Raw genomic sequence first — 207,696 nt, 5'->3', positions numbered from 1 at the left:
GGAGCGGTAGTTCAGCTGGTTAGAATGCTGGCCTGTCACGCCGGAGGTCGCGGGTTCGAGTCCCGTCCGCTCCGCCATTACATCGAGGCCCCCGGTCCAAAGCTGGGGGCCTTGTCTTCTCCCCGGCCTGTCCGGGACGAAGGCAGAAGGGTTGTCGCAAGCACGGAGCGGTAGTTCAGCTGGTTAGAATGCTGGCCTGTCACGCCGGAGGTCGCGGGTTCGAGTCCCGTCCGCTCCGCCATTGCGAAGTTCTTAAGTCCCTGTGAAAAAACTTTGAAAAAAGTGTTCATCGGGCTGGGTTTCCAGGGTGTCTTCGGATATACTGGGCGCCTGCAAAGTTTCAAGCGCGGAGCGGTAGTTCAGCTGGTTAGAATGCTGGCCTGTCACGCCGGAGGTCGCGGGTTCGAGTCCCGTCCGCTCCGCCAACTTTCAAAAGCCCTCGGCGAATGCCGGGGGCTTTTTCTTTGCGCGCATGTCGCCCTTGGCGTTTTTGGTCCCTGCGACGAAGCGGGTTACACTGCCGGGCTCGCCAATCAGGCCTTGTGATTCCTCACCATGCTGCAGAAACTCCGCGACAAGACCTCAGGCTGGATCGTCACCGTGATCCTGGGGCTGCTGATGATTCCGTTCCTGTTCGTGATCGACAACAGCTACCTGGGTGGCGTTGGCGCACAGAACGTGGCCAAGGTTTCCGCACCGCCGACCTGGTGGCGTTCCGCGCCGTCGTGGTGGCCGGTACGCATGCTGTGGCAGCACCATGAGATCAGCGCGCAGGATTTCCGCACCCGTTTCGAGCAGGAGCGCATGCGTGAGCGCCAGCAGCAGGGCGACAACTTCGACCCGCGCGCGTTCGAAAGCACCGAGAACAAGCTGGCGGTCCTGGATCAGCTGATCGACGAGCAGGTCGTGCGCCTGGTCGGCGAGCAGGCGGGTGTGGTGATTGGCGATGGCGCCGTGCGCGAGTACATCACGTCCATGCCGGCGTTCCAGGGGCCGGATGGCAAGTTCAACGAAAACAGCTACCGCCTGGCGCTGGCCGGCGGCAATCCTCCGCGTACCCCGACCCAGTTCCAGGAACTGGTGCGCGAGAGCCTGCAGCAGTCGGTGATTCCGGCCGGACTGCAGAACTCCGGTTTTGTCACCCAGGCCGAGACCGAACGCCTGTTGAAGCTGCTGGGCGAAACCCGTGATGTCGAGCTGGCTGCGCTGCCGCCGGTGCCGGCTGACACGGCCCCGGTGACCGATGCGCAGATCAAGCAGTGGTACGACAGCCATGGCAAGGATTTCCGCCAGGCCGAAACCGTTTCGCTGGAGTATGTCGAGGTCAACGGTGCCAACCTGCCGGCGCCGACGCCGGCCGACGAAGCCACCCTGCGCAAGCGCTACGAGGAAGAGAAGGCCAAGTTCACCTCTCCGGAGCAGCGCCAGGCCGCCCACATCCTGATTACCGGCGACGGTGCTGAGGCCAAGGCGAACAAGCTGGCGGCCCAGGCAAAGGCGGCCGGTGCCGACTTCGCAGCCCTGGCCAAGGCCAACTCCGAGGATCCGGGCTCCAAGGACCAGGGCGGTGACCTGGGCTGGGTGGAGCGTGGCGCGATGGTCAAGCCGTTTGACGATGCCCTGTTCGCGGCCAAGGCCGGCGATGTGATCGGTCCGGTCAAGACCGAATACGGATACCACATCATCAAGGTGGCCGCGGTACGCGGCGGCGAAGGCAAGTCGTTCGAGGACGTGCGCGATACGCTGGCCGCCGAACAGCTCAAGGCCGACGGTGAGCGCGGTTTCAACGAGCTGGCCGGCCGTCTGGTCGATGCCATCAACAAGAGCCCGAGCGACCTGGCTGCCGCAGCCAAGGAAGTGGGGCTGCCGCTGCAGACCCTGGGACCGATCACCCGCGCTACCGCCAGCGGCATCGCCAGCGACCCGGCCGTGCTGCGCGCCGCGTTCTCGGACGTCCTGGTGCAGGACGGGACCGCCAGCGATCCGATCGCCCTGGGAGGCGCCACCAACCACAGCGTCGTGATCCGCGTCGCGGCCCACACGCCGGAGCAGGCGCTGCCGCTGGAGAAGGCCCGCGAGCAGGTGATCGCCGCGATTCGTGCCGACCGCCAGCGCCAGGCCAGCGACAAGGCGGCCGAAGCGCTGCTGGCCAAGTTGAAGGGCGGTGCCACCCTGCAGTCGCTGGCTGCCAGCGAAAAGCTGCAGCTGAGCCCGATGCCGGGCCTGCCGCGTGGCCAGCCGGTGCCGACCCCGGAAATCAACAGCGCGATCTTCAGCGCGCCGGTACCCACCGCAGGCAAGCCGACCTACGGCAAGGTCGACGTCAACGGCCGTGCGCTGGTGTTCGCGGTGAACAAGGTCAATCCGGGCGACATCAAGGACGTGACCGCCGAGCAGCAGAAGCAGCTGAAGGAACAGTTGAGCCAGATCGACGGCATGGCCGCAGCCAAGGCCTACATCGACGCGATGCGCAAGAAGTTCGTGGTGCAGACCACCGAAGCGAATCTGTAAGCCCACGGCGGGCAGAACGGAAAGGCCCGGCATTGCCGGGCCTTTTTCGTGGGCGGGTGCCCGGTAGCAGGAGGATCGCGCGGCGCTGCTGTGCGCCGGTCAGTCTTCCAGGCGAAGCACCGCGCCCGGCTTGAGCACGCTGCTGCCACTCAGGCCATTCAGCGACAGCAGCGCCTTGACCGGCATGCCGTAGCGACGGGCAATGGTCCAGGCCGACTCGCCGTTGCGCACCGTATGCCGACGGCTGCGCGGACGGTCGACGGCGGCGGCGACGGTGCGGGCAACCTGCGGCGCTGGCGAGGCAGCGGGGGCAGAGGTGGGCGACACCGAGGCCGCCAGCGCCGTCGTGCTGTCCACCACGTCAGCGGTCGCCGCTGCGACAGGGGCCAGCACCCGGGTGGTGCCCGTGGGGCGGCCACCGGCGGCCAGGGCGGGATTCAGGCGGGCGATGCGTGCCGGGTCCAGTGAGCGTTGGGCGGCCCACTGCTGGACGCTGGTGCCGGCCGGCAGGGCATGATCCTTCAGCACCGGCACGGTGCGGTCCAGCGAGGCCATGACGCCCGGCTGTTCTTCCACGTCTTCCAGCACGCAGGCCAGGGCGTGAAGCTTCTCGACGTAGGCATAGGTGACCGGCGACAGGCCGGGCAGGGCCGAGGGCGTGGCGTTCTGCGCATTCATGCCCGCCTTGCGCAGTGCCTGCAGCACGCGATATTCGCCAGCGTTGTAGGCCATGGTGGCCAGCCGCCAGTCGCCGCCGAACATGCCGTGCAGGGTTTTCAGGTAGCGCACCGCAGCCTGGGTCGAATCCACCGCCGACAGGCGGCCGTCGTAGCCGTTGGCCATCGGCACGCGATGGTTGCGGGCGGTGGTGGCGATGAACTGCCACAACCCGGTCGGTCCGCTGCCATTGCGGGCATTGGGCCGGTAGCCGCTTTCCACGAAGGGAATCAGCGCGAATTCGGTCGGCAGGTTGGCCTTGCGCAGTTCTTCGACCACATAGCCGAACAGGACCAGTGCATCGTCATCCTGGTTGGCCAGGCGCGAAGGGGCGTGCGCGAACTGCTTCTGCCAGCGCGGGCTGGTGGCCTCGGCGTCGCAGGTGGGTTCAGCCAGGCCATCGCGGAAGCTGGAGAAGATCTCCTGGCCATTGCGCACCGATGCAGGTGGCAGCGAAGAGGCATCCAAGGGCAACGCAGCAGCGGCGGTGAGATTCTGGCCGATGCCAGCGCCCAGCGACTGCGCGCCTGCGGTTCCAGCCAGCCCCAGAGCGATGCCCAGGGCCAGCGGCAGACTTCGGCGCATCATGCGCGGAAGCCGTCTTTCCAATGCCGGAGACCGGCCATGACATCGACATCGTCAACGACGTCGCGCCCCAGGTGCGCCGACACCGCCGCGCGGATCGGCGCGGTGTGCACACGCAGGAACGGATTGCAGTCCAGTTCGTTGGCCAGGGTTACCGGCAGGGTGGAACGGTCATCGCGGCGCATGGCCAAAGCCTCCTCTTGGCGCTGCCGCAGGGCAGCGTTGGCGGGGTCGACATGCCGCGCGAAGACGGCATTTGACACGGTGTACTCATGGGCACAACAAAGCAACAGTCGTGCAGGCAAGGTACCCAGCGTGCGCATCGATGCCAGCAGCTGGGACGGCGTACCTTCGAACAGGCGTCCACAGCCCAGGCTGAACAACGAATCTCCGCTGAAAAGATGTTCAGCAGTGTGAAACGCGATGTGGCTGCGGGTATGCCCGGGCACGGATAGTACGTGGAACGTCCGGCCCAGTGCCTGAACGCGTTCACCTTCGCCGACGCGTTCGGTGGCGGTGGTGATGCGTTCCTCCACCGGTGCGACCACCCGCACGCCGGGAAAACGGGCACGCAGGGCCGGCACGCCACCGATGTGGTCGTCGTGATGGTGGGTCAGCAGGATGGTATCCACGCGCAGGCCCTGTTCGGCCAGCGCCAGCACCGGCGCGGCATCACCGGGATCGACGACGATGGCAACGCCTTCATCATCGATCAGCACCCAGATGTAATTGTCCGCAAATGCGGGCAGGGCAGTCAGTCGCATAGAATTGGACCATGCCCGCGCTGCAGAGCACCCGTCAAGCGAGCCTGGCCCCGTGGTTCGACAGCGAGCCGGCGGCGGCCCTGCGCGTGCTGGAGCGGCAACTGCTGTTGCCACAGCTGTCGGTGCTGCCCGCACAGCCCTGGATGTGGATCGCGCCGAGCGCTGCCTGGCTGGAAGATGCGCAGCCGGGCGGGCGCGGCCTGCGCCTGTACCGCAACGGCGGCCGCTATGCCGGCGACGCGTGCTGCGGCCTGCCGCTGCCGCTGGCCACCGAAAGCGTCAATGCCATCGTGCTGCAGCACGTGACGGCCGCTGATGCCGACCAGCTGCTTGACGAGTGCGAGCGGGTGCTGATGCCCGGCGGCCATCTGTGGTTGAGCAGCCTTAATCCGTTCAGTCCGTTCCGCACCCACTGGCGCCAGCATGGCCTGACGGTGCGTACGCCGCAGCGGATCCGCCAGCTGCTGGGTCGTCACGGGCTGGACTGCGACGACATGCGCTACCTGGGCCCGCTCTGGCAGGGCGCCGGCAGTCGTGGCCGCGGGGGTTGGGCCCCGCTGCGCGCGGCCTGCCTGTTCCATGCCGAAAAACGTACGTTGGCCCTGCCCGGGCCGACACCGCTGCCGGTGCGCTGGCATGGCACCGTTGCTACCTGATTCTGGAGCTGTATTGAAAACCATCGAAATCCATACCGACGGATCCTGCCTCGGCAATCCCGGTCCCGGCGGCTGGGCCGCGTTGCTGCGCTACAAGGACCACGAGCGTGAACTGAGCGGCGGCGAAGCGCATACCACCAACAACCGGATGGAACTGATGGCGGCCATTTCCGGCCTGGAGGCGCTGACCGAGCCCTGCAACATCGTGCTGTTCACCGACTCCCAGTATGTGCGGCAGGGCCTGACCCAATGGATGCCGGGCTGGATCCGCAAGAACTGGAAGACCGCCGGCGGTGATCCGGTGAAGAACCGCGAGCTGTGGGAGCGGCTGCATGCGGCCACGCTGCGGCACCAGATCGACTGGCGCTGGGTGAAGGGGCATTCCGGCGATCCGGACAATGAACGCGTCGATACGCTGGCGCGCAATGCCGCCATCCAGATCCGCGATGCCAGCCCGGTAAACTGAGCCCATGCGTCAGATCATTCTCGATACCGAAACCACCGGCCTGGAGTGGAAGAAGGGCAACCGCATCGTCGAAATCGGCTGCGTGGAGCTGTTCAAGCGTCGCCCCACCGGCAACAACTATCACCAGTACATCAAGCCGGACTGTGAGTTCGAACAGGGCGCGCAGGAGGTCACCGGCCTGACCCTGGACTTCCTGGCCGACAAGCCCGAGTTCGCGCAGATCGCCGACGAGTTCCTGGCGTTCATCGACGGCGCCGAGCTGATCATCCACAACGCGGCATTCGACCTGGGCTTCCTCGACAACGAGTTGTCCCTGCTGGGGCCGCAGTACGGGAAGATCACCGATCGCTGCACCGTGATCGATACCCTGGCGATGGCGCGCGAGCGTTTCCCGGGCCAGCGCAACTCGCTGGATGCGCTGTGCAAGCGGCTGGGCGTGGACAATTCGCACCGTGCACTGCACGGCGGCCTGCTCGATGCGCAGATCCTGGGCGATGTCTACATCGCGCTGACGTCAGGGCAGGAAGAGATCGGCTTCGGTCTGGGCGAGGACGAGGCCGGCGCGGGTGGCGCGGTGCTGCAGGCGTTCGATGCTGCCAAGCTGCTGCCGCGTCCGCGCGTGGTCGCCACCGCATCGGAACGTGAAGCGCACGCCGCGCGACTGGAACGCCTGCGCAAGAAGGCCGGTCATGCGCTGTGGGACGGCCCGAAGGTGGAAGAGCCCGCCAGCGCGTAGACCCTCGGCGCAGGGTGCGCGTGCGGTCCGCTGGCTCAGTGGCAGCGGACCAGGATCACGCTGATGTTGTCGCGGCCGCCGCCATCAAGCGCGGCGGCGACGAGCGTATCCACGCATTCCTGTGCGCTGGCGTCGTCGAAGGCCAGCGTGCGGGCGATGCCACGATCATCGACCTCCTCGGTCAGGCCATCGCTGCACAGCAGCAGCTGCATGCCGGGACGAAGTTCGCCACGGGTGGTGGCCACGTTCAGGTGCGCCGGATCGGTCACGCCCAGCGCCTGGGTGACCACATTGCGGTGCGGATGCGCGCGCGCCTGCTCTGCGGTCAGGTTGCCCTGCGTGACCAGTTCCTGCACCACGCTGTGATCCTGGCTGAGCTGGGCCAGCTGGCCGTCGCGCCACAGGTAGGCCCGGCTGTCACCGACCCAGGCCACTTCGTAGCGATTGCCCTGCACGCGCGCGGCGACCACGGTGGTGCCCATCGGCAGCGTATCGTTGCGTCGCCGCGAAGCGCGGATGATCTCTTCGTCGGCCGTGCGGATGGCCTGCTCCAGCGACGCGCCGCGGCGGATCTCGCGGACGATGGCTTCGCGCGCCAGCGCGCTGGCGACCTCGCCGCAGGCGTGCCCGCCCATGCCATCGGCCACCAGCCACACGCCCAGCTCGCTGTCACCGTAATAGGTGTCCTCGTTGAGCTCGCGGCGCAGGCCGGGATGGGTGAGATGTCCGAATTCGATCATGGTGTGCGGGGCGGAGTAGCGCGGGGGAGAGGGCATCATCACGGCGTGACCGGCATCCGGCAAGGCATGGCGGCAGGAAAATTGCGCCGCAGGGCCCAGGAGACTTGTCGGCAGCCTCACTTCCTCGTATGATGCGCGTCCCCGGTTCGCCGGGGCCACCCGGAGAGGTGGCAGAGTGGTTGAATGTACCTGACTCGAAATCAGGCAGGCGTTTATAGCGCCTCGGGGGTTCGAATCCCCCCCTCTCCGCCAGATGAAGAAGAAAGCCGCCCCCGGGCGGCTTTTTTCGTTGTCCGGCTGGCCGCGCGCGTTGCGGGGCGGCAATGGATCTCCCCTCGGGGTGCTGCGGGTTAACATGTACGCATCACCTGCTGGAGCTCCCCCATGACTGCTGAAATCCTCGTTCCCGTGTCCTTTGGCGAACTGCTCGACAAGATTTCGATCCTGCAGATCAAGTCCGAGCGGATCAGCGACGAGGGCAAGCTGGCCAACGTGCGCAAGGAGCTGTCGGCGCTGGAGCAGACCTGGATGGCGCACCCGGCCGCGGTCAAGGACATCGCCAAGCTGCGCGGTGAACTCAAGGCCGTCAACGAGCAGTTGTGGGACATCGAGGACGACATCCGCCTGAAGGAGAAGGCGCAGGCGTTCGACCAGGGCTTCATCGACCTTGCACGCAGTGTGTATCTGCGCAACGACGAGCGTGCGCGCATCAAGAAGGCGATCAACCTGGCACTGGGCTCTGCCTACGTGGAAGAGAAGTCGTACCAGGATTACGCACAGCGCGGGTGAGATGGATCCGCCGGGCGTGGCCCGGCTACCGATGATCCATCGACTCAGGTGAGGTGGTCGGTCACGTAACGTTCGAAGGCGGCGATGCCGTCCTCGACCGTGATCAGTTCCATCACATCATCGAACTCGATCTTGGTGCCCCACTTGAGGTCGGCGGCCTGCTTGCCGAGATACTTGCGTGCGGCGTCGTCATAGCGGTCCACGCAGTAGCGGCGATCCGAATAAGGGCCGCTGCGGTGCGGGTTGCTGGCCGCGTGCAGGCCCAGCACCTTCGCTCCCATGGCATTGGCGATATGCATCGGTCCCGAATCGGGTGTCATCACCAGATTGGCGCGTGCCAGCAGCGCAGGCAGCTGCTTGAGCGTGTCCTTACCGACCAGATCCAGTGCCGGCGTGTGCAGCTGGGCCTGGATCGCGTCGGCCATGCTGCGTTCCAGTTCACTGCGGCCACCGCACAGCACCACCTGCCAGCCGCGCTGCGTGGCATGGTTGGCGACGGCCGCGTAGCGGTCGGCGTACCAGTTGCGGCGGACGTGGCTGGAGCAGGGCGAAATCATCAGTACCGGCCGGCCATCATCCTGCCACTGCGCCGCGGCCCACTCGAACGCGGACTGCGGCACGGCCAGGTCCCAGCTCACGTCGGTCTGGTGCAGGCCCAGCGGCTCGCAGAAGCTGCCGATCGCATCCAGCACGTGGATGCCGGGGCGGTCCGGAATGCGTTCGTTGATGAACAACCCATGCAGGTCCTTCGAGCGGCTGCGGTCGTATCCGATGCGGCGTTCGGCCGGGATGAATGCCGACAGCAGGTTCGCGCGGAAGGCCACCTGCATCTGCAGCAGCGCCTCGAAGCGCCCCGGTGGCAGCTGCTTGCGCAGCTCCTTGACGCCGGCCATGCCGCTCTTCTTGTCGTAGGCGTGGAAGGTCACGCCCGGCAGACCCTCGAGCAACTTCTGCCCGGCCTTGTCGATGATCCAGTGGATCGGCGTGTCCGGGCGTGCGGCCTGCAGCGTACGCACCAGGGGCACCACGTGGGTGACATCGCCAAGTGCGGACAGGCGCAGAAGGCACAAGGATGAGGACGCTGATGCCATGTGTTGTTAGACTCAAAGAAATGGTCGCATTCGACGCCAATGAAGCGCTGACGCCATGCCGCGAGGGTCGCGGCATCGGGGCCATTCTGTTCGACCGCGAGCGCCTGCGGCAAGCCGACATCGGCCTGTTCTCTCCCCAGCACTGGGGCAGCCGGGCCCGGCCGGTGGGCGAGGGGGGGCGTGGCAGCGCCTGGTTCGTCGACGCGCCGTTCGGCCCCAGCGTGCTGCGCCACTACCTGCGCGGTGGCCTGGTGGCCAGGATCAGCCACGACCAGTACCTGTGGCGGGGCGCCGACCGGACCCGCAGTTTTGCCGAGTTCCGGCTGATGCGGGCCCTGCGCGCGCTGAAGCTGCCGGTTCCCCGGCCGGTGGCGGCTTTTTACATGCGGCAGGGCATGCGCTACCGGGCGGCGATCCTGATGGAACGGATCGAAGGGGTGCGTTCGCTGGCCGACCGCGCGCTGGTTGCCGGACGTGGCGCGCCGTGGGAAGAGACCGGTCGGCTGATCGCCCGCTTCCACCGTGCCGGCCTGGACCATGCCGACCTCAACGCGCACAACATCCTGTTCGACAGCAACGGCCATGGCTGGCTGATCGACTTCGATCGTGGCGTCATCCGCATTCCGGCCACCGCCTGGCGGGAGCGCAACCTCAAGCGCCTGCTGCGCTCGTTGATCAAGCTGCGCGGCGAGCGCAGCGTAGAGGACGTGCAGAAGGACTACGCGCGGCTGCGCCGCGCCTATGACATGGCCTGGAACCGGGGCACCTGATGGACTGGTCGTTGCGTTTCCTCGGCGTCGGCAATGCGTCGGCGGTCGAGTTGGGATCACCGATGTCGGTGATCGAGCGCGAAGGTCGGCCGTGGTTGACGATCGACTGTGGCGGGGAAGGCCTGACCGCCTTCAGGGCGCACTACGGCCACATGCCGCAGGCGCTGTTCATCACGCATGTCCACCTGGACCATGTGGCCGGTTTCGAGCGGCTGTTCGTGGATACCTACTTCAACGCGCAGCGGCGTGGGAAGGTGCGCCTGTATGTGCCGGCCACCGTGGTGCCGCTGCTGCACAGGCGCATCGGCGATTACCCCAATGTGCTGGCCGAGGGCGGTGCCAATTTCTGGGATGCGTTCCAGTTGGTCGTGGTCGGCGACGCGTTCTGGCATGAAGGCGTGCGCCTGGAAGTATTCCCGGCACGCCACCACTGGCCGGAGACCGCCTATGGGCTGCGCCTGCAGGGCGCGCTGACCTGGAGCGGTGATACCCGGCCGATCCCGGAGATGCTGGCGCGGTACGCCAGTGACAACGAGCTGATCGCCCACGACTGCGGCCTGCACGGCAATCCATCGCATACCGGGGTCGATGATCTGGAGCGCGAGTACAGCGCTGAGCTGCAGGCGCGGATGATGCTGTACCACTACGCCAGCGTGGCCGATGGTGCTGCGCTGGCCGCGCGCGGACACCGCGTGGCACAGCCGGGCCAGTGCGTGCCGCTGGCGACCCCGACCGCGCCGCACGTGCTGGCGCAGGATCCGCCGTGAATACCTCTGGCCAGCCTGCCGACGCGGCGCTGGCGGCCGAGCTGGAACATCTGGAACGCGCGCTGCACACCCCGCAGGTGCGCGGTGATCGCGCGCGGCTGTCGGAACTGCTGGATGAGGATTTCAGCGAGATCGGCAGCTCCGGCCAGTGCTATGGCCGTGCGGCTGCGCTGGCGGAGATTCCGCTGGAGCGGGCGCAGGTGCAGATCGAATCGGAGCAGTACGCGGTCTCGTTGCTGGCACCAGACCTGGCCCAGGTGCGTTATCGCAGCCGCTACCACCTGGATGGCCTGCCGCAGCGCTGGGTGCTGCGCAGTTCGTTGTGGCGCAGGCATGGGCAGGGATGGCGGGTGGTATTCCATCAAGGGACGCCCGAAGCACGGTAGCGCCGGCGAGGGGGCCAACCAGGGTTGACCTCTTACCAGAGCGCGGCACTGCCAGAAAGGCGATGGCCCCGCCGGCTGACCTCGGCGCCCGCGTCGATCGATACCGTTGCTGCCTTCCGGCCCTGGCGGGGTTTTCGACCTAGCGTCGCGAGGGGCCGACGGGGCCACCATAGAGACGTTGGCCGCCCGGAGGCGGCCTGTTCACGGATCAGGGGAAGCAGCGCAGGGTGCGCCGGAGACCACAGCCGGACTGCACATCGGCTGGCCGATGGCAGGCGCGCATTCTAGCGCAGGCATGCGTATCGACGCCAGCGCCATGCGCTGAATCTGCTGTAACCCGCGGCGCGTATTCGCGGCCGGGCGGCGCGGGCGTTGCTAGAATCCCGGGCCAGGAGGAACGACCTCCCCCACATCGGGAATCAATGACCAGGACGGCCTGGCCCTGCCAAGAGGAGGGCCGTCATGGCCTGGATCTATCTGTTGTTCGCTGGCCTGCTGGAAATCGTCTGGGCCGTGTCGATGAAGCAATCGGAAGGCTTCACCAGGCTCACTCCCACCCTGGTCACTCTCGCCGGCATGATCGCCAGTTTCTGGCTGCTGGCCGTGGCCATGCGCAGCCTGCCGCTGGGAACGGCTTACACGATCTGGACAGGCATCGGCGCGGTCGGTGCCTTCGTGGTCGGCATCGTGTTCCTGGGTGAACAGGTCAGCCCGATGCGGATCGGCGCGGCGGTGTTGATCGTGTCGGGGCTGGTGCTGATGAAGCTGTCCAGCAGCTGAGATTGGGCGCAGTTTCCTGGACAACCGACTGCCCGCCAAATGAAAAAGCCGCCCGATGGGCGGCTTTTTCATTCATCTGGCGGAGAGAGGGGGATTGTCGGGTGCATCCCTGCACCCGATCCCTGCGCGCGCTGCGCTTCGGGACCCGCCTTCGGCGGTCCGGATCTGCTCCTGCAGAACCGTCGAACCCCGGCGAGGCTTCTCACCCCGATGCTCTCCACCAGACAAATAAAAAAGCCGCCCGTTGGGCGGCTTTTTCATTCATCTGGCGGAGAGAGGGGGATTCGAACCCCCGAAGCGCGGTTTAGACGCTTACACACTTTCCAGGCGTGCTCCTTCAACCACTCGGACACCTCTCCGGATCCCTGCCATCGGCAAACGCCTCAGCAGGGGCGCAGATTCTAGCGGGCGGCGCGGCAGGACACAAGCACCCATTCAGGGCGCGTCGCAGGCGGAGGGGGATGGACAGGCGTGGCACAATGGAGCATCCGATGGAAGACGGTGGCCTGATGTCCTATCTCGTCCTTGCCCGCAAGTGGCGTCCGAAGCGTTTTGCCGAGCTGGTGGGCCAGGAACACGTGGTCCGTGCGCTCAGCAATGCGCTGGACAGTGGCCGGGTCCACCACGCGTTCCTGTTCACCGGTACCCGCGGTGTGGGCAAGACCACCATCGCGCGCATCTTCGCCAAGTCGCTGAACTGCGAGCAGGGCACCAGTGCCGATCCGTGCGGCCAGTGCCCGGCCTGCCTGGACATCGATGCCGGTCGCTACATCGACCTGCTGGAGATCGACGCCGCGTCCAACACCGGCGTGGATGACGTCCGCGAGGTGATCGAGAACGCGCAGTACATGCCCTCGCGCGGCAAGTACAAGGTCTACCTGATCGACGAAGTGCACATGCTCTCGAAGGCGGCGTTCAACGCGCTGCTGAAGACGTTGGAAGAGCCGCCGGAGCACGTCAAGTTCCTGCTGGCCACCACCGATCCGCAGAAGCTGCCGGTCACCGTGCTCAGCCGCTGCCTGCAGTTCAACCTCAAGCGCCTGGATGAGGACCAGATCCAGGGCCAGATGACCCGCATCCTGGCGGCCGAGGAAATCGAAGCCGACGGCAGTGCCATCGTGCAGCTGGCCAAGGCCGCCGACGGCAGTTTGCGCGACGGTCTGTCGCTGCTGGACCAGGCCATCGCCTACGCCGGTGGTGCGCTGCGCGACGATGTGGTGCGCACCATGCTGGGGACCGTCGATCGCACCCAGGTGGCAGCGATGCTCGATGCCCTCGCCGAAGGTGACGGGTCGCGCCTGTTGCAGGTGGTGGCGGCACTGGCGGAATTCTCGCCCGACTGGAGTGGCGTGCTGGAGGCCTTGGCCGAAGGCCTGCATCGCATCCAGGTGCAGCAGCTGGTACCCGGTGTTGCCGCCGCGGCTGAAGGCCTGGACGCGGCAGCGTTCGCCGGGCGACTGCGTCCGGAGGTGGTGCAGCTCTGGTATCAGATGGCCCTGAACGGCCGTCGCGACCTGTCGCTGGCGCCGAGCCCGCGCGCGGGCTTTGAAATGGCCGTGCTGCGCATGCTGGCGTTCCGCCCGGCAGCGTCGGTGCCGCCGGTGCCGCGTTCGGTGGATGCCGCCGGCGGTGCCGCCGGGGGGGCGATGCCCGGTGGTGGGGCGGGTGCTGGCAGCCAGGAAACGGCCCCGGTGGCCGCCGCTGCCGCGATCCCGGCCCGCGTGCCTGCGCAGGCCGCCCCACGCGAACCCGACCCGGAGCCAGAGCCGGCGCCCGAACCCGAACCTGATCCGGCGCCTGAGCCGAAGCCGGTTCCGGTCGAAGAACCGGTGTCGCCGCCGCCGGTCAAGGCCGACGGCATCCCGGTGCCGGTGGCCGTCGATGATCTTCCGCCGTGGGCCACGGACGAGGCCGAGGCCCGCGACCAGGCACTGGCTGCGGATGTCGCCACGCCGGACGCGGCCATGGTCGCGCCCTGGCATGAGCCATCGCCTCCGGTCGCTGCATCAGCCGCGCCCGAGCGTCCGTTCCGTTCCGAGGGCATCGTCATCGCTCCACCTGCGCCCGTCGCGTCGGCGGAGACGGGCGCGCGGGCTGACATCGGCGAGCTGGCGACGGCGGAAGACTGGCTGGACCTGGTCGCCAACAGCGGCCTGAGCGGGCCTTCACGGCAGCTTGCGGCCAATGCCGCCTTCATCTCCTGCCGGCAGGGGACCTTGAAACTGGGGCTTTCGCCCGGATTTGAGTACCTGCGCTCGGAACGCGCGCTGGCCGCTCTTGGCGAAATGCTGGAAAAGGCCTTGGGGCACGCGCTGAAGATCGTGGTCGAGACCGTGGAAACCGAACACGTTCCGGCCGAGACCCTGCACCAGCGCGCCGATCGCCAGCGCGGCGAGCGGCAACAGGTGGCAGAGGCTGTTTTCATGGACGATCCGGAAGTGCAGGTGCTGATCCAGCAACACGGCGCCCGGGTCGTTTCCGATTCCATCCGTTCTTTTGACGAGTAAGACACTATGCGCGGCAACATCGCCCAACTGATGCAGCAGGCCCAGAAGATGCAGGAGAACCTGCAGAAGGCCCAGGAAGAAATCGCCAGGATCGAAGTGACCGGCAGTGCCGGCGGTGGCATGGTCAGCGTGACGCTGACCGGTGCCAAGGAGTGCCGCAAGGTGCGCATCGACCCGTCGCTGGCCAGTGACCCGGAGATGCTGGAAGACCTGATCGCCGCGGCGTTCAACGATGCCTCCAACAAGATCGATGCCGAATCGAAGTCGAAGATGGGCTCGGCTACCGCCGGCATGCAGCTTCCGCCGGGCATGAAGCTGCCGTTCTGATCGTCGGCGCGGTGCCCGCGTTGCCGGGTGCCGCGCACACCCATAAAGCCAGAAGCTGCCGTGTCCGCACCCCTGCTTGAACAATTGATCGATGCGCTGCGGGTGCTGCCTGGCGTGGGCCAGAAGACCGCGCAGCGCATGGCCTACCACCTGCTGGAACGCGAACGCGACGGCGGCCAGCGCCTGGCCGAGGTGTTGGCGCTGGCCGTAGAGCGCATCGGCCACTGCGCGCAGTGCCGCGATTTCAGTGAAACCGAACTGTGCCCGACCTGCGCCAACGGCAGCCGCGAGCGCAGCCAGCTGTGCGTGGTGGAATCGCCCGCCGACCGCCTTGCCATCGAGAATGCCACCGGTTTCCGGGGTGTCTACTTCGTGCTGCAGGGGCGTCTGTCGCCGCTCGACGGCATCGGTCCGCGCGACCTGGGCCTGGAGCAGCTGGAGCAGCGCCTTGGCGAAGGCGAAGTGCAGGAGCTGATCATCGCCACCAGCGCCACCGTCGAGGGAGAGGCCACCGCGCATTATCTGGCGCAGCTGGCGCGGGCCCGCCAGGTCCGGCCGAGCCGGTTGGCGCAGGGGCTGCCGCTGGGGGGCGAACTGGAATACGTGGATCGCGGCACGCTGTCGCACGCGTTCGGCACCCGCAGCGAATTCCGCGATTGACGGCCTGGCCCTTTGAAGGGCGGGGGTTGCCTACAATGCAGGCGACATTTCACCGAGGCCGACCATGAGCAACGAAACCCTTTTCAGCAGGATCATCCGTCGCGAGATTCCGGCCACCATCGTCTATGAAGACGAAGACGTGCTGGGCTTCAAGGACATCGCGCCGCAGGCGCCGGTGCACGTGCTGTTCATTCCGAAGAATGAAATCATTCCGACCCTGGACGACCTGCAGCCTTCGCAGGCGCACCTGATCGGCAAGCTGGCCCTGGCGGCGGCCGACTATGCGCGCCGCGAGGGCTTTGCCGAGCAGGGCTACCGCATCGTGATGAACTGCCGTGAGGATGCGGGGCAGACCGTGTTCCACATCCACATGCATCTGCTGGCCGGCGCGCCGCTGGGCCATTTCGGCGCGCCCGGGAAGTAAGCGCCGCCCGGCGCGATGCCGTGCAAGCAGAAGGCCGCCCGGTGGGCGGCCTTCTGCGTCATGCGTACCGGAGGGGGGTTACCACCAGCCCCAGCGGCCGTAGCCCCAGTACGGGCCATACGGGCCCGGGCCCCAGGGGCCATAGGGGTAGGGCACGACGTCGACCTGTCGCTGCTCCGGCCACAGGTAGATCACATCGGCCGACAGCTTCGGCAGGCGATAGTCGTACTCGCCGATGCGGGTGTTCTGGTAGCCATCGATCTTGCCGATGAAGGTCACGTCACGGCCGGGCTCAAACACCGCCGGATCGTAGAAGCCGGAGCGGCAGGCGATGAAGCGGCCGTCGCTGGCATCGGACGAGGTGGTGTTCGGGCGGCCGGAGGCGTTGAGCGGGCGCGAGATCATCTGGAAGCAGGTCTCGCCCTGGCCGGGCTTGGTTTCGATGATGCGGCCGCCCCAGCGCACGGGCGTGCCGACCTGCTGGGTGGCGACTGAATCGCGCGGGGAGACCATGCTGAACTGTCCCTGCAGCGGCTTTGGGGCCGTGGCGCAGGCCGACAGGGCCAGCGTGGCCACAGCGGTGAGAAGGAACTTGGTGTTCATGGGGAGGCTCCGGAAGTCGGGCGATGCCTGCGCAGGTCCCGCAATAATGAAGCGAGGTCGGTGCAAGTTCCAGCGTAGCGCGCGTCGGCGAAACGCTGGCTGAGTGCCAGCAGGGCCGGATCGGGCCGGCACGCATGGACGCGACGGGCCCAGAGCAGTGCCGGCTCGTGCGGTTCGCGGGCCAGGCCGAGCCGGGCGTAGCGCCGGCCCAGGCGGTGCCAGGCGCGCAGCAGCGGGTCGCGTTCGCGCTCGCCCCGGGCCAGCAGCCATGCCATCCACAGCACGGCTGCCAACGCGGCCATCACGAAGCCTGACAGCAACTGTCCCGGCTTGATGTCGTCCAGGCCCAGAGGCTTGAACAGCTGCTGCTGGCGGCGCGCATCGAAGGACAGCACCAGGTCGTTCCAGCCACGGCGCAGCCAGTCGCCCATCTGACCCAGCTGCAGCCAGCGCTGCTGCAGCGGATTGCCGGCGTCTGCCAGCAGGCGATCGTCGAGGGTATCCAGGATGCGTTCTGGGGCGACGGCCGCCGTTGGATCGACCCGCACCCAGCCCCGTTGCGGCAGCCAGACCTCGGCCCAGGCGTGGGCATCCATCCGCCGCACAACCCAGTAGTCGCCCACCCGGTTGCGCGTGCCGCCGGCGAAGCCGGTCACCACGCGGGCCGGAATGCCTGCGTTGCGCATCAGCACCACGAAGGCCGAGCTGAAGTGCTCGCAGAAGCCTGCCTTGTAGCCGAACAGGAATTCATCGATGGGGTCGCGGCCGGCCACGGGCGTGTCCAGCGTGTAGGAGAAATCGGTGGTGATCCACTGCAGTGCGCGACGTACCACGGCCTCATCGTTGCTGCCCGCCTCCTGCCGCCACTGCCGGGCGAGGGTGGCGGTGCGTGGATTGAAGCCGGCCGGCAACTGCAGCGCTGCGCGTCGCAGGTAGGGGGGGAGCGCGCTGTCGAAGTGCTGCGGCGGCGCCGAGTGCAGGCGCCACCGGCTCAGCGCCGACAGCGTGCGGTCGCTGAGCAGGCTCATGTCCGCATCCAGCGTGCTGCCTTCCGGCGCACGGGTGGGCAGATCCAGTGCCACCAGCTGGCGGCGGTCGGTCGGTTCGTAGTCGATCTGGTAGTCCCAGCCGCGCGCACCGGCATCGACGATCGCGGGTGGGCGCTGCGTGCGGGCAGGGTCACGGGTCCAGCGTCGGCCATCGAAGTCGGTCAACACCGGTCCTCGCCAGTAGCGCTGGTCCGGCTCGGGTACGGCGCCGAAGAACTGCACCCGCAGCGCAGGTGTGTCGTCGGCCATCAGGTCCAGCCACTGCCCCGGCTCCATGCTGTCGGACAGGCCCGGCGTGCTGACCGCGCGTTCGGGTACGCCCCACAGCGGCGTGGACAGACGCGGAAACAGCCAGAACGACGCCAGCGCCAGTGGCAGGCCCAGCGCCAGCAGCCGGCCGACGCCCTTCAGCTGGCCGCGCAACGGCAAGGCGTCGGCGTGGCCCTCGCCCTGTGCCAGGCGCTGCAGGGCCAGCAGTGCACAAAGGCCGGCCAGCGCCGCCAGCAGCGTGGTCAGCGGGCCCTGGTCCAGCAGGAAGGCGGCGAATGGCGAGAACAGCGCAAAGCCCAGCAGGCTGCGTGCATCGCGCAGGCTGCGCAGCTCGCTGGACTTGATTGCAAGCATCGCGGCGAGCAGTGCGCAGCCGGTATCGCGTCCGGGGCGGACCAGGCCCATCTGCCAGACGATGGCGGCCAGCATGCCCAGCACGAGCAGCAGGCGCACCGGCATCGGCAACACGCGTCGCCACGACAGCGCGGCCGTCAGCAGCGCAGCCAGCGCGATCACCGTGGCCAGCATCGGCGGCAACTGCAGCAGCAACGGCAGCAGCGCAAGCGCAGCGCTGGCCAGGGTCCAGGTGCGGGCGTTGCGGTCGAGCGTGGGCGCGGCGTCAGTCATGCGGCATCAGCGCCAACGCGCGCAGGCAGAGATGGTGATGGCTGGCGCCCTGTCCCGGCCCCAGTGGCGGATGCGAGGGCAGCAGCAGGGTGTAGCGGCGACCTCCGCGTTCGGCCATGTCGATCCAGCGCGCCAGGCGTGCGATGCGCGCTTCGGTCGGCAGTGGCGCCAGCGTGTGCCAGTCCAGCACGACCTCGATGCCGACCGGCTTCTCGTACTCACGGACCAGCAGGCTGTCGCGGCGCGCGGAGTGCTTCCAGGCAATGCTGCGTGGCGCGTCTCCGGCGCGGTAGGGGCGCAGCTGGTGCAGCTCTTCGCCGCTGGCGTGGGCGCGGGTGTGCAATGGATCGTTGCCGCGCTCCGGCAGCGCGGGGGCCAACGCTTCGGCCAGGGGATACACCAGCAATGGCTGTTCCGGCCACACCCACGACCACGCACGGACCAGGCCCAACGGTTGCGTGGTGGACAGGCGGATGCGCGACAGCTCCCGCCAGCCGCGACGTTCGCTGGGGACGTCCAGCTCCACTTCGCCGCGCCCCTGTGCCGGCAGCGAGGTCCAGGCCTGGCTGTCGCCCAGTTGCAGGTGCAGCCCCTGTCGTGGCCGCGGATCACGCAGCGACAGGTCCACGCGCAGCCGCAGCGGCTGGCCCGCAGGCACCGGCTCGGCGGAGATCGCATCGATCTGCACGCCCGACAACTGCAGGTGCGCGGCAATGGCGCTGGCGATTGCCGCTGCCGCCAGCAGCAACGCCAGCAGCAACGCGGGGTTGTTGTTGTAGTTCAGCGCACCCAGCAGCATCGCCGACAGCAGCGTGGCGACGAACAGGCCGAAGCGTGTAGGCAGCACGTAGATGCGGTGGCGGTTCAACCGCTGCGGCAGTGCTTCCGGCGCACGCGGGCGTGCCAGCAGCTGCAGCCGCGCCCAGCGCGAGGCCACGCTCAGTCCACCGTGACGGTCTGCAGGATCGCGCGTGCCAGCGCAGGCCCGGAGCTGGACTCGGCTTCGGCCACCAGTCGATGCCCCGCCACCGCCACGAACAGCGTCTGCACGTCTTCGGGAATGACATGGCTGCGGCCGAGCAGCAGCGCATGCGCCCGGGCTGCACGCAGCAGCGCCAGTCCGGCACGAGGCGACAGCCCTACGCGCACGCCTGCATGCTGGCGGCTGCGTGTCAGCAGGGCCTGCACGTAGTCGACCAGCGCGTCGCTGGCGTGGATCTGGCCTACGGCCTCACGCAATGCCCGCACCTGCACTTCGTCCAGTTTCGGCATCGCACGTGCGATCAGGTCGCGGCGATCGGTGCCGCGCAGCAGCTCGCGCTCGGCCTGCGGGCTGGGATAGCCCATCGCCAGCCGCAGCAGGAAACGGTCCAGCTGCGAGTCGGGCAAGGGGAACGTGCCCGACAGGTCCACCGGATTCTGGGTGGCGATCACGAAGAAGGGGTCCGGCAGCGCATGCGTCTGTCCATCCAGTGTCACCTGCTGTTCGGCCATGGCCTCCAGCAGCGCGCTCTGCGTGCGTGGTGGCGCGCGGTTGATTTCATCGGCCAGTAGCACATGGGTGAACACCGGGCCGGGATGGAACTGGAACTGGCGACTGCCTGCCTCATACACCGATACGCCAAGCACATCGGCCGGCAACAGGTCCGAGGTGAACTGCACGCGCTGGAAGCCCAGGCCCAGACTGCTGGCCAGCGCGTGGGCCAGCGTGGTCTTGCCGAGGCCGGGCAGGTCCTCGATCAGCAGATGTCCACCGGACAGCAGAGCGACGAAGGCGAGCCGCACTTCCGGAACCTTGCCCAGCACCAGCGCGTTGACCTGATCCTGGGCCTCCCGCAGGGACTGGCGCAGTTGATCGGTTAGCATGCTGGGACTGGGGGACGAAGCTGGCATGATCGTCTCTGATCTGGAATCTCCTCGATTATCCATAGAGCAATGCAGGGCGAACAGCGCGCACGGACGATTTTTCTCTGGTTATGGACGCTGGTCACAGCGGCCAAGCTGGTGGTGGCCGCGCGCCTGCCACTGTTCGTCGATGAAGCGTTCTACTGGCAGGAAGGCCAGCACCTGGCGGCGGCCTATTCCGATCTGCCGGGCCTGACCGCGTGGATGGCGCGGCTGGGCGTGGAGATCGGTGGTCATCACGTGCTGGCCCTGCGCCTGCCGTTCCTGGCGATAGGTGCGTTGCTGCCCTGGCTGGTTTCGCGCATCGCCACGCGCTGGTTCGGTGCCGTGGCCGGTTGGCAGGCAGGCAGCCTTACTCTGCTGATGCCACTGTCGGCCACGCTGGGGCTGCTGGCGGTGCCGGACGTACCCATGGCGCTGGCGGCCGTGCTGTGCCTGCACGCGGGTGCGCGCCTGCTGCACAACGTGGACGCATCATCGGCGATGAAGCTGGCATTGGGCCTGCTGATCGGTGCGCTCAGCCACTATCGCTTCATCGGTGTGATCGGCGTCGGCTTCATCGCGTTGCTGGCGTTGCCGCAGGGCCGGCGCATGCTGGCCGATCCGCGGGTCTGGGTCGCGCTGGCCATCGGTGTACTGGCCTGGTTGCCGTTGCTGGCGTGGAATGCGGACAACCACGATGCCGGGCTGAAGTTCCAGGTGGTCGAGCGCCATCCCTGGGCGTTCGAGTGGGGTGGGCTGTGGTTCCTGGTGATCCAGCCGATGCTGGTCACCCCCATCCTGTGCATCGCGATGTGGAAGGTGGCGCTGGCCGGCACGCGCAGCGGTGGTGGTGCGCGCGTGCAGTGGCGCTACTTCGGGCTGGTGGGCGGCGTATCGACGCTGGGCATCTTCCTGCTGGGGTTCTTCACCGATGTCGAGCGCATCAGTTTCCACTGGCCGCTGCCGGGCTACCTGGCGCTGCTGGTCGCGGTACCGGTGGTGCTCAATGGATGGCCGCGCTGGCTGCGCAGGACAGGGTGGTGGCTGGCAGGGCTGGGCATGGTGCTGGCGTTCGGCTACTACCTGATGGCATCCACGCCGGCACTGCGCGAGCAGATGGCCGGCAGCAAGTACTACCCGCGCAATTTCGCCGGCTGGGAGCCGTTGGCCACGGCGGTCCGCGAGGAACTGCAGCAGATGCCCGAAGGCACGCGTGTCCTGGCCGGCAACTTCAAGGTGGGGGCCGAGCTGGGCTTCCAGCTGGGCGATGGCGATATCGAAGTGTTGCCGCACCCGCTCAACGACAAGCATGGCCGCACGGCGCAGCTGGCGCAGTGGAACCTGGTGCATGCCGGTGAGCGCACCGCGCCCATGCTGCTGGTGCTGTCACCCAGCGACCAGCGGTACCGCGAGCTGCTGGACCGCTATCACGCGGTCTGCGAACAGGTGGGGCCGCTGCCGGCACCACGGATTGTCAGCAGTGACCACGGCTTCCAGCGCTTCCTGCTGTTCCGCCTGCCGGCGCAGCGCGCGCCGGGGCCCTGCGTGACGCCGGCGATGGCGTGGCTGGATGCGCCGTCCAATGGCGAGAAGGTGTCCGGCACGCTGGCGATCCGGGGCTGGGCCTTCAAGGATGGCGTCGGCCTGGCGCGCGTGGAGGTGCTGGTCGATGGCCGTTCGATCGGCGATGCACGCTACGGTCGCGAGTTCGACCTGCGCCCGGCCTGGCCGGACAGCACCGATCCGCAGCATCCGGCCGTGGGCTTCGATGCCAGCCTCGATACCTCCGTGCTGGCACCGGGCAAGCACTGGCTGGGCCTGCGCCTGTACGGCCACGACGGCAGCGTGGAAGCATGGCAGGAGCAGCCGTTCGTGGTGGAGAAGCGCTGAAGGCGCTACCCGGGGCTCAGGGCACCCGGAATCCGGCCCTGCGCAGCAGGCCGCACAGGGCGATCAGGGGCAGGCCGACCAGCGCAGTGGGATCGCGGCTGTCGATGGCTTCGAACAGGCTGATGCCCAGTCCTTCGCATTTGAAGCTGCCGGCACAGTCAAGGGGCTGCTCGGCAGCGACATAACGGGCGATTTCCGCGGCATCAAGATGACGGAAGCGCACTTCGGTCAGATCCAGTGCCGCTAACGATTCTCCGCCCCGCGTGAGACTTATGGCGGTGTGGAAGCGCACAGTGCGTCCGGCCATGGCCGCCAACTGCGCACAGGCGGCATCGACCGTGCCTGGCTTGCCCAGCGGCCGGCCTTCCAGATCGGCGACCTGGTCCGAGCCGATCACCCAGGCGCCCGGGTGGCGGGCGGCCACATCGGCCGCCTTGGCCGCGGCCAGGCGTACCGCCAGATCCAGCGGGGCTTCACCGCTCAACGGCGTTTCATCCACCTCCGGGCGCGCGCACTCGAACGGCAGGGCCAGCCGCTGCAGCAGTTCGCGGCGGTAACGGGAGGTGGAGGCCAGGACCAGGGTCATGCAACAATACCGGGGCAGGGTGCGGCAGTCTGGCCCGGCCTGACTGCCAGCGGCAAGCCTCATGTGGCGGGCATTTGACAGCCGCCGCCCGGATCCTTAGTATTCAGCGGCTTATGTCCGCGAACGTGCCCGAAACGCTGGATGCCTGGCGGATGGTTGTAGCGCGAAGGCGCTTCGACGGTCAGGTGTCCCTGGCTGAATTGACCCGCCTGCAGGGGTTGGTCGCAGATACCGACGGCGAGTGCGTGTACTCGCTTGAGTTCGGTCGCGACGACGTCTTGCGGGTATCCTATGTGGAACTGACCATCGACACCGCGCTGCCGCTGACCTGTCAGCGCAGCATGCAGCGATTCCTGTTGCCGGTGAAGGTGACCCAGAGGCTTGGCCTGATCCGCGACGAGGACGAGGAATCGTCCCTGCCGGAGGAATACGAGGCGTTGCTGGTGCCGGAAGATGGCCAGCTGCGTCCGCTGGACCTGGTCGAGGACGAACTGGTGCTGGCGGTGCCGGTGGTACCGCTGTCACCCGACGGTGAAGCAGTCGACAAGGACTGGGCACCGAGCGAAGAAGAAACGAAGAAGGCCAACCCGTTCGCGGCGTTGGCGGCGTTGAAGAAACAATAGCAGCCGGTTGTCGTCGGCGGCTGCGGCGAAAGCGAAAAGTGTGCTGGGCGCTGGCGTCCTGTGCGACGAAACGACGAAGCAAAACGAACCGAGTTTGGAGCAATCCCATGGCTGTCCAGAAATCCCGTGTTACCCCGTCCCGTCGCGGCCAGCGTCGTTCGCATGACGCCCTGAGCGCCAAGCAGCTGTCGACCGACCCGACCACCGGTGAAGTGCATCTGCGTCACCACATCACTGCCGACGGTTTCTACCGTGGCAAGAAGGTCATCCAGACCAAGACCTCGGCCGTCGAAGAAGATTGATGTGCCGGGAAGGCCGCTGCCCGACGGGCAGCGGCCTTTGCCTTCTTTCCCCGGGCGTGCCGGTGATCGGCGGCCCGCGCAACAGGAAACATGATGAGCAAGCGGATCTACTCGAGGATCGCGGGCACCGGCAGCTATTTGCCGGAAAAAGTCCTGACCAACGCCGACCTGGAAAAAATGGTCGAAACCTCGGACGAGTGGATCCAGACGCGCACCGGTATTCGTGAGCGGCACATTGCGGCCGAAGGCGAGACCACCAGCGATCTCGGCTACCAGGCTGCGCTGCGTGCGCTTGAAGCGGCGGGCATCGACGCTTCCCAGCTCGACATGATCGTGGTCGGCACGACCACGCCTGATCTGATTTTCCCGTCCACCGCGTGCCTCATCCAGGCCAAGCTCGGTGTGGCCGGTTGCCCCGCCTTCGACGTCAACGCGGCCTGCTCGGGCTTCGTGTTCGCGCTGAGCGTGGCCGACAAGTTCATCCGTTCCGGCGACTGCAGGCACGTGCTGGTGATCGGCGCGGAAACCCTGACCCGCATCGTCGACTGGAACGACCGCACCACCTGCGTGCTGTTCGGTGATGGTGCTGGCGCCGTCGTGCTCAAGGCCGACGAGGAAACCGGCATCCTCAGCACGCATCTGCACTCTGATGGCAGCAAGAAGGAACTGCTGTGGAATCCGGTCGGCGTTTCGGCCGGTTTCAAGGACGGCGCCAATGGCGGCGGCACCATCAACATGAAGGGCAACGACGTGTTCAAGTACGCCGTCAAGGCGCTGGACTCGGTCGTGGACGAGACCCTGGCTGCCAATGGCCTGGACAAGTCGGACCTGGACTGGCTGATCCCGCACCAGGCCAACCTGCGCATCATCGAAGCCACCGCCAAGCGGCTGGAAATGTCGATGGACCAGGTCGTAGTCACCGTCGATCAGCATGGCAACACCTCGTCCGGCTCGGTGCCGCTGGCGCTGGACGCCGCGGTCCGCTCGGGCCGCGTCGAGCGCGGTCAGCTGTTGCTGCTGGAGGCCTTTGGTGGCGGCTTCACGTGGGGTTCGGCCCTGTTGCGCTATTGATAGTGCAAGTTACGACAACGTGAAGTCTGTCGTTGCGGCCCTCCGGGGCCGTAACGCGTTTAAGGAGGTCCTGTCATGGTTGAGCCCATCGTCATCGACGGGCAGCGCGCCTGGCTGAAGCAGTACGGCAAGGGAAGCCGGGCCATGGCCCTGGGTCTGCTCAACTTCGTCGCCCACCGGTTCCAGCTGGACGCGCTGCGTCCGCCACCGCACCGGGGCGGTGACGCCGCACGCGAGGTCGAGGCCCGCCGCCTGGGTGAACTGCAGGCACAAGGGGTGAACGTGCCCGACGTGATCGGCAGCGGCCATGCCGCGCTGGTGATCGGTGACAACGGCAGCTCGTTCAACACCTGCCTGCGCGAGGCCGATGACGCCGGGCGGGACCGGCTGGTGATGGCCGCAATGCGGGCACTTGCCGAAGCACACAGCCGTGGCGCCTATTTCGGCCAGCCGCTGCCGCGCAACCTCACCTGGGATGGTGAGCGGGTCGGTTTCATCGACTTCGAAGAAGATCCGCTGGAAGTGATGGATCTGGCCGAAGCCCAGGCGCGCGACTGGCTGATGTTCGGCTATGGCGTGGCCAAGTACTACGCCGACCGGCCCGACTGCCTGCAGGCGATGATGGCCGAGGCGATCGGCACCGTGCAGGCGCCGGTACGCGAGCACGTGCACGCCGTGAGCGGCCGCCTGCAGCGCCTGGCCCGGGTCTGCATGAAGCTCGGACGCTCGGCGCGCACGCTGGCCCATTCGATCTTCATCGCGCACGGCGCCACCACCATGGGGGTGCTGATGGTGGTCGGGCTGTGCATGGACTTCTTTGCCGATGGCGAGCTGGACATTCTGCAGTTGTTCTGCTGATTGCATCCGCCGGGCATGGCCCGGCGCTACCGGAGCCGTTCACCGGGCATGGCTTGGCGCTGCCGCAACCGTTCGCCGGCCCGGCATTGCCGGCGCGCTCCATACGCCCTGCATACGCGCACGTACAGACGACACGGCGGATTCACCCTTATCATGGCCCGCTTCGATTGCAACAAGCGGATGACCGCGTGACCGTATCCACCCTCGCTTTTGTCTTCCCCGGCCAGGGCTCGCAGTCTGTGGGCATGGTGGCCGAGCTGGCCGAGCTGCACCCGCAGGTGCGTGAGGCCTTCACCGAGGCATCCGATGGTGCCGGCGTCGACCTGTGGGCGCTGTCCCAGGGTGGCCCGGAGGAAATGCTCAACCGTACCGAATACACGCAGCCGGCCCTGCTGGCGGCGAGCATCGGCGTGTGGCGCGCCTGGAACGCCGTGGGTGGTCCGCGCCCGTCGGTGCTGGCCGGCCACAGCCTGGGCGAGTACACGGCGCTGGTCGCCGCTGGCGCGCTGAGCCTGCATGACGGTGCGCACCTGGTGCGCCTGCGCGGCCAGCTGATGCAGGACGCGGCTCCGGCCGGCGTGGGCGCCATGGCCGCCGTGCTCGGCGCCGAAGACCAGCTGGTGCTGGACGTCTGCGCCGAAGCAGCGGGCAGCCAGGTGGTGGTACCGGCCAACTTCAACTCGCCCGGCCAGATCGTGATCGGTGGCGATGCGGCAGCAGTCGACCGCGCGCTGGCGTTGCTGGCCGAAAAGGGCGTGCGCAAGGCAGTGAAGCTGGCCGTCAGCGTGCCCTCGCATACCCCGTTGATGCGCGAGGCCGCCAACCGTCTGGCCGAAGTGATGGCCGGGCTGTCCTGGCAGGCTCCGCAGCTGCCGGTGGTACAGAACGTCGATGCCCAGGTGCACGACGGCGTGGATGCCATCCGCACCGCGCTGGTCCAGCAGCTGTACCAGCCGGTGCAGTGGACCGGTTGCGTGCAGGCCCTGGCCGCCCGTGGCATCACCCAGGTTGCCGAATGTGGCCCGGGCAAGGTGCTGACCGGCCTGGTCAAGCGCATCGACAAGGCCATCGACGGCCGTTCGCTGGCCACCCCGGGCGACTTTGAAAGCGCCCGCGAGGCATGGTCGGCCTGATCGCCCCTGTTCCTGCCGACTCTGCCAGTGGCCGCTGCACGCGGCGCGGGTGGGGCGGCTGCCCCCGTCTGAGGAAACCATCATGAGCAAGCCCCTGCAGGGTGAAATCGCACTGGTCACCGGCGCCAGCCGTGGCATCGGTGCCGCCATTGCCGATCTGCTGGCCGCCCAGGGCGCCACCGTCATCGGCACCGCCACCACCGAGTCCGGCGCTGCTGCGATCGGCGAGCGCCTGGCGGCCCACGGTGGTCACGGCCGCGCGCTGAACGTCACCGATGCCGCCGCACTGGACAGCGTGCTGGATGGCATCGCCAAGGAATTCGGCCCGATCTCGATCCTGGTCAACAACGCCGGCATCACCCGCGACAATCTGCTGATGCGCATGAAGGACGATGACTGGGCCTCGATCATCGACACCAACCTGACCAGCGTGTTCCGCACCAGCAAGGCGGTCATGCGCGGCATGATGAAGGCACGCAAGGGCCGCATCATCAACATCGCCTCGGTGGTGGGCGTGACCGGCAATGCCGGCCAGGCCAACTACGCGGCCGCCAAGGCCGGCATCATCGGCTTCAGCAAGTCGTTGGCCAAGGAGATCGGCTCGCGTGGCGTCACCGTCAACGTGGTCGCGCCGGGCTTCATCGACACCGACATGACCAAGGCACTGCCGGAAGAAGCGCGCACCGCGCTGATCAACGACATCGCCCTCGAACGCCTGGGTTCACCGGAAGACATCGCCCATGCGGTGGCCTTCCTGGCCAGCCCGGCTGCCGGCTACATCACCGGCGAAACCCTCCATGTGAACGGCGGCATGTACATGCCGTAAGCAAGGGGCGCACGGATTGCGCCGCAAGTGGTTGATCTGCGTGGATTTTTGCTGCAATGCAAGGGCGCGCCGGTTTCCACTACACTATCCCACGGCCATCGCCCTTGATGGCGACCACTTTTGAACCACAACTCCATCTGGAGCGAGATCCCATGAGCACCATCGAAGAACGCGTCAAGAAAATCGTCGTCGAACAGCTTGGCGTCAAGGAAGAAGAAGTCACCACCAGCGCATCGTTCGTCGATGACCTGGGCGCTGACTCGCTGGACACCGTCGAGCTGGTGATGGCGCTGGAAGAAGAATTCGAGTGCGAAATCCCGGACGAAGAAGCCGAGAAGATCAGCACCGTGCAGGCCGCCATCGACTACATCAAGGCCCACGTCAAGGCCTGATGTCAGACGGCAGTGCGCGTGCGGGCATCCGCCCGGCGCGCACCGCACCCCATGGGGCCGCTGTTGCGGCCCCGTGTGTTTGCGCATCACACCGAAGCAAACCGCGTTGCCCGAAAGCATCTTCGGGTCAGGAGAATCAGCAATGAAGCGTCGCGTCGTCGTAACCGGCCTGGGTATCGTCTCGCCGTTGGGCAATGATCTGGCCAGCAGCTGGGAAGGCATCACCCATGGTCGTTCGGGCATCGGTCCGCTGACCAACGTCGCCGATTCCTACCTGGAACGGTTCACCACCAAGATTGCAGGTGAGGTCAAGGGCTTCGACATCACCGCCGACAATGCACTGTTCGGCAAGTACCGGGTCAGCGGCAAGGATGCCAAGAAGATGGACCCGTTCATCCATTACGGCCTCGGTGCCTCGTTCATGGCCCTGCATGATTCGGGCCTGGAGATCACCGACGCCAATGCCGAGCGCATCGGCGCCATCGTCGGCGCCGGCATCGGCGGCCTGCTCGGCATCGAAGAGCAGACCATCGAATTCCACGAGGGCAAGAAGATCTCGCCCTTCTACGTGCCCAAGACCATCATCAACATGCTGCCGGGCCAGCTGAGCATCATCACCGGCCTGAAGGGCCCGTCGTTCTCGGCGGTTTCGGCCTGCGCCACCTCGAACCACTCGATCGGCACCGCCATGCGCATGATCCAGTACGGCGATGCGGACGTGATGGTGGTGGGCGGCGCCGAGCGCGGCTCCTCGCCGACCGCCGTGGGCGGCTTCTGCGCGATGAAGGCCATGTCCACCCGCAACGACGCACCGGAACAGGCCTCGCGCCCCTGGGACAAGGACCGCGACGGCTTCGTGCTGGGCGACGGTGCCGGCATCCTGATCCTGGAAGAGTACGAGCACGCCAAGGCCCGTGGCGCGAAGATCTATTGCGAGCTGGCCGGCTTCGGCGCCAGCTCCGACGCGTACCACATGACCGCGCCGAGCGAGAACGGCGAAGGCGCTGCCCGCTGCATGACCATGGCGTTGAAGGACGCTGGCCTGAATCCGGAACAGGTGGGTTACCTCAACGCACATGGCACCTCCACGCCGCTGGGCGACCTGGGCGAAACCATGGCGATGAAGACGGCCTTCGGCGACCACGCCTACAAGATGATGGTCAGCTCCACCAAGTCGATGACCGGCCACCTGCTCGGCGCTGCCGGCGGTGTGGAGGCGATCTTCTCGGTGATGGCGCTGCAGGACAACGTCATCCCGCCGACCATCAACCTGCAGGAGCCGGGCGAAGGCTGTGACCTGGACTACGTCCCCAATGAAGCGCGCCAGGCCAAGGTCGACGTGGTGATGTCCAATGGCTTCGGCTTCGGCGGCACCAACGGCACGCTGATCTTCAAGCGCGTCTGACCGGGTTGTCGCGTCGGGCCATGCTCGACCGGACGTGCTCCACGCACGAGGAAGCCGCCGCAAGGCGGCTTCCGTGTATCTGAATTCCCCTGCAGGCCACCATGACCCACGCCCCGCTGATCCACCCGCTGCCGCATCCGATCGATCTGCTGGCCCTGCAGCAGCAAGCGCCGGAACGTTTCCCGCTGCTGATGGAGTCCACCGCTTCCGGCACCGCGCAGGGGCGCTGGAGCCTGCTGTTGGCCGCACAGGGCGACACGCTGCGCCTGGATGCCGATGGTTGCGTGCGCGACCAGCAGGATACGGTGCAGCCCGGCAGTTTCCTGCAGGCGCTGGACCGCGCCTGGCAGCAGGCACGGCTGCCGCACGATGGCAGTCACAGCCTGCCGTTCCGCGGCGGCTGGGCCTTGATGCTCGACTACGAAGTGGCCAGCCAGATCGAGCCGGTGCTGCCGGCGCGTGCGCGCGATGATGGCCGGCCGACGGCACTGGCGCTGCGCTGCCCGGCGGCCGTGCTGCACGATCACCAGAACCACGCCAGCTTCGTCATCGCCGAAGCGGGCGAGCAGGCGCTGCTGGACTCGCTGGTGGCGCTGGCCGCGCAGGCGCTGCCGGAGGCGGGGCAGGGCTGGCAGCCGCCGCAGTCGGTCGGCGAAGACGCGCCGCAGCGCTTCACCGACGGCGTGCGCCGGGTGATCGACTACCTGCGCGCCGGCGATGTGTTCCAGGTGAACCTGTCGCGGCGCTGGAGCGCGCAGTTCGCCACGCCGGTCAGCCCGCAGGCCCTGTACGCACAGCTGCGCCGCGCCAACCCCGCACCGTTTGCCGGCCTGTTCAGTGCGTTTGGGCGGCACGTGGTCAGCTCCTCGCCGGAGCGGCTGGTATCGGTGCATGCCGGCCACGCGCAGACCCGGCCGATCGCGGGCACGCGCCCACGTTTCGAGGGTGACGATGATGCCGCGCGCATCCAGGAGCTGGTCGGGCACCCGAAGGAGCGCGCCGAGCACGTGATGCTGATCGACCTTGAGCGCAACGATCTGGGCCGCATCTGCCTGCCCGGCACCGTGGTGGTCGATGAACTGATGACGGTGGAGAGCTACGCCCATGTGCACCACATCGTCAGCAACGTCAGCGGCCATCTGCGCCCGGAGGTCACCCCCGGCGAAGTGATCGCCGCAACGTTCCCCGGCGGCACCATCACCGGCTGCCCGAAGGTGCGCTGCATGCAGATCATCAGCGAGCTGGAGCAGGTGCCGCGCGGTGCCTATACCGGGGCGTTCGGCTGGCTGAACCGCGATGGCGACCTGGACCTGAACATCCTGATCCGTACCGCCGAGGTGGACGGCCACGAGGTCAGTTTCCGCACCGGCGCCGGCATCGTGGTCGATTCGGACCCGGACAAGGAGCTGGACGAGACCCGTGCCAAAGCGCGTGGCCTGCTGCGCGCCCTGGGCCAGCAGGGGTAGGCGATCGACCCCCGCCCGGGGGGGGGGGGCCCTGCCCCGGCGAGCGAAACGGGGTTGAGCGCTTCACCCGGCCATGACCCCACACCACCGGCACGGTATCCTGCACAACGGAATCGAGTTCTGAGGTAATCCATGGCGGGAGCCAAGCGCGGGTGTCTGTTCGTGGTAACGCTGCTGGTGGTGCTGGTCGCGGTCGTGGCCGGCGCGGGCGCGTGGTTCTTCTACAAGCAGACCCAGTTCGCCGATGCCCGGATCTCCCCCTCCGCAGAGACCGTGGTGATCGCCAGCGGCGATGGCCTGAACACCGTGCTGCGCAAGCTGCGCGAGGCAGGCGTGGACGAAGGCCAGGACGCACAGTGGCAGCTGCTGGCGCGCCAGCTCGACGCCGCCGGCAAGTTGAAGGTGGGTGAGTACGCGCTGGACAACCAGCTGACCCCGCGCGAGCTGCTGCTGCGCATGCGCGCCGGCAAGGTCCTGCAGCACCGCGTCACCATCATCGAAGGCTGGAACATCCGCCAGCTGCGCGCGGCGCTGAAGCGTGCCGATCCACTGCTGCACACCACCGATGATCTTGATGATGCGGCACTGATGCAGCGCCTGGGCTTCGGCGGCCAGCATCCGGAAGGCCGGTTCCTGCCGGAGACCTACATCTACCAGCGCGGTGACAGCGACGTGGATGTGCTCAAGCGTGCGCATGCGGCGATGGAAAAGGCGCTGGACGAGGCCTGGCAGAGCCGTGCACCGGACCTGCCGATCAACACGCCGTACGAGCTGCTGACGCTGGCATCGATCATCGAGAAGGAAACCGCGCTGGCCAGCGAGCGCCCGCAGATTGCCGGCGTGTTCATGCGCCGCCTGCAGATCGGCATGCGCCTGCAGACCGATCCCACCGTGATCTATGGCATCGGCGCGGCCTATGACGGCAACATCCGCCGCCGCGACCTGACCACCGATACGCCTTACAACACCTATACCCGTGCGGGCCTGACCCCGACCCCCATCGCCATGCCCAGCCGCGACGCGCTGATGGCCGCGGCACAGCCGGCAGCGGGGGATGCACTGTATTTCGTCGCCGTTGGCGATGGCAGTGGCGCGCACGTGTTCTCGTCCAGCCTGGACCAGCACAACGCTGCGGTAGCGCGCTACCTGCAGCAGCTGCGCCAGCAACGCACCCAGGAGACCCCGGCGCAATGAGTCCCGCGCTGCTACGCCACCCGCGTTTCGTCAGCCTGGAAGGAGGCGAAGGCGCCGGCAAGACCACTGCGATCAATGCCATCCGCGCGTGCCTGCGCCAGCATGGCCATGAGGTCGTGTTGACGCGTGAACCGGGCGGCACGCCGCTGGCCGAGCGCATCCGCAGCCTGATACTGAAGCCCGATGCCGAGATCGCCGCCGAGCCGCTCAGTGCCGAGGCCGAACTGCTGCTGGTGTTCGCCGCCCGCGCGCAGCACGTGCGGGAGGTGATCCAGCCGGCCCTGCAGCGCGGTGCCTACGTGCTGAGTGATCGCTTCACCGATTCCAGCTACGCCTATCAGGGAGGGGGCCGTGGCCTGGACCCGCAGTGGATTGCCGAGCTGGAGCGCCGTGCCGTTGGCCTGTTGCCGGGCCTGACCCTGCTGCTGGATGTGGACGTGGCGGTCGGTCGTGCGCGCGCCAATGGCCGCGACCTGTGGCCGGACCGCATCGAGAGCGAGCAGGACGATTTCTTCCAGCGCGTGCGTGAAGTGTTCCGCAGCCGCGCCCAGCAGGACCCACAGCGCTTCGCCGTGATCGACGCGGGCCAGGTGCAGGAACGCGTGGCCGCCGACGTGATCGCGCAGGTCGAGCGCTGGCTGCAGGAAGGAAAGGGCGCATGAGCACCTTCTCGCCTTGGCAGCAGCGCGCATTCGATCAGACCGTGGCCGCGCTCGACGCGGGCCGGCTGGGGCATGGCCTGTTGATCTGCGGCCCGGCCGGGCTGGGCAAGCGCGAGGTTGCACTGGCGCTGGCCGACCACGTGCTGGCGCAGGGCGATGCCGCGCACGCCACGCGCACCCGCCACCTGATCGCTGCCGGTACCCACCCGGACCTGCAGCTGGTGAGCTTCATTCCGAACAAGAGCGGCGACAAGCTGCGTACCGAGATCGTCATCGAGCAGGTGCGCGAGATCACCGACAAACTGGCATTGACCCCGCAGTACGGTGTGGCCCAGGTGGTGATCGTCGATCCGGCCGATGCGATCAACCGCTCCGCGGCCAATGCATTGCTCAAGACGCTGGAAGAGCCGCAGCCCGGCCGCTACCTGTGGCTGATCAGCAGCGACCCGGCACGCCTGCCGCAGACCATCCGCAGCCGGTGCCAGCGCCTGGAGTTCAAGCTGCCGCCGCACGAGGAAGCGCTGGCCTGGTTGCAGCAGCAGGGCCACAGCGACGCCTCCGCACGCGAAGCGCTGGACGCCGCGCGCGGCCATCCCGGCCAGGCCGACAACTGGCTGCGCGAGGACGGGCTGAGCCTGCGCCGTGAGGTGGCCCGCGACCTGGAGCAGCTGGCCACCGGCAGGACCGGCGCGGTGGAGCTGGCGCAGAAGTGGTGCGGTGATGACAACGCGGCGCTGCGCCTGCGCTTCGCCGCCGACCTGGCGCTGGCCCAGGCCAGCACGGACGCCTTGACCGCGCCGGAGCGATTGCACAAGCTGGCAGCCTGGTTCGACGCTGCCAACCGCACCCGCGACCTGCTGCGCACCACGGTGCGTGCAGACCTTGCGGTGGTCGAGTTGCTGCTGGCCTGGAACAAGGTGAACGAGCGGCCTGCCGCAAGGGGAAATCGATGAGTGCCAGCAACGCCCGCCAGGGCATCCTGTCCCTGGCCGTGAAGGACAAAGCCGCGCTGTACAGCGCGTACATGCCGTTCGTGAAGAATGGCGGCATCTTCGTGCCCACGCCCAAGCGCTACTTCCTCGGCGACGAGGTGTTCCTGCTGCTGACCCTGCCCGATTCCAGCGAGCGCCTGCCGGTGGCCGGCAAGGTGATCTGGGTGACCCCGGCAGGGGCGCAGGGCAACCGTACCGCGGGCATCGGCGTGCAGCTGGCCGACGGCGCCGAAGGCGAGGGCGTGCGCCACAAGATCGAGACCCAGCTGGCCGGCCTGACCAGCTCGGACAAGCCCACCCACACGATGTGAGGCAGCGCCGGGCCACGCCCGGCGGCACGCCTCGAAAACACCCGTGAAGACGAATGTGAAAACTGTTGACGGCCTCTGAAAAGTTCCTATAATGAGCGGCTCAGCAACACACCGGGCGGTTAGCTCAGCGGTAGAGCATTGCCTTCACACGGCAAGGGTCACAGGTTCGATCCCTGTACCGCCCACCATTTAAAATCAGTGTGTTACAAGAAAACCGGCGAAAGCCGGTTTTTTGTTCTCCTGCAACGCTCCTGCAAATCGCAATTCGCCGACTTCCCGGTGATTTACCGATTGAGCGATGCCCGCAACGCGCTGCTGCTGGTGGTGCGTACGCCCTGCGTCGTGACGGCTTCCAGCCGATCCAACCGATCCACCACTTGGGCGAGCAGAGCGTTGCTTTGCTGCACCGCCGCCGTGGTCGCGGCCTGCGCCTTGTTGTCCACCACCAGGTCGAACACAGCGCGCGCGAAGTTGTCCGGCAGCGCCTCGATGGTGTCGGCCAGCTCGCCCATGCCGACGCCGCCCTTGTCCAGGTCGCCCACCTTCATGCCGTCGATCAGGCCCGTCACCTGACCGTACAGGCTGTTGTAGTCTTGGCCGCTGGCGTAGAGGTTCCGACCGAAGCCGAGAGCCGCCTGCGCGGCTGCCTGCGCGGCGCTGGTGTCACCACCGGCTACCGCCCTCTGCAGCTCCTTCATCGCCTCGCCCAGCTTCTCCTGGTCCGTCAGCGGCGAAAGGTCACTGATCGACAGGCCGTACTGCATGGCCTTCTTGTCCTTGTCGATCTGCGCTTGCAGCTTGCCCATGTTGGTTGCGCGCAATGCCTCGATCTTGGCGAGATCCTCAGCGCGCGCACCCGATAGGCCCAGCGCCTTGGCGTAGTCGTTGGCCGACTTCACCTGCTGTCGGTACGTGCGCTCGATGGTCAGTGCCTGCTGCTGGTAGCCGGTCAGGTCGCCCGTGAGCAGTTGCGTGGACACGTCAGCCATCAAGGTCGAGTAGTTGCCGAGCAGGCCAGACACCTTGGTGATCTGGGTGGCCAGGTCCGTGCCGGCCACGCTGGCCAGGTCTTGGAAGTAGTCCACGGCCTTGTTCACCTTGTCGATCTCAATGCCGCTGAGGGCGCGGCCCAGCTCGTCGGCGTTGCCCACGGCCAGCGCGATCGATGCACTGAGCGCGTTGAACACGTCGGATGCTTCGAAGTAACCATCCAGTTGGCCACCGAACCCTGCCGCCTTCACCGCCTCGGTGAACAGTCGGTCCGTCATGTCGCCCAGGTAAGCGGCGAGCTGCTCCTTCGCCTCTGCCGAGTCGGCCGAGAGGGTCAGCTTGCCCAGGGACACCTTCACCCCCGCCAGCTGCTGCGAGAGGTCGATACCGAGTTGCTTGGCCAAGTCGGTGCTTGCGCCACGGACCTGCCGCGCAGCTATGTCGAACGTGCGGTCGATGTTCGGATCCAAGCCGGTGTATTGGGTCCACTTCTTGTCGCTGCGGAACAGGCCACCCTTTGCCTTGATATCGGCGTAGCTCTGGCCATCGAATCCGCCGAAGCCATAGCTGCCGGTGATGCCCTGGCCGGTGATCTTCGGCGCGCTGCGGCCGAACAGTTTGGCGTGGATGCTGGAGCCCGACAGGATGGATGCCGTCTTGTCGTTGAAGCCCAGCCCACGGAACCCCTTGTCAGCGAGGCCCACGGCGCCGGCCGTGGCAATCTTGCCCGCCCAGCTCTCGCCGTTGGCGATGTTCCAGCCTTGGTCGAACAGCTGTGCATTCTTCATCATGCCCGCCACGATCCAACCGATGATTGGCACCGCCGCGGCGGCGGAGCTCGCCGCACCCGCCCCGGCGCTGGCGCCGGCACTGCCGCCACCGATGAGCCCCGAGAAGCTGGAGCCGGTCATCCCGGCCATGCTGGTCACGTCCCCGAAGCCCGTAAGCGTCCCTGACGCTGCACCAGCGGAGCGCCCGAAGCCGAACAGGCCTTGACCCTTGGAAAGGAGCCCGGCGACCGTGCCGACGTTCTGACCGCCTGCAGCCGAGCCATTGCCGCCCAGCACGCCCATGAGGCTGTTGAGGTTCATTCCTCCGTTGCCGCTGCCGAACCCGTTGATGCTGTCCAAGATGCGGGTTTGAATAGGGACTACCAGCTTCTGCTCGAGCAGCTGGCGGGCAATGTCGCGCAGTGCCTGCTTGGCCACGTCCTTCATTCCATCCCACATGCCCGACCAATCCCGCAGGCCGCTGGCGGCGAATTCGGCCAACGCGTCGGCGGTGTCGCTGACCAGGTACGTGCCAACGTCCGCCCACTGCTGCAGGCTGTCCGCGTACTTGTCGGCTTCAATGCTCGCCTGCGCTGCTGCGCGTGCCTGCGCCATGAGCGATGAACTGAGGTCGGCGGTGATGCCTGCGCCGGCCGCGTTCGCCTCGTTGATGGCCTGTTGCATGTCGCGCTGGTTCTGCATCTCCCTGCGCGCGCGCTCGCGCGCCGGCCCGACCAAACGGAGCATGTCCAGCTCGCCGCTCATGGTGTCCAGCAGGGCCTGCGGTGCACGCTTCTGCTTGTCGAGCTCGGTGGTGGTCGCCGCAAGCGCAGCGGCAGATTCCTTCTCCAGGACGTTGAACGCAGCGCGCGTAATGTTGCCGGCGCTGAGCTCGGCATTGAGCTCGGCCAAGCGCTGTTTGTGCTTCTGCTCCGCCTCGGCCAGCGGCCCGGCCATCGTGGCGGCGGCCATGTCCGCCTCTTCGGTATACCGCCGCAGCAGCTCCGCCTGGCGGTCGAGGTTGGAACTGCTGGAGCTGGTGGACTTGCTGGCGCTGCCCAGCTTGGGCGGTTCGTAGGGCTTGGCCTGGCCAGGGATGCCGGCGGTGGTGTCCACGCTGGCACTCACGCCCCGGAAGGGGAACGCGGCAATCAGCGCGTCTACCTCGGCCAGCTCGCCCTGAACCTTCTTCTTCGCGTCGTCGCTGAAAATCCCCTTCCAGTTTTTCAGGCTGTTTCCGAGCGCGCCGCGCCGGGCCTGCAGGCTCTCCATCGAGTCGCCATTGCTGACAGGCATGAAGCCCTTGGACTTGAGCCACCCGGTGTAGCTGACCACCAACTGCCCGAAGCCGGCGGCGGCGTCCATCGCGGCCTGCCCAAACTGGATGACGCCATTGGTCGCTGTGTGCATCGCCTCCTGCGCCTTGGGGTCGTGCAAGAGGTTGTTGAGCTCGGTCAGGGTAGGGATGACGCCCTCGGCCACCTGGACCTTGACGCCCATGAAGGCAAGGTCCGCCTCTTGGGTGACGCGGCGCAGGTCGTTCATCGCCTTGGCCGTGTCGTTGCTGATGATGGCGCCTGCGGCCTCGGCCGCTTGGCCCCACTGCTTGAAGCCGGCGCTGCTGTTGCGGAGTAGCGGAATCAGCGCCGCCGAGTCGCTGGCGATGGCCTCCATGTAGAAGGTCAGCTCCGTCTGCGACAGGTTGGCTCGCTCCAGGCTCTTGAAGTACAGGCCGAGCGCGTCCGGGCCGGAGAGCTTGCGCATCTGCTCGGCGCTGACACCTGCGCCTTTGGCGATGTTGTTGAAGAAGTCGGCCATGGCGCCGCCGCCCGTCTGGACGTAATCGCCAATCTTGTCCTGCACGTCTTTCAGAATGTCGGCCAGCTTTTCGTGGCTGATGCCCACCGTTGCCGCTCCCGCCGCCATGCGCTGGAACTGCTGCGACGTGGTGCCCGACAGCTGTCCAAACCGCTCGTACTGCGTGGCCAGTTCGCCGACTTGGCGCGTCCACATGACAACTGCTGTCCCAGCGGCAGCGGCAGCGGTGCCCAGCGTGGTGCCCACTGCGGTGGCCAGGGTGGACATGGTGCGTTGGATCGCGGCGGAGCGCTGCGCGGCGACGTGCTCTGCCTTGGTCATCCCCCTTTCAAAGGAGCCGGACTTCATCAGCAAATCGACGGTGAGGGTATAGAGCGCCATCTTTGTTGGCTCCTGTTTTAGTTGAGGCGGCTGCCGCCAACGCCACCGAAGAACTCGCTGCCGCCGTCATCGTCGTCAGAACCGTGGTTCACCTTCGATTCGTCGGCAGGCGTGGCGCCGAGCTTGGAAAGCATGGCGCTGAGTGCGTGCGTTGCAGACACGCTGAGCTCTTCGCCGGCCTCCATCTTGGCCGCGAGAATGCAGACCTGGCGGAGCAGGATTCGGTGCGCAGCGTTGAGCCAGGGCATGTTGGCGACGCATTCGCGCCACACGGCCAGTTGCGGGCGGGTCATGCCCTTGTAGGGGGTGCCAACCGGGTTCGGGTTGGCCGGCGCGGTTCGGTTCTTGTAGCGCGCCGGGTCTTTGAGCGCGGCACCTGACACCAGCGCTTTTTTGGTGGGGGTTCTTGGCCTCGCCACGGTTCCTCCATGCCCCTGCGGGGTCGTATTTCCAATTGCGGACGCGCCAAGTTGGGGGGGCGGACGGTCTAGGCCGAGGCAGATCCGATAAATTTCCGCCCCCTACCTGAATGCGTTATGTTTTGTTCAGTTTCGGGTTGTCAGGTCACAGCGCGGGAATTCACCCGAAGGCGCCCGCAACGCGGGATTACGCGCTGCCCTGACTGCCGTGGTTCTTCGAGCGATCTGGACACTCACGGCTTGTCCGTCATCGCCTCAGCCGCCAGCCGGAGCTGGGATGAGGTCGACCTTGAGCATGCCCTTGCGATCCAGCACCAGCAGGCCGAGGCGCAGCTCTGCCAGGATGGTGATGAGGTTGCGCACCATCTGATCGTTCACCCAGCCGAAGGTGATCGACGGACGCTCACGCATCAGTACCTTGGTGACGTTGGTGTCCAGCACCAGCGCCTGGCCAACCGGCACAGCCATGGTCTGCACGGGCGTCAGGTTGTAGATCGGGCTGTTGGTCGGACGGCTCCAGCCACCTGCGACGTACTGGCCATCGGTGGCGCGCTCCGACGAGAAGTCGAAGTAGTCCAGCGGGTTCACGAACACGATGTTCGGCTGATAGCCCTGAGAGCTCAGCAGGGCACCGGCACGGCCGATGTGGTCCACCGCCTTACCGGTGCCACCGGCGAAGGTGGCCGCCTGCGTGAGCAAGCCCTTGATGTGGAACTGTGCGCCATCGCCCGACATGAGCTCAATGTCGCTCTTGCTGGTCAGCTTGTAGCGCAGCAGCAGCTGGATGGTTTCGGACAGGCCAGCCACGTCATCCATCACCTGCTTGGATACCTCGGTGTGCACCGCGATCGTTGCGATGCTGGCTTCGTCCCACTCGGCCTTGAACTTGGCCTCAGCCTTGCGGGTGCCTTCGCCTTCCTGGTAATCAGCGCCGCCTTCGGAGAAGTCCAGCAGGGGATAGCCCACCTTGTTGCTGGTGGTGTCACGCTGCGGCAGCACGTCCAGCACACGCAGGCGCTGCTGCACCGAGGTCTGGATCGGCATCACTTCCGTCTGGACGTCAAACCCCACCTGCGGCGTTTCGGGCGAGCCCTGGAGCGAGGTCAGGGCCTTGAGCCCGATATCCAGCTCGAGCTTGCCGCTGCTCTGCAACTTGCCGGCGCTGAACTGCTGGAACTGCTCATCCTTCAACGCCTTGGTGATCGCGTCGGACACCGATTCCTGCTTGCGGCGCGCGCCCGGCGCCAGCTTGACGCCCTTCTCTTCCATGCGCAGGACCTTGTCGGTCAGCTTGTCCAGCTCCTGGCTTTGTGCGTCGAGCTTGTCATCCACGGATTTCTGGAAGCCCTTGAGGGCTTCACTGTGGTCTTTCAGGGCCTTTTCGATTACGTCGGTCATGCGTTGTTCCTCAGTGAGCGGGTGATGGCGTCGAGCTGGCGTGCGAGCGTCTCAGCGCGCGCATCGTCGTCGTCGGTTGAGATGGCTGGCCACACGATGGCTGCCGACTTGCGGGCGAGACGGTTGGGCATGCCCACGTCCCGCAGGAGGTGTTCCAGCGCGCGTTCCGAATCCACCTGCGCCCAGCTCTTGACCGCATGGATGCGGCTACCAGCGTTCATCGGCTCGCGACAAAGGGAGATTTCAGGGATGGCGGTGATCTCGGTGAACACGCGGTTGCGGCCCGAGGTTTCGGCACTGCCGACGAACCCCATGCTCAGCGCGCCGAGGGAGCGATCGCTCAGCCGGTCGTAGGCTTTGCGCCCGATGGTCTGCGCCGTGTTGATCTGGCCCTCTACTTCCAGGCCACGGTCAGTCACGGCCATCACGTCGATCACGCCGGCCACCTGGTCGGGATCGTGTTCGATGCGGATCTCTGGACGGCTCTTGGCTGCATCGACAGCGCGCGCCAGTGCAGACGGCAAAATGAGATCGCCCTCGCGGTCAGGCGTATCCATGAAGGACCATGCCAGGCCAGCGAAGCGGCCTTGCCCGAGGGACTTTTCGATTACGAAGGAGGGGCTAACGATCACGCGCAGGAATCTCCGGTACAGGCTTGCCAAGTGAACTCATTGGCCGCTGCCGGATCGCTGATCGCGGAGTGTGCGGTGTCGGGATCGCGGATCGCCGACAACTGCAACGATACGCCATCCACGTCGCGGCTCAATGGGTTTCGTAACAACAGGCGATTGCGATACGCCTTCTGTCGACAGGCATCGCTGCAGTAGGTGCGTGGTCTGCCTGTCGGTGGATGTGTCATGGGCTTCCCGCACAGGGCGCATGCGGTGGTAGTGCACGTGGTGCACTGGTGAACGTGGTGCATCGGGTGCATCGGGCGCATGGGGTGCGCCCCGTTCCCTTTCGCTCGGTGGTGCGGTGAGGCGCAGAGCGGGTGAATCAACAGCGCAGGAGCAACAGCGCCAAGCGTCCGCTGCGCTACCGCTTGGTAGATATCTATAAGGGGGGCCCCTGAGGGGTGTAAAAAACTGGCGTTTGGCCTGTATTTGCACCCCTCACGGGTGTTTATCGTCCGGCTCATGCTGCTTTTGCACCCCTCAGGGGTGTTAGGTGGTCCCCTGAGGGGTGTTGAGATTGCGTTTCGGTTTGCACCCCTGAGGGGTGTTGAAGATGCGTTTTCCGCCAATCGTTGCGCGGTGGGCCTGCCGCGATCTCCAGGTTCTTGCCTGCGCATCGATCGATGCCTTCCCAAGTGATCGCGTACAGATGGCATTGCTTCTTGATGCCGTGCCGCGTCTGCACGATGAAACCGGCCTCCTCCAGCTGTGTGAGCAGTTCCTTGCTCTTGCTCGCTGCGCATACACCGGCCGCCTCCACCATCGACTTGGTGGCGCTCAGGTCGCCGTTGTTCCGCCCGTTGTACTGAGCAGCCAGGAACAGCAGCATCTTCATCGCCGCACCGCTGAGGGCGAAGAAGCCCGGCGACTGGATCATGGGATGCGGCAGCCGAACGAACGTGTCACCGGTTCGCCGGCCCTTGTGCTTGGGCCGGTTTCGTTCGGGTATCCGCGCGCCCACCCTCAGGCCTCCAGAGAGGAGTTCAGCGCGGTGGAGAACATGGTTTCGGCATCCCTAGCCAGCTGTAGGTATCCCTCAAACTCCTCCACGCGCGCCGCTGCAATCCGCTGCAGGCGGAACAGTTCCGACCGCCCGGCAGGATCTGCGGCCATGGCCCGAAGCTTGGCGGTGTCACAGGTGGCCAGCATGGTGCGCAGGAGCACCTCTGCATTTGGCCCCACGCGCAGCCGCGGTGTTACCGTCCTTCGCTTCTGTCGGCTCATCAGCGCACCCCGCAGATGTTGTGGGTGTTCGAGCGGATGACGGCGCAGGCATCCAGCGCAACCACCTGCAGGGTTCCCAGGGCGAGCATCAGCCCCTCACGGTCAACCTGCGACAGGCTGGCGTAGGGGATGCCCTGTTCCTTGCAGGCAGTGACGCCGCGCCAGTCCCGGTGAAGCATGCCGCTCAGCACCCCAATGGCCTGCAGCGCGCGGTCCACCTCGGCCATACGGCGGGTCACGGCGACCGGCAGGGGGTTCTCGCTCCACTCTTGATCCGACCAGTGTTCGGCCGTGTCAGAGTTTTCTGAATGCGTATCGCGGGGTTCCCCGATGGTTTCAGGGCGGGCATCGTGTACAGTGGTGTCCATGGTCAAGTCGTTCCTTGCAAGGGTTCGGGCGTGGCTTCTGCGGCTCAGCTGGGTGCGAACCAGCTGGGCCGTTTCTATTTCAGGCGGGTACTGCATCGGGCTTGCCCTCAAGGGAGGCCTTCTCCATGGCCTGCTGGTACTCCACCAAGGCGCTATAGCTACACAGACGGCGCTTGCCGTCCTTGTACGTGCGGAGCTTTCCGCTGTTGACCAGGGTGTAGAACCGAGATCGGGTTACGCCCAGCATCTCGGCGGCTTCTTCGGGGCTGTAGGCCAGCTTCTGCAACTGCTCGTTCATCTCTCGCTCCAGTGAGTCGTGTGAATTACGTGATTCGCGTAATTCGACCGCAGTGGAACACAGCTATACGCGAATTTCAAGACTCGCTAGAATCGGGTCGATGAACGCGCGCACCGAGACCAAGAGAGGGCGGAAGCCGAAGAGCCCAGCCGACAAGCCGGCACAACTCACTGTGCGGCTTGAGCCGGAGACGTTGTTCGGCCTTGAGGTCGTTGCCAGGGATCGGCGTACGTCGCTGAGCGGGGCAGCTGAATACCTGCTCTCACAGCAGTTGAAGAGCTACGAGCGCATTACCGGCAAGATTGATGAAACCCCACGGATGTTGGCCGAGATGCTCAAGGCCGTTCCGGTTCACGGGGTTTCGATGGATCTCCCTGAGGAAGAGCGGGTAGAGATGATCATCAGGATCTTGCTGAAGAGCGAAGCGGGCAGGGCGTTGTTTATGCCGGCAGCCCTGCAGGAGCCGTCTGAACGCTACTTTGAGCGACTCTTTTGGCTGCTGTCGAGGCGATCCGAAAGCCACCCAAAGCTGAAGAAGCTCTTCCCCAGCGCCATAGTGCAGCCAGAGTCTATGCAGTTGTTGTACGAAGCTGCCATCGCCTTCGAGAAAAAGGGATTCGAGTTGGAAGACGCAGCGGACCAGTATCTGCAGCTTGTGATCGATGTGAACCAGCGCCGGCAACACAACGATCGATAGGCGAACCTCACAATTGAGTTCTGCTACAGGAACTGCACCTGAGCCAGCTTGTCGCGCGCTGCGCCCTGCACCAGGTGGCCGTAGTGCTTCTCGATCATTGCCAGCGACGTGCCGGCCAGCTTCGCCACGGTCAGTAGGTCCATGCCGCCCACAATGGCGTCAGTGATCCAGCAATGACGCAACGTGTAGAGCGTCACGCCTGCAGGTAATCCAGCGCGCGCAGCGGCGTCGCGGACAGGCTCGCTCCATGCGTGTGCGGTCCAGGCCTTCTTTCCGTCCTGAGTGAACAGATGCGCCTTGGGCAGCTTTCCCTTGGCCAGGCGGTCGAACAGGACAGAGGCAGCGGGAGAGAGCGGAATCTTGCGGTCGTGGTCCTTACTGCGGAACCTCACGCTTGCCGTGCGGCCGTCATAGTCCGAGCGCAGGCACAGCGACGGGTCGCCCGGCCTGCAGCCCGTCAGGGCGACGCACTCGATCAGGTCGCGCACAGGGCCATCAGCGGCCTCCAACAGCGCGCGGCGCTGCGTCCGCTCCAGGTACAGCCCACGGCGCTGGCTGGCGTCCTTGAGCGGCTTCACGGCGTTCCATTCGAATGCGAGGTCGGGGGAGACCTTGCGGCGCGCCACAGCGTGGTTCAGGGCGGCCACCAGCGTCGTGCGAATGCGGTTGATGCTGGACCGCGCCAAGGGCTTCGGCACCGGTGGCCGGCCGCGCTTCACTGGCAGCGGCGGGAGGTCACCTTTCTCCACGCGATCGCGCCAGGCTTCGATGTGATCCTGGTGGAGATCCTTGAGGCGCACCTTGCCCAGCTTGTCGCCGTAGAGGCAGCGCTCAAACCGGCGCTTGGCGTCATCCGACGCAGTCTTGCGTCCGTCCTTCTCCAGCGCGGTCACGTAGTCGCGGCAGGCATCAGCCACGCTGAGTTCGCTCTTGGGCGTCACCACGGCCACCGGGGCGCCGTGCTTGTCGATCTCTGCGGAGAGTCGACGGGCGGCCTCGCGGGCGCCTTCCAGCGTCGTAGCGGGGTAGTTGGCGAAGGCCTTCTCCTGGCCACGGCCCCACACCATCGCCCACGACTTGGCACCAGCGGCGGACACACGCAGTACAAGGCCGGGAACCGTCGCGTCACGCAGGCGATAGGCCTTGCCCGTAGCCTTCGCTGCATCTACGGTTTTCCGCGTCAGCGCCTCTCTCGTTACCTTTGGCATCACCTTGCTCCTGCAAATCTCCTGCAAAAAGCAGTGTGCTGGCAATTCTATCGGGACGCAACCGTACGTGAAACCAAGGGGTTTTCTGTCGATGCCTTAAGGCGTATAGGTCTAGGACAACCTTCACACGGCAAGGGTCACAGGTTCGATCCCTGTACCGCCCACCATGTCGCAGAACGAAAAAAGCCTCCAGCAATGGGGGCTTTTTTGTTGTCTGATGATACGTGCCGGCGTCGCTGCTGCGGCTGCCATCAGCCGTGCTGGTCCAGCAGATCCCGCGCGATCATCGCCGTCGCATCCAACAGGTCGTGGCCGCTACCGGCCTGCACCACCACCGCCAACAGACCACGGCCCACCTCGGCATTGCCGCTGGTCAGTTCCATCTCGCCCTCAAAGCACAGATCAGCCAACCATTCGTGGGCCTGCTGCAGCCCACGCTTGCGGACGCGGCGGAACTCCGCGAACAGCTTCGCTTGGCCGGCCTCGTGTTCGCCCTCGGCCAGCAGGCCGATCGCACCGCCGTGCGCCGCGCGCCAGATGGCCGGCAGCGGGCGACCGTTTGCGTCCACCACGTCCTCCGAGAACTGGGCGCAGTACATTTCGTAGCGTTTGCCCGCCGTACTGCGAGGTACGATGCCGGCGTCGGCGAGCAGGCACTCGGCTTCATCCAGTTTTCTGAACTTCAACCGCAGCAGTGCAGGGCGGCTCAGCTGTTGGGCCAGCGCGTGCTGGTTGGCGGCAAACCATACGTTCCAACCCACGGTTGCGCGGCCTTCCAGTGCGGCCTTGAAGTAGTCCAGATGTTCGGCGTCCATTACGGCCTCCTGCGTTCCCTGCGCGATTGTAGCGGGAGGGCATCCGGGCCGGTCAGTCAGCGCCGGAGAGGCAATGATTCGCCTCGCGCACCAGCTGTCGTGCGGCCACGATCAGTCCGTCGGTGTGGAAAGCACCCAGCTGTTCGTCCGGGCCGCCTTCGTTGCGTGCATGGTCGGCGGCCTGCAGCAGATCGAGCAGTGCGGTAAGCCCAGACATCGAGCGGCGCAGCGAGGCGTGATTGCTGGCAACGAGGGTGAGGCTTTTGCACGGCTGTCCGTCATCGCCGTCGGCGCGGCTGATGGCATTGAGGTACGTGAAGAAGGCAGGCGACTGCACGGGCAGACTCTGTTCGTGCAAGGCGCACTCGATCTCGCGTGCGAGGTCCTCGGGCACGTCGGCGGCGATGTCGCCGATCAGGGCGTGCAGGCGGGGATGGACAGCGGTGCGGTTGGTCATGGCGAAACCCTCACTGGCGTGGGGCCACCTTCCGAGTGAAGGTGGCGGACGGTGCGGGTTGGCGTACCAAGGCAAACGAACTTCCACCGAGAGGAAGGCCTGGCGGATCTGTCGATCCCCACGCACCGGCCGCCATTGAAGGCAATCGGTGCATTCTCTCTGCTGAGGCGTGAACCGCAGCGGTGGAAGTTCGTTCGTTTATTCGAGACGCCAATCCCGGCCAAGGCAATCTGCCTCGGCGCGGCGATCATCCGGCTGCGCAATCACATCGGTCTGTAAGGAAAATTCTCTTTCATGCCAATGCGGAGGAGGGAGATCTCGATCTGTGCGACAGTGCACGGGCGCGCTGCGAGCAACGTCACTTCCGATGCGACGCGCTGCACGGGCTGTCGGTGCACTTCGCGACAACGCGGTACGCGCCGCGGGTTGTTTGCGTCACGCTGCGCACGATGCCCGGATCACTCGAGCAGCGTCGGGTCGGTGATATCCAGCAGCCCGGCATTCGCCATCCGCAGCTCAACCTGATGCACGCGCCTCAGATGTTCCGGGTTGCGCAGATCGAAGGGCTCGTCCAGCGCTACGATCATCGTTCCCTTGCCTTTCAGAACCTCCATGGACGCCGCTTCAGGAATGAACCTCTTCGGTACGAGGTGGGGGACAAAACCCATCCAGCCAAGCCAGCGTCGATGGGGAAACAGTTGATGGAAGTGTGCGTAGGTTTCATATCCCTCTCCGTCCGGGAGTGGGGACGTAACGTCTGTCGCAACGAACACGGCATCCAAACGGGTTGCAATGCTTCGGACGCAGGATCGAATGATTCCGGATGTGCCATCCGGACCAAACGCCTGGACGGGGGCGTTGATGCTCAGGGTAACCCTGCCGAACCACGGCCTGTAATCCAGCGTAGGACAGCCAGGTTGATCATGAGCTTTCTGGCTCAAGGCGGGAGTAATGGAAGCGCCGGCACCGCCTGAATTGGCCGCAGTTGGGTACTTTCTATGGTAGTAGGCGGCGTTCTCGGCGACTGCATCGATGAACCTTGCCTTGTCGCTTAGAGGTACCGGTCTGCCAGAGGAATCACGAAGCGCCCAGTTCTGGAAAAGGTGATGTATCTCGCCAAGCTCTTCGGTAAGTTGCAACAGTTGTCGATAGGCCGCTTCAGCACTCAGCACCTCCACCGGCACAGTTGTATCTATGAATGCGTTGTATATCTCGGTCATGGTGAGTATCTGCAGACTAAGGCAAGTGGGCCAAAGAGGCGTAGTGCGGCCATGTAGCACACTCGTTCGAGGAAGTGCCACTCCAGTTTTGAGGGTCGTCCGAAGCCGCTGATGACTCCATGCTGCGTACTTAACTGTCTTATCCAGGATTCCTCAATATTCTCCCTTCTCTTTCCAGACTTCAGCGCAGCCCACAAGCGTAATGTTCCCTTCTCGTCAAAGAACTGGGAGTAGTGGCCTTTCGCTTCAACGGCGGTACATGTTCTTCGCCAGAAGCCATCAAACCGGATACCTGCGCACTGCCACTCGGTTATGGTGATCTGATTCTTCTCGCGGAGGATAGCTGCGCGAGATCTGTCCAGTGCGGTGCCCCCATACGTGTAATCGAAGCTCTCCGGTCCGGCCAGGCGATTGGCGATTCGCAGCTGGTAGTCGTAGTCCCGGTACTGGGTCAGTGGAATCGTGTAGTTCGCGGGCACGAGGTAGCCTTGTGCCAGCTTGCAGGCGTTGCAGTCATTCTGGTTGCTCGTCTGCGAGCAATCTGTCTCGCTCGTCTGTACCCTGGGTTCGGTCTTCACTCCAGTTTCGACACCCGTCGCTTCCTTGATCTTCTGCCATATCTGGCCGAGCGTCGGGCCGCCTGCCGTGGTTCCTGGCATCTGGTCTGGGAACGGAACGGGAGCATCGCGAACCGGATCCCATGCCCCTGGCGACGTCACTGGGGGAGGGGGAATAGGGAATGGCACAGCACCCATTTTCTGGTCCTTTCAGTTCAGTCTGTGATGCGGGAAGAGGCCAGCAGTGCTAGAAGGTCCGCTGCCGTGGCATTGGGATGGGCGGTCTCGTTGAACCAGACCCGGGTGACTGCCTGGTCGCGCAACCCGCGGGCCCAGGCCACATCGGCTTTCACCCAGCGCACCAGCGTCGGTAGATGCGTGATGTGCAGGGATGTCATAGCGTGCCGGTAACTTGCACGGACATCCTCGACGAGTTCCTCGTCGCTTCGTTGGGCGGTCTCGACAGGAAAGTGTCTTCTGGTTTCGCGCGAAAGCGGGACGACGAACGTTGCTGGATCCGGGAGGCAAAGCCTCGCATACTGTTCAGCGCTGAGTGTCAGCATCGCATGCACCTGGCCTTTCGAGATCGGCTCGGACCAGAGTCCAGTCCTGACTGTTCAACGTGACCTGCCACTCCAGTACCGGACCGAGCAGGTCCAGCTGTTGTCGGGGAGTGAGGACATCGCAGTATCGGAGGAAGGCTCTGGGGTCGTAGTAGCGCATCAATGCCAACGACCCGTCCGGCAGCGAGATGTCCAGTTTCGTCTGCAGATGTTGAAACAATGGATCGAAGGCTGTCGCTGAAGCCAGTATCGTGACGCCCGAAGACTGACGACCGAGGCAGGTCAGCCAGTGATGTACAGGTCTCTGGATCGCTCCCCAAGGTAACTCGATCAGCCAGGGAGAAGCTTGGACGAGATCGCTCTCGGGCTGTCCTGTGAACAGCGAGCGGTGGAGCAGTGCGTCCTGCTGAGTGTAATGGCGGAGTTCGCCCTCTCGTTCAGGGGCGGCGGCGCAGTCCACCAAAGCGAATGCTGTCCACGCCATCACGAGCGCACCAGAAGCGGAGCGCCGCTGGTGCCTGCAGTGAGCAGGCACTCCAGGCAGATGGCCGCTCCGGGAGAGGAGTCTGTCGAGACATCAATCGTTGAGGGTGCGGCAGTACAAGGCCCTTCGCTGACGTACACCAGGCGCTGTTGGGTGGAAACAAGCTGGCAGCCGCATGCGAGACGGTGCCCGTGGAGCGCGACGGGGTGACCGTCGATGATAAGGGTGGGCTCGCCTTCGATGATCGGGAAGACCCCCTGATGCAGCGGGCAGGTGGCGCTGTCGCCTTCACGTGCGACGGCGCGGCCCTCGATGTCTGTGCAGGGTGAGCCGTTGATGACGCGTCCGCTGCTGCTGGTCGTGTCACCAACGACAATCCAGTGTCGTCTCACGTTGAGATATCGAACCTGTTGGTCGGTGCCCAGCCTGCAATCCGGCAACGACATCCATCAAGCATTTGCAGCCATCATGCTGTCACTTATGGCACTCCATGCAGCTGCTGATTGTGATCGCTTCTCCCGTTTCTGCTGGAGAAACAAGAGCTTTCCAGAAATTTGGGGTCGCGGGATTCAGCCAATGAGGGCAGGGACGTGGTCTGCGCGACGCTGCGTTGATGAGTTCAGAAACCTGCGAGAAGCGACATGCACCCTCGTAATCAGAGAACGAACGCGGAGCGGCAGGGAAGCTGAGAAGTGCGCCCTCCTGGGGGAAGAAATTGCAGGGCTCTAAACGGGACGCGCGTTCGCGCGACATTTCACACAGAAATCCAGCAGCCCGGCGCATCGTCTCCCAACCCTCCACCCGGGAGCCCCACCATGCCGCTCGCCCGCATCGATCTCCGCAAAGGCCAATCCGCCGACTACCTGCAGCGCGTCGGCGAGGCCATCTACCAGGCTATGCGCGCTGTCGGCGTGCCCGAGAACGACCGCTTCCAGATCTTCCAGGAGCACGACGCCGCCACCCTGGTCTACGACCCCAGCTACCTGGGTGTGCAGCGCTCCGACGATTTCATCTGCATCCAGATCACCTGGAACGAGGGCCGCACCCTGGAGCAGAAGAAGGCGCTGTACGCGGGCATCGCTGACGGCCTGCATGCGGCAGTGGGCATCCGCCGCGAGGACGTGTTCATCAATCTGGTGGAAGTGAAGAAGGAGAACTGGTCGTTCGGGCATGGCGTTGCCCAGTACGCGACGTGAGGCGCCTGCGTCACCCTGTCGCAGGGGCAAAACCCTGAACGTGGTCCAAGGTTGCGGCGCCGCGCCGTAGAATGCCCGGGTGCACCGCCCCCGATTCCACCGCCGGTTCCAGGCCCTGGCATGGCTCGCCCTGCTGCTGGTGCTGCTTGCCCCGCTGGTGAGCCGCTGGGTGGCGCATGGCCGCGTGGCAGCGGCGGCGCCGGTGGCGGCGATGGATCATTCGCTGCATGCGCAGCACACGATGGAAGGCCATCACGACCATCATGCGATGGCGACGCCGCACGATGAGGCCGCGAAGAATCCGCCCGCCGATCCACACGCCGACCATGAAATGGGCGTGGATTGCGATTACTGCCTGATCGCGGCGCGGCTGATCACCCTGCTGGTGGCGGCGTTCCTGCTGCTGGTGCCCTTGGCGCCGGTCTGCCGGGCGCGGCTGGGCGCTGTGCTGGCAGTGCCCGCGCGCCTGGCGGGAACCCTCGGGGCGCGGGGACCACCGGCGGCATTGGCGGGCTGAGCCGCGCACGCGGCCGTGCATTCCCTCTGATGGAAGCCGCCAGGCATGGCCTGGCGCTACCGCGTGCGCTTTCCTTCCTGCTGCCCCGCAGTGCGGGGTGGCATTGCATGCCGTGAAAAAATGAAAAGACATCCGAAGCGCGTTGCCCTGCGTTGGGCGACGCTGCCGGCGCTGTGCGCCTGCGCCCTGCCTGTTGCACCTGCCCGTGCCGAAGCGGCGGGCCCGACCACCCTGGACACCGTACGCGTAGTCGATACCCGGCACGGTGCGCTGTCGGCCACCCCCGGCGCAGGTTCCGCGCTGGGCCTGAACGTGCTGCAGACACCTGCGGCGCTCACTGTGATCGACCGCGACCAGCTGGAGCAGCGCGGTGACTCCAACCTCAACGATGCGATCAGCCGCGCGGGTGCGATCAGCGCGATGCCGCATCCGGGCAATGGCCTCAGCGCACTGTCCAGCCGGGGTTTCACCGATGGGGCGTCGGTGATGCGCCTGTACGACGGGCTGCGCCAGTACGGGGGCGTCGGCATCACGTTCCCGTTCGATACCTGGTCTATCGAGCGCATCGAAGTGCTGCGCGGGCCGGCCTCGGTGATCCACGGCGACGGTGCGATCGGCGGTGTGATCAACATCGTGCCGAAGAAGCCTTCGCGTGGGACCGTCGAGAACGAGATCAGTGTGACGGTGGGCAGCGAGGACATCGCGCGCCTGGGCTTCGGCAGCGGTGGCGCGCTGACGCCCGAGCTGGCCTACCGGCTGGATGTGAGCGGCAACTACAGCGGCGGCTGGGTGGACCGTGGTCGCAACAGTGACGCGACTTTCTCCGGGGCATTGCTGTGGCAGCCGCGTACCGACCTGCAGCTGACGCTCACCCATGGGCAGGGCTACCAGCAGCCGATGCGCTACTTCGGCACGCCGCTGCTGGATGGCCGACAGTGGGACGCACTGCGCCACCGCAACTACAACGTGGAAGACAGTGACATCCGATTCCGTGACCGCTGGACGCAGCTCGATGCGCTGTGGACGCCGAACGCGAAGGTGGAGTGGCGTACCCGCGTCTACCAGATCGACAGCCAGCGCGATTGGCGCAACGCCGAGGCCTATGTCTACAACCCACGCACCGGGCTGATCGATCGTTCCGGCAATACCCAGATCACCCATAACCAGGACCAGACCGGGCTGACCTCGACGCTGCGCGTGCCGGGTGAGGTGGGTGGTCTTGCCAACAGTTTCGCGCTGGGGATGGATGCCAACCGCGCGCACTTCAAGCACACCAACAACACCTATGCCGGCAGCTCCGGCCCGGTCGATCCGTTCCATCCGGTGCCGGGGCAGTTTGCCAGCGATGCGCCGAACCTGCCGCGCTACCGCAACAGTGCCGAGCAGTACGCTCTGTTCGTGGAAGACCGGCTGGCCCTGAACGAGCGCTGGTCGGTACTGGGCGGGCTACGCCACGACCGCGCGCGCATCGATCGTACCGATCTGATCAGCGGCCAGAAGGCATTCTCGAAGACCTACAGCAGCACCGGCTGGCGAGCAGGTACGGTATTCGCGCTGCAGCCGACGCTGAGCCTGTACGCGCAGTATTCGCAGGCGGCCGACCCGGTCAGCGGCCTGTTGATGATCAGCCCGGCCAACGGTGCCTTCGACCTGGCCAAGGGGCGTCAGGTCGAAGTCGGCCTGAAGCAGGCCTTCGACGGTGGCGAGTGGACGCTGGCGGCGTACCGGATCCGCAAGACCGGGCTGCTCAGCCGTGATCCGCTGCTGCCGGATCGTCGGGTGCAGGTGGGCGCGCAGACCTCGCGCGGAATCGAGGCGTCCTTGAACTGGAATTTCGCGCCGCAGTGGACGCTCGATGCCAACGCGACGGTACTGAAGGCCGAGTTCGAGGATTTCCTGGAAACCACCGGTTCGCCGGCCGTGCTGGTCTCGCGCGATGGCAACGTGCCGCCGAACGTGGCCGAGCGGTTGGCCAATGTGTGGCTGAGCTGGCAGTTCCTGCCGGACTGGACCGTGGCCGGCGGTGCGCGTTACGTCGGCAAGCGCTACGCCGACAACGCCAACACCCTGGAGCTGCCGGGCTACAGCACCACCGATCTGGCGCTGACCTGGCAGGCGGCACCGCGCACGCGGGTGAGCGCGCGCCTGTTCAACGTGTTCGACAAGGCGTACTACGCGACGGCGTATTACACCAGCACGCAGTGGCTGCTGGGTGCGGACCGCCGCGTCGAGTTCACGCTCGACCATCGCTTCTGAGGACGCACACCATGTCGCTGCGATCCACCGCCAAGCGCTGGACCTACTTGGTGCACCGCTGGCTGGGCATCGGCGGATGCCTGCTGATGCTGCTGTGGTTTGTCAGCGGCATGGTGCTGCTGTTCGTCGGCTACCCGAAGCTGACGCCCGGCGAGCGGCTGGCGGCGTTGCCGGTGCTGGGAGACGCGCATGGGCTGCTGGGACTGTCGGCGTTGCCAGCGGCCGTGCAGGCTGAGCCGGAAAGCGTGGCGCTGACCACGCTGCGCGGCGAGCCCGCCTATGTGGTGCGTAGTGGCAGCCACGTGGGAGCCTGGTCGGCGCGTACCGGGCAGGTCCTGATGCCGGTATCGGCACAGCGCGCCGAAGCTTCGGCGGCGCAGTTTGCCGGCGGCCCGGCATTCGTGGGTGCGATGCGCGTGGATGAGGACCGCTGGACGCATTCGCGTGCGCTGGATGCGCATCGGCCGCTGTACCGGGTCGAGGTGGGCGGTGCGCGGCCGGGTGACCTGTATGTGTCTTCGCGCACCGGCGAGGTGGTGCTGGATGCACCGCATGTGCAGCAGCGCTGGAACTATGTGGGCGCTTGGCTGCACTGGCTGTACTTCCTGCGCATGCAGTCGGTGGACCCGGTGTGGACGTGGGTGGTGATCGTGCTGTCAGCACTGTGCACGGTGGCGGCGGTGAGCGGCATCGTGGTGGGGGTGTGGCGCTGGCGCTTCGCTGGCCACTATCGTTCCGGTGCGAAGACGCCGTACGTCGAGCCGTGGATGCGCTGGCATCATCTGATCGGTCTGATGGCTGCCGCGTTCGTGTTCACCTGGATCTTCAGCGGGCTGATGTCGATGAATCCGCTGGGCGTGTTCAGCAGTACGCGCGCGGCGATCGACACGTCGCAGTATCGCGGCGGTGCGGTGGCAGTGAATGGCCCACTGGGCGAACCGGCAGCGCTGCTGGCTGCGGCCCATGGTGGGCTGTTCATGCCGGTGGAGATCCAGTGGCGGCGCATCGGCGGTGAGCTGTTCGCGCTGCTGCTGGACGGGCAGGGCGATACGCGCATCGTATCCGCAGACGAAGGGCATCTCCGGATGATGCAGCTGCTGCCGGTGGCATGGCTGCAGCAGAAGGCGCAGGCGATGTCTGCCGCGCCGATGCATCGGTTCGCGCTGCTGCATGCAGCGGATGCCTATTTCTATCCACGTGCGCCGGAGGCGATGAACGGCGCGGCGGTGCGCCGCTTCCCGGTGGCGGTGGCGGACTTCGGTGATGCCGAGGCGACGCGCGTCTACTTCGATCTGGCCAGCGGCGATCCACTGCTGACCCTGGGGCATCGTGAGCGCGTCGGGCGCTGGCTGTTCTACTTCCTGCACAGCTGGGACCTGCCGGCAATGCTGCGGCAGGAGACGGCCCGGCTGGGCGTGCTGCTGCTGTTGAGCACCGCCGGCACCGCGCTGTGCGGGACGGCTACGGTGATCGGTTATCGACGATTGCGGATGAAGGTCCGGCGTCGGCGCCGTTGATGCCGCGCGCTACACCCGCAGCCAGCGCGTGGACACCGCCACCAGCAGCAGCGCGATGGCCACACCGATGAATGCAGCGATCAGGCCGAAATGATTGGCGGCGAAGCCGATGAGTGCCGGGCCGGCGAGAATGCCGGCAAAGCCCAGCGTGGACACGGCGGTGATCGCCAGCGCGCCGGGCATGCGGGTCTGGTGGCCGGCCAGCGAGAACAGCGCCGGCGCGATGTTGGCGCAGCCGAGGCCGACCAGCACATAACCGGCCAGTGAGACCTGCCAGGGCGTGACAAGCGTCAGCACCAGCACGCCACTGGCCGCGAGCAGGCCACCGAACACGATGGCGCGTTCGCGTCCCACCCGCGCCACCAGTGCATCGCCGAGCAGGCGGGCCACGGTCATGGTCAGGGTGAAGATCACATAGCCGATGCCAGCCATGCGCGCATCGACGCTGCGCACGTCACTGAGAAAGACCGCGCTCCAGTCCAGCATCGCGCCTTCGCCGAGAAACGCGACGAAGGCCAGCACGCCGATGAACAGCACGATGCCATGCGGCATGGCCAGCATCGGCGTGTCCTGCGGCATGCGCTCGTGGTGCCAGTACGACGCCGACAGCAGCATCGCCAGCAGCACCACGCCCACGCCGATCAGCACCGACGCCAGCGGTGGCAGCTGCAGGGACAGCAGCACGGTCATCATCGCCGCGCCCAGGAAGCCGCCGATGCTGAAGAAGGCGTGGAAGCCGGACATCATCACACGCCGCGCTTCGCGCTCGACCACCACGGCCTGCACGTTCATCGTGCAGTCCATCGCGCCTACCGCGGCACCGAACACGAACAGCACCAGGCCCAGCAGCCACGCTGAACCGGCCAGGGTCAGGCCCGGCACGGTGAGGCAGATCAACAGCGTACTGGTCACCATCACCCGGCGGCAGCCCAGCCGCGCGGCCAGAACGCCCGCCACTGGCATCGCCAGCAGCGAACCGGCACCCAGGCAGAGCAGCACCAGGCCGAGCGTGGCGTCGTTGAGGTCCGCGCGTGCCTTGGCGAACGGTACCAGCGTCGCCCACAGTGCCGTGGCGAAACCGGGAATGAAGAATGCAGCGCGGGTCGCGTGCTGTTCGGCACGCGCGCGGTAGGCAACGGACATGGGCGGTTCGGTCAGGGCGGGGTGGGGTGCACCGCAATACAGGCAGCGAGGAAGCGGGCTGCCAGTGCGGGCGGGGCTGATGTGGTCAGCACCAGGTCGTCGATCTCGTCGAGGCCGGCGATCTGCCAGTGGCCACGGGCACCGAGTTTTTCGGTGGTGGCGGCGACAATGACGCGGCTGCTGCAGGCCACCATGGCGCGCTTCAAGGTGGCTTCTTCGGCATCCATCGCCCACACACCAGTGTCGCCGTCCACCGCGCACGGGCCGGGCAGGTACACGTCGGCGCGCAGGCGCTGCACCTGGGCCAGTGCTTCAGCACCGACCGCCCCGCCGCCGCTGGCCAGGCGGCCGCCGATCAGCTGCACGGAAGTGCCTTCATGCACGCTGGCGGCGGTGGCGATCTGCGGCGCGTTGGTAATCACCGTCAGTGCCAGTTCGGGCGGCAACTGCTGGGCGATGGCCAGGTTGGTCGAACCGGCATCGAGCAGCACCACCTGCCCAGGTTGCAGCAGGGCACAGACGCGCGCGGCCAGTTCGGCCTTGTCGCCACGATCGCGGGTCAGGCGCTCGCGCAGCGGGCGCTCCTTCGGCGGCGGCAGCACGGCGCCGCCGTACACGCGCTGGCACAGGCCTTGGGCGGCCAGTTCACGCAGGTCGCGGCGGATCGAATCTTCGGAAACCGCATAACGACGCGCCAGTTCCGCGGCGATCACGCGGCCCTGCTGGCGCAGTTCCTCGAGGATCTGCCGGGTACGTTCGGCGGGGAGGGGGCTGGAATCGGCGTTCATGGGATAAGTGTGCATATTTGTGCATGAACATGCAATAACGTGCATTCCGGGTCGACGCACGGGAGCCCCTTCTCCCGGGCGGCCCTGGAAAAGTGCGAGGTGCGGGGCTTGGCCGGGCGAGCGCCGGCTCTGCAGGTTCATCAGGCCGCGTAGGCGACCCAGCCCTTGAAGGTGAATCCGGCGTAGAACAGCTCGATGTCCTTGAAGCCTGCCTCCTGCAGCACCTCCACCTCCTGTTCCGGTGACAGCAGCGGCAGGCGCTCGGCGATGGCGGTGATCGCGCGCTGTGCATCCGCACGGGCAATGCCGGAAGCCTCGCCGAAGGCCGCATAGCGCCTCAACCAGCGCAGCTTCGCCTCCGGCTCCTGCGGGACGCTGTGGTGGGCCACCACCAATGGCGCACCCGGACGCAGCCGCCTGCGCAGTTCGCGCAGGGTATGCCGGCGCTGGTCGATATCGAGGAAGTGCAGGGTCAGCAGGCAGCTGGCGCCATCGAAGATCGTGGCCGGGGCATCCTCGATGTAGCCCTCCAGCAGCTCCACGTGGTTCATCCGTGTGCCGAGCGTTTCGCGGGCCAGCGCCAGCATCGGGCCGGCCGGATCGACTCCGAGCATGCGCCAGTACGGGTGGGCGTCAGCGAAGGCCTTCAGCTCGAGGCCGCCACCGGCGCCGAGCACCAGCACGTGGCCGTGCTCGGGCACGTGCTCGGCCAGCAGCAGGTGGGCCATCTGTTGCAGACCGAGGAATCCAGGTACCTGCCGCAGCGGTCCCTCGTGATAGCGGGCCGCAGCCTGGGGATCGGAGAACGAAGGCATCCGGAGGCGACCTGCAGCAGGAGGGGAATTGTCACTGTAGCGCAGGCGTCAAGAGGTGCCGCCCAGTCCGCGATGCGGCTGCGGCGTGGTGCGCGCGCAGGGCTTCGCCGCCTGTCATCGTGGTGTCGTCGATGCCTCACGCCGGCTATGCAGGCCAGCGTCCACGCTTGATCGTCCCCGCCCCCACGGAGACCGACCATGTGGCTGCTTGATCATCTCTGGACTGCACGCCGGCCCGCGCCTCCGCCGCGCCCCGTTCAAGCAGAGTCCGCGCCACGCCGGCCCTGGCGCAAACGCCCCGCGCGAGCCGGCCGCAGCGGCATGGCGCCCTGGCAGAAGGTCACCGCGCCGACACGCCGTACCCGGCACTAGGCCGGGCGGTCGGCCGGATGGTTCACGCCATCGCTGACCGGAATCACGCCCAGCGCGAAGGGATCGATGCCCTCCAGGCAGGCGACGTTGTAGCCGTACTGGTCGGGGTTGGAACGCCGACGGTGGTGGGTGTAGATGCCGCACACATCGCAGAAGTAGTGCTCGGCCACATGCGTGTTGAACTGGTACAGCCGCAGATGGTCCCGCCCTCGTACCACCTGCAGCCCTGCGAGGGCGACGCTGGCGGCGATGGCGCCGCGGCGGCGGCACATCGAACAGTCGCAGCGGCGCGGGTCGACGATGCCGTCCGGCAGGTCCAGCAGCAGTTCGACCGTACCGCAATGACAGCGGGCGCTGTGCTGGGGTTGGACCGCAACACCGGCCACGGAGGTAATGCCCATCGATGCTCCTGGAAGAGGGAACGGTATGTGGAAAACCGCGTTGCAGACGGTGCACCCAGCAGCCTGAACGGGCCGTAGATGCCAGGGCGAACCCGCTTGTGGCTAACTATGCGCCCCCGGGACCACGACAGGACGCCAGTGAAAGCCGCAGGACGTTGGATGACAGGAAGTGTGATGGCACTGCTGGCACTGTGGGTGGCTGGCCTGCTGCTCTATCAGCTGCCGGGGCCGGGCTGGCTGGCGTCGGCCGTGGCGGTACTGTGGGTGCTGTCCGCCCTGTGGGCGTCCTGGCGGGTTGCCCGTGGCCATGGCACGCGACGGCTCGGCATGGCCTTCGGCGTGGCGCTGGCCCTGGCGCTGGGGTGGTGGATGCTGCTGACCCCGCGCCAGGATCGCGTCTGGGCCGATGACGTAGCGCAACGCCTGCACGTGGTCTCCTTCGATGGGCGGCATGTGGTGCTGGACAACGTGCGCGATTTCACCTGGCGCAGCGAAACCGACTATGACGCGCGCTGGGTGCGCCGCACGTACGACCTGGACCAGCTGCGTTCGGCCGACCTGGTGCTTTCGTACTGGATGGGGCCGGCGATCGCCCACACGCTGATCTCGTTCGGCTTCGACGATGGCCGCCATGTCGTGTTCTCGCTGGAGATCCGCAAGGAACGCGGGGAATCGTTCTCGGCACTGGGGGGATTCTTCCGCAAGTTCGAGATGACCCTGGTGGCCTCCGAAGAGACCGACATCATCCGCACGCGTACCAACGCGCGTGGCGAGGATGTCTATCTGTACCGCCTGCATGGCATGGACCGCGCACAGTTGAAGGAACTGTTCGCCGCCTACATCGCGCAGGCACGCGAGCTGGATGCAAAGCCCGGCTTCTACAACACGCTGACCAGCAACTGCACCACCATCGTCTTCGATCTGGCCAGGCATATCGCGCCGCGGCTGCCGCTGGACTACCGCCTGCTGCTGTCCGGCTATCTGGCCGAGTACGCGCAGGAGGTCGGGGCATTGACGCCGGGGGTGCCGTACGCAGTGCTGCATGCCAAGGGCCGGATCACCCAGCGCGCGCTGGACCTGGGTGACGGCGGCAACTTTTCCACCGTGATCCGCCAGGGCGTGCCCGGCACCGAGCAGGACCCGCAGTGATGCTCATGTCCATACTTTCCCGCTGGCAGCGCGTGCTGCCGGCGTCGCTGGCGATCTTCATGCTGCTGGCCGGCAGCGGCTGCGCGATGGTCACCGTCAAGCAGGTGAAATCCAGTGACTCGCTGGTCAACAAGCGTGCCGATGTGCTCAACACCGGCAAGCTCAGCCCGGCGGCCCGGGAAACGCTGAGTGCAGCCGGGCTGGATGAGTCGCAGTGCGAGAAGGACTTCGTGGTCTGTCGCAGCACGCTGTTGATGACCGACGATCTCAACGTCGAACAGCGGCTGTCCGCCTTGTCGGAGCTGTGGGTGAAGGCAGCGCTGGCGCTGACCCCGAAGAAGACGGCGGCGGGCGATCCACCGATGAGCGATGCCGCACTGGACGCATGGCTGGAAGCGGCGCGCTATGCCTACGCCTACCTGTTCTACAGCGGCCGTTCGCCGTCCGATCGGGCGTTCGAGGACCGGCAGACGCAGGTGCGCGACTACTACAACTATGCAGCCGAGAAGGCCGCGGTGGTTCTGTTCGTGCGGGCGCGCGCCGCCGCGCTCGCCGGCGAGGACTATACGAAGCCGATCACGGTCGGCAGCTGGTCGCTGGCCTCCAACTACCAGCAGCTGGACCTGAAGAGCATTCCGGCGCAGCTGGTACCCGCTGGCACGGTCAGCTTCGTCGGCCTGCGCAGTACCTATCGACGCGACGGTTTCGGTGCGGAGCTGGTGATGGTGATGGACCCGCCGAAGCTGGTTGCTCCGGCGGTCTCCGCAGATGGCCCGAAGGCGGACGGCGTGCAGGACGACGACAGCGATGCGCGTCGTGGCCGCCGCCATCGCCATGATGATGCGGTGCCGGAGTTCAGCGAGATGTCCTCGATCAACGTCACCGCGCTGCTGCGCTTCGAGGGCAGCACGCTGGAGGACGTGATGCGTACCCGCCGGGTCGAGCTGGACGCCTATTCGCCCGAAGCGACCGAGCGCATCACCCTGCACGGCGAGCAGGTGCCGCTGGCCGGCAACTTCACTGCCGCCTACGGCCTGTGGCTGGCGCAGAGTGGCTTCGCCCGGCAATCGCTGCGCACGCTGTTCGGCATGAGCGAGGGTATCGGTGAGCCGCACATCTACCTGATGCAGCCGTGGGATCCGAACCGCCGCATCATCTTCATGCTGCATGGCCTGGCCAGCAGCCCGGAAGCGTGGGTGAACCTGGCCAACGAGATCATGGGCGATCCCGAGCTGCGCCGGCAGTTCCAGGTGTGGCAGGTGTATTACCCGACCAACGCGCCGATCGCGCTGAACCGCTATGAGATCGCCACTGCATTCAACGATACGCTGAAGCATTTCGACCCGGATGGCAGCACGCGTGCATCGAAGGACATGGTCTACATCGGTCACAGCATGGGCGGCGTGTTGGCCCGCCTGCTGGTGAGCGACTCGGGCGATGTGCTGTGGAACGACCTGCTGGCCAACTATGACCTGAAGGGTGAACGACTGAAGCGGGTGCAGAACAAGCTGGGACCGCTGCTGCACTTCAAGGCGCAGCCGAATGTGGAACGGGCGATCTTCATCGCCGCCCCGCATCAGGGCACCGACATCGCCGGCAACAGGGTTGGCCGCCTGATCGGCCGCCTGGTGCGCCTGCCGCTGACCATCCTGGGCAAATTCGAGGATGTGTTCCTGGCGCTGGCGCAGGCCGAGCAGCAGGTTGACGGCACCGCCAAGCCGAAGATTCCCAACAGCATCGACAACCTCAAGGCCAGCGATCCGTTCGTGAAGGCGGCCGCACAGCTGCCGATCGAAGCGGGCCTGAAGTACCACTCGATCATCGCCCAGCGCAAACCGGAACTGCCGCTGGAGGAATCCGACGATGGGCTGGTGCCGTATTGGAGCGCGCACCTGCCGGGGGCGCTGTCGGAGAAGGTCATCATCTCCGGACACAGCGTGCAGGAATCGCCGCAGGCCGTGCTGGAGGTGCGCCGCATCCTGCACCGGGACATCGATGACGTGGACGCGGCGGCCACGCCATGACTGCACTGATCGCCGGGCCACGCCCGGCCGAATCAACCGGTGGCGTTACACCCGGCGTGCAATCAGCGTGGACAGCAGAGCCAGGCCCAGGGTGATCGCCAGGCACAGTACGTAGCCGGTGTGTGGCCTGTCGTCCACGAACAGGGCAAACAGCGCGCCGGAGGCGGCCAGTGCGGTGGTGACCGCCAGCGCCTCGCTCAACTGCAGCGCCGAGGTGTTGGCTCCCTGTTCGTGCGGTGCCGAAAGGGACAGGGTCAGTACCGAAAGACTGGCGTAGATCATGCCCATGCCGAAGCCGGTGAGCGTCCAGCCGATCAGAGCCACCGGCAGCGGTACCGTGCGGAACAGCACCACCAGCGTGGCCGCGATACCGATCGCCATCAGCGGCGTTCCCGCGCGCAGCAGCTGCTGGCGTGACCAGCCATTGCGCTGGTGGCCCTGCAGCCACGACCCGGCGAACCAGCCCAATGCCCCCAGGCTCAACACCGCGCCGGCCCCGCTGGGTGACAGCCCGCGCTCGCGCTGCAGCAGCAGTGGCAGGTAGGCCTCGCAGGCGAAGAATGCCGCAGCGGCGATGCCGCGCAGGGCGATCACACTGGGCAGGCCGCGATGCACGCGCAAGGTGCCGGCGGGCAGCAGCCGCTGCACGCAGAACAGCAGCGCAAGCATCGCCACAGCGATGCACAGCACTGCCGCCATCCCTTGCTGCTGCCCGCCGAGATACAGCAGCAGCGCTGCCAGCGACGCGCCGCTGGCCCAGCGCACCACCCGGCTGCGATTGCCGCTGTCGCCCGCAGGCGAGGGCTGCAGGCGTGACAGTGCAGGTCGCAGCAGCAATGCAGCGGGTAGCGCCAGCAGCGGCACGGCCAGGAACACCCACCGCCAGCCCAGGTGCTGCACGATGAGCCCGCTCGCAGCCGGGCCGATCATCGACGGCACCACCCAGCCAGCGGAGAATGCTGCGAACACCTTCGGCCGCAGCGATTCGGGGTAGGTACGGCCGACCATCACATACAGCGAGACCGAGATCGCGCCCGCGCCCAGGCCCTGCAGCAGCCGCCCGGCCACCAGTATCCCCATGTGCGTGGCCAGGCCGGCCAGCAGCAGGCCCAGTACGAAGCACGCCAAGCCCCACCACAGCGGCCGCGCGGGCCCGTGCCGGTCGGCCCAGAGGCCAGCGAGTGTCATGCCGATGACGCTGGTGGCGAGGGTTCCGCCGAAGGCCAGCGCGTACAGGCGAAGCCCGTCAAGCGCGGCGGCGACGGTGGGCATGGCTGCGGCCACCGCCAGCGCTTCGAAGGCGTGCAGCGAAACCAGGGCGACCATGCCGAGGGTGGTCGCACGATAGCGCGCGGAGAGGATGGAGGTTTCGGCAGGAGGGGCGGCGTCGGCAGCAGATGGAGTCGGGGTCATGCGGAAAGTCTGGGAGGCCGCGCTTGTCATCCGGCGGCGAAGACCGCAGCATGACACCTGAACTATAGTTGAGGTCAAGCAATGGTGTCGCAGGAACTGAGTGTGGGTGAGGTGTCGCAGCGCAGCGGCGTGGCCGTATCCGCTCTGCACTTCTATGAGCGCAAGGGCCTGATCAGCAGCCTGCGCACCTCGGGCAACCAGCGCCGCTTCAGCCGCGACGTGCTGCGCCGGCTGGCGGTGATACGCGTTGCACAGCGCGTGGGCATGCCGCTGGAGGCGGTGGCGCGTGCTTTCGAAAGCCTGCCGCAGGGCAGGGCACCGACCAAGGCCGACTGGGCCACGCTGTCTGCACGCTGGCGGACCGAGCTGGATGAGCGCATCCACATGCTGCAGCTGCTGCGTGACGAGCTGACCGGGTGCATCGGTTGCGGCTGCCTGTCACTGAAGCGCTGCCGGCTGGCCAACCCCGAGGATGTCCTCGGGGAACGGGGTGACGGTCCGATGCGCTGGGGCTGAGGCCCCGGCACATCGGAGGGCACGCCAGGCTGGATCATGCATCACCAGACGGTGATCGTTTCACCGCTCAGGATGCCTTCCACCGCGCGCTGGTACGCCAGTGCCGCGCGCTGGGCGGTCACCGCTTCAAAGCCGGGGAAGTAGGGCGCGTAGGCATCCATTGATTCGACCAGCACATTCGGGCTGACGACATTGATGCGCAGCCCGCGGGGCAGCAGCTCCAGGGCCGCTGCGCGCACGAATCCTTCCAGCGCGGCGTTCACCGAGGTTGCATTGACGCCGTCGCGGATCGGCTGGGCGCTGACGATGCCGCTGGTCAGGGTGATCGAGCCACCGGCGGTGAGGTGATGCTGGGCGGCCAGTGCCAGCCGTACCTGCCCGAGCAGCTTGTCCTGCAGGCCGACGTTGAACCGTTCGGGCGTCATGTCACGCAGGGGACCAAAATGCAGTTTGCCTGTTGTGGAAATCACCGCATCGACCGCGCCGGTGCGGGCAAACAGTTCGTTGACGCTGGCATCGTCGGTCAGATCGACGCGCAGCGTGCCGCTGCTGCGCCCTGCGTCCAGGATCTGGTGCTGCTGGCCGAGCTGGCGCGCTACGGCCTGGCCGAGCGTGCCGGTGGCGCCCACGAGAAGAATCTTCATGACGGTTCCTTGCTTGGGGAGACGAAGCGCAGTCTGCGCCGTGACGACGCGGTTTGGTAAGCCGCGTATGATTCGCTGATTACTAATCAGGACTTAGCAATGGACATGCTGCGCTGCATGCAGGCCTTCGTCGCCGTGGCCGAGCGCGGGAGTTTCGCCGCTGCCGCCGAGCACCTGCAGGTGTCTGCGGTGATGGTGGGCAAGTACATCCAGCAGCTGGAAAGCCACCTCGGCACCGCGCTGTTGCAGCGGAACACGCGGCGGCAGCGCCTGACCGAAGCGGGTAGCGCCTATCTGGCCGGTTGCCGGCAGGTGCTGGAACAGGTGCAGCAGGCCGAGGCGGACGTGGCCGGCCTGCAGCTGCAGCCGCGCGGTGTGTTGCGGGTCAGTGCTCCCACCACCTGGGGCAGCTGCGTGCTGGCGCCCCGGTTGGCCGAACTGCTGCGTGCACAGCCGCTGCTGAACATCGAACTGGATCTGAGCAATCGGCGGGTGGACCTGATCGAAGACGGCTTCGACGCGGCGATCCGGGTCGGTCCGCTGCCCTCGGCGGACATCGTGGCGCGTTCGCTGCCTCCCTATGCGATGAGCCTGTGCGCAGCGCCGTCGTACCTTCGCCGTCGAGGCACGCCGCGGACGCCCGCGGATCTGCAGGGGCACGATTGTCTGAGCCACCTGGCGTGGCGTGGCGGGCACGGTTGGCAGCTGGCCAGTGGCGAGCATGTGGACTGGGAGGCGCGGCTCACCAGCAATGACGGCTTCGCGCTGCGCGAGGCCGCCGTGGCGGGGGCCGGGCTGATTCTGCAACCGACGGCGCTGCTGGCCACGGAGATCGCTGCAGGCCGGCTGAAACCGCTGCTGCGCGACCATCTGCCGGCGCCGCGGCCGATGCACCTGATCTATCTGCCGGACCGTCGCCCGCGCCCGCGCCTGCAGTGCTTCGTCGACTTCGTCATGACCACGTTGGGGCAATGAGCATCGGGGGAGATGGGGTCAGATCCCTTTGCCCCGGCAAAGGGATCTGACCCCAAGGAATCAGTCGTTTGCCGCTGACAGTGCCTGGCCGCGCACCTGTGCGGCGCGCAGCGCGGCATCCACCAGTGCCTCGAAGCCGCCGGCCTGGAAGCTTTCGATCGCAGCCTGGGTGGTGCCGTTGGGCGAGGTCACGCGGCGGCGCAGCTCGGTGGGACTTTCGCCCGCTTCATCGAGCATGCGCGAGGCGCCCAGCAGCGTCTGCACCACCAGCGTGCGTGCGGCGTCGGCGGGCAGACCCTGGGCGATGCCTGCCGCTTCCATCGCTTCGGCGAGCAGGAACACATAGGCCGGACCGCTGCCGGAGACAGCGGTGACCGAATCCATCAACGGCTCGCTGTCGATCCATACCGTGCGTCCGGCACTGGCCAGCAGGTGCTCGGCCTGGGCCCGCTGCGGTGCATCCACTGCCGGTGTTGCGTACAGGCCGGTGACGCCGGCACCGAGCAGCGCGGGCGTGTTGGGCATCGCGCGCACCACCGGCAACGTGCCGCCCAGCCAGCGCTGCAGCTGCGTGCTGGTGATGCCCGCGGCGATCGAGACCACCAGCGGTCGGTTGTCCTGCGCCAGCGGCTGCAGCGACTGGCAGACGTCGCGCAGTACCTGTGGCTTGACCGCCAGCAGCCAGGTCTGGCCCTGCGCGGCGGCCGCGCTGGCGCTGTCGTGGGTATGCACGCCGAAGTCGCTGGCAAGCGCATCGCGCACGGCGGCGACCGGCTCGGCCACGTGGATGCGCGTGGCAGGCACGCCCTGGCGGATCAGGCCGGCGATCAGGCTGCGCGCCATGTTGCCGCCGCCGATGAAGGTGATGGAATCTGCTGCCATGGAAGTCTCCTCGGAATGTCAGGCCGGCCGCGGACGGGCGCCGAACAGGGCGGTGCCGATGCGCACCAGGGTGGCGCCTTCGGCGATGGCCTCGGTGTAGTCGCTGCTCATGCCCATCGAAAGGGTATCGACCTGCGGGAAGCGGTCGGCCAGTGTCTGGAAAAGTGTGCGCATGCGCACGAATGCGTCGCGGCGGCGTTCCGCCTCCGGCCACGGCGCCGGGATCGCCATCAGACCCCGCAACCGCAGGCCAGGCTCGGCGGCGATGGCCTCGGCCAGGGCCTGGACGTCCTCTGGCGAGCAGCCGTGCTTGCTCGATTCATCATCGATGTTGACCTGGATCAGCACGTTCAGCGCTCCGCGCGCCGCCGGTCGATGGCGGGCCAGTGCAGTCACCAGCTTGGGACGGTCCACGCTCTGTACCCAGTCGAAATGCGTGGCCACCGCTTCGGCCTTGTTGGACTGCAGATGGCCGATCAGGTGCCATTCCAGGTCCAGGTGCTGCAGCGCCTGCATCTTGGCCAGCGCCTCCTGCACGTAGTTTTCGCCGAAGGCGCGCTGGCCCTGTGCAGCAAGGGCGGCCACGGCCTCGGCCGGTTGGGTCTTGGAGACCGCCAGCAGGCGCGGCGGCGCACGTCCGGCGGCCTCCGCCGCAGCGTGCAGGGTGCTCAGGATCTGGGGCAGGGCAGTGGCCACGTAACGCGTTCCAATCGATCAGGAGGCTATACTGCCGCCCGGGGAAAGATCCTTCCAGTCGAAGCCGTTATTGGGGAGTAGCCGCTCATGGATATCGCCGAGCTGTTGGCGTTTTCCGTAAAGAACAAAGCGTCCGACCTGCACCTGTCCGCAGGCCTGCCGCCGATGATCCGCGTGGACGGCGACGTTCGCCGCATCAACATCCCGGCACTGGACCACAAGCAGGTCCATGCGCTGGTGTACGACATCATGTCCGACAAGCAGCGCCGCGACTACGAGGAATTCCTCGAAGTGGACTTCTCGTTCGAGATCCCGTCGCTGGCACGTTTCCGCGTGAATGCGTTCAACCAGAACCGGGGTGCGGGCGCGGTGTTCCGTACCATTCCGTCGGAGGTTCTGACGCTGGAGGATCTGGCCTGCCCGCCGATCTTCCGCGAACTGATCCAGCAGCCGCAGGGCCTGATCCTGGTGACCGGCCCGACCGGTTCGGGCAAGTCGACCACGCTGGCCGCGATGATCGACTACATCAACAAGAGCGAATACGGCCACATCCTCACTGTCGAGGATCCGATCGAGTTCGTGCACACCTCGCAGAAGTGCCTGATCAACCAGCGCGAAGTACACCGTGATACGCATGGCTTCAACGAGGCACTGCGCTCGGCACTGCGAGAAGACCCGGACATCATCCTGGTCGGCGAACTGCGCGACCTGGAAACCATCCGCCTGGCACTGACCGCCGCGGAGACCGGCCACCTGGTGTTCGGCACCCTGCACACCAGTTCGGCGGCCAAGACCATCGACCGCATCATCGACGTGTTCCCGGCCGGCGAGAAGCCGATGGTGCGCTCGATGCTGTCCGAGTCGCTGCGCGCGGTGATCTCGCAGGCACTGTTGAAGAAGGTGGGCGGCGGCCGTACCGCAGCGTGGGAGATCATGGTGGGCACGCCGGCCATCCGCAATCTGATCCGCGAAGACAAGGTGGCGCAGATGTACTCGGCGATCCAGACCGGTCAGCAGCAGGGCATGATGACGCTCGACCAGCACCTGCAGGACCTGGTCAAGCGCAGCCTGATCACCCGCAACCAGGCGCGCGAGTACGCCAAGGACAAGCGACTGTTCGAGTAAGGCAAGGCAGAAGCGGGCCCCGGCGCGCGACCGCGCCGGCGACTCCGCGATGTTCCGACCATCGACTGAAGCCTGGCACATGCCTCCTGGGAGCCTGCCGTGAACACCACCGCCACCACCATCGATTTCACCTCCTTCCTCAAGCTGATGGCGCACCAGCGCGCCTCGGACCTGTTCATCACCGCGGGCATGCCGCCGGCGATGAAGGTCAATGGCAAGATCGCGCCGATCACGCAGACACCCCTGACGCCGCAGCAGAGCCGCGACCTGGTGCTGAACGTGATGACGCCGGCACAGCGCGAAGAGTTCGAGAAGACCCACGAATGCAACTTCGCCATCGGCCTGTCCGGTGTCGGCCGTTTCCGCGTGAGCTGCTTCTATCAGCGCAACCAGGTGGGCATGGTGCTGCGTCGCATCGAGACGCGCATCCCGACCGTGGAAGAACTGAGCCTGCCGCCGATCATCAAGACGCTGGCGATGACCAAGCGCGGCATCATCCTGTTCGTCGGTGCGACCGGTACCGGCAAGTCGACGTCGCTGGCAGCGATGATCGGTTATCGCAACCAGAATTCCACCGGCCACATCATCACCATCGAGGATCCGATCGAGTTCGTGCACAAGCACGAGGGCTGCATCATCACCCAGCGCGAAGTGGGCATCGATACCGACAGCTGGGAGGCCGCGCTGAAGAACACGCTGCGCCAGGCGCCGGACGTGATCATGATTGGTGAGGTGCGTACCCGCGAAGGCATGGACCACGCCATCGCCTTCGCCGAGACCGGCCACCTGGTGCTGGCGACGCTGCATGCCAACAACGCCAACCAGGCGATGGACCGCATCATCAACTTCTTCCCGGAAGACCGCCGCAACCAGCTGCTGATGGACCTGTCGCTGAACCTCAAGGGCGTGGTCGCCCAGCAGCTGGTGCCGTCCCCGGATGGCCGCTCGCGCAAGGTTGCGATGGAGATCCTGCTGGGCACGCCGCTGGTGCAGGACTACATCCGCGACGGCGAGATCCACAAGCTGAAGGAAGTGATGAAGGAATCGGTCCAGTTGGGCATGAAGACCTTCGACCAGAGCCTGTTCGAGTTGTACCAGGCCGGTGAGATCAGCTACGAGGATGCGCTGCGGTATGCCGATTCGCAGAACGAAGTGCGGCTGCGCATCAAGCTGAGCCAGGGCGGTGACGCGCGCACCCTGTCGCAGGGCCTGGACGGCGTGGAAATCTCCGAGATCCGCTGAAGCAGCAGAGGACGGCAGCCGGGCGTCGCCCGGCGCCGCGGAAGATCACCGGGACGGCCGGATTCATGAAATCCAGTCATGACCGACTGCGGCGCAGCCGGTTCAATCCGATGAGGCCGCAGGCGTATCGTCAGCGCTCCCCCTCTGGAGCATGACAATGCAGACACGTGAACTCGGCCGCAGCGGCCTGAAGGTTTCCGCCCTCGGCCTGGGCTGCATGGGCCTGAGCCACAGCTACGGCAAGCCCGTGGAACTGGAGCAGGGCGTCGCGCTGCTGCACGCAGCCGTGGAGCGCGGGGTCACCTTCTTCGACACGGCCGAGGTGTATGGCCCGTACACCAACGAGGCACTGCTGGGCAGGGCGCTGGCGCCGCATCGGGACCGGCTGGTGATCGCCACCAAGTTCGGTTTCCGCAATGCCCAGGCCGATACCGGGCTGGACAGCCGCCCGGAGAACATCCGTGCCGTGGCCGAAGCCAGCCTCAAGCGCCTGCGTACCGATCACATCGATCTGTTCTACCAGCACCGTGTCGATCCCAACGTGCCGATCGAGGACGTCGCCGGTACCGTGCGCGACCTGATTGCCGAAGGCAAGGTCGGCCACTTCGGGCTCTCCGAAGCGAGTGCCGCCACCGTGCGCCGCGCACATGCCGTGCAGCCGGTCGCTGCGGTGCAGAGCGAGTACTCGCTGTGGTGGCGCGAGCCGGAGCGCGAACTGCTGCCGACCCTGCAGGAGCTGGGCATCGGCTTCGTACCATTCAGTCCGCTGGGCCGGGGCTTCCTGACCGGTACGATCAATGCAGAGACCACGTTCGAGGCCGACGACTTCCGCAACACCGTGCCGCGGTTTGAAGTCGAAGCGCGCCGGGCGAACCAGGCGCTGGTGGACCGGATCGGCGCCATTGCCGCCGCCCGCGGTGCCACCCCGGCACAGGTGGCATTGGCCTGGCTGCTGGCGCAGGCGGACTGGATCGTGCCGATTCCGGGTACCACCAAGGTGCATCGCCTGGAAGAGAACCTGGGAGCGGTGGACCTGCAGCTGTCGAGCGAAGAACGGCAGCGCATCGCGCAGGCGCTGGATGAAGTGTCGATCGTCGGCGAGCGCTACAACGCCCAGCGTGCGGCGCAGGTCAAGGGCTGATCGTGGTGGGTGCGGGCCTTGGGCCCGCACTCATCGGTCCATCATCGGCCCGCGCAGGGCATCGAGCACCGTGCGCATCGCCAGGGTCACGTGGTGGCGCGAGGGGTAGTACGCGTAGTAGCCATCGAACGGCGGGCACCAGTCGTCCAGCACCGATTGCAGGCGCCCATCGTCCAGCATCGGCAGGACCTGGTCTTCCGGCAGCCAGGCCAGCCCGCTGCCGGCCAGTGCCGCGCTGCGGGTCATGCCCATCGTGTTGAAGGTCCACTGCCCGCTCACGCGCACGCTCAGTTCGTGGCCATCCTGGCCGAAGTCCCATGGCATCAGTCCGCCATGGGTGGGCAGGCGCAGGGTGACGCAGTTGTGGCTGGCCAGGTCGTGGGGGGGGGGGGGGGGGGGGGGGTTTCTTTTTATACCCCGGGGGCCCCCCCCCCCCCCACCCCGGCAGCGGGGGGCTGATGGGCACGGCGATCATGTCGCGTGCCAGGCGCTCGCCGAGGCGGATGCCGATGTCATAGCGCTCGGCGACGATGTCGGCCAGGCCGTAGTCGGTGGTCAATTCGATCTTCAGGTCGGGGAAGCGCTGCAGCAGGGGGGCCAGCCGCGGCCACGCCAAGTACTCAGCGGCGTGGCCGGTGGCATTGATGCGGATGGTCCCGGCGGGGCGGTCGCGGTACTCGGCCAACGCGGCCAGTTCGTGCTCGATCTCGGCCAGGCGTGGTGCCAGCGTGGCGAGCAGGCGGGCGCCAGCCTCGGTGGTGGAGACGCTGCGGGTGGTCCGGGTCAGCAGGCGCACCCCGAGCCGCTCTTCGAGGCCGCGCATGGCATGGCTGAGCGCGGACTGGGAGACACCCAGCTGGGCGGCCGCGCGGGTGAAGCTGCCCTCGCGGGCGACGTGGACAAAGGCCTGCAGGTCGTTGAGGTTTTCGCGCGGCATGCGGGAATGATACGGCGCCGCCGCTGCCCGCTGCCGCGCAGGCTGATGCTTTCCGGGGAGCCCTCAGGCAGGGCGGCGCATCCAGCTGAACGATTTCATCTGCAACTGTCATGCGGATCGTGTCTAATACCGCCTCCCCCCGCTGTCCCCCCCACCCGCATGTCCCATCCTTCCCATGGCCCCGCGCCGTGCGACGACGCTGACGGCCACCTGGTCACCGCCGGTCCGTTGACTCCGCCGCCGGACAGCGCCGGTACCACCGCCGACGAGAAAGCGCTGCGCCACTCGGTGGCCGAGGACGTGCAGGGCATGGTGCTGGCGACGATGGTGGCCTCGCTGGGCCTGGCCATCTTTGCCAAGGGCGGGCTGATGATCGGCGGCATGGCCGGCATGGCCTTCCTGCTGCACTACTCCATGGGCTGGAACTTCGGGCTGGTGTTCGTGCTGGTCAATCTGCCCTTCTACTGGGTGGCGCTGCGGCGCATGGGCTGGGAGTTCACCCTGAAGACCTTTGCCGCGGTTACCGCCTGCGGCGTACTGACCGATCTGCTGCCGCGCTGGATCGATTTCTCGCACATCCATCCGCTGTACTCGGCGATCGTCGGCGGCGCGCTGTCGGGGCTGGGCATCCTGTTCTTCATCCGCCACCGCGCCAGCCTGGGCGGCATCGGCATCCTGGCGGTCTACCTGCAGCGCACCCGTGGCTGGAGCGCCGGCAAGGTGCAGATGTCCTACGATGCCTGTCTGATGATCGCCGCGTTCTTCGTGCTTTCGCCGTCCAAGGTGATGTATTCGGCGATCGGCGCGGTGGTGCTCAGCCTGGTGCTGATGTTCAACCACCGGCCCGGCCGTTACATGGGCGTGTAAGCGCGCCTTCCGCGTTCGCCGGGCCATGCCCGGCGGATGCAGATCAGCGGGTGGTAGCGCCGGGCCATGCCCGGCGGATGCAGTTCAGCGGGCGACGGCCTGCAGCCAGGGCGGTGACAGCTTCAGCAGCCGCGCATGCACCGGGCAGTCCGCGGCGTGCGCACCCGGCAGGTAGCCCAGGCTCATCAGGAATTCGCCGGTGATCTCGCCGCCGGTGAAGCGGAAGGTCTTCTTGAACAGCTTCACCCAGTCAGCCTTGCTGCGTGGGTGATGCGCGTCCAGCCAGGCGGCAAAGCTGCCGTGGTCCGCACGCAGCTGCTGGATCACCTGTGCGTTGTGGATCGCGGCAAGCACCTTCAGGCGGTTGCGGATGATGCCCGGGTCCGAGAGCAGGCGCTCGATGTCCTGCTCGGCATAGGCCGCGACCCGGTCCACGTCGAAGGCATCGTAGGCTGCGCGGAATCCTTCCCGCTTCTTCAGGATGGTCTCCCAGCTCAGGCCGGCCTGGTTGATCTCCAGCACCAGCCGCTCGAACAGCTCGCGTTCGTCGCGCTGCGGGAAGCCGTACTCGTGCGCGTGGTAGTAGTCGTGCACCGGGTGGCCGGGGGCGATCAGGCAATATCCGGACAAGGCGAACTCCTGCGGTACGGGGTGGTCATTATGCGCGCCGTGACCGGCAGGTGCAGGCATCGGGGGCGACCAGCGGCTAGAATGGCGGCATGCCCGCAACTCCCACTTCCCTTGCCGATCACCTGCTCGTCGCGCTGCCGTCGCTGCTCGACGCGACCTTTGCCCGCAGCGTCGCGCTGATCTGCCAGCACGACGAGAACGGGGCGATGGGCGTGCTGGTCAACCAGCCGTCCGAGTACACGCTGGGCGAGGTGCTGTCGCAGATGGACATCGCCACCAGCGATGGCGACCTGCAGGCGCGCATGGTGCTCAACGGGGGGCCAGTGCATCCCGAGCGCGGGTTCGTCATCCACGACGATGCGCGGCCCTGGGATTCCAGCCTGACGGTGGGCGATGGCCTGTACCTGACCACGTCGCGCGACATTCTCGAAGCAATGGCCCGCGGCGAAGGCCCGGCCAATGCCGTGGTGACCCTTGGCTGCGCCGGATGGGGCGCCGGGCAGCTGGAAAGCGAGCTTTCCGAGAACAGCTGGCTGACCGTGCCGGCCGACGCCGAACTGGTGTTCCAGCTGCCGCTGGAGCAGCGCTGGCAGGGCGCGGCCTCGCGCATCGGCGTGGATCTGTTCCGGCTCACCGATTACAGCGGCCATGTCTGAGCCGGCCGCCCTCCGTCGCGATGGCACCGTGCTCGGCTTCGATGTCGGCGCGCGACGGATCGGTGTGGCCATCGGCAGTGCCTTCGCCGCGCACGCGCGTGCCGTGGCCGTGGTCGACGTGCACGGCAACGGCCCGGACTGGGCGGCGATCGAACGCCTCATCAAGGAATGGAAGCCCGATGGCCTGGTGGTCGGCGATCCGCTGACGCTCGACGGCCAGGACCAACCCAACCGCAAGCGCGCGCAGGGCTTCGCCCGCCAGCTGCGGGAACGATTCAAGCTGCCGGTGGTGATGATCGACGAGCGCTCAAGCTCGGTGGAAGCCGCCCGCCGCTTCGCCGTCGAGCGCGCCGAAGGGCGCAAGCGCCGCCGTGATGCGGCCGCGCTCGATGCGGTGGCTGCGGCGGTGATCATCGACCGCTGGCTGTCCTCGCCGGACGACGCCACTCCCATTCCCTGACTGCACGATTCCCGCCATGACCGCCCAGCAACTCGATGCCTCCGGCCGCCTGCGCCACCTGCTGACTCTTGAGGGCCTGCCCCGCGACACCCTGCTGCAGCTGCTCGACCGCGCGGGCCAGATCCGCGATGCGGCGGTCGGCCGCGTCGGCAACAAGCGGCACGTGCTGGCCGGTTCCGCGGTGTGCACGCTGTTCTTCGAACCGTCCACCCGCACGCGCAGTTCGTTCCAGCTGGCCGCGCAGCGCCTGGGCGCCGACGTGCTGAACTTCGATGCGTCGACCTCGTCCACGCGCAAGGGCGAAACCGCCTGCGACACGCTGCGCAACCTGGAAGCGATGGGCGTGCGCGGTTTCGTGGTGCGCCATCCCGATGATGGTGCCGTGGCCGCACTGGCCGAAGCGGCGGGCGAGGGCACCGCCCTCGTCAACGCCGGCGATGGGCGCAGTTCGCACCCCACCCAGGGCCTGCTGGACATGCTGACCCTGCGCCAGGCCAAGGGTCCGGATTTCTCGAAGCTGAAGGTGGTGATCGTCGGCGACGTGAAGCACTCGCGCGTGGCCCGCACCGACCTGCACGCACTGCGCACGCTGGGCGTGGGCGAGATCCGCGTGTGTGGCCCGCAGTCGCTGCTGCCGGACGACGAAACCCTGAAGGGCTGCGTGGTGGGCGAAGATTTCGACGCGATGCTGGAAGGGGTCGACGCACTGATGATGCTGCGCCTGCAGCGCGAGCGCATGGAAGAAGGGCTGGTGCCGTCGCTGGAGCAGTATCACGACCAGTACGGCCTGACCCGCGAACGCCTGGCCCGCGCCGGCAAGGACGCCGCGGTGCTGCACCCCGGCCCGATCAACCGCGGCGTGGAAGTGACCGACGATGTGGCCGATGGCCCACAGTCGTGGGTGCTGCGCCAGGTCGCCAACGGCGTCGCCGTGCGCATGGCCGTGCTGGAAACCCTGCTGGGCTGAACCCCGCTCTGGTAGGTGTCAGCCTTGGTTGACACACTTACCGCGCGGCTTGTCCGCGCACCGCTCTGGTAGATGCCAACCTTGGTTGGCACTATCCATCCGCGCCCAAGTTGTCGAGCGGATCACACGAAGCGCCAAGCTCCCATTCGCACCATGCATGGGGATATTACCCAAGCCGCGTCGTCAGCCCGGCCCTGATCGGATTTCCCATCAGATACATCGCATGCCGGTGCAACGATTCGTCAGAGCGGATCGCATGATCGTGATAGCAGGCCTGCCAGAAGCGCCCGACTCGCCCCAGCAACCGGTTTACCTGCTGGGCGGTGCGCGACTTGAAACGCTTCATGACGGTTTCCAGCGTTCCCGCACGTAGTTCGACCAGCCAGTGGATGTGGTCGGGCATGACCACGTACGCAATCGAGCGGGTGAAGCATTCCTGATCCAGTCGCTGGAATTCGCGGACTGCCAAGGCGGCCGCTGCGGCGTTGGTGAAGAGCGGCGCGCGGTCATGGACGACGGTGGTGAGGATATAGCTGAGGCCGATGCTGGAGCGACGACCGAGCAGGAGACGTGTGTTCTGCATGGAGCAAGCATGGACGGGCCTGCTTCCAGTGAACATCGGGGAATGGGCTGGTTTCAGGTAGGCCAGTGCCAACCAAGGTTGGCAACTACCGAAGCTATGGCTCATCGCTTCTGCGCGAACAACCACGCCCACATTGCGGCATCGGCGTAGGTGGCATCCCAGGCGTTGTGGTTACCTTGCGGATACTCGGTGTAGCGTACGTCGGCGGCGCCGGTGGCCTGGAACGCGGCGTGCAGGCGGCGGTCGTCGTCTGGTGGCACCACATCGTCAAGCGCACCATGGAAGATCCAGATCGGCGTGTGCCGCAGGCGCTGTGCGATCGCGGCATAGGGATCGGCTTCGTTGGCGACCTGCTCCACGAACAGGGTCGGCCGCACCGCGCGGGGGGCCAGCACCGCGCCGCAGACCGGCACGATCGCCGCGAAACGGCGCGGGTCATCCAGTGCGATGTTCCAGCTGCCGTAGCCGCCCATCGACATGCCGGTCAGGTACTGCCGGGCCGGGTCGGCACCGAACTCTGCGAGGGTGGCGTCGAGTGCGGCCAGGGCCACCCGGTTGTTGCGGCCGCTCCATTCCTCGTGCCCGGGAACCTGTGGGAACACCACCAGCGCCGGGAAGTCGCGGTGGTCGCGCAGGTACGGGCCGAGCCCGGCGTGGGTCTGCTTCACGCCATCGCCGCCACGCTCGCCAGAGCCGTGCAGGAACAGGATGACGGGCACATCGACCGGCGCGGCACCCTGCTGCGCCGGACCACGCGGCTGCAGGCCCGCGGGAATGAACACCTGGTAATAGGCCGTCCGGCCATCCACCTTCACCGCACGCGCCTCGAAGCGTCCGTGCGTCCGTTCGGCGGTGCTGGCGCAGCCCCCTACCATCAGGACCAGCAGCAGCGGCAACCAGCGTGCAAGCAGACGAACCATGAGCGCGTTTCCTGATCTGGAATCGTTTTCATGGTAGTCCAGTCGCGCCTGGCCAGCATCGTGCAGCGCGTCACTCGGGCCGGGGGGCGCTGGCGACGATGTCCAGCTGCTCCTGCGCTTCAGCGTTGCCTTCGGCGGCGGCGGCCCGTACCTGTGCCAGATCCGGGTGCAGCACCACCAGCAGCGGGTTCTCGCACACCGGGCAGTCGTACTCGGTGGCGTCCTCGTCCAGCTCCATCACCATTGCCCGCGAACTGCCCTTCCATTCGCACGCGGCACAGGTATGCAGCTGGTCGCGCCAACCCGGCTGGAAGTAGTTTTCGATCGTGGTTGCCATGGGGTGTTCCAGTGGGAATGGGCCCCGCGCCCCGACCGGCGGCAGGGCGCAGGTCGGTCAGTGCAGCAGCACCAGGGTGGCCAGGCCGAGGAAGGTGAAGAAGCCCATCGAATCGGTCACGGCGGTCAGGAAAATACCGCTGGCCAAGGCCGGATCGAAGCCGAAACGTTTCAGGGTCAGCGGCACCAGCACACCGGCCAGCGCGGCGAACAGCAGGTTGAAGGTCAGCGCGATGGCGATCACCGCCGACAACCCCGGCGAATGGAACCAGGCCAGCACGATCAGGCCCAGCACGGAACCCAGCAACAGGCCGTTGAGCAGTGCCACCCGCACTTCCTTCCACAGCAGGGTGCGTGCATTGGATGCGCCCACCTGGCCCAGCGCCAGGCCGCGCACCATCAACGCCAGCACCTGCGTGCCTGCGTTGCCGCCGAGGCCGGCGACGATGGGCATGAGCACCGCCAGCGCCACCAGCTTGTCGATCGTGCCTTCGAAGTGACCGACCACGCTGGAGGCGAGGAAGGCGGTACACAGGTTCACCGACAGCCACATCAGGCGACGGCGCATCGCGCGCCACACCGGGCTGAACAGATCCTCGTCCTCGTCCAGGCCGGCGGCGCCCAGCGCCTGGTGCTCGGCCTGGCCACGGATGATGTCGACCACGTCATCGATGGTGATGCGGCCGACCAGAATGTTGTTATCGTCCACCACCGGCGCGGAAATCCAGTCATGGTCGGAGAACTGGCGGGCGACCTCCTGGTCGCTCTCGCCGACATCGATCGCCGGCTGTTCGTCGTCGATCAACCGGTTGATCGGCGTGGTGTCTTCATGGGTGACCAGCGCTGCAAGCGAGACACGGCCAAGATACTGATGGCGGCGGCTGACCACGAACAGGTGGTCGGTATGGTCCGGAAGTTCGCCGCGCAGGCGCAGGTAGCGCAGCACCACGTCGACGTTGACGTCGGCGCGCACGGTCACCACGTCCGGGTTCATCAGGCGGCCAGCGCTGTCCTCGGGGTAGGACAGGACCTGCTCGAGGCGCTCGCGGTTCTCGCGGTCCATCGACTTGAGGACTTCGTCGATGACCGTGTCCGGCAGGTCCTCGACCAGATCGGCCAGGTCGTCGATGTCCAGGTCTTCGACCGCGGCGATGATCTCGTCCGGGTCCATGTCCGCGAGCAGGCTCTCGCGCACGTCGTCGCCGACGTGGACCAGCACCTCGCCGTCATCTTCCGGATCGACCAGGCCCCACACGACTTCGCGCTTTCCCGGCGGCAGCGATTCGAGCAGGTTGCCGATCTCGGCGGGGGCCAGAGTATTGACCAGGCGACGCACCGGTCCCAGCCGGCCACTGTCCAGTGCATCGGACAGCATCCGCAGTTGGCGCGCAGTCTTGTCGTGGCGTACAGCTTCAGCCATCGCAGCTCCCGCGGGATAAGAAAAGCCGCGATCCTGGCAAGGATGCGGCAACAAGGGTGTTCAGCGCGTCATTATCGCAAGGGGATGTTTCAACGCATACCCCGGTGTCTGCGGCCAGCGGGGTCCATGAATTCCGCCGGGCCATGCCCGGCGAGCGCGCAGCGCGGCCGTCAGGGCGTATCGGCCACCAGTGCCAGCCAGCGCTCGATGCCGCGACGGTCCCGCGCGGCCAGCAGCTTCGGAGCGCGGGCGCGCAGGGATGCCAGGTCGGCCTCGCGGATCGCGCGGCGGACTTCCAGCAGCGTGCCCGGATGCAGGCTGAACTCGGTCAGGCCCAGTGCCAGCAGCAGCGGCGCCATGCGTGCGTCCCCCGCGATCTCGCCGCACACCGCCACCGGCACACGATGGCGTGCGCCGGTCTCGATCACCATCTGCAGCAGGCGCAGCACCGCCGGGTGCAGCGGCGAGTAGAGTTCGCCCAGCGCCTCGTTGTTGCGGTCGGCCGCGAGCAGGTACTGCACCAGGTCATTGGTGCCGATCGACAGGAAGTCGACCAGGTCGATGAAGCTCTCCAGCGCCAGAGCAGCGGCGGGTACTTCGATCATCGCCCCCAGCGGCACGTGGTCGGCCACCATGTGCCCTTCCGCGCGCAGTTGTTCGGACAGCTTGAGCATGCGCCGACGCACGGCCAGCAGCTCTTCGCGCGTGCTGATCATGGGCACCAGCACCCGCAGCTTGCCATAGGCCGAGGCACGCAGAATCGCCCGCAGCTGGGTGTCGGCCACTTTCGGCCGTGCCAGCGACAGGCGCACGCCCCGCAGGCCAAGCGCCGGGTTCTCTTCGTTGCTCAGGGTCAGGCCGGTACGATCCGCTTTGTCCGCACCCAGATCGAGGGTGCGGATGGTCACCGGCCGCCCGCTCATGCCCAGCGCGGCGTCGCGGTAGGTCCGGAACTGTTCTTCCTCGTCCGGCAGCTCGTTGCGCTGCAGGAACAGGAATTCCGTGCGGTACAGACCCAGTCCCTGCGCGCCGAGGGCGTGGGCCTGGGTTACGTCCTCCAGCGATTCGGCGTTGGCCAGCAGGGCGATGTCGACCTGGTCGCGGGTACGGCTGGGTTTGCTGCGCAGGCGTCCGAGCTCCCGCTGCTCGCGGGCGTGTTCCTTCAGCCGTGCGCGATAGTCACGCAGGTTGTCGGCCTGCGGGTTGACGGTGATGCTGCCGTCGGCGCCATCGACGATCAGCACGTCGCCATCGGCAACGCGGCTGAGCAGCTGCGGAACGTTGACGATCAGTGGCAGGTGCAGACTGCGGGCGAGGATGGCGCTGTGCGACAGCGCGCTGCCGGCGGCGGTGACGATGCCCACGACGCCCTGTGCCTGCAGTTGTGCCAGCTCGGACGGCGCGATGTTGTCGCAGACCAGGATCTCGCCGGCCAGCCCCTTCATCACCGGCGCACGCTCCGGCTGCAGGAAGGCGTGAATACGGCCGATCACATGATCCAGATCGTCCATGCGGCTCTTCAGGTAGGCATCGTCCATGCCATCGAAGACCTTGGCCAGGCGGTCGCGCTGCAGGCGCAGGGCGTATCCGGCGCTGTACGGGCCGCTGCGGATCAGCTCATCCAGGCCGAACAGCAGCTCCGGGTCGTCCAGCAGCAGCGCGTGCAGATCGAGGAATTCGCCTACTTCCTGGTTCAGTGCGCCGTGCAGGCGCTGCCGAAGCTCATGCATCTCCGCGCGCGCGGCATCCACGGCGTGATGCAGGCGCGTCAGCTCGGTTTCGATCTGCTGCGGTGCCACGCGCTGTTCGGCAACGTCCAGCGCATGCGGCAGGCGCACGCGTGCACGCCCCATCGCCGAACCCCGCGCAGCGCCATGACCAGCCAGCAGCTGGACCGGCCGTTGGCCGGAAGGGAGCTGGCCGGCGCGGGCGCGCGGCACGATCAGCTGTCCTCGTCGAAGCGGCGTTCGAACAGGTCGACCACCGCGTCCATCGCGGCGGCTTCGTCTTCGCCACTGATGCGCACGGTGACCGGGGTGCCCTGGCCGGCAGCGAGCAGCATCACGCCCATGATGCTCTTGGCGTTGATCTCGCGGCCCTTGGCAGCCATGGTCACGTTGCACCGGAACGGTGCCAGGGTCTGCACCAGCTTGGCGGTGGCCCGGGCATGCAGGCCCAGGCGGTTGCTGACGGTGAGTTCTCGTTCAAGCATCGTCGACTATCGCTCCATTACGGGTACCCGCCGCAGCGGTGGCGGGCAGTTGATCCAGTGCCTGTTCCGGATAATTCATCACCCGCAGCAACATCGGCAGGCTCAGCGCCGACACCCGGCGAACCGGGGTCCCCAGCCGGGCCAGCTGCCCGGCAAGGTTGGCGGGGCTGGCGCCGTACAGGTCGGTCAGGATCAGCACGCCTTCTCCACCATCTACCCGCCGCAGCGCGGCCGAGGCGAGGGGGAGCAGAGCATCCAGGTCTGCGTCGAACGGTACTTCGAAAGCTTCGGTCTTCAACGGCAGCTGCCGCAGGAGCCGGGTCGCCACGTCAAGCAGGGCGGCGCCGACCCCGGGATGTGTTACGAGGAGAATGCCACAGGTCATTACTGCACGTTAACAGGTCAAGGTGAATTGGCGATAGCCGCAGATGAGGGGCACTGTGTCCCGTATTCAGCGTCCCCCGCCTGCCGGCCCATCCCGCCTCTCCGCGGGGCGGTCGGGCGCACCCCGGCCGGGCCTCTCAATCCTGCTCGCGGTGATAGGTGGCCACGTCTTCCCAGCCCATTTCGCGGGCATGCCGGGCCATCCGTTCGGCCAGATAGACCGAGCGGTGCTTGCCGCCGGTGCAGCCGAAGGCCACGGTCACGTAGCTGCGTGTGCCGTCGCCCAGCTTCGGCAGCCAGGTGTCGAGAAACCCCATCAGCTGTGCGAGGTAGCACTGCACGTCCGGCTGGGCTTCCAGGTAGTCGCGCACGCCCGGCTCGCGGCCACTGAGCGCACGCAGCTCGGGATCCCAGTGCGGATTGGGCAGCACCCGCGCATCGAAGACGAAATCCGCTTCGGCCGGCACGCCACGCTTGTAGGCGAACGATTCGAACAGCAGCGACAGGCGGGTTGCATGGTCCAGCGTGAACTCGGTGATGATCCGGCGGCGCAGCTGGTGCACGTTGAGCGCGCTGGTGTCGATGATGGCGTCGGCCTCCTGGCGCAGCGGTGCGATCAGTTCGCGCTCGCGGGCGATCGCTTCCGGCAATGACAGACCGAGCTGGCTGAGTGGATGGCGGCGACGGGTGTCGGCATAGCGCTTGAGCACCGCCTCGTCGCTGGCTTCAAAGAACAGCACCTTTGTTTCCACGCCAGCATCGGTGGCCAGTTGCCGCCAGTTGGCCAGCTGGCTCAGGTCAGCCTGGCCGCGCACGTCGATGCCGACCGCCAGCCGGCGCGGCGCGGCGCCGTCATGGTGGGCCAGCAGGCTGCGCACGAAGTCCGGCAGCAGCTGGATCGGCAGGTTGTCCGAGCAGTAGTAGTCCTGGTCCTCGAACGTCTTCAGGGCGACGGATTTACCCGAGCCGGACAGGCCGCTGACGATGATCAGGGTCGGGGCGGTGGGGGCAGCGGTGCTCATGGACAGACTCTTCGAAGGCCAGGGAAATCAGGGTGTTCGCCGTTCCAGCAGGTTGCTGTGGCGCGCGATGAACATCGCGGCCGGGTCGATGCCCTTGGTCCGCAGGATATGCAGGCGGGTGGCCGCCTCGGTCAGCACGGCCAGGTTGCGGCCGGGCATCACCGGCAGCGTGATCAGCGGCACATCCAGGTCCAGCACATGGCGGGTACCGGAATCGCCGGTCAGTCGTTCGTAGCCATGTGGAGTGGGCTCGGTCATCGGCTTGGTCAGGTGGACGATCAGCCGAAGGTACTTGTTCTTCTTTACAGCCGTGTCGCCGAACATCTCGCGCACGTTCAGCACGCCCAGGCCGCGTACTTCCAGCAGGTCCTGCAGCAGTTCCGGGCAGGTACCGTCGAGCACGTCCGGCGCGATCTGGGTGAATTCAGGTGCATCATCGGCCACCAGGCGGTGGCCACGGCTGAGCAGTTCCAGCGCCAGCTCGCTCTTGCCCGACCCGGCTTCGCCGGTGATCAGCACGCCGATGGAGTAGATCTCCATGAACACGCCGTGCAGGATCACGCGCGGCGCCAGCGTGCGTGCCAGGTGGTAGGACAGATGATTGAGCAGTTCGTGGCCGCGCTTGGGAGATACCCACAGCGGCGTGCCCGACTCGTCGGCGGCCGCGCGCAGGTCTTCCGGACAGGGCTGGTTGCGGGTAATCACCAGCGCCAGCGGGTGCGACTGCATGAGCTTTTCGATCGTCTCCCAGCGCTGGCGCGGTTCCAGCGCGTCCAGCCAGGACAGTTCCTCGGTGCCCAGGATCTGCACCTTGTTGGGGTAGATCGCATTGAGGTAGCCCGCCAGCGAGGGCCGGCGGGAGACGGTGTTGCCGGCCTCGAGCTCGCGCTTCTCGCCGGATTTTCCCGCCACCCAGCGCAGGCCCAGGCGTTCGCGCTGCTGTTCGAACAGTTCGCGTGCGGTGATGCTGGTATTCATGCGGCACTCGCCGGGGGCGTGAGATCCAGGGCCTGACGCAGTGCCCGCGCGTCGCCGGCGGCGCGCAGCGCCTCGCGGATGGCGGGGGCGGAGAACAGTTCGGCCAGTTCGGACAGCAGCATCAGGTGCTGATGGGTGTAGTGGGCCGGAACGGCCATCGCGAACACCAGGTCGACCGGCTCGTCGCCCCCGAAGTCGACGGGGGTCTCCAGTCGCAGCAGGGCGCCGCGTGGGCGGTCCAGGGTCGGCGCGCGGCCATGCGGAATGGCGATGCCGCAACCGATCGCGGTGCTGCCCAGCGCCTCACGCTGGCACAGGTTCAGATAGATCTGTTCAGCATTGGCCTGGCGGCAGGCCAGCAACCCGGCCGCGGCCTTGAGGACGCTGTCGCGGTCGGTGGCCGTGCAGAGCTGGGTCTGCACGGCCGCCAGGAGGTCAGTCAGGGGCATGTCTGCGGGGAACGGTGGCGATCAGCCGCCATTGTCACCCACCGGCAGCGGTGCGTGCTGCTGTTTTTTCTCCTTGTGCTTGATCACCAGGCGGTCAAGCTTGTCCGCCAGCAGGTCGATCGCGGCATACATGGTCTGGCCGCCGGCCTCGGCGTGCAGGGTCTGGCCGGGAATGTTGAGGCTGGCGTCGACATGGTGTTCGGTCTTCTGCAGCTTGAGGGTCACCCGCGCTTCGCAGTGCTGGTCGAAGTGCTTTCCGATCCGGGCCAGCTTCTCCTCTACATAGGACTGCAGGGCCGGGGTGACTTCGACGTCTTTGCCAAACGTTTCGATGCGCATCGGGTTTCTCCTGTGTTCGGATGTGCCAATGAACCTCTCCGCCGGGCGCGGCGGTGCGTCAAGCGATTCTGACCCTTTCGTGCGAGGCGGAAATGTTCATGGCTTCACGATACTTCGCCACGGTGCGTCGCGCCACTGGAATTCCCGACGATTTGAGCAGGTCAGCCAGCTTGGCGTCAGAAAGGGGCTTGCGCGGGTTTTCGTCATCGATCAGGCGCCGGATCATCGCCTGGATGGCCGTGCTGGATGCCTCACCGCCGCCTTCGGTATCGATGCCCGATGCGAAGAACGCGCGCAGCGGCAGGGTGCCGCGTGGGGTCCGGACATGCTTGCGGGCGATCGCCCGCGAAATGGTGGATTCGTGCAGGCCCAGTTCGGCGGCGATCTCACGCAGGGTGAGCGGGCGCAGTGCCTGTTCGCCGAACTCCAGGAAGCCGGACTGCTGCAGGATCAGGCAGCGCACCACCCGCAGCAGGGTCTCGCCACGCTGCTGCAGGCCTTTCAGCAGCCAGCGCGCCTCCTGCAGCTGGGCGCGCAGGTAGCCGGCGTCGGCCTCACCGCAGCGGCGGATCATCTGTTCGTAACCGCGGTGGATGACCACCTTCGGCCCGGCATGGCCGGCCAGCGCGGCGCGCCACACGCCGTTCTGCCGCCAGACGACTACGTCCGGCACCACGTAGGTGTCCTGCGACAGCGGCGCGATCTGGGTGCCCGGGCGCGGGTCCAGCGACCGCAGCAGGGCCACGGCGGTCTCGACGTCGGCCAGGGGCTGCCGCAGCTCGTGCGCCAGTCCGGCCACGCCGCTGCGCGGCAGCCGCTCCAGCGGCCCGGCAGCGACCTGGCGTGCCAGGGCAAGGCCAGGTGTGTCGGCCGCCAGTACGTCCAGTTGCAGCTGGAGGCATTCGCCCAGGCTGCGTGCCGCTACTCCGACCGGATCGAAGCGCTGGATCTGGTGCAGTACGGTGAGGATCTCGTCCTCGCCGGCGTGGATCGCCGGCAGCAGGGTTTCGGCGATGGTGGACAGCGGTTCGCGCAGGTAGCCATCGTCGTCCAGGGCGTCGATCAGTGCAGCCCCGATGCTGCGGTCGCGTGCGGACAGATGCGACAGGTGCAGCTGCCACAGCAGGTGGTCGGCCAGGGTCTCGGTTTCGGCCACGCGTTCGGCCGCGCTGCCGCTGTCGTCATCGTCGTCGAAGCTGCCGCCGCTGCCGGCGGTGCTCCAGTCCGGTTCCGCCGTTGCCCAGTCGTCCTCCTGGCCGGCGTCGGCGCGTTCGGGCGGGGCGTCATCGCCGTTGCCATCGTCGCCGGCAGCGGCATCGCTCTCGTTGCCTTCGGCCCAGTCCAGCAGCGGATTGCTCTCCACCGCCTGGGCGATCTCCAGTTCCAGCTCGGTGCTGGACATCTGCAGCAGCTTGATCGCCTGCTGCAGCTGGGGCGTGAGCACCAGCTGCTGTCCCAACGATGTCTGCAGCCGAGTCTTCATGCCTGTGCCGAAGAGGGGGAATGGAACCCGGCAGCTGCGGTCACAGCTTGAACGAGTCCCCAAGGTAGACGCGACGTACGTCGGCATTGTCCAGGATCGATTCCGGCGAACCCTGGGCCAGTACGGTGCCCTCGGCGAGGATATACGCGCGGTCGCAGATTCCCAAGGTCTCGCGCACGTTGTGGTCGGTGATCAGCACACCGATGCCGCGCTGCTTGAGGTGGGTGACGATACGCTGGATCTCGCCGACCGAGATCGGATCGACACCGGCAAACGGTTCGTCGAGCAGGATCAGCCGGGGTTGCGCCGCCAGCGCGCGGGCGATTTCGCAGCGGCGGCGCTCGCCGCCGGACAGGCTGGCGCCAAGCTGTTCGGACACATGGCCCAGCTGCAGTTCGTCCAGCAGGCTGCTCAACTCGCGCTCGCGGCCCGCCGAGTCCAGATCCTCGCGCAGTTCCAGCACCAGGCGGATGTTGTCGGCCACGGTCAGCTTGCGGAACACCGAAGGCTCCTGCGGCAGGTAGCCCACGCCCTGCTTGGCACGGGTGTACATCGGATCGCCGGTGATGTCCTTGCCATCGAGCACGATGCTGCCGGCATCGGCGGCAACCAGGCCGACGATCATGTAGAAGCAGGTGGTCTTGCCGGCACCGTTGGGGCCGAGCAGGCCGACCACTTCGCCCGCTTCGAGGGTGAGCCCGAAGTCCTTGACGACCTCACGTTGCTTATAGCGCTTGCGCAGGCCCTTGGCGACGAGCATTACTTCCGGCTCCCGGCCGGCTGCGCCGGCGTGGTGGTGGCGGCAGGCGTCTTGTTCTTGGGCGGGATAACGGTGCGCACGCGGCTGCCGTCGCCGCCGGAGTTCATCTCGCCGGTACGGGTGTTGTAGACCATGCGCTGGCCGGCGTTGGTGCCGCGCGCGCTGGTGACCTTGTAGTTGCCGGTGAGGGTGATGATCTCGGTCTTGATGTCGTAGTCGATGCGGTCGGCGAGCGCATCCATCCAGGTGCCGTCATCGAGCTGCTGCTTCAACTTCGCCTGCTTGCCGGTGAACACCACACGCACCGGCTCGCCGTCCTTGAGATAGATCTCCGCTTCGGACGAGCGCAGGTCCAGCGTGCCCTGGGTGATGATCACGCCCTGCGACAGCACGGTTTTGCCGTCGCCGGTGAGCATGCCGTTCTGTGCACCGGCATCGATGTTCATGGGCTCGTTGCGGTCGGTCGACTTCGCCTGCGCGAGGGCGGGGACAAGAAGACTGAGTGCGAGCATGGCTGCAAAGGGGATCTTCATCGGGGTCCGTTCTGCCGGTGGTGGCTGCCCGGTCAGGAGGGCAGCAGCGGGTGGGGGCTGCCGGCGCCGCGCCTGTCCAGGGACGTCGCGGGCCGGGCGGCGGAATCAGCGTCTGGGCGTGTAGCGACCCTTGGACTGGCTGAGGAAATGATACGTGTTGTTCTTCGAATCCACCTCGAACCCGACGCCGGACTGCTCCATGCCGGGGCGGGTCATGGTCACCAGGGCGTCGGTCCGGGCCCGGCTCTCCTTGGGGAACACGTCCAGGTGGTCGGTGCGGAAGGTGGTCGGCACGACGCCGGGGGCAGCGGGACTGTCACCCGCCACCTTGCCGCGCAGCTTCAGTTCGTCACCCTTGGCGCTCAGCCAGCCGGTCTCCGCGCGCAGTGTCCAGTGCCTGCCGTCCTTGTCGGGCATCTCGAACAGTGGCGTGGCGATGTTGATGGTCTGGTCGCCGCGCTGCCGCTCCAGCCGCGGCGCGCGCAGGGTGGTCGATTCCTTGCCCTGCTCGTCCAGGGCGACGATCTGGAAGTCGTGCAGGATGTAATCCACGCCGACTTCCTGGCCGCTCTGGGCCGGGCCCTTGTCGCGGTTGCGCAGCGCGGCCCAGCTGCTGAGCAGGGCCGCCAGCAGCAGGCCGATGCCGAGCACGGTGCGCCAGTTCACGGTCGGTGCGTTCATGCGCCGTACCTCGCCAGGACCGACGCGACATGACCCTGCGCGGCCAGCAGAACGTCGCACAGCTCACGCGCCGCGCCGCGCCCGCCTTCGGAACGGGTCTGCCAGTGCACGCGTTCGGCGATCCACGGATGGGCATTGGCCGGCGCCACGGCCAGGCCGACCGCACCCAGGGGCGCCAGATCCGGCAGGTCATCGCCAAGGAAGGCGACCTGTTCCAGGCCGATGCCGCGCTGGGCACACAGGGCCTGCACGCTGGCCAGCTTGTCGCCCACGGCGATGTGGGTATCAATGCCGAGATCGGCACCGCGCCTGAGCGCGGACTGGCTGTTGCGCGCGGTGATCAGCACGGGGTGTATGCCGTGCTGCTGCAGCAGTTTCAGGCCCAGGCCATCCTGCACGAAATACGCCTTGCTCTCGTTGCCGTCCTGGTCGTAGTACAGCCGACCGTCGGTGAGGGTGCCGTCCACGTCGAAGCAGGCCATGCGGATCCGCGCCGCAGCGGCATGCAGGTGGGCAGGGAAGGCGGGCAGGGGGGACCAGGGCATCAGGACGTTGGACTCGATCAGGGCAGGTGTGGGGTTACAGACTGAATGGGGTCTACGGACTGTCGGTTAAACCACCCGGGCCCGCAACAGGTCATGAATGTTCAGGGCGCCGACGGCGCGGCCCTGGTCATCGACCACGATCAGGCCGTTGATCTGCTGGGTTTCCATCTGGCGGGCGGCCTCCACCGCCAGCTGGTCGGCTCCGATGGTGCGGGGGTTGCGCGTCATCACATCGGCGATCTTTGCCGTGCGCACGTCCAGCGCACTGTCCAGTGCCCGGCGCAGGTCACCGTCGGTGAACAGGCCGATCAGCACGCCCTCGGCATCGACCACGGCGGTCATGCCCAGGCGCTTGCGGCTCATCTCCACCAGGGCCTCGCTGAGGCTGGCGCCGGCATCGACCTTGGGCAGATCGGCACCGGTATGCATGACGTCGGTGATATGCAGCAGCAGGCGACGGCCAAGGCTGCCGGCCGGATGCGAGCGGGCGAAATCGTCAGCGGTGAAGCCGCGCGCATCCAGCAGGGCCACCGCCAGCGCGTCGCCCATCGCCAGCGAGGCGGTGGTGCTCGAGGTCGGAGCCAGCGCCAGCGGGCAGGCCTCGGCCGGCACGCTGACGTCCAGGTGGACGTCGGCGGCGGTCGCCAGGCTGGACTGCGGGCGGCCGGTCATGGAGATCAGCACGTTGCCCTGGCGCTTGAGCACCGGCAGCAGCATCAGCACTTCGTCCGATTCGCCCGAATAGGACAGGGCCAGTACCACGTCGGCTTCGGTGATCATGCCCAGGTCGCCATGGCCGGCCTCGCCCGGGTGCACGTAGAACGCCGGGGTACCGGTGGACGCCAAGGTTGCGGCGATCTTGCGCGCCACATGGCCTGACTTGCCCATCCCGGTGGCGACCACCCGCCCGCGGCTGCCCAGGATCACCTGGCAGGCCTTCTGGAACGGCTCGCCCAGGCGCTCGGCGACCGCCTGCAGTGCCTGCTGCTCGATCTCGAACACGCGGCGGCCGCTGGCCACCAGGGCGGCCGGCTCGACGGAACGGGGGGGCGGGAGGGACTCGGCCATGCGGACGCCACGCAGCGGAAGTAGAATGAGGGTTCATTTTATTAGGAAAGCCCGTTGGACGCCGACACCATCCGCAACCTGATCGAAACCGGCCTGCCTGGCGCCCGCGCCGATGTGCGGGGCGACGATGGCGTGCATTTCGAAGCGACCGTGGTCTGCGACGCCTTTGCCGGCAAGATGCCGCTGGCCCGCCACCGCATGGTCTATGCCACGCTGGGCGACCTGATGGGCGGCGCGATCCACGCGCTGGCGCTGAAAACCGTGACCCCGGCCGAAGCCGGCTGAACCGCAGAAGATCCCGAACCCCATGGCCAAGATCGTTGTGACCGGCGGCGCTGCGCTGCACGGTGAAGTGAGCATCTCCGGCGCCAAGAACGCCGTCCTCCCCATCCTCTGCGCGACCCTGCTGGCCGATGAGCCGGTGGAGATCACCAACGTGCCCCACCTGCACGATGTGGTCACCACGGTGAAGCTGCTGGGCGAACTGGGCGCCAAGGTCACCATCGACCAGGGCACGCTGTCGCGCGGCAGCGCGATCGTGGTCGACCCGCGTGCGGTGAACCAGCATGTGGCGCCGTACGAACTGGTCAAGACCATGCGTGCGTCGATCCTGGTGCTGGGTCCGCTGCTGGCCCGTTTCGGTGCGGCCGAAGTGTCGCTGCCCGGTGGCTGTGCCATCGGCTCGCGTCCGGTCGACCAGCACATCAAGGGCCTGCAGGCGCTTGGTGCCGACATCGTGGTCGAGAACGGATTCATCAAGGCTTCGGCCAAGCGCTTGAAGGGTGGCCACTTCACCTTCGACATGGTGAGCGTGACCGGGACCGAGAACGTGCTGATGGGCGCGGTGCTGGCCGAAGGCACCACCATCCTCGACAACTGCGCGATGGAGCCGGAGGTGACCGATCTGGCCCATTGCCTGATCGCTCTGGGTGCGAAGATCGAAGGCCTCGGCACCGCCCGCCTGGTGATCGAAGGCGTGGAGCGCCTCTCCGGTGGCCGTCATGAAGTGCTGCCCGACCGCATCGAGACCGGCACCTTCCTGGTGGCCGCCGCGATGACCGGCGGCAAGGTCACGGTCAACCGCGCACGTCCGAACACCATGGACGCGGTGCTGTCCAAGCTGGTCGAGGCGGGCGCCCGGATCGAGACCACCGAGGACAGCATCACCCTGGACATGCAGGGCAAGCGGCCGAAGGCGGTGAACCTGACCACCGCGCCGTATCCGGCATTCCCGACCGACATGCAGGCGCAGTTCATGGCGCTCAACTGCGTGGCCGACGGCGTCGGCGTGATCAACGAAACGATCTTCGAGAACCGTTTCATGCACGTCAACGAGCTGCTGCGCCTGGGCGCGGACATCCAGGTCGAAGGCCATACCGCGATCGTGCGTGGCAGCGAGCACCTGAGCGGCGCGCCGGTCATGGCCACCGACCTGCGTGCATCGGCATCGCTGATCCTGGCCGGCCTGATGGCCAGCGGCGATACCACCATCGATCGCATCTACCACCTCGATCGCGGCTACGAGAACATCGAAGAGAAGCTGTCTTCGCTCGGTGCCACCATCCGGCGCGTGCCATGATCCTTCGCGGAAAATTCAGCCCGCGTCGCAAGGCGCTGCTGGCGCTGGTGCTGATCGTGCTGGCGTGGCTGGGGTATGCCTGGTACGCCGATATCGCCATCACCCGCGGCATCGAGCAGAAGGACATGGACTGGAACGGTGACGGCACGGTATCGCGTGACGAGATCATCCAGTCGTTCTATGCCGTGTCGGTGAACGACAGCCAGGAAGGCAACCGCCATTGCCGCACCTTCGTCTGGCGCGGAAGCGGTGAGCAGATCCGGGTGGACTGCCGCACCGAGTTCAAACCGGCCGAAGAGAAGAAATGAAAAACGCCCGCGCAAGCGGGCGTTTTCCTTGTGCGGGGCCCGGGGTCAGATCCCATCCCCGAGGGGATGGGATCCGACCCCCGGCACTCAGTTCATCGATCGGATGGTCAGGTCCAGCGCGTCGCGGCCGCTTTCCCGCTGCAGCATGCGCGCCGGCACCGGAAACTCCGGCACGATCCAGGCGATCAGCTCTTTGTTGCCATCGGCACGCGACACCTTGGTCGCCTCGTAGCTCTTGCCGCCCACGGTGATCGATTCCTTGCCGATCACACGGTAGGTCATGTTCTTGATCCGGCCCTCGTCGACCATGCGGTAGGTCAACGGCTTGCCGGCTGCCAGGTCGCGGGCGATGGCCAGATTGATCAGCAGCGCATCCATGTCGCCGGCCTTCAGGGCGATCGGTCCGGCGCGGTCCGGCTTGATGTCGCCGGTCCAGGTGGCCTGGTTGCTGGTCCAGTTGTAGTTGGCCTGCACGTTGCGCTTCTTCACCAGCAGCGCCGAGCGGTCCTGGCTGCTGAGCGGACGCAGCTGGCCGCGCACTTCCTCGAACACGGTGCTCTGGCTCAGGTCCGCCAGCTGGTTTTTCACCTGCAGGCTGTAGCGCCACTTGTTGCTGCCTTCACTGGCCAGCGTCATGGTGCCGTTGGCCTGCATGCCCATGTAGCTGGCCAGATAGTCGGCCTTGAACGGCTCCAGGGCCATCGCCGGCAGGCTGGCCATCGACAGGGTGGCAGCGGCGATCCACGTCAGGGGGCGGGACAGGGTGTTCATGCTCAGACTCCTTGGTATTCGATCAGGCGGAGATCGACGCGGTCTTCGCCATCTTCGCGTTGCAGGATGCGCACCGGGGTGGGGACACCGTTGGCGATCCAGAGAATGGTTTCGTTGTTGCCGCCGTTGCTGCGGTATACCCGCAGCGCGTTGTAGGACAGGTCGCCGACCTCGACGTTCTCGGTCTGCGGCGCGGCCTGGTAGTCGTGCTGGCGCACCTTGCCCATGTCGACGTAGCGGTAGTGCATGGCCACGCCCGGGCGGGCATCACGCATGATCGCCAGGTTGATCAGCAGGGCGCTCTGATCGCCGGCCTGCAGCGGAATGGGCTGCGCGCGATCCTTTTTCACATCGCCGGTCCACTGCGCGGTGCCGGCCTGCCAGTTATAGGTGCCGACGGCCTTCTTGCCCAGGAACAGGCCCTTGCGCACCGTGCTCTGGCTCAGCGGCGCATAGACGCCGCCGCGCTCCTCGAACACCGTGCTCTGCTCGATGTTCAGGCCGAGCACGCTGGCAAAGCCGCGGCGGCCCACCACCTGCATGTCCACCCGCCACTGGTTGCCGCCGGTATGGGTGACCTGCATGGTGGCATCGCCGGCTTCCTTGCCCTTGTAGAAGGCCTGGTAGGTAGCGGTGAACGGTTGCAGCGGCGGCGGTTCCCAGGCCAGCGCGGGCAGCATGGGCACGGCCGGTGCGGCTGGGGCCTGCGACGGAGCTGCCGGGTCGGCAGAGGGCTGTGCCTGGCCCCAGCCGACGCCAGGCAACACGGCAAGCGACAACAGCAGGGGCGTGCACAGCAGCGTCGTGGTCTTCATGGGGGACAGGGGCCGCAGGAGTGGGGCAGGATGCCAGCCCCGCAGTCAGCGGGGCGTGTGCAGAACGTTATCGGTTCAGGTTTCCGGCGGAATCTAGGGCCAGCGGCCTAAACAGGGGGTGACCGTCGAAGATCGCCTGTCCTTCCCGTTCAGCCAGCCGGCCATCGCACAGCAGCTGCAGGCTGGCGATCAGCAGCGGGTGTTCCACCGCCAGCACGCGCTCGGCAAGGGTCTGTGCATCGTCGCCTGCCAGCACCGGCACGCGCGCCTGCGCCAGCACCGTGCCCGCGTCCAGCTCCGGCACCACCAGATGCACGCTTGCGCCATGCTCGGCATCGCCGGCTTCCAGCGCCCGCGCGTGAGTATGCAGGCCCTTGTACAGCGGCAGCAGCGACGGGTGGATGTTGACCAGGCGACCGTTGAAGCGCTGCACGAAGCCAGCGCCGAGAATGCGCATGTAGCCGGCGCAGACGATCCAGTCCGGAGCGGAGGCGGCAACCGCGTCGCCCAGGGCCAGCTCGTAGGCGGCACGATCGCTGAATTCCTTCGGTGCATGCGCCCAGCGCCGGGAAGGATCGACCCGCTGCAGGGCCGCGGCATCGGGGCGGTCGGAGAACACGCCCACCACGTCGGCCGGCAGGCGGCCCGACGCGATGGCATCCAGGATGGCCTGCAGGTTGCTGCCGCGCCCGGAGGCGAGCACGGCGATGCGGCGGGGGGCGTTCATTACCGGCAACCCAGGCGGCTCAAACGCTTGCCGACGGAGTGTCGAACACGGCTTTCACCTGGGGGCGGAGCAGGGCGATCAGGGTGAACACCCCCAGCACCGTGCCCACCGGGGTGAACAGGCAGGACAGGCCCGCGACCACCAGGCACAGCACGTAACGGCGGCGCTGCGCCAGGCAGCGCCCGGCGTAGGCGACGAAGGCCCCCAGGGTGACGCCGCCCACCACGATCACGCTGCCGATGATGGTGAACATCCAGCCGAACATCCGCTGCTCGGCGGGCGATGAGGGCTGCCCCTCCGAGCTCAGCGGCAATGCCCCGGTCAGGGCGCTCACGCCCAGCACGATGTGGATGATGAAGATCAGCGAGAACAGTGCGATGAGCGCACCAACCACGTAGTGGCCGATGGACAGCGCCCGCAGATGGCTGGCGTCCTGCGGGCCGAATACGGGTGCCGTCAGCAGCGGCGGCGGCACCGGGTTCGAAGGGGATGGGGGCATTGCGTCCATGCGGGCTCCTCTGCAGGGGTCAGGCGATGCGGACGCGCTCGGCGCCTTCGGTGGTGACGACCTGGCCGATGGTCCAGTGATCCAGGCCCTGGGCGGTGACCGCGGCGGACACCGCCTCGACCTGGTCCGGCGCGACGATCAGCACGAAGCCGATGCCGCAGTTGAAGGTGCGCCACATTTCGCTGTCGGCGACCGCGCCTTCCTTCTGAAGCCACTGGAACACCGGCGGCAGCGTCCACGAGGCCGCCTGGATGTCCAGGCCGAGGCCGTCCGGGACCACCCGGATGATGTTCTCGGTCAGTCCGCCACCGGTGATGTGGGCCATGCCATGGATGGCATCGCCGTGCGACTTCAGCAGCGACAGGATCGGCTTGACGTACAACCGGGTCGGTGCCATCAGCGCGTCGACCAGCTTCACGCCGCCTTCCAGCTCAAGATCGGCCGGACGCCCGGCGCGGTCGTAGATGCGGCGGACCAGCGAGTAGCCGTTGGAGTGCGGGCCGGACGAGGCGATGCCGATCAGCACATCGCCGGCCGCCACGCTGGCGCCATCCTTCAGTTCGCTCTTTTCCACCGCGGCCACGGTGAAGCCGGCCAGATCGTACTCGCCCGGGGCATACATGTCGGGCATTTCAGCGGTCTCGCCGCCGATCAGTGCGCAGCCGGCCTCGGTGCAGCCGTTGGCGATGCCGCCCACGACCGCCGCGGCGGTATCCACGTCCAGCTTGCCGGTGGCGAAGTAGTCCAGGAAGAACAGCGGCTCGGCGCCCTGCACCAGCACGTCGTTCACGCACATCGCGACCAGATCGATGCCGATCGTATCGTGGCGGTTCAGCTGGTGGGCCAGCTTCAGCTTGGTGCCGACACCGTCGGTACCCGACACCAGCACCGGTTCGCGGTACTTGTTGGACAGGTCGAACAGGGCGCCGAAACCGCCCAGGCCGCCCATCACTTCCGGACGGAAGCTGCGCTTGACCAGGGGCTTGATCCGCTCGACCAGCTCGTTGCCGGCGTCGATGTCGACGCCCGCGTCACGGTAGGTGAGGGGGGAGGGGGCGGAAGACGGGGTGTTGGTCACGGGCGTCGGCGCTGGCAGGGGTTGAACGGGCGATTTTAACAGGCCGCATTGGCGCACAGGCCGTATTCGGGCAACAATTCCCCCCGGATACGTCGAGCCAATGGATGTCCTGATGCGCCGCAGCCTGATTCTCACCCTGCTTCTTGCGTTGAGCCTGCCGGTGGCCACGATGGCCCAGAGCGGCCTGCGCACCGAGGGGGATGTCGCCACCGCCAGTGGGGCCTACGAGGCCGAAGTGCCGGTCAACAGCCAGGCCGAGGCCGACCGCAATGGCGGGCTGGCACGCGCCCTGAGCGTAGTGCTGGGCAAGCTGTCGGGCGACCGCAGCGTGATGTCCCGGCCCGGCGTGGTGCAGGCCCTGCGCAATGCCAAGGATTACGTGGCCAGCTACGACTACAAGCAGGACCAGAGCGTCAGCGCCAGCGGTGCGCCCAGTTTCCGGACCCTGCTGGTGGCCCGTTTCCGCGAGGATGACGTCGATTCGCTGGTCGCCGCGCTGGGCCTGCCGCTGTGGCCGCAGCCCCGACCGAAGCCGGTGCTGTGGCTGGCCGTCGATGACGGCAGCGGCCCGCGCCTGGTCAGCGTGCAGCAGGCCAATGCCGCGCGCCCGCTGCTGAACCGCGCCATCGAGCGCGGCTACAAGCTGGGCCTGCCCAGTGGGGGCGCTGCCGAACAGGCGCTGGCCGGTGCCATCTGGCGCCAGGACAGCGCCGCCGTGGCCCGCGCCTCTTCGCGCTACTCGCCGCCGATGCAGCTGATCGGCAAGCTCTACCGTGCCAATGGCGGCTGGCAGGCGGACTGGGTGTTCGTCGACGATGGCCGTGAACTGAACAGATGGACCAGCAAGGATGCCAACGCCATGCGCGCGATGGCCGCGGGCGCCGACGGCGCGGCCGACGCGCTGGTCAAGCGTTATGCCAAGGCGGGTGTGGCCACCGGCCAGGCGGGCAGCTACCGGGTGGTGGTCACCGGCATCAACAGTGCCGATGACTACCTGCGACTGGCCGCGGGCCTGCGCGACGTGCCGGTGGTGCGCAATGTCACTCCGCTGCACGCCAGCGCGGGCCGGCTGGAGCTGACCGTCGAAATGACCACCGGCCTGGCCGGCTTCAACCGCATGCTGGGTGACAGCGGCGTGCTGGTTCCAAACGCCCCGCTGCCTGCCCTTCCGACACCGATCGATGACACCACCGGCGTGCCGGTGCAGGCGCCGGTCAGCAACGAGTACCGACTGCGATGACCCTGACGCCGGAAGCTGAAATCGCGCAGTTCCTGCGCCGGGTCAAATACATCCTGCTTGCCGGCCTGATCGGCTGGATCGTGTGGCTGCTGGCGCCGATCCTGACGCCGTTCGTGCTGGCGCTGGCGCTGGCCTGGCTGGGTGATCCGCTGGTGGACCGCATCGAGGCCACCGGGCGCTCGCGCATGACCGGCGTGGTGCTGGTGTTCGTGGCCATGGTGCTGGTGATCGTCGCCGCGCTGCTGGTGCTGGTGCCGATGATCGAAAAGCAGATCACCACCCTGGTGGCGGCCGTGCCGCAGGCGCAGGCCTGGCTGATGCAGACCGGCATTCCGTGGTTCGAGCAGAAGACAGGCCTGGAGGTGATGCAGTGGCTGGACCCGGATCGCCTGATCGAATGGGTGCGCAGCCATTGGCAGCAGGCGGGCGGCTTCGCCAAGACCTTCATGGGATATGTCTCGCGCTCGGGCTTCACGATGGTGACCTGGGTGGTCAACATCCTGCTGCTGCCGATCCTGGCGTTCTACTTCCTGCGCGACTGGGACAAGCTGGTGGAGCGGGTCGCCTCGGTCATTCCGCGCAACCACATCGGCACCATCACGGCGCTGGCGCGCGAATCCAACGAGGTGCTGGGGGCCTTCATCCGCGGCCAGTTCCTGGTGATGCTGGCACTGGGCGTGATCTATGCCGGCGGCCTGTCGCTGGTGGGGCTGAAGCTGGGGCTGCTGATCGGCATGATCGCGGGCCTGATCAGCTTCATTCCGTACCTGGGCGCGACCACCGGCATCCTGATGGCGATCATCGCCGCGCTGGTGCAGGCGCAGGGCTTCGACCTGAAACTGCTGATACTGGTCGGCGTGGTGTTCACGGTCGGCCAGTTGCTGGAGAGCTATGTACTGACGCCGCGCATCGTCGGCGACAAGATCGGCCTGCATCCGGTGGCAGTGATCTTCGCGGTGATGGCAGGCGGCCAGCTGTTCGGCTTCCTCGGCATGCTGCTGGCGCTGCCGGTGGCTGCCGTGTCCAACGTGCTGCTGCGCTATGCGCACCAGCGCTATCGGCAGAGCGATCTTTACGCGGGTGAGAAATCGGCGATCGTGCTTGACGGTGTGGTTGAGCCGCCCCACATCATCCTCGACACAAACGACAAGGGCCCCGACCTGAAGTGATGGGTGTGCCGCAATTGCCGCTGGCCCTGCACTACCCGCGGGACCAGCGCCTGGAGACCTTCATCGGCGCACCGGATGGTGCGCTGGCGCAGCTGCGCGCGATCGCGGTCGGTGCCAGCCACGACTGGGTCTACCTGGAAGGCGCGGCAGGCACGGGCAAGACGCATCAGGCGCTGGCGATGTGTTCCAGCGCCGAGCAGGCCGGGCGGCTGCCGACCTATGTGCCGCTGGCCAGTGCGGCCGGCCGTGTGCGTGCAGCGCTCGAGGGGCTGGAGGCGCGCGAGCTGGTCGCGCTGGACGGACTGGACGAGATTGCCGGCAACCGCGAGGACGAGATTGCCCTGTTCGATTTCCATAACCGTGCGCGCGCTGCCGGCGTGACCGTGCTCTACACGGCGCAGAAGGCGCCGGGCGAACTCGGACTGGTGCTGCCGGACCTGCGCTCGCGGCTGGGCCAGTGCGTGCGGGTGCTGCTGCAGCCGCTGGACGAGGAAGGACGCGCGGCGGTGCTGCGCGAGCGCGCGCTGCGACGGGGGCTGGCCATCGACGAGGCCGCGATCGAGTGGCTGCTGTCGCACACCGGGCGCGAGCTGGGCGGGCTGATCACGTTGCTGGACTGGCTGGACCGCGAATCGCTGGCGGCCAAGCGTCGGATCACCGTGCCGTTCCTGCGCCAGGTGCTGGAAGAAGGCCGCCCTCGCTACTGAGGTTGGGGTTTGTTTTGCAGGGCTGCCGCCCTGCACCCGCCGAAGCCGGAGCAACGTCAACGTCAAACGCGGGCTTCCTGAGGGGAGGCGGGGTGGCTCAGGTTGCGGGGGACGGCGCAAGCAGGTTCCCGCAATCTGCCGGGACTGCGTACTGCACTGCTGTTGGTGGGTGTCGACCTTGGTCGACACGGTAGATCCACGCTACGCGTGGATGCGCTTTCGCTTCGTGAGCGAAGCGACCTGCTTCTGCTTTTCTTTCTTTCTTCCGTGGCTGGACGCGCAAGGAAACTGCCAGAGGCCGGGCGGGTGGGCCATGCAGGGGCGTTGGCGCCATGGATGGCGCCATCGAGCTTACAGGGACGTACTTGCAGCGTCCCCTGCATGGCCCACCCGCCCGGCCAAACACGCGATCCGCTCTACGCGACCAACCACGAGGGGCTCAGCCGTTCGCCGCCAACTCAACATCCAGCGCACGCAGGCGATCCACCGTGCCGACGTCGGTCCAGCGCCCGCGATGGTGCTGCCCCGTCATCAACCCCTGCGCCATGAAGTGCTTCTGCAGTGGCACCACCGAGAACTTCGGCGGCAGCCGCTCGCTGCCCGGCGCATCGCCAATCACCGTGCGCCAGTCGGCCACGATTGAGGGGCGGTACACGCCGATGCCGGCATAGGTCAGGCACGGTCCTTCGCGGTCATGGTGCAGCAGGCCCTGCGTGTCCAGCCGGTAATCACCGTGCGGATGCTGCGTGGGGTTGTCGACCAGCACCAGATGCGCCTGGCCCCGCGGCTCGCGCGGTAGTGTGGCGAAATCGAAATCGGTCCAGATGTCGCCGTTGACCACCAGGAACGGATCCTCACCCAGTGCCGGCAGAGCATTGAGAATGCCTCCGCCGGTCTCCAGCGGGGTATCGCCTTCATGCATGAAGTACAGGCGCACACCCCATCGGCTGCCATCGCCTAGCATCGCCGGGAACTGTTCCGCCAGCCATGCGGTATTGACCACGATATCGCGCACGCCGCAGGCGGCCAGGCGCTCCAGGTGCCAGACGATCAGCGGCTTGCCGGCCACTGCGAGCAGCGGCTTGGGTGTGTGCAGGGTCAGCGGGCGCATGCGTTCGCCCAGACCGGCGGCGAAGATCAGCGCCTTCATCGGGCTACGCGCATCGGTGCGCCGAGCTCGGCCAGCGCCGGCTTGATGCGTGTGTTCAGCAGCTGCCGCAGGGGGGCCAGCTCGCGGTAGCGCGGCAGTACTTCGTCCAGATAGGTGATGAAGCGCGGCGCATCATCCAGGTAATGACCCTTGTTGTCGCGGTAACGCAGGCGGCAGAACAGGCCCAGGATCTTCACGTGGCGCTGGATGCCCATCCAGTCCGCGTCACGCAGGAAGGTCGCACGGTCGGGCACCGGCAGGCCCGCAGCGCGCGCGCGCGCGTGGTACTGCGCGAGCCACTCGTCCACGCGCTGCAGCGGCCAGCTCAGGAACGCGTCCTTGAACAGGCTCACGGCATCGTAGGCGATCGGGCCCCGCACCAGATCCTGGAAATCCAGCACGGCCGGACCGTCGGCAACGGGCATCAGATTGCGCGGCATGTAGTCGCGGTGGGTCATCAGCTGCGCCTGGCCCAGTGCGTTGTCCATCAACCGGCGATGGACCAGCTGCAGGCCCTCGATTTCGCCGCAGTCCAGCTGCAGGTTGAGATGGCGCTGCAGGAACCATTCGTCGAACAGGCCGGCATCGCGCTGCAGCAGGGCTTCGCCGAACTGGCCGAAGTCGGCCGGCACCGGGATCGCCTGCAGGCGCAGCAGCTGATCGATGGCGCGGCCGAACCATTCATCGGCGTTGCGCTCGTCGAGGATTCTCGCCAGGGTCGGACCGCCGAGATCCTCCAGCAGCAGGAAGCCGGCGTCCAGATCCTGCGCAAGCAGGGCCGGCACACGCAGGCCATGGTCGTGCAGCAGGCCGCGCATGCGCAGCCAGGGGCGGGGGTCTTCCAGTCCCGGCGGAGCATCCATCACGATGTGGCTGCCGCGTGTACCGGTTACGCGCCAGTAGCTGCGCATGCCCGCATCGACCGACGCACGTTCAACCACAGCCTGTGCATCGCCAAGCTGGATACGGGCCCACTGCAGTCGCTGCGCGCTGCGCTGGGGATCGGAGGCGGGTTCGGTCATGCGGGCATATCCGGGCGCGCGGGGCGCGCCGACGTCGGGGACAGGAGGGAAAGGTGGGGCCGTTTCAGCGGCGACCGCTGAACAGGCGCAGGATCGCCAGCACGGCCACCGCGCCAACCACGGCACCGAGGAATCCAGCCGGTTCGCCTGGGGCGTACCAGCCCATGTACTGACCAAACCAGCCGGCCAGCAGGGCACCGAGGATGCCCAGCACGATGGTCAGCAGGCAGCCCATGCGGTTGTTGCCCGGCATGACGAAGCGCCCGAGCAGGCCGACGAAGAACCCGACCAGCAGGATGTACAGCCAGCTGCTGCTGCCGAACAGACCATTCATGCGTGTGCGTTCCGCTTGAGAAGAACGCAGCCTAGCAAGGCCGGGCTGCGTCCGTCACGGTGTGCCGGATCAGCAGCAGCCGTGGTCGCCATGGCGCGTGCCGCTGTCGGCGGCCACCGGCGAACCACTGGTCTCGCCACGCAGGCTGGCGGCGTAGTGCTCGCTGATCACCTTGGACACGCAGGCGGTGACCTTCTTGCCCATCGGAATGTGCAGGAACTCGTTCGGGCCATGCGCGTTCGAGTGCGGGCCAAGCACGCCGGTGATCATGAACTGGGCACCGGGGAACTTCTCGCCCAGCATGCCCATGAACGGAATCGAGCCGCCTTCGCCCATGTACATCGCCGGCTTGCCGAAGAAGGTCTGGCTGGCTTCGTCGATGGCCTTGGTCAGCCACGGCGCCATGGCCGGGGCATTCCAGCCGGTGGAGGCCTTTTCCAGATCCAGGGTGACCTGCGCGCCGTTCGGCGGATCGCGCAGCAGCGCTTCTTTCAGCAGCTCGCCGCAGGTCTTGCCATCGGCGGTGGGCGGCAGGCGCAGCGACAGCTTCACCGAGGTCTGCGGGCGCAGCACGTTGCCGGCCGATTCCAGCGGCGGCATGCCGCCGATTCCGGTGACCGACAACGCCGGGCGCCAGGTGCGGTTGAGCACCAGCTCGGTGAGGTCTTCGTTCATCGGGCGCAGGCCATCGACCAGCGGGAACTTCTCGAAGATGGCCGTATCGACCACTTCGGCGGCACGCTTGGCCTGTTCCTGGCGCTCGGCCGGGATTTCCACGTTCATGCCGTCGATCAGGATGCGGCCGGTGTCCTGGTCCTCGATGCGCGACAGCAGCTGGCGCAGCAGGCGGAAGCTGGACGGCACCACGCCGGAGGCATCGCCGGAATGCACGCCTTCGTTGAGCACCTTGACGGTGAAGTTGCCCCCGGTGAGACCGCGCAGCGACGTGGTGCACCACAGCTGGTCGTAGTTGGCGCAGCCCGAATCCAGGCAGACCACCAGCGACGGCTTGCCGATGCGGTCGGCCAGATGGTCCACGTAGGCGGGCAGGTCGTAACTGCCGGACTCTTCACAGGCTTCGATCAGGACCACGCAGCGCGCGTGCGGCAGGCCCTGGGCCTGCAGGGCCAGCACGGCGGCCAGCGAACCGAAGATCGCGTAGCCATCGTCGGCGCCGCCGCGGCCATAGAGCTTGTCGCCACGCAGGACCGGGGTCCACGGGCCCAGGTCGTCGTCCCAGCCGGTCATTTCCGGCTGCTTGTCCAGGTGCCCGTAGAGCAGGATGGTGTCGTCGCCGGTTTCACTGCCGGTGGCGGGAATTTCCAGAAGAATCAGCGGGGTACGGCCTTCCAGGCGGACCACTTCGACCTTCAGGCCCGGCAGCTCCTGTGCCTTGGCCCAGGTCTCCATCAGGGTGACCGCCTGTTCCATGTAGCCGTTCTGCACCCAATTGGCGTCGAACATCGGCGACTTGTTGGGAATGCGGATGTAGTCGACCAACTGCGGGACGATTTCGCTGTCCCACTTGTCATTCACGAATTGGCCGAGCTTGGCGCTGTCCATCTGAAACTCCGGTTGCATGGCTGATCCAGCCATTCTACGCCTGCGCCGGGGGTAGGGTTTTTCCTACATCACGTCGGGTATTTGGCTGGCTTTTAGAAATCCACGAAACCGATAGTCTGTGTGTATGTGGTGACGGACACTGTTCCTACCGACGGGATTGCCGGTCGGGGCGGCCAGAACCACAAGGAGTTATACGTCGTGCCTTGGTTAGTCGTGTTGAGGGCACTGGTACTGGCAATGGGGATCGCAGGGGCGCATGCCGCCGAACCGATCGACATCAACCGGGCCGATGTCCAGGCGCTGCAGCAGGGATTGACGATGGTCGGAGCCAGGAAGGCTGCGGCGATCGTCGAGCACCGGCGCAGACACGGGCCCTTCAAGCGCGTCGAGGATCTGACGCAGGTGAAGGGGATAGGGACAGTGATCGTCGAACGGAATCGACAGCGGATCACCGTAGGCGACAGGCTGTTGCCCGCGGATCCGGTACCCGGATCGGTACCGGTGCGGACCGTACCAAGGCGTTGACAACAGGAATCGTCGGGACCCGCAGGAGGCCGGTCCACCGGGCACCGCCAGGGAGGCTGTGTTCACCGACCGTCGCAGGATGCGGCACCAATCACCAGGACGGTGGCATCACAGACCTGTGGAAGGGGCTGAGATACAAGCAGGACAGACGCGGCCGCGTGCAGGATGCAACGCCACCCCCACTTCGCAGGACGCGCGGGGGAGGCAGCAGGCCGACAAGGACGTGACGATTGCCCGGTACGACACAGGGTTGTGTCGCCGGGCATTCTCTTTTGGCGCGTTCGCTACGGCGCGATGGTGTACGGTGACCGCTTCGCATGGAATGGAACCTCCGCTGGATGCGTCTGCACCGTCCGTCCCTGATGCTCTCCCTTGTCCTGGCACTGCCGCTGACCGTGCAGGCCGGGCTGCCGTCTTCGCACTCGATCGACCCGTCCGGGCCGGTGGCCGCCGAACGCGGGCCTACCGATCTCAAGCCGGGCGAATTCCTCTGGCATCCGGAGATTTCCCCGGCCGGCCCGATCGTGCTGGTCGTCAGTCTGGACGAGCAGCGCGCCTACGTGTATCGCAACGGGATCGCCATCGGGCTGACCACGATCAGTTCGGGCAAGGCGGGACACGAGACGCCGACCGGGGTGTTCACGATCCTGCAGAAAGACAAGGACCACCGCTCCAACCTCTATAACAGCGCACCGATGCCGTACATGCAGCGGCTGACCTGGGACGGCATCGCCCTGCATGGCGGCAGCCTGCCGGGGCATCCGGCCTCGCATGGCTGCGTACGGCTGCCCCAGGCGTTCGCGCAGAAGCTGTTCAGCGAGACCCGGCGCGGCGATACGGTGGTGGTGGCCGATGCCAAGAGCGCGCCGATGACGCTGGCCTATCCCGCCGTACTGGCGCCGGTCAACGCGCGCGGCGAGGCCCTGCCCGAGACCGCCGACGGCGGTGTGGCGGCGGCCTGGTGGAACGACAGCGCGGCGCCGGCCGGGCAGGTCGGCATCCTGGTCAGCCTGCACGACCAGCGGCTGTACGTCCTGCGCGACGGCGTGATGATTGGCGAATCGCCGCTGAAAGCCGATGCGCTGCCAGCCTTCCAGGGCACCACGCTGTTCGTGATGGGGCAGGGCTACAGCGATGTTCCCAGCCCGCTCGATGCGAAGCAGCGCCTGCATCAATGGACGGCCTATCCGTTGCTGGGCCAGGACCGTGCGCAGGCGACCCCGGACCTGTTGGCCACGCCGTCGCTGCCACTGGCGCTGCCGGCCGATTTCGCCCGCCAGCTGTACCAGGTGCTGGTGCCGGGCACGACGCTGCTGGTGACCTCGCTGCCCGCCGTGCGCCCAAGCCCGGCTGAATCCGGCCTGCAGCCGGTCTTGGAATCCGAGCCGGCAGGGTCCACTCTCACAGGCAACTGAGTCCTGTGTCCCGTCCATGACCGCATCCCGCCTGTGCCGGCTGGCCACGCTTGGCCTGCTGGCAACCTCGGCCAGCGCACCCGCGTTGGCGCAGACGCCCGCCATCGCGACCCGTGCCGAGGATCTGGCCGCCCTGCTGGCACGCACCGCGCCGAAGGCCGATCGCCATGTGCTGCAGCTGGCGGCGCAGGCCATGCGCTGCGCCCTGTTGCGACCGGAGCTGGGCATCAGCGGCGAACGCCTGAGCGTGATCGACTATTCGCGGCCCTCCACCGAGCCGCGCCTGTGGGTGTTCGACCTGGCGCACCGGCGGCTGTTGTTCGAGGAATGGGTGGCGCACGGCCGCAACAGTGGTGAGAACCGGACCGAGCATTTTTCCAATCGCGACGGCAGTTACATGTCCAGCCTCGGTGTGTTCACCGCGCAGGAAACCTACATGGGCGGCAACGGCTACTCATTGCGGCTGGCCGGGCTGGAACCGGGCTTCAACGACCGCGCGCGCGAGCGTGCGATCGTCATTCATGGCGCCCCCTACGTGAATCCAGCGACCGCGCAGCTGCAGGGTCGGCTGGGCCGCAGCCTGGGGTGTCCGGCGGTGCGGCTGTCGGTGGCCAGGCCGCTGATCGACGCGTTGCGTGGTGGCACGATGGTGTTCGCCTATTACCCCGACCAGGACTGGCTGAAGCATTCGCAGCTGCTGGGTGGCCAGTGCGGCGCGCAGGGTACGGTCGCCACGCGCTGATGCGCGATTGCACGTGGCGTGGTGCAATGCAGGCATGGATATCGATGCGCTGCTGAAGACTCCGAGCCAGGTGATTGCCCGCCTGGATTACCGCCGCGAACGCTGGCGCAATGGCCTGGGCTGGACCCGCGAAATCCTGCGGCTGCCGGCGCACGGGGACGACTGGGCCCTGCGCCTGTCCGTGGCGGAGATCGAGCAGGATGCCGCGTTCTCCGCATTTCCGGGCGTGGAGCGCGAACTGGTACTGCTGCAGGGCAACGGTGTGCGCCTGCGCTTCGCCGATGGCCGGGTGGCGGAGGTGCTGCCGCCGCATGGTCGCGTGCGCTTTGCCGGCGAGGAGGCACTGCACGGCGAACTGGTCGATGGCACCACCCATGATTTCAACCTGATGTGGAAGCGCGGGCAGTTGCACGCCGAGCTGCTGCACCGGCCGCTGGTGGGGTCGATGTTCTTCTTCTGCGAGTCAGGCGTGGCCTGGGCGCTGCACCTGCTGGCGGGTGAGGCCGGCTTTGCCGAGGACAGTGGCTTGCCGCCGATGCAGGCAGGCGACACTGCATGGCTGGCGGCCGGCGAGCGCCAGCGGCATGCGCTGCAGGGCAGTGGCGAGCTGCTGGCGATACGGGTGAGCGCCGCGGACTGATGATTCGCATGCGCCGATGGGCATCATCCGCGCATGCGCTGGGCGCTGCCTGGGCTAATACACATCACGGCGGTAACGGCCGGCCACCAGCAGGGCCTCCTTGCCGTCGGTACCCAGCACCTGCTCGATGACCGCATCCACGGCTGGCGCCATGCCCTGCAGGCTGCCGCAGACCAGGATCGTGGCACCTTCATCGACCCATTGCCGCAGCGTTGCCGCCTCCGCCAGCAGGCGGTCCTGCACGTAACGGTGGCTGCCGCCGTCACGGCTGAACACCGTATCCAGACGCTGCAGCGTGCCGGCCGCCAGCATCGCCCGCAGTTCGTCACCGAAATGGAAGTCGTGCGCGGCCGAGCGCTCGCCGAACAGCAGCCAGGTGCGGTGCGCGCCGACGGCCGCGCGCTCATGCAGGTGTGCACGCAGGCCGGCGATGCCCGTGCCATTGCCGATCAGCAGCAGCGGCGCCGCAACGGCGGCACCGTGGAAGTTGTCGTTGCGGCGCAGGCGCAGTTGTACCGGCTCGCCGATGACGGCGTGGTCGCACAGCCAGGCACTGCCGATGCCGGGCGTGCCATCGGCACGCAGCTGCCGGCGCACCAGCAGTTCCACCGCACCATCCTCCATCACCGAAGCGATGGAGTACTCACGATGCGGCAGCGGCTGCAGGGCCGCCAGCAGGGCGGGCAGATCACCCGGTGGCACCAGTGAGGGCAGGTGCGAGCGTTCGACACGGGCCAGCAGCGTCTGGCCGTCCTCGAGCACCGTCTGCGGATCGAAACCCTGTGATTCCAGCCAGGCCCGCGCGCTGTGCCGCGCGTGCTGCGGGCCGATCTCGGCAATGTCGCCGGCCTGCCAGCGCACGCCGTCGATGGCAGGCGCCTGCAGGCGCAGCCAGTACACCGGTCCGCCCTGGCTGCCGGGATTGAGGTGCCGGCGTTGCAGCAGCGTCCACGGCTGGTATTCGGCCGGGCTCCAGTCGGGCAGTTCGCTGGCGCCACCGGCAAGTTGTCCGAGCAGTTGCTGCCAGTGCCGCAGTGCAGCGGGATCGGCGTTGTCGACCTCGATGGCGTCGAACAGGGCATGTGCGCCGTGCTGGCGCAGCCAGTCGTCGAGCTGGTGACCGAAGGCGCAGAAGTGACCGTAGCTGCGATCACCCAGGGCGAGAACGCCGTACGAAAGATGCTGCAGCGATGACGGCAGAGCCATCACATGGCGCAGGAAGGGCACTGCATGATCGGGCGGGTCGCCTTCGCCGGTGGTACTGGCGATGAACAGTGCACGCTGGCTGCCGGCCAGCAACGTGGCGTCGACCTCATGCAGACCGCGCACACGCACCGGCACGCCGGCACCACGCAATGCCTCGGCACTGCGTTCGGCCAGTTCGCGGGCGAAGCCGGTCTGGCTGGACCAGACCAGCAGGATCGGCGCGACGTCGCCAGAGGCAGCATCGTCGCGCGGTCGCCCACGCCACCACAGTGCGGTGCAGACCAGCGCATAGAGCGCGGTGGCGATGATGGCGATCTGCGATTGCCGCGCCGGCGGTGCGCCCTGCCACCAGGCTTCGCCGAGATGCAGTCGCAGCAGCGCCCAGCCGATCAGCGCCAGCAGGATCAGTACAAGCGCGTTGCCGAGCAGCGCGCGCGACGGCCGTGCGCTCATGCGTCCCGCTCGTCGAGCAGGCGCTGGAAGGCGCTGCTGAGAAACTCGTGCGGGCCATCCGCTGCGCGATGCAGGTAGCGTGCGGCCAGTCCTTCGCGTTCGGCCAGCGCCATGCCGTGCTCGCGGCCGAGTACGGTGAGTGCGGTGGCCCAGGCATCAGCATGCATCGCGTCGTCGGCGACCACCGTCACCGCCGCTGCAACCTGGCGTACCGGCCTGCCGGTGCGCGGGTCGAGGCTGTGGCTGTAGGCCTCGCCATCGGCCTGATAGTGATGCCAGCGATCGCCGGAGGTAGCGACCGCCTTGCCGTCCAGCGCCAGCACCCGCGGTGGTGTTTTGGCGTGCGCGTCTTCTTCCGGCGCCGATTCCACCAGCACGCGCCACCGTTGGCCATCGGGCTTGCGGCCGTAGCCGGCCAGTTCGCCACCGACCTCGATCAGTGCAGCAGCGATGCCCTGATCGCGCAGCCACGCGGCCACGTGATCGACGCCGAACCCCTTGGCGATCGCAGAGAGATCCAGTTCCAGTCCGCCGGGTTGCAGCAGCGCATCGCCGCGCCATTGCAACCGCTGCCAACCGCAGCGCTCGCGCGTGGCCTGCACGGCGGCGGCATCGGGTTGGCGGCGTTCGCCGGCATGTGCACCGAAACCCCACAGTGCCACCAGCGGGCCGATGGTGGGATCGAACGCACCGTCGCTGGCGGCGGCGATGGACTGCGCGCAGGACAGGACGTGACGGGTTTCGGCAGGCAGGGTGCACCACTGGCCTGCATCGGCGCTGTTGTAGCGGATGAGGTCCGAGCCGGCGTCCCACGTACTCATCTGCGCGACCACATCATCCAGGCGCGCCTGGATGCCGGCGTGCAGCGGGTGCAGGTCGCGCTGGCGCGGCGCGACCAGCGACACGCTCCAGGTGGTGCCCATGGTGGTGCCGCCGAGGCGGGCGATGTCGAGCAGGGAATCGGTCATGACGGGGCGTGGCGGCTGCGATGCCGGGGCGTGCCCGGCATCGCGGTCCCCATTACTGCGGCAGCACTTCCAGCGTGGCCACGTAGCTCAGGCGACGCTTGGCGGCCTGCTTCACCGAGGTCTTGTTGTCTTCAGTGCCGGTTTCCAGCCAGTACATGCCGGCTTCCGGCCAGGTCACCTTGATTTCGCCCTTGGCGTCGCTGGTCACCTTCAGTTCGTCCTGCGCGTTGCGGTAGCGGGTGGCGCCGCGCACGATCTCGAAGGCAAGGCCAGCCGTCGGCTTGCCGTCGACCAGCACGCGGAAAGTGGCTTCCTCGCCGGCGAACAGGTCGTTCGGGTGACCGACCGCAACCAGCTCGATGCCGCGGTTGGTCGGCTTCAGTGCGGTATCGTTCGGCGCGCCATTGGTCACGAACGTCTCCACGCGGCCGACCGACTGGCTCACTTCCAGCTTCTCCGCGTCCTTGGGCAGTTCGCCGAAGGTGGCGGCGGTACCGCGCCAGCGCTTGCGCTCGCCGTTCTGTTCGTAGGTGGCGAACAGGCCGTCATTGACCGAAGCGATGCGGTAAGTGCCCTGCTGCTTCAGCTCCAGATCGAACACGCTGCGGTACTTGCCGGTCGAGGCGTTCTGCGGCTGCACGGTGCTGCCGTCCGGCGCGGTGATCACCAGCGATTCCAGGCGCAGCGGCACGTGGTTGAAGTAGAACAGGTCGTTGGAGACCGCACCATCAACAGTGATCCACGGCGCATTGCCGGCGATCACGGTCTGCGAAGGCAGCAGCCAGGCCTTGTGGGCGAGTGCGGAAAAGGGAAGGGCAGCGGCCAGAGCGGCGGCGAGGACGAGCGTGCGCTTCATGCGGAAGACTCCAGGGACGTTGGATGGGTGGGGTCAGAGCCCTTCCTGTGGAAGGGGGCCGACCCCGGGGTCGGACCCCTTTCCAACGGAAAGGGCTCTGACCCCGGCTCAGGCGGTTACGGTTTGATGGCGAGGGTGACCTGGCCCAGTTCGGTGGCGCCCTGCGCCTTGCCGTTCTGTGCGGCGGTGGCCGGCCAGGTGAAGGGGATCTTCAGCAGTTCGCGGCCACCGACTTCGCGCACCGCTTCCACCACCAGGGTGTAGTTGCCCGGGGCCAGCTGCTTCAGCGCCGGCTGCTTGTCGTTGAACGACAGCGCGTGCTTGCCGGCCGGGCGGGTTGGGCCGGTCACGCCGTCCACCGGCACCTGCAGGGTGCGGCCGCTCTTGCGCCACCACTGGCGCAGGTCGGGCAGCCACTTGGTGCCATGGCCTTCGTTGTTGCTGGTCTGCTGGTACCAGACCGACAGGTTGGCCGCGACTTTCTGGTCGGCGCCTTCCAGCCACACCGCTACGTAGGGACGGTGATACTCGGCGACATTGAGCTTGGGCACCTCGACGTTGATGTCGAGCGTGGCGGCATAGCCCGGCGAGGTGGCCAGCAGGCCGCTGAGGGCGATGGTCAGGGTGACGCGCATGGGGCGGCTCCGGTGAAGGGGATTCGATGGTTCAGTGGATCAGCAGCAGGGCGATCAACAGCGGGATCATCAGGCCGAGGCCGACCAGCGGCCAAGTCATGCGCCGCTGCCGTGCATGCAGGTGCAGCAGGAACAGGCCGGTGATGCAGAACACCAGGCAGGCCACGGCGAACAGGTCCAAGAACCAGCCCCACGCCGGGCCCGCGTTGCGGCCCTTGTGCAGGTCGTTGAGGTAGGACACCACGCCGCGGGAGGTTGATTCGTATTCCACCGCGCCGGTTTCGCGATCGATGCTGAGCCAGGCGTCGCCGCCGGGGCGTGGCAACGACACGTAGATCTCCTCGGCCGACCACTCGGCCGGGCGACCGCCGATGGCGATGCCCAGCTGCGTATCCAGCCATTGCCGGGCTGGGCGGGGGATCGGCGCGTGGCCGTCCTCGCGCGTGCCGAGCTGGCCGAGCAGATCGGCCGGCAGTTGCAGCTGCTGGTTCTGCACCTCGGGCTTGGCCTCGATCTTCGCTGCGTGGTTGAGGGTCAGGCCGGTCACCGCGAACAGCAGCATGCCGATCAGGCACACCGCCGAGCTGATCCAGTGCCACTGGTGCAGCGTCCGCAGCCAGAAGCCGCGGCTCTGTTGCTGCTGCACGTTGGAGGGAGCGGAACGGCTCACGACGGGATTCAGGACGGATGCGGACTGCGCATTACATCATTGATGAGAATAGCTCGCAATTGCGTATCGTTCTGTATCCCGGTACCGGCCAAGGCCGGCACCGGGCAGGGTCGCCTCAGAACTTCGCGTTCAGCGAGATCCAGTAGCTGCGGCGCTGGTCCTTGGTTGCGTAATCGTCCACGCAGCTGAACTCGCTCTGGCTGATCAGCAGGCACGACTGCGAGACGAAGTCCTTGTCGAGCAGGTTGTTGACGCGTGCGTTGACGGTCAGCCATGCGTTGGCCTTCCAGCTGCCGCCGAGGTGGAAGATCGTGTAGTCCTCGTAGACGCGGTCGTGGCTGTTGCCGGCCGCATCGAGGATCGTATCGCGGTAGCGGTCGTAGCGGCCTTCTCCTATCAGCGACAGACTGACCGCGTCGCTGACCTGCCAGTTGAGGCTGGCGTTGGCCATATGCCGGGCCGGCATGGTGCCACTGATCGGCAGTCCCTTCTGCGGGCCACTGGTCTGTTCGCTGCGGGTCCAGGTGTAGTTGCCCCGCAGCTGCAGGGTTTCCAGCAGATCGACGTGCGCGGCCAGTTCGGCGCCACGGGTTTCGGCCTTGTCGATGTTCACGCTCTGGGTGAAGGTGCTGTAGCCCAGCGAGGCCCAGCCCGGCCCGATGTCCACGCAGTAGCCGCTGCCGGCCGGAGCCACTTCGCAGTTCGGGAAGGTGCCGCCGCTGGCGATCTTGTCGTCGAACCGGTTGAAGAAGCCGGTGACGTTGAAGCCCCAGCGCTGGCCTTCGTAGTAGGCAGCCAGCTCGTAGTTGGTGCTGGTTTCCGGCTTGAGGTTCGGCGAACCGACCAGCGGCAGCACGCCCTGCCCACCGAAGCCGGTGATGCCCGGGAACAGCTGGTCCGGGCGCGGTGTCTTGTAGCCGGTGCTGACACCGCCCTTGAAGGTCCATGCGTCGCTCGCATTCCACACCAGGTAGCCGCGCGGGCTGACATGGCTGCCGAACACGTTGTGGTCGTCGTAGCGCAGGCCGAAGGTTGCCGTGAGGGTATCGGTCAGTGCCCAGTTGTCCTCCGCGAACAGGGCCCACATGCGGTGCTTCTGCCGGGTGTTGCTGCGGTAGCCGGCGCCATCCATGCCGAACACGCCGTCGACCATGTCGGTGTCGTTGTACTGTCCGCCAACGGTCAGTTTGTGCGCGCCGAAATCGAGGTCGAGCATCGTGTCGAGCACGTAACCCTCAAGCTCCATCGTGCGCAGCGGACGTGGCAGGAACGCCTGCAGGCGCGCCATCTCGCTCGGGTCGAGGGCCGACAGCGCATTGCCACGACCGGCCGCGCAGTTGTTGGCGGCGCCGGTGCGGCGGCAGACGTCATTCCACAGCGTCTGCAGGTTGGCGCGCTCGTCCAGGGTCAGTGGCAGCGAACGGCCGAGGTTGCTGCTCTTGCTGTGGGTCAGCGAGGTCTGCCAGGTGCCGAAGCTGTAGCGGCCCTGATGGGTCAGCGATACCTGGTCACGCTCATAGCGCTGGTAGGCGGTGTAGCCCACGCGCGGCTGCACCACGCGGCGGGTGATGGTGCCGCCGCCATCCGGATCGGGGATGACCGCATTGCCGACGCGCCACAGGCTGGCCAGGCTGTCGAGCGTGCCGGTCTGGCCCTCGCTGTTGTCGTACTTCTGCCGCGACACGTCGTAGTCCAGCCACAGTTCGTGGTCGTCATTGACGTGGACGTTCAGGCGCACGCCCGTGTTCCAGTTGGTGTTGGCCACCGACTTGCCGCCACCTCCGAAGCCGATGCTGCGTTCCCACAGGGTGCCATCGGGCAACGGCAGCGCATCCCATTCCGGATTGGACGCCTTCGCATCGTAGTAGCTGCCGCGCACGGACAGGCCCAGGCGCTCCTTCAGCAACGGACCACTCACGTACACGTCGGTGCTGCGGGCATCGCCGAACTGGTCGTCCTGCTGCACGGTGAAGCCCTGGGTCAGCGCGCCGTGCCAGCTGTCCTGGTTGCGGCGGGTGATGATGTTGATGACACCGCCCATCGCATCCGAGCCGTACAGCGTGGACATCGGGCCGCGCACCACTTCGATGCGCTCGATCGCATCCAGCGGCGGCAGGTAGGAGAACTGTCCGCCACCGAAGTTGTTGGGATACAGCTGGCCGACGTTGCTCTGGCGGCGGCCGTCGATCAGTACCAGGGTGTATTCCGAGGGCAGGCCACGCATGGAGACGGTGGCGCGGCCATTCTTGTCGGTGGCTTCCAGGCCGACGTCGATGCCTTCCACATCGCGCAGCGCATCGACCAGGCTGGTGTAGGGGCGCTTGCTCAGTTCCTCGCGGCTGACCACGCTGATGCTGGCCGGGGCATCGGTGATCTTCTGTTCGAAGCCGGAGGCGGTGACGACCACCTTGTCCAGGGTTTGCGGCGCTCCGGCGATCTCTGCATGGGCGAAAGCAGGGGCCGCCATCGCCGCCAGCACGGCGCTGGTCAGCAGGGGGCGGGACAGGGACGAACGGACACGATGGCGCTGGGCCATGGCAGATACCTCGAAGGATGTAAGGCAGCGCGATGCCGGGTGCGGAGCGCGCACGGCAGGCAGGGAAAGCCCGGTCAGGGGCGGCAGGGAAGAAGCAGTCAGCGGCGTGTGGACGCGACCGCGCAGGCGGTCACGTCGGGCCGTGGATCAGGCGAGCGGCGGCGCCTGGCCGCGTTGCTGGCGACGCCCGGGCGCGTCGGCCCAGGGCGTGTCCGGAGCGGCCAGCGGCCAGTCCGGGCGCACACCGGGCATGGCCGGCGTGGCGGGTACGAGTTCACGTTCGGTACGCAGCCACTGGCTGGCCAGCAGCAGCGGCGGCGCCTTCTCGGCCGCTTTTACCGGGGCGGAGGCACAGCGGCGCAGCTTGGCCGGGGCTTCTTCCTGCAACGGGCCTTCGCCGCCACGTTCTTCCAGCGGCATCTGCAAGGTCATCGCTGTGGCCGGGTGCGGCAGCAGCGGCAGGGTGCCCAGCAGCAACGCCAGCATCGCCACCCATGCCAGCAGGCTGGCCAGCGCGGGACGCTGGCCGCGCATGGCGGTGCCCATCTTGCGATGGATGAGTGGGCGAGGGCGGAGCGGGCGCAGCAAGCGGGGGTCCCCAGATGGTTTGCCGGCAGCGGCCAGCATCAACGGGGCGTGATTGTAATGAGAGCTGTTAGCGGATGCAAATGAGAATGATTGCTAAAATGTAGGGCGCGGCCTGGAGTGGCTCAGACCTCGCTCCAGCGTCGCAGCAGGTTGTGATACACGCCGGTCAGCTGCAGCACCGCATCAGCGTCGCCTCCCGTCTGTCGCAGGCGCTCGATGGACGTGTCCATTTCCCACAGCAGGCGACGCTGTACATCGTCGCGGATCATGCTCTGCACCCAGAAGAACGACGCCACGCGCGCGCCCCGGGTAACAGGATTGACCTGGTGCAGGCTGCTGGAGGGATAGACGATCAGGTCGCCGGCTGGCAGCTTCACCTCGTGCTCGCCGTAGGTGTCGCTGATGATCAGCTCGCCGCCGTCGTACTCGTCCGGCGCCGACAGGAACAGGGTGCAGGAGATGTCCGAGCGCAGCTGCTCGCCGTTGCCCAGGTTCATCACTGCGCCATCGACGTGGAAGCCGTAGGTCCCGCCGCCGCGGTAGCGGTTGAAGCGTGGGGGGAGGATCTTCAACGGCAGTGCCGCAGCGAAGAACAGCGGGCTGCGCCGCAGTGCGGCGAGCACGCCGGCACCCAGCTCGGCTTTCACCGGTGACGCGTCCGGCAGCTGTTCGTTGTGCTTCACCTGCGCACCCTGGGCACCCACGGTCTCGCGGCCATCGGTCCAGTCCGCGGTGTCCAGTTGCTTGCGGACCTGTGCCACTTCATCAGCGGTGAGCACGTTGGGAATGTGCAGCAGCATGGTGTCGTCTCGTCGTTGCGCGGGGGAGCCGGGCTCCCCCGCGCCAGGACATCAGAAGCGGATGTCCGCGCTGAGCAGGAAGGTGCGCGGGGCACCCGGGGTGTAACGGTAGCCGCTCTTGTTGATGCTGGCCACGTAGGCCTTGTCGAACAGGTTGTAGCCGTTCAAGCGCAGCGAGATGTTCTCGTTGACCGCCCACGACACCACGGCGTCGTACACCACGTAGGACTTGGTGAATGACGGCGTGCCGACAGCACCGTCGGTGCCACGATGCATGCCGGCGGCGTAGCGCACGCCACCCCCGACGGTGATGCCGTGGGCCAGCGTGTAGCTGGTCCAGCCGGTGAACGTATCGTCCGGCGTGTACGTCAGGTTGGTGGTGCCGTCGGCGGCGACCTTGGCGCCTTCCTTCACTTCGGTGTCGAGGTGGCTGAAACCGGCAGACACCGACCAGTTGTCGGTCAGGCGGCCCACGGCGGACAGCTCCACGCCCTTCACGCGCTTGCTGCCGGTCTGGGTCGGGTTGCCGGCCTCGTCGAGCACGGTGGTATTGATCTCGTTGTCGACGTCGGTCTGGAACAACGCCAGGTTGACGGCCAGTGCATCCTCCAGGAATGCCCACTTGCTGCCGACCTCGAAGGTCTTGGCCTTCTGCGGGTCCAGCTTGGGGTTGTCGGCGCTGCTGGCCGAGCTGCTCAGCTGGAAGTTGGCACCGCCCGGGGGCTGCTGCGAGATCGCGTAGTTGGCATACACGCTGACCGTGTCGCCCACCTTGTACAGCGCGCCCAGCTTCCAGTTCAACAGAGTGTCGGAGGCCTCCAGCGTGGGGTTGCGCAGCACGGTGCCGGCCGGATTGCTGCCGCAGGCGGGGCCACTCCGGCCGCCGCAGACCGAGGCGCTGGCGTACTCGGTCTTGTAGTGGTCGGCACGCACGCCGGCAGTCAGCAGGAAGCTGTCGCCGAATGCCAGCGTGTCGAACAGATACGCCGAGGACGTGGTGGTCTTGCCGTGGGCATCGGCGCCGTTATGCGCCCAGGTCAGCCCGGTCACGTTCCAGTCCGGGTCGTACAGGTTCGCGGCAGGCCAGCTGGTGCCGCCGGTGGCCGCCTGGCCGTAGCTGTCCAGTTCTTCGCGGGTGAACTCCAGGCCTGCGCTCAGGGCATGGCCGATGGCGCCGGTGCTGAAGTCGGCCCGCAGGTTCAACTGGTCGGTCAGGATGGTGTTGCGCTGGTCCTTGAAGGTCGGCAGGCTGCGCGCGATCGTGTAGGTCGAACGGTCGGCCGGGTTGGTGTAGCCGATGTTGCCGGTCGGACGACCATTGGCGCCGAGCGCGCCGGTACCCATGAAGGCGGTGAGCAGGTAGTCCTGCTCGGTGCGGCCCCAACGCGCGGTATTGGTCAGGCGCACGCTGTCGTTGAAATCATGTTCGAAGCGGAACGTGGCCATCTTCGCGGTCACGTCGTCGTGGTCGGCACGGGTGCCGTAGAAGTTCTCCGGATCCACCGGATGCCCGGCCAGCGCTTCGAGCGTCGGCTGCGGCGTCCAGCCCGGCAGCCCCAGGGTCGGCACGCCGCCGTCGGGGACGTTGTCCTGCTTCACGTACAGCAGGTTGAGGTAGTAGCGGGTGGCCGTGCCCAGGCCGAACGCCAGCGACGGGGCCAGGCCCCAGCGCTTGTTCTGCACATGATCGCGGCCGGGCTGGTCGCTGTCCTGCCACATCGCGTTGACGCGCAGCGCGCTGGTCGCGCTCAGCGACTGGTTCCAGTCACCGGTCGTCCGGCGCTGCTGGTCACTGCCCAGCGAAACGCTGGCCGAAGTGGCGTCCTGCAGGGTGGCCTGCTTGCTCACCAGGTTGATGGCGCCGGTCGGCGCCGAGCGACCATTGTCGGTCCCTGCTGGCCCCTTGGTCACTTCCACCTGTTCGATGTTGAACACGTCGCGCGAGATCGAGCCGAGGTCGCGCACGCCATCGACGAACAGGCTGTTGGAGGTGTCGAAGCCGCGCATGAACAGCGCATCGCCGGTGGTGGTGTTGCCGTTCTCGCCGGCATAGAAGGTGCCCACGCCCGGGCTGTTGCGCAGCGCTTCGGTCAGGGTGGTGGCGCCCTGCTGGTTGAACAGGTCGCTGGTGATGACCTGGATGGTCTGCGGGGTGTCCTGCAGCCGCTGGGTGAACTTCGGCGAGGCGACCTTGTCGGCCTTGTAGCCATGTGTGGCGTGCACGTCGATCTTGTCCAGCGTGCGGGCATTGTCGGTCGCTTCGGCGTGGGCCAGCGCGGGCAGCGTGGCCAGGCCGAGGCCGGCGGCCAGGCTGGCGGTCGCCAACGGCAGGTTGCGGAGTGGGGAGGCGTGCTTGCGGCTCTTGATCGGGTTCATGGGTCTGGGTGGGTGGCGGGACAGGAACGATCCGCCGGTGCCGGATGACGGCGCGGCAGGCAGGATCGGAAGCGGACTCGAAGCGGGATCGGAGGTGGAGGTCCGGCAAGCGCCGGACGCCCGGGCGCGGCCGGGGAGAGCGTCAGCTCAGCAGGGACGGAGGCGCCTGGCCGGGGGGGTAGTGGTAGCGCGACGGGAGCGCAGGGGCCGGGTAGGGTGACGGCGCGGTTGCCGGCACCGGTGGCGGCACTGGAAGCGGGCCACACAACTGCCGCAGCAGCGGGGACTTGATGCTCCGGCTGTCATCGGGCTCGGCTTCCACCCGTGGCATGGCCTGCTCGCGGGGCGGCGTGCCGAAAGGCGCTGCGGGCAGGCTGTCCTGCGCCTGCAGCGCCGGCGTGGTGACCAGCGAGCTGCGCGACCCTTCATGCAGCGCCGACCATCCCAGCAGCAGTGCCAGCAGCAGCGCAGCCAACAGCGGCCCGCCCGTGCGGGCAAGCTGGCAGAGCGTAGCGATGGGCGCGGGCGAGGCCATGGCGCGGCGATGGGCATTACGAAGATGTTACGTAGAGTAACAGCAACGATAATGATTCGCATCTTCGGTGTTGCGGGAGGTTTTTACCTGGCCACTCGCGGCCCTGTGGGCGCCTGCAGGGCCCTTCCCAGGCGGGGCGGATGGGCCGGTCAGTCCCGGTCGTCGCGGGTCCAGATGGCGTCGTGCTCGCGCTTGACCGGGAACTTGGGGACCGGGCTGTACGCGGGGGCACACAGGGCACGACCATCACGCACGTCGAAGCGGGCACCGTGCAGCACGCACTCGACGCTGCCTTCGGTGGTGTTGAACTCGCCGGAGGACAACTCGAATTCCTCGTGCGTGCACTGGTCTTCCAGGGCATACAGCTCGCCATCGAGGTTGAACACCACGATCGGCGTACCGGTAACCTCGTCGAACACGCTCTTCATTTCACCCGGCAGCAGGTCGCTGCCGGCGCAGACGAAGGTCCACGCGTCGCTCATGCGGTGGCTCCCACAAGCGGCTTTTCCAGGATCTCGAAGCGCAGATCGTCGCGCTTGGGAATGCCGAAGCGCTCGTCGCCGTAGGGAAACGGCTTCTTGATGCCGGTGCGGCGGTAGCCGCGGCGCTCGTAGAAGGCGATCAGTTCGTCGCGCACGTCGATCACGGTCATCTGCATCACCGGCACGCCCCATTCGCGCGCGGCGTGGGCTTCGGCCGCATCCATCAGCTGCTTGCCGACGCCGCCACCCTGCTGGGCCGGATCGACTGAGAACATGCCGAAGTAGCCTTTGCCGTCGACATCGGCGACGTGGGCGCAGGCCACGAGGCGGCCCTCGCGCTCCGCCAGCAGGATGGTCGAGCGGGGGCGGTCGAGGTCGGTCTGGATGCCTTCGGCATCGATGCGGGCGCCGTCCAGCAGGTCGGCTTCGGTGGTCCAGCCGGCCCGGCTGGCGTCACCCCGGTAGGCGGAGGTCACCAGCGAGATGAGGGCGGGGATATCGGCCGACGTAGCGGCGCGGAAGGTCAGGGTGCTCATGGCGCCATTCTAGGTGGGGCGTGGGCCAGGCCGCACGCCCTTCTGCACTGGCGATGCGAGCCGGGGATTCGACCGCCGATGGAAGCACTGTCGTGAACGGAGCCTTGACGCCTTTCGATTCAGTGCGGCCCGGATTGCGCCAATTGTCCTCGTGCCGACCAATCATATTATGGAGAATCAAAATGGAGCGCGAATCACTATAAGGGATGAGGATGCGGTACCAGGTAACGATACGACGCCTCGGAATCGACAATGGGTTCTGACGGGTTGAAGGACAACCTGATGCGAGGCGTGTTGATGAACAACTTCCGGGAAAGTGACTGAAGCAGGGATTTCGATGAATACTGGATTTTTTCTGTCTGCTGTAGTGTCGCTACCGCTTCTGGCCTCTTGCGTGCAGGATCAGGATTGTGTGCTCAAGGTTGCCAATCAGGATCACGATAGTTCTGCATCTCAGAAAATACATGCTGAGATGGATAAAATCATTCGGTCCCGCCCTGTCGCTGGAAAGGGTGAGGTCAACGCGGAATTGGTGGTGTCGCAGCTCGAGCTCTCCGGGGACGGTCGAAGGGATAGAAGGATCTTCTACGTACTAACGGGTGGTGGCGGAAGTTTCTTGGCTGCTTCGACGTGTGATGCTGACGAAGGTCAGTGTGCTTCGGTCATTGTGGAGAGAATGATCGGATTCTGTGAAAGAACATAAATGTGGTGTGCGAAGTCTCGGGAGCGATTCCAGTGAGAAATTCCCCTGTGCTTGGTGGCTTTGGAAGACTGGTCGGTATTCTTGTGGCCGTGCTTTGCCTGTCAGGACTCGCAGCCTGCGATGGAAGGGAGGGGGAGGGGAGTAGGGTCATAAATAACGACCCGGGAAATGTGAGGATAAATCGATATGCAGCGTTGCTTGAGTCCGATTTCGAGGCTTCCGAAAGTGTGCCGGAAACTCAACTCTGTAGGGTGCATTTGATCGACGCTAGGCCATCATTTGATCAGGCGGGGAACGAGAAGCTGAGGATCTATTTCGTCTTGACCAACCATCAAGGTGTCGTCATGTCAGCGGACACCTGTGGACTTCCAGTCAACGAGTGCGTGGCTCTGATCTCCAGGAGGTCAAGGGAGGAATGCCGATTGCCTGATCGTCGGTCGATTGACTGAGCCCGAAAGGTGATAATGAACCGCCCGCGATGACAGGGCGATAGGATTTTTAGAGAAGCCATACGGGCAGCATTTGGGATTGCCGCTAAGAACGAATTGCTGTGGAACTCCTGTGCCAGAGACATTGTTTGGAGGGCAGTAGAATGTTTCCTGTTTCCACGGCTTTCCTAATTTTTGTTGCGAATGGCATGGCATGCGATTGCAGATCCGGTGGTTGGGCGGAAGTGATTCAAAAGACTGAAGCGCTGATTCTGCACAGTGAGTCATTTAGGGTGCCGAGAGATCCACTGGGGTCTGGATATGAAGCCGCCTGTGTCAGAATTCGATTCCATATTGATAAGCGTGGGGAGCCGATCAATGTCAGCATTGACAAGAGCTCTAGAAATAGGGCCATCGATGTTGCTGCCAGAGAAACATTGAAGAAGTTCAGGTTTGAGTTGCCTCAAAGCGATTCTGAGGGAAGATTTGCATTGGTGTTTGACTATCCGTCGAGAGATGCTCCGTAAATCGAAAGTCGGAAAGTGATCCAGGATTGGCCCTTGACAGCCTATGGAACACCAGGCCACACATCGCGGGCCTTGTCGTCATTGCGGAGATCGGGTGGATTATCGCCCGGCATGCGCCGACAGCGAGTCCGGAACCTCGCTCACCATCTTCTGCTTGGCCTTCGGCAGCTGGCTGATTCACTCCAACTGCTGCTGCAGCACGGCTGGGGTCATGTTCGCTACCGCCGGCTGTAGATCACTGTGCGTCGAACCCGCTCATGCCTGGCAGCTGTGGTCATTTCACTGGGGCTGCAAGGCTGTGATTGGTTGTCGGATCCTGTGATTGTTGTAAAGAATGTTGGAAGGGACGTGATTCATGACATCAACTTGGGGGTCGGCGGTGGTGCGGTTGACCTGGGAGCAATTCCTGCCGGTGAAAGCAGGGCTGCAAAACCGGAGATCGCTGCTGATTCCTCGCTTGTTGTAACGTACTACGAGAACAATGCCCGTGTGGTTTGCCATGGGGATGTGTATTTTACGAACAATCTCTATGTCAAGGTTGAGGCGGATGTGGGTGGAGGGGTTTGCCGTATAGCGGAAGTTGCGGATTGATGTGAGCGGTGGAGTGTGTCTGGAGAATTTTTATAGTGCAGTGCCAACGTGAGGATCGATGAAAAGCCTTGTTGAGAGTTACCCCGTTTGGGCTTCCATCATTCTAGGTGCCATGTGGATAAACGCATTTGCGGCTCACAGGATGTTGCTGAAAATCGAGCGCGAACGGCCAGAAGTACTTGCTGCAGCCGGAATCATCAAGGTTGACTGGTGGCTTGGGTGCTTGCGTGGTATCGCAGTGCTCGCCCTCACTTCCAAGGGGCAGGCGGTCCATCAGGGTGGACGGTGGGTGTTGAGGGGTGTAGTGATGATGTACGTCTTCTTGATTGCTTCCGGGGTATCCATGCTTGTTGGCATGTAGAAGGCGATGTCTCAAGGCCGCTGATGATGGAATGGTTCGGCATTACGATGAGATTGCCCGTTCCTTGCATTACTCGGCATTTCCCGGTTTCACCTCTACTGGCTTGCGTCCCACGAGCAATAAAAAACGCCGCAGTCCCCTGCAGCGTTCCCGTATTTCCCTGACTCTGGCGAATTTCACCCCAGCAACTTCCGCACCTTCGCCAAGGCGATAATGAACCGCTCGATCTCGGCGTGCGTGTTGTAGAACGCCAGCGAAGCACGGCAGGTGGCCGCGACGCCGAAGTACTACAGCAACGGATGTGCGCAGTGCTGGCCGGAACGCACGGCCACGCCTTCCAGGTCGAGCAGGGTGGCCAGGTCGTGTGCATGCGCGCCGTCGATCAGGAACGAGATCACGGCCGCCTTCTCCGGCGCTTCACCGATGATGCGCAGGCCTTCGACGCGGCGCAGCTCTTCGGTGAAGTGGGCGAGCAGCTCGGCTTCACGCGCCTCCACGTGCTCCTGGCCGATGCCCTGCAGGTAGTCGGCGGCCACGCCCAGGCCGATGAAGCCGGCGATGTTCGGGGTGCCGGCCTCGAACTTGTGCGGGGCATCGTTGAACACGGTGCCGTCAAAGCTGACTTCCTTGATCATCTCGCCACCACCGAGGAACGGCGGCATCGCGTCCAGATGCTCGCGGCGTGCCCGCAAGATGTTGGCGTGGTGCTCCATGCGCGAGACCAGGATCACATCACCGGACTTCAATCGCGGCAGCGCCCACGAGTACGCCACCAGGTTGATGGCGAAGGTGGTGCCACTGCACAGCACCAGATCGCTGGGGCGCACGTTGAGGAGGCATCGGTGGCTTCGCTGCCCAGGGCATGCGCCGCGCGGCTGACGTTGGCGTTGTAGCGGCGATAGAACTCATCCACCGCGCCGATCACCTGCACCGGTTTCTGGCCGGTGTTGGCGTTGTCGAAATAGACCAGCGGCTTGCCATGCACTTCACGCATCAGCAGCGGGAAGTCGCGAGGCTTGTAACCAGCGCAACTAACTTGGAAGTGGGAGCTGATATCGCACAGCTTTCCGACCAGTCCTATACGACTGTCAATTTTGCTCTGGGTGATGCGACTTCGGGTGTTGGAGCGGGCAGCGTAGTTCAAGGGCAGAACAACTACTCCGGACCAGGTGTGAGGGTGGCAATTGCTCATACACATCCAGTGAATACCGCATTCAGCTACTGGAAGGGATCCTGTTTCTGCGGCGGTCGCTGGGAGGGGAGCCTTTATCGCGGTGACTTGGAGCGAGCAAGATCTGCAGGCGTAAATAGCTACGTAGCCACTCCAAGCGGATCAGTCATGGGGTTCGACTTCAGGGGAATGAATGGAGCAGTCAATGCGCGATCGAACCCAAGTGCGTACATTGCGGCGGAAGACTACTTCTTTAAGGTGAAATGATGAATGCTGGGCGCTGGGTGTTTCCAGTTATCACGCTTGTTTTGGTTCTGGGTGCTTGCTCTTCATCTAAACAGAATGAGGGGCTCGCGGATACACCGGGGAGCTGTAAAATCCGTGGCAACGAGGCGGGGGCTGAAACGTGCATGACTACGATGTCTGCTCTGTTGTCCCAGCCGGAAAAATTTGATGGGCGCCTCGTTTCTTTCTATGCCTGGGTGGATCAGATCAATGGATCTATTCTGTTCTTCCCATCGCGTGATGCATTGGAGTCAAGGGATTCGTTCAGCTCATTGGTGGCGTATCCGCAGTCAAGTCCGGATGCCTTTAAAGAGCATTCTTCCGTTGAGGGCGGGGAGCATTTCATGCGGGTTAATGGCAGGTTTCGATGGAATCGTGATGGCGCCATCGAGTCGCGGATTGATCCGGTGGATGTGGATCGAATGGGGGTAATGGAAGAAGTTGAGCTGCGCTTATAGACGGATGAGTCGGTTTGGCCGGTGGCAGGCGGCCGAGCAGGATGATGTCGCCATTTTTCATTTCAACATGACTCCAGTGCCACATTTCGCTGGACTACGCTGAATCCTGGCGCATCAGGTTTATTAATGAGTTAGACCCTGAGGTTCCTCCACGTTTTCATGCCGTCAGTACCGCCTGATCGAGCACTTCCGGTGGCAATGATCGCAGGCGTTCCAGCCATCGGAAGACAGACTCCATCGGCCAGTACCTGGCCAAGGCTTCCCAGCCCATGCGCAGGGTCGAGTACAGCTTCCGTAGTCCGTCAGCGGCAGGATCAACCGGAGCTCCAACCGCAGACGGGAGAATTCCTGTTCCCAGTGCTGTTGGATGGAAGACGGGTACATATGACATGACATGGGATCCCGCTCGAGTTGACGCAGCGGGTGCGGTCATAACGGGGGCCGGCGTCGTTGGGGGTGCGGCAATTGCTGTTGACGCTGGCATCCCCTATCTGGCGGCAGCCTCAAGTCCAATAGCCCGTGGAGTGTCTAATACCTGGAAGAATCTCTCATTTGACGGTCCCTCGTCTGGCGGCTTGCATGCTAATGGACGACTGGTAGGAGTTCGCTGGAAAGGAGGACAATGGGGAGTTCGTCTAGATCTTCATCCGATAAATAGTGATAGAACTCCGATTCTTCATATCAACTATGGACCTTCTAATCGCGGTGAGGCTGCTCATCTTGTATTATTTGATCCTCGCTGGATAAAAAAATAGGTCCCGCTATGAGTGCTGCTGATGAAGTGAAGTCCGCTGTTTCCTGTCTGCGGGTATTGTTGCAATCCGAGCCTGCCTCTGCGGACCAAGTCTCTGCTTGGTGTAACAAGGCCGAGGCACTTAAGCGATCCCTTCAATTCAGTGTTTATGGAATAGATGTTCCGCATTTGATATGGCATTATCTTGATGATGTTGATATCCGTTTCCGGGATAGATCCTATGCGCAAGATCAAATAATGGCAGTCGAGAAGATTATTGAGGAGTGGGGTAGGCGTGTGGGCTGAGATAATAGATTAATGCCTGCAGGTTCCAATAGCCCCAAGGCGTGACGCTCCATCAGGGTGAACGGTGGGTGTTGAGGGGCGTCGTGATGATGTACGTCTTCTTGATTGCTTCCGGGGTATCCATGCTTGTTGGCATGTAGAAGGCGGTGCCTCAAGGCCGCTGATGGTGGAATGGTTCGGCATTACGATGAGATTGCCCGTTCCTGGCATCGCTCAGCATTTCCCAGCTTGACCTCTGCTGGCTTACGTCCCACGCGCATAAAAAAACGCCGCAGTCCCCTGCGGCGCTCCCGTGTTTCCCTGGCTCTGGCGAATCCTCAGCCGAGCAACTTACGTACCTTGGTCAGCGCGGTCATGAACCGCTCGATCTCTTCGTGCGTGTTGTAGAACGCCAGCGAGGCTCGGCAGGTGGCCGCGACACCGAAGTACTGCAGCAACGGATGTGCGCAGTGCTGGCCGGAACGCACGGCCACGCCTTCCAGGTCGAGCAGGGTGGCCAGGTCGTGTGCATGCGCGCCGTCGATCAGGAACGAGACCACGGCCGCCTTCTCCGGCGCTTCACCGATGATGCGCAGGCCCTCGACGCGGCGCAGCTCTTCGGTGAAGTGGGCGAGCAGCTCGGCTTCCCGCGCCTCCACGTGCTCCTGGCCGATGTCCTGCAGGTAGTCGGCGGCCACGCCCAGGCCGATGAAGCCGGCGATGTTCGGGGTGCCGGCCTCGAACTTGTGCGGGGCATCGTTGAACACGGTGCCGTCGAAGCTGACTTCCTTGATCATCTCGCCACCGCCGAGGAACGGCGGCATCGCGTCCAGATGCTCGCGGCGTGCCCACAGGGCGCCGGTGCCGGTCGGTCCGCACATCTTGTGGCCGGTGATGGCATAGAAGTCGCAGCCGATCGCGGCGACGTCGACCTTGCGGTGTGGTGCGGCCTGCGAACCGTCCACCACCGTGATGATGCCGCGCTTGCGCGCCTCACGGCAGATCTCGCGCACCGGGTTGACCGTGCCGAGCACATTGGACACGTGGGTGACCGCCAGCAGCTTGACCTCGGGGGTCATGGCCGCACGCAGCGCGTCCAGGTCGAGCGCGCCATCCGGGGTGATCTCGGCCACGCGGAGGGTGGCGCCGGTACGCTGCGCGACCAGCTGCCACGGCACGATGTTGGCGTGGTGCTCCATGCGCGAGACCAGGATCACATCACCGGACTTCAATCGCGGCAGCGCCCACGAGTACGCCACCAGGTTGATGGCGAAGGTGGTGCCGCTGCACAGCACCAGATCGCTGGGGCGCACGTTGAGGAAGCGCGCCAGTTTGTTGCGCGCACCTTCGTAGGCATCGGTGGCTTCACTGCCCAGGGCATGCACCGCGCGGCTGACGTTGGCGTTGTAGCGGCGATAGAACTCATCCACCGCGCCGATCACCTGCACCGGTTTCTGGCCGGTGTTGGCGTTGTCGAAATAGACCAGCGGCTTGCCATGCACTTCACGCATCAGCAGCGGGAAGTCGAGACGCACGCGATCCCAGTCGGGGGCGCTGGCGCGTTCTTCGATCGGGCGCGGGGTGGAGAGATTCATGCCACACCCGCCTCGGCCAGGGCCTTGTCCAGGCGGCGTGCCAGCTGCTCGCGCAGCGCGTCCGGCAGTACCTTCAGCGGCTCATGGCAGAACGCGGCACTCAGCAGCGCCTGCGCCTGTGCCTGCGGCAGGCCACGCGAGCGCAGGTAGAACAGCGCGTTCGCATCGAGCTGGCCGACGGTCGCACCGTGTGCGGCTTTCACTTCGTCGGCATCGATCACCAGCACCGGCTGGGTGTCGATCTCGGCGTCGGCCGACAGCAGCAGGTTCTTGTTGGACAGGTTCGCGTCGGTGCCGTCGGCGCCTTCGCGGATCTGGATGCCACCATGGAACACCACGCGGCTGCGGTTGGCGGCCACGCCGCGCCACAGCAGCTCGCTACGGGTATCGCGGGCGATGTGGTCGATGCCCAGGCGGGTATCGACGTGGCGGCGGCCATTGCCGAGCAGCACGCCATTGGCGGTCAGCTGCGCGTTGTCGCCTTCCAGCCGTACGTTCAGTTCATGGCGGCTGAGCGCGGCGCCCAGTTCCAGGTCTACGCGGTGATACTGCGCGTCACGGGCCAGCACCGCGTCGGTGCGCAGGATGCTGGTCTGGCGTGCACTGCCGGCCTGCACGCGCGCATGCTTGAGCACGGCATCGCGCGCAACGTGGACGTGCAGCACGGTGTTGTCCAGGTGGGCGGAGTCACCGACGCTGAAGCGGTGTTCGACCACGCCCAGGCTGGCGCCGGCACGCAGTTCGATCAGGTGGCGGTGGTGCCAGGCCAGATCGGTGTCACCGGCGACGCTGGCGAACACCAGCTGCAGCGGTGCCTCGACCTGCACGCCGTCGTCCACGCGCAGCACCGCGCCTTCATCGGCCAGGGCGGCATTCAGGCGGGCGAACACTTCGTCGCTGCGCTCGTAGCGGCGGCCGAGGAAACGCGCGGCATCCTCACCGGCGGCCAGCGCCGAGGACAGCGGTTCCAGCTGCACGCCGGCCGGCAGGCCGTGGGTGTCGCTCAGTGCGTCGCTGAGGCGGCCGTTGACGAACACCAGGCGCGGCGCGGGGATGTCTTCCAGCACGGCCACATCCAGCACCGGCGGCGACAGCGGCGCGGCGGCGAAGGCACGGCGCTCCAGCTGGCGCAGCGAGGTGTACTTCCAGGCTTCGTTGCGGGCGGCCGGCAGGCCATCACGCAGGGCCGCATCCAGCACTTCGCGGCGCGCATCGCTGCCGCAGAAGGCCTGGGCCATGGAATCAAGCAGGGCGCTCATCAGACCGCCGCCTCGGGCACGACCCGGTCCTTCAGGAAGTCATAGCCGTGCGCTTCCAGTTCCAGCGCCAGTTCCGGGCCACCGCTCTTGACGATGCGGCCGTCGGCCAGCACGTGCACCACGTCCGGCTTGATGTAGTCCAGCAGGCGCTGGTAGTGGGTGATGACCAGGAACGAACGGTCGGCGGCGCGCAGCGCATTGACGCCGTCGGCCACGCTCTTCAGCGCATCGATGTCCAGGCCCGAATCGGTTTCGTCGAGGATCGCCAGCTTCGGTTCCAGCACGGCCAGCTGGAAGATCTCGTTGCGCTTCTTCTCGCCACCGGAGAAGCCTTCGTTGACGCCACGGTGCAGCAGTTCGTCCTTCAGGTGCAGCACGGCCAGCTTCTGCCGTACCAGCTTGAGGAACTGCATGGAATCGAGTTCGTCCTCACCGCGTGCCTTGCGCTGTGCGTTCAGTGCCGCGCGCAGGAAGTAGGTGTTGTTCACGCCGGGGATTTCCACCGGATACTGGAACGCCAGGAACAGGCCTGCAGCGGCGCGCGCTTCCGGGTCCTGGTCGAGCAGATCGACCCCGTCGAACCGGACGCTGCCCTCGGTCACTTCATAGCCGTCGCGGCCCGCCAGGACGTTGCCCAGGGTGGACTTGCCGGCGCCGTTCGGGCCCATGATGGCGTGCACCTGGCCGGGCTGGACGTCCAGCGAAAGGCCCTTGAGGATTTCCTTGTCGCCGATGCGGGCGTGGAGGTTTTCGATCTTCAGCATGGTGGGGATTTCCGTGAGGCGGGCCGCAGCCCGCCAATAAAAAGAATGCGTTGCGAGGGCAGGGCTCAGCCCACCGAACCTTCCAGCGAGACTTCCAGCAGCTTCTTGGCTTCCACTGCGAATTCCATCGGCAGCTCGCGGAACACCTGCTTGCAGAAGCCGTCGACGATCATCGACACCGCGTCTTCCTGGCTGATGCCACGGGCGCGGCAGTAGAACAGCTGGTCGTCGGAAATCTTGGAGGTGGTGGCCTCGTGCTCGACGGTGGCGCCCGGGTTCTTCACCTCGATGTAGGGGAAGGTGTGGGCGCCGCACTGCTTGCCGATCAGCAGCGAATCGCACTGGGTGTAGTTGCGTGCGCCCTCGGCATTGCGGTCGACCTTGACCAGGCCGCGGTAGGTGTTCTGGCCACGACCGGCGCTGATGCCCTTGCTGACGATCTTGCTCTTGGTGCGCTTGCCGACGTGGATCATCTTGGTGCCGGTGTCGGCCTGCTGGCGATGGTGGGTCAGCGCGACGGAGTGGAATTCGCCGACCGAGTCATCGCCCAGCAGCACGCAGGAGGGATACTTCCAGGTGATCGCCGAGCCGGTCTCGACCTGGGTCCAGGTGACCTTGCTGCGTGCACCGCGGCACTCGGCGCGCTTGGTGACGAAGTTGTAGATGCCACCGACGCCGTTCTCGTCGCCCGGATACCAGTTCTGCACCGTGGAGTACTTGATCTCCGCATCTTCCAGCGCCACCAGCTCGACCACCGCGGCGTGCAGCTGGTTCTCGTCGCGCATCGGCGCGGTGCAGCCTTCCAGGTAGGACACGTAGGCCTTGTCCTCGCACACGATCAGGGTGCGCTCGAACTGGCCGGTGTGGCCGGCGTTGATGCGGAAGTAGGTGCTCAGCTCCATCGGGCAGCGCACGCCCCTGGGAATGAACACGAAGCTGCCATCGGAGAACACCGCCGAGTTGAGCGCGGCGAAGTAGTTGTCACCGACCGGCACCACGGTGCCCAGGTACTGGCGCACCAGTTCCGGATGTTCCTTGATGGCTTCGGACATCGAACAGAAGATGATGCCCTTCTCGGCCAGCTCCTTGCGGAACGTGGTGCCGACCGAGACCGAGTCGAACACCGCGTCCACCGCCACGCCGGCCAGCTTGGCGCGCTCGTGGAGCGGCACGCCCAGCTTGTCGTAGGTATCGAGCAGTTCCTTGGGCACGTCATCCAGCGAGGCGTACTTCGGGCCCTTCGGTGCCGAGTAATAGCTGAGCGCCTGCAGGTCGATCGGGGCGATCTGCAGCTTGGCCCAGTTCGGCATCGGCATCGTCAGGAAGTGGCGGTAGGCGTCCAGGCGCCACTGCGTCATCCATTCCGGCTCGTCCTTCTTGGCGGACAGCGCACGGATGGTGTCCTCGTCCAGGCCCGGGGGCAGCGAGTCCGATTCGATGTCCGTGACGAAGCCGGCCGAGTACTTGCGGCCGAGCTGCTCATGGATCTCGCGGTTGGGGGTGTCGTCGTGGGCGACGGTTTCGATGGTTTCGGTGGCCATGGGGGGGCTGCCTACGGATCAGGAGACGACGTCGACAGCGATGGTGCGGCGCTGTTCGTCATCGACAAGGGGAAGAGGGGGCAGGATCTGCGCCAGGCTGACATCGCGCAGGGCCTCGGAGACCACGTCGTTGATCAGCCGCCAGCTGCTGCGCGCGCCGCACTTGGGCGCCATGCCGCACTGGTGGTGGTCGTGGCTGCACTCGGTCAGGGCCAGCGGCCCTTCCATTGCTTCCACCACTTCGAACAGCGAGACCTCCACGGCGGGCCGGGTCAGCCGATAGCCGCCGCGGACGCCGCGCAGGCCCTCGACCAGGCCGGCCTGTGCCAGCGGCTTGAGGACCTTGCTGACGGTGGGCGGCTCCAGGCCGGTGAATTCGGCCAGCTCGGTGGCGCTGAGCACTTCGCCCGGACGGGCGGCGAGCACGGTCAGCACGACGGTGGCGTAATCGGTGAGTTTGGTGACGCGCAACATGGGGGATGCGAGCGGTTCTTAAAGCGGACTGAAATTGTACGCTTTTCTTCGCCGGCATCCAACCCGGGCATTCAGCCGGCGCTGGGAGACCCTGGCCGGGGCCGTTCACCCGCAGTCACGATCGGGGCGACATGCTGGAGCATCGGGACGATTTTCGCAATTGCCCGGAATGGGCGAGAATCCGGGTTCCTTTCGCTGCAAACAGCCCGTGCCGATGCCGAAGAAGATCCAAGCCCGCAAGTCCGCCATCCATGGCAACGGTGTGTTCGCCGTGGCCCCGATCAAGCAGGGCGAGCGCGTGATCCAGTACAAGGGCCTGCTGCGCAGCCATGGCGACGTCGATGCCGATGACAGCGGTGACGTCGAAAGCGGCCACACCTTCCTGTTCACCCTCAACGACGACTGGGTGATCGATGCCAATTACAAGGGCAACGATGCGCGCTGGATCAACCACAGCTGCGACCCCAACTGCGAGGCGGTGATCGAGGAAGATGCGGACGGCGACAGCCGTGGTGACAAGGTGTTCATCGAAGCGCTGCGCGATATCGCCGCCGGTGAGGAGCTGACCTATAACTACGGCATCGTCCTGGCCGAGCGCCATACGGCCAAGCTGAAGAAGATCTGGGAGTGCCGCTGCGGTTCCCCCAAGTGCACCGGCACCATGCTGCAGCCCAAGCGCTGACCGGCACCGGGTACGGCCGGCCGATCGCCGGCCGCATCGCGGACATGCACCTGCCATCGACACGCGGGTCACTCCGCTTCAATGCACGTTGCCGCACGCTGGGTACTCATCCTCACCAACGGGAGTGCACCCATGGCCCAGCGCCTCAAAGGCAGGCAGATCGCCATCCTGGCCACCCACGGCTTCGAGCAGTCCGAACTGATTGAACCCAAGCGCCTGCTTGAAGCGGAAGGCGCCCGGGTCAGCGTGATATCGCCGGCGAAGGAAGCCACCATCAAAGGCTGGAAAGAGAAGGACTGGGGCGAGGCGGTGGCGGTGGACATCCCCCTGAGCGAAGCCGACGCGGCAGGGTTCGATGCGCTGGTGTTGCCCGGTGGCGTGATCAATCCGGACACGCTTCGCACGGATCAGGCCGCCGTGGACTTCATCCGCGACGTGGCGGCGGCCGGCAAGCCGGTCGCGGCGATCTGCCACGGCCCCTGGCTGTTGATCAACAGTGATCTGGCCAACGGCCGCGAGGTCACCTCGTGGCCGTCACTGCAGCAGGATCTGCTCAACGCCGGTGCGCGCTGGCAGGATGCCGAAGTGGTGGTGGACGGCAATCTGATCACCAGCCGCAAGCCCGACGACATTCCCGCTTTCAGCGAGGCCGTCGTCCGCGCGCTGGCTGCGTGACGATCTGCCGCTGTGTCACACCCGTGCCCGGCCGCTGGAGGCCGGGCATGGTGCTGCAGCTCGGCTCAGTTGCCGAGCAGGCCCGCAGGTACCAGGTTGCCGAGGTTCTGGTTGAAGGTGACGACCAGCTTGCCGTTCTTCACCTGTGCCGATTGCACCTGCAGCGCACCGAGCATGCCGGCCACGGCCGGATCAAGCTTGTAGATCGGTTCACGCTGCGCATAGTCGCTCAGCCAGGCATTGAGCAGCCCGCGGGTACGTGAATCGAGGCGGCCGCCCTGATTGGCCGGGGTGAAATCGTCCACGCTCGGCTGCTGCAGGTGGAAGCCCTGGGTCTGGGCGTCATAACGCAGGCCGCTGCTGAGCTTGACCGTACCGAGCTTGGCCGGACTGCCGCCGGCGGTCGCAAGCGCCACGTCCATGCCCAGGTTCAGGCGTTCGCCTGCGGGAAGGCTCAGTTGTGGATGGCTCATCGTCAGCGCGATCAGGCCGCCAAGTGCATCCTGTGTACGCGGGAAACTGCCGTCCAGGTACTGCTGCACGTCGCTGGCGCCAACCGAGAGTTCGCGGCCGGAAATCGAAGGTGCGGCCTGCGCGCCGATCGCAGCGGCGATCAGGACGGTGGCGGCGGCGAGGCGGGTCATCAGGGGACGCAGGCGCATGGCGGTGACCGGAAAGGGCGGGGTGGCTACAGAGTAGCTTTGCAGGCTGAATCGAGCGTGCATGCCGTTGCAGCGGTTCAGTCCAAAGAGGGCCGCAGCTGCGCCGACTGGATCTGCCAGGCACTGCCGTCGGCGTTGGGCTGCACGCGATACCAGCCACCAAAGCGGAAGGTGCCGTCGGCGGTCACGGCGCGGACCTGGACCGGAACCTCCAGCAGCTGCGGCGGATGCTTCCCGTCGACGGCGACCGGCGTCTGGCTGCGCAGGCGCAGGGCGCGCACGTTGTCCAGCTGGCGCAGCGCGGCGTCATCCGCCCGCCGCGGGTCGGCGGGTGGGAAGGTCCAGGCAGCGTCGCTCGCGGCGTGGTCGCGATTGAGCAGGTCGGTCATGTACCGGCTGAGCATGTCCCCGGGCGGCTCCGCGTCGTCGGCCACTGCGGCCAGCAACGGCTGGACGGAGGGTGGCCGCAGCGATGCAGCTTCATCGCCCACGGCCGTCGGCTGCCGGTGTACATCATCCGGTCTGGTGGCGACCGGGGCGGTGATATCCACTGCGGGGGGCGGCCGGGAACAGCCCAGCACGACCAGCGGCATCAGCAACAGCAGGGTCCTGCGCATGGTGCCTCCTCCCCGAGGCGACCTGGAGGACGGCAGTGTATCGACTACGGGGTCTTCAGCGGGAAGATGGCAGCTGATCCAGCGCATCCAGCGCCGGCAGGACCTGGGCGGCGAGTGCGGCCAGTGCATGACCGTCGGTGTCGGCATGACGCTGCACGATGTCGCGCAGCAACTGGGTGGCGACCACCAGCGTGGCGCGCTCGTCGCCACTGAGCCCTGCGGTGCGCGGTGCCGCTTCGAGCAGTCGCATCAGGTCGCGACTGGCGCGATGTTCCAGTTCGATGGTGCAGCGCCCGGTGCACTGCAACCCGTCCTTTTCGATCGGAGTCACCGAGATCCGGTAGCGGGTGGAGGGGCTGGCCATGAGAGGTGCTCGCCGTTGCTGTGGGGGAATGTGCCCACCATAGGCAAGGCCGCCGCCGGCGGCGACGGCCGGCGCTGCACGCAGTGTTCCACCCGGTTGGACGAAGTGCGGGGGAAGCGTGGCCGCAGCCTTTGGTGGCGGGCCTGGGAGGCCGATTGCGCTGCTGGGGCAACGCTGTGTTGCGATGCCCGGCGCCGTGCCCGGAAGATGGTCGCTGCCTGCGCGGAACCGCCGGGGGCGCCAAAAAAAACGGGACGGCCTGGGCCGTCCCGTCATGCATCCGCCGAATGGCGCGCGCTTACAGCGCGGCGTCCTTCAGCTTCTTGAGCGGACGAACCTTCAGCTTGGTGGTGGCCGGCTTGGCGGCGAACCACTGCTCTTCCTTGGTGAACGGGTTGATGCCCTTGCGCTTCGGCTTGGCCGGCACATTGACGGTGGTGATCTTCAGCAGGCCCGGCAGGGTGAAGGAGCCAGCGCCCTTCTTGTGCACCGAAGAGGCGACAGCGCCTTCCAGCGAGGCCAGCACAGCGCGCACGTCCTTGGCGACAACGCCGGAGGCTTCAGCGATGTGTGCAACCAGGCCGGACTTGGTCAGCACTTCCTTGATCGGCTTCGGAGCGGCCGGCTTGGCGGCAGCCTTCGTCGCGACTTTCTTCACTGCCTTCTTCGGGGCAGCCTTCTTAGCGGTCTTTGCCATGGTTTCCTGTTCCGTGAACGGTTGGTTGTTTGGTCGGCGCCGAACCCCGTCGGCAAGCGCAATGTAGGGCAACTCTCGGGCGCCGCCAATAGCCCGGAGCGCGGAAAGTGCATGTTTTTTCATATCCAGGCCGATTCAGTACATGGCCGGCGGTAGGGGGCAGGGGCACCCGGAGGGGCAGGAAAGCGCCGGCCCTTTCGCCGGGTGGAAGTGCGAAACCGCTGAAAACAAGGGAAAAACGGCATGGCGCGGAGCTGGCGCGAAGCAACCGGAGCACGCGTGCCGGGCACGCTGCAATGCGGCAGAGCGACGCAGGCATAACGTGCGCCATGCGAGGGTGACCGTTCATCACCGCCACACAGGAGCAGCAAATGGGAATCTCGCGACACGCCACCGCGCACTGGGAAGGCGATCTGAAGTCCGGCAAGGGACAGTTGAGCACGCCGCAGAGTGGCCTGCTGGACAAGACCCGCTATGGGTTCAACAGCCGTTTCGGCGAGGAGAAGGGCACCAATCCGGAAGAGCTGATCGCCGCCGCGCACGCCGGCTGCTTCACCATGGCGCTGTCGGCCAAGCTCGGCGAGGCCGGTTTCACTCCGACGTCGCTGGATACCGAGGCGAAGGTGGATCTGTCGATGGAAGGCGGCCCACAGCTTTCGCAGATCCGGCTGAAAGTGAAGGCCGTGGTGCCCGGGATCGATGCGACGCAGTTCCGTGCCATCGCCGACGATGCCAAGCAGAACTGCCCGGTGTCCAAGGCACTGAGCGCGGTGCCCATCAGCCTGGAGGCCGAGCTGGGCTGAGGTCGGTAGCGCCGGGCCATGCCCGGCGTCCCACACCAATCACCAGTCACCAATCAAGGGTGCCGGCGATCACGGTCTGCACCTGACCGCCGGACCACACCTCGCCGGCCTCGTCCACGCGCAGGGTCAGGCGTGCGTCATGCCCGACCTCCCGGCCCTGGCTGACGTCGAATGCCTCGCGGCCCCGCGGCAGGGCGCCGCGCAGGTCCAGCCATGCCGCCAGCACGGCGTTGGCGGCGCCGGAGGCGGCATCCTCGAAGCGGCGCCCGTTGCCGACGAACGCGCGCACGGCCAGATCGAAGCCTTCGTTGCCGTCGGCGAATGCATAGGCGAACACGCCCATGCTGTCGGTGGATTCGGCCAGCGCGGCCACCGCGTCCCAGTCCGGGCGCAGCGCGCGCAGGGCCGATTCATCGGCAACCTGGACCACCCACCAGCTGCGCCCGCCCTGCATGCGTGCTGGCGGCAACCGACCCAGTGGCCAGTCCTTCAGGGCCGCCTGCAGGCGCGGATCGTCCGCCCGCGCGGTTTCGGCCAGCTGCGCGCGCGGGGTGCGGATGGCAATGCGCTGCTGCGCGCCTTCGCCGCTGACCCGCAGCGGCAGCGCACCGGCAATCCCGTCCTGCACCAGCAGGCCATCCACCGCCTCCGCCAGGCCCGCCTGCAGCACGGCATGCGCGGTGCCTACGCTGGGGTGGCCGGCAAACGGGACTTCCTTCTGCGGACTGAACATGCGCAGGCGGTAGCTGGTTCCCGCCGTCTGCGGCGGGAACACGAAGGTTGTCTCGGGCAACCGCGTCCAGCGGGCGATGGCCTGCATGGTGTCGTCGTCGAGTCCGTCGGCATCCAGCACCACGGCCAGCGGATTGCCGGCACCGGCGCGCGGGGAGAACACATCCAGTTGCAGGAAACGGCGTGCGGACATCAGTGACAACTCCAGGAAATGATGGGACGGTGGCGCGGGGCCATGCTCCGCGAGCGCGCAGCGCGGCGAGTCGCCGGGCATGGCCCGGCGCTACCGGCAAGGCGGCATAGGGTAGCGCGGGGCTACCAGTGAATCTGCCCATCGATCACCGGCTGCACCTGGCCGCCGATCCATACGGTGCCCTGCGCATCGACCTGGACCTGAACCTCACCATCGCGGCCCACTTCGCGGCCCTGGCTGGCCACGTAGCCGGCGTCCGTGCCCGGCAGCGCGCTGCGTTGCCGCAGCCAGGCGCCAATCAGCGCATTGGCACTGCCGGTCACCGGATCCTCGGGCACGTTCACCGCATCGCCGGGGCAGAAAGCGCGCACCACGAGCGCGTGAGCGGCAGCCTGTTCCGGTGCGAACACGGCCACGCCGGTGGCGCCGGTGGCATTGGTCCAGTCGCGCACGGCGGCCATGTCCGGCGCCAGGGAGCGCACGCTGGCGGCATCACGCAGGGGCAGCAGCCACCATCGCGGACCGTTGTCCCACAACTGGGCCACATGGCCCTCGGCGGCCTGGGCCAGCAGCGCTTCCGGCACCGCCCCGGGAGCGGTATCCAGGTGCCGTGCTGCGGGGCTGGCGAGCTGGATCGTCGGTGCGGCAGCCGGGCCGGACACGCGCACCGGCAACAGCCCGGCGGCGCACTGCTGAACCAGGGCACCGTCGCGCGGCACGGCCAGGCCGCTGGTCACCGCTGCCCAGGCGGCACCGACACTGGGGTGGCCGGCGAACGGCAGCTCGCTGCCCGGGGTGAAAATGCGTACGTGGTAGTCGGCACCGGCCGCGGTGGGGCGGACGAAGAACACTGTCTCGGACAGGTTCAGCCAGGTGGCCAGCGCCTGCATGCGGTCGCTGGAAAGCCCGTCCGCGTCAAATACGACACCCAGTGGGTTGCCCGTGCCGGGACGGGGAGCAAAGACATCGAGCTGCAGGTAACGATAGGCGGTCATGGCGGGGATATTGGGCTTAGAATCGAAGGTTCCGCCCCCAGGGGCGGCTTCCCCACAATACACATAGCCAATCCATGTCAGCTTCCCCCCTTGTCGATCGTTGGATCGTACTGAAGTTCGGCGGCACCTCGGTGTCGCGTCGCCATCGCTGGGACACGATCGGGAAGCTGGCGAAAAAACGCGCGGAAGAAACCGGCTCGCGCGTGCTGGTGGTGGTTTCGGCACTGTCCGGGGTGACCAACGAGCTGACCGCGATCGCCGACGGCGCGGCGGACAGCCGTGATCGCGTCGCCGCGCTGGTCGAACGCCACGAGGCATTCCTGGTCGAGCTGGGCCTCGGCCGCGAAGTGCTGGCCGAGCGTCTGGCCGCCCTGCAGGGCCTGCTGGACGATCCGCGCGCGGCCACCCGGCCGCTGGACTGGCAGGCCGACGTGCTGGGCCAGGGTGAACTGCTGTCCTCGACCGTGGGCGCTGCATACCTGCGCGCGTCCGGGCTGGACATGGGCTGGATGGATGCCCGGCACTGGCTGGATGCACTGCCGCCGCAGCCGAACCAGAGCGACTGGTCGCAACGCCTGTCGGTGAACTGCCAGTGGCGCTCGGATGCGGACTGGGCGCAGCGCTTCCGTGCGCAGCCGACCCGCCTTCTGATCACCCAGGGCTTCATTTCGCGGCACGCGGACGGTGGCACTGCCATCCTCGGCCGTGGCGGTTCGGACACCTCGGCGGCGTACTTCGGTGCGCTGCTCGGTGCCAGCCGGGTGGAAATCTGGACCGACGTGCCGGGCATGTTCAGCGCCAATCCCAAGGATGTGCCGGACGCGCGCCTGTTGACCCGCCTGGATTACTACGAGGCGCAGGAAATCGCCACCACGGGTGCCAAGGTGCTGCATCCGCGCTCGATCAAGCCGTGCCGCGATGCCGGTGTACCGATGGCGATCCTCGACACCGAGCGCCCCGAGCTTCCAGGTACCAGCATCGACGGCAATGCCGCGCCGGTACCGGGCGTGAAGGCAATCAGTCGTCGCAACGGCATCGTGCTGGTGTCGATGGAAGGCATCGGCATGTGGCAACAGGTCGGCTTCCTGGCCGATGTGTTCGCCCTGTTCAAGAAGCACGGCCTGTCGGTGGACCTGATCGGTTCGGCCGAAACCAATGTCACCGTGTCGCTGGATCCGTCGGAGAACCTGGTCAACACCGATGTGCTGGCCGCGCTGTCGGCCGACCTGTCGCAGGTGTGCAAGGTCAAGGTGATCGTGCCCTGTGCGGCGATCACCCTGGTCGGGCTGGGCATGCGCTCGCTGCTGCACAAGCTGTCGGATGTGTGGGCCACGTTCGGCCGTGAGCGCGTGCACATGATCTCGCAGTCGTCCAACGACCTGAACCTGACCTTCGTCATCGATGAGGCCGATGCCGATGGCCTGCTGCCGATCCTGCATGCGGAACTGATCGACAGCGGCGCCATGCCGGTGGAGGAAACCGAGGTGTTCGGCCCGCGCTGGCGCGAGATCGCCGGCACGGTTCGCCCGCGCGGCACGCCCTGGTGGCGCGGCCAGCGGGCACACCTGCTGCAGCTCGCCGACGCGGGCACCCCGCGCTACGTCTATCACCTACCGACCGTGCGGGCGCGTGCCCGCGCGCTGGCTGCGATCAAGCCGATCGACCAGCGTTACTACGCGATCAAGGCCAACAGCCACCCGGCCATCCTGCAGTTGCTGGAGTCGGAGGGTTTCGGCCTGGAGTGCGTTTCGCATGGCGAGCTGAAGCATGTGTTCCAGCACCTGCCGGAACTTTCGCCCAGGCGTGTGCTGTTCACCCCCAGCTTCTGCCCGCGCAGTGAGTACGAGGCCGCGTTCGCACTGGGCGTGACCGTCACCGTCGACAACGTCGAAGCCCTGCAGCGCTGGCCGGACCTGTTCCGCAACCGCGAGCTGTGGTTGCGCGTGGACCTGGGGCGCGGCGAAGGTCACCACGCCAAGGTCCGCACCGGCGGCAAGGAGTCCAAGTTCGGCCTGCCGATCGCCCGCGTCGATGAGTTCGTCCGTGCCGCCACCGAACTGGGCAGCCGGGTGGTCGGCCTGCACGCCCACCTGGGCAGCGGCGTGGAAACCCCGCAGCATTGGCGCCTGATGTGCGATGAGCTGGCAGGCTTCGCCCGCCGCATCGGCAGCGTGCAGACGATCGACATCGGCGGCGGCCTGCCGATTCCGTACAGCGACGAGGACGAGCCCTTCGATCTGGACGCGTGGGCTGCCGGCCTGGCCGAGGTCAAGGCGCTGCACCCCGCATTCCGCCTGGCCATCGAGCCGGGGCGCTACCTGGTGGCCGAGTCCGGCGTGCTGCTGACCCATGCCACCCAGGTGGTGGAGAAGGACGGCGTGCGCCGCGTCGGCCTGGATGCCGGCATGAATACGCTGATGCGTCCGGCCCTGTACGACGCTTGGCACGACATCGAGAACCTCAGCCGCCAGGGCGGGTACGCCGAGGCGGCATTCGATGTCGTCGGCCCGATCTGCGAGTCCAGCGATGTGTTCGGCAAGCGGCGCAAGCTGCCGGTGTCCACCGCGCCGGACGACGTGATGCTGATTGCTGACGCTGGCGCCTATGGCTACGTGATGTCCAACACCTACAACCAGCGGGCGCTGCCGCGCGAGGATGTGATCGAGTGATCGCCCTGCGCGCGCTGCACCCGCCCACCGACACGCCCCGCGCCACCGCGCGGGTCCGTGCCTGACCGGATACACCATGACTGCTTTCGACAAACACCAGGTCTCCCGTTTCCGCTTCGTCCGCTGCGAATTTGCCGCGGACAGCGGCGTGGCACGGCTGGTCTACGCCTTCGATGATGGCCCCGAGATGGTGGAAACCATCACCGTTCCCGGCGCCCCGTTCGTCCTCGACCCGGCGCGCGCCGCTGCCGTGCAGCGAGCGCTGCAGCTGCTGCACCTGATCGCCGGCGTCAGCTACTACAAGGCCGGCGTGCCGGAGATCGTCAGCATCGACAGCTACGCCATCGATGCCGATACCGCGGCGCTGGTGGAAGCGATCTACCTCAACGGCCTGGGCGAGTTCGCCTACCGCAACGGCCTCAACCTGCGTGGCCGCTTCCGCCTGCCGGTGCAGGGCGAGCCGGTGCAGGCACCGGAGGTGGGCCTGCAGCCGCATGCGCTGGTCGCCATCGGTGGCGGCAAGGATTCGCTGGTCAGCATCGAAGCGCTGCGACGGGCTGGTGTGGACGAGACGGTCACCTGGATCGGCGGTTCGCAGCTGATCCGTGCCTGCGCCGAACGCACCGGCCTGCCGACGCTGAACCTGGGCCGCGCGCTGGCGCCGGAGCTGTTCGAGCTCAACCGCCAAGGGGCGTGGAACGGCCATATCCCGGTGACCGCGGTGAACTCGGCGATCATGGTGCTGGCAGCCCTGCTGCAGGGCGTGGACCAGGTGGTGTTCTCCAACGAACGTTCGGCCAGCTACGGCAGCCAGATTCCGGGCACCGGCGAGGTGAACCACCAGTGGTCCAAGGGCTGGGCGTTCGAGCAGGCCTTCGGCAGCCATGTGCAGGCGCACGTGGCCGCAGACCTGCAGTACTACTCGCTGCTGCGACCGATGTCGGAACTGGCGGTGGCCCGCCAGTTCGCCAAGAGCGACTTCTACGACGCGCATTTCTCCAGCTGCAACCGCAACTTCCATATCCTCGGCGAGCGCCCGGTGAACCGTTGGTGTGGCGTCTGCCCGAAGTGCCATTTCGTGTTTCTGGCGCTGGCCCCGTTCATGCCCAAGACCCGCCTCGTGCGCATCTTCGGTCGCAATCTGCTGGACGATGTCGAGCAGGCCGGTGGCTTCGACGCGCTGCTGGAGTTCCAGGATCACAAGCCGTTCGAGTGCGTGGGCGAAGGTCGTGAATCGCGTGCAGCGATGGCGACCCTGGCGCAGCGACCGGAGTGGAAGGAAGATGCGCTGGTGAAGCGCTTCTGCAACGAGATCCAGCCGCAGCTCGACGCGGCCGAACTGGAGCTGGCGCCGATGCTGCAGCTGCAGGGCGAGCACCGCATTCCGGCTGCGCTGTGGGAACGGGTGCGTGAAGATTTCTCAGTTTGAAGGAAAGCGCGTCGCGCTGTGGGGCTGGGGGCGTGAGGGCCGTGCCGCATTCGCGGTGCTGCGTGCACGCCTGCCGACGTTGCCGCTGAGCCTGTTCTGTCCGGCCGCCGAAGCCGATGCGGCGCGCGCGGAAACGCAGGGGTCACTGGAGGTGCGTGGCGAGCCTTCGGCCGAGGCGCTGGCCGCGTTCGACGTGGTGATCAAGTCACCCGGCATCAGTCCCTACCAGCCGATCGCGGTGGCCGCGGCGGCACGGGGCACGCGTTTCATCGGGGGCACCGCGCTCTGGTTCGCCGAGCATGCCGCTGACGACGGCATCGTCCATGACACCGTGTGCGTGACCGGTACCAAGGGCAAAAGCACCACCAGCGCGCTGGTCGCGCACCTGCTGCGTGCCGCCGGTCATCGCACCGGCCTGGTCGGCAACATCGGCCTGCCGCTGCTGGAGGTGCTGGACCCGCAGCCGGCGCCCGCGTATTGGGCGGTGGAACTGTCCAGTTACCAGACCGGCGAAGTGGCGCGCAGTGGCGCGCGACCGCAGGTGGCGGTGGTGTTGAATCTGTTCCCTGAGCATCTGGACTGGCATGGCAGCGAACAGCGCTATATCGAGGACAAGCTGCAGCTGGTCACCGATGCCGCTCCGTGCATCGCCGTGCTCAATGCCGCCGATCCGCATCTGGCGGAACTGACGCTGCCGCACAGCCAGGTGGTCTGGTTCAACCAGCCGCAGGGTTGGCACATGCGTGGCGACATCGTGCATCGTGGCGAACAGGCGGTGTTCGATACACGCAATACGCCGCTGCCGGGCCGCCACAACCGAGGCAACCTGTGTGCGGTGCTGGCCGCGCTGGAAGCGCTGGGCCTGGACGCGGCGGCGCTGGCGCCGGCCGTGCAGGATTTCCGTCCGCTGCCCAACCGGCTGCAGCGCATCGGCGTGGCCGATGGGCTGACCTACATCAACGATTCGATCAGCACCACGCCGCACGCCAGTCTGGCGGCGCTGGAGTGCTTCAGCGGCCAGCGCATCGCGCTGCTGGTGGGCGGGCATGACCGCGGCCTGGACTGGACCGATTTCATGCAGCACATGGCGCACGATGTGCCGCCGGTGGAGATCGTGACCATGGGCAGCAACGGCCCGCGCATCCACGCGATGCTGCAGCCGCTGGCCGATGCAGGTCGATTCGGGCTGCATGCGGCCGTCGACCTGCCGGAGGCCATGGCGCTGGCACGCACTGCGCTGGGCCAGCAGGGCGGGGTGGTGCTGTTGTCGCCGGGCGCACCAAGTTTTGGGGCCTACCGCGATTACGTTGCGCGCGGACGTCACTTCGCCGAGCTGGCCGGATTCGATCCGGACAGCATCAGCGCGATTCCGGGCCTGGGCATCGCCTGAGGGGGGCGGATCCCTTTCCGCAGGAAAGGGCTCTGACCCCGGCGGGATCCGGGCCGGCAACCCACCGGCAATTTCATCCACGCAGGCGTGGATCTACGCTTCCTCGATGAACGCGTAGTCGCCGTCAATCAACTGCTGCAGATACGCATCGAAGCCGGGCGCGATGACCGCATAGCTGTCCGGGTCGTGCAGGTAGCGCACCACCTGGCCGATCGTGCCGCCCGGGGCCGGGTCGAAATCCAGGTACAGCATCGAGGTGCCGCCGTTGTTCATGCAGTGCGAGAAGCACAGGCGGCGGCTCATCGGTACGTCGGCATCGATGCCGTCGCCGAGAATCTCCGGTTCGTCGTCCAGCCATTCTTCGTAGATCGAGCGGATGCTGTCGTCCCAGTGCCGCTGATCCTCGAAGATCTGTGCGACCGAGCGCAGGTAGTAGGGGTATCCGCCGCCTTCCACGTCCGAGCCGAGCATCAGCACGCAGACCTCGCCCTCGGGATACCGGCGGAAATGCGTGCCATCCACGCGCGACAGCAGCGCAACCAGACTGTCAGGTACCCGCGGCCACTGCGCACGCAGGCGTTGCAGGTCTCCGGCGCTGGCGCCCTGGACATGCGCCCATTGCGCAGCATCGTCGGCGGGCAGGCGCGGCATCAGGCCGGACAGGAATTGATCGACAAGGTTCATTCGCAAACAGGGGCTGGGCGGAATCAGGGCGTATCCAACCACACCTGCGTCACGCCGCCAATGCAGAATGCGGACGGGAGGGGGACATCAGGCGACCCCTCTGTTTTCTTTTCTCTGGAGCAGGCGCATGAATGCATGGCGTTGGGGTGTGGCGATGGTCCTGGGTCTGGCGGCGCTGCCGGCGTGGGCGGCGATGAAGACCCAGCCGGTGGAGTGGACGCACCAGGGCACGACCTTCAGCGGGGTGCTGGTCTATGACGACGGGGACAGTGACAAGCGCCCCGGACTGGTGATGGTGCCGAACTGGAAGGGTGTGAACGAATCGGCGGTCGAGAAGGCCAAGCAGCTGGCCGGCGATGATTACGTGGTGCTGGTGGCCGATGTCTATGGCAAGGGTGTGCGGCCGAAGACCGATGCCGAGGCAGGGCCGGTCGCCACCGCGTTGCGCAACGACCGGCCGCTGCTGCGTGCGCGTGCGCTGGAGGCGGTGAATGTGCTCAAGGCACAGGCCGGCAAGGTGCCGCTGGATGCCAGCCGCATCGGTGCGGTCGGCTTCTGCTTCGGCGGTACCACCGTTCTGGAGCTGGCCCGCGCGGGCGCGCCGCTGGCCGGCGTGGTCAGCCTGCATGGTGGGCTGGGCTCGCCGCTGCCGGCGCAGGCCGGTGGAGCGCATCCCTCGGTGCTGGTACTCAATGGTGCCGATGACAGGAGCGTGACCGCGGCCGACATCGCCAGCTTCCAGAACGAGATGAATGCCGCCAAGGTCGACTGGGAATTCACCAACTACAGCGGCGCCGTGCATTGCTTTGCCGAGCGTGATGCCAACAATCCGCCGGGGTGCCAGTACAACGAACGGGCGGCGAAGCGCGCGTGGAAGGCACTGGATGAGTTCTTCGAGGAGCGCTTCGAGAAGCGCTGAGGCACCGGGTTCGCCCGGGGGGGGGCCCGGCCCGCCCCACCCCCCCCCCCCCCGCCCCGCGGGGCGCGCCCCCCGCGGGCCGGGGGGCCCGCCCCCGGGCGAGCGCGGTCAATGCGTGCGCTGCACCGCGTAGCGGGCCAGTCCACGCAGAGCGGCGACGGCATCATTGTCGCCCAGCCCGTCGAGCGCACGCTCGGCGCGCTCTGCGTATTCCTCGGCCCGGCGGCGACTGTAGTCCAGGCCGCCGGTGGCGTGGATCGCGGCCAGCACTTCCGGCATTGCCGACGCATCGCCTTCCTGCACGATGGTGCGCAGGCGCTCGCGGGTGGCGTCGTCGGAGCGGGCCATGGCATGGATCAGCGGCAGCGTTGCCTTGCCTTCGGCGAGGTCGTCGCCCAGATTCTTGCCCAGCTCCTCGGCGTTGGCCGAGTAATCCAGCACGTCATCGGCGATCTGGAAGGCGTAGCCCAGATGCATGCCGTAGTCGTACAGCGCCTGCTGGGTGGCTTCGTCCACGCCGCTGGCCAGCGCGCCCAGGCGGGTGCCGGCAGCGAACAGCACGGCGGTCTTGCGCTCGATCACGCGCAGGTAGGCCGCTTCGTCGGTATCCGGGTTATGCACGTGCAGCAGCTGCAGCACTTCGCCTTCGGCGATGCGATTGGTGGTGTCGGCCAGGATCTGCATCACCGGCATGCGGTCCAGCTCGACCATCAGCTGGAAACTGCGCGAGTACAGGAAGTCGCCAACCAGCACGCTCGGTGCGTTGCCCCACAGGGCATTGGCGGTGCTGCGGCCGCGCCGCAGGCTGGATTCGTCCACTACGTCATCGTGCAGCAGGGTGGAGGTGTGGATGAACTCGATGATCGCCGCCAGCTGGTGGTGCTCGGGGCCGGCATGGCCGACCGCATGACCGGCCAGCATCACCAGCATCGGCCGCAGGCGCTTGCCGCCGGCGGAAATGATGTGGTCCGCGATCTGGTTGATCAGCACGACGTCCGAGGACAGCCGGCGCCGGATCAGGGCGTCGACGGCGGCCATGTCGGCCGCAGCAAGCGACTGGATCTGGGGCAGGCCCAGGGCGGGGCGGGTGTCTTCGGTGATGGTCATGCGATCAGGCTTTCAGGCTCGTCGATGATTATAGGCGCTGCCCGTGAATTCGGGCGCAAACCGGCCTGCGGGTCTGATCGCCCCGGCCGTCCGTGACTGCCTGGCGTGAATACGTATGCAGGTGGCGCCATCCCCGGGGAGGCACCGCTAAGCTTGCGGGACTTGGTTTTCGGCCCGCTTCCGGCGGGTCCCGCATGCCCGGAGGGGGGCTGTCGATGTCGCACTATCCATGGTGGCGCGGAGCCGTCATCTACCAGATCTATCCGCGCAGTTTCCTTGACGCCAACGGCGACGGGGTCGGTGACCTGCCAGGGATCATCCAGCGCCTAGACCACATCGCCACGCTGGGTGTGGATGCCATCTGGATCTCGCCGTTCTTCAAGTCGCCGATGGCCGACTTCGGCTATGACATCGCCGATTACCGCGACGTCGACCCGCTGTTCGGCAGCCTGGAGGACTTCGACCGCCTGCTGGCCAAGGCCCACGGCCTGGGGCTGAAGGTGATGATCGACCAGGTCCTCAGCCATACCTCGATCGAGCACGCGTGGTTCCGCGAGAGCCGCCAGGATCGCAGCAATCCGAAGGCCGACTGGTACGTCTGGGCCGACCCGCGTGAGGACGGCACGCCGCCCAACAACTGGCTGTCGCTGTTCGGCGGCTGCGCCTGGCAGTGGGAACCGCGCCGCGAACAGTACTATCTGCACAATTTCCTGGTCGACCAGCCGGACCTGAACTTCCACAACCCGCAGGTGCAGCAGGCCACGCTGGACAACGTGCGGTTCTGGCTGGACCGTGGCGTGGATGGCTTCCGCCTGGATGCGATCAACTTCTGCTTCCATGACGCGCAGCTGCGCGACAACCCGGCCAAGCCCGCTGACAAGCGCGTTGGCCGCGGCTTCAGCCCGGACAACCCGTACGCATACCAGTACCACTACTTCAACAACACGCAGCCGGAGAACCTGCCGTTCCTGGAGCGGCTGCGCGCGCTGCTCGACCAGTACCCCGGTGCGGTCAGCCTGGGCGAGATCTCCTCGGAGGATTCGCTGGCCACCACCGCCGAGTACACCCGCGTTGGCCGCCTGCACATGGGTTACAGCTTTGAACTGCTGGTGGACGACTACAGCGCGGCCTACATCCGCGAGACTGTCTCGCGCCTGGAAGCCGCGATGACTGAAGGCTGGCCGTGCTGGGCGGTGTCCAACCACGATGTGGAGCGCGCGGTCACCCGCTGGGGCGGCCATCCGGCCGATCCGCGCCTGGCGCGCATGCTGGTGGCGCTGCTGAGTTGCCTGCGCGGCTCGGTCTGCCTGTACCAGGGCGAGGAACTGGGCCTGGCCGAGGCCGAGGTGCCGTTCGAGGCGCTGCAGGATCCCTACGGCATCACCTTCTGGCCGAACTTCAAGGGCCGCGATGGCTGCCGCACTCCGATGCCGTGGACGGATGCGCCACTGGCCGGTTTCACTACCGGTCAGCCGTGGTTGCCGATTCCGGCCGGGCACCGGGCAGCGGCCGTCGCGGTGCAGGACGCTGACCCGCAGTCGGTGCTGGCGGCCTTCCGGGCATTCCTGGGCTGGCGTCGCCATCAGCCCGTCCTGCAGCATGGCAGCATCCGGTTCCTTGACAGCAGTGAGCCCGTGCTGCTGTTCGAGCGTATGCTTGCAGATGAAACCCTCCTGCTGGCCTTCAACCTGTCGGGCGAGGCGGTGACCCATCCGCTGCCGGCCGGCCGTTGGCAGCAGATGGATGTGCCGGGCCCGGATGCGGGCACGGTGCAGGGTGGCGAACTCCAGCTGCCGCCGCGTGCGGTGTTCTGCGCACGACGCAGCTGATCGATTTCTCCGGTGGCGGTACTTGCGGGGACGGGGCCGAAGCGCCCCGTCCCTTTTTTATGGGCCGTGCCGTGGCTGGCGGACCCCGCCCAAAAGAAAACCCGCTGCTTAGGCGCAGCGGGTTTCCGGTCATGCCTGCGGTCCTCGCCGCCGGGCATGGCCTGGCGCTACCGATGGAGCGGTTGCCGGGCAGCGTCGGGCATTCGATGGGCGGTTGCCGGCCCGGGGCCGGCATTGCCCGGTGAGGGTCAGAACTTGTAGTTCACGCCCAGCACGTAGGTGCGGCCCCACTCGATGTATTCCAGCGGGCGATCCTTGGTGCCGGCGTAGGTGCGGTACGGCTCGTTGGTCAGGTTGCTTCCCTGCAGCAGCAGGGTCAGCCCGCGCAGGGCGCTGCTGTCGCTGAAGGTGTAGCTGATCTGCGCATCGGTCACGTTCTCGCCCACCACATAACGCAGGGTGCGATTGCCGTTGAAGTTGCCGATCTCACCGATGAAGTCCGAACGACGGCGCTGGCTCACGCGGGCCTCGAAACCATTGCGCTCGAAGTACGCGGTGAAGTTGTACACACGCTTGGACAGGCCCGGGAGGCTGATTGGATCGGTACCCACGCTGGAGGCGCTTTCCGGGTCGAGGATCTTGATGTCGCTGTCGTTGAACGTGGCACTGGCCTGCACGCCGAAGCCGCGCAGGCTGTCGGTGAGCATCTCCAGCGGGAACGAACCGGTCAGCTCGAGGCCGCGCAGGGTACCGCCCTCACCGTTCACCGGCGTGGAGAAGGTGCCGGTCGGCAGCACGGGCACCACCATGCCCGGCGGCGGCACGTAGTTGCCGAGCAGCCCGCTGAAGTCGTAGTTGTCCACCGACTGCGTGTAGACGTAGCTCTTCAGGTCCTTGTAGAAGATCGCCGCAGCGACGTAGGCCTTCTCGCCGAAGTACTTCTCATAGGACAGATCCAGCGCGGTGGCGCGCCACGGGTCCAGCCGCGGATTGCCGCCGCTGCCGCCGGGGCGACCGGTGGAGGTATCCACGCCGAACTCCAGGCCGGCGCGCATCTGGTCCACGCGTGGGCGCGCGACCTGCTTGGCTGCCGCGAAGCGCAGGGTCTGTTCGTGCGGGAACATGAAGGCCAGATTCAGGCTCGGCAGCCAGTCGTTGTACTTGCGGCCGTCGGAGTAGGGCTGCACGTTGCTGCCGGCGGGCTGCGACGCGTCCCAGTAGCGGGAGTCCGAACTCTGATCGGTGCGCTGCATCTGCACGCCGATGTTGCCGCGCACGCCGACCACGCCGATGTCGGTGTTGATGTTCAGGCGCGCCCAGGCGGTGGTGATCTTCTCCTGCACCGTCCACGACTTGGGAATCAGGTAGTCCAGGTTGTCGACCGGATCGAAGGTCATGTAGCGGGCGACCGCCGCCGGCACGTTCCAGGCCGGGATGGTACCGAGGCCGGCAAAGCCCAGGTTCACCGGGTCGTACTGCAGGTCCGCCGCGATGTTGGCATCGCCCTGGGCACCGAGCAGGATGTTGCCCTCGGACTGGGTCTTGACCTTGCGGCGATCGGCATAGTTCACGCCGATGTCCAGGTCCGGTGCCCACGACGCCATCGCTTCGGGCAGGGCGATGGTCGCCGCCAGCTTGCCGCCCTTCAGGCGATCTTCCACCTTCGGCACCTTGCCGTAGCCGGACCCATAGATGGTGTTGGTCAGGAACAGGGCATCGGGATTGGAGTAGTTCAGCCCCGGGCTGATCTGCGAGAAGCCGTTCTGGCGGATCTGCACGCCGACCGTATCCAGCTGCGGCATGGGCGTGAGCTGCAGATTGTTCTCCAGGTTCAGCTCGTCACGCGTGGCCTTGGAGTAGTTCAGGTCGGCGACCAGCTTGACGCTGCCGAAGTTGAATTCGTTGTTCCAGCCGAACGCGTCGATCTTGTCCTTGCGCTTGTTGTACATGCCGCGCACCAGCGGGTACACGCCGCTGGCGGTACCGCCGGTGAAGGTGCCGTCGGCGTTGATCTGCGGATTGCTGATCAGCAGGCCCGGCAGGTAATTGCCGTTGTAGTTGCTGAGGTTCAGTTCGAACTGGTTGGCGGTGTCGATCTGCTCGGCTTCGGTGTGGAACGCATCGAAGGTGCTGCTCCAGCTGTTGTTGGGCCGGAACTGGATCGTGGCCATCACGCCATCGCGCTTGTTGTTGCCGGTACGGCGCAGCGCCTTGATGCCGTCGGAGAAATAGGTGCCTGCAGCAACGCCGGGACGTTTTCCGTCCGTGGTGTACTGGGTGGTCCACGGCTCGTACAGGCCGACCTGGTTTTCCTGGATCGGGTTGTCGCTGTGCGCGTAACCGATGGCGATGCCCAGGGTCTTGTCGAAGAACTGGTCGATGTAGCTGGCGCTGAAGCGGTTGCCGAACTCATCGACGTTGGCCGCATCGCCGAGCGAGCTCTTCTGCAGGCGCCCGCTGACGGCGATCACCCGGTCGGGGAAGCTGAGCGGACGGGCGGTCTGCATGTCGATGGTGCCCGACAGGCCCTGGCCGACCAGTGCCGCATCGGGCGTCTTGTACACCGTCACGCCGTTGACCAGCTCGGATGGATACTGGTCGAACTCGACGCCACGGTTGTCGCCGGTGCTGACGACCTCACGGCCGTTGAGCAGGGTGGTGGCGAAGTCCGGGGACAGGCCGCGCACGCTGATCACCTGTGCACGCCCGGCGACGCGCTGCGCGGCCAGGCCGGGCAGGCGCGAGATGGATTCGGCAATGCTGACGTCGGGCAGCTTGCCGATGTCCTCGGCGGAGATCGCTTCCACCACCGAGGTGGCGTCCTGCTTGATCGCGATCGCGTTCTCGATGCCGCGGCGGATACCGGTGACCTGCACCGTATCCAGGTTGGTGGCGGCGGTGCCGGCCGGCGTGGTGGTGCTCTGCGTGGTCTGTGCCGCCGCCAGTGACGGCGCCAGGACAACGGCCAGCGCGATGCTCAGCGCGCTGCGCTTGTGGTTCAACATTTTCCCCTCCCAGGCAATGTTGTTGTTCATTTCGAGGTCGTTCCGGCAACGCCGTGAACGTGCGACGCGGTGGCCGCTGTCGTCGCCGCTATGGTAGGCAGCGGGTTCTCCGCGGGAATCACCCTGCATACGTATTCAATGACGTTTGCAGGGTTGTAATCGCTTTCAGATCCCCGCCACGGTAGCGCCGGGCCATGCCCGGCGAACGTCACGAGGGGGCATTCATCACTCCAATGGCGTGAACCGAATGGCCTGCCCGCCGCCCGGCGCCAGCATCAGGGTCAGTGCATCGGCGCTGGTCACTTCACGCGTCTGCCGCGTGAACGCGAACGGATTGCTGCGGTAGTCCGCACCGTCGCCATCGCGATAGATTTCCGCGCGGTAGCGCACGCCCGGCTCCAGGAAGCCCAGCGACACCGGCAGCACGCGGCCATGCTCGTCGGTGATGCTGCCCAGGAACCAGTCACGGCTGTTGCGGTCGCGGCGCACGATCGTCACGTAGTCGCCCACTTCACCGTCGAGCACGCGGCTCTGCTCCCAGTCCACCGCCACGTCTTCGATGAAGCGGAACGCCTCCCGATGCTGCAGGTAGTGTTCGGGCAGATCGGCGGCCATCTGGATCGGGCTGTACAGCACCACGTACAGCGCCAGCTGACGGGCCAGGGTACTGGGGATGGCCTGGCCGTGGCGGCCCTTCAGGCTGAGGATGCCGGGGGTGTAATCCATCGGTCCGGCCAGCATCCGGGTGAACACCAGATTGACTTCGTGTTCGGGCGGGTTCGGCGGCTGGCCCCAGGCGTTGTACTCCATGCCGCGCGCGCCTTCGCGGGAGATCCAGTTGGGATAGGTGCGGCGCAGGCCGGTGTCCTTGATCGGCTCGTGCGGATTCACCGACAGGTGCCGGCGCGCGGCTTCCTGCACGACATGCAGGTGGTGGCGCGCCATGAACTGGCCGTCGTGCCACTCTCGCCACAGCGGGCCACCCGACGGGTTGCGACGGTCGACCTGGCCGTCGTCGCAGACATAGCCGGTCTTGAACTGGTCCACGCCCAGCCGCGCATACAGGTCCAGCGCGGCGTCGAGCTGCGCCTCATAGTGTTCGATGGCACAGCCGGTTTCATGGTGGCCGATCAGGTGCACGCCCTTCTTCAGTCCATATGCCGAAAGCGCTTCAATGTCGAAATCGGGCGTGGCGCGAGTGAAGTCGAAGTCGTAGCCATTGCCCACCCACATGCCGTCCCAGCCGGGATTCCAGCCCTCCACCAGGACGCCACGGAAGCCGTGCGCGGCGGCGAAATCGATCACCTTCCTGGTCTTGGCGGTGGTCGCCGCATGCTTCGGTCCGGTCGCCCAGCTTTCGTTGTCCAGGTGCATCGACCACCACACGCCCAGGTACTTGGCCGGCTTCACCCAGCTCACATCGCCCAGTGCATTGGGCTCGTTGAGATTGAGAATCAGGTCGGACTCGACCAGGCCGCCGGCGCGGTCGGCGATCTGCAGCGTGCGCCAGGGCGTGACGAAGGGCAGGGCACGGCGTACCTTCCACCCTTCGGCCGAGGGCGAGAGCTGCGCGCGCAGGCGCTGGCCGTCGGTGCGGCGCAGCCACATGCCGGCGTAGTCCACCAGCGCAGCCTCATGGATCGCAACGTGCAGGCCATCGCGGCTGCGCAGCGTCATCGGCGTGTGCACCAGCGGGATCTCGCGCAGCGGCGTGCGCTGGTAGAGATACTCGTAGTGGATCGGTTCGCCGGCGGGGATCCACCATGCTGTGGAGTCTGCCGCGATGGCAAATTCGGTCAGCTCGTCGTCGATGATCGCTTCGCGCAGGTTCGGTTGCTCAGGGAACACATAGCGGAAGCCCAGGCCGTCGTCGTAGACGCGGAACACCACATCCAGCCGGCGCTTGCTGCTGGTGGTTTCGGCCAACTGCACGGTCAGCTCGTTGAAGTGGTTGCGGGTGAGGCGGCGTTCCCCCCACGGCTGTTCCCACGTCTCATCGACGCTGCGTCGTTGCTGCCCGAGCAGGATGAAATCCCGGTCCAGGCGGCCATCGCGCAGTTCGAAGCCAAGCCTGGAATCCTCCACTACGGCTTCACCGAAGCGCTCCACCCGGTAGCGGGCGGTGCCGCCGTCCAGCACCAAGCTGACCTTGAGCACGCCGCCGGGCGATTGGACGCTGGTGATCTGCGGGGCGGCCTGCGCCAGCGTGGCCAGGCCCAGCAGCGCAACGCCCATGATTCGCGCGAACACCGCACGTACAACACTGGATGACATCGGCATTTCCCCTCCCAAGGCGCCGTTGGCAGACCCGGACCATAAGCCAGCCCGGCGGGCGTACTGCCGCGTCGGTGCATGAATACGTATGCAGCTGGACGCAGGCGACAGCCCCGCGTCTACCATGGGCCCAAGGCACCTTGAGGGAGGCGCCGCGCCCGCGCGCCGGTCACGGCTGCGCGGACCTATAAACGGTGCAGAGAGGGAGGGAGGTCGACGGGCGCAAGCCGGTCTGCCGCTTCGATGCTGAAGATCATTTGCCTGACCGCTGCCCTGGGGGCAGCGCTGGGGACGACCGCGCATGCGGCCGACCTGGAATTCGACGGCCGCCATGCGCGTGCCGAAGCGGCTGCCAAGGGCAGCTTCGTGCTGCACACGCCGAACGGCGCTGTGCCGATTGCCGCCGCGCCGATGCGCAGCCAGACCGGAAGCGTGATGTTCGACGCGCTGTTCGCGCTGGCCCAGCAGGAGATGGCGCAGGACCGGGTCGATGCGATCCGCGACCCCGCCTTTGACGAAGGGCGGCCGGTGCCATGCGACTGCTTCCAGACCGGCGCCCGCTGGCCCTACGTGTGGACCCGCGATGTCAGCTTCGCCGCCGACCTGGCGTTGGCGCGGCTGGATCCGCAGCGCACGCGTCAGTCGTTGCAGTTCAAGTTGTCGGCTGCCCGCGATGGGCGCACGCCCGGCCTGTTCGTCGCGCAGGATACCGGCTCCGGCGGCAGCTGGCCGATCAGCAGCGACCGTGTGGTGTGGTTCCTGGCCGCACGCCACCTGCTGGATGATCCTGCTTTTGCCGAACAGGTCTGGCAGGCGCTGCAGGGCACGCTGGCGCAGGACCGGGCGATGGTGTTCGACCCACAGATGGGCCTCTATCGCGGCGAAACCTCGTTCCTCGACTGGCGTGAACAGACGTATCCGGACTGGACCCGGGAGAACGTGCGCTTGATCGGTGATTCCTACGCGCTGTCCACCAACGTCCTGCACTACCAGGCACTGCGGCTGGCAGAGCAGATGGCCGCGCAGCGGGGCGATGATCGCCGTGCGCAGTACAAGGCGTGGGCCGATGAACTGGCGGTACGGATCGATGCGCGCTTCTGGCGCGACGACATGGGCCAGTACATGAGCTACATCGGTGAGGCGGCGCATCCGGTGCCCTACGCCAAGGTCGACCTGCTGGGCCTGTCGCTGGGCATCCTGGCCGACGTGCTGCCCGAGGCGCGGGCGCGCCGCGCGCTGGCGAACTACCCGATGGGGCCGGCCGGCAGCCCGGTGGTGTGGCCACAGGAAGCCCAGCAGCCGATCTACCACAACCGTGCGATCTGGCCGTTCGTCAGTGCGTATTCGCTGCGTGCTGCGCGACAGCTGGACGACGCGCCGCGCATCGCCGCCGAGATCCGCTCGCTGATGCAGGGGGCGGCACTGGCTGGTTCCAACATGGAAAACTACGAGCTGGTCAGCCAGGCCGTGCATGTGGACGAAGGCGCGCTGAGCGGGCCGGTGGTCAATTCAGAGCGCCAGCTGTGGTCGGTGGCCGGCTATCTGGCCATGGTCACCGAAGGCGTGTTCGGCGTGCAGGACGATGGCCGCGTGCAGCCCAAGCTGCCGGCCGCGCTGGTGCCGGAACTGTTCGGCACACATCCCCGTATCACGTTGGAAGCCAACGGCAAGCGCTATGTGCTGGAGCGCCCGCAGAACGTGGGCGATGGCCTGCTGGTGGCCGGCAGAACCACCACGCGTGGCAGCACCACGACGGTGCAGCTGGTCGCCGCCCCGGCAGCAACCGGTTTCGCTGCCACGGCTGCGGATGCCAACATGCGTGCACCGGCCACGCCGGTTGCGCCGCAGGCCCTGCGCAAGGGCGCGGGCTGGAACGTTCCGGTGGCAGCCGATCAGGTGCTGTGGAAGGACGGCAAGGCGGTCACCGACAGCAAGGGCGTGGCGCGCATCAGCGACGATGGCCTACAGCATTGCCTCAGCCTGACCCGGCGCGAAGGCACGTTGGAATCGCTGCACAGCCCGATGCTCTGCGTCGGTCCGCAGCAGGTGCTGAAGGGCGAGGAACGCTGGCAGTTCACCTCGGCCAAGGCCGGGCAGGTGCGCCTGCGCCTGCAGTACCGCAACCCCAACGGGCCGATCAACACCGGCGTCACGGCTGCGGTCAAGCAACTGGTGCTGCAGTGCCCGGGCCAGCCATTGCAGCGGCATACGGTTGCGATGCCGCACAGCGTGGCCGTGCAGGACTCGACCTCGGCAACGTTCGCTGTGCCCAAGGGGCCGTGCACGGTCGCGCTTGAAGAAGGCTTCAACATGAGCGCACTGCAGCATTTCGCGCACTACACCGGCGGAAAGGGCGGGCGCGAAGGCGTGCTCAACCAGGCGCAGGTGAAGGCGCTGACGCTGGCGCCGGTCGTCACGGCGGAGGACGCACGATGAACCGCCCTGCCAAACCGCAGCTGTCGTTCTGGCAGATCTGGAACATGTGTTTCGGCTTCCTCGGCATCCAGTTCGGTTTTGCTCTGCAGAACGCCAACGCCAGCCGCATCTTCGAGACGCTTGGCGCGGACATGGAATCGGTGCCCGGGCTGTGGATCGCCGCACCGTTGACCGGCCTGCTGGTGCAACCGGTGATCGGTTATCTCTCCGACCGCACGTGGACGCGCTGGGGCCGGCGTCGCCCGTTCTTCATGATCGGTGCGGTGCTGACCACGCTGGCCCTGCTGGTCATGCCCAACTCGCCTGCGTTGTGGATCGCGGCGGGCACGTTGTGGGTGCTGGACGCCTCGATCAACGTGTCGATGGAGCCGTTCCGTGCCTTCGTGGGCGACCAGCTGGCACCGCGCCAACGACCGGCCGGTTACGCGATGCAGAGCTTCTTCATCGGTGTCGGTGCCATCGTTGCCAGCTTCCTGCCGTTCATCCTGGCCCACTTCGGCGTGGCCAACACAGCCGCTGCCGGCGAGGTGCCGGATACGGTGCGCTATGCGTTCTATTTCGGTGCGGCAGTGCTGCTGGCGGCGATCACCTGGACCGTGGTCAGTACCCGCGAGTATTCACCGGCAGAACTGGCCGGGTTCGATGACGCCGAGCCGCCGGCGCACCATGCCGCCGCCGCTGCGAGTGGCCCCGCACCGTGGGCGCAGGTGGCGCTGTGGCTGGGTGCAGGCGTGCTGCTGGCCGCTGTGATCGCCGCGCGCCAGGGCGACAGGATGCTCTACGTGCTGGCGGGTCTCTGCGCGGGCTATGGTGTGCTTCTTGCGCTGGCCCGTACGCTGCCGCAGGCGCACATGCTGGCGGCGATCGTGGGTGATCTGCGGGCGATGCCGGTGACCATGCGCCGGTTGGCCTGGGTGCAGTTCTTCTCGTGGTTTGCGTTGTTTGCGATGTGGATCTACACCACCGCAGCGGTGGCCGGCACGCATTTCGGCTCCACCGACCCGCAGTCGGCGGCGTACAACGAGGGTGCCAACTGGGTCGGTGTGCTGTTCGGCGCCTACAACGGCTTCGCCGCACTGGCCGCCTTGCTGATCCCGCCGATGGTGCGCGCCATCGGCCTGCGCTGGAGCCACCTGGTGAACCTGTGGCTCGGAGGGCTGGGCCTGATCTCGCTGATGTTCATCAAGGACCCCACCTGGCTGCTGCTGTCCATGGCCGGCGTCGGCTTCGCCTGGGCCTCGATCCTGTCGCTGCCGTACGCCCTGCTGTCCGACAGCGTGCCGGCGGCGAAGATGGGCATCTACATGGGCCTGTTCAATTTCTTCATCGTCATTCCGCAGCTGGTCGCCGCCAGCGCGCTGGGCTTCGCACTGCGCGAGTGGCTGGGCGGAAATCCCCTGCACGTGCTGGTGCTGGGTGGAGTGAGTCTGTTCATTGCCGGGCTGTGCGTGCTTCGCGTGCCGGCCCATCAGGAGAGTGCGTGATGCATGTGTATTCCAGAATGTCGCTGGGGCTGTCGCTGGCCCTGCTCGCCACGGCGGTACAGGCCGCATCGCGCCCGGACTACGTGGGCACGCTCGAACCGTTCGCCAGCGATGCCGTGTACTTCGTGGTGACCGATCGTTTCGTCAACGGTGATCCGTCCAACGATCATCGCGATCAGGGGGGCAGCCACCGCACGTTCGACATTCCGGTGCCCTGCCCGGACAAGGTGGACGGCAACATCGGCTACCTCGGCGGCGACTTCAGGGGCGTGCTCGACAACGCCGACTACATCCGTCAGCTCGGCTTCGGTGCGGTGTGGATCACGCCGATCGTCGACAATCCGGATGAGGCGTTCACCGGCAGCAAGCCGATCAGCTGCACCAGCACGCTGACCGACCGCGGCAAGACCGGCTACCACGGTTACTGGGGCATCAACTTCTACAAACTCGACGAGCACCTGCCCAGCAAGGACCTGGACTTTGCAGGCCTGACCAAGGGCCTGCACGGTGCCGGCCTGAAAGTGGTGCTGGACATCGTCGGCAACCACGGCTCGCCGGCCTGGACCATGCCGACACGGCAGCCGCAGTTCGGCCAGATCTTCGACAAGGATGGAAAGCTGATCGCCGACCACCAGAACCTGCCCCCGCAGAAGCTGGATCCAAAGCACAACCCGCTGCATGCGTTCTACAACACCATCGGTCCGGTCGACAGCAAGGATGGCTCGATCTTCGATGGCAACCTGGCCGAGCTGTCCGACTTCAACCAGAACAACCCGGCGGTGATGGACTACCTCGTCGGCGCGTACCTGCAGTGGACCGCGCAGGGCGTGGACGCACTGCGCATCGATACCATCGGCTGGCTGCCGCACCCGTGGTGGCACGAGTTCGTGAACCGCATCCGTGCCGAGCATCCGAACATGTTCATGTTCGGCGAGGCCTTTGATTACGACGCCAGCAGGATTGCCGAGCACACCTGGCCGCGCAACGCCAATGTGAGCGTGCTCGACTTCCCGCTGCGTGGCGCGCTGGAACAGACCTTCGGTACCGCCGGCAAGGGCTTCGAGACGCTGGCCGAGCCGCTGCACCTGACCGGCGGCCCCTATGCCAATCCGTACGAGCTGATGAGCTTCTACGACAACCACGACATGCCACGCCTGCAGGCCAGCGACAACGGTTTCATCGACGCGCACAACTGGCTGTTCACCGCCCGTGGTATCCCGGTGGTCTACTACGGCTCGGAAACCGGCTTCATGCGGGGCCGTGCCGAGCATGCCGGCAACCGTGCCTACTTCGGCCAGGCGCGGGTGGATGCCGCACCGCAGAGCCCGATCTTCGCGCCACTGCGGCGCATCGCCCAGCTGCGCCAGGCCACCCCGGCGCTGCAGCGCGGCCTGCAGGTGAACGAGCGCCTGCGTGGCAATGAGGCGGTGTTCTTCCGTGTGCTGCAGCAGGGGGATGTGGCACAGACCGCATTGGTGCTGTTGAACAAGGGCGACAAGGCGACGGTTTTCCAGGTGGAGCGCTACCTGCAGGCGGGCCGCTGGCGCGACGCGCTGGACGGCGGTTCGTTGCAGGTGGATGCCTCCCTGAAGGCCGAAGTGCCCGCGCATGGCGTGAAGGTGTACGTGCTGGATGCCTCCGTGCAGCAGCCAGCGCTGCAGGCAGAGCTGGACAGGGCGATGGCCGACCAGAAGGCTCGGGACCAGCGTCTGGGACGGTGAGGGCGCCGCCGGGCATGGCCCGGCGCTACCGCTCTGGTGGGTGCCAACCTCGGTTGGCACTCCCGCTCTGGTAGGTGCCAACCTTAGGTTGGCACGCTCTTCGAGCAGGCTCGACCCTACAATAGGCACCCCTCACGCCGCGCCGTACCGCCATGTCCGACCTCGCCCCGCAGACCCCGATCGAAACCCTGCTGAAGGCGGCGATGGACGGGGCGGTGCCGATCCGCGCCTTCATGGAGGCCTTCGTCGCCTCCGAGGTGCTGCTGCTGACCGGCAGCCTGGTCACCCCCGACGGCAGCGGCTTCGACCCACTGCTGTTCGACAAGCAGGGCACGCTGCACGTGGCCGTGTTCACCGACCCATCGCGGGTGGGCATCTACAGCCAGCAGGCCGAACACCAGATCCGCTGGCTGATGCTGGACGTGCTGCGCCGTGTGCCGGGGGGCTATGGCGTGGTGATCAACCCGGGTACCTCGCTGGGCTTCGAGATTTCGCCCAGCGGCATTGGCGAGATCCTGAAGGATTTCGCCCAGGGCTGAGGCCACCCGACGGGGCCGTCCACCTGCGGGCCTTGCGGCACCCGGTCCGGTGCCCGCAGGCCGGGTTCACTGCTTAGTCCCGTCCGATCACGTCCGCTGTTTCAGCCGCGCAGCGATGATTCCCGCACCACCAGCTTCACCGGGATGCTCTGGCTCTCCACCGGCTGCCGGCTGATCGAGGCCAGCAGCCGTTCCACCAGCAGCTGCCCGGCCTGCTTGGTGTCCTGCTGCACGGTGGTCAATGCCGGCGATACAGATGCGGCCAGCGGGATGTCATCGAACCCGGTGACCGCCACGTCCTGCGGCACCCGCAGCCCGGCCTCGCGCAGTGCACGGATCGCACCGATGGCGATCAGGTCGCTGGCGGCGCAGATCGCATCGATCGGTTCGCCTCGCGCCAGCAGCGCCTGGCAGGCTTCCTGGCCGGACGCTTCGGTGGTGATGGCATCGTGCTGCAGGGCCGGTTCGGCATGCAGCCCGTGATCGCGAAGAGCTGCTACGTGACCGCGGTAGCGCTCCTCGAATTCCGGGTAATGGCTGGAGGCGTGGCCGAGGAAGGCAATGCGCCGACAGCCCTGCTGCAGAAGATGGGTGGTGATGTCGTGCCCGCCCTGGAAGTTGTCGCTGCCGATCGATACCCCGGGCTGGCCGGGCAGGGCCGCACCCCAGCGCACGAAGTGGGTGCCCTGTTCGACCAGCCGCTGCAGGCGGTCGCGCGATTCGTGGTAGTCGCCATAGCCCAGCAGGATGATGCCGTCGGCCTTGTTGCTGTCCTCGTAGTCGGCCTGCCAGTCGGTCGACAGCTGCTGGAACGACACCAGCAGATCCTGCCCGTGCAACGCGCAGGCGCGGGTGATCGAACCCAGCATCGAGTGGAAGAACGGGTTGATCAGCGAATCGTCGTTGGTCGGGTCCTCGAAGAACAGCAGGGCCAGCGTGCCGGCATTGCGCAGGCGCAGGCTGGAGGCGTTCTTGTCCACCTTGTAGTTCAGCTCGCGGGCGATGCGCAGGATGCGTTCTCGGGTCTCCGCATTGACCATCGGGCTGCCGCGCAGGGCCCGCGACACCGTCGGCTGGGAGACGCCGGCCAGATGGGCGATGTCCAGGGAGGTGGCTTTGCCTTTGATGGTCATGGGGGAAGCGCGCGAACGAATGAGTAGATGCCCCGGCATGATGCCATGGGGGCGCCATCGCAGCGCCGGCCGTCACTGCGGCCGGCCGCGCCGGGGTGTCCGGCCCGGACGGCTAAGTCATTGCCTTACAAGGATTTCAGTAGGATCTTTCGGTGTCTTTCGTCGCTTCTGGCCGGGCACGGAGCGGCGGCAGTGCTAAGATGCGGTGTTCTTGCATTCCCCCAAATTCATCGGGGGCGGCCCAGTGTCCTGCACCCCCGGCCGGGGCTGTGCTATCACTGGTCGACTGCCCTTGGACAACGGACGAAGGTACCTATGGCGCGCGGCATCAATAAAGTCATCCTGGTCGGCAATCTCGGCAACGACCCGGACGTGAAGTACACCCAGAGCGGCATGGCGATCACCCGCATCAGCCTGGCCACCACCAGCGTCCGCAAGGACAAGGATGGCAACCAGCAGGAACGCACCGAATGGCACCGCGTGGTGTTCTTCGGCAAGCTCGGCGAGATCGCCGGCGAGTACCTGCGCAAGGGCAGCTCGGTCTACGTCGAAGGCAGCCTGCGTTACGACAAGTACACCGGCCAGGACGGCGTGGAGAAGTACTCCACCGATATCGTCGCCGATGAGATGCAGATGCTGGGCGGCCGCGGTGAAGGCGGTGGCGGTGGTGGCGGCAACTACGGCGGTGATCGTCCGCAGCGCCAGCAGGCACCGCGCCAGGAGTACGGCGGTGGTGGTGGCCAGCGTGGTGGACAGGGCGGTGGCTATGGCAACCAGGGCGGCAACCAGGGTGGCGGTTACGGCAACCAGGGCGGCAACCAGCGCCCGCAGCCGCAGCAGTCGGCGCCGCCGATGGACGATTTTGCTGACGACGACATTCCGTTCTGATCGGACGCGCGTCCGCAGGAAACAGAAAGCCCCGCCGATGCGGGGCTTTTCTTTTTTCCACGGCAGGCCGGCGTTGTGCCGCGCAGCATGGATTTTTCGTGCACCGCGTCTTGCAAAAAAAAGAATTCCTCCCTTATGGTGCAATCGATTGCATTGCTGTGAATCGTTGCGTTTGATACCGGTTGGGAGGCCGGCAGATGGATGTCCATCCATTCGATCGGACCGGCATCGGGGCTTACGCGGCGCGATGCGTTGCGCATGGCGTTCGCTGGCGGCCTTGGCCTGGCTGCGGCAGCCGCGCTGCCCTCGTTCGCCGCCCAGGCCCCACTCAAGGGCAACCTGAAGCATTCCGTCGCCCGCTGGACGTTCCCGCAGCAGTCGGTCGCCCAGCTCTGCCAGACGGTGAAGGATATCGGCTTCGCCGCCATCGATCTGGTGGGGCCGGCGGACTGGCCCACACTGAAGGCGCATGGCGTCTACAGCTCCATGTGCAACGGCGCCGAGATCAGCCTGACCAAAGGCTTTGCCGGCCGCCAGTATCACGATGCACTGGTGGAGCGCTACGCGCGGCACATCGATCTGGTGGCCGATGCCGGCTACCGCAACCTCATCTGCTTCTCCGGCAATCGTGACGGCATGGATCCGCGGGAAGGCCTGGAGAATGCCGAAGCCGGGCTGAAGCGCATCCTCGGCCATGCCGAGAAGCGTGGTGTCGTGCTGGTGATGGAGCTGCTGAACTCCAGGGTCGATCATCCCGATTACCTGTGCGATCACTCCGCATGGGGCGTCGAGCTGTGCCAGCGGCTCGGATCGGACAATTTCGGCCTGCTGTACGACATCTATCACATGCAGATCATGGAGGGCGACATCATCGCCACCATCGGCAGGCATCACCGCTTCTTCAAGCACTACCACACCGCAGGTGTGCCAGGCCGGCACGAGATCGGTGACCAGCAGGAACTGCATTATCCGGCCATCTGTCGCGCGATCCGCGACGCCGGCTTCGAGGGGTATCTGGCGCAGGAGTTCATGCCTGCGGCACCCGATCCCGTCGGCTCGCTGCGCGAGGCGATCCGCCTCTGCGACGTCTGAAACGATATCCACCCAGGTGAAGTAGACCCATGGCAGACAATCATTACGACGCCATCGTTGTTGGCTCGGGAATCAGTGGCGGTTGGGCGGCGAAGGAACTGACCGAGAAGGGCCTGAAGGTTCTGATGCTGGAACGCGGGCGCAACATCGAGCACGTCAAGGACTACGTCAATGCGATGAAGGAGGCGTGGGATTTCCCGCACCGCAACCGGCCGACACAGGCGATGAAGGCCGCCTTCCCCGTATTGATGCGCGACTACGGCCTGGCCGAGAACCTGGAAGGGATGTGGGCCAATGAGCAGGAATCGCCGTACATCGAGACCAAACGCTTCGACTGGTTCCGTGGCTACCACGTAGGCGGCCGTTCGCTGATGTGGGGGCGGCAGAGCTACCGCTTCTCCGACCTGGATTTCGAAGCCAACCTCAAGGACGGCATCGCTACTGACTGGCCGATCCGCTACGCCGACATCGCACCCTGGTACGACCATGTGGAGAAGTTCGCCGGCATCGCCGGAACGCGCGAGGGACTGGACGTGCTGCCGGACGGTGAATTTCTGCCGCCGATCCCGCTGAACATCGTCGAGAAGGATGTGGCCGCGCGGATCAGGAAGGCGTTTGGCGGGACGCGGCACATGATCCACTCGCGTACCGCCAACATCACCCAGCCGATGCCCGAGCAGGGGCGCGTGAACTGCCAGTACCGCAACAAGTGCATCCTGGGCTGTCCCTTCGGTGCCTACTTCTCGACCCAGGCGGCGACGCTGCCGGCGGCGATGAAAACGGGCAATCTGACATTGCGGCCCTTCTCGATCGTCAAGGAAGTGCTGTACGACAAGGACCGCAAGCGCGCGCGCGGTGTGGAGGTCATCGATGCCGAGACCGGGCTGACCTATCAGTACACGGCCAAGGTCATTTTCCTCAACGCATCCTCCTTCAACTCGACCTGGATGCTGATGAACTCGGCCACCGATGTCTGGGAGGGCGGCCTGGGGTCGTCATCCGGCGAGCTGGGGCACAACGTGATGGACCATCATTTTGGTGCCGGTGCCTCAGGCCGGGTCGAGGGTTACGACGACAAGTACTACTTCGGTCGCCGCCCCTGCGGCTTCTACATTCCGCGCTTCCGCAACGTCGCTGCGGACAAGCGCAGCTACCTGCGCGGATTCGGCTACCAGGGCGGTGCCAGCCGCACCGGGTGGTCGCGCGAGATCGCCGAGCTGAACATCGGTGCCGACCTGAAGGAGGCCCTGACCCTGCCGGGCGACTGGCGCATCGGCATGACCGGATTCGGCGAGATGCTGCCGCACCACGACAACACGATCCGCCTGGATCCGCAGCGCAAGGACAAGTGGGGGCTGCCGGTGCTGGCGATGGACGTTTCGATGCGCTCGAACGAACTGGCGATGCGCAAGGACATGGCGGCCGACGCTGCCGAGATGCTGGAGGCAGCCGGCGTCAAGGACGTGGAGATGCACGACAACGACTACGCCCCGGGCAAGGGCATCCATGAAATGGGCACGGCCCGCATGGGCCGCGATCGCAGAAGCTCCGTGCTCAACCAGCACAATCAGGTCTGGGATGCGCCGAATGTCTATGTGACTGATGGCGCCTGCATGACCTCCAGCGCGTGCGTGAATCCATCGCTGACCTACATGGCGCTGACGGCACGGGCCGCCGACCATGCCGTACGCGAACTGAAAGCGGGGAACCTGTGATGGACCGTCGCGAACTGTTGAAGATGATCGTCGCCGCCACCGGCGCGGCCATGGTGGGCCTGCCCGCACTGGCCGCAGGGCAGAGCGCGACGACAGGATCGAAGGCCGCGTTCTCTGCCGCTGACATCAGCATGCTGGACGAGATCGCTGAAACCATCCTGCCGCGAACCACAACGCCGGGCGCGAAGGATGCCGGCGCGGGCCCGTTCATGGCGCTGTTCGTCACCGATTGCTACACCCCCCGACAGCAGGCGATATTCCGCGCCGGCCTGGTCGATATCGACAAGCGTGCCGGTGGCCGCTTCGTGTCGCTCCCCTCGCAGGCCCGCAGCGAACTGTTGCGCACCCTGGATGCGGAAGCCCGGGCGCACGTCGTCGAGGTCACCGAGACCGGTGCCGCGGAAGAGGGGGAGGCAGCGCCGCACTACTTCACGATGATCAAGCAGTTGGTCATCTTCGGCTTCTTCACCTCGAAGGTCGGTGCGACCGAAGTGCTGAAGTACGTTGCGGTGCCGGGTCGCTATGACGGCGATCTTGCCTATACGCCCGGCACGCCGGCGTGGGGGACCAGCTGATGGACCTCCACGCCTCGACCCTCCACCTAGATCCGGAAGCACGATGAACCGACCTCTCCTGACAGTGGCCTGCCTGCTGGGCACCGCACCCGTGTTCGCGCAGGACGGCGGCGACCCTGCGCGCGATCCGGCGAAGACCGAGGTGTGGACGCCCGTTCCCGCGGTCGTGGCGACGCCGCCGGGCCGCGCGCCCTCCGATGCGATCGTGCTGTTCGATGGCAAGGATCTGTCGCGCTGGGAGTCGGAGCAGGGCGGACCCGTGCCCTGGACCGTTGCCGATGGCGCGCTGACCGTGGTGCCCGGCAGCAAGGGCATCCGCACCAGGCAGCGCTTCTGCGATGTCCAGCTGCATGTCGAGTGGCGCACGCCCACCGCGACCGCCGGATTCGACGGCCAGCACCGCGGCAACAGTGGCATCTTCCTGCAGGAGGTGTACGAACTGCAGGTGCTCGACAGCTACAACAACCCGACCTATGCCAACGGCCAGGCCGGATCGATGTACAAGCAGGCCATTCCGTTGGTGAATGCCTCGCGTGCGCCCGGCGAGTGGCAGGCCTACGACATCATCTGGAAGGCCCCGCGCTTCTCGGCAGGCGGCGGGCTCACCTCGCCGGCGCGCATCACCGTGCTGCACAACGGTGTGCTGGTGCAGGACGACACGGTGCTCGCGGGCAAGACCGAGTACATCGGCGCGCCTTCCTACGCGCCGCATGCCTGTGCGCCGCTGTACCTGCAGGAGCACGACTCCAAGGTGAGCTACCGCAACATCTGGGTGCGCGAGCTGTAGCGCACCCTCATGCCTACTTCGCCAGGTAGCTGGCGATGTTGTCGATCTCCTGCTGCGACAGCTGCGGGAAGGGGGGCATCAAGCCGCCGCCCTGCTTGATCTTGTCCTTGATCTGCGCAGGCTGAAGCCGTTTGCTGACGTCGGTGAGCGCAGGGAACGTCGGTGGCACGCCGGCGCGCTCCGCACCGTGGCAGGCCACGCAGTGCGTTGCGTAGAGCTGCGCTCCGGCAGCAGGGTCTTCCTTGCACCACGCCGCAGCGGCCAGCAGGGTGCCGCACAGCGCGACAGTCACTTTCAGAATCGTTTTCAAGCTGGGCTCCTTCGCGGGCTAGCGCTGTGCACCGGCAGGCACGCGGGCAGTCAGGTGTTCACGCAGATAGTCCGCACCGGTGCGGATGACGGTGGCTGGATCGCGGGGTTGGTCGTGCTCGAGGATGTACCACTGCACGCCGGCCGTGGCGGCGGCGGGCAGGATCGCCTTCCAGTCCAGGACGCCCTGGCCCACGGCGGCGAAGCCGCCTTCATCCTCAGCCTGGCCCTTCGGGGCATTGTCCTTGGCGTGCACCGCGAACAGGCGGCCTTTGAATCTGCCCAGCATCACCACCGGGTCATGGCCGGCCCGTGCGACCCAGGCCAGGTCCAGCTCGGTCTGCAGATCGGGGCCGGCCGCAGCGAACAGCAGTTCCAGTCCGGTCGTGCCATTGAAGTCGACCAGCTCGAAGTCGTGGTTGTGATAGGCCAGGCGCATGCCCTTGGCACGGGCCTGCTTCGAGAGCTGGCCCAGTTCCTTGCCCAGCGCCGTCCAGCCGGCAGCGTCGGTGGGGCGGTCTTTCTCGGCCAGATAGGGCACCACCAGCGTGGTGTTGCCGATGGCCCGGTTGAAGGCGACCACGCCATCCAGGTCACTGCGCAGATCGGCCAGCTGCGTGTGCGAGGAAATCGCCTTGATCGAATACTTGTCGAGCAGCTGCTTGAGTTCGGCAGCGCTGACATTCTGCGTACCGACTGTTTCCACGGCGCGCACGCCGGCGTCGTGGACGATCTTCAGCTGCTGGTCGAGCGAGCCGGCATTGCGCAACGTGTACATCTGCACCGCGATGGGCGTGTGCAGGTCGGTGGCATCGCGCGCGAAGGCGGGCAGGGCAACGAGCAGCAGCAGTGCAAGGCTTGCGGTCCTGCGGATACGGATGTTCATCAGGCAGTCCTCCGGGAATTCAATCGATGGCCGTCCAGGCACGTGACCTGGCGGATGCGATGACACGTGTGACGATCCGCGCCGAGCGCAGGCCGTCATCGAAGGTGGGCAGGCCCTCCGGCTGCTCGCCTGCAATGGCACGGTAGGTGTCGGCGACAAACGCTTCGAAGCAGTTGCCATAGCCCTGCGCGTGTCCGGCCGGCAAGACCGACAATCTGCGTTGTTCGGCGCTGCCGGCACCGGGCCCGCGCACGAAGCTATCCTCGCGCTGGTCGGGCCGGCCGATCCACAGCCGCTCGGCATCTTCCTGGTTGAAGGCCACGCTGGCCCTGGCGCCGTCAATCTCGAACCACAGCCGGTTGTGGCGTCCGGCCGAAACCTGGCTGACCGTCAACGAGGCGAGCGTACCCGCACTCGTGCGCAACATCGCCGTGGCCACATCCTCGCTGGAAACAGCCTGCGTCGTGCCGCCGGCGGCCGGCGTGGTGAAGCTCTGCCCGGTGACCGCGCCGCGCTCGGCGATGACGGTGGCGAACGCGGCACTGACCTCGGCGAAGCGTTCGCCGCTGACCCATTCCACAAGGTCGCACCAGTGCGAGCCGATATCGGCGAACACGCGCGAGGTGCCGCCCAGCGAGGGGTCGACACGCCAGTTGTTGCTGGCCGGATCCAGCAGCCAGTCCTGCAGGTAGCTGCCGTGGATCAGGTGCAGTGGCCCCAGCTCGCCCTGCGCGATGCGTGCGCGTGCCTCGCGGACCACCGGGTGATAGCGGTAGACGAAGGGGACCGTAGCGACCAGACCGGTCCTGGCGGCCAACGCGGCCAATGCCTGGGCGTCGTCCAGGGTGGTGGCCAGTGGCTTCTCGCAGATCACGTGCTTGCCGGCTTCCAGCGCGGCCTGCGCCATGGCGCGGTGCAGATGGTTGGGCGTGCACACATGCACGACCTGCACCTGCGGATCGCCGACCACCTCCTCGATATCGCGGTAGGCATGCGCGACGTTCCACGCCTGCGCCACCTCCTGTGCGCGCTGCGGGGAAGAGGCCGCCACGCCGCGGACCTCGGCCCCGGCCAGCAGTGCCGCGCGGCGATGCACCGCACCGATCATGCCCGTGCCGACGATGGCGATTCCAAGCTTGGACATCCGATGGGTTCCTCAGGGTGCGGTGGGAGCGGGCGCGACAGCGGGGCGGTCGCGGAACAGCAGCAGGAAGGCGATCAGCACCACCAGTGCGACGCCGGCCGGGAACAGCCAGATCTGCTGCCAGTCCGGACCCGCCGCCGTGGTGAAGTGCTCCACCACCGCACCGGACAGGAACGTGCCGATCAGCATGCCTACGCCGTACGTCGCCAGGGTGATGAAGCCCTGGGCGCTGCTGCGCGCGTCGGGGCCGGCGTGTGCGTCGGTATAGATCTGGCCGGTGACGAAGAAGAAGTCGTAGCAGATGCCGTGCAGCACGATGCCGATCACCAGCAGGGAGAACGCACCGCCGGCGTCGCCAAAGGCGAACATCACATAGCGCACCACCCACGCAGCCATGCCTACCGCCAGCATCGTCTTTACCCCCAGGCGGACGAACAGGAACGGCATGGCCAGCATCAGCAGCACTTCCGAGACCTGGCCCAGCGACTGCAGGCCGGCCGCGCCGCGCACGCCGAGGTCGTTGAGATACGGATTGGTGAAGTTGTAGTAGAACGCCAACGGAATGCAGATGGCGATGGAGGCGAGGAAGAACACCAGATAGGAGCGCGACTTCAGCAGCCGCAGCGAGTCCAGGCCCAGGATCTGCCCCAGTCCCGCATCGCGCTGCCTGGCCAGCGGCGGTGTGTGCGGCAGGGTGAAGGCATACAGACCGAGGGCCAGCGACGCCATCGCCGCCATGCGGAAGGTCAGTTCGAGCCGATGCGCCTGCTCCCAGCCCAGCCAGCCGATCAGCACGCCTGCCACGATCCAGCCGACACTGCCGGCCACGCGCACCAGCGGGAACTGCTTCTCAGGCGACTGCATATGGCGCATCGCCACGCTGTTGGCCAGGGCCAGCGTCGGCATGAAAAGCAGCATGTAACCCATGACACAAGCGAAGAACGTGTTGAAGTCCGTCGCCGTGGATGCGAACCACATCAGCACCGCACCGGCCAGGTGCAGCACCCCGAGAATGCGCTGCGCCGCAAAGTAGCGATCGGCTATCAGGCCGACCAGGAACGGGGCGACGATGGCACCGATGGACTGGCTGAGGAAGGCGGTGGCCACCTGGCTGGCGCTGGCCTGCAGCGGGCCCTGCACCAGATACGTCCCCAGGGTCACGAACCACGCGCCCCAGATGAAGAACTGCAGGAACATCATCGCGCCCAAGCGCGACATGGCGTGCGTCATGGCTTGCCCTCCCGGGGCGGTAGTGGCTCAGAGTCCCAGCATGCGGCGCAGTGATTCCGGCGGCGTGCCGCTGCCGGCGAAGTCGTCGAAGGCATGTTCGGTCACGCGGATGATGTGGTCACGGACGAAGGCGGCTCCCTCGCGTGCGCCGTCCTCCGGGTGCTTCAGGCAGCACTCCCACTCCACGACCGCCCAGCCCGGGAAATCGTACTGCGCGAACCGGGAGAAGATCGCCTTGAAGTCGATCTGGCCGTCGCCGAGCGAGCGGAAGCGCCCCGGCCGGTCGATCCAGTCCTGGTAACCGCCATAGACGCCGCTGCGCGCGCTGGGCCGGAATTCCGCGTCCTTGACGTGGAAGATGCCGATGCGATCGTGATACCGGTCGATGAAGCCCAGGTAGTCGATCTGCTGCAGCAGCAGATGGCTGGGGTCGTACAGCATCTTCGCGCGTGGGTGGTGGTCCACCACATCGAGGAAGCGCTCGAAGGTGGCACCGTCGTGCAGATCCTCACCCGGGTGGATCTCGAAGCACAGGTCCACGCCGCTGGCGTCGAACGCCTCCAGGATGGGGCGCCAGCGCCGGCCGAGTTCGGCGAAGGCTTCTTCCACCAGTCCCGGTGGGCGTTGCGGCCAGGGATAGAAGTAGGGCCAGGCCAGCGCGCCGGAGAACGTGGCATGCGCGGTCAATCCCAGGCGTTGGCTGGCGCGGGCGGCCAGCTTCAACTGTTCCACCGCCCACGCTTGGCGCGCGGCGGGGTTGCCGCGCTTGTCCACCGGCGCGAAGCCGTCGAACAGGCTGTCGTAGGCGGGGTGGACGGCGACCAGCTGTCCCTGCAGATGGGTAGACAGCTCGGTGATCTGCAGGCCATGGTCGGCCAGCATGCCGCTGATGTCGTCGCAGTACGCCTGGCTGCGCGCGGCCTCGGCCAGATCGAACAGATGCGGCGCGTTCGTCGGCACTTGTACGCCACAATAGCCCAGGCCCGCAGCCCAGCCGGCCAGCGTGTCCAGCCGATCAAAAGGAGGTGTTTCGCTGATGAACTGCGCCAGGAACAGCGCCGGACCCTTGAGCGTCTTCAACGTGGTTCGCCCGCGATGCAATCGATTGCATTACCCTAGCAGGGTCTCCCGCAAACCCTGTTGTGCACTGCACAGCGGAAACAAGAACTGACGCCATGGCCACCATCTACGACATCGCCAAGCACGTCGGCGTCTCCGCCGGTACGGTGTCGCGGGCGCTGTCCCGGCCGGACAAGGTGCTGCCGGCGACGCGCACGCGCATCGAACAGGCCGCCGCCGCGCTGGGCTATGTGCCCAATACGGTTGCCCGCACGCTGAAGACGCAGCGCAGCGGCAAGATCCTGGTGACCGTGCCGGACATTGCCAACCCGTTCTTCGCACAGATCCTGCAGGGTGCCGAAGACGCGGCCCAGGCCGTCGGCTACGCGGTCCTGCTGGGCGACACCCAGCATCGACCCGACCGCGAGGAGCGCTATGCGCAGATGCTCCGTCGCAACGAGGCCGATGGCCTGATCGTGCTGGGCCATCGCCTGCCACCTACCGCGCGCGCGATCGTCGAGCAGCAGGGCGCCGCCGCGCCGGTGGTCAACGGCTGTGAATTCGACCCCGCGCTGGGCCTCCCCAGTGTCCACATCGACAATGCTGCCGCCGCGCGTGCGGTGATGGAGCACCTGTACGGACTGGGACATGAGCGGATCGCCGTGGTGGGCGGCCCCCCCGACAACCCCCTCCACCGGCAGCGGCTGGAAGGGGCACGGGCGGCGGGCAGGGCGCGCGGCCGACTGCGCCAGTTGAGTGTTGTGCCGGGTGACTTCTCCGTCGAATCCGGCCATGCGGCGGCGACGGCACTGCTGGCCACCGCATCGCCGCCGACCGCGATCTTCTGCTTCAGTGACCAGATGGCGCTGGGAACCCTGGCGGCCTGCAGGGAACTGGGCGTCCGCGTGCCCGAGGAGCTGTCCATCGTTGGTTTCGACGATCTGGCGTCGTCGTGTTACCTCACGCCGCCGTTGACGACCATCCGGCAGCCCATGCGGGAGATCGGCGACCGCGCAGTCAAACTGCTGCTCGCCATCATCGAAGGCCTCGATGTCCCGCTTCAGCAGACGCTGGATTTCAGTCTGATGCTGCGTGGCTCGACAGCGTCGCCCGGGCACAGGTGAAGGCAGCAGGCAGGAGCCCCGGCAGGCCTGCGCCTGCCGGGGATGTTTCATTGCCTGTGATCGCAAGCGCTGGCCCCAATTCCATTCATTTCGGTGTCCGGAGCGTTCCACTACCATGGGCCACCCCGCCCGGACTCATGCCATGCAAGACGCCCTCGTTGCCCAGCCCCGGCCTCCCGTTGCAAGGATCGCGGCCTGGTCATTGATGCTGCTGGGGATGTGGCTGGTACTGAAGCTGGGCCTGGTGGTGACGCTGCTGTCGGGCCTGCTGGTGTTCCAGTTGACCCACCTGCTGGCGTCGACAGTGGAGGGGCGCCTGCCGCCCGGGCGCGCGCGTGCGATCGCGGTGATCGTGCTTTCGGCCGTCATCATCGGCGTGCTCGTGCTGGCCGGCATCGGCGTGGCGTCCTTCTTCCGCACCGAAACCGGCGGGCCGGATGCGCTGCTGGCGCGCCTGATGGACATCCTCAACACCTCGCGCCACCAGGTGCCGGCACTGCTGCAGCCCTATATTCCCGAGGACATGCCGGCACTGCGTGCGGCATTGAACGAGTGGGCGGCAGAGCACCAACGGCAACTGGGCGTCGCCGGCACGTCGGCGGTGCAGATCGGCGTGCGCGTGCTGATCGGCATGGTGCTCGGGGCGATGATCGCGCTGTACGACGAGCTTCCGTTGCCGACGATGGGGCCGCTGGCGCAGGAACTGATCGGCCGTACCGGCCGCCTGGCGACCGCATTCCGCCAGGTGGTGTTCGCGCAGGTGAAGATCTCCCTGCTCAATACCGTGTTCACCGCGATTTTCCTGCTGGGGGTGCTGCCGCTGTTCGGCGTGCACCTGCCGCTGTCGAAGACGCTGGTACTGATCACGTTCATCGCCGGCCTGCTGCCCGTGGTGGGCAACATCATCTCCAATACCGTCATCACCATCGTTGCCCTGTCGGTATCGTTCTACGTGGCGGTGGTGGCGCTGCTGTACCTGGTGGTGATCCACAAACTCGAGTACTTCCTCAATGCCCGCATCGTCGGTGGCGAGATCCAGGCCCGTGCGTGGGAACTGCTGCTGTCGATGCTGGTGATGGAAGCCGCCTTCGGCCTGCCGGGGCTGGTCGCTGCGCCGGTGTTCTATGCCTATGTGAAACGGGAACTGGTGGACCAGCGCTGGATCTGACAGTTGCCGGTGCCAGCGGGCGCCACTGCAGCGCCACGGTGGACGCTTGTGGGTGCCGCCAGCCGGCAGCTACAGTGGTCCGCACTTCAGGGGAATGGTGAATGGCCCGCAAGGTGTCGCCGATCGGGTTGCGGACCTGGGTCTGGATCCTGGCCGGGCTGTTCGTGGTGTGCACGCTGCCCTTGATGGTCATCGCCCTGGTCCAGGGCACGCTGCGCTACACCGCAGCGGAGGACAACCTCGTCAGCCTGCACCGGTTGCGACAGACCTTTGATCTGGCCAATCTGGCCTCGGCCGAGCGCGGGCCTGCCAACAGCCTGCTCGGCAGCGATTGCGCCGACACCGACGAACGCGCGCGGCTGGCGGGAGGGCTGGCACAGGCGCGAAGGCGGGTCGACATGGCGATGACGCAGATGGATGCCGTGATCCTGGCCGGGCCCTCCCTGCCTGACGAGCGCCGCACCCTGTTCGAGGCCCAGCATCAGCTCCGCCAGGCGCGCGCGGCGGTGGACCGGGTCGTGGCAAAGCCCGCAGCCGCGCGGACGGTCGACGACGTGGAGCATGCGATCAACAGCATGTTCATGGTGACCGATCGCCTGCATCGCCTGGGTTCGGCGCAGATCAACGTGCTGGTGGCCACCGGCCTCGAAGCGGCGATTCCGGCGATCCAGGGCCAGATCCTGATGGACCTGCGCGAGCATGGCGGCCGACTGGCGTCGAATGTGATGGCGCCGGTGGCGGTTCCCGGGGCCTGGCGCGTCCGGCAGGTACGCGCGGCGCAGCAGACCGAGGGCCGCCTGCTCGAGCTGTGGCGGCTGGCAGCCAGTCACGAGTCGGTGTTCCGCAGTGATCCTGAGCTGTCCTGGCACTGGGACATGGCACGCCGGCAGTTCTTCGCCGAGTCGCTGCCGATGATCGAACAGCTGATCGAGGAAGGTCGCCGTGGACGGCCTCCGCCGTGGAACACCGCGGAGTTCACGGCGCGCTACGTTCCGACGCTGCAGTCGCTGGAGGCGCTGCGCGACGGCTACCTGAGCGTGTCCATCGAGCGCTTCGAACAGGCGCGGAATCGCGAGGCCACGCGGCTGGCCGTGTTGTGGGCCACCGCATTGGGCACGCTGGCGGTGCTGGGCGTGGCCCTGCGCATCGCCCACCGGCAGATCCTCCGGCCGCTGCTGCAGGCACAGGAACAGGTGGTGCAGATTGCGTCCGACGCGCCGGGCCCCGCGCAGCACGTCACTCATCCATTGGCAGAGATGCAGCGGCTGTTCGACGCGATTGAAGTGCTGCGCGAGACCTCACGTGAGCGTTCCGCACTGACCAGCGAACTGCGCCAGCTGGCCGGCACCGATGCGCTGACCGGGTTGCTCAATCGGCGCGCGCTGGACGAACACGTGCAGCAGCGGCACGCCGCAGGCAACGGCATGGCGGTGGTGATCCTGCTCGACGTCGATCATTTCAAGGCAATCAACGACGGCCATGGCCACGCCGCAGGCGACGAGGTACTGGTGCAGGTTGCGCAGCTGCTGCGCAGGTACCTGCGGCACACCGACAGCATCGCCCGCTACGGTGGCGAGGAGTTCCTTGTGCTGCTGGCGGATGGGGATCTCGGCGCGGGTGGCCGGTTGGCCGAATCGCTGCGCGTCGCACTGCAGCAGTCGGATATCGTGCTGGGCAATGGCAACGTGCTGCGCGTCACTGCCAGTTTCGGTGTGGCCGAGGGCAGTACCGATGCACTGGGCTGGCGTTCCCTGCTGCGTGCTGCCGATGCCGCCATGTATCGGGCCAAGGCGCAGGGACGCGATCGGGTAGGGATTGCCGGTGCACGCTGAGTGCCACGGCGCTGGCGACGCCGGTCATGGCGGTACAGGAGGGGCAGCATGCCCCCTTGCGCAGCACTTCATCTGCATCGCACAGGGCGCGGCCTAGACTTGCAGCCTGACACTGCAGGAGCCCGCCATGTCCGTCGATCCCGCCTTGGCCAGCGCGCAGCCGGCATCCGTGCTGGCGCGCACCGACGCCGATGCGCCACGCCCTCCGTCGCTGCGGCGCCGCGGTGATGATCGTGTGGCTGTGCAGTGAGATCGGCCATGGCGATGCTGGAGATTCCCACGCTGCATGCCGCACGGTTGCGCCTGCGCCCGCAGCGGCTGGATGATTTCAACACCTATGCGAGCTTTCTTGCATCGCCCCGTGCGCGCGGCATGGGCGGTCCATTTGGTGAGGTCGCGGCCTGGGGACAGTTCTGTCACGACCTGGCCAGCTGGCCCTTGTTCGGCCACGGCGCGCTGATGATCGAACGGAGCGACAGCGGCGCCTGCATTGGACAGGTCGGCATCAATCACGGCCCGTTGTTTCCGGAAAAGGAACTGGGCTGGCTGTTGTACGACGGCCACGAAGGGCGGGGCTTCGCCAGCGAGGCCGCGGCCGCCCTGCGCGACTGGGCGTTCACATCGCTGCAGTTGCCGACGCTGGTGAGCTACATGGCGCCGGACAACCTCGCGTCGCAGGCCGTGGCCCGGCGGCTGGGCGGGGTGCTGGATGCGGACGCGGTGCGCGTCGATCCTGACGATCTGGTGTTCCGCTACGCGCGTTGAGTTCGGACAGTAAACCCCTCGGCAGTTTGCGGAACACGACAACGGCGTTTCATCCCGCCTTCTATGGACTCAGCGAAGCGAGGCTTCACCGGTCCAGGCACCGGGAACCGCCAGTTCGGGCGCGAGCGCATGTTCGACTGCGCGCCGCAGCAGTGCAGGGGCGATGTAATGCCGGTGCACGCCATCGATCAACGCCATGTAGACACGCCCGAAGAGGTTGCGGGTCTGCACACGCGTGCCAAGGCTGATATCGATGCGGCCGTCGGTATGCCGCTGCACGCGGACACTGCTGCGGAAGCGCAGGTGGCGATCGTCGGCGCCCAGCAGTACTTCGGCATAGCGGCCATGTGCATCGACCTGTGAATCCAACACGGGATAGCGGCCCGCAAAGAGCTGCGTGTGATCGCTGCATGCCAGCGACGAGACCGGGCAGCCCAGCCGCGCGGTGCGCAGCCCCAAGGGAGCCACCAGCCAGTTGCGCACCGCCATCAGCTGGCTGACGCCGCCCGGTGGGTTGCACAGGAAGCCTTCCAGCACGTTTGCCAGCAACTGCGAAACAGGTGGCTGCTGCAACTGAGCACCGTCCAGCCGGAGCACCGTCAGATCATGGTAGTTGCTGGACTGCAGTGCTTTGCCCAGCAGTCCGTCATCGCTGGGCGCGCGGGACTCGATGGTAAATGGAAGGGGGGCACGTTCGACGAAGCCACGCAGTGGGCGCAGATTGATCCGTCGCAGCGGGCCGAGCAACGCCCGGGTACGGGCGCACAGGGACGCGCACAGGCTGGGAGGTGCGGCCTGCAGCGAGAGACGCAGCAGCGGGGTGGCCGCCAACGTGGCCATGGTGGGCCAGTGCACCTCGGGAAGCACCTCAGTCAAGCTGGGAATATCAGCACCGTTGCGTTGCACCTGCGCTCTTGTTTCAGCGCTCATCGCACCGGCCAGTTCGTTGCTGTGGCAAGACAGTGCGAACAGGGCAGGGTGGCCAGGATGGTTCGATACAAACTGGTGCCAGGTACCTCCGCCAAATCGAACGGTGAAAAGGCAGTCCGGTGGGATCTGGACGCGACGCAGCGAGCGCGGGAGCGCGACGGGATCGATTGCGAGCTGTGCATCGGAGGCCATCGCGAAACGCAGCTCAGCGCCTGCGCTGCCGGCGATGGCGGTGAACATGCGTGGGCCGGCGTGGCGATGGAACGGATGTCCGCCTTCGCCGACCATGAAACTGTACAGCGAGGACGCATCGCCGTACTGCAGATGCATGCCACCGAGCCGTGCAGAGGGCTCATCGAGTGCATCGATGAAGGCGGGGTGGTGGCGCTGACGCTGGCTGGCATCAGCCACCAGCGCGTCTCCGGCACCGATGCCGAGCTGTGCGATCAGTGTGACTTCAACGGGGCCGCCGCCCTCCTGAGCCGCAAGCTGTACACCTGGAAACGAGCGGCTGTCGTGGGTCGGTCCAGGCATCGGGCGGCTCCTCAGGGGGCGGGTGACTTGCGGCGTGCGCGCGCTTCGCGCTTGAGTGGGCCGCCCACCGGGCAGACTTCGGCAGCCCACGAGAACAAGGTGTTGGCAAGCCGGTCGGGCACCTGTCGGAAGTACACGTACTGGCCACGCTTCTCGCGTTCGATCAGACCTGCCTCTTCAAGGATGCGCAGATGGTTGGACAGTGCCGGCTTGCTGAAATCGAAGCGCTCGGACAGTTCGCCCGCACTGAGTTCACCGGCGCTGAGATAGGCCAGGACCTGCCGCCGGGCGGTTGAGGCGAGTGCTTCGAAGATGCGATCCATGAGAATGTTATTAACCAATTAGTTAATTAATAATCAAATCGTCACTGGGGTGTCAAGTGCGGAGGCGGGTTCGAAGCTCGCGTGCAACAGCGCCGACGTTCAGCCTTTCACTTCGGGATGTGGTATATCGTTTATCGATAAATCCACCCCGGGGCGGCAGGGCCACCCCAATACCGGAGGCCGCTTGACCGCTCGTCCCGCCCGCGCCAGACCCGCGCGAGGCTTGTTCACCCTGGCCCAGACCGCCGTGCAGGCCGTGCGGGCCATGTGCTGGCTGGGCATCCTGGCCGCACTGCTGGCCGTGCCGCTGGTCGCCTACGACCGCCGCTGGCTGCTGGATGCCGTGCATGATGCACGTACTGCCGCCGCCCACGGAGGCGATCTGTTCCTGCACTTCTGCATCGGCCTGGGCACCATCGTTGCCCTGCTGGTGCTGTGCCTGGTGTTCCTCCGACACCTCGCGCGGATGCTGAGGTCCGCTGCCCGCGAACGCCCCTTCACCCATGCCAATGCCCGGCGCCTGCAGCGCATGGCCTGGTTGATGCTGGCGATGGAACTGCTGTCGATCGTGATCGGCCTCTACGCTGCCTGGATGGGGCCTGATTTCGCCTGGATGGAGGTGGGCGGAGGCATGTCCATCACCGGTCTGGTCGCGGTACTGATGCTGTTCGTGCTGGCGCGCGTGTTCGCGGTCGGCGCGGCGATGCGCGACGACCTGGATGGCCTGATCTGATGGACCTGACCTGATGGCCGTAGTGATCACGTTGGACCGCATGCTGCAGGCGCGTGGCATGACCCTGTCCGAGCTGGCGGGGCGCATCGACATCACGCTGGCCAATCTGTCCATCCTGAAAACCGGCAAGGCCCGCGCCATCCGCTTTTCCACGCTGGATGCCATCTGCCGGGAGCTGCAATGCACACCCGGCGACCTGCTCGGCTACGACCCGACGCAGGCGCACGATGGCGGCTGAAGCTTTTGTTTTTCCCCCTGACCTACTGACGAAACGGACCCGAAATGGAATGGTTGGCTGACCCCTCGATATGGATGGGACTTGCAACCCTGGTGGTGCTGGAGATCGTGCTCGGCATCGACAACCTGGTGTTCATCGCGATCCTTGCCGACAAACTGCCGCCGCACCAGCGCGACCGTGCGCGGGTGATCGGCCTGACCCTGGCGCTGCTGATGCGGCTGGTGCTGCTGGCCGCGCTGGCGTGGATCATGAAGCTGACCGAGCCGCTGGTCACGCTGTTCGGTCACAGCTTCTCCGGACGCGACCTGATCCTGCTGGGCGGTGGCCTGTTCCTGCTGTTCAAGGGCACCATGGAGCTGCATGAGCGGCTGGAGGGCCGCAGTCACCAGGAAGACGGCAAGAAGGTCTACGCCAGCTTTGCCATGGTGGTGGCACAGATCGTAGTGCTGGACGCCGTGTTCTCGCTGGACTCGGTGATCACTGCCGTGGGCATGGTCGACAACCTGGGCGTGATGTATGCCGCGGTGACCATCGCGATGGCACTGATGCTGGTGGCCAGCAAGCCGCTGACCCGCTTCGTCAACAAGCATCCCACGGTGGTGGTGCTGTGCCTGGGCTTCCTGTTGATGATCGGCTTCAGCCTGGTCGCCGAGGGGCTGGGTTACAAGATTCCAAAGGGCTACCTGTACGCGGCGATCGCGTTCTCGATCCTGGTGGAAGCCTTCAACCAGTGGGTGCGCTTCAACCGCGAGCGCAACGAGCGTCGCCAGCCGTTCCGTCAGCGCACTGCCGATGCCGTGCTGCGCCTGCTGGGCGCCCGTCCGGCCAATGGCCACGACGATGCCAGCGAAGAAGACCACGGTGATCCGGAGGAACGCCTGCAGCCGGCCGAGCACGAGATGATCCGCAGCGTGCTGGGCCTGGCTGACCGGCCTGTGTCCAGTGTGATGACCGTGCGCGCCGACGTGCAGTGGATCGATCTGGCGCGCGGCCAGGACGACGTGGTGGCGCGCTTGGTGGCGTCGCCGCACACGCGCCTGCTCGTGGGCGAGGGTGATCTGGACAGCCTGCGTGGTGTGGTGCAGAGCCGCGACCTGCTGGCCGACCTGCTGCAGGGCAGGCCGCTGCAGCTGGAAGCCAACCTGCGCCAGCCGCAGTACGTGCTGTCCAGCGCCAGCGCGTTGCAGGCGCTTGAACTGATCCGCCTGCACCCGGTACCGCTGGCGGTAGCGGTGGACGAGTACGGCAGTGTGGAAGGCCTGGTGACCGCCAATGACCTGCTGGCGGCGATCGCGGGCGATCTGGTCGATACCCAGGACGAGCGTTACGGCGTAGTGGCGCTGGACGAGGGCCAATGGGAGGCCGACGGCGCGTTGACGCTGGATGACCTGCAACGGCTGGCCGGCGTGTCGCTGCCCCGCAGTGCCGACTACATGACCATCTCCGGCCTGGTGCTGGACCAGCTTGGCCGCCTGCCGGATGTGGGCGATGCGGTCGAAGTAGCGGATGCCCGCATCACCGTACTGGCCATGGAGAAGCGGCGCATTGTCCGCCTGCGGGTGGAGCGCCTCGGGCTTCCGTAGCGTCCAGCGTGCTCGACTGCGAACTGAGCAGCCGGGCATGGCCCGGCTCTACACAACGCTGTCCGCAGCCGTCACCATGGCGGGCTCTTGTCTTCGTCCAGGAACGTCGCAGTGCTGAGTACGATTGGTTTGCTGATGGGCGTGTATGTGGCCCTTCGCCTGTTCTGGCCGCTGCGCCTGCCCGTGTGGTTGAAGGTACTGCTGTCCCTGCTGCTGGTAGCCATCGCCGTCCAGCTGCGGATCGTGGCCACGTTCTGGGGCACGATGGCCTCGCCGGAAATCCCCAAGCTGGCCATCGCCGTGCTCGCCACCGGCTCCACTGCGGTACTGCTGCTGGCACTGGTGATGCTGGTAATGGACGTGGGCCTGCTTGGCGCGTGGGTTCTGCGCAGGCCCCGTGTGACCGCAGCGCTGCGCGCGCCGTGGCTGCGCCCGGGCGCAGGCCTGCTGGCTCTGCTGGTCGGTGCCTGGGGCGTGAGCCAGGGCATGGCGGTGCCCAAGACCCGACAGATCGAGGTGGCCATTGCCGGCCTGCCTGCCGCGTTCGAGGGTTACCGCGTACTGCAGCTTACCGACATCCACGCCAGCCGCCTGCTGACCGGCGACTGGGTGCGTCAGGTCGTGGCCGAAAGCAATGCCCTGACGCCCGACCTGGTCGTCATCACCGGCGACCTGATCGATGGCACCGTGCAGGCACGGCGCAACGACTTCCGGCCCCTGGGTGAACTGAGGGCGCCGGACGGGGTGATCGCCATCACCGGCAATCACGAGTACTACGCCCAGTACAGCGAATGGATGCAGGCGTTCCGTGCGCTGCACATGCAGGTGCTGGAGAACAGCCACGTGCAGGTGCGGCGTGGGGATGCAGCGATGACGATCGCCGGTGTCACCGATCCGGTGGCCGCGCGCTATGGCCTGCCGCTGCCCGATCTGGAGGCGGCGCTGGCGGGTGCGGATCCGGCCGCCCCGGTGATTTTGCTCGACCACCGCCCACGCAATGCGAAGGACGCGGCCGCACGCGGGGTCAAGCTGCAGCTGTCCGGCCATACCCATGGCGGCCAGATCCTCGGCATGGACCAGCTGGTGAAGCGTGCCAACGGCGGTTTCGTCTCCGGACGGTACCGCGTCGATGACATGACGCTGTATGTGAGCAACGGTGCGGGACTGTGGGCCGGCTTCCCGGCACGCATCGGCGTGCCCTCGGAGATCACCCTGATCACCCTGCGCCGCGCACCCTGAGCCGTCTGCGGTCCGCGCCCGTCGTGCAGCGGGTCCACTGTGCCGTCACCCGCGTGGTGGCACCCTGCGCACGGACCGCAGACAGGGAAACGACGGTGGCGAAGGCGAACAGGCGATGAGTGCGACACAGCAGCGCTCGATGTGGGTCGCCGGCCTGTCCACCGTGGTGGAGTGGTACGACTTTACCCTGTACCTCTATTTCGCCACGGTGCTGTCGCGGGTGTTTTTCGGCGGCGGCGAACAGGCGATGCTGGTCACCCTTGCGGGATTTGCCGTGTCCTACCTGATGCGCCCACTCGGCGCGCTGTGCTTCGGTCACCTCGGCGACCGCTTGGGGCGGCGCTGGATGCTGCTGGCCTCGATGGCGCTGATGGCTGCAGCCATGCTGGCCACCGCGCTGCTGCCTACCGCCGCGACGGCGGGCACGACGGCGGGTGTGCTGCTGCTGGTGCTGCGGTGCGTGATGGCATTCTCGGTGGGCGGTGAATACACGGGCGTAGTCGCCTATCTGCTGGAAAGCGCTCCGGCACGCCGGCGTGGACTGGTGACCTCGTTGGCCTCGGCGGCCAGCGAAGTGGGCGCGCTGCTGGCGGTGGCGATCTCCGCACTGACGGTCGCGCTGCTGCCGCAGGTACAACTGGACAGCTGGGGATGGCGCATTCCGTTCTTCGTCGGTGCTGCACTGGCGCTGGTCATCCTGATCGCGCGTTCGGGCATGCATGAATCGCCGGAGTTCGAGCGGCAGCGTCGCGAGGGCAGCATTCCTGCCACGCCGCTGCGCCACGTGCTGCGCCACCATCCGCAGGCGGTAGCGCGCACCTTCGCCATTTCCGCGCTGGGCTCGATCACCTACTACGTCGGCATCACCTATGTGCCCGCGTTCCTGCACGCGCAGGGGCACGGCGAGGGCGATGCCCTGTGGCTGTCGACGATCGCGGCGGTGGCCGTGATCGCCATCACTCCCTTGTGCGGTGCGTTGTCCGATCGCTTCGGCCGGCGCCCGCTGCTGTTGGGCCTGACGGTACTGGCGGCGTTGCTGCCGCTGTCGTTGTTCGGCTGGATGGCGCATACCACGCCGTTGGGTATCGCCGTTGCTGCGGTGCTGCTGGCCTGCGTGGCCGGTGGCGTGAGCGCGGTCGCGGCACCGGCCACGGCCGAGCAGTTTCCGGGCGAGGGCCGGGTAAGCGGGCTGGCACTGGGCGTGACCATGGCCACGGCGGTCTTCGGCGGTGCGACACCGTGGCTGGCGCAGTGGTGGGTGGAGCGCAGCGGCTGGGCGGCGGCACCGGGCGCGATGATCGCGCTGGTCGCATTGCTGGTGTTGCCGGTGCTGTGGACGCTGCCGGAAACGGCATCGACGCGGAAGACCCGCCCTGGCAAGCAGGGCGGATCCTAGCCGGTCACACCTTCAGCGTCTGCTCGATGTCGGCCAGCACGGCGGCGGCATCCACGCCAATGGCAATCGACTGCACCACGTGGCCGTCCCATACGCTGGGGCCGAATGCCTGGCCTTCAGGCTTGGGAATGGTCATGCCACGGGCGACGCCGTCGGTGGCCACGCGCACGCTTGCGCGCTCGAAGCGGAACAGCTCCGGGCGGGTGAGCGCGATGCAGGCGCAGCAATCGTGCACGACCATGCCCTTGTGGCCGGCCTGCAGGTAGAAGTCCACGTAATCCTGCGACAGCGCACGCACCAGTTCGGCATCGGCACCCCCGACCGCAGCCAGTTTGTCCAGGCCGTCACGGTCCATCTCGACGCGGGTGGTCACGTCCAGGCCGATCGCGGTGACCGGCCACTGTGCGGTGAACACCACGTCGGCGGCTTCCGCATCGCCCCAGATATTGGCCTCGGCGGCCGGGGTGATGTTGCCGTTGACGTGGAAGGCGCCCCCCATGATGACCACGCCACGCACCAGGCCGGCGATCTCCGGTGCCTGCTGCAGGGCCAGGGCCAGGTTGGTCATGCGGCCGACCGCGACCAGCGTGACCTCGCCTGGATGGGCCCGCACCAGATCGATGATCAGCTGGTGCGCAGGACGAGCGTCGGCGGTCACGTCCAGCTGGGCGGGCACCGGGTGATTGCCCAGGCCATTGTGGCCGTGGATGTGCACCGGCCAGGCTTCCGGAGTGGCATCGGGCTGCAGTGGGCCCGCGGCGCCACGCGCGACCGGCGCAGTCAGCGCCCAGGCCTGCTTCAGGTACAGCGCGTTGTGGGTGGTGGACTCCACCGAGGCGTTGCCGAAGGTGGTGGTAACGCCGATCAGGTCGATCTGCGGATGCTTGTGCAGGTACAGCAGGGCCAGGGCGTCGTCGACGCCCGGGTCGGTATCGAAAATGACTTTCAGCATGTTGTTGTTCTTCTTCTTCCGTGTGGTGCGGGGGGCCCCGGCGGCCAAGAGGCAGGCCGGCGCGCGCTACATTGTCCCATCTTCATGACAGGCAGGGCCATTGGCGGGGCGGCGGGCCATAATGGCGTCGATATCCATGCCGGGAGACGCCTGGTGCTGATCGTGACCCTTCTGCTGGTCCTGCTGGTGCTGGGCCTGAATCTGCTGGCGAGCTGGGTCATTCTGCGTCGGCAGGAATTGTCGTCGGGCAACCGGGCCGCGCAGGTGCTGGTGATCTGGCTGCTGCCGCTGATCGGCGCCGTCGTCTGCCTGCTGGTGGCAGCCGCCGAGGGCCCGCTCGGACTGCAGGCACGCAGCCAGGACGGCGCGATCTGGGCCAGCGATGGCGCCCACGAGGGCAATGCCCCCTCTGCGGACTGTGGCAGCGACGGCGGTAGCTGCGGCGATTGACGCCACAGGAACAGGGTCAGCCACCGCCCGCAATGCGGGCCACGCCCGGCGGGGCGACAGCTCGCTCAGGCACCGCCTTCGGTCGGCAGCGGCGCCGGTACGTTCAGCAGGCCCCCGGCCGCCACGTAGGCGGCCAGTGCCTGGCCCTGGCTGAGCAGGTGCCGCTCCATCGTGCGCTCTGCCGCGTCGGCGTCACGGCGACGGAAGCACTCCATCAGCTCGCGGTGCTCGGCCAGCGACTGCGCAGTGCGTCCGGGCGTCAGCAGCTGCCGGCCGCGATGCATCTTCAGGATGCGGTGCAGGTCGTGGGTGATGCGGATCAGCCACGGATTGCCGGCATAGTGCTGCACGGTTTCGTGGATGAGGTAGTTGTTGCGGTAATACTCGGCGATGTTGCCGTCAGCCGCCGCCGCTTCCATCGCGGCATGCAGGGATTCCAGCTGGGCCACGCCCGCATCATCGATATGCCTGACCGCCTCATGCGCGCAGCGGCCCTCCAGCATGGCCATCACCGGGAACAGCTGGTTGAGGTCCTCCAGCGTCAGCCGGGTTACCCGGCTGCCGCGCCCGGCGTCGATCTGCACCAGGCCTTCGGCTGCCAGCAGCTTCAACGCCTCGCGCAGGGGGGTGCGGCTGATGCCCAGTTCACTGCACAGCGCAGGCTCGTCGATCCATTCGCCGGGGGGCAGGCGATAGTCATAGATGCGCTCACGCACATGTTCGGCGACCTCCTCGTACAGAGGGGCGCGCTTCTTCGGGGACCGTGGAGCAGGGGCGATGGCCATTGGCAGAGTGTACCCGCTGGCGGTAGTGCCGGCCGTCAGCCGGCACGACCGGTCATCGCCTACATCCAGCCCGGCACCACGAACACCAGCCAGGCCAGCAGCGGCCCCAATGCCACCACCAGGCCGCTGTAGACCAGGAAGCGGCGGAACAGCGTCTCGCGTTCTTCCTTCGCCGCCGATGCCACGACCAGTGCACCGTTGGTGGAGAAGGGGCTGACATCGACAATGGTGGACGACACTGCCAGTGCGCAGATCACGCCGGCTGCACCCAGGTGCCCCTGCATCAGGAACGGCACCGCCAGTGGAATCGTTGCGCCGAGCACCGCCGCGGACGATGCGAATGCGGAGACGATACCGCCGACGTAGCACACGAGCAGAGCGCCCAGCAGCGGAATGCCGATGTTGGAGACCCCGTTGCCGATGAAGTCGACCGCGCCCGCATGCTCCAGCACGCCGATATAGGTCACCACGCCACAGATCAACAGAACGGTCGACCAGCTGATGCCATCCACCGCACCCTTCTGGCTCTGCGGCGAGAGCAGTGCCAGCGCCACTGCGACGGTGATCGACACCAGGCCGACGTTGAGGTTGTAGATCAGTGCCGCCACGCCCAGGCCGAGCAGGCCGACCAGGGTGAACAACCGCTCCCGGGTCAGACCCACTGCATCCAGCGCCGCCGGATCGTTGCTCAGGGTGCCGCCGCCGGCCGCCACCAGCGCGCCATGGCCTTCGATGGCGAACTGCCGCGACGACGCCTGCGGACCACCGGCCATTGCCAGTTCCGCACCGCCCGCGGTAATCGAGCCACGTCGCATCAGCGCGATGCCGCCGAAGGCGAGGAAGCAGATGATCGCCATCATGAAGTTGAAGCCGAGGCTGGTCAGGAACACTGCCATCTCGGTGACCTCCAGCCCGGCCTTCTGCACCACGCCATTGGTGATGCTGCCGTACACGCTGATCGGCGAGAAGCCGCCGGCCTGCGCACCGTGGATGACCAGCAGGCCCATCATCAACGGGTTGATGTTGTACTGCTTGGCGAAGCGCAGCGCGACCGGACCGATGATCGCCACCGCTGCCGGGCCGAGGGCGCCGAAGGCGGTCAGCACCGCGGTGACCACGAACATCACCCACGGAATGGCCACGATGTGGCCGCGCACCGCGCGTACCGCCCAGTGCACCAGCAGGTCGATGGTGCCGTTCTTCTGTGCGATGGCGAACAGGTAGGTGATGCCGACCAAGGTCAGGAACAGATCGCCGGGAAAGCCGGCGAGGACTTCCTTGCCGCCCATGCCGACCCAGACACCACCGATGATGAAGGCCAGTGCGAAGGCCACTGCGCCCATGTTGATCGGCAGTGCGGTGGCGACGATGAACATGATCACCAGACCGATGATCGTTGCGATTTGTGGACTCATGCGCCCTCCCAGACACGTGGCTCACGTACAGCGCGGATGGAGACCCGCCATCCCCGGGGTAAGGCGACGTACTGCAGTGTTGCGTGATACGTACTGCTCGAACCCGTTACTGCAGGCGCTGCAGCGCACTGCGGACCCATGCCGCAGCGCCATGCAGGCTCTGGAACTCTTCCACCGCGCGGAACTCGCAGCAGGGGTAGGACGGCGCGACCATGCGTGCGAGCGCATTGCCCGGGCCCAGCTGCAGGAACACCCGCGCGCCGCGCTCGAAGGCCTGCCGCATCACCTGTGCCCACTCGATGGTCTGTGCCAGCTGTGCCGACAGGCTGTGCACCGCCGTTGCGGCATCGCGCACGGGCCGTGCATCGACGCCCGCCAGCAGCGGCAGGCGGGGTGCCCGCATGCCCGAGCGCTCCAGCGCGGCGGCGAAGGGCGCCACCGCAGCCGCCAGCAGGGGCGTGTGGGCGGCGACGTGGACCGGCAACGGACGCACCTGCGCACCGAGCGCGTGCGCCGCATCGGCCAGCGGCTGCAGGGTGTGCCGGATGCCTCCCACAATGAAGTGATCCTCGCCGTTGACGATGGCGATGTGGGTACCCTGCGCATCGCACAGCGCTTGCAACGTCGTACGATCCAGGCCCAGCACCGCCAGCATGCCGGCGCCTGCCGCGCTGGCACCGTCCATCAGATGCGCGCGCTGTGCCGACAGGGCCAGGCAGCTGCCAGCGTCGAAGGTGCCGGCAATGGCATGCGCCGCCAGTTCGCCGATGCTGTAGCCGGCCACCACGGTCGGCACCGGCAATGCATCGCGCAGGGCGTGCCACTGCGCCAGACTGGCCGCGCACAGCAGCGGTTGTGCCTGCGCATTGTCGAACCGGTCCTCGGCCGCAGCAGCGGTGAACACGTCGCGCTGCAGCACCTCGCTGGCGGCGAGCAGCACGCCATGCGCGGCGTTGTTGCCGCGCACGTGATCGAACATCGCAGCATGCTGGGCACCTTGTCCCGGACAGAGCAGGGCCAGCATCACGCCTGCTCCTGCAACAGCAGGAAGACGCTGCAGGCCAGCAGATCGGCGCTGCCACCCGGGCTGAGCCGGCGTGCGACGAAGGCATCGCCGATGTCCTGCAGGCGGGGTTGCCAGCCGGCGGCAAAGGCACCGCCGGCGTCGAGGAATCCGCGTGCCTGCTGCTGGGCCCAGCGCAGTCCGGCAACACCGCCCCGATGCAGCAGGTTCAGATCCTCGACCTCTGCGACCAGATGCATCAGGGTATGGGCCAGTGCAGCTTCGCGTGGCAGCCCTGCGCCCAGCGCATGGCGCAGTGCCGGCAGGGCCAGCCCACGCAGCAGGGGGTATCCAGCGGCCGCCTGCTCGCGTACGCCGGGCACGCCGTGACGGGCGCGCGCGCGCTGCCCCGGACTGTTCACATCCAGGGGCGAGGTGGCGAAGGCGTCCGCCCATTGGCAGACCGCCTGGCATACCTGTTCACCTGTCGCGGCTCGGCCCAGACGCGTGCGGCACGAGGCTGACGCTGCCACCAGCAAGCCCAGGCTGAAGATCGCTCCGCGGTGGGTGTTGACGCCGCCGGTGGCGCGCAGCATCGCCGCTTCGGCGGCCAGGCCGTGGTCGCGCAGCCGATGGAAAGGCGCTTCGGCGGCGCCATCGCGGGCAACCGCAGTGAAATAGTGGCGCAGGGCAAACAGGCTGCGCAGGAACGTACCGGCATCCATGTCGTCATGGCTGCCGCTGTCGAACGGCGTGACCAGGCCGGGCTTGGGCGCACAGGCCAGCTCGGCATGCAGCGCGGCGATCGCCATGCGGCCTAGGCGTGCACTGTCGGGCGCGGTGCTGCGGCCGGCAAGGCGCGGCGCGACGGCGTTCATGCGGCCACCCCGCTGTCCTCGAATAGACGGTGGCGTGCTTCCAGGGCTGCGCCGTCAAGGCGTTTGACCAGCAGTTGGCGGCTGCTGCCGGCGTACTCGCGCCAGTTCACCGCAGCGCCACGGGCCAGGCACAGCTCGCCGTCGACCCGCTGCGGATGCTGCGCTTCCCACGCCCGCAGCCGTGTCACCAGCGCATCGGCCCCTGCCGCATCCGGGACCTCCCAGAGCAGGTCGATATCGGAACGGTCATGCACATAAGGCAGGCCAGTGACGTGCTGCCAGGCGAATGCGCCGAACACACGGGCCGGCGCGAGCGTGGCGAGAGCGTGCAACGGTGCCTGCCAGGCGGGGCATACGCCTGCCGCGAGGATGTCGGTCAGTGCCGGCGGCGCCTGCCGACGCTGTACATCCTGCAGCGGCACCCGCAGTGCAAGCCGCTGTTTGCCTTCGCCCGGTGGCAACGGCACACCCAGCCGCAGGCGGGAATCGGGGTCGTCTGCCGCGCGTCGCGCGACCATTGCCGGCAATCCCTGCGCGAACCATGCGGCGAGCCGCGGTTCCTGCGCAGCCACATCGGCCCGCCAGTCGGCGTGGGCCGACAACCAGACCAGCGTGTGGCGGGCCAGACGCTCAGGCATCGCCGTTGGCCACCGCGCCCGCGACGGCAGCCGCCTGCAGGCGGCCCCCCCGTTCGGCACCCAGTGCGGCACGGTGGTCGCCGTCGGCCGGCGCGCGCAGGGCATCCAGCAAGGCCTGCGCCAGCTCGCCCGACCACAGCGACCGTACCGCACCCATCGCCACGTAGTTTTCCACCCCGGGTGCGAACACCGGCGAAGTCAGGCTCAGCGCCTGCAGCTTTTCCAGCGGTTGCTTGGTTACGCGAGCCATCGCCCGCAGGTCCATCACCCGAACCTGGGCATCCGGCAGCGCATGGATCGTGTCCGCCATCAGGCCGAACGAGAGGAAGCCACCGCTGACCGACTCGCCATGGACCAGGGTCACCAGCCGTGCGCCGCGTCGCCGCGCGACGTCCAGGCATTGCGCGAGGTGGGCGAAGTAACCGTTGATGCCGAGCAGTTCGTCGCGGCGCGAAAGGCGTTGGCCTGCGGTATCCACCAGCATCACGATTGGTCGCTGCGGATGTGCGGCGGTGCTGGCGAGTACTGTTGCCGCCAGTGCCAGCGCATGATCGACACCGACTTCCAGCTTGTCAGTGGTGCCGATGACCGTGACCTCGCCATCTTCGGTACTGGCGCTTCCCGTCAGCACGGAATCGTGCACGCTTACGTCGTGGCCGCGCGGGAACAGCGCGTCAAGCAGGGGCTGCAGCGGCGCGGTCATGGCAGTTTCCTGTGGGCGGTGGCGGCGAGGAACGCGTCGGTGTCCAGCAGCGGCAGGCGCTCGGGATCATCGATTCCCTGGCGTGCCCAGATCTCCAGACCATCGCGGCAGTCCCCCCAGGCCTCTGCCCGGGCCTGCAGGGCGGCATGTCGCTGCTGCAGCGCGGCCAGCGCGGCATCGGCGTCTGCGCTGGCGGCGTCTGGCTGCAGCGCCTCGAATGCGGCCTGGGCGAATGCATCGATGGCATCGGGAACCAGAACCTGCGCCTGGTCGATGAGGTAGCGGTGCTTGCCGCCTGTCACCCGCCATACGAGGGCACGGTCACGCGAGTCGAACTCCTCTACGCCGCGCACGGTCTCGATCACTTCCGGCCCGGACAGCGACAGTCGCCCTTCCTCGGACATGATCACCGTGGTGCAGCAGCGGGCGACGATGCCCATGCCGCCGAAGGCGCCGTTGCCGCTGCCGATGAGGGCCACCACCGGCACGCCGGTGGCGCGCGCGTCCAGGGTCGCGCGCATGATCTCGGAAATGGCGATCAGGCCCGCATTGGCTTCATGCAGGCGCACGCCGCCGGTGTCGAGCAGCAGCAGCACACCGTCGGGCCTGTGTTGCGCGGCCCGGCGCAGCAGGCCGGTCAGCTTGGCGCCATGCACTTCGCCGACACCGCCCCCCATGAATTCGCCCTGCTGTGCAGCAATCAGCACACGCCTGCCACGCAGCGAGGCTGCACCGACCACGATGCCATCGTCGAACGCGGCGGGTTGGTCCAGCTGTGCCAGGTGCGGGCTCATGGCGCGCCGGGCCGGCCCGAGATACTCGGTGAACGATCCGGCATCGACCAGCCCGGCGATACGGGCACGGGCATCGGCCTCGTGGTAGCTGCGTCGTTGCATCGGATTCATCGCGGTTCTCCGGCGAGCAGTGTCTCCACCGCCTGGTCCAGGCGCAGGCTGACCACCGCCGGGGTGGCACCGGCATCGTTGATCGATACGCGCACGTCGCGCAGCGGATGCCGCCGGGCGAAATCACCGATGACCGCCTGCCAGATGGTGCCGAAGCCCTGCGCGGCGGTGACGACATGTACGGTCATTGCGCCGTCCTGCGCGGCAGGTTCCAGCAGGACTTCCAGATTGCCGGACGCCAGCACGCCCACCAGCACTGCGTCGTGCGGGAACCGCACCGGGGTTCTTCCGTCGAATCGATAGTCGAGGGTTTCCATCGCGTGCCCCTTACCAGTTGCGGAAGCGCTTGGGCGGGTCGTAGAGACCGCCGGACCAGCGCACCAGGTCTTTCACCGAGCGCGCGGCCAGCAGGTCACGACTGGCGTCGCGCACCGAAATGCCGAGATCTTCCGGTCGCCGGATCACGCCCCGGTCGCGCAGGTTCTCCACCATCGCGCGATCGCGGCCCAGGCCGACCGTGGTGTAACCGGCCACGCCGCGGATCGCCTGTTCGCGCTCCTCCGCGGTGCGGCACAGCAGCAGGTTGGCGATGCCTTCCTCGGTCAGCACATGGCTCACGTCATCGCCGTAGATCATCACCGGTGGCAGTGGCATGCCAGCGCGTTCGGCCAGCGCCCACGCATCGAGGCGGTCAACGAACGCGGGTGCCATGTGTTCGCGGAAGGTCTCCACCATCTGTACCACCAGCTTGCGCCCGCGTGGCATCTCGCCCGGGCGTGCGGCCTGCTGGCCGGCCTTGATCCAGGCGTCGCTGGCATGACGGCGGCCGCGCGCATCCGAGCCCATGTTCGGCGCGCCACCGAAGCCGGCGATGCGGTCGCGGGTGGCGGTTGAGCTGTTGCCCTGCAGGTCGACCTGCAGCGTCGAGCCGATGAACATGTCGCACGCATACAGGCCGGCGGTCTGCGAGAACGCGCGGTTGGAGCGCATCGAGCCATCGGCGCCGGTGAAGAACACATCACCGCGCGCGGCGATGTACTTCTCCATGCCCAGTTCCGAACCGAACGAGTGCACGGACTTCACGAAACCCGACTCGATCGCGGGAATCAGCGCCGGATGCGGATTGAGCGCCCAGTGCTGGCAGATCTTGCCCTTCAGGCCCAGCGATTCGGCATAGGTCGGCAGCAGCAGTTCGATCGCGGCCGTGTCGAAGCCGATGCCGTGATTGAGCCGGTTCACACCGTATTCGGCGTAAATGCCCTTGATCGCCATCATCGCCATCAGCACCTGGATCTCGGAGATCTGTGCCGGGTCGCGGGTGAACAGGGGTTCGATGTGGTTCGGGCGTGGTGCCTGCACGACGAAGTTGACCCAGTCGGCGGGGATATCGACGCGGGGGAGGGTGTCGACGATCTCGTTGACCTGGGCGATGACGATGCCGCCACGGAAGGCGGTCGCCTCGACGATCACCGGCGTGTCTTCGGTGTTCGGCCCGGTGTAGAGGTTGCCGTCGCGGTCGGCGGCCTGCGCTGCGACCAGGGCCACGCGCGGCGTGAGGTCGATGAAGTAGCGGCCGAACAGTTCCAGGTAGGTGTGGATGGCCCCGATCTGGATCCGCCCTTCGGCCACCAGGTTGGCCAGTCGCACCGATTGCGGGCCTGAGAAGGAAAAGTCCAGCTTCGAGGCAATGCCCCGCTCGAACACGTCCAGATGCGAGGGCAGCGACAGCACCGACTGCACCATGTGCAGATCATGCACGCGGGCGGGGTCCAGCCCGGCAAGGCATTCGGCCAGGAAGTCGGCCTGCTTCTGGTTGTTGCCCTCGAGGCAGACCTTGTCGCCGGGTTCAAGCAGGGCGTGCAGCAGCTCGCCCACATCGTCGGCGGCCACTGCACGGCCTCTGCTCCAGGGCGCAGCCCGCTGCAGACGTGCCTGGCGGCTGCGTTCCAGCGTGTCCCAGCTCGGGTTCATCGACCGGCTTCCGATTGGCGTTGAGATAATTACGCCATAATTACGGAAGGCGACGCAACCTGCAGCGCAGCAAAAAGAAAGGGCCCGCCAATGGCGGGCCCATTCAGGTTGCAGGCTTTCAGCCGGTCGTTCTCAGAACTTCCAGCGCAGGCTGGCGGCGACGAAGCGCGGTTCGCCGTAGTTGTTGTAGTCCAGGTTCGCCCAGTAGGTCTTGTCCAGCGCGTTGCGCACGCTCAGCGTTGCCGTCCAGTTGTCGCTGATACGGTAGTTGGCGTTGAACTGCACGAGCGTGTAGGCCGGCTGGTTCACGGTTACCGTGCCGCCCAGCGGGTAGGGGATGTTGTAGCCCTGCACCTTGCTCTGCCATTGCACGCCGGCGCCCAGGCTCAGGCGTTCCAGCGCACCGCGCAGGCGCACCTGCGTGTTGAGCTGCAGCAGGTCTTCGGGCGGGTTGGCGTACAGCAGGTCGGTGGCGGCGCGGGTCACTTTGACATGGGTGAAGCCGGCGTTGACCGTCCAGCCCGGCAGGATCTCGCCGTTGACGTCCATTTCCCAGCCACGCGACTTGGTGCCGTTGACGCCGATGTAGGCCGAGGTGCCATCGCTGAGCGAGCCTTCCGGCACTCCCATGTCGCGCACGGCATAGTTGTCCTGCTTGGCCTCGAACACAGCGGCGTTCGCGGTCAGTCGCCCATCGAACCACTGCGTCTTGATGCCCGCTTCCAGATTCGAGCCCTGCACCGGCGCCAGCAGGTTCTCGTTGCGGTCCTTGAAGTTCTGCGGGTTGAAGATCTCGGTGTAGCTGGCATAGACCGAGAACTGCGGCGTGACGTCGTAGACCAGTCCCACGTACGGGGTCACTTCATCACTGACCTTGTAGGCCCCGCTGGTCCCGGTATACGCACCGGCCACGCTGTAGGAGCGGCTGAGGGTTTCCCAGCGGCTCAGGCGCGCACCCGCGATCAACGACAGCGGATCGGCCAGGCGCAGGCGCGCGGCCAGGTAGACGCCGCTCTGCGTGGTCTTCTGCACGCGGCGCGCGCCGGTACGGGTGTAGGTCACCTCGGAGATGTCGCCGTTCCAGTCGTACACGTTGGGGATGTAGTAGCAGCGCTCGCGGCCGCAGGTGGCCCAGTCGCGCGGGTAGTTCAGGGCAACGGTGTGGGTGGTGCCTTCCAGGTCGGACCACTGGGCACCCAGGGTGACGTCATGCTCGCGGCCGAACAGCGGGAACGTGCCGGTCAGGTAGGCATCGATGTTGCGGCGGGTGTCCTCGGAGTCGCCAGCGGCAGTGCGCAGGTAGATGCCCGCACCGGTGGCCGGATCGGGATTGCCGGTGCCGTACAGGCGCATGTTCTGCACATTGCCACGGGTGTGGGCGGTGTTGATCTTCAGCAGCCAGTCCTCGCCGAAGCGCTGCTCCAGGTTGGCGAACACCGTGCTGGTCTCGCGCTGCCAGTAGCTCCATTTCGGTGCCAGGTTGGTTGAGCGCGGAAGGTGCGCGAAGTCGCCGCGGCTGTCGAAGAACGGCACGGTACCCCAGGTCGAACCGACCGGGTTGTTGTCCTGGGTCTGGTAGCCGAGGGTGACCGTGGTGCTGTCGGTCAGGTCGCCCTCCAGCACCGCCATGCCGGCCATCTTGTTCTCCTTGTAGCGGTCGTAATAGAAATCACGATCGGTATAGGCGGCGACCACGCGGCTGCGGAACCGGCCATCTGCGGTCAGCGGCGCGGTGACGTCGGCCTCCATGCGCCGGTAGTCCCAGCTGCCGGCGCTCACCGAGAACGAGGCGTCGAAGTCCTTGCCGGGGCGCTTGCGCAGCAGGTTGACCGTGGCCGAAGGCACCCCCGCGCCGCTGAGCAGGCCGTTGGCACCGCGGATCACTTCGATGCGGTCATAGAAGGCGGTGTCGTATTCCTGGTTGGTGGAGCCGCTGTAGGTCGGAATGCCATCGACCTGGAAGTCCGTGATGGCAAAGCCGCGGGCGTAGTACAGCGGGCGCTGGGTGTCATAGAAGGACACGCTGACGCCGGTGACGTTGCGCAGCACGTCGTTGATGCTGAACAGCGATTCGTCCTGCAGGCGCTGCAGGCTGATGGCCGTGGCCGACTGCGGCGTTTCCTGCAGGGTGATCGGCAGGCGGGTGCTGCTTGAGGGCGGCGCAGCCTGGTCGGCGCGCACGCTGACGCGGTCCAGGGTCTTGGCATCGGCTGCGGCATCGCCGGCGGCGAACGCTGACGGTGTCGACAGGGCCAGGGATGCGAGCAGCGCGGCCGGCAGCAGCGCGCGACGGAGCGGGCGGGTAGGGGAGTGCAGGGACATCTTGGTGGGCTCGATGCGGGAGAGTCGGAAGGGCGGCAACAGCCGGGCGGTACCCGGGGCGGCGGCTTCGGGCTGGGTCAGGTCCGTCTGGTGAGCGCGGGCCGTCCGCGCGAGGCGCAAATGTAAATCGTTCTTAACAACATTACAATTCGCCCGGGCTGGTCGATGCCTGGGACACGCACCGCGAGCCCCGGCAGAGCCGAGCTCCCTGAATGCGAACGGCCACCCGAAGGTGGCCGTCCGTAGGTGTCATCGAAGACCCGGGCTCAGAGCGCCTGCAGTTCCTCGTTGGCGTTGCGCTTTTCCTTGCCCGGCGTCGGCGTCGGCGTCGGCGCCGGCGGTGTGGCCGGTGCAGCCGTGGCATCGGCCGGCACTTCCAGGTAGGGCAGCTTCAGGGTCTGGCTGGTCATCGAACGAATCTCGTTGACCAGTGCCGCACTGTCGTTGAGCTTGCGCCCGTAGGAGGGCACGATCTCACGCAGGCGGGCTTCCCAGCCGGCCTTCATCTGCTCGGGGAAGGCCTTGGCCATCAGATCCAGCATGATCGGCGGCGACGTCGAGGCACCGGGCGAAGCGCCCAGCAGCGCAGCGATGGTGTGGTCCTTGTCGGTCACGATCTCGGTACCGAACTGCAGCACCGCACCCTTCAACGGGTCGCGCTTGATGATCTGCACGCGCTGGCCTGCGGTGACCAGCTTCCAGTCGCCCGGCTTGGCATTGGGGAAGTACTTGACCAGTTCGGCCTGGCGGTCGGCATCATTCAGCCGCGCCTGGCTCATCAGGTACTGCACCAGGTCCAGGTTGTCCTTGCCCACTTCCAGCATCGGCGCAACGTTGTTGTGGGTCACCGACGAGTACAGGTCCCACCACGAGCCGTGCTTGAGGAACTTGGTGCTGTACAGCGCGAACGGTCCGAACAGGACCACCGGCTTGCCGTCCAGCTTGCGCGCATCCAGGTGCGGCACCGACATCGGCGGCGAACCGGTCTCGGCCATGCCATAGGCCTTGACGCCATGGCGCGAGGTCACGTCCTGGCCCTGGAAGGCGAGGAACTGGCCGCCCACCGGGAAGCCGGCGTAGTCCTTCGACTCGGGAATGCCTGACATCTGCAGCAGCTTCAGCGCGGCGCCGCCGGCACCGATGAACACGAAGCGGGCGTGGGTGGTGCTCTCGGTGCCGGCCTTGAGGTCCTTCACCGTGACGTTCCAGCTCTTGTCCGCGTTCTGCCGCAGTGCCGAGACTTCGTGGTTCAGGTGCAGGCTGAAGTTCGGACTGCGCTGCAGGCCGGCGGTCAACTGGCGGGTGATCACGCCGAAGTTGACGTCGGTACCCAGTGGCATCCAGGTCGCAGCGACCTTCTGCTTCGGATCGCGGCCTTCCATCATCAGCGGAGCCCACTGCCGGATCTGTGCCGGGTCTTCCGAGTACTGCATGCCGTAGAACAGCGGGTTCTTCACCAGCGCCTGCTGGCGCTTATGCAGGTAGGCGATGTTGTCATCGCCCCAGACGAAGCTCATGTGCGGCGTGGGGTTGATGAAGTCGCTGGGCTCGCTGAGCCGGCCTTCCTTCACCTGGTGCGACCAGAACTGGCGCGAGACCTCGAACGATTCGGCGATGCCGACCGCACGCTTGGTCTCGATGCTGCCGTCGGGCAGTTCCGGGGTGTAGTTCAGCTCGGCGAATGCCGAGTGGCCGGTGCCGGCGTTGTTCCAGCCGTCGGAGCTTTCACCGGCGACGCCGTCGAGGCGTTCATAGACCTGGATGTTCCAGTCCGGCTGCAGTTCCTGCAGGTAGGTGGCCAGGGTGATGCTCATGATGCCGGCGCCGACCAGCACAACGTCGACAGGCTTGTCGTTGCTGGCGGCGGGTACGGAGCGCTGGGTCAGCGGCCAGTACAGGAACACGGCGGCAGCCAGCAGGAACAGCACGAGCAGGGCGAGCAGGGCCTTGCCAAATTTCTTCATGGGGGCGGGATCGTTGGCGGAGGGGAGGAGATCAGGATGCGCGCTGGGCAGGGGAAGGGCGTGAAGAAACAACGCCTTGCAGCATCCTTGCAGAGGATTCTACCCGGAACGGGTCCGGTTTTTGTGCAATGCATCATCCTGCCGGCGGTCGCTCCGGGGTAGACTTATCGGCTGATTCCAGAACGACCACCGGCCACGGAGGGGCCGCGCAACGATGTCACGGATGCTGATCGTGGTGGGTGACGCCCTGCAGACGGGCGGTTCGGTCCTTACAGGTTCCCCGCATACCGATATCGAAGGGCGCGCCGTGGCGCGTGTCGGCGACCGTGTCATCTGTGCACGCCATGGTCCGGGTTCGATCGTTTCCGGCGATGCCACCCTGGTCATCGATGGCCAGCCGGTCGCCCGCGACGGCGACAGGGCCAGCTGCGGTTGCGCACTGGTATCGGGCAAGCAGCAGCGCGCCCACGTGGTGGCCGGCGGTGGAGGGCGCGCCGGTGCAGGCGCCGGAGTGGCGGCGATCGCAGCGATCGTCGCGCCGTTGTTGAAGCCGACCCTGCAGACACCCCCCTTCGCAGCGCCCGGCACCGCCGTGCGCGACGAGGACGCGCCGCAGTGCTGGGTGGCGGACCATGATGCGCAGATCGACCGTGACGTGGACGGGCGCTACTACGAAGCCTATGACGTCAATGGCGACAAGCATGACTATCCTTTCCAGGTCAGCTACCGCATCGATGTTCCGCTGCAGGCCCAGGGCGAGGTGGTGGTGTCGATCAAGGTGCAGGTGATGCCCAAGCCCGGCGTCACCGCTGCCGAGGTGGCGGCGGTCAAGGCGCGCATGGAGCGCGGCATCGATCAGTTCTGGAACGGCCGGTTCACGCTGGACGTCCATGATCCCGCGTGCGGCACCCGCAGCTTCCCGATCCGCTACGAGGTGCGGTGGGTGCAGGGCGGCAGCGACTACAGGCTGATCGTTCATCGCACCTATGACCGGGAGCAGGTGGAATTCCCGGATATCGATGTCTCCGTGTCGACCACGGCCTGGACATTCGCCCACGAGTTCGCCCACACCTTGGGCGTGCCGGACGAGTATTCGTACAACGACCCGGACGAAGAGACCGTGCGTTACGTCCAGCCCGATGGCACTCTGGATCCGGAGGTGCTGGTTGCCGTTCCGGATTCCCGTGAGCTGACCGATCCGGCGGCGACCATCATGAATTCCGTGGACTGCGCGGTGACCCGGCCGCGTCATGCCTGGAACATCGCGCGGGAAGTACGTGAACTGCTGAGCCGGGAAATCGGCCGGGAGATAACATGCACCGTCAAGTGATTTCGTTGATTGCCACTTTTGCCGCTGCCGCAGCGCTGCCGGCCCACAGCAAGGAGCTTCCTCCCATGATCGAACTTCATGCGCGCTGCGTGGACGATGCCCAGTGCCGTTTCCGTGGCGACACCCTCAACGTCGAACTGGAACTGCGCAACAGCGGCAGCGAGCCTGTGTCGCTGCCGCTGGAGTACATCCGCAGCCGTGGCCCGTCGGTCAGGGTGAAGGACAACCACTCCGAGAAGACCACGGCGTTGCGCAGCGGCATGGCCTCGGCCGCGCTGCGGCAGCAGATGCAGGAGCTGCGCGCGGGCCAGTCCCTGCGCATCGATTTCCCGATCAAGCCGCAGGAGCTGACACGCTTCGCCCTGCGCCCGATGGATGTGACCCTGCAGTTCTCGATCAATCTGACGCCAGGTTCCACCGGCGCCGAGGCGCAGGTGGTCCAGGCGCAGCTGCACGTGGTCGACGTCGACTGACCGCAGCGGCCAGCACTCCGCTTGGGGTCAACGCAGTTCGAGAATCTCGTCGCCGGTTTCGTCGATCTCGCCCGTCGGGCACCAGCCGAGATGGCGGTAGAAGCCATGCGAGCGCGAGCGCGGGTCGGCCGAGCACGCAAGGAACAGCCGGTGGTGACCGGCATCCCGGGCCAGGCTGACCACATCCTGCAGCAGACGTCGGCCGATGCCCAGATTCTCGTACTCCGGCAGCAGGGCCAGAACCAGCACCTCGCCGCTTTCGCGGTCGGCAAACCCGTAGCCGGCCATGCGCTCGCCGTCGCAGGCGATGCGTCCGATGAAATCTCCGTTGCAGATGCCTTCGGCCCAGCTCTGCGTCGTGATGCCCAGCTCGGCCAGCTGCGCTGCACTGAAGGCATTCTCGCGGGTACGCCCGCGCAGGTCGATGCAGGCGGCGGCATCGTCGGGGTGGGCATCGCGGTAACGGATGGTCATGGCACCTCCTTGTGACCGGGCGCTGAAGGAACTGCCCGTCTCGTTCAATCGTTGCCGATTGTGAAGTATTCGGCGGTGAAATAGCCGATCTGGTAGAGCAGGGTCGCCGCGGCCAGTCGCAGCTGTGCCCGGCTGGAGTGCAGTTTCCAGCCCAGCAGGACCACCAGCAGCATCAGCAGGGTGTGGACCGGATACGCCGCGCCCAGCAGATGCCACCGGCTTGTGCCCTTGATCGCGGTGTCCACCAGATCCAGCAGCGTCAGCGCGCCGATCACGCCGAATATCCAGCGTCGGCGCTGCATCAGGTAATTGCCGTAGCTGCCGTAGTCGCGCAGGTCATCCGGGAACAACAGGGCGCAGAGCAGGAACCAGGTCGCGCAGTAGCAGATCACGAACAGATAGGTCTCGAACGTCCAGCGGTGGACTTCGATCAGGCGGAACTCCCACCACCAGAAGGTGACCAGCGACACCAGCGTCCATGCCACCCAGCACAGATGGAGTGCCGAGCAGCCGCGTCGCTGCGGATGCTCGATGATCTGCGCAATCCCTTTCAGCAGGGTCGTGATCGACAGGCCCAGGATGATGCCCATCACTACGCGGATATGCAGGAACAGCGGATCGGTCTGCATCGGCCCATCCTGTCATCGGATTCCGCACAGTAGAGGCATGCCCGCTGTGGAGGGGATGCATACGGTGTCAGCGCCTACGCCGCACCAGCGTCGAGGATGCCTCCAGCACCGCGCGGGTCAGCAGGGCCATGGTCTGTACATCGCCCTTCCAGTGCTGCCAGTACAGCGGCACGTCCTCCCACGCGCGCTGTCGCACGTAGACCAGGCGGCCGGCATCCAGGTGCCGCTTGACCAGCGGCAGGGGGTTCATGGTCCAGCCCATGCCGCCCAGGTTGGCCTGCACGAAGGCACGGGTGGAGGGAATCCACCAGGTCGGCGCGGTGCTGGGCAGGTCGTCGCCGGCCATGCGCCGGGCAAAGCGCGACTGCATTTCGTCCTTGCGGTTGAACACCAGTACCGGTGCCTGTGCCAGCGCCTGCGCGGTCACGCCCTTGGCGAAGTGCCGTTCGCGGAACTCCGGCGTGCAGGTGGCCGCGTAACGGATGCTGCCGAGTGCATGGATCTGGCAGCCCTGCACCGGCTCGTCCAGGGTGGTCACCGCGCCGAGCACCGTGCCTTGCCGCAGCAGCTCCACGGTATGGTCCTGGTCTTCCACGCGCAGGTCGAGCGTGGTGCCGGTACCCAGTGCGAACTGCTGCGCCGCCTGCGGAAACCAGGTTTCCAGGCTGTCGTGGTTCACAGCCACCGGGATGCTGGCCTGGGGCAGATCTTCATCGGCCAGCCCCATCCGGTGCAGGGCGTCATGCTCGAGCAGGGCCGTCTGCTCGGCCAGCTGCACCAGCACCTGGCCTTCGGCGGTGGCAGTGGCGGGTGCGCCACGCTTCACCAGAAGGCGTCCGACACGATCCTCCAGCGCCTTGACCCGCTGCGAGATGGCGGAGGGGGTGACATTCAGCGACTGCGCCGCGCGATCAAAGCTGCCTTCGCGGATCACGGCGGCGAGCGCGCGCAGCTGGGCATGGTCGATGCGCATGTTATTAAGTTCCACTAATGTTGGTTTAGGAAGTTTAGCTCGTCTTTTCTATGTTGCGGCGCGACAATGGCGCCCGTACCCGGTGCTGTCCGCCTTCGCGAGGCACCGTCCCCCCAGCAAGACAAGGCAGTGAATCCCATGTTTTCGGTCATCTCCGCCGGCACCGGCCTCGGTGCCTGGTTCTCTGGTGCAGCCACCGGCATCGGCCTGTTCGCCGTGGTCGGTGCCCAGAGCGCCTTCATCCTGCGCCAGGGCATCCTGCGCAAGCACATCGTGCCGGTGGTCGCCACCTGCGCGGCCATCGATGCGTTCTTCATCTTCGCCAGCGTGGCCGGCCTGCGCACGTTGACCTCGGCGCTGCCGTGGCTGACCTCGGCCGTGCTGTGGACCGGCGTGGCTTTCCTGGCCTGGTACGCGATGAAGTCGGCGCGCCGCGCCATTGCCGGTGGCGGTGGCATGGGTGAAGCCGACAGCGACGACGGCAGCCGCCGCGCGGTGCTGATGGCGGCGGTCGGCTTTTCGCTGATCAACCCGCACTTCTGGCTGGACATGATGGTCATCGGCTCCATTGCCGAGAACTTCGGGCACGCACGCATGGCCTTCGCGGCCGGCGTGGTCACCGCGAGCTGCCTGTGGCTGACCGCGCAGGGCCTCGGTGCACGCCTGCTGGCGCCGCTGTTCACCAAGCCCAGCACCTGGCGTGTGCTTGACGGCACCATCGCGGTGATCCTCAGCATCCTGGCCCTCACACTGGCGGTGCGCGGGGTCCACTGACCCGGCGCACGCCCCCCGAACCCACGTCCTGACTCTCTCTCCAAGGCAGTGGCAACGACGGCACCGGCAACGGTGCCGTCGTCTTTTCCGGCTCTGGCGGGACAGACGGCGCCTGCCTAGAATCCGTGTACAGGACAAGGTGTCCATCGGAGCAGGGGGAAGGATGCGCAGGACGATGTTGACGGCCGCACTGGTCGTCGTGGGTAGCGTTGCCGCGGGCAGCGCATGGGCGGTGGATCTGACGCAGTTCCTGCGCCAGGAGACCTTCACCGACATCAAGATATCGCCGGGGGGCGAGTATGTCGCTGCCACCGTGCCGATGGAGGACAGCACCGCGATCGCGGTGATGCGGCTGGCCGACAAGCAGCTCGTGGGCAGCTTCCGCCCGCCGCAGAAGAATCACGCCTACGAATTCGACTGGGTCAGCAACGAACGGCTGTTGATCGGCCTGGCCGAGAAGTGGGGCGCGCTGGATAAGCCCAATCCCACCGGCGAGCTCTACGCCATCGATGCCAACGGCAATCGCGGCGAGCTGCTGGTCGGTTACCGCGTCGAAAGCAAGGGCCCGGGTACCCGCATCCAGCCGAAGAAAGTCGAGGCGGTCGCGGCGTTCCTGGCCGATGATCTGCCCGGCGACGAACGCAACGTGCTGGTGACGGTATGGCCGTTCGCGGAGGATCCGTTCACCCGCGTCGAACGCATGGACGTGGCCAGCGGCAGGCGCGTGCGCATGGCCTCCTCGCCGGTGCGGCGCGGTGAGTTCACCACCGATGGCCAGGGCGAAGTCCGGTTCGTCCACGGGTCCGGCAGCGACAATGTCAACAAGCTGTACTACCGCGAGCGATCGGGTGACAGCTGGAAGATGATCAACGATGAGGCGGTGAGCACGCGCATCGAGACCGCGATCGGCTTCTCCGCCGATGGCAGCCTGGCGTACCTGCAGGCCGAGCAGGCGCAGGGGCCGGATGCCATCGTCAGCTGGAATCCGCAGACCGGCGAGCGCGCTGTCGTGCTGCGCGACGAGGTGGTCGATCCGTACCGCATCATCCGCCGGCCCGGGACCCATGTGCCGGTGGGCGCCCTGTTTATGGGCGACACACCACGGACCCGGTTCTTCGACGAGAAGTCGCCGGAGGCGCGCCTGTACCGCAGCCTGGAGGCGGCCTTCGGGGGGGCGGTCTACATCACCTCCAGTACCCGGGATGGCCGCGTGGTGCTGGTGGAGACCTGGTCAGGCACCAATCCCGGCGACTTCTATGTGTACGACACGGAGGCTCGCAAGGCTGAGCACCTGATCAGCCGCAGCGACTGGATCGACATCGATCGCAGTGCAACGGTGCGTCCGGTGGCACTCAAGGCGCGCGACGGACTGCCGCTGCACGGCTTCCTCACCGTGCCCTCCGGCAGCGACGGACGCAACCTGCCGATGGTGGTGATGCCGCATGGTGGGCCGTTCCACGTGTTCGACAATGGCCAGTACGACCGCCAGACGCAGATATTGGCCGCTGCCGGCTATGCCGTACTGCAGGTCAACTTCCGTGGCTCGGGGAACTATGGCCGTGCGCATGCCCAGGCCGGCGCCCAGCAATGGGGCGCCGCGATGCAGGATGACGTCACCGACGCCACCCGCTGGGCGATCGCGCAGGGGATCGCCGATGCCAGACGCATCTGCATCTACGGTGCCAGTTACGGGGCCTACGCCGCGATGATGGGCGCTGCCCGCGAACAGGGGCTGTACCAGTGCGCGGCCGGCTATGTCGGCGTGTACGACCTGCCGCTGATGTTTGCCCGCGGCGATGTGCAGGAGCGCGACTCGGGCGTGACCTTCCTGCGCGAATGGCTGGGTGATCCGGCCAAGCTGGGCGCGGTTTCGCCGGTGAACCTGGCCACGCAGATCAAGGTGCCGGTGTTCCTCGCGGCCGGTGGCGAAGACAAGCGTGCGCCGATCCAGCACACCGAGCGCATGGAAGCGGCACTGAAGCGTGCCGGGACGCCGGTGGAAAGCCTGTACTACAAGACCGAGGGGCACGGCTTCTACACCCTGGCCCATCGCACCGAGTACTACGACAAGCTGCTCGCATTCCTGTCGCGCAGCCTGGGAGGCAAGACCGCCCAGGCATCGGCGCCGGCAGGGAAGGGCAAGGCGCCGTAAACGCAGAGTGGCGGGGGATCCACAATCCGCCGCCGCGCAGTGCAGTTACCTGACCCCGTGCATCATCCGCTTCAGCAGCGGCGCGGCGATGAAGGCCAGCAGGGCGCAGCCCAGGCCGATCCACATCAGCAGCCAGAACAGGTGCGCATACGCACCGGCCGCCGCCGCCATGTCCAGCGTGCCGCCTTCGGGCACATCGATGGCCGCCAGCTTGCCGAACAGCGCGGCAAGCGTCTCGGAGAACGCTGTGGCCAGGAACCAGGTGCCCATCATCAGGCTCATCACCCGCGGCACGGCCAGCTGCGTTACGGCCGACAGGCCCACCGGCGACAGGCACATCTCACCACTGGCCAACAGGAAGTAGGCCAGGACCAGCCACCACACGCTGGCCATCTCGCCGGTGGCGCCGACCTGCTGTGCGGCCAATGCGAGCGGGACGAACGAGAGCGCGCCGATCACCAGGCCCCAGGCGGATTTGACCGGCTTGCCCGGCTCCCAGCCGCGACGGTCCATCCAGGTCCAGAGGGCGGCGAAGGCCGGCGCCAGCAGCACCAGGAACAGTCCGCCCAGATAGGTCAGGGAGCCGGCGGTCTGCGGAATCACCAGGCAGTCGCGCACCAGCAGGACCAGCATCAGCGCGACGATGGCAATGAAGAACCGGCGCGGCACGGCCGACCCCGGTCGACGCTCGGTCAGGCGCGCGCTGACCACGAAGCCCAGCGGCGCCAGCAGTAACGACAGGATCGACCAGGGCAGCGGCGTGCCGTCGGTGATCACCAGCGAGGGAACGATGTCCTTGGTCAGCAGGCGATCGGTGAACGTCACCCACGAGCCATAGGACTGCTCGTACAGGGTGAAGAACACCAGCGCCAGGAAAATCAGCACCATCAGCGCGATCATCTGCTGGCGCTGCACCGGCGTGCACTGGCTGCCGGTGAACCAGGCGAACCAGACCAGCACGCCTCCCAGCACCACCAGCATCAGCATCAACGCCAGGCTGATTTCGCCGCCCAGAGCGAACGCACCGTTACCGGCGGCCCACATCAGCCACGCCAGTGGCAGCACCGCGAGCACCGCGCACAGATAGATCAGCCATTCACGCGGCAGGCCCAGCACCCGCTGTTTCAGCGCGGCCGGCTGTGGCGGCTCGGCATGCCCGTGCAGGTACTTCTGCCCCCACAGGAACATCGCCAGCCCGGCCAGCATGCCGATGCCCGCTGCGCCGAAGCCATACTTCCAGCCATAGGCCTCGCCGAGGAAGCCGCACACCAGCGACGAGAACAGCGCCCCGAGGTTGATGCCGGCATAGAACAGCGAAAAGCCCGAGTCGCGGCGCGGATCGTCCTTGGCGTACAGCTTGCCGACGATGGTGGAGATGTTCGGCTTGAGGAAGCCCACGCCCATGATGATCAGCGCCAGCGACAGATAGGTCACCGCCAGCGCCGAGGTGTCGCGCACCACTTCACCGTTGACCCGGTATGCCGCGTGGCCTTCGAAGGCCATGCCGAGATGGCCCAGCACCAGCAGGATGCCGCCGAACAGCACTGCACGGCGCATGCCCAGCCAGCGGTCGGCCAGCATGCCGCCGAACACCGGGATGCAGTACACCAGGCCACCGTAGGCGCCAAGCAGGTCCAGTCCGGCCTTGTCGCCGAACAGGTGGTACTTGGTCAGGTACAGCAGCAGCAGCGCCTTCATGCCATAGAAGGAGAAGCGCTCCCACATTTCGGTGAAGAAGCAGACGTAGACGCCCTTGGGGTGGCCAAGGAAGTCGTCGGAAGCGGGAGCGGCAACGGTCATCGACGGCGGGCACTGCGGAAAGGGCGCGATTATAGGCCCGCCGCCACGCCCGTGGCGGGCAGCATCAGGCCGCGCCCGGCGAGCGGGGTCACAGGTATCGCAGCCAGCCCAGGTCGCGCCGACGCGCCTTGAACCGCGCGAATGCCCGCGTCGGCGGGTACAGCACCACCGCCAATGCACAGGCCACCAGGATCAGGCCGGCGACCGAATCGAGAGCGTACAGGCTGCCGTGGGTCGGCCCCCAGAACCCGAGCGCCGCCAGATACAGCAGCTTCAGCAGATACAGATGCAGCAGGTAGAAGAACATCGGAGCCGCGCCGATGTCTGCCAGCGGCCTCAACGCGCGTGCCATCGCAGGCCACTCAAACAGGCGCAGCCACAGCAGGCCAACGCCCAGGGTCAGCAACAGGAACTGCAGTGATGGCGGATACTTGGTCACGTTGAACACGCTCATCCAGGTGCGCAGCGCGTCCTGCTGGAACTGCCAGGGCGTATCGCCATAGCCGTTGCCGAACCGCAGCAGGGCGAACATGCCCAGCGCTGCCAGCCCAGCCCACACCAGCCAGCGGTGACGCTGCGCTGGCATGCGGTCCGCCGCGAACCAGGGCCCCATCAGATAGCCGAGCGCGATCACCCCGATCCACGGCAGCACCGGATAGGACGTGCGCAGCCGGAGTGCACCGGCCTCGATCCAGTCCCGCTGGTGCAGCACCTTCCACAGCACCGGCAGCACACCGTCGCCTGCCACGCGCACGCCGTCGAGCAGGTTGTGGCCGGCCAACAGCAGTACCGCCAGCGCCAGCAGCGCCGCGCGAGGCAGCCACAGCAGGCCGGCCAGCGCGACCATGCTCAGGCCGATCGCCCAGATCACCTGCAGGTACACGGTGTCCGGAAGCAGCTGGAAGGTCCAGGCGAAATTCACCAGGGTCAGTTCCAGCACCACCAGGAACAGCCCGCGTTTGAGCAGGAACGCGGCCGTGGCCCGGCGCGGATCCGCCTGGCGCTGGCCATACAGCCAGGCCGACAGGCCGGTCAGCAGCACGAACACCGGTGCGCACAGGTGGGCCAGCAGGCGGCACGCGAACAGCGCGGGGGAGACCGTGGATACGTCCATCGGGTCGCTGACCTGGTGCTGCAGGAAAAAGGTCTCGCGCACGTGGTCGAGCAGCATCAACAGCATGACGGTGCCGCGCAGCTGGTCGATGGAGGTGAGGCGGGCCGGTGGCGGAGAGGGCATGCGGACGGCGATGTCGTTCAATCGAAAAGATATAACATATCGTTTGCGGGATGCCCAGCTGGAATGTGCCGGATGCGTCTGCTGCCTGTGCCTGATCGGTGTCCTGCCTGATCCGGTGGCGCTTGTCATGCTGCGGTGTGCTGGACTTGCCGCCCCCTGAACGCTAGCGTGGCAGGGATTTTTTGCCAGCAGGGGCTCCCATGAACCACGACGCTGCGCCCAAGCAGCTCACCTTCCGCGCAGTGGCCCTGGCCATCGTGCTGGCGGTGGTGCTGTCCGCGGCCAACGCCTACCTCGGTCTGTTCGCAGGCCTGACCATCGCCACCGCGATTCCCGCCGCAGTCATTTCCATGGGCGTGCTGCGCCTGCTGGGCGGTGGCTCGATCCTCGAGAACAACATCGTGCAGACCGGCGCCTCGGCCGGTTCCTCGATCGCCGCCGGTGTCATCTTCACCATCCCCGCGCTGGTGATCATGGGCTACTGGCCGGACTTCAAGTACTGGTGGGTGCTGGGTATTGCCGGCCTGGGCGGCCTGCTGGGCGTGCTGTTCTCGGTGCCGCTGCGCCGCTCGATGATCGTCGAAGATCCGCTGCCCTTCCCGGAAGGCAAGGCGGCGGCGGAAGTGCTCAAGGCTGGTGAGAACCCGGGTCCGGGCCTGAAGATCCTGGGCCTGTCGGCGGTGATCGGCGCCTTCGTCAAGCTGGCCGCGGAAAGTGGCATGCGCCTGATTCCCGATGCCTGGGCCACCTCGGCCTACGTGGGCAGTTCCAAGGTCACCGCGTTCATCGGCACCAATCTGTCGCCGGCGCTGCTGGGCGTGGGCTACATCGTCGGCCTCAACGTCGGCATCGTGGTGGTGTCTGGTTCGATCCTGACCTGGCACATCGCCATCCCGCTCTACCAGGCGTTCTTCATGAACACCGACCCGGCCCTGGCCGCGTCGGTGGCCGCTGCGTCCTCCACCGAGGCCGCATTCGCCATCTGGGGCGCGAAGATGCGCTACCTGGGTGTCGGCGCAATGCTGATCGGTGGCATCTGGACCCTGATTTCGCTGCGCAAGTCGCTGCTCAACGGCGTCAAGAGCGGTTTTGCCGCCGCCCGCAAGAGCGGCGGACCGGTGCTGGCGCACACCGAGCGCGACCTGCCGATGAAGTGGATGCTGGTCGCCCTGGTGGTCTTCGTGCTGCCGCTGCTGGCCCTGTACCAGGCCATCGTCGGCCAGTGGCACGTGTCGATCCCGATGACCATCATCATGATCGTCGCCGGCTTCCTGTTCGTGTCGGTCTCGGCCTACCTGGCCGGCCTGATCGGTTCGTCCAACAACCCGGTCTCGGGCATCACCATTTCCACCATTCTGTTCGCCTCGGCGGTACTGGTCGTGCTGCTGGGTGCCGATGGCCTCAAGCCGGTCGGTACCGGCGGTGCACCGCTGGGTGCGGTGGCTGCGATCATGATCGGCGCGGTGGTGTGCTGCGCTGCCGCCGTCGGTGGTGACAATCTGCAGGACCTCAAGGCCGGTTACATCGTCGGCGCTACGCCGTGGAAGCAGCAGCTGATGCTGGGCATCGGTGCGTTCTCCTGCGCGCTGATCATGGCCCCGGTGCTGAACCTGCTGGCCACCGCCTATGGCATCGGCGTGAAGACCGAGCTGCACCCGAACGCGCTGGCTGCGCCGCAGGCCAACCTGATGGCGTCGGTGGCCAAGGGCCTGTTCGGTGGCGAGCTGCCGTGGACCTTCATCGGCATCGGTGCCGTGGTCGGCGCCGTCATCATTGCCTTCGACAGCTGGCTGAAGGCGCGCAACGCGCGCTTCCGGGTGCCGGTGCTGGCGGCCGCCATCGGCATCTACCTGCCGCTGGAGCTGATGGTGCCGATCTTCCTCGGCGGCCTGATCGCTTACCTGGTCGAGCGCTTCCACAAGGTGCGTGCCGATGATGAAGAGGGCCGCGACCGCGTGCACAAGCCGGGCGTGCTGTTCGCCGCCGGCCTGATCACCGGCGAGGCGCTGATGGGCATCGCCATCGCCATTCCGATCGTGGTCAGCAGCCGCGCCGACGTGCTGGCCGTGCCGTTCCATCTGCCGGCCGCGCAGTGGATCGGCCTGGTCGTGCTGTTCCTGGTGGGCTGGCTGATCTACCGCACCGGCAAGTACGCCAAGGCGTAAGGGATGGGTCGGATCCCTCCCGGAAGGGAAGGGCTCTGACCCCACGCCGGCGGCGCCCGGGGTCAGAGCCGATTCCTGCGGAATCGGATCCGACCCCGGGTGCACCCACAAACCGCGCTACGGCGCGGTTTGCTGTTTCTGGCGGCTGCCCGATCACGGCCATGACCGATGGCCTTGGCAGCCCCGGGCTGCGGGGCCTACCATCGCTTTTTTGCCGTCCTGCGGAGATCCCGATGAAACTGCGTCATGCCCTGCTGCCACTGAGCCTGCTGGCCGCTCTGCCCAGCGTCGCCGCTGCCCGTGGCCTGGAGATCCGCGACATGGTGGCCATGGATCGCGTTTCCGCGCCGGTGCTGAGCGCCGATGGCGGCACCGTGGTGTTCGCCAAGCGCAGCACCGACGCCAACCTCAAGGCCAGCACCGCCCTGTACGCACGCAACCTGCGCACGCGTGACGCGGCACCGCCGAAGCAGATCACCCCGGCCGGCTGGAACGTCAATTCCGCCTCGCTGTCGGCGGACGGCCAGACGGTGTACTTCCTCAGTGCCAAGAACGGCAGCCAGCAGCTGTACGCGCAGGCGATCAACGGCGGCGCCCCGCGCCAGCTGACCGATTTCCCGGTGGATGTGGACAGCTACCACGTCTCGCCACAGGACGACCGCGTGCTGTTCAGCGCCGGCGTGTTCCAGGCCTGCGCGTCGGACCTGGCCTGCACCGAGAAGAAGCTGAAAGAGAAGAAGGACGCCAAGGCCAGTGGCCAGGTCTGGGATTCGATGTTCGTGCGCCATTGGGATACCTGGAACGACGGCCGTCGCAACACCCTGTTCGTCGCGCCGCTGCCGGGCGCCCAGGCCGGCCCGGTCAAGGGGGCTTCAGCACTGAGCGCCACCCTCGATGGCGATGCGCCGTCCAAGCCATTCGGTGGCAATGATGACTTCGTGTGGTCGCCGGACGGCAGCAGCGTGGTCGCCAGCATCCGCGTGGCGGGTCGCGAGGAACCGTGGTCGACCAACTTTGACCTCTATCGCTTCGATGCTGCCGGCCGTCAGGCACCGGTGAACCTGACCGCCTCCAACCCGGCATGGGATGCGGGCCCGGTGTTCAGTGCCGATGGCAAGACGCTGTTCTACCGTGCGATGAAGCGCCCCGGCTTTGAAGCTGATCGCTTCGGCCTGATGGCGATGGATCTGGCCAGCGGCAAGAGCCGTGAGATCGCCCCGCAGTGGGATCGCTCGGCGGGTGGCATCGTGCTGTCCGCCGATGGCGCCAGCATCTATACCACCGCCGATGATCTGGGCGAGCACCCGCTGTTCCAGATCGATGTCGCCACCGGCAAGGCCACCCGCCTGATCGGCGATGGCAGCGTGACCGCCGTCGATGTGGCCGGCACCAGCGTGGCGATCACCCGCAACAGCCTGAAGAGCAACGACCAGGTACTGGTCGGCCTGCTGCCAGCCGCCGGCCAGCCGATGGGCGAGCTGCGTGCGCTGACACCGTCTGCCGGCGACGTGCTGAAGGACGTCAGTTTCGGCGATTTCGAGCAGTTCTCGTTCAAGGGCTGGAACAACGACACCGTGCACGGCTATGTGGTCAAGCCGCACAACTACCAGGAAGGCAAGTCCTACCCGGTCGCGTTCCTGATCCATGGCGGTCCGCAGGGCAGCTTCGGCAACGGCTGGAGCTACCGCTGGAATCCGCAGACCTATGCGGGCCAGGGCTACGCGGTGGTGATGATCGATTTCCACGGCTCCACCGGTTACGGTCAGGCATTCACCGATGCGATCAGCCAGCACTGGGGCGATCGTCCGCTGGAGGACCTGCAGAAGGGCTGGGACGCGGCACTGAAGAAGTATTCGTTCCTCAACGGTGACAAGGCCTGCGCTCTGGGCGCCAGCTATGGCGGCTTCATGGTCAACTGGATCGCCGGCAACTGGAACGGCCCGTTCAAGTGCCTGGTCAACCACGATGGCGTGTTCGACCAGCGCATGATGGGCTACGCCACCGAGGAGCTGTGGTTCACCGAGTGGGAGCAGGGCGGCACGCCGTACCAGAAGGCGGCGAACTACGAGAAGTTCAACCCGGTCAACCACGTGGCGGACTGGAAGAAGCCGATCCTGATCATCCATGGCCAGCAGGACTTCCGCATTCCGGTCGAGCAGGGCCTGGCGGCATTCACGGCGGCGCAGCGGCAGGGGATCGAGTCGAAGTTCCTGTACTTCCCGGACGAGAACCACTGGGTGCTCAAGCCGCACAACAGCATCCTGTGGCATGACACGGTCAACGGCTGGCTGAAGCAGCATATCGGCGAATAAGCCGGTCCGGCGCCGCCCCCAGGGCGGCGCTCTGCTTTTTGTAGAGCCGAGCCATGCTCGGCTGCTCTGTGCCTCCTTTCCCGCCAACAGCAGCCGAGCATGGCTCGGCTCTACCCGAGCGCCCGCATGACTTCGAACGCCCTGATCCAGAACGACATCGTGGTCTTCGGCCTGATCGCCGCCACTTTGGGGGCCGTGTTCTGGACCGCCTCGCGCGAGCAGGGGCCGTGGAAGCGCTTCTACACCTTCGTGCCGGCGTTGCTGCTGTGTTATCTCATTCCTGGCATCTACAACACCGTCGACCTGATCGACGGGCAGAACACCGCGCTGTACAACCCGGTCGCGCGTGACATCCTGCTGCCGGCGGCGCTGGTGCTGCTGACCCTGGCCGTGGACATCAAGGGCATCCTGCGGCTGGGACCGAAGCTGGTACTGATGTACCTGGGTGCCTCCGCCAGCATCATGCTCGGTGCCGTGGTCGCCTTCCTGCTGATGCGCGCGCTGCACCCGGAAACCGTTGCCGGCGACACCTGGGCCGGCATGGCCGCACTGGCCGGCAGCTGGATCGGCGGTGGCGCCAACATGCTGGCGATGCGCGAAGTATTCGACGTCAACGCCACCACCTTCGGCCAGTTCGCCGTGGTCGACGTGGGTGTCGGCTACGTCTGGATGGCGGTACTGATCTTCCTCGCCGGGCGCGCCGCGAAGATCGACGCACGCAGCGGTGCCGATACCTCGGCCATCGACGAACTGAAGGAACGCATCGCGCGCTTCCAGGCCGAACACGAGCGCATTCCCAGCCTGACTGATCTGATGCTGATCGTCGCCGTTGCGTTCGGTGGCGTCGGTCTGGCGCATGCAATCGGCGCGCCGCTGGCGGCCTGGTTCAAGGCCCATGTCGGCTGGGCATCGCAGTTCAGCCTGGATGCTCCCTTCGTCTGGGTGGTGGTGCTGTCGACCACGCTGGGCCTGGGCCTGAGTTTCACCCGCGCGCGCACGCTGGAGGGAGCGGGAGCGTCACGTCTGGGGTCGCTGCTGCTGTACTTCCTGATCGCCTGCATCGGCATGCAGATGGATCTGCTGGCATTGCTGGACCGTCCGTGGCTGTTCCTGCTCGGCCTGATCTGGATCGCCGTGCACATCGTGCTGCTGTGGTGCCTGGGCCGGTTGCTGAAGGTGCCGTTCTTCTATTTCGCCATCGGCTCGCAGTCGAACATCGGCGGTCCGGCCTCGGCGCCCGTGGTGGCCGCCGCCTTCCATCCAGCATTGGCACCGGTAGGCGTGCTGCTGGGAACGATGGGCTACGCCACCGGGACCTACCTGGCGTACATCGTCGGCATTACCCTGCGTGCGCTGGCAGGGCAGGGGTGAGGGGGTACCAAAACCAAATAGGACCCCAAAACTTATATCCCCCCGATTGCGCCCCGGGCCCGCCGGCCCCAAAACCGAACATAACACCCCCACAGACCGCCTAGGCGGCCAGCGAG

The 207,696-nt window shown here is 66.6% G+C and carries 204 protein-coding genes, 6 tRNA genes, 1 other RNA gene and 4 pseudogenes; 98 read left to right on the top strand and 117 right to left on the bottom strand.

What is annotated here, in order from left to right:
* The 4 genes from ACVOMM_RS01075 to ACVOMM_RS01060 all read left to right on the top strand — a co-directional run bounded on the left by ACVOMM_RS01075 (position 1) and on the right by ACVOMM_RS01060 (position 2,511).
* A tRNA-Asp gene (locus ACVOMM_RS01075) sits at positions 1 to 77 on the top strand.
* A gap of 87 nt (positions 78 to 164) precedes the next feature.
* Positions 165 to 241 (top strand) — tRNA-Asp (locus ACVOMM_RS01070).
* Between the two features lie 107 nt (positions 242 to 348).
* Positions 349 to 425 (top strand) — tRNA-Asp (locus tag ACVOMM_RS01065).
* A gap of 130 nt (positions 426 to 555) precedes the next feature.
* Positions 556 to 2,511 (top strand): peptidyl-prolyl cis-trans isomerase, encoded by a 1,956-nt coding sequence (locus tag ACVOMM_RS01060; protein WP_065182466.1) that lies wholly within the window; start codon positions 556 to 558, stop codon positions 2,509 to 2,511.
* A gap of 99 nt (positions 2,512 to 2,610) precedes the next feature.
* Here ACVOMM_RS01060 and ACVOMM_RS01055 read toward each other — a convergent pair whose 3' ends face one another.
* Positions 2,611 to 3,816 carry a lytic transglycosylase domain-containing protein gene (locus tag ACVOMM_RS01055; RefSeq protein ID WP_053519050.1) on the bottom strand — a complete coding sequence of 402 codons (1,206 nt, stop codon included), beginning with the start codon at positions 3,814 to 3,816 and terminating at the stop codon, positions 2,611 to 2,613.
* On the bottom strand, positions 3,813 to 4,577 hold the full coding sequence (gene gloB, locus ACVOMM_RS01050) for a hydroxyacylglutathione hydrolase (RefSeq protein ID WP_481525761.1): 765 nt from the start codon (positions 4,575 to 4,577) through the stop codon (positions 3,813 to 3,815). The genes ACVOMM_RS01055 and gloB overlap by 4 nt, the downstream gene beginning before the upstream one ends.
* A gap of 11 nt (positions 4,578 to 4,588) precedes the next feature.
* Here gloB and ACVOMM_RS01045 point away from each other — a divergent pair, with 11 nt between their 5' ends.
* From ACVOMM_RS01045 to dnaQ, 3 genes are read left to right on the top strand one after another with little or no spacing between them, the layout of a single operon-like run.
* Entirely contained in the window at positions 4,589 to 5,233 is a 645-nt protein-coding gene (locus tag ACVOMM_RS01045; protein WP_053519054.1) for a methyltransferase domain-containing protein, read from the top strand.
* A 13-nt stretch (positions 5,234 to 5,246) separates the two neighbouring features.
* Positions 5,247 to 5,699: a ribonuclease HI gene (gene rnhA, locus ACVOMM_RS01040; protein WP_053519056.1), complete on the top strand. Its 453-nt coding sequence runs from the start codon at positions 5,247 to 5,249 to the stop codon at positions 5,697 to 5,699.
* 4 nt (positions 5,700 to 5,703) lie between these two features.
* Positions 5,704 to 6,435 carry a DNA polymerase III subunit epsilon gene (gene dnaQ / locus ACVOMM_RS01035; RefSeq protein ID WP_053519058.1) on the top strand — a complete coding sequence of 244 codons (732 nt, stop codon included), beginning with the start codon at positions 5,704 to 5,706 and terminating at the stop codon, positions 6,433 to 6,435.
* A gap of 35 nt (positions 6,436 to 6,470) precedes the next feature.
* Here the strand turns inward: dnaQ and ACVOMM_RS01030 are convergent, their stop codons facing one another.
* The gene (locus ACVOMM_RS01030) at positions 6,471 to 7,175 is read right to left on the bottom strand and encodes a PP2C family protein-serine/threonine phosphatase (RefSeq protein WP_053519060.1); all 705 of its coding nucleotides are present in this window, start codon (positions 7,173 to 7,175) and stop codon (positions 6,471 to 6,473) included.
* A 161-nt stretch (positions 7,176 to 7,336) separates the two neighbouring features.
* On the opposite strand from ACVOMM_RS01030, the gene ACVOMM_RS01025 reads away from it, so the two are divergent.
* Positions 7,337 to 7,427 (top strand) — tRNA-Ser (locus ACVOMM_RS01025).
* A 132-nt stretch (positions 7,428 to 7,559) separates the two neighbouring features.
* Positions 7,560 to 7,964: a DUF6165 family protein gene (locus tag ACVOMM_RS01020; RefSeq protein WP_053519062.1), complete on the top strand. Its 405-nt coding sequence runs from the start codon at positions 7,560 to 7,562 to the stop codon at positions 7,962 to 7,964.
* Positions 7,965 to 8,008: 44 nt separating this feature from the next.
* On the opposite strand, the gene ACVOMM_RS01015 is transcribed toward ACVOMM_RS01020, so the two are convergent.
* Entirely contained in the window at positions 8,009 to 9,055 is a 1,047-nt protein-coding gene (locus tag ACVOMM_RS01015) for a glycosyltransferase family 9 protein (RefSeq protein ID WP_111187162.1), read from the bottom strand.
* Positions 9,056 to 9,075: 20 nt separating this feature from the next.
* On the opposite strand from ACVOMM_RS01015, the gene ACVOMM_RS01010 reads away from it, so the two are divergent.
* The 3 genes from ACVOMM_RS01010 to ACVOMM_RS01000 are packed head-to-tail and all read left to right on the top strand — an operon-like array spanning position 9,076 to position 10,978.
* The gene (locus tag ACVOMM_RS01010; RefSeq protein ID WP_053519066.1) at positions 9,076 to 9,825 is read left to right on the top strand and encodes a 3-deoxy-D-manno-octulosonic acid kinase; all 750 of its coding nucleotides are present in this window, start codon (positions 9,076 to 9,078) and stop codon (positions 9,823 to 9,825) included.
* The gene (locus ACVOMM_RS01005; protein WP_253118870.1) at positions 9,825 to 10,592 is read left to right on the top strand and encodes an MBL fold metallo-hydrolase; all 768 of its coding nucleotides are present in this window, start codon (positions 9,825 to 9,827) and stop codon (positions 10,590 to 10,592) included. The genes ACVOMM_RS01010 and ACVOMM_RS01005 overlap by 1 nt, the downstream gene beginning before the upstream one ends.
* Positions 10,589 to 10,978, top strand: a complete 390-nt coding sequence (locus ACVOMM_RS01000) for a nuclear transport factor 2 family protein (protein WP_481525760.1) — start codon at positions 10,589 to 10,591, stop codon at positions 10,976 to 10,978. The genes ACVOMM_RS01005 and ACVOMM_RS01000 overlap by 4 nt, the downstream gene beginning before the upstream one ends.
* A 65-nt stretch (positions 10,979 to 11,043) precedes the next feature.
* Here ACVOMM_RS01000 and ffs read toward each other — a convergent pair.
* Positions 11,044 to 11,140, bottom strand: an RNA gene (gene ffs / locus ACVOMM_RS00995) — signal recognition particle sRNA small type.
* Positions 11,141 to 11,440: 300 nt separating this feature from the next.
* On the opposite strand from ffs, the gene ACVOMM_RS00990 reads away from it, so the two are divergent.
* Positions 11,441 to 11,758 (top strand): DMT family transporter, encoded by a 318-nt coding sequence (locus tag ACVOMM_RS00990; RefSeq protein ID WP_053519073.1) that lies wholly within the window; start codon positions 11,441 to 11,443, stop codon positions 11,756 to 11,758.
* Between the two features lie 266 nt (positions 11,759 to 12,024).
* Here ACVOMM_RS00990 and ACVOMM_RS00985 read toward each other — a convergent pair.
* Positions 12,025 to 12,117 (bottom strand) — tRNA-Ser (locus tag ACVOMM_RS00985).
* 132 nt (positions 12,118 to 12,249) lie between these two features.
* On the opposite strand from ACVOMM_RS00985, the gene dnaX reads away from it, so the two are divergent.
* From dnaX to ACVOMM_RS00965, 4 genes are all read left to right on the top strand, one after another.
* Complete coding sequence (dnaX, locus tag ACVOMM_RS00980) at positions 12,250 to 14,265, top strand: DNA polymerase III subunit gamma/tau (RefSeq protein WP_053519075.1); 2,016 nt, start codon at positions 12,250 to 12,252, stop codon at positions 14,263 to 14,265.
* A 6-nt stretch (positions 14,266 to 14,271) separates the two neighbouring features.
* Positions 14,272 to 14,592, top strand: coding sequence for a YbaB/EbfC family nucleoid-associated protein (locus ACVOMM_RS00975; protein WP_010483846.1), 321 nt, complete (start codon positions 14,272 to 14,274; stop codon positions 14,590 to 14,592).
* Between the two features lie 60 nt (positions 14,593 to 14,652).
* Positions 14,653 to 15,252 carry a recombination mediator RecR gene (gene recR / locus ACVOMM_RS00970; RefSeq protein WP_053519077.1) on the top strand — a complete coding sequence of 200 codons (600 nt, stop codon included), beginning with the start codon at positions 14,653 to 14,655 and terminating at the stop codon, positions 15,250 to 15,252.
* A 64-nt stretch (positions 15,253 to 15,316) separates the two neighbouring features.
* Complete coding sequence (locus ACVOMM_RS00965; protein WP_053519079.1) at positions 15,317 to 15,676, top strand: histidine triad nucleotide-binding protein; 360 nt, start codon at positions 15,317 to 15,319, stop codon at positions 15,674 to 15,676.
* 78 nt (positions 15,677 to 15,754) lie between these two features.
* Here the strand turns inward: ACVOMM_RS00965 and ACVOMM_RS00960 are convergent, their stop codons facing one another.
* From ACVOMM_RS00960 to ACVOMM_RS00945, 4 genes are read right to left on the bottom strand one after another with little or no spacing between them, the layout of a single operon-like run.
* A complete protein-coding gene (locus ACVOMM_RS00960; RefSeq protein ID WP_053519081.1) occupies positions 15,755 to 16,279 on the bottom strand; it encodes a Slp family lipoprotein in 525 nt (174 codons plus the stop codon).
* Entirely contained in the window at positions 16,276 to 18,225 is a 1,950-nt protein-coding gene (locus tag ACVOMM_RS00955) for a transglutaminase TgpA family protein (RefSeq protein ID WP_065175953.1), read from the bottom strand. Before ACVOMM_RS00955 ends, ACVOMM_RS00960 begins: the two co-directional genes overlap by 4 nt.
* Positions 18,218 to 19,162: a DUF58 domain-containing protein gene (locus ACVOMM_RS00950; protein WP_053519085.1), complete on the bottom strand. Its 945-nt coding sequence runs from the start codon at positions 19,160 to 19,162 to the stop codon at positions 18,218 to 18,220. The genes ACVOMM_RS00955 and ACVOMM_RS00950 overlap by 8 nt, the downstream gene beginning before the upstream one ends.
* Positions 19,163 to 19,164: 2 nt before the next feature.
* Positions 19,165 to 20,118: an AAA family ATPase gene (locus ACVOMM_RS00945; protein WP_111187157.1), complete on the bottom strand. Its 954-nt coding sequence runs from the start codon at positions 20,116 to 20,118 to the stop codon at positions 19,165 to 19,167.
* A 42-nt stretch (positions 20,119 to 20,160) separates the two neighbouring features.
* On the opposite strand from ACVOMM_RS00945, the gene ACVOMM_RS00940 reads away from it, so the two are divergent.
* A complete protein-coding gene (locus tag ACVOMM_RS00940; RefSeq protein ID WP_053519089.1) occupies positions 20,161 to 22,002 on the top strand; it encodes a glycosyltransferase family 39 protein in 1,842 nt (613 codons plus the stop codon).
* A gap of 16 nt (positions 22,003 to 22,018) precedes the next feature.
* On the opposite strand, the gene ACVOMM_RS00935 is transcribed toward ACVOMM_RS00940, so the two are convergent.
* Entirely contained in the window at positions 22,019 to 22,588 is a 570-nt protein-coding gene (locus ACVOMM_RS00935) for a Maf family protein (protein WP_322522886.1), read from the bottom strand.
* Between the two features lie 113 nt (positions 22,589 to 22,701).
* Between ACVOMM_RS00935 and ACVOMM_RS00930 the strand changes: the two genes are divergently transcribed.
* From ACVOMM_RS00930 to ACVOMM_RS00865, 14 genes are all read left to right on the top strand, one after another.
* A complete protein-coding gene (locus ACVOMM_RS00930; protein ID WP_049404889.1) occupies positions 22,702 to 23,211 on the top strand; it encodes a YceD family protein in 510 nt (169 codons plus the stop codon).
* 107 nt (positions 23,212 to 23,318) lie between these two features.
* Positions 23,319 to 23,513, top strand: a complete 195-nt coding sequence (rpmF, locus tag ACVOMM_RS00925) for a 50S ribosomal protein L32 (protein ID WP_005408308.1) — start codon at positions 23,319 to 23,321, stop codon at positions 23,511 to 23,513.
* A 93-nt stretch (positions 23,514 to 23,606) separates the two neighbouring features.
* On the top strand, positions 23,607 to 24,584 hold the full coding sequence (locus ACVOMM_RS00920) for a beta-ketoacyl-ACP synthase III (RefSeq protein ID WP_053519093.1): 978 nt from the start codon (positions 23,607 to 23,609) through the stop codon (positions 24,582 to 24,584).
* Positions 24,585 to 24,659: 75 nt separating this feature from the next.
* Positions 24,660 to 25,442 (top strand): BUD32 family EKC/KEOPS complex subunit, encoded by a 783-nt coding sequence (locus ACVOMM_RS00915; RefSeq protein ID WP_053519095.1) that lies wholly within the window; start codon positions 24,660 to 24,662, stop codon positions 25,440 to 25,442.
* A 188-nt stretch (positions 25,443 to 25,630) separates the two neighbouring features.
* Positions 25,631 to 26,575 carry an ACP S-malonyltransferase gene (gene fabD / locus ACVOMM_RS00910; RefSeq protein ID WP_053519097.1) on the top strand — a complete coding sequence of 315 codons (945 nt, stop codon included), beginning with the start codon at positions 25,631 to 25,633 and terminating at the stop codon, positions 26,573 to 26,575.
* Between the two features lie 82 nt (positions 26,576 to 26,657).
* A complete protein-coding gene (fabG, locus tag ACVOMM_RS00905) occupies positions 26,658 to 27,401 on the top strand; it encodes a 3-oxoacyl-ACP reductase FabG (RefSeq protein WP_053519099.1) in 744 nt (247 codons plus the stop codon).
* Between the two features lie 152 nt (positions 27,402 to 27,553).
* Positions 27,554 to 27,793 (top strand): acyl carrier protein, encoded by a 240-nt coding sequence (acpP, locus tag ACVOMM_RS00900; protein ID WP_053519101.1) that lies wholly within the window; start codon positions 27,554 to 27,556, stop codon positions 27,791 to 27,793.
* Positions 27,794 to 27,935: 142 nt separating this feature from the next.
* Complete coding sequence (gene fabF, locus ACVOMM_RS00895; RefSeq protein WP_053519103.1) at positions 27,936 to 29,198, top strand: beta-ketoacyl-ACP synthase II; 1,263 nt, start codon at positions 27,936 to 27,938, stop codon at positions 29,196 to 29,198.
* A 101-nt stretch (positions 29,199 to 29,299) separates the two neighbouring features.
* A complete protein-coding gene (locus tag ACVOMM_RS00890) occupies positions 29,300 to 30,664 on the top strand; it encodes an aminodeoxychorismate synthase component I (protein ID WP_053519105.1) in 1,365 nt (454 codons plus the stop codon).
* A gap of 132 nt (positions 30,665 to 30,796) precedes the next feature.
* Positions 30,797 to 31,858, top strand: coding sequence for an endolytic transglycosylase MltG (mltG, locus tag ACVOMM_RS00885; RefSeq protein ID WP_164152176.1), 1,062 nt, complete (start codon positions 30,797 to 30,799; stop codon positions 31,856 to 31,858).
* Complete coding sequence (tmk, locus tag ACVOMM_RS00880) at positions 31,855 to 32,520, top strand: dTMP kinase (protein ID WP_065182455.1); 666 nt, start codon at positions 31,855 to 31,857, stop codon at positions 32,518 to 32,520. Before mltG ends, tmk begins: the two co-directional genes overlap by 4 nt.
* Positions 32,517 to 33,473: a DNA polymerase III subunit delta' gene (locus ACVOMM_RS00875; protein WP_111187151.1), complete on the top strand. Its 957-nt coding sequence runs from the start codon at positions 32,517 to 32,519 to the stop codon at positions 33,471 to 33,473. Before tmk ends, ACVOMM_RS00875 begins: the two co-directional genes overlap by 4 nt.
* Entirely contained in the window at positions 33,470 to 33,823 is a 354-nt protein-coding gene (locus ACVOMM_RS00870; protein ID WP_053520428.1) for a PilZ domain-containing protein, read from the top strand. The genes ACVOMM_RS00875 and ACVOMM_RS00870 overlap by 4 nt, the downstream gene beginning before the upstream one ends.
* 113 nt (positions 33,824 to 33,936) lie before the next feature.
* A tRNA-Val gene (locus ACVOMM_RS00865) sits at positions 33,937 to 34,011 on the top strand.
* A gap of 96 nt (positions 34,012 to 34,107) precedes the next feature.
* Here the strand turns inward: ACVOMM_RS00865 and ACVOMM_RS00860 are convergent.
* The 8 genes from ACVOMM_RS00860 to ACVOMM_RS00825 form a co-directional block, all read right to left on the bottom strand.
* Positions 34,108 to 37,782, bottom strand: a complete 3,675-nt coding sequence (locus ACVOMM_RS00860; protein WP_481525759.1) for a phage tail protein — start codon at positions 37,780 to 37,782, stop codon at positions 34,108 to 34,110.
* Positions 37,783 to 37,799: 17 nt separating this feature from the next.
* Positions 37,800 to 38,165, bottom strand: a complete 366-nt coding sequence (locus ACVOMM_RS00855) for a hypothetical protein (protein ID WP_481525758.1) — start codon at positions 38,163 to 38,165, stop codon at positions 37,800 to 37,802.
* A gap of 291 nt (positions 38,166 to 38,456) precedes the next feature.
* Positions 38,457 to 39,599 (bottom strand): phage major capsid family protein, encoded by a 1,143-nt coding sequence (locus tag ACVOMM_RS00850; RefSeq protein ID WP_481525757.1) that lies wholly within the window; start codon positions 39,597 to 39,599, stop codon positions 38,457 to 38,459.
* Positions 39,596 to 40,261 carry an HK97 family phage prohead protease gene (locus tag ACVOMM_RS00845; protein WP_481525756.1) on the bottom strand — a complete coding sequence of 222 codons (666 nt, stop codon included), beginning with the start codon at positions 40,259 to 40,261 and terminating at the stop codon, positions 39,596 to 39,598. Before ACVOMM_RS00845 ends, ACVOMM_RS00850 begins: the two co-directional genes overlap by 4 nt.
* 472 nt (positions 40,262 to 40,733) lie before the next feature.
* Entirely contained in the window at positions 40,734 to 41,150 is a 417-nt protein-coding gene (locus tag ACVOMM_RS00840; protein ID WP_478031649.1) for a hypothetical protein, read from the bottom strand.
* A gap of 86 nt (positions 41,151 to 41,236) precedes the next feature.
* Positions 41,237 to 41,497 carry a hypothetical protein gene (locus ACVOMM_RS00835; RefSeq protein ID WP_481525755.1) on the bottom strand — a complete coding sequence of 87 codons (261 nt, stop codon included), beginning with the start codon at positions 41,495 to 41,497 and terminating at the stop codon, positions 41,237 to 41,239.
* Positions 41,497 to 41,865, bottom strand: a complete 369-nt coding sequence (locus tag ACVOMM_RS00830) for a hypothetical protein (protein WP_481525754.1) — start codon at positions 41,863 to 41,865, stop codon at positions 41,497 to 41,499. Before ACVOMM_RS00830 ends, ACVOMM_RS00835 begins: the two co-directional genes overlap by 1 nt.
* Positions 41,866 to 41,944: 79 nt before the next feature.
* Complete coding sequence (locus ACVOMM_RS00825; protein ID WP_481525753.1) at positions 41,945 to 42,163, bottom strand: helix-turn-helix domain-containing protein; 219 nt, start codon at positions 42,161 to 42,163, stop codon at positions 41,945 to 41,947.
* Between the two features lie 100 nt (positions 42,164 to 42,263).
* On the opposite strand from ACVOMM_RS00825, the gene ACVOMM_RS00820 reads away from it, so the two are divergent.
* Positions 42,264 to 42,860: a hypothetical protein gene (locus ACVOMM_RS00820; protein ID WP_481525752.1), complete on the top strand. Its 597-nt coding sequence runs from the start codon at positions 42,264 to 42,266 to the stop codon at positions 42,858 to 42,860.
* A gap of 23 nt (positions 42,861 to 42,883) precedes the next feature.
* Here the strand turns inward: ACVOMM_RS00820 and ACVOMM_RS00815 are convergent, their stop codons facing one another.
* The 8 genes from ACVOMM_RS00815 to ACVOMM_RS00780 all read right to left on the bottom strand — a co-directional run bounded on the left by ACVOMM_RS00815 (position 42,884) and on the right by ACVOMM_RS00780 (position 48,610).
* Positions 42,884 to 44,068: an integrase arm-type DNA-binding domain-containing protein gene (locus ACVOMM_RS00815; protein WP_481525751.1), complete on the bottom strand. Its 1,185-nt coding sequence runs from the start codon at positions 44,066 to 44,068 to the stop codon at positions 42,884 to 42,886.
* A gap of 251 nt (positions 44,069 to 44,319) precedes the next feature.
* Positions 44,320 to 44,883 (bottom strand): hypothetical protein, encoded by a 564-nt coding sequence (locus tag ACVOMM_RS00810; protein WP_180875350.1) that lies wholly within the window; start codon positions 44,881 to 44,883, stop codon positions 44,320 to 44,322.
* 52 nt (positions 44,884 to 44,935) lie between these two features.
* Positions 44,936 to 45,340 (bottom strand): hypothetical protein, encoded by a 405-nt coding sequence (locus tag ACVOMM_RS00805; RefSeq protein WP_346480355.1) that lies wholly within the window; start codon positions 45,338 to 45,340, stop codon positions 44,936 to 44,938.
* 458 nt (positions 45,341 to 45,798) lie between these two features.
* Positions 45,799 to 46,560: an Imm52 family immunity protein gene (locus ACVOMM_RS00800; protein ID WP_481525750.1), complete on the bottom strand. Its 762-nt coding sequence runs from the start codon at positions 46,558 to 46,560 to the stop codon at positions 45,799 to 45,801.
* Positions 46,557 to 47,219: a Tox-REase-5 domain-containing protein gene (locus ACVOMM_RS00795; RefSeq protein ID WP_481525749.1), complete on the bottom strand. Its 663-nt coding sequence runs from the start codon at positions 47,217 to 47,219 to the stop codon at positions 46,557 to 46,559. Before ACVOMM_RS00795 ends, ACVOMM_RS00800 begins: the two co-directional genes overlap by 4 nt.
* A 113-nt stretch (positions 47,220 to 47,332) precedes the next feature.
* Positions 47,333 to 47,680, bottom strand: a complete 348-nt coding sequence (locus tag ACVOMM_RS00790) for a hypothetical protein (RefSeq protein WP_111187168.1) — start codon at positions 47,678 to 47,680, stop codon at positions 47,333 to 47,335.
* Complete coding sequence (locus tag ACVOMM_RS00785; RefSeq protein WP_128989785.1) at positions 47,661 to 48,164, bottom strand: DUF4123 domain-containing protein; 504 nt, start codon at positions 48,162 to 48,164, stop codon at positions 47,661 to 47,663. Before ACVOMM_RS00785 ends, ACVOMM_RS00790 begins: the two co-directional genes overlap by 20 nt.
* Positions 48,164 to 48,610 (bottom strand): PAAR domain-containing protein, encoded by a 447-nt coding sequence (locus tag ACVOMM_RS00780; RefSeq protein ID WP_262100171.1) that lies wholly within the window; start codon positions 48,608 to 48,610, stop codon positions 48,164 to 48,166. Before ACVOMM_RS00780 ends, ACVOMM_RS00785 begins: the two co-directional genes overlap by 1 nt.
* Before the next feature lie 369 nt (positions 48,611 to 48,979).
* On the opposite strand from ACVOMM_RS00780, the gene ACVOMM_RS00775 reads away from it, so the two are divergent.
* The 4 genes from ACVOMM_RS00775 to ACVOMM_RS00760 all read left to right on the top strand — a co-directional run bounded on the left by ACVOMM_RS00775 (position 48,980) and on the right by ACVOMM_RS00760 (position 53,650).
* Complete coding sequence (locus tag ACVOMM_RS00775) at positions 48,980 to 49,360, top strand: tautomerase family protein (RefSeq protein ID WP_053519221.1); 381 nt, start codon at positions 48,980 to 48,982, stop codon at positions 49,358 to 49,360.
* Positions 49,361 to 49,490: 130 nt separating this feature from the next.
* Positions 49,491 to 49,877 carry a DUF2946 family protein gene (locus ACVOMM_RS00770; protein ID WP_065182485.1) on the top strand — a complete coding sequence of 129 codons (387 nt, stop codon included), beginning with the start codon at positions 49,491 to 49,493 and terminating at the stop codon, positions 49,875 to 49,877.
* 120 nt (positions 49,878 to 49,997) lie between these two features.
* A complete protein-coding gene (locus ACVOMM_RS00765; protein WP_481525748.1) occupies positions 49,998 to 52,133 on the top strand; it encodes a TonB-dependent receptor in 2,136 nt (711 codons plus the stop codon).
* 11 nt (positions 52,134 to 52,144) lie between these two features.
* On the top strand, positions 52,145 to 53,650 hold the full coding sequence (locus tag ACVOMM_RS00760; RefSeq protein WP_481525747.1) for a PepSY domain-containing protein: 1,506 nt from the start codon (positions 52,145 to 52,147) through the stop codon (positions 53,648 to 53,650).
* Between the two features lie 9 nt (positions 53,651 to 53,659).
* Here ACVOMM_RS00760 and ACVOMM_RS00755 read toward each other — a convergent pair whose 3' ends face one another.
* The 4 genes from ACVOMM_RS00755 to ACVOMM_RS00740 form a co-directional block, all read right to left on the bottom strand.
* Complete coding sequence (locus ACVOMM_RS00755; protein WP_322522878.1) at positions 53,660 to 54,793, bottom strand: MFS transporter; 1,134 nt, start codon at positions 54,791 to 54,793, stop codon at positions 53,660 to 53,662.
* Between the two features lie 11 nt (positions 54,794 to 54,804).
* Positions 54,805 to 55,581: a DeoR/GlpR family DNA-binding transcription regulator gene (locus ACVOMM_RS00750; RefSeq protein WP_322522877.1), complete on the bottom strand. Its 777-nt coding sequence runs from the start codon at positions 55,579 to 55,581 to the stop codon at positions 54,805 to 54,807.
* A gap of 140 nt (positions 55,582 to 55,721) precedes the next feature.
* On the bottom strand, positions 55,722 to 56,396 hold the full coding sequence (locus tag ACVOMM_RS00745; RefSeq protein ID WP_128989773.1) for a class I SAM-dependent methyltransferase: 675 nt from the start codon (positions 56,394 to 56,396) through the stop codon (positions 55,722 to 55,724).
* 368 nt (positions 56,397 to 56,764) lie between these two features.
* The gene (locus tag ACVOMM_RS00740) at positions 56,765 to 57,169 is read right to left on the bottom strand and encodes a GFA family protein (protein WP_053519241.1); all 405 of its coding nucleotides are present in this window, start codon (positions 57,167 to 57,169) and stop codon (positions 56,765 to 56,767) included.
* Positions 57,170 to 57,343: 174 nt separating this feature from the next.
* Here ACVOMM_RS00740 and ACVOMM_RS00735 point away from each other — a divergent pair, with 174 nt between their 5' ends.
* Positions 57,344 to 58,318 (top strand): Lnb N-terminal periplasmic domain-containing protein, encoded by a 975-nt coding sequence (locus ACVOMM_RS00735; RefSeq protein WP_053519243.1) that lies wholly within the window; start codon positions 57,344 to 57,346, stop codon positions 58,316 to 58,318.
* A complete protein-coding gene (locus tag ACVOMM_RS00730) occupies positions 58,318 to 60,342 on the top strand; it encodes an esterase/lipase family protein (protein WP_053519245.1) in 2,025 nt (674 codons plus the stop codon). Before ACVOMM_RS00735 ends, ACVOMM_RS00730 begins: the two co-directional genes overlap by 1 nt.
* Positions 60,343 to 60,387: 45 nt before the next feature.
* Here the strand turns inward: ACVOMM_RS00730 and ACVOMM_RS00725 are convergent, their stop codons facing one another.
* Positions 60,388 to 61,755 carry an MFS transporter gene (locus tag ACVOMM_RS00725; RefSeq protein WP_481525746.1) on the bottom strand — a complete coding sequence of 456 codons (1,368 nt, stop codon included), beginning with the start codon at positions 61,753 to 61,755 and terminating at the stop codon, positions 60,388 to 60,390.
* An 81-nt stretch (positions 61,756 to 61,836) separates the two neighbouring features.
* On the opposite strand from ACVOMM_RS00725, the gene soxR reads away from it, so the two are divergent.
* Entirely contained in the window at positions 61,837 to 62,271 is a 435-nt protein-coding gene (gene soxR, locus ACVOMM_RS00720; RefSeq protein WP_053519250.1) for a redox-sensitive transcriptional activator SoxR, read from the top strand.
* Positions 62,272 to 62,312: 41 nt separating this feature from the next.
* Here soxR and ACVOMM_RS00715 read toward each other — a convergent pair whose 3' ends face one another.
* The gene (locus ACVOMM_RS00715; RefSeq protein WP_481525762.1) at positions 62,313 to 62,984 is read right to left on the bottom strand and encodes a short chain dehydrogenase; all 672 of its coding nucleotides are present in this window, start codon (positions 62,982 to 62,984) and stop codon (positions 62,313 to 62,315) included.
* A 30-nt stretch (positions 62,985 to 63,014) separates the two neighbouring features.
* Here ACVOMM_RS00715 and ACVOMM_RS00710 point away from each other — a divergent pair, with 30 nt between their 5' ends.
* Entirely contained in the window at positions 63,015 to 63,890 is an 876-nt protein-coding gene (locus tag ACVOMM_RS00710) for a LysR family transcriptional regulator (protein WP_481525745.1), read from the top strand.
* A gap of 60 nt (positions 63,891 to 63,950) precedes the next feature.
* On the opposite strand, the gene proC is transcribed toward ACVOMM_RS00710, so the two are convergent.
* Together proC and ACVOMM_RS00700 are read right to left on the bottom strand one after the other, a co-directional pair.
* Positions 63,951 to 64,772 carry a pyrroline-5-carboxylate reductase gene (proC, locus tag ACVOMM_RS00705; RefSeq protein ID WP_460256313.1) on the bottom strand — a complete coding sequence of 274 codons (822 nt, stop codon included), beginning with the start codon at positions 64,770 to 64,772 and terminating at the stop codon, positions 63,951 to 63,953.
* An 18-nt stretch (positions 64,773 to 64,790) separates the two neighbouring features.
* Positions 64,791 to 65,468 carry a YggS family pyridoxal phosphate-dependent enzyme gene (locus ACVOMM_RS00700; RefSeq protein WP_459062720.1) on the bottom strand — a complete coding sequence of 226 codons (678 nt, stop codon included), beginning with the start codon at positions 65,466 to 65,468 and terminating at the stop codon, positions 64,791 to 64,793.
* 87 nt (positions 65,469 to 65,555) lie between these two features.
* Between ACVOMM_RS00700 and ACVOMM_RS00695 the strand changes: the two genes are divergently transcribed.
* The 3 genes from ACVOMM_RS00695 to ACVOMM_RS00685 all read left to right on the top strand — a co-directional run bounded on the left by ACVOMM_RS00695 (position 65,556) and on the right by ACVOMM_RS00685 (position 68,976).
* The gene (locus ACVOMM_RS00695) at positions 65,556 to 66,593 is read left to right on the top strand and encodes a type IV pilus twitching motility protein PilT (protein ID WP_053519259.1); all 1,038 of its coding nucleotides are present in this window, start codon (positions 65,556 to 65,558) and stop codon (positions 66,591 to 66,593) included.
* A gap of 99 nt (positions 66,594 to 66,692) precedes the next feature.
* Positions 66,693 to 67,835, top strand: a complete 1,143-nt coding sequence (locus ACVOMM_RS00690; RefSeq protein ID WP_074900446.1) for a PilT/PilU family type 4a pilus ATPase — start codon at positions 66,693 to 66,695, stop codon at positions 67,833 to 67,835.
* 157 nt (positions 67,836 to 67,992) lie between these two features.
* Complete coding sequence (locus ACVOMM_RS00685) at positions 67,993 to 68,976, top strand: aldo/keto reductase (RefSeq protein WP_065175975.1); 984 nt, start codon at positions 67,993 to 67,995, stop codon at positions 68,974 to 68,976.
* Positions 68,977 to 69,006: 30 nt separating this feature from the next.
* On the opposite strand, the pseudogene ACVOMM_RS00680 reads toward ACVOMM_RS00685, so the two are convergent.
* Positions 69,007 to 69,913: pseudogene (locus tag ACVOMM_RS00680) on the bottom strand (LysR family transcriptional regulator).
* A gap of 159 nt (positions 69,914 to 70,072) precedes the next feature.
* Between ACVOMM_RS00680 and ACVOMM_RS00675 the strand changes: the two are divergent.
* Complete coding sequence (locus tag ACVOMM_RS00675) at positions 70,073 to 70,780, top strand: YitT family protein (RefSeq protein ID WP_053519265.1); 708 nt, start codon at positions 70,073 to 70,075, stop codon at positions 70,778 to 70,780.
* A gap of 84 nt (positions 70,781 to 70,864) precedes the next feature.
* Here the strand turns inward: ACVOMM_RS00675 and ACVOMM_RS00670 are convergent, their stop codons facing one another.
* A complete protein-coding gene (locus tag ACVOMM_RS00670) occupies positions 70,865 to 71,410 on the bottom strand; it encodes a DNA-3-methyladenine glycosylase I (RefSeq protein ID WP_053519397.1) in 546 nt (181 codons plus the stop codon).
* A gap of 89 nt (positions 71,411 to 71,499) precedes the next feature.
* On the opposite strand from ACVOMM_RS00670, the gene ACVOMM_RS00665 reads away from it, so the two are divergent.
* Genes ACVOMM_RS00665 through ACVOMM_RS00655 form a run of 3 tightly spaced genes read left to right on the top strand, consistent with a single transcriptional unit; the run spans position 71,500 to position 73,493 of the window.
* On the top strand, positions 71,500 to 72,066 hold the full coding sequence (locus ACVOMM_RS00665; RefSeq protein ID WP_065182436.1) for a YqgE/AlgH family protein: 567 nt from the start codon (positions 71,500 to 71,502) through the stop codon (positions 72,064 to 72,066).
* On the top strand, positions 72,059 to 72,526 hold the full coding sequence (ruvX, locus tag ACVOMM_RS00660; RefSeq protein ID WP_053519401.1) for a Holliday junction resolvase RuvX: 468 nt from the start codon (positions 72,059 to 72,061) through the stop codon (positions 72,524 to 72,526). The genes ACVOMM_RS00665 and ruvX overlap by 8 nt, the downstream gene beginning before the upstream one ends.
* Positions 72,527 to 72,542: 16 nt before the next feature.
* Positions 72,543 to 73,493 (top strand): aspartate carbamoyltransferase catalytic subunit, encoded by a 951-nt coding sequence (locus tag ACVOMM_RS00655; protein ID WP_053519403.1) that lies wholly within the window; start codon positions 72,543 to 72,545, stop codon positions 73,491 to 73,493.
* A gap of 91 nt (positions 73,494 to 73,584) precedes the next feature.
* Here the strand turns inward: ACVOMM_RS00655 and ACVOMM_RS00650 are convergent.
* From ACVOMM_RS00650 to ACVOMM_RS00570, 17 genes and pseudogenes are all read right to left on the bottom strand, one after another.
* A pseudogene (locus ACVOMM_RS00650) lies at positions 73,585 to 74,076 on the bottom strand (REP-associated tyrosine transposase).
* A gap of 101 nt (positions 74,077 to 74,177) precedes the next feature.
* Positions 74,178 to 74,996 (bottom strand): carboxylesterase family protein, encoded by an 819-nt coding sequence (locus tag ACVOMM_RS00645; protein ID WP_277381463.1) that lies wholly within the window; start codon positions 74,994 to 74,996, stop codon positions 74,178 to 74,180.
* Positions 74,997 to 75,066: 70 nt separating this feature from the next.
* Positions 75,067 to 75,333 carry a hypothetical protein gene (locus ACVOMM_RS00640; protein WP_053519409.1) on the bottom strand — a complete coding sequence of 89 codons (267 nt, stop codon included), beginning with the start codon at positions 75,331 to 75,333 and terminating at the stop codon, positions 75,067 to 75,069.
* A 57-nt stretch (positions 75,334 to 75,390) separates the two neighbouring features.
* Positions 75,391 to 76,752 (bottom strand): magnesium transporter, encoded by a 1,362-nt coding sequence (gene mgtE / locus ACVOMM_RS00635; protein WP_053519410.1) that lies wholly within the window; start codon positions 76,750 to 76,752, stop codon positions 75,391 to 75,393.
* Between the two features lie 170 nt (positions 76,753 to 76,922).
* On the bottom strand, positions 76,923 to 78,692 hold the full coding sequence (gene ptsP, locus ACVOMM_RS00630) for a phosphoenolpyruvate--protein phosphotransferase (protein ID WP_065174530.1): 1,770 nt from the start codon (positions 78,690 to 78,692) through the stop codon (positions 76,923 to 76,925).
* Between the two features lie 2 nt (positions 78,693 to 78,694).
* A complete protein-coding gene (locus ACVOMM_RS00625) occupies positions 78,695 to 78,964 on the bottom strand; it encodes an HPr family phosphocarrier protein (RefSeq protein WP_053519412.1) in 270 nt (89 codons plus the stop codon).
* Positions 78,957 to 79,349, bottom strand: a complete 393-nt coding sequence (locus ACVOMM_RS00620) for a PTS sugar transporter subunit IIA (protein ID WP_065174531.1) — start codon at positions 79,347 to 79,349, stop codon at positions 78,957 to 78,959. Before ACVOMM_RS00620 ends, ACVOMM_RS00625 begins: the two co-directional genes overlap by 8 nt.
* 136 nt (positions 79,350 to 79,485) lie before the next feature.
* Positions 79,486 to 80,370 (bottom strand): RNase adapter RapZ, encoded by an 885-nt coding sequence (rapZ, locus tag ACVOMM_RS00615; protein WP_053519414.1) that lies wholly within the window; start codon positions 80,368 to 80,370, stop codon positions 79,486 to 79,488.
* 27 nt (positions 80,371 to 80,397) lie between these two features.
* Positions 80,398 to 81,348, bottom strand: a complete 951-nt coding sequence (gene hprK / locus ACVOMM_RS00610) for an HPr(Ser) kinase/phosphatase (RefSeq protein WP_053519415.1) — start codon at positions 81,346 to 81,348, stop codon at positions 80,398 to 80,400.
* Positions 81,345 to 81,797 carry a PTS sugar transporter subunit IIA gene (locus ACVOMM_RS00605; RefSeq protein WP_053519416.1) on the bottom strand — a complete coding sequence of 151 codons (453 nt, stop codon included), beginning with the start codon at positions 81,795 to 81,797 and terminating at the stop codon, positions 81,345 to 81,347. Before ACVOMM_RS00605 ends, hprK begins: the two co-directional genes overlap by 4 nt.
* 21 nt (positions 81,798 to 81,818) lie before the next feature.
* Positions 81,819 to 82,136, bottom strand: a complete 318-nt coding sequence (hpf, locus tag ACVOMM_RS00600) for a ribosome hibernation-promoting factor, HPF/YfiA family (protein WP_005415556.1) — start codon at positions 82,134 to 82,136, stop codon at positions 81,819 to 81,821.
* Positions 82,137 to 82,194: 58 nt separating this feature from the next.
* On the bottom strand, positions 82,195 to 83,619 hold the full coding sequence (locus ACVOMM_RS00595) for an RNA polymerase factor sigma-54 (protein WP_065182433.1): 1,425 nt from the start codon (positions 83,617 to 83,619) through the stop codon (positions 82,195 to 82,197).
* A 40-nt stretch (positions 83,620 to 83,659) separates the two neighbouring features.
* A complete protein-coding gene (gene lptB / locus ACVOMM_RS00590) occupies positions 83,660 to 84,379 on the bottom strand; it encodes an LPS export ABC transporter ATP-binding protein (RefSeq protein ID WP_065174533.1) in 720 nt (239 codons plus the stop codon).
* The gene (lptA, locus tag ACVOMM_RS00585) at positions 84,379 to 84,912 is read right to left on the bottom strand and encodes a lipopolysaccharide transport periplasmic protein LptA (RefSeq protein ID WP_065174534.1); all 534 of its coding nucleotides are present in this window, start codon (positions 84,910 to 84,912) and stop codon (positions 84,379 to 84,381) included. Before lptA ends, lptB begins: the two co-directional genes overlap by 1 nt.
* Before the next feature lie 105 nt (positions 84,913 to 85,017).
* A complete protein-coding gene (gene lptC, locus ACVOMM_RS00580) occupies positions 85,018 to 85,593 on the bottom strand; it encodes an LPS export ABC transporter periplasmic protein LptC (protein ID WP_053519420.1) in 576 nt (191 codons plus the stop codon).
* A complete protein-coding gene (locus ACVOMM_RS00575) occupies positions 85,590 to 86,138 on the bottom strand; it encodes a KdsC family phosphatase (RefSeq protein ID WP_053519421.1) in 549 nt (182 codons plus the stop codon). Before ACVOMM_RS00575 ends, lptC begins: the two co-directional genes overlap by 4 nt.
* Before the next feature lie 66 nt (positions 86,139 to 86,204).
* Positions 86,205 to 87,206, bottom strand: coding sequence for a KpsF/GutQ family sugar-phosphate isomerase (locus ACVOMM_RS00570; protein ID WP_065174535.1), 1,002 nt, complete (start codon positions 87,204 to 87,206; stop codon positions 86,205 to 86,207).
* 54 nt (positions 87,207 to 87,260) lie between these two features.
* Between ACVOMM_RS00570 and ACVOMM_RS00565 the strand changes: the two genes are divergently transcribed.
* The 3 genes from ACVOMM_RS00565 to ACVOMM_RS00555 are packed head-to-tail and all read left to right on the top strand — an operon-like array spanning position 87,261 to position 89,093.
* Positions 87,261 to 87,491, top strand: a complete 231-nt coding sequence (locus ACVOMM_RS00565; protein ID WP_053519423.1) for a BolA family protein — start codon at positions 87,261 to 87,263, stop codon at positions 87,489 to 87,491.
* A gap of 22 nt (positions 87,492 to 87,513) precedes the next feature.
* Complete coding sequence (gene murA / locus ACVOMM_RS00560; RefSeq protein WP_053519424.1) at positions 87,514 to 88,785, top strand: UDP-N-acetylglucosamine 1-carboxyvinyltransferase; 1,272 nt, start codon at positions 87,514 to 87,516, stop codon at positions 88,783 to 88,785.
* A complete protein-coding gene (locus ACVOMM_RS00555) occupies positions 88,782 to 89,093 on the top strand; it encodes a hypothetical protein (protein WP_053519425.1) in 312 nt (103 codons plus the stop codon). Before murA ends, ACVOMM_RS00555 begins: the two co-directional genes overlap by 4 nt.
* Before the next feature lie 87 nt (positions 89,094 to 89,180).
* Here ACVOMM_RS00555 and ACVOMM_RS00550 read toward each other — a convergent pair whose 3' ends face one another.
* From ACVOMM_RS00550 to purM, 5 genes are all read right to left on the bottom strand, one after another.
* The gene (locus ACVOMM_RS00550) at positions 89,181 to 89,864 is read right to left on the bottom strand and encodes a DUF3108 domain-containing protein (RefSeq protein ID WP_053519426.1); all 684 of its coding nucleotides are present in this window, start codon (positions 89,862 to 89,864) and stop codon (positions 89,181 to 89,183) included.
* Between the two features lie 2 nt (positions 89,865 to 89,866).
* The gene (locus ACVOMM_RS00545) at positions 89,867 to 90,679 is read right to left on the bottom strand and encodes a DUF3108 domain-containing protein (protein WP_065174536.1); all 813 of its coding nucleotides are present in this window, start codon (positions 90,677 to 90,679) and stop codon (positions 89,867 to 89,869) included.
* A 67-nt stretch (positions 90,680 to 90,746) separates the two neighbouring features.
* Complete coding sequence (gene purN, locus ACVOMM_RS00540; protein WP_065174537.1) at positions 90,747 to 91,406, bottom strand: phosphoribosylglycinamide formyltransferase; 660 nt, start codon at positions 91,404 to 91,406, stop codon at positions 90,747 to 90,749.
* A gap of 19 nt (positions 91,407 to 91,425) precedes the next feature.
* Positions 91,426 to 91,914 carry a hypothetical protein gene (locus ACVOMM_RS00535; RefSeq protein WP_053519429.1) on the bottom strand — a complete coding sequence of 163 codons (489 nt, stop codon included), beginning with the start codon at positions 91,912 to 91,914 and terminating at the stop codon, positions 91,426 to 91,428.
* A 19-nt stretch (positions 91,915 to 91,933) separates the two neighbouring features.
* On the bottom strand, positions 91,934 to 92,992 hold the full coding sequence (gene purM, locus ACVOMM_RS00530) for a phosphoribosylformylglycinamidine cyclo-ligase (protein WP_053519430.1): 1,059 nt from the start codon (positions 92,990 to 92,992) through the stop codon (positions 91,934 to 91,936).
* Between the two features lie 112 nt (positions 92,993 to 93,104).
* Between purM and ACVOMM_RS00525 the strand changes: the two genes are divergently transcribed.
* Genes ACVOMM_RS00525 through hda form a run of 3 tightly spaced genes read left to right on the top strand, consistent with a single transcriptional unit; the run spans position 93,105 to position 96,108 of the window.
* Positions 93,105 to 94,232, top strand: coding sequence for a DUF2066 domain-containing protein (locus ACVOMM_RS00525; RefSeq protein ID WP_227255408.1), 1,128 nt, complete (start codon positions 93,105 to 93,107; stop codon positions 94,230 to 94,232).
* The gene (locus ACVOMM_RS00520) at positions 94,229 to 95,401 is read left to right on the top strand and encodes an AI-2E family transporter (RefSeq protein WP_065174539.1); all 1,173 of its coding nucleotides are present in this window, start codon (positions 94,229 to 94,231) and stop codon (positions 95,399 to 95,401) included. The genes ACVOMM_RS00525 and ACVOMM_RS00520 overlap by 4 nt, the downstream gene beginning before the upstream one ends.
* Positions 95,401 to 96,108: a DnaA regulatory inactivator Hda gene (hda, locus tag ACVOMM_RS00515; RefSeq protein ID WP_053519433.1), complete on the top strand. Its 708-nt coding sequence runs from the start codon at positions 95,401 to 95,403 to the stop codon at positions 96,106 to 96,108. Before ACVOMM_RS00520 ends, hda begins: the two co-directional genes overlap by 1 nt.
* Before the next feature lie 439 nt (positions 96,109 to 96,547).
* On the opposite strand, the gene murU is transcribed toward hda, so the two are convergent.
* The 4 genes from murU to ACVOMM_RS00495 form a co-directional block, all read right to left on the bottom strand.
* Positions 96,548 to 97,258 carry an N-acetylmuramate alpha-1-phosphate uridylyltransferase MurU gene (gene murU / locus ACVOMM_RS00510; protein ID WP_481525744.1) on the bottom strand — a complete coding sequence of 237 codons (711 nt, stop codon included), beginning with the start codon at positions 97,256 to 97,258 and terminating at the stop codon, positions 96,548 to 96,550.
* The gene (locus ACVOMM_RS00505; RefSeq protein ID WP_481525743.1) at positions 97,255 to 98,280 is read right to left on the bottom strand and encodes an aminoglycoside phosphotransferase family protein; all 1,026 of its coding nucleotides are present in this window, start codon (positions 98,278 to 98,280) and stop codon (positions 97,255 to 97,257) included. Before ACVOMM_RS00505 ends, murU begins: the two co-directional genes overlap by 4 nt.
* A gap of 64 nt (positions 98,281 to 98,344) precedes the next feature.
* Positions 98,345 to 98,614: a GlsB/YeaQ/YmgE family stress response membrane protein gene (locus ACVOMM_RS00500; RefSeq protein WP_065174540.1), complete on the bottom strand. Its 270-nt coding sequence runs from the start codon at positions 98,612 to 98,614 to the stop codon at positions 98,345 to 98,347.
* A gap of 69 nt (positions 98,615 to 98,683) precedes the next feature.
* Positions 98,684 to 100,177 (bottom strand): M20 family metallopeptidase, encoded by a 1,494-nt coding sequence (locus tag ACVOMM_RS00495; protein ID WP_053516630.1) that lies wholly within the window; start codon positions 100,175 to 100,177, stop codon positions 98,684 to 98,686.
* Between the two features lie 198 nt (positions 100,178 to 100,375).
* Here ACVOMM_RS00495 and ACVOMM_RS00490 point away from each other — a divergent pair, with 198 nt between their 5' ends.
* From ACVOMM_RS00490 to ACVOMM_RS00475, 4 genes are all read left to right on the top strand, one after another.
* The gene (locus tag ACVOMM_RS00490) at positions 100,376 to 100,702 is read left to right on the top strand and encodes a ComEA family DNA-binding protein (protein WP_229765793.1); all 327 of its coding nucleotides are present in this window, start codon (positions 100,376 to 100,378) and stop codon (positions 100,700 to 100,702) included.
* Positions 100,703 to 101,040: 338 nt separating this feature from the next.
* Positions 101,041 to 102,117, top strand: a complete 1,077-nt coding sequence (locus ACVOMM_RS00485) for a L,D-transpeptidase family protein (protein WP_476342252.1) — start codon at positions 101,041 to 101,043, stop codon at positions 102,115 to 102,117.
* A gap of 16 nt (positions 102,118 to 102,133) precedes the next feature.
* Positions 102,134 to 102,859, top strand: coding sequence for a murein L,D-transpeptidase catalytic domain family protein (locus ACVOMM_RS00480; protein ID WP_180875374.1), 726 nt, complete (start codon positions 102,134 to 102,136; stop codon positions 102,857 to 102,859).
* A 34-nt stretch (positions 102,860 to 102,893) separates the two neighbouring features.
* The gene (locus ACVOMM_RS00475) at positions 102,894 to 103,499 is read left to right on the top strand and encodes a HutD/Ves family protein (RefSeq protein WP_164151732.1); all 606 of its coding nucleotides are present in this window, start codon (positions 102,894 to 102,896) and stop codon (positions 103,497 to 103,499) included.
* 54 nt (positions 103,500 to 103,553) lie between these two features.
* Here ACVOMM_RS00475 and ACVOMM_RS00470 read toward each other — a convergent pair whose 3' ends face one another.
* The 12 genes from ACVOMM_RS00470 to ACVOMM_RS00415 all read right to left on the bottom strand — a co-directional run bounded on the left by ACVOMM_RS00470 (position 103,554) and on the right by ACVOMM_RS00415 (position 116,140).
* Complete coding sequence (locus ACVOMM_RS00470) at positions 103,554 to 105,158, bottom strand: sulfite reductase subunit alpha (RefSeq protein WP_065182426.1); 1,605 nt, start codon at positions 105,156 to 105,158, stop codon at positions 103,554 to 103,556.
* Positions 105,155 to 106,126 carry an FAD:protein FMN transferase gene (locus ACVOMM_RS00465; RefSeq protein WP_481525742.1) on the bottom strand — a complete coding sequence of 324 codons (972 nt, stop codon included), beginning with the start codon at positions 106,124 to 106,126 and terminating at the stop codon, positions 105,155 to 105,157. Before ACVOMM_RS00465 ends, ACVOMM_RS00470 begins: the two co-directional genes overlap by 4 nt.
* Before the next feature lie 52 nt (positions 106,127 to 106,178).
* Entirely contained in the window at positions 106,179 to 106,982 is an 804-nt protein-coding gene (locus ACVOMM_RS00460) for a DUF4198 domain-containing protein (protein WP_111185997.1), read from the bottom strand.
* A gap of 116 nt (positions 106,983 to 107,098) precedes the next feature.
* Positions 107,099 to 107,617, bottom strand: a complete 519-nt coding sequence (locus ACVOMM_RS00455) for a DUF2271 domain-containing protein (RefSeq protein ID WP_481525741.1) — start codon at positions 107,615 to 107,617, stop codon at positions 107,099 to 107,101.
* 31 nt (positions 107,618 to 107,648) lie between these two features.
* Entirely contained in the window at positions 107,649 to 108,287 is a 639-nt protein-coding gene (locus ACVOMM_RS00450) for a PepSY-associated TM helix domain-containing protein (protein ID WP_481525740.1), read from the bottom strand.
* Positions 108,288 to 108,402: 115 nt separating this feature from the next.
* The gene (locus tag ACVOMM_RS00445) at positions 108,403 to 110,823 is read right to left on the bottom strand and encodes a TonB-dependent receptor domain-containing protein (protein ID WP_481525739.1); all 2,421 of its coding nucleotides are present in this window, start codon (positions 110,821 to 110,823) and stop codon (positions 108,403 to 108,405) included.
* A gap of 147 nt (positions 110,824 to 110,970) precedes the next feature.
* Positions 110,971 to 111,369 carry a hypothetical protein gene (locus ACVOMM_RS00440; RefSeq protein WP_262100186.1) on the bottom strand — a complete coding sequence of 133 codons (399 nt, stop codon included), beginning with the start codon at positions 111,367 to 111,369 and terminating at the stop codon, positions 110,971 to 110,973.
* Between the two features lie 164 nt (positions 111,370 to 111,533).
* Positions 111,534 to 112,211: a Fe2+-dependent dioxygenase gene (locus ACVOMM_RS00435; protein WP_065182420.1), complete on the bottom strand. Its 678-nt coding sequence runs from the start codon at positions 112,209 to 112,211 to the stop codon at positions 111,534 to 111,536.
* A 51-nt stretch (positions 112,212 to 112,262) separates the two neighbouring features.
* A complete protein-coding gene (locus tag ACVOMM_RS00430; protein ID WP_322522862.1) occupies positions 112,263 to 114,587 on the bottom strand; it encodes a catecholate siderophore receptor Fiu in 2,325 nt (774 codons plus the stop codon).
* A gap of 142 nt (positions 114,588 to 114,729) precedes the next feature.
* On the bottom strand, positions 114,730 to 115,122 hold the full coding sequence (locus ACVOMM_RS00425) for a hypothetical protein (RefSeq protein WP_053516646.1): 393 nt from the start codon (positions 115,120 to 115,122) through the stop codon (positions 114,730 to 114,732).
* Between the two features lie 149 nt (positions 115,123 to 115,271).
* Entirely contained in the window at positions 115,272 to 115,604 is a 333-nt protein-coding gene (locus ACVOMM_RS00420; RefSeq protein WP_053516647.1) for a non-heme iron oxygenase ferredoxin subunit, read from the bottom strand.
* Positions 115,601 to 116,140, bottom strand: a complete 540-nt coding sequence (locus ACVOMM_RS00415; protein ID WP_180875383.1) for a GNAT family N-acetyltransferase — start codon at positions 116,138 to 116,140, stop codon at positions 115,601 to 115,603. Before ACVOMM_RS00415 ends, ACVOMM_RS00420 begins: the two co-directional genes overlap by 4 nt.
* A 1,295-nt stretch (positions 116,141 to 117,435) precedes the next feature.
* On the opposite strand from ACVOMM_RS00415, the gene ACVOMM_RS00410 reads away from it, so the two are divergent.
* The 3 genes from ACVOMM_RS00410 (at position 117,436) to ACVOMM_RS00400 (ending at position 118,750) form a co-directional block, all read left to right on the top strand.
* Positions 117,436 to 117,798, top strand: a complete 363-nt coding sequence (locus ACVOMM_RS00410) for an energy transducer TonB family protein (RefSeq protein ID WP_429001210.1) — start codon at positions 117,436 to 117,438, stop codon at positions 117,796 to 117,798.
* Positions 117,799 to 118,146: 348 nt separating this feature from the next.
* On the top strand, positions 118,147 to 118,389 hold the full coding sequence (locus ACVOMM_RS00405) for a hypothetical protein (RefSeq protein WP_262219185.1): 243 nt from the start codon (positions 118,147 to 118,149) through the stop codon (positions 118,387 to 118,389).
* Positions 118,390 to 118,447: 58 nt separating this feature from the next.
* Entirely contained in the window at positions 118,448 to 118,750 is a 303-nt protein-coding gene (locus ACVOMM_RS00400) for a hypothetical protein (protein ID WP_111186005.1), read from the top strand.
* A 176-nt stretch (positions 118,751 to 118,926) separates the two neighbouring features.
* On the opposite strand, the pseudogene ACVOMM_RS00395 reads toward ACVOMM_RS00400, so the two are convergent.
* Positions 118,927 to 119,813 (bottom strand): annotated as a pseudogene (locus tag ACVOMM_RS00395) (aminotransferase class V-fold PLP-dependent enzyme).
* Positions 119,814 to 120,187: 374 nt separating this feature from the next.
* On the opposite strand from ACVOMM_RS00395, the gene ACVOMM_RS00390 reads away from it, so the two are divergent.
* On the top strand, positions 120,188 to 120,664 hold the full coding sequence (locus tag ACVOMM_RS00390) for a hypothetical protein (RefSeq protein WP_481525738.1): 477 nt from the start codon (positions 120,188 to 120,190) through the stop codon (positions 120,662 to 120,664).
* A gap of 157 nt (positions 120,665 to 120,821) precedes the next feature.
* Here the strand turns inward: ACVOMM_RS00390 and ACVOMM_RS00385 are convergent.
* Positions 120,822 to 120,962, bottom strand: a pseudogene (locus ACVOMM_RS00385) (IS4 family transposase); the annotation flags it as partial.
* A 465-nt stretch (positions 120,963 to 121,427) separates the two neighbouring features.
* Here ACVOMM_RS00385 and ACVOMM_RS00380 point away from each other — a divergent pair.
* Positions 121,428 to 121,703 carry a hypothetical protein gene (locus ACVOMM_RS00380; protein ID WP_481525737.1) on the top strand — a complete coding sequence of 92 codons (276 nt, stop codon included), beginning with the start codon at positions 121,428 to 121,430 and terminating at the stop codon, positions 121,701 to 121,703.
* Between the two features lie 317 nt (positions 121,704 to 122,020).
* Here the strand turns inward: ACVOMM_RS00380 and ACVOMM_RS00375 are convergent, their stop codons facing one another.
* From ACVOMM_RS00375 to ACVOMM_RS00355, 5 genes are all read right to left on the bottom strand, one after another.
* Entirely contained in the window at positions 122,021 to 123,277 is a 1,257-nt protein-coding gene (locus tag ACVOMM_RS00375) for a cysteine desulfurase (RefSeq protein ID WP_111186006.1), read from the bottom strand.
* Positions 123,274 to 124,536 carry a Fe-S cluster assembly protein SufD gene (gene sufD, locus ACVOMM_RS00370; RefSeq protein ID WP_065182414.1) on the bottom strand — a complete coding sequence of 421 codons (1,263 nt, stop codon included), beginning with the start codon at positions 124,534 to 124,536 and terminating at the stop codon, positions 123,274 to 123,276. Before sufD ends, ACVOMM_RS00375 begins: the two co-directional genes overlap by 4 nt.
* Positions 124,536 to 125,300, bottom strand: coding sequence for a Fe-S cluster assembly ATPase SufC (sufC, locus tag ACVOMM_RS00365; RefSeq protein ID WP_053516654.1), 765 nt, complete (start codon positions 125,298 to 125,300; stop codon positions 124,536 to 124,538). The genes sufD and sufC overlap by 1 nt, the downstream gene beginning before the upstream one ends.
* 65 nt (positions 125,301 to 125,365) lie before the next feature.
* Positions 125,366 to 126,841, bottom strand: a complete 1,476-nt coding sequence (gene sufB, locus ACVOMM_RS00360) for a Fe-S cluster assembly protein SufB (RefSeq protein ID WP_065182413.1) — start codon at positions 126,839 to 126,841, stop codon at positions 125,366 to 125,368.
* An 18-nt stretch (positions 126,842 to 126,859) separates the two neighbouring features.
* Positions 126,860 to 127,315 carry an SUF system Fe-S cluster assembly regulator gene (locus tag ACVOMM_RS00355; protein ID WP_053516656.1) on the bottom strand — a complete coding sequence of 152 codons (456 nt, stop codon included), beginning with the start codon at positions 127,313 to 127,315 and terminating at the stop codon, positions 126,860 to 126,862.
* A 214-nt stretch (positions 127,316 to 127,529) separates the two neighbouring features.
* Here ACVOMM_RS00355 and ACVOMM_RS00350 point away from each other — a divergent pair, with 214 nt between their 5' ends.
* Entirely contained in the window at positions 127,530 to 127,997 is a 468-nt protein-coding gene (locus tag ACVOMM_RS00350) for an SET domain-containing protein (protein ID WP_053516698.1), read from the top strand.
* Positions 127,998 to 128,129: 132 nt separating this feature from the next.
* Positions 128,130 to 128,672, top strand: coding sequence for a type 1 glutamine amidotransferase domain-containing protein (locus ACVOMM_RS00345; protein WP_111186009.1), 543 nt, complete (start codon positions 128,130 to 128,132; stop codon positions 128,670 to 128,672).
* Between the two features lie 65 nt (positions 128,673 to 128,737).
* Here ACVOMM_RS00345 and ACVOMM_RS00340 read toward each other — a convergent pair whose 3' ends face one another.
* The 4 genes from ACVOMM_RS00340 to ACVOMM_RS00325 form a co-directional block, all read right to left on the bottom strand.
* Positions 128,738 to 129,334, bottom strand: coding sequence for a YceB family lipoprotein (locus tag ACVOMM_RS00340; RefSeq protein WP_065174554.1), 597 nt, complete (start codon positions 129,332 to 129,334; stop codon positions 128,738 to 128,740).
* A 77-nt stretch (positions 129,335 to 129,411) separates the two neighbouring features.
* Positions 129,412 to 129,951, bottom strand: coding sequence for a hypothetical protein (locus tag ACVOMM_RS00335; protein WP_193396388.1), 540 nt, complete (start codon positions 129,949 to 129,951; stop codon positions 129,412 to 129,414).
* Positions 129,952 to 130,006: 55 nt separating this feature from the next.
* Positions 130,007 to 130,315, bottom strand: coding sequence for a DUF3861 family protein (locus tag ACVOMM_RS00330; RefSeq protein ID WP_053516660.1), 309 nt, complete (start codon positions 130,313 to 130,315; stop codon positions 130,007 to 130,009).
* Positions 130,316 to 130,613: 298 nt separating this feature from the next.
* Entirely contained in the window at positions 130,614 to 131,012 is a 399-nt protein-coding gene (locus ACVOMM_RS00325) for an HU family DNA-binding protein (RefSeq protein ID WP_053516661.1), read from the bottom strand.
* A gap of 371 nt (positions 131,013 to 131,383) precedes the next feature.
* Here ACVOMM_RS00325 and ACVOMM_RS00320 point away from each other — a divergent pair, with 371 nt between their 5' ends.
* Positions 131,384 to 131,815, top strand: a complete 432-nt coding sequence (locus tag ACVOMM_RS00320) for an OsmC family protein (RefSeq protein WP_053516662.1) — start codon at positions 131,384 to 131,386, stop codon at positions 131,813 to 131,815.
* Between the two features lie 46 nt (positions 131,816 to 131,861).
* On the opposite strand, the gene ACVOMM_RS00315 is transcribed toward ACVOMM_RS00320, so the two are convergent.
* Together ACVOMM_RS00315 and ACVOMM_RS00310 are read right to left on the bottom strand one after the other, a co-directional pair.
* Entirely contained in the window at positions 131,862 to 132,740 is an 879-nt protein-coding gene (locus tag ACVOMM_RS00315; RefSeq protein ID WP_180875394.1) for a PhzF family phenazine biosynthesis protein, read from the bottom strand.
* A gap of 122 nt (positions 132,741 to 132,862) precedes the next feature.
* The gene (locus ACVOMM_RS00310; protein ID WP_180875395.1) at positions 132,863 to 133,735 is read right to left on the bottom strand and encodes a PhzF family phenazine biosynthesis protein; all 873 of its coding nucleotides are present in this window, start codon (positions 133,733 to 133,735) and stop codon (positions 132,863 to 132,865) included.
* A 74-nt stretch (positions 133,736 to 133,809) separates the two neighbouring features.
* On the opposite strand from ACVOMM_RS00310, the gene ACVOMM_RS00305 reads away from it, so the two are divergent.
* The 3 genes from ACVOMM_RS00305 (at position 133,810) to murD (ending at position 139,223) form a co-directional block, all read left to right on the top strand.
* Positions 133,810 to 136,404: a bifunctional aspartate kinase/diaminopimelate decarboxylase gene (locus ACVOMM_RS00305; RefSeq protein WP_053516666.1), complete on the top strand. Its 2,595-nt coding sequence runs from the start codon at positions 133,810 to 133,812 to the stop codon at positions 136,402 to 136,404.
* Between the two features lie 76 nt (positions 136,405 to 136,480).
* Complete coding sequence (murL, locus tag ACVOMM_RS00300) at positions 136,481 to 137,833, top strand: UDP-N-acetyl-alpha-D-muramoyl-L-alanyl-L-glutamate epimerase (protein WP_481525736.1); 1,353 nt, start codon at positions 136,481 to 136,483, stop codon at positions 137,831 to 137,833.
* The gene (gene murD, locus ACVOMM_RS00295; protein WP_481525735.1) at positions 137,814 to 139,223 is read left to right on the top strand and encodes a UDP-N-acetylmuramoyl-L-alanine--D-glutamate ligase; all 1,410 of its coding nucleotides are present in this window, start codon (positions 137,814 to 137,816) and stop codon (positions 139,221 to 139,223) included. The genes murL and murD overlap by 20 nt, the downstream gene beginning before the upstream one ends.
* A gap of 93 nt (positions 139,224 to 139,316) precedes the next feature.
* Here the strand turns inward: murD and ACVOMM_RS00290 are convergent, their stop codons facing one another.
* On the bottom strand, positions 139,317 to 139,907 hold the full coding sequence (locus tag ACVOMM_RS00290; protein WP_481525734.1) for an SMI1/KNR4 family protein: 591 nt from the start codon (positions 139,905 to 139,907) through the stop codon (positions 139,317 to 139,319).
* A 127-nt stretch (positions 139,908 to 140,034) separates the two neighbouring features.
* Here ACVOMM_RS00290 and ACVOMM_RS00285 point away from each other — a divergent pair, with 127 nt between their 5' ends.
* Positions 140,035 to 140,826, top strand: coding sequence for a dienelactone hydrolase family protein (locus tag ACVOMM_RS00285; protein WP_065174562.1), 792 nt, complete (start codon positions 140,035 to 140,037; stop codon positions 140,824 to 140,826).
* A 108-nt stretch (positions 140,827 to 140,934) separates the two neighbouring features.
* On the opposite strand, the gene ACVOMM_RS00280 is transcribed toward ACVOMM_RS00285, so the two are convergent.
* Positions 140,935 to 141,933, bottom strand: a complete 999-nt coding sequence (locus ACVOMM_RS00280) for a polyprenyl synthetase family protein (protein WP_180875398.1) — start codon at positions 141,931 to 141,933, stop codon at positions 140,935 to 140,937.
* A 215-nt stretch (positions 141,934 to 142,148) separates the two neighbouring features.
* Between ACVOMM_RS00280 and ACVOMM_RS00275 the strand changes: the two genes are divergently transcribed.
* The gene (locus tag ACVOMM_RS00275; RefSeq protein ID WP_481525733.1) at positions 142,149 to 143,762 is read left to right on the top strand and encodes an alpha-glucosidase family protein; all 1,614 of its coding nucleotides are present in this window, start codon (positions 142,149 to 142,151) and stop codon (positions 143,760 to 143,762) included.
* Positions 143,763 to 144,010: 248 nt separating this feature from the next.
* On the opposite strand, the gene ACVOMM_RS00270 is transcribed toward ACVOMM_RS00275, so the two are convergent.
* Both ACVOMM_RS00270 and ACVOMM_RS00265 read right to left on the bottom strand, forming a co-directional pair.
* Positions 144,011 to 146,767, bottom strand: coding sequence for a TonB-dependent receptor (locus ACVOMM_RS00270; RefSeq protein WP_065174735.1), 2,757 nt, complete (start codon positions 146,765 to 146,767; stop codon positions 144,011 to 144,013).
* A gap of 225 nt (positions 146,768 to 146,992) precedes the next feature.
* Entirely contained in the window at positions 146,993 to 149,047 is a 2,055-nt protein-coding gene (locus ACVOMM_RS00265) for a glycoside hydrolase family 97 protein (RefSeq protein WP_180875400.1), read from the bottom strand.
* Between the two features lie 237 nt (positions 149,048 to 149,284).
* Between ACVOMM_RS00265 and ACVOMM_RS00260 the strand changes: the two genes are divergently transcribed.
* The 4 genes from ACVOMM_RS00260 (at position 149,285) to ACVOMM_RS00245 (ending at position 155,221) form a co-directional block, all read left to right on the top strand.
* Positions 149,285 to 151,477 carry a glucosidase family protein gene (locus ACVOMM_RS00260; protein ID WP_481525732.1) on the top strand — a complete coding sequence of 731 codons (2,193 nt, stop codon included), beginning with the start codon at positions 149,285 to 149,287 and terminating at the stop codon, positions 151,475 to 151,477.
* Complete coding sequence (locus ACVOMM_RS00255; RefSeq protein WP_065182400.1) at positions 151,474 to 152,961, top strand: MFS transporter; 1,488 nt, start codon at positions 151,474 to 151,476, stop codon at positions 152,959 to 152,961. The genes ACVOMM_RS00260 and ACVOMM_RS00255 overlap by 4 nt, the downstream gene beginning before the upstream one ends.
* On the top strand, positions 152,961 to 154,682 hold the full coding sequence (locus ACVOMM_RS00250; protein ID WP_481525731.1) for an alpha-amylase family glycosyl hydrolase: 1,722 nt from the start codon (positions 152,961 to 152,963) through the stop codon (positions 154,680 to 154,682). Before ACVOMM_RS00255 ends, ACVOMM_RS00250 begins: the two co-directional genes overlap by 1 nt.
* 152 nt (positions 154,683 to 154,834) lie before the next feature.
* Positions 154,835 to 155,221 carry an SseB family protein gene (locus ACVOMM_RS00245; protein ID WP_053516683.1) on the top strand — a complete coding sequence of 129 codons (387 nt, stop codon included), beginning with the start codon at positions 154,835 to 154,837 and terminating at the stop codon, positions 155,219 to 155,221.
* A 101-nt stretch (positions 155,222 to 155,322) separates the two neighbouring features.
* Here the strand turns inward: ACVOMM_RS00245 and ACVOMM_RS00240 are convergent, their stop codons facing one another.
* Positions 155,323 to 156,354: a LacI family DNA-binding transcriptional regulator gene (locus ACVOMM_RS00240; protein ID WP_053516684.1), complete on the bottom strand. Its 1,032-nt coding sequence runs from the start codon at positions 156,352 to 156,354 to the stop codon at positions 155,323 to 155,325.
* A 315-nt stretch (positions 156,355 to 156,669) separates the two neighbouring features.
* Between ACVOMM_RS00240 and ACVOMM_RS00235 the strand changes: the two genes are divergently transcribed.
* From ACVOMM_RS00235 to ACVOMM_RS00215, 5 genes are all read left to right on the top strand, one after another.
* The gene (locus ACVOMM_RS00235; protein WP_065174570.1) at positions 156,670 to 157,242 is read left to right on the top strand and encodes a single-stranded DNA-binding protein; all 573 of its coding nucleotides are present in this window, start codon (positions 156,670 to 156,672) and stop codon (positions 157,240 to 157,242) included.
* A gap of 201 nt (positions 157,243 to 157,443) precedes the next feature.
* A complete protein-coding gene (locus ACVOMM_RS00230) occupies positions 157,444 to 158,334 on the top strand; it encodes a hydroxypyruvate isomerase family protein (protein ID WP_481525730.1) in 891 nt (296 codons plus the stop codon).
* Positions 158,335 to 158,363: 29 nt separating this feature from the next.
* A complete protein-coding gene (locus tag ACVOMM_RS00225) occupies positions 158,364 to 160,049 on the top strand; it encodes a GMC oxidoreductase (protein WP_197571101.1) in 1,686 nt (561 codons plus the stop codon).
* Positions 160,049 to 160,624: a gluconate 2-dehydrogenase subunit 3 family protein gene (locus ACVOMM_RS00220; protein WP_053516689.1), complete on the top strand. Its 576-nt coding sequence runs from the start codon at positions 160,049 to 160,051 to the stop codon at positions 160,622 to 160,624. Before ACVOMM_RS00225 ends, ACVOMM_RS00220 begins: the two co-directional genes overlap by 1 nt.
* A 43-nt stretch (positions 160,625 to 160,667) precedes the next feature.
* Entirely contained in the window at positions 160,668 to 161,411 is a 744-nt protein-coding gene (locus ACVOMM_RS00215) for a 3-keto-disaccharide hydrolase (protein ID WP_053516690.1), read from the top strand.
* Between the two features lie 13 nt (positions 161,412 to 161,424).
* On the opposite strand, the gene ACVOMM_RS00210 is transcribed toward ACVOMM_RS00215, so the two are convergent.
* Genes ACVOMM_RS00210 through ACVOMM_RS00190 form a run of 5 tightly spaced genes read right to left on the bottom strand, consistent with a single transcriptional unit; the run spans position 161,425 to position 166,060 of the window.
* Positions 161,425 to 161,721 (bottom strand): c-type cytochrome, encoded by a 297-nt coding sequence (locus tag ACVOMM_RS00210; protein WP_053516691.1) that lies wholly within the window; start codon positions 161,719 to 161,721, stop codon positions 161,425 to 161,427.
* Positions 161,722 to 161,739: 18 nt separating this feature from the next.
* Positions 161,740 to 162,606: a sugar phosphate isomerase/epimerase family protein gene (locus ACVOMM_RS00205; protein ID WP_065182392.1), complete on the bottom strand. Its 867-nt coding sequence runs from the start codon at positions 162,604 to 162,606 to the stop codon at positions 161,740 to 161,742.
* Positions 162,607 to 162,625: 19 nt separating this feature from the next.
* The gene (locus tag ACVOMM_RS00200; protein WP_481525729.1) at positions 162,626 to 163,750 is read right to left on the bottom strand and encodes a Gfo/Idh/MocA family protein; all 1,125 of its coding nucleotides are present in this window, start codon (positions 163,748 to 163,750) and stop codon (positions 162,626 to 162,628) included.
* Between the two features lie 12 nt (positions 163,751 to 163,762).
* A complete protein-coding gene (locus tag ACVOMM_RS00195; protein WP_180875415.1) occupies positions 163,763 to 164,980 on the bottom strand; it encodes a nucleoside permease in 1,218 nt (405 codons plus the stop codon).
* Positions 164,981 to 165,007: 27 nt separating this feature from the next.
* Positions 165,008 to 166,060: a sugar phosphate isomerase/epimerase family protein gene (locus tag ACVOMM_RS00190; RefSeq protein WP_065174573.1), complete on the bottom strand. Its 1,053-nt coding sequence runs from the start codon at positions 166,058 to 166,060 to the stop codon at positions 165,008 to 165,010.
* 95 nt (positions 166,061 to 166,155) lie between these two features.
* Here ACVOMM_RS00190 and ACVOMM_RS00185 point away from each other — a divergent pair, with 95 nt between their 5' ends.
* From ACVOMM_RS00185 to ACVOMM_RS00165, 5 genes are all read left to right on the top strand, one after another.
* Entirely contained in the window at positions 166,156 to 167,163 is a 1,008-nt protein-coding gene (locus ACVOMM_RS00185) for a LacI family DNA-binding transcriptional regulator (RefSeq protein WP_180875417.1), read from the top strand.
* A gap of 142 nt (positions 167,164 to 167,305) precedes the next feature.
* Entirely contained in the window at positions 167,306 to 168,331 is a 1,026-nt protein-coding gene (locus tag ACVOMM_RS00180) for an AI-2E family transporter (RefSeq protein ID WP_053516238.1), read from the top strand.
* Between the two features lie 101 nt (positions 168,332 to 168,432).
* Complete coding sequence (locus tag ACVOMM_RS00175) at positions 168,433 to 170,163, top strand: GGDEF domain-containing protein (protein ID WP_481525728.1); 1,731 nt, start codon at positions 168,433 to 168,435, stop codon at positions 170,161 to 170,163.
* A 127-nt stretch (positions 170,164 to 170,290) separates the two neighbouring features.
* The gene (locus ACVOMM_RS00170) at positions 170,291 to 170,413 is read left to right on the top strand and encodes a hypothetical protein (protein WP_269201794.1); all 123 of its coding nucleotides are present in this window, start codon (positions 170,291 to 170,293) and stop codon (positions 170,411 to 170,413) included.
* A gap of 8 nt (positions 170,414 to 170,421) precedes the next feature.
* Positions 170,422 to 170,928, top strand: coding sequence for a GNAT family N-acetyltransferase (locus tag ACVOMM_RS00165; protein WP_481525727.1), 507 nt, complete (start codon positions 170,422 to 170,424; stop codon positions 170,926 to 170,928).
* Positions 170,929 to 170,997: 69 nt separating this feature from the next.
* Here the strand turns inward: ACVOMM_RS00165 and ACVOMM_RS00160 are convergent, their stop codons facing one another.
* Both ACVOMM_RS00160 and ACVOMM_RS00155 read right to left on the bottom strand, forming a co-directional pair.
* Positions 170,998 to 172,392, bottom strand: coding sequence for a DUF2867 domain-containing protein (locus ACVOMM_RS00160; RefSeq protein WP_481525726.1), 1,395 nt, complete (start codon positions 172,390 to 172,392; stop codon positions 170,998 to 171,000).
* An 11-nt stretch (positions 172,393 to 172,403) separates the two neighbouring features.
* Positions 172,404 to 172,721 (bottom strand): ArsR/SmtB family transcription factor, encoded by a 318-nt coding sequence (locus tag ACVOMM_RS00155; protein ID WP_196768758.1) that lies wholly within the window; start codon positions 172,719 to 172,721, stop codon positions 172,404 to 172,406.
* Between the two features lie 259 nt (positions 172,722 to 172,980).
* Here ACVOMM_RS00155 and ACVOMM_RS00150 point away from each other — a divergent pair, with 259 nt between their 5' ends.
* From ACVOMM_RS00150 to ACVOMM_RS00130, 5 genes are all read left to right on the top strand, one after another.
* Positions 172,981 to 173,448 (top strand): DUF2975 domain-containing protein, encoded by a 468-nt coding sequence (locus ACVOMM_RS00150; protein WP_065174736.1) that lies wholly within the window; start codon positions 172,981 to 172,983, stop codon positions 173,446 to 173,448.
* Positions 173,449 to 173,461: 13 nt separating this feature from the next.
* Positions 173,462 to 173,686, top strand: coding sequence for a helix-turn-helix domain-containing protein (locus ACVOMM_RS00145; protein ID WP_065174577.1), 225 nt, complete (start codon positions 173,462 to 173,464; stop codon positions 173,684 to 173,686).
* Positions 173,687 to 173,730: 44 nt separating this feature from the next.
* Positions 173,731 to 175,269, top strand: coding sequence for a TerC family protein (locus tag ACVOMM_RS00140; protein WP_065174578.1), 1,539 nt, complete (start codon positions 173,731 to 173,733; stop codon positions 175,267 to 175,269).
* Positions 175,270 to 175,380: 111 nt separating this feature from the next.
* A complete protein-coding gene (locus tag ACVOMM_RS00135) occupies positions 175,381 to 176,508 on the top strand; it encodes a metallophosphoesterase (RefSeq protein WP_345776093.1) in 1,128 nt (375 codons plus the stop codon).
* Positions 176,509 to 176,623: 115 nt separating this feature from the next.
* Entirely contained in the window at positions 176,624 to 177,904 is a 1,281-nt protein-coding gene (locus ACVOMM_RS00130) for an MFS transporter (RefSeq protein ID WP_481525725.1), read from the top strand.
* A 4-nt stretch (positions 177,905 to 177,908) separates the two neighbouring features.
* Here ACVOMM_RS00130 and ACVOMM_RS00125 read toward each other — a convergent pair whose 3' ends face one another.
* Complete coding sequence (locus ACVOMM_RS00125; protein WP_481525724.1) at positions 177,909 to 178,856, bottom strand: nucleoside hydrolase; 948 nt, start codon at positions 178,854 to 178,856, stop codon at positions 177,909 to 177,911.
* A gap of 153 nt (positions 178,857 to 179,009) precedes the next feature.
* Between ACVOMM_RS00125 and ACVOMM_RS00120 the strand changes: the two genes are divergently transcribed.
* Positions 179,010 to 179,306, top strand: a complete 297-nt coding sequence (locus ACVOMM_RS00120; RefSeq protein ID WP_065174582.1) for a hypothetical protein — start codon at positions 179,010 to 179,012, stop codon at positions 179,304 to 179,306.
* 65 nt (positions 179,307 to 179,371) lie between these two features.
* Here the strand turns inward: ACVOMM_RS00120 and ACVOMM_RS00115 are convergent, their stop codons facing one another.
* From ACVOMM_RS00115 to mqo, 11 genes are all read right to left on the bottom strand, one after another.
* On the bottom strand, positions 179,372 to 180,091 hold the full coding sequence (locus ACVOMM_RS00115; RefSeq protein WP_065174583.1) for a GntR family transcriptional regulator: 720 nt from the start codon (positions 180,089 to 180,091) through the stop codon (positions 179,372 to 179,374).
* A gap of 59 nt (positions 180,092 to 180,150) precedes the next feature.
* Positions 180,151 to 181,506, bottom strand: a complete 1,356-nt coding sequence (locus ACVOMM_RS00110) for an SLC13 family permease (protein WP_053516216.1) — start codon at positions 181,504 to 181,506, stop codon at positions 180,151 to 180,153.
* Between the two features lie 106 nt (positions 181,507 to 181,612).
* A complete protein-coding gene (gene mdcH / locus ACVOMM_RS00105) occupies positions 181,613 to 182,533 on the bottom strand; it encodes a malonate decarboxylase subunit epsilon (protein WP_065182382.1) in 921 nt (306 codons plus the stop codon).
* On the bottom strand, positions 182,530 to 183,387 hold the full coding sequence (mdcB, locus tag ACVOMM_RS00100; RefSeq protein ID WP_128989346.1) for a triphosphoribosyl-dephospho-CoA synthase MdcB: 858 nt from the start codon (positions 183,385 to 183,387) through the stop codon (positions 182,530 to 182,532). The genes mdcH and mdcB overlap by 4 nt, the downstream gene beginning before the upstream one ends.
* On the bottom strand, positions 183,384 to 184,025 hold the full coding sequence (mdcG, locus tag ACVOMM_RS00095) for a malonate decarboxylase holo-[acyl-carrier-protein] synthase (RefSeq protein WP_368865842.1): 642 nt from the start codon (positions 184,023 to 184,025) through the stop codon (positions 183,384 to 183,386). The genes mdcB and mdcG overlap by 4 nt, the downstream gene beginning before the upstream one ends.
* Complete coding sequence (gene mdcE / locus ACVOMM_RS00090; protein ID WP_262100221.1) at positions 184,018 to 184,728, bottom strand: biotin-independent malonate decarboxylase subunit gamma; 711 nt, start codon at positions 184,726 to 184,728, stop codon at positions 184,018 to 184,020. The genes mdcG and mdcE overlap by 8 nt, the downstream gene beginning before the upstream one ends.
* On the bottom strand, positions 184,725 to 185,633 hold the full coding sequence (locus ACVOMM_RS00085; protein WP_065174587.1) for a biotin-independent malonate decarboxylase subunit beta: 909 nt from the start codon (positions 185,631 to 185,633) through the stop codon (positions 184,725 to 184,727). The genes mdcE and ACVOMM_RS00085 overlap by 4 nt, the downstream gene beginning before the upstream one ends.
* Positions 185,630 to 185,950 (bottom strand): malonate decarboxylase acyl carrier protein, encoded by a 321-nt coding sequence (gene mdcC / locus ACVOMM_RS00080; RefSeq protein ID WP_053516201.1) that lies wholly within the window; start codon positions 185,948 to 185,950, stop codon positions 185,630 to 185,632. Before mdcC ends, ACVOMM_RS00085 begins: the two co-directional genes overlap by 4 nt.
* Positions 185,951 to 185,960: 10 nt before the next feature.
* Entirely contained in the window at positions 185,961 to 187,604 is a 1,644-nt protein-coding gene (gene mdcA / locus ACVOMM_RS00075; protein WP_065174588.1) for a malonate decarboxylase subunit alpha, read from the bottom strand.
* A gap of 132 nt (positions 187,605 to 187,736) precedes the next feature.
* Positions 187,737 to 189,926, bottom strand: a complete 2,190-nt coding sequence (locus ACVOMM_RS00070; RefSeq protein WP_053516245.1) for a TonB-dependent siderophore receptor — start codon at positions 189,924 to 189,926, stop codon at positions 187,737 to 187,739.
* A 266-nt stretch (positions 189,927 to 190,192) separates the two neighbouring features.
* The gene (mqo, locus tag ACVOMM_RS00065) at positions 190,193 to 191,890 is read right to left on the bottom strand and encodes a malate dehydrogenase (quinone) (protein WP_128989340.1); all 1,698 of its coding nucleotides are present in this window, start codon (positions 191,888 to 191,890) and stop codon (positions 190,193 to 190,195) included.
* A gap of 214 nt (positions 191,891 to 192,104) precedes the next feature.
* On the opposite strand from mqo, the gene ACVOMM_RS00060 reads away from it, so the two are divergent.
* Complete coding sequence (locus tag ACVOMM_RS00060) at positions 192,105 to 193,220, top strand: PAAR domain-containing protein (RefSeq protein ID WP_080375221.1); 1,116 nt, start codon at positions 192,105 to 192,107, stop codon at positions 193,218 to 193,220.
* A 65-nt stretch (positions 193,221 to 193,285) separates the two neighbouring features.
* Entirely contained in the window at positions 193,286 to 193,693 is a 408-nt protein-coding gene (locus ACVOMM_RS00055; RefSeq protein WP_481525723.1) for a hypothetical protein, read from the top strand.
* 27 nt (positions 193,694 to 193,720) lie between these two features.
* On the opposite strand, the gene ACVOMM_RS00050 is transcribed toward ACVOMM_RS00055, so the two are convergent.
* From ACVOMM_RS00050 to ACVOMM_RS00040, 3 genes are all read right to left on the bottom strand, one after another.
* The gene (locus ACVOMM_RS00050) at positions 193,721 to 194,167 is read right to left on the bottom strand and encodes a GNAT family N-acetyltransferase (RefSeq protein WP_065182375.1); all 447 of its coding nucleotides are present in this window, start codon (positions 194,165 to 194,167) and stop codon (positions 193,721 to 193,723) included.
* 44 nt (positions 194,168 to 194,211) lie between these two features.
* On the bottom strand, positions 194,212 to 194,796 hold the full coding sequence (locus ACVOMM_RS00045) for a hypothetical protein (RefSeq protein WP_053516192.1): 585 nt from the start codon (positions 194,794 to 194,796) through the stop codon (positions 194,212 to 194,214).
* A gap of 67 nt (positions 194,797 to 194,863) precedes the next feature.
* Complete coding sequence (locus ACVOMM_RS00040; protein ID WP_053516191.1) at positions 194,864 to 195,769, bottom strand: LysR family transcriptional regulator ArgP; 906 nt, start codon at positions 195,767 to 195,769, stop codon at positions 194,864 to 194,866.
* Between the two features lie 138 nt (positions 195,770 to 195,907).
* Between ACVOMM_RS00040 and ACVOMM_RS00035 the strand changes: the two genes are divergently transcribed.
* The gene (locus ACVOMM_RS00035; RefSeq protein ID WP_053516190.1) at positions 195,908 to 196,543 is read left to right on the top strand and encodes a LysE/ArgO family amino acid transporter; all 636 of its coding nucleotides are present in this window, start codon (positions 195,908 to 195,910) and stop codon (positions 196,541 to 196,543) included.
* A gap of 163 nt (positions 196,544 to 196,706) precedes the next feature.
* Positions 196,707 to 198,695, top strand: a complete 1,989-nt coding sequence (locus tag ACVOMM_RS00030) for an alpha/beta hydrolase family protein (protein ID WP_481525722.1) — start codon at positions 196,707 to 196,709, stop codon at positions 198,693 to 198,695.
* A gap of 45 nt (positions 198,696 to 198,740) precedes the next feature.
* Here ACVOMM_RS00030 and ACVOMM_RS00025 read toward each other — a convergent pair whose 3' ends face one another.
* Both ACVOMM_RS00025 and ACVOMM_RS00020 read right to left on the bottom strand, forming a co-directional pair.
* Entirely contained in the window at positions 198,741 to 200,495 is a 1,755-nt protein-coding gene (locus tag ACVOMM_RS00025; RefSeq protein ID WP_481525721.1) for a peptide MFS transporter, read from the bottom strand.
* Between the two features lie 88 nt (positions 200,496 to 200,583).
* Positions 200,584 to 201,732, bottom strand: coding sequence for an acetyltransferase domain-containing protein (locus ACVOMM_RS00020; protein WP_481525720.1), 1,149 nt, complete (start codon positions 201,730 to 201,732; stop codon positions 200,584 to 200,586).
* Positions 201,733 to 201,932: 200 nt separating this feature from the next.
* Here ACVOMM_RS00020 and ACVOMM_RS00015 point away from each other — a divergent pair, with 200 nt between their 5' ends.
* The 3 genes from ACVOMM_RS00015 (at position 201,933) to ACVOMM_RS00005 (ending at position 207,580) form a co-directional block, all read left to right on the top strand.
* The gene (locus ACVOMM_RS00015) at positions 201,933 to 203,897 is read left to right on the top strand and encodes an OPT family oligopeptide transporter (RefSeq protein ID WP_180875425.1); all 1,965 of its coding nucleotides are present in this window, start codon (positions 201,933 to 201,935) and stop codon (positions 203,895 to 203,897) included.
* 233 nt (positions 203,898 to 204,130) lie between these two features.
* Complete coding sequence (locus ACVOMM_RS00010) at positions 204,131 to 206,209, top strand: alpha/beta hydrolase family protein (RefSeq protein ID WP_053516182.1); 2,079 nt, start codon at positions 204,131 to 204,133, stop codon at positions 206,207 to 206,209.
* A 126-nt stretch (positions 206,210 to 206,335) separates the two neighbouring features.
* Positions 206,336 to 207,580 (top strand): DUF819 family protein, encoded by a 1,245-nt coding sequence (locus ACVOMM_RS00005; RefSeq protein ID WP_180875426.1) that lies wholly within the window; start codon positions 206,336 to 206,338, stop codon positions 207,578 to 207,580.
* Positions 207,581 to 207,696 lie beyond the last annotated feature (116 nt).

The organism is Stenotrophomonas sp. STEN009 (assembly GCF_056760395.1).
The sequence above is the reverse complement of the archived record's forward strand: the minus strand, read 5'-3'. Positions and strand labels throughout refer to the sequence as shown.

Bases quoted from the DNA above. Each gene is read 5' to 3' on its own strand.
- ACVOMM_RS00645 (WP_277381463.1), bottom strand. From the start codon at position 74,996: ATGGTTCGTCTGCTTGCACGCTGGTTGCCGCTGCTGCTGGTCCTGATG.
- ACVOMM_RS00960 (WP_053519081.1), bottom strand. From the start codon at position 16,279: ATGAACACCAAGTTCCTTCTCACCGCTGTGGCCACGCTGGCCCTGTCG.
- ACVOMM_RS00260 (WP_481525732.1), top strand. From the start codon at position 149,285: ATGCTGAAGATCATTTGCCTGACCGCTGCCCTGGGGGCAGCGCTGGGG.
- ACVOMM_RS00270 (WP_065174735.1), bottom strand. From the start codon at position 146,767: ATGTTGAACCACAAGCGCAGCGCGCTGAGCATCGCGCTGGCCGTTGTC.
- ACVOMM_RS00760 (WP_481525747.1), top strand. From the start codon at position 52,145: ATGTCGCTGCGATCCACCGCCAAGCGCTGGACCTACTTGGTGCACCGC.
- tmk (WP_065182455.1), top strand. From the start codon at position 31,855: ATGAGTCCCGCGCTGCTACGCCACCCGCGTTTCGTCAGCCTGGAAGGA.
- ACVOMM_RS00035 (WP_053516190.1), top strand. From the start codon at position 195,908: ATGTTTTCGGTCATCTCCGCCGGCACCGGCCTCGGTGCCTGGTTCTCT.
- ACVOMM_RS00355 (WP_053516656.1), bottom strand. From the start codon at position 127,315: ATGTTGCGCGTCACCAAACTCACCGATTACGCCACCGTCGTGCTGACC.
- ACVOMM_RS00520 (WP_065174539.1), top strand. From the start codon at position 94,229: ATGACCCTGACGCCGGAAGCTGAAATCGCGCAGTTCCTGCGCCGGGTC.
- ACVOMM_RS00220 (WP_053516689.1), top strand. From the start codon at position 160,049: ATGGACCGTCGCGAACTGTTGAAGATGATCGTCGCCGCCACCGGCGCG.
- ACVOMM_RS00930 (WP_049404889.1), top strand. From the start codon at position 22,702: ATGTCCGCGAACGTGCCCGAAACGCTGGATGCCTGGCGGATGGTTGTA.
- ACVOMM_RS00685 (WP_065175975.1), top strand. From the start codon at position 67,993: ATGCAGACACGTGAACTCGGCCGCAGCGGCCTGAAGGTTTCCGCCCTC.
- ACVOMM_RS00575 (WP_053519421.1), bottom strand. From the start codon at position 86,138: ATGCCCTGGTCCCCCCTGCCCGCCTTCCCTGCCCACCTGCATGCCGCT.
- ACVOMM_RS01020 (WP_053519062.1), top strand. From the start codon at position 7,560: ATGACTGCTGAAATCCTCGTTCCCGTGTCCTTTGGCGAACTGCTCGAC.
- ACVOMM_RS00265 (WP_180875400.1), bottom strand. From the start codon at position 149,047: ATGCCGATGTCATCCAGTGTTGTACGTGCGGTGTTCGCGCGAATCATG.
- ACVOMM_RS00975 (WP_010483846.1), top strand. From the start codon at position 14,272: ATGCGCGGCAACATCGCCCAACTGATGCAGCAGGCCCAGAAGATGCAG.
- mgtE (WP_053519410.1), bottom strand. From the start codon at position 76,752: ATGGCTGAAGCTGTACGCCACGACAAGACTGCGCGCCAACTGCGGATG.
- ACVOMM_RS00640 (WP_053519409.1), bottom strand. From the start codon at position 75,333: ATGGCAACCACGATCGAAAACTACTTCCAGCCGGGTTGGCGCGACCAG.
- ACVOMM_RS00015 (WP_180875425.1), top strand. From the start codon at position 201,933: ATGAACCACGACGCTGCGCCCAAGCAGCTCACCTTCCGCGCAGTGGCC.
- ACVOMM_RS00125 (WP_481525724.1), bottom strand. From the start codon at position 178,856: ATGCTGAAAGTCATTTTCGATACCGACCCGGGCGTCGACGACGCCCTG.
- mdcA (WP_065174588.1), bottom strand. From the start codon at position 187,604: ATGAACCCGAGCTGGGACACGCTGGAACGCAGCCGCCAGGCACGTCTG.
- ACVOMM_RS00775 (WP_053519221.1), top strand. From the start codon at position 48,980: ATGCCGCTCGCCCGCATCGATCTCCGCAAAGGCCAATCCGCCGACTAC.
- ACVOMM_RS00345 (WP_111186009.1), top strand. From the start codon at position 128,130: ATGGCCCAGCGCCTCAAAGGCAGGCAGATCGCCATCCTGGCCACCCAC.
- ACVOMM_RS00320 (WP_053516662.1), top strand. From the start codon at position 131,384: ATGGGAATCTCGCGACACGCCACCGCGCACTGGGAAGGCGATCTGAAG.
- sufC (WP_053516654.1), bottom strand. From the start codon at position 125,300: ATGCTGAAGATCGAAAACCTCCACGCCCGCATCGGCGACAAGGAAATC.
- ACVOMM_RS00495 (WP_053516630.1), bottom strand. From the start codon at position 100,177: ATGGACAGCGCCAAGCTCGGCCAATTCGTGAATGACAAGTGGGACAGC.
- ACVOMM_RS00325 (WP_053516661.1), bottom strand. From the start codon at position 131,012: ATGGCAAAGACCGCTAAGAAGGCTGCCCCGAAGAAGGCAGTGAAGAAA.
- murA (WP_053519424.1), top strand. From the start codon at position 87,514: ATGGCCAAGATCGTTGTGACCGGCGGCGCTGCGCTGCACGGTGAAGTG.
- ACVOMM_RS00280 (WP_180875398.1), bottom strand. From the start codon at position 141,933: ATGACCATCACCGAAGACACCCGCCCCGCCCTGGGCCTGCCCCAGATC.
- lptA (WP_065174534.1), bottom strand. From the start codon at position 84,912: ATGAAGATCCCCTTTGCAGCCATGCTCGCACTCAGTCTTCTTGTCCCC.
- ACVOMM_RS00115 (WP_065174583.1), bottom strand. From the start codon at position 180,091: ATGGCCATCGCCCCTGCTCCACGGTCCCCGAAGAAGCGCGCCCCTCTG.
- hprK (WP_053519415.1), bottom strand. From the start codon at position 81,348: ATGAATACCAGCATCACCGCACGCGAACTGTTCGAACAGCAGCGCGAA.
- ACVOMM_RS00005 (WP_180875426.1), top strand. From the start codon at position 206,336: ATGACTTCGAACGCCCTGATCCAGAACGACATCGTGGTCTTCGGCCTG.
- ACVOMM_RS00725 (WP_481525746.1), bottom strand. From the start codon at position 61,755: ATGACCCCGACTCCATCTGCTGCCGACGCCGCCCCTCCTGCCGAAACC.
- ACVOMM_RS00185 (WP_180875417.1), top strand. From the start codon at position 166,156: ATGGCCACCATCTACGACATCGCCAAGCACGTCGGCGTCTCCGCCGGT.
- ACVOMM_RS00275 (WP_481525733.1), top strand. From the start codon at position 142,149: ATGTCGCACTATCCATGGTGGCGCGGAGCCGTCATCTACCAGATCTAT.
- ACVOMM_RS00780 (WP_262100171.1), bottom strand. From the start codon at position 48,610: ATGTCGTTGCCGGATTGCAGGCTGGGCACCGACCAACAGGTTCGATAT.
- ACVOMM_RS00890 (WP_053519105.1), top strand. From the start codon at position 29,300: ATGACCCACGCCCCGCTGATCCACCCGCTGCCGCATCCGATCGATCTG.
- ACVOMM_RS00875 (WP_111187151.1), top strand. From the start codon at position 32,517: ATGAGCACCTTCTCGCCTTGGCAGCAGCGCGCATTCGATCAGACCGTG.
- ACVOMM_RS00410 (WP_429001210.1), top strand. From the start codon at position 117,436: ATGTTTCCTGTTTCCACGGCTTTCCTAATTTTTGTTGCGAATGGCATG.
- ACVOMM_RS00825 (WP_481525753.1), bottom strand. From the start codon at position 42,163: ATGAACGAGCAGTTGCAGAAGCTGGCCTACAGCCCCGAAGAAGCCGCC.
- ACVOMM_RS00070 (WP_053516245.1), bottom strand. From the start codon at position 189,926: ATGTCCCTGCACTCCCCTACCCGCCCGCTCCGTCGCGCGCTGCTGCCG.
- soxR (WP_053519250.1), top strand. From the start codon at position 61,837: ATGGTGTCGCAGGAACTGAGTGTGGGTGAGGTGTCGCAGCGCAGCGGC.
- ACVOMM_RS00535 (WP_053519429.1), bottom strand. From the start codon at position 91,914: ATGGACGCAATGCCCCCATCCCCTTCGAACCCGGTGCCGCCGCCGCTG.
- ACVOMM_RS00505 (WP_481525743.1), bottom strand. From the start codon at position 98,280: ATGACCGAACCCGCCTCCGATCCCCAGCGCAGCGCGCAGCGACTGCAG.
- acpP (WP_053519101.1), top strand. From the start codon at position 27,554: ATGAGCACCATCGAAGAACGCGTCAAGAAAATCGTCGTCGAACAGCTT.
- ACVOMM_RS00010 (WP_053516182.1), top strand. From the start codon at position 204,131: ATGAAACTGCGTCATGCCCTGCTGCCACTGAGCCTGCTGGCCGCTCTG.
- ACVOMM_RS00850 (WP_481525757.1), bottom strand. From the start codon at position 39,599: ATGACCGACGTAATCGAAAAGGCCCTGAAAGACCACAGTGAAGCCCTC.
- ACVOMM_RS00180 (WP_053516238.1), top strand. From the start codon at position 167,306: ATGCAAGACGCCCTCGTTGCCCAGCCCCGGCCTCCCGTTGCAAGGATC.
- ACVOMM_RS00755 (WP_322522878.1), bottom strand. From the start codon at position 54,793: ATGTCCGTTGCCTACCGCGCGCGTGCCGAACAGCACGCGACCCGCGCT.
- ACVOMM_RS00795 (WP_481525749.1), bottom strand. From the start codon at position 47,219: ATGCCAGGAACCACGGCAGGCGGCCCGACGCTCGGCCAGATATGGCAG.
- ACVOMM_RS00695 (WP_053519259.1), top strand. From the start codon at position 65,556: ATGGATATCGCCGAGCTGTTGGCGTTTTCCGTAAAGAACAAAGCGTCC.
- ACVOMM_RS01015 (WP_111187162.1), bottom strand. From the start codon at position 9,055: ATGGCATCAGCGTCCTCATCCTTGTGCCTTCTGCGCCTGTCCGCACTT.
- ACVOMM_RS00785 (WP_128989785.1), bottom strand. From the start codon at position 48,164: ATGGCGTGGACAGCATTCGCTTTGGTGGACTGCGCCGCCGCCCCTGAA.
- ACVOMM_RS01060 (WP_065182466.1), top strand. From the start codon at position 556: ATGCTGCAGAAACTCCGCGACAAGACCTCAGGCTGGATCGTCACCGTG.
- rapZ (WP_053519414.1), bottom strand. From the start codon at position 80,370: ATGAGCACCGCTGCCCCCACCGCCCCGACCCTGATCATCGTCAGCGGC.
- murL (WP_481525736.1), top strand. From the start codon at position 136,481: ATGACTGCTTTCGACAAACACCAGGTCTCCCGTTTCCGCTTCGTCCGC.
- ACVOMM_RS00285 (WP_065174562.1), top strand. From the start codon at position 140,035: ATGAATGCATGGCGTTGGGGTGTGGCGATGGTCCTGGGTCTGGCGGCG.
- ACVOMM_RS00040 (WP_053516191.1), bottom strand. From the start codon at position 195,769: ATGCGCATCGACCATGCCCAGCTGCGCGCGCTCGCCGCCGTGATCCGC.
- ACVOMM_RS00485 (WP_476342252.1), top strand. From the start codon at position 101,041: ATGCGTCTGCACCGTCCGTCCCTGATGCTCTCCCTTGTCCTGGCACTG.
- ACVOMM_RS00790 (WP_111187168.1), bottom strand. From the start codon at position 47,680: ATGCTGACACTCAGCGCTGAACAGTATGCGAGGCTTTGCCTCCCGGAT.
- ACVOMM_RS00800 (WP_481525750.1), bottom strand. From the start codon at position 46,560: ATGACCGAGATATACAACGCATTCATAGATACAACTGTGCCGGTGGAG.
- ACVOMM_RS00215 (WP_053516690.1), top strand. From the start codon at position 160,668: ATGAACCGACCTCTCCTGACAGTGGCCTGCCTGCTGGGCACCGCACCC.
- ACVOMM_RS00810 (WP_180875350.1), bottom strand. From the start codon at position 44,883: ATGGACGCCGAACATCTGGACTACTTCAAGGCCGCACTGGAAGGCCGC.
- ACVOMM_RS00310 (WP_180875395.1), bottom strand. From the start codon at position 133,735: ATGACCGCCTATCGTTACCTGCAGCTCGATGTCTTTGCTCCCCGTCCC.
- gloB (WP_481525761.1), bottom strand. From the start codon at position 4,577: ATGCGACTGACTGCCCTGCCCGCATTTGCGGACAATTACATCTGGGTG.
- ACVOMM_RS00740 (WP_053519241.1), bottom strand. From the start codon at position 57,169: ATGGGCATTACCTCCGTGGCCGGTGTTGCGGTCCAACCCCAGCACAGC.
- ACVOMM_RS00820 (WP_481525752.1), top strand. From the start codon at position 42,264: ATGAACGCGCGCACCGAGACCAAGAGAGGGCGGAAGCCGAAGAGCCCA.
- ACVOMM_RS00060 (WP_080375221.1), top strand. From the start codon at position 192,105: ATGTCACGGATGCTGATCGTGGTGGGTGACGCCCTGCAGACGGGCGGT.
- ACVOMM_RS00675 (WP_053519265.1), top strand. From the start codon at position 70,073: ATGTCCCATCCTTCCCATGGCCCCGCGCCGTGCGACGACGCTGACGGC.
- ruvX (WP_053519401.1), top strand. From the start codon at position 72,059: ATGTCTGAGCCGGCCGCCCTCCGTCGCGATGGCACCGTGCTCGGCTTC.
- ACVOMM_RS00605 (WP_053519416.1), bottom strand. From the start codon at position 81,797: ATGCCCCTGACTGACCTCCTGGCGGCCGTGCAGACCCAGCTCTGCACG.
- ACVOMM_RS00475 (WP_164151732.1), top strand. From the start codon at position 102,894: ATGGATATCGATGCGCTGCTGAAGACTCCGAGCCAGGTGATTGCCCGC.
- ACVOMM_RS00085 (WP_065174587.1), bottom strand. From the start codon at position 185,633: ATGAATCCGATGCAACGACGCAGCTACCACGAGGCCGATGCCCGTGCC.
- ACVOMM_RS00195 (WP_180875415.1), bottom strand. From the start codon at position 164,980: ATGACGCACGCCATGTCGCGCTTGGGCGCGATGATGTTCCTGCAGTTC.
- ACVOMM_RS00430 (WP_322522862.1), bottom strand. From the start codon at position 114,587: ATGAACCCGATCAAGAGCCGCAAGCACGCCTCCCCACTCCGCAACCTG.
- ACVOMM_RS00050 (WP_065182375.1), bottom strand. From the start codon at position 194,167: ATGACCATCCGTTACCGCGATGCCCACCCCGACGATGCCGCCGCCTGC.
- ACVOMM_RS00170 (WP_269201794.1), top strand. From the start codon at position 170,291: ATGTCCGTCGATCCCGCCTTGGCCAGCGCGCAGCCGGCATCCGTGCTG.
- mdcE (WP_262100221.1), bottom strand. From the start codon at position 184,728: ATGACCGCGCCGCTGCAGCCCCTGCTTGACGCGCTGTTCCCGCGCGGC.
- ACVOMM_RS00805 (WP_346480355.1), bottom strand. From the start codon at position 45,340: ATGACCAACCGCACCGCTGTCCATCCCCGCCTGCACGCCCTGATCGGC.
- ACVOMM_RS00455 (WP_481525741.1), bottom strand. From the start codon at position 107,617: ATGCGCGTCACCCTGACCATCGCCCTCAGCGGCCTGCTGGCCACCTCG.
- ACVOMM_RS00165 (WP_481525727.1), top strand. From the start codon at position 170,422: ATGGCGATGCTGGAGATTCCCACGCTGCATGCCGCACGGTTGCGCCTG.
- mdcC (WP_053516201.1), bottom strand. From the start codon at position 185,950: ATGGAAACCCTCGACTATCGATTCGACGGAAGAACCCCGGTGCGGTTC.
- hpf (WP_005415556.1), bottom strand. From the start codon at position 82,136: ATGCGCATCGAAACGTTTGGCAAAGACGTCGAAGTCACCCCGGCCCTG.
- ACVOMM_RS00945 (WP_111187157.1), bottom strand. From the start codon at position 20,118: ATGCCAGCTTCGTCCCCCAGTCCCAGCATGCTAACCGATCAACTGCGC.
- fabG (WP_053519099.1), top strand. From the start codon at position 26,658: ATGAGCAAGCCCCTGCAGGGTGAAATCGCACTGGTCACCGGCGCCAGC.
- ACVOMM_RS00935 (WP_322522886.1), bottom strand. From the start codon at position 22,588: ATGACCCTGGTCCTGGCCTCCACCTCCCGTTACCGCCGCGAACTGCTG.
- ACVOMM_RS00225 (WP_197571101.1), top strand. From the start codon at position 158,364: ATGGCAGACAATCATTACGACGCCATCGTTGTTGGCTCGGGAATCAGT.
- ACVOMM_RS00235 (WP_065174570.1), top strand. From the start codon at position 156,670: ATGGCGCGCGGCATCAATAAAGTCATCCTGGTCGGCAATCTCGGCAAC.
- ACVOMM_RS00055 (WP_481525723.1), top strand. From the start codon at position 193,286: ATGATCGAACTTCATGCGCGCTGCGTGGACGATGCCCAGTGCCGTTTC.
- ACVOMM_RS00290 (WP_481525734.1), bottom strand. From the start codon at position 139,907: ATGAACCTTGTCGATCAATTCCTGTCCGGCCTGATGCCGCGCCTGCCC.
- ACVOMM_RS00465 (WP_481525742.1), bottom strand. From the start codon at position 106,126: ATGACCGATTCCCTGCTCGACATCGCCCGCCTCGGCGGCACCACCATG.
- purN (WP_065174537.1), bottom strand. From the start codon at position 91,406: ATGAACGCCCCCCGCCGCATCGCCGTGCTCGCCTCCGGGCGCGGCAGC.
- ACVOMM_RS00330 (WP_053516660.1), bottom strand. From the start codon at position 130,315: ATGGCCAGCCCCTCCACCCGCTACCGGATCTCGGTGACTCCGATCGAA.
- ACVOMM_RS00415 (WP_180875383.1), bottom strand. From the start codon at position 116,140: ATGAGCACCCTGACCTTCCGCGCCGCTACGTCGGCCGATATCCCCGCC.
- ACVOMM_RS00620 (WP_065174531.1), bottom strand. From the start codon at position 79,349: ATGACCTGTGGCATTCTCCTCGTAACACATCCCGGGGTCGGCGCCGCC.
- ACVOMM_RS01045 (WP_053519054.1), top strand. From the start codon at position 4,589: ATGCCCGCGCTGCAGAGCACCCGTCAAGCGAGCCTGGCCCCGTGGTTC.
- ACVOMM_RS00525 (WP_227255408.1), top strand. From the start codon at position 93,105: ATGCGCCGCAGCCTGATTCTCACCCTGCTTCTTGCGTTGAGCCTGCCG.
- ACVOMM_RS00815 (WP_481525751.1), bottom strand. From the start codon at position 44,068: ATGCCAAAGGTAACGAGAGAGGCGCTGACGCGGAAAACCGTAGATGCA.
- ACVOMM_RS01030 (WP_053519060.1), bottom strand. From the start codon at position 7,175: ATGATCGAATTCGGACATCTCACCCATCCCGGCCTGCGCCGCGAGCTC.
- mdcB (WP_128989346.1), bottom strand. From the start codon at position 183,387: ATGAACGCCGTCGCGCCGCGCCTTGCCGGCCGCAGCACCGCGCCCGAC.
- ACVOMM_RS00110 (WP_053516216.1), bottom strand. From the start codon at position 181,506: ATGAGTCCACAAATCGCAACGATCATCGGTCTGGTGATCATGTTCATC.
- ACVOMM_RS00445 (WP_481525739.1), bottom strand. From the start codon at position 110,823: ATGGCCCAGCGCCATCGTGTCCGTTCGTCCCTGTCCCGCCCCCTGCTG.
- ACVOMM_RS00160 (WP_481525726.1), bottom strand. From the start codon at position 172,392: ATGCCTGGACCGACCCACGACAGCCGCTCGTTTCCAGGTGTACAGCTT.
- ACVOMM_RS01055 (WP_053519050.1), bottom strand. From the start codon at position 3,816: ATGATGCGCCGAAGTCTGCCGCTGGCCCTGGGCATCGCTCTGGGGCTG.
- ACVOMM_RS00025 (WP_481525721.1), bottom strand. From the start codon at position 200,495: ATGACCGTTGCCGCTCCCGCTTCCGACGACTTCCTTGGCCACCCCAAG.
- ACVOMM_RS00140 (WP_065174578.1), top strand. From the start codon at position 173,731: ATGGAATGGTTGGCTGACCCCTCGATATGGATGGGACTTGCAACCCTG.
- ACVOMM_RS00595 (WP_065182433.1), bottom strand. From the start codon at position 83,619: ATGAAGACTCGGCTGCAGACATCGTTGGGACAGCAGCTGGTGCTCACG.
- ACVOMM_RS00435 (WP_065182420.1), bottom strand. From the start codon at position 112,211: ATGCTGCTGCACATTCCCAACGTGCTCACCGCTGATGAAGTGGCACAG.
- ACVOMM_RS00425 (WP_053516646.1), bottom strand. From the start codon at position 115,122: ATGGCCTCGCCCGCGCCCATCGCTACGCTCTGCCAGCTTGCCCGCACG.
- ACVOMM_RS00655 (WP_053519403.1), top strand. From the start codon at position 72,543: ATGACCGCCCAGCAACTCGATGCCTCCGGCCGCCTGCGCCACCTGCTG.
- ACVOMM_RS00990 (WP_053519073.1), top strand. From the start codon at position 11,441: ATGGCCTGGATCTATCTGTTGTTCGCTGGCCTGCTGGAAATCGTCTGG.
- lptC (WP_053519420.1), bottom strand. From the start codon at position 85,593: ATGAACGCACCGACCGTGAACTGGCGCACCGTGCTCGGCATCGGCCTG.
- ACVOMM_RS00420 (WP_053516647.1), bottom strand. From the start codon at position 115,604: ATGAGCGACGCGTGGACCTTCGTCTGCGCCGGCAGCGACCTGCTGCCG.
- ACVOMM_RS00350 (WP_053516698.1), top strand. From the start codon at position 127,530: ATGCCGAAGAAGATCCAAGCCCGCAAGTCCGCCATCCATGGCAACGGT.
- ACVOMM_RS00400 (WP_111186005.1), top strand. From the start codon at position 118,448: ATGAAAAGCCTTGTTGAGAGTTACCCCGTTTGGGCTTCCATCATTCTA.
- ACVOMM_RS00735 (WP_053519243.1), top strand. From the start codon at position 57,344: ATGGCACTGCTGGCACTGTGGGTGGCTGGCCTGCTGCTCTATCAGCTG.
- dnaX (WP_053519075.1), top strand. From the start codon at position 12,250: ATGGAAGACGGTGGCCTGATGTCCTATCTCGTCCTTGCCCGCAAGTGG.
- ACVOMM_RS00240 (WP_053516684.1), bottom strand. From the start codon at position 156,354: ATGACCATCAAAGGCAAAGCCACCTCCCTGGACATCGCCCATCTGGCC.
- ACVOMM_RS00765 (WP_481525748.1), top strand. From the start codon at position 49,998: ATGAAAAGACATCCGAAGCGCGTTGCCCTGCGTTGGGCGACGCTGCCG.
- ACVOMM_RS00460 (WP_111185997.1), bottom strand. From the start codon at position 106,982: ATGAAGCGCACGCTCGTCCTCGCCGCCGCTCTGGCCGCTGCCCTTCCC.
- ACVOMM_RS00145 (WP_065174577.1), top strand. From the start codon at position 173,462: ATGGCCGTAGTGATCACGTTGGACCGCATGCTGCAGGCGCGTGGCATG.
- ACVOMM_RS00665 (WP_065182436.1), top strand. From the start codon at position 71,500: ATGCCCGCAACTCCCACTTCCCTTGCCGATCACCTGCTCGTCGCGCTG.
- ACVOMM_RS00045 (WP_053516192.1), bottom strand. From the start codon at position 194,796: ATGCAGACCGATCCGCTGTTCCTGCATATCCGCGTAGTGATGGGCATC.
- ACVOMM_RS00555 (WP_053519425.1), top strand. From the start codon at position 88,782: ATGATCCTTCGCGGAAAATTCAGCCCGCGTCGCAAGGCGCTGCTGGCG.
- ACVOMM_RS00380 (WP_481525737.1), top strand. From the start codon at position 121,428: ATGAGTGCTGCTGATGAAGTGAAGTCCGCTGTTTCCTGTCTGCGGGTA.
- ACVOMM_RS00030 (WP_481525722.1), top strand. From the start codon at position 196,707: ATGCGCAGGACGATGTTGACGGCCGCACTGGTCGTCGTGGGTAGCGTT.
- mdcG (WP_368865842.1), bottom strand. From the start codon at position 184,025: ATGCCTGAGCGTCTGGCCCGCCACACGCTGGTCTGGTTGTCGGCCCAC.
- ACVOMM_RS01005 (WP_253118870.1), top strand. From the start codon at position 9,825: ATGGACTGGTCGTTGCGTTTCCTCGGCGTCGGCAATGCGTCGGCGGTC.
- ACVOMM_RS00150 (WP_065174736.1), top strand. From the start codon at position 172,981: ATGTGCTGGCTGGGCATCCTGGCCGCACTGCTGGCCGTGCCGCTGGTC.
- ACVOMM_RS00750 (WP_322522877.1), bottom strand. From the start codon at position 55,581: ATGAACGCCGATTCCAGCCCCCTCCCCGCCGAACGTACCCGGCAGATC.
- ACVOMM_RS00130 (WP_481525725.1), top strand. From the start codon at position 176,624: ATGAGTGCGACACAGCAGCGCTCGATGTGGGTCGCCGGCCTGTCCACC.
- ACVOMM_RS00830 (WP_481525754.1), bottom strand. From the start codon at position 41,865: ATGGACACCACTGTACACGATGCCCGCCCTGAAACCATCGGGGAACCC.
- ACVOMM_RS00570 (WP_065174535.1), bottom strand. From the start codon at position 87,206: ATGGCCGAGTCCCTCCCGCCCCCCCGTTCCGTCGAGCCGGCCGCCCTG.
- sufD (WP_065182414.1), bottom strand. From the start codon at position 124,536: ATGAGCGCCCTGCTTGATTCCATGGCCCAGGCCTTCTGCGGCAGCGAT.
- ACVOMM_RS00335 (WP_193396388.1), bottom strand. From the start codon at position 129,951: ATGCGCAGGACCCTGCTGTTGCTGATGCCGCTGGTCGTGCTGGGCTGT.
- ACVOMM_RS00255 (WP_065182400.1), top strand. From the start codon at position 151,474: ATGAACCGCCCTGCCAAACCGCAGCTGTCGTTCTGGCAGATCTGGAAC.
- ACVOMM_RS00500 (WP_065174540.1), bottom strand. From the start codon at position 98,614: ATGAATGGTCTGTTCGGCAGCAGCAGCTGGCTGTACATCCTGCTGGTC.
- ACVOMM_RS00200 (WP_481525729.1), bottom strand. From the start codon at position 163,750: ATGTCCAAGCTTGGAATCGCCATCGTCGGCACGGGCATGATCGGTGCG.
- ACVOMM_RS00870 (WP_053520428.1), top strand. From the start codon at position 33,470: ATGAGTGCCAGCAACGCCCGCCAGGGCATCCTGTCCCTGGCCGTGAAG.
- ACVOMM_RS00860 (WP_481525759.1), bottom strand. From the start codon at position 37,782: ATGGCGCTCTATACCCTCACCGTCGATTTGCTGATGAAGTCCGGCTCC.
- ACVOMM_RS00020 (WP_481525720.1), bottom strand. From the start codon at position 201,732: ATGCCCTCTCCGCCACCGGCCCGCCTCACCTCCATCGACCAGCTGCGC.
- ACVOMM_RS00545 (WP_065174536.1), bottom strand. From the start codon at position 90,679: ATGAAGACCACGACGCTGCTGTGCACGCCCCTGCTGTTGTCGCTTGCC.
- ACVOMM_RS00480 (WP_180875374.1), top strand. From the start codon at position 102,134: ATGACCGCATCCCGCCTGTGCCGGCTGGCCACGCTTGGCCTGCTGGCA.
- ACVOMM_RS00965 (WP_053519079.1), top strand. From the start codon at position 15,317: ATGAGCAACGAAACCCTTTTCAGCAGGATCATCCGTCGCGAGATTCCG.
- ACVOMM_RS00625 (WP_053519412.1), bottom strand. From the start codon at position 78,964: ATGCTTGAACGAGAACTCACCGTCAGCAACCGCCTGGGCCTGCATGCC.
- ACVOMM_RS00175 (WP_481525728.1), top strand. From the start codon at position 168,433: ATGGCCCGCAAGGTGTCGCCGATCGGGTTGCGGACCTGGGTCTGGATC.
- ACVOMM_RS00375 (WP_111186006.1), bottom strand. From the start codon at position 123,277: ATGAATCTCTCCACCCCGCGCCCGATCGAAGAACGCGCCAGCGCCCCC.
- ACVOMM_RS00840 (WP_478031649.1), bottom strand. From the start codon at position 41,150: ATGATCCAGTCGCCGGGCTTCTTCGCCCTCAGCGGTGCGGCGATGAAG.
- mltG (WP_164152176.1), top strand. From the start codon at position 30,797: ATGGCGGGAGCCAAGCGCGGGTGTCTGTTCGTGGTAACGCTGCTGGTG.
- ACVOMM_RS00470 (WP_065182426.1), bottom strand. From the start codon at position 105,158: ATGAGCGCACGGCCGTCGCGCGCGCTGCTCGGCAACGCGCTTGTACTG.
- ACVOMM_RS00250 (WP_481525731.1), top strand. From the start codon at position 152,961: ATGCATGTGTATTCCAGAATGTCGCTGGGGCTGTCGCTGGCCCTGCTC.
- proC (WP_460256313.1), bottom strand. From the start codon at position 64,772: ATGGCAGCAGATTCCATCACCTTCATCGGCGGCGGCAACATGGCGCGC.
- ACVOMM_RS00710 (WP_481525745.1), top strand. From the start codon at position 63,015: ATGGACATGCTGCGCTGCATGCAGGCCTTCGTCGCCGTGGCCGAGCGC.
- ACVOMM_RS00940 (WP_053519089.1), top strand. From the start codon at position 20,161: ATGCAGGGCGAACAGCGCGCACGGACGATTTTTCTCTGGTTATGGACG.
- ACVOMM_RS00915 (WP_053519095.1), top strand. From the start codon at position 24,660: ATGGTTGAGCCCATCGTCATCGACGGGCAGCGCGCCTGGCTGAAGCAG.
- ACVOMM_RS00390 (WP_481525738.1), top strand. From the start codon at position 120,188: ATGAATGCTGGGCGCTGGGTGTTTCCAGTTATCACGCTTGTTTTGGTT.
- murU (WP_481525744.1), bottom strand. From the start codon at position 97,258: ATGAAGGCGCTGATCTTCGCCGCCGGTCTGGGCGAACGCATGCGCCCG.
- ACVOMM_RS00245 (WP_053516683.1), top strand. From the start codon at position 154,835: ATGTCCGACCTCGCCCCGCAGACCCCGATCGAAACCCTGCTGAAGGCG.
- lptB (WP_065174533.1), bottom strand. From the start codon at position 84,379: ATGCTCGTCGCCAAGGGCCTGCGCAAGCGCTATAAGCAACGTGAGGTC.
- hda (WP_053519433.1), top strand. From the start codon at position 95,401: ATGGGTGTGCCGCAATTGCCGCTGGCCCTGCACTACCCGCGGGACCAG.
- mqo (WP_128989340.1), bottom strand. From the start codon at position 191,890: ATGAAGAAATTTGGCAAGGCCCTGCTCGCCCTGCTCGTGCTGTTCCTG.
- sufB (WP_065182413.1), bottom strand. From the start codon at position 126,841: ATGGCCACCGAAACCATCGAAACCGTCGCCCACGACGACACCCCCAAC.
- ACVOMM_RS00340 (WP_065174554.1), bottom strand. From the start codon at position 129,334: ATGCGCCTGCGTCCCCTGATGACCCGCCTCGCCGCCGCCACCGTCCTG.
- ACVOMM_RS00205 (WP_065182392.1), bottom strand. From the start codon at position 162,606: ATGAACATCCGTATCCGCAGGACCGCAAGCCTTGCACTGCTGCTGCTC.
- ACVOMM_RS00745 (WP_128989773.1), bottom strand. From the start codon at position 56,396: ATGCCTTCGTTCTCCGATCCCCAGGCTGCGGCCCGCTATCACGAGGGA.
- rpmF (WP_005408308.1), top strand. From the start codon at position 23,319: ATGGCTGTCCAGAAATCCCGTGTTACCCCGTCCCGTCGCGGCCAGCGT.
- ACVOMM_RS00835 (WP_481525755.1), bottom strand. From the start codon at position 41,497: ATGAGCCGACAGAAGCGAAGGACGGTAACACCGCGGCTGCGCGTGGGG.
- ACVOMM_RS00955 (WP_065175953.1), bottom strand. From the start codon at position 18,225: ATGACTGACGCCGCGCCCACGCTCGACCGCAACGCCCGCACCTGGACC.
- ACVOMM_RS00730 (WP_053519245.1), top strand. From the start codon at position 58,318: ATGCTCATGTCCATACTTTCCCGCTGGCAGCGCGTGCTGCCGGCGTCG.
- ACVOMM_RS00305 (WP_053516666.1), top strand. From the start codon at position 133,810: ATGTCAGCTTCCCCCCTTGTCGATCGTTGGATCGTACTGAAGTTCGGC.
- ACVOMM_RS00230 (WP_481525730.1), top strand. From the start codon at position 157,444: ATGTCCATCCATTCGATCGGACCGGCATCGGGGCTTACGCGGCGCGAT.
- ACVOMM_RS00315 (WP_180875394.1), bottom strand. From the start codon at position 132,740: ATGTCCGCACGCCGTTTCCTGCAACTGGATGTGTTCTCCCCGCGCGCC.
- ACVOMM_RS00550 (WP_053519426.1), bottom strand. From the start codon at position 89,864: ATGAACACCCTGTCCCGCCCCCTGACGTGGATCGCCGCTGCCACCCTG.
- dnaQ (WP_053519058.1), top strand. From the start codon at position 5,704: ATGCGTCAGATCATTCTCGATACCGAAACCACCGGCCTGGAGTGGAAG.
- fabF (WP_053519103.1), top strand. From the start codon at position 27,936: ATGAAGCGTCGCGTCGTCGTAACCGGCCTGGGTATCGTCTCGCCGTTG.
- ACVOMM_RS01010 (WP_053519066.1), top strand. From the start codon at position 9,076: ATGGTCGCATTCGACGCCAATGAAGCGCTGACGCCATGCCGCGAGGGT.
- ACVOMM_RS00920 (WP_053519093.1), top strand. From the start codon at position 23,607: ATGAGCAAGCGGATCTACTCGAGGATCGCGGGCACCGGCAGCTATTTG.
- ACVOMM_RS00440 (WP_262100186.1), bottom strand. From the start codon at position 111,369: ATGGGCACCGCCATGCGCGGCCAGCGTCCCGCGCTGGCCAGCCTGCTG.